The sequence below is a fragment of the Xenorhabdus siamensis genome (assembly GCF_037996745.1).
Classification (GTDB): Bacteria; Pseudomonadota; Gammaproteobacteria; order Enterobacterales; family Enterobacteriaceae; genus Xenorhabdus; species Xenorhabdus indica.
In genome coordinates this window covers 288357-483853 of record NZ_JBBMXE010000005.1, presented here as the reverse complement: position 1 = coordinate 483853, position 195497 = coordinate 288357, and the positions used below count along the sequence as shown (strand labels likewise).

Genomic DNA, 195497 nt, shown 5'->3' with positions numbered 1-195497 from the left:
AGTGTTACAGATAACCGGATTTGCCAGGTTATCCCACCTACACGCTTAAACCGGGACGACCGTCGCCCGGATGACATAGCCTTCTCCGTCCCCCCTTCGCAGTAACACCGAGTACAGGAATATTAACCTGTTGCCCATCGACTACGCTGTTCAGCCTCGCCTTAGGGGTCGACTCACCCTGCCCCGATTAACGTTGGACAGGAACCCTTGGTCTTCCGGCGAGCGGGTTTTTCACCCGCTTTATCGTTACTTATGTCAGCATTCGCACTTCTGATACCTCCAGCAAACCTCACGGTTCACCTTCAGCGGCTTACAGAACGCTCCCCTACCCAGCAACATTAATATGTCGCTGCCGCAGCTTCGGTGCCTGGTTTAGCCCCGTTACATCTTCCGCGCAGGCCGACTCGACCAGTGAGCTATTACGCTTTCTTTAAATGATGGCTGCTTCTAAGCCAACATCCTGGCTGTCTGAGCCTTCCCACTTCGTTTCCCACTTAACCAGGACTTGGGGACCTTAGCTGGCGGTCTGGGTTGTTTCCCTCTTCACGACGGACGTTAGCACCCGCCGTGTGTCTCCCGTGATAACATTCTCCGGTATTCGCAGTTTGCATCGGGTTGGTAAGTCGGGATGACCCCCTAGCCGAAACAGTGCTCTACCCCCGGAGATGAGTTCACGAGGCGCTACCTAAATAGCTTTCGGGGAGAACCAGCTATCTCCCGGTTTGATTGGCCTTTCACCCCCAGCCACAAGTCATCCGCTAATTTTTCAACATTAGTCGGTTCGGTCCTCCAGTTAGTGTTACCCAACCTTCAACCTGCCCATGGCTAGATCACCGGGTTTCGGGTCTATACCCTGCAACTTCGCGCCCCGTTAAGACTCGGTTTCCCTGCGGCTCCCCTAAACGGTTAACCTTGCTACAGAATATAAGTCGCTGACCCATTATACAAAAGGTACGCAGTCACACCCGAAGGTGCTCCCACTGCTTGTACGTACACGGTTTCAGGTTCTCTTTCACTCCCCTCGCCGGGGTTCTTTTCGCCTTTCCCTCACGGTACTGGTTCACTATCGGTCAGTCAGGAGTATTTAGCCTTGGAGGATGGTCCCCCCCTGTTCAGACAGGATACCACGTGTCCCGCCCTACTCGTCGAGCTCACACTGCCAGCGTCTTCGGATACGGGGCTGTCACCCTTTACTGCCGGCCTTTCCAGACCGTTCTCCTGACGCTGACACTGCTGATCGCTCTGGGCTCCTCCCCGTTCGCTCGCCGCTACTGGGGGAATCTCGGTTGATTTCTTTTCCTCGGGGTACTGAGATGTTTCAGTTCCCCCGGTTCGCCTCCTGCCCCTATGAATTCAGGTCAGGATAGTGCAACGGATTGCACTGGGTTGCCCCATTCGGGTATCGCCGGTTATTGCGGTTCCTATCACCTTACCGGCGCTTATCGCAGATTAGCACGCCCTTCATCGCCTCTGACTGCCTAGGCATCCACCGTGTACGCTTAGTCGCTTAACCTCACAACCCGAAGAAGTCTTCGGACTGGAGTTTTGAGAGACTCCTCAATAGTTGTCTTTGACATCTACTGAGTGTTTCAAATTTTCAGCTTGTTCCAGATTGTTAAAGAGCATCTATTTCACACTAGACTGATAAGTCTCAATCTATTCTGAAATCACATCGTCAAGAGTCGATCATGGTGGAGCTAAGCGGGATCGAACCGCTGACCTCCTGCGTGCAAGGCAGGCGCTCTCCCAGCTGAGCTATAGCCCCATTTATCACGTTACCGGCTTGCCGCCAATTCAAAAAAATTGGTAGGCCTGAGTGGACTTGAACCACCGACCTCACCCTTATCAGGGGTGCGCTCTAACCACCTGAGCTACAAGCCTGTGCCGATACCGTCTCTTTCTTCATCAGACAATCTGTGTGAACACTCACAGTTCACCCTCATAGGTTAAGGAGGTGATCCAACCGCAGGTTCCCCTACGGTTACCTTGTTACGACTTCACCCCAGTCATGAATCACAAAGTGGTCAGCGCCCTCCCGCAGGTTAAGCTACCGACTTCTTTTGCCACCCACTCCCATGGTGTGACGGGCGGTGTGTACAAGGCCCGGGAACGTATTCACCGTAGCATGCTGATCTACGATTACTAGCGATTCCGACTTCATGGAGTCGAGTTGCAGACTCCAATCCGGACTACGACAGACTTTATGAGGTCCGCTTGCTCTCGCGAGGTCGCTTCTCTTTGTATCCGCCATTGTAGCACGTGTGTAGCCCTACTCGTCAGGGCCATGATGACTTGACGTCATCCCCACCTTCCTCCGGTTTATCACCGGCAGTCTCCCTTGAGTTCCCACCCTAACGTGCTGGCAACAAAGGATAAGGGTTGCGCTCGTTGCGGGACTTAACCCAACATTTCACAACACGAGCTGACGACAGCCATGCAGCACCTGTCTCAGCGCTCCCGAAGGCACGCCTCTGTCTCCAAAGGCTTCGCTGGATGTCAAGAGTAGGTAAGGTTCTTCGCGTTGCATCGAATTAAACCACATGCTCCACCGCTTGTGCGGGCCCCCGTCAATTCATTTGAGTTTTAATCTTGCGACCGTACTCCCCAGGCGGTCGATTTAACGCGTTAGCTCCGGAAGCCACACCTCAGGGGCACAACCTCCAAATCGACATCGTTTACGGCGTGGACTACCAGGGTATCTAATCCTGTTTGCTCCCCACGCTTTCGCACCTGAGCGTCAGTCTTCGTCCAGGGGGCCGCCTTCGCCACCGGTATTCCTCCACATCTCTACGCATTTCACCGCTACACGTGGAATTCTACCCCCCTCTACGAGACTCTAGCCCACCAGTCTTAGATGCCATTCCCAGGTTAAGCCCGGGGATTTCACATCTAACTTAATGGACCGCCTGCGTGCGCTTTACGCCCAGTAATTCCGATTAACGCTTGCACCCTCCGTATTACCGCGGCTGCTGGCACGGAGTTAGCCGGTGCTTCTTCTGCGGGTAACGTCAATCGCAAAGTGTATTCAACTTCACGCCTTCCTCCCCGCTGAAAGTACTTTACAACCCGAAGGCCTTCTTCATACACGCGGCATGGCTGCATCAGGCTGCCGCCCATTGTGCAATATTCCCCACTGCTGCCTCCCGTAGGAGTCTGGGCCGTGTCTCAGTCCCAGTGTGGCTGGTCATCCTCTCAGACCAGCTAGGGATCGTCGCCTAGGTGAGCCCTTACCCCACCTACTAGCTAATCCCATCTGGGTTCATCCGATGGCGTGAGGCCCGAAGGTCCCCCACTTTGCTCCCCAGAGGTTATGCGGTATTAGCCACCGTTTCCAGTGGTTATCCCCCTCCATCGGGCAGATCCCCAGACATTACTCACCCGTCCGCCGCTCGCCGGCAGGAAAGCACGCTTTCCCCCGCTGCCGCCCGACTTGCATGTGTTAGGCCTGCCGCCAGCGTTCAATCTGAGCCATGATCAAACTCTTCAATTCAAAGTTTGCTGCTCAAAGAATTAAACTGTTAGTTCGTAATGAATTAACTGTTCAGTCACTCTTCAAGACTTAATCTTTTTGCCTTTCGGCTTTCGACGGTGTCTTGCGAGTGCCCACACAGATTGTCTGATTAATTTGTTAAAGAGCATGGGCAACCGAACCTACGTTCCGGGTTGCGAGGCAGCGTATCTTACGCTTTCCTCTCAGCGTGTCAAGCCTTTATTTTCGTGGCCTGTCACTCCTGTCATCCCGACTTATTTGTGTGTTTGTCGTGACAACGGATGCGCATTATAGGGTGTTTTCTGGCGCTGACAATAGTTTTTTTGAAAAAAATTATCATTTGCTGAATTACACAGCAAAACCCAGACTTATACGAAGTTATACACAAGTTATTAACAGATGGATATTTCGATAAAATTTATCGAGCATCACGCAAACGTTTGCGTTACAATCATAGCAGAAAAAATTACCACATAATTTTTTAATGGCACATTCTTGTTTGATGAAATCCAAGGGATCACACTAATGCAACAGCTTCGTCCAATCCATCGTGCCCTGCTGAGTGTTTCTGACAAAGCGGGTATTGTTGAATTTGCTAAGGCCTTATCCAATCGCGGTGTCGAACTGCTTTCAACAGGGGGAACAGCACATCTACTGGCCGAAGCAGGTCTGAATGTTACCGAAGTTTCCGACTATACTGGTTTTCCTGAAATGATGGATGGAAGAGTGAAAACACTTCATCCTAAAGTACATGGCGGCATTCTTGGTCGACGCGGGCAAGATGATGCAGTGATGGCGCAACACCAGATTGCACCGATTAATATGGTAGTCGTCAACCTTTACCCTTTCGCGCAAACTGTCGCGAAGCCGGATTGCTCTCTGGAAGATGCGGTGGAGAATATCGATATTGGCGGCCCGACCATGGTTCGCTCCGCAGCCAAGAACCATAAAGATGTCGCTATTGTTGTCAATAGCCAGGATTATAATAAGATTATAGAGGAAATGGATAACCATCAGAATTCTCTGACTCAATCAACCCGCTTCGATCTGGCTATTAAAGCATTTGAACATACAGCCGCTTATGACAGCATGATCGCCAACTATTTTGGCAAACTGGTTCCTGCTTATCACGGTGAAATCGACCAACCGTCAGGTAAATTCCCTCGTACGCTAAATCTGAACTTCATCAAGAAGCAAGATATGCGTTATGGTGAGAATAGTCATCAGGATGCTGCTTTCTATATAGAAGAGAATATAGAAGAAGCTTCTATTGCTACAGCCACACAACTACAAGGCAAATCGCTCTCTTACAATAATATCGCAGATACCGATGCCGCTTTGGAGTGCGTGAAAACCTTTTCAGAACCTGCTTGCGTGATTGTCAAACATGCCAATCCTTGTGGCGTTGCGATTGGAACTAATATCCGTACAGCTTATGAGCGTGCATTCACAACTGATCCTACCTCAGCATTTGGTGGAATTATTGCCTTTAACCGTGAACTGGATGCAGATACTGCCAGAGCTATCATTGAGCGTCAGTTTGTTGAAGTCATCATTGCACCCACTATTCATGAAGCAGCCTTGCCAATTCTGGCAACCAAACAAAATGTCCGCGTTCTGTCCTGTGGCGAATGGTATTCACCCGCTGCCGGGTTAGATTTCAAACGTGTCAATGGTGGTTTATTGGTACAAGAACGTGACTTAGGTATGGTAACGAAAGCTCAGTTACGGGTAGTTTCTAAACGTCAACCAACAGAACAAGAAATGCAGGATGCGCTATTCTGCTGGAAAGTCGCTAAGTTTGTTAAATCCAATGCCATTGTTTATGCCAAAGATAATATGACAATCGGTATTGGTGCAGGCCAGATGAGCCGTGTTTATTCAGCTAAGATCGCAGGAATTAAGGCAGCCGATGAAGGGCTGAAAGTTCAGGGATGTGCTATGGCTTCTGATGCTTTTTTCCCGTTCCGAGACGGTATTGATGCTGCCGCAGCCGTGGAAGTGAGTTGTGTGATCCAGCCTGGCGGCTCTATACGTGATGATGAAGTGATTGCTGCTGCTGATGAGCATGGCATCGCCATGATTTTTACTGGTATGCGTCATTTCCGCCATTAACCTATCTGAGCTTTATAATAGGAGAACCTGATGAATGTACTGATTATTGGTAGTGGCGGAAGGGAACATGCACTGGCGTGGAAAGCAGCTCAATCTCCGCTGGCAAATCAAGTTTATGTCGCACCGGGTAACGCTGGAACAGCATTGGAAGCGAATCTAAAGAATGTAGATATTGCCGCAACAGATGTTGATGGTTTATTGGCCTTTGCTCAAGGCCATAATATTGCTCTCACTATTGTAGGGCCAGAAGCCCCTCTGGTTATCGGTGTAGTTGATGCTTTTCAACAGGCAGGGCTGACAATCTTTGGCCCGACTAAGGCAGCCGCCCAACTGGAAGGTTCTAAGGCTTTCACCAAAAATTTCCTCGCACGTCACCATATACCAACAGCGGCTTACCAAAATTTCACAGAAGTTGAACCCGCTCTCGCTTATCTGGAAAAAATGGGAGCACCTATTGTCATTAAGGCCGATGGCCTAGCGGCAGGTAAAGGGGTAGTTGTCGCCATGACGATGGAAGAGGCTCAGAACGCTGTTAAAGATATGCTGGCGGGCAATGCATTTGGTGATGCAGGGCATCGGATTGTCATTGAAGAATTTCTGGACGGAGAAGAAGCCAGTTTTATTGTTATGGTAGATGGTAAAAATGTGGTTCCCATGGCAACCAGCCAGGATCACAAACGGGTCGGTGATGGAGACACAGGGCCAAATACTGGCGGAATGGGCGCATACTCTCCAGCACCAGTTATAAATAATGAGATCCACCAGCGTGTGATGGAGAAAATCATTTACCCGACAATCGAAGGTATGGCTGTGGAAGGACATACCTATGTCGGTTTTCTCTATGCAGGTTTGATGATTGATAAACAAGGTGAGCCGAAAGTTATCGAATTTAACTGCCGTTTTGGTGATCCTGAAACCCAACCCATTATGATGCGTTTGCGCTCTGATTTGGTTGCACTCTGTCTCGCTGGAGCAAAAGGCCAGTTAGATGGTAAAACATCCGAATGGGATGCCCGCTCTGCACTGGGTGTAGTGTTAGCGGCAAATGGTTATCCGTCTGATTATACCAAAGGTGATGTGATCACTGGCTTGAATCAAGAAGCACCATTCAACGAAACTCAATCTGATGAAAAAGTTTTCCACGCGGGAACAGCCCTCAAGGATACAGAAGTAGTAACCGCAGGTGGCCGTGTTTTATGTGTTACGGCATTGGGTGACAATATTGCAGAAGCACAAAAAAAGGCTTACTTGAAAGCTGGAAAGATTAGTTGGGAAGGTTGTTTTTATCGGAAAGATATTGGTTATCGCGCCATTGCGCGTCTGAAATAAAATAGTCGGAAAGAGCTGACGAAAGTACAGGCTTACAACTTATCTTTCGTCGGCTCCCAGCGACAAAAATCATCATTGGCAACCAGTAATAACTGCCTCCCTGCTGGTGCTTCCAACCATGCAATTGTGAGTATACCATAGCTATTCTTGTGCCTTTCTTCGAGCCATATTCGATCCTGAGGCTCAAACTCAATAAATAATTTTTTCCCCGCACAAGTAGTCACTTCACCATTCTGCCAATGTCCCTGAACCAGTTTAACTTCCCCTGCGATTAGAGCATTGCTGATTTCCTCTGTCCGTTTAGCATCAAACTGCAAGCTAATAATGTCATCATTGGAGAGTTGTTCACGTCGGCTATCGAACTGGCTTTGCATAAAAATAACATTGTTCTCTCTATCCAACCGCAAAATCTTTTCTGCCGGATGATTATTGAGTACGTTACGACGCACTTGCCACAAATTCCCTCGGCGGTATTCATAGAAAGAGACAGTGGTATTTTTATGATGGTAGGGGCTGTAAACACTCATAATGACTTGAGGTTTACTATTTTGATCATTCAAGCGCCATAAGCGGATAACACCACCATCGGTAATGAAACCACTGGCGCTGAAAATTGGAGTTTTTGGTTGAACTGAACAGGCGCTGAGCAATGAGATAACCCCCAATGCTAGCAGCCCCTGTAGCGTCAACAAAAGGGGCTTTGAATTCCCCTCTCTCTTCTTTTTTCGCAATACGATTACTTAACTGCGTCTTTTAGTGCTTTACCAGCAGAGAAAGCAGGTACGTTTGCTGCTGCAATTTTGATTTCTTTACCAGTCTGTGGGTTACGACCAGTGCGCTCTGCACGATGATTAACTTTGAAAGTACCAAAGCCAACCAGTTGCACTGCATCACCGTTTTTCAGAGATTCAGTGATTGCATTCAAAGTTGATTCCAGGGCAGCTTTAGCCTGAGTTTTGGTCAGATCAGCACCTGCTGCGATTGCATCAACTAATTCAGTCTTATTCATAGATTATCCTTACAGTGTGTTTATCGTTTGCAAAGCATCGAGTGCGACGGATATGCCGATTTGACAGCACCCCTGCATACACGCACCGATAGCCACTTCTTTTCGCCCTCAATGTAGAACAGAGTGAGGGCAAATGTGAAGTCTTTAAATCCGGCAATTCAAGCACTAAGTCACGTTTTATGACTTATCACTCCAAGTTTATGCCGATATTACTGACCCCGCACTCACGGAGATCAGCCTTTAATCCTTTAATTAATTCTATGTCCCGTTCTTCGCAGTTCGCCAATAAACGGTAAATCTCCCATTGAATATCCCATTCTTCTTCAATGGCAGGCAATGCCTTTAATTCATCCTCTGTCATTTCTTTACCAATTTGGGTCATTTCCAGCATGGCGACAGTTCGGATGGATATTTCACTGACGGCTATTGCATGCTCTAACGTTGAACCACTCAAACGCGAATGAATGACTTCACCTAATGCAATACACGCATCAATTGCTGGATACACACCATAAATATCATAGCTATCTGCTGATGGGATAATGGCTTCCAGTTTTTCCAGCTGGTTATCAAAATTTACTTTTGCATCTTTGACAACTAATGTCTCCCAAACCAGATCGAGAATGCGACGATATTGCGCAGGATCTGCAAACTCAGTCTGGCGACAAAATGCTTGATAGTTTGGATACATCCGCTCACATAGACTAGCCATAAAAGTCAAATGTTGCCAACTTTCAAGTTTCTCCAACCTCAGGTGGATCGGGTTTCTTAACATTAGCTGTTACTCATGATACTTAATTTGCGTCGAAGTTTACCTGAAAATCAAGAATATCCACATATTTCCGCCTAAATTATAGATTCTTCTGCATTGTTTGCTTAAAAAACGGTCTATTTGAGGCAATTCCATCAGCCCAACGGGTCGGTTCAGGCAGTTTATATCCTTTCATACAATGCTCAATCCAATAGATAGCACTCTCAATACTGATCTTATGACCGATGGAAATATAGAGTGGATTACATCTTTTTTTACTCCGCCATACGAGACCAATCTGTTCACCATGATCGATCAACGGCTGGCTACTACCCAATGCCTCGCCCACAGGCTCATGCTCACCACATAAACGACTTTTAGCTATCCCGATTGTCGGAACATCCACCAACAAGCCAAAATGGCTGGCGACCCCCAGACGCCTCGGATGGGCAATACCCTGACCATCAACCATCACCAGATTAGGTCGTAGACTTAGCTTATTCCATGCTGCGAGCAATGCCGGATATTCACGAAATGAGAGTAAGCCGGGGATATAGGGGAGTACAGTTTCCACCCTCGCAATTTGATATTCTACCAGTTTAAGGGTGGGATAATGCAAGATAGCAATGGCTGCACAGGTTATCGTCCCGTTTTCTTCAAACCCAACGTCCGCGCCTGCAATGAATTCCGGCACAAAAGATGCAGAAAAAGCATCATGGCGGATAACCTGTCGTGCTTTTTCTATTTGTTCCTGACGTAATGCCTTCGTATCAATCATAGGCTATTGATGATATTTTACTGAAAGTCTGTGTACTGCTTCGACAAAAGCCCCTGCATGTTCTGGCGGAACATCCTGATGGATCCCATGCCCCAGATTAAAAACGTGCCCGCTGCCTGCACCAAAGTCTTGTAGGATCGTCGAAACTTCTTGTTCAATTCGCGCTGGCACAGCATACAGCATGGATGGGTCCATATTACCTTGTAAAGCCACTTTATCCCCGACACGGCGGCGGGCTGCGGCAATATTCGTTGTCCAATCCAGCCCAAGTGCATCACAACCTGTTGCTGCCATCGCTTCAAGCCACTGCCCGCCGCCTTTTGTAAACAGAGTCACAGGTACACGGCGGCCTTCATGTTCACGGATCAATCCATCGACAATTTTATGCATATATTGCAAAGAAAATTCCTGATAATCACGCTGAGATAACACACCGCCCCAAGTATCGAAAATCATGACAGATTGAGCACCCGCTTTAATTTGCGCGTTCAGATATAGAATAACGCTGTTTGCCAATTTATCCAGCAATAGATGCAATGTCGCGGGCTCAGCATACATCATGGCTTTGATCTTAGTAAATGCCTTACTGCTTCCCCCTTCGACCATATAAGTCGCCAGTGTCCACGGACTGCCAGAAAAACCGATCAGAGGAACTTGCCCTGCTAGTGCTTTGCGGATCGCTCGAACAGCATCCATCACATAACCCAGCTCCATCTCTGGATCGGGGACAGATAATTTTTCCACATTAGCACGATTAAGGATCGGAAATTGAAAACACGGCCCTTCACCTGCTTCAAAATAAAGCCCCAATCCCATTGCATCGGGGATCGTCAAAATATCAGAAAATAGAATCGCCGCATCCAATGGAAAACGTCGCAAGGGTTGGAGCGTAACTTCGCAAGCCAATTCAGTATTTTTGCATAACGAGATGAAATCCCCCGCCTTCTGACGCGTAGCTTTATATTCAGGTAAATAGCGTCCTGCCTGACGCATCATCCACACTGGTGTAATATCGACAGGCTGACGTAATAAGGCGCGCAGATAGCGGTCGTTTTTCAACTCATTCATGACAAGCTCCCTTGATTATCGACAAAAAGCGCGCGCATGATAACACGTTGGAAGCCGAACTTCCGTCTTGACTACCAATAAATAAACGTTCAAGCGCCAATCCTCCGAAAACAAATGACACCAAATAAAAAAAAATTATGTGCAGAGTCACAAAACCCAGAACAAGGACTATGCACACCAATTCATCGCTCTCATCATGTTACATTAATGCAACATCTGCGTTACGTGGAGGCAATACCGTTTTTCACGTTGCCATAACCCTTCATTGTTTGCGCTCTTCAGTTAATCATTGGACAAATTGGTTTACGTTAGTTAATTGTTTAGTTAGTTAACTGTGTCAAAGCGCTTATGAAGTCATTTTCATTGATAAATAACCTACTTACATGGAGGAGTTTCGACTAATGCGTTTATCCACTTTAGTACTAGCTATTGGCTTGGCACTAGGCTCTCAGGCGCAAGCCGAAGAAAATAAACTGGGATCTGACTACACGAACATATCAAGTGATCAGGTAAAGGAGGTGAGTGTGACTGGTGAAGCTAATCAACAGCAATACAAGAAGAACAAAAATCCTTTCTTCTCCCCAAGTGTACTACCGTTCCAAGCTCCTCCGTTCAATAAGATAAAAGAAACAGACTATGCCCCCGCGATTGCTGCTGGTATTAAACAGAAACTGAAGGAGGTAGAGAAGATCGCCAATAATCCCGCCACACCTAATTTTAAAAATACATTTGTCGCGCTGGAGAAATCGGGTGCAATGTTGACACGAGTGCTGAACGTATTTGGGGCGATGACGTCAGCTAATACCACTAACGGACTACAAAAACTGAATGAGGAAACTTCACCAAAGCTGGCGGCGATGAATGATGAAATTATGCTGAACAGTAAACTGTTCAACCGTATCAAAGCCATATACCAGCAGCGCGAGACGTTGAATCTGGATCCGGAATCGCGCCGATTGGTGGAGGTGACTTATCAAAACTTCGTGTTAGCAGGAGCCAACTTGTCTGATGCGGATAAAGCAAAGTTAAAAGCTTTGAATCAGGAAGCAGCAAAACTCAGTACCCAGTTTACTAACAAACTGCTGGCGGCAACCCAAAATGGTGCGCTGGTTATTCAAGATAAAGCCAGGCTGGACGGGCTGTCCGAGGGCGAAATTGCCGCGGCTGCACAGGCCGCCAGTGAGCGTAAGCTAGACAAACAGTGGCTGTTGGTATTGCAAAACACCACCCAACAACCGAGTCTGCAAAATCTGAAAGATCGTAATACGCGTAAAGCGTTATTTGAGGCATCGTGGACCCGAGCCGAAAAAGGTGACGATAATGACACACGTCAAACCTTAGCTCGATTAGCGAAGATCCGTTCTGAACAGGCTAAGCTGCTGGGCTTCCCGGATTATGCATCGTGGAAACTGCAAAATCAGATGGCAAAAACGCCTAAAGCCGCGTTAAAATTTTTGCGTGATATTGTACCGGCAGCAACGGCACGTGCTGAGCGCGAAGCCAAAGACATTCAGGCGGTGATTGATCAGCAAAAAGGGGGCTTCAAGCTGGAGGCCTGGGACTGGCCGTTTTATGCCGAACAGGTACGCAAAGCAAAATATGATTTGGATGAATCACAGATTAAACCGTATTTCGAGCTGAATAACGTTCTGAATAATGGCGTGTTCTATGCCGCTAATCTGCTGTATGGCCTTACCTTTAAAGAGCGCAAAGACATCCCGGTTTATCAACCCGACGTTCGCGTATATGAAGTTTTCGATAAAGACAAAAAGCCATTGGCGTTGTTTTATACCGACTACTTTAAACGCGACAACAAAAGCGGTGGAGCCTGGATGAGTAATTTTGTCGATCAGTCAAAGCTCATCGGAACCAAACCGGTGATTTACAATGTCGCCAACTTTACTAAACCGGCACCGGGCCAACCAGCGCTATTGTCGTATGATGACGTGATCACAATATTCCATGAGTTTGGGCATGCCTTGCACGGAATGTTTGCCGATCAGGAATATCCGAGCCTGTCCGGCACCAACACCGCCCGTGATTTTGTGGAATTTCCATCACAATTTAATGAGTATTGGGCGCGTGATCCAAAAGTGTTTGCCCATTATGCCAAGCATTACCAAACCGGTGAAGCAATGCCACAAACGTTGGTGGATAAAATCAATAAAGCTGACAAATTCAACAAAGGTTATAACATGACCGAGCTTCTGTCAGCCGCGTTGCTAGATATGCACTGGCATATGCTGACCGCTGCTCAACCACAGCAGGACGTGGATAAGTTTGAAGCCGAGTCTCTGCAACAAGACAACATCTATCTCAGCTACGTGCCGCCGCGCTATCGTTCCAGCTATTTCAACCACATTTGGGGTGGCGGTTATTCTGCCGGTTATTATGCTTATCTGTGGACAGAAATGCTGGCAGATGATGCTTTTGCCTGGTTTACCGAACACGGAGGTCTGACGGCAGAGAATGGCCAACGTTTCCGCGATAAAGTGTTGTCACGTGGTAATAGTGAAGACTTGGAAAAACTGTATATCGACTGGCGCGGTAAGCCACCGAGTATCAAGCATATGCTGAAAAACAGAGGCCTAGAGGAACAAAAACAATAAGGTGTATTAAAGATTGAGAGTTACCCATTTTGATATGGGTATAGTCCCCTTATACAAAACACAAGGTAACTCTCATGCTTTATACGGTCGCGGGAGGAATAGCTGTTACCCGGCTACTCCCGCACAGATCTCCCGCACAAATATGGACACGTTTTGAAAAGGATTAACTCATTGATCAATAACATCATTACTGACGACATAATGCAACCGTTTCCTCAATCAAACGGCGGGCAATCGTGTCAGACGTAGGGATAAGAGGAAGCTCATCATAACGATACCAATCTGCGCTGATAAGTTCGACAGGGTCATGTTCAATTTCACCGCTATCATAATCCGCCAGAAATCCCATCATCAATGAATTTGGGAAAGGCCACGGCTGAGAAGCAACATAACGCAAGTTACGGATTTTTATCCTACTTTCTTCCATCACCTCACGATGCACAGCTTCTTCCAGTGTTTCTCCCACTTCAACAAATCCGGCAAGTACCGTATGAATACCGTTACGATGACGCTGATGCTGTGCCAGCAGAATGTGATCACCACGACGAATGCCGACAATAATGCAAGGCGCAATTTGCGGATAATAATGTTCATCACAATGCTGGCACAAACAGGCCCATTCATGCTGACTCTGTTGCATTTCTCGGCCACAATAACCACAGTAATGATGTGAACGGTAGAACTCAGCCAATTGGATCCCACGTCCTGCCAATTGAAATAACCTGGGATCTTGCTCTGCAACCCGACGAGGAGAAGACATATCTGCTTCCATTTTATGACGTATCAACCAAACAGTTTCTCCCAACCATTCACCGATAGCGTAAGCCACATAACCTTGCAATGACCACTGATTGGCTGTTCCTAATGGCAATTCCCCTTGTGGTAGCCATACTCTATTTTCCAGACTGACAATCCACCAGCCTCGTTCTATACCTGTCAATTTTTTTTGCATCATCAATTCCATCATGTGTTGCATCGTATTTTGTGTTATAGCCAAATTAAGTTATAACCACATTAAAATGTTAATTAAATGTTATAAAAAATCAATATAAGTACAGCATACTCCTCTTCATCGTATTTTGTCTGCAATCTGTTATATTAATTACGTTTCTGAATGTTCATTTAATGCAGATAAAGTGTTTGATTTACTTTCAATCAATAATATGAAGGTATCAATAGGTATCCTAAATTAAGGAATAACAATTATGTCACAACAGATTGCCGTATTTGATCTGGATGACACCCTGATTTGTGGAGATTCCAGCCAGTTCTGGACCCATTATTTATGGGAAAAAGGCATCATTACAGACCCGCACTTTATAGAGGCAGACCAGAAAATGATATCGGATTACTGTGCAGGAAAGCTGAATATGCAAGCGTATCTGGCGACCAACTTGCAGGCACTCAGCCAAATTCCTCATGAGCAAATAGATATCTGGCTGACCGATTTTGTGGAAACCAAAATCAAACCTGTCTTCTATCCTGCCGCCAGAAAACAATTAGATATCTACCGCCATCAAAACATTCCTGTCATCATCATTTCTGCCACCGTTTCTTTTGTCGTTAAGAAAATCGCTACTGCATTTGGAATACAAACAGCAATGGGGATTGATATGGTAATGAAAGATGGTTGTTATACCGGAGATATTCAGGGCATCCCTACTTTCCGGGAAGGGAAAGTTGCCCGCTTACAACAATGGCTGACAGAACAGAATTTATCGCCACAACATATCTATTTTTATACAGACTCTGCGAATGACTTACCAATGTGCCGATTTGCCAGCGAAGTTTTTACCGTCAATCCAGATAGACAATTGCAGGCGGCGGCAGAAGCTCATGGTTGGAAACAATTGAATTGGACTTTATAGTCAAGCCATTAACCTCAGGAAGTCAGTTTCACACGAAGAATACTGGTTTCAGCTCAGCGTTTTCTGGTTGCAGTTTTCAGAATCCCCTTTATACTCTGGGTGTTTTCTTGTCGGAGTGCCTAGCGTTCATCTGTATCACGGTGGACACAGGCTGAGACCGTTTATTCGGGATCCGCAGAACCTGATCGGGCTAATACCCGCGAAGGGAACAAGAGTAATCACCCCGCTGATAGGTTCTTCTTTTTGTTGTACAGATTGTTGTACAAATAAGTTGTCGTGCAAATAAATCTGTTCGGATGACATAATTCAGCAATCAACCATTACTCCCTGCGAGCTCCAGACAAGCAATTTTCTCAACTTAAGCCCTCTCTGAGCGTCATGTTTATTTGCGCAATGAGACAGGCGATAACACAGTCAGGAATTTGCTATGTCTAATGCGATTAATAACAACAGCGTTACCTCTACCGCTAACATTATCCCTGCAACCAATATCTCACCTAAAGCTCATCCAGCACGGCCACGTAAAGCCCAACGAGATGCAGCACAGGAATTTATCAGTTCGATTCAAGGTGTGACATTTCCCAATTCAAACCGTATTTATCTGGCAGGATCACGCGAAGATATTCAGGTTCCCATGCGGGAAATTCAGTTATCTCCCACACTGATTGGCGGAACGAAAGAGGATCCTCAATTTGAGGAGAATGAACCCGTACCTGTTTATGACACTTCCGGCCCTTATGGTGATCCAGAAGCCATACTGGACGTAAAAACGGGTTTGCAGAAAATCCGCCAACCGTGGATTGAAGAGCGCAATGATACTGAACCTGTTGCAAGACTCAGTTCTGACTTTACTCAACAGCGTCTTACAGATGCCGGACTGGATCACCTGCGCTTCAAACATCGTTCTCAGCCATTGAAAGCCAAACAGGGCAAGCGCGTGACTCAATTGTACTATGCACGACAAGGTATCATCACACCGGAAATGGAATTCATCGCACTGCGTGAAAATATGGGACGTGAACGTATCCGCAGTCAGGTACTACGCCAACAACATGCAGGGCAAAGTTTCGGCGCAAACTTACCGGATAACATCACCCCTGAATTTGTCCGTCAGGAAGTCGCATCTGGCCGTGCGATTATTCCTGCTAACATTAATCATCCAGAATCTGAACCGATGATTATCGGTCGTAATTTTTTGGTAAAAGTTAATGCCAATATCGGTAATTCCTCTGTCACTTCCTCTATCGAAGAAGAAGTCGAAAAATTGATTTGGTCTACCCGTTGGGGAGCTGACACGGTAATGGATCTCTCCACCGGACGCTACATCCACGAAACCCGTGAATGGATACTACGTAACAGCCCAGTACCCATCGGCACAGTCCCTATTTATCAAGCACTGGAAAAAGTCAATGGCATCGCGGAAAACCTGACATGGGAAATATTTCGCGATACGTTACTGGAGCAGGCTGAACAAGGCGTGGATTATTTCACCATCCATGCGGGGGTGTTGCTGCGTTACGTTCCTATGACCGCCAAGCGCCTGACAGGCATTGTTTCCCGTGGTGGTTCAATTATGGCGAAATGGTGCCTTTCCCATCATCAGGAAAATTTTCTCTATACCCACTTTTGTGAAATTTGTGAAATTTGTACGGCCTACGACGTTTCCCTCTCTTTGGGGGACGGATTGCGCCCCGGCTCCATTCAGGATGCTAATGATGAAGCTCAATTTGCCGAACTGTATACCCTCGGTGAGCTGACCAAAATCGCCTGGGAATATGATGTACAGGTGATGATAGAAGGGCCGGGGCATATTCCGATGCAGTTAATTCGCCGCAATATGACAGAAGAACTGGAGCACTGCCACGAAGCACCATTCTATACCTTGGGACCACTGACAACGGATATTGCGCCGGGTTATGACCATTTCACCTCCGGTATTGGTGCTGCAATGATCGGTTGGTTCGGCTGTGCCATGCTGTGTTATGTTACGCCCAAAGAGCATCTCGGCCTGCCAAACAAAGAAGATGTGAAGCAAGGGCTGATCACCTACAAAATCGCCGCTCATGCAGCAGATCTTGCTAAAGGTCATCCCGGTGCACAAATCCGCGATAACGCCATGTCAAAAGCTCGTTTTGAATTCCGTTGGGAAGATCAATTTAATCTGGCACTTGATCCTGAAACTGCCCGCGCTTACCACGATGAAACCTTACCACAAGAATCCGGTAAGGTTGCTCACTTCTGCTCAATGTGTGGGCCAAAATTCTGTTCAATGAAGATCACGCAAGATGTGCGAGATTATGCCGCAAAACTAGAGCAAGAAGCTGGCATGGAACAGATGTCCGAAGAATTCCGTGCTCATGGCAGTGAACTGTATCACCGTGCCGAGGATATCAACGATGTCAAATCAGCTTAAAACAATATCCTTTGCTCCGACTGAACATAGGTTGGGGCTATATCCCGTTGTGGATTCCCTGATGTGGATTGAGCGATTACTGGAAGCAGGTGTCAGGACTCTGCAATTGCGCATCAAAGATATGTCCGAAGAGCAAGTGGAGGACGATATCCGGCAAGCCATTACACTGGGGAATCAATACAACGCCCGTCTGTTCATTAACGATTACTGGCGTCTGGCAATCAAACACCGTGCCTATGGCGTACATCTGGGGCAAGAAGATTTGGATATCGCCGATCTTCAGGCCATCCAACAGGCCGGACTTCGTCTGGGTATTTCCACCCACAACGAACAGGAATTAGCACGGGCAAAAGCTCTGCGCCCATCTTATATCGCACTGGGACATATTTTCCCGACCACGACCAAAGAGATGCCATCACCACCACAGGGGCTAATCGCACTGAAACATCAGGTGGAGATCACGCCAGAGTTCCCTACCGTTGCCATCGGCGGTATCTCACTGGAACGTGTACCGGATGTGATCGCAACAGGTGTCGGGGGTGTGGCGCTGGTCAGTGCCATCACTAAAGCCAAAGATTGGCGACAGGCAACATCCAAATTGCTTTATTTAGTTGAAGGAATAATGGTTGCAGGGATCGTTGAGAGAAATGATCGGAGGATCTTATGTTGAACGATCAAGAATTTATGCGGTATAGCCGCCAATTGTTACTGGAAGACATCGGTCCTGACGGACAAGAAAAATTAAAAGCAGGCAAGGTATTAATTGTTGGAATGGGGGGGTTAGGCTCCCCCGCAGCACTTTATCTCGCCGCAGCAGGAGTAGGGCACCTCTATCTTGCAGATGATGACAAATTACATGTCTCTAACCTGCAACGCCAAATCCTCTATCGCACGGCAGATATTTCCGCCGGAAAAGCGGTTCTGGCGGCAGAACAATTGGCCGATTTAAATCCCCTCGTCAATCTCACCGTTATTAGCGAGCGACAAGATAAAACGTCACTGACAAATCTTGTCCGGCAAGTCGACCTGATATTGGATTGCAGCGATAACATGGCAACCCGGCACGCAATTAATGCTGTCTGTGTTGAGACCCGTACACCCCTTATCAGTGGCAGTGCTGTAGGGTTCAGCGGGCAACTTATGGTGTTTGCCCCCCCTTACCAACATGGTTGTTATGCCTGTCTCTATCCCGATCAGGAAGAACCACAACGTAATTGTCGGACTGCTGGATTTGGGGCCAGTCGTCGGTGTTATCGGTACACTGCAAGCGCTGGAAGCAATCAAAATGCTGGCTGGTCTCCCTTCTCATCTGAGTGGAAAACTCCGGCTATTTGATGGCAGACAACAAAGCTGGAGCACATTACAGCTAACTGCATCACCACAATGTCCAATCTGCGGAACATTATCTTTTATAGATAAAACAGTTTCAGGAAAAAAATCGCATGAACATCATCGTCAACGATCAAACAGTCACACTGCCGGCTCCTGTGAATAAGCCTATGACGGTACAACAGTTACTGAAACATATACAGCGTACCCAACCGGGCACTGCGTTAGCTATTAATCAGACTATTATCCCGCGCTCAGCATGGGATACGCATCTGATTAATGACGGGGACAATATCCTGCTGTTTCAGGCCATTGCTGGTGGCTAATGCCGGAGGTTAATCATGTTAAAAATCGCTGATACCCCCTTTCACTCCCGCCTGTTTACAGGAACAGGTAAATTCGCCAATGCCGGATTAATGATGGAAGCTATCCGTGCCTCTGGTAGCCAGTTAGTCACAATGGCCATGAAACGTATCGATCTGCATGGCAACGATGATGGCATTCTCGCACCATTACAAGAGTCAGGAGTCAAACTCCTGCCTAATACCTCCGGGGCAAAAACCGCAGAAGAAGCCGTGTTTGCCGCCCGTCTTGCGCGGGAAGCACTGGGCACCAACTGGATCAAACTGGAAATTCACCCTGACGTAAAATACCTGTTGCCCGATCCGGTAGAAACGCTGAAAGGTGCAGAGCAGTTAGTCAAAGAAGGCTTTATTGTCCTGCCTTATTGCGGCGCAGATCCGGTTCTGTGCCGTCGTCTGGAAGAAGCTGGCTGTGCTGCTGTCATGCCATTAGGCGCTCCTATTGGTTCAAACAAGGGCTTGCTCACCCGTGATTTTCTACAAATCATTATCGAACAATCCCATGTTCCTGTCGTCGTGGACGCTGGTATTGGCGCGCCAAGCCATGCACTGGCAGCCATTGAAATGGGAGCCGATGCCGTATTGGTCAATACCGCCATCGCCGTTGCTCATAATCCGGTCAAAATGGCGCAAGCATTTAAAGCAGCCATTGAGGCAGGTGAACTTGCTCATCAGGCTGGTATGGCAAGCCAGAAATCCCATGCAGAAGCCTCCAGTCCACTGACCGATTTTCTGGGGGTGCTATGACAGGTAATATATCACCCAGTAATACAGCGACCCGTAATCGATTGACAGGAGCCACCTTCCGTCAACGCTGGCAACAGTTGGATTGGGATGACATCACGCTGCGTATCAACAGTAAAACCAGACATGATGTCGAACATGCCCTAAACAGCGAACATCTGACATTGGATGATTTTATGGCACTGCTCTCCCCGCAGCGCAGTCTTACCTTGAACCTTTGGCTCAACGGGCACAACAATTAACCCGTCAACGATTTGGTAATACCGTGGGATTTTACATCCCACTTTACCTTTCCAACCTATGCGCCAACGACTGTACTTATTGTGGTTTTTCCATGAGTAACCACATCAAACGTAAGACGCTCAATGAACAGGAAATTGAAGCTGAATGTCAGGCCATCAAAAAACTAGGGTTTGAGCATATTCTTCTGGTAACCGGGGAACATCAGAAAAAGGTTGGCATGGATTATTTTCGCCATTATCTTCCTTTAATACACCGTTACTTCAGCTCGGTCACAATGGAAGTGCAACCATTGGCACAAGAGGAATATGCAGAACTAAAAACACTAGGATTGGATGGCGTACTGGTCTATCAAGAAACCTATCATGAACCCAGTTATCAATTGCATCATCTCAAAGGGAAAAAACAAGATTTCCATTGGCGACTGGAAACCCCTGAACGACTCGGACGAGCAGGTATCGACAAAATCGGTTTGGGCGCGTTAATCGGTTTATCCTACAACTGGCGCACAGATTGTTATATGGTGGCAGAGCATTTGCTCTTCCTGCAAAAAGAATTCTGGAAAAGCCGCTATTCCATCTCTTTTCCACGCCTGCGTCCCTGTGCTGGAGGCATTGAACCCGCTTCTCTGATGAATGAAGCCGAACTGGTACAATTGATCTGTGCATTCCGCCTGCTGGCACCAGATGTAGAGCTTTCCCTCTCCACTCGTGAATCCCCCTATTTCCGTGATCACGTTGTGCCATTGGCAATAAATAGTGTCAGTGCCGGCTCCAAAACCCAACCGGGTGGTTATGTCGATAATGGCCATCACGAATTGGAGCAGTTCTCTCCAAACGATCATCGTTCTGTTGAACAGGTTGCAGATGCTTTGGTGAAAGCTGGATTGCAACCCGTCTGGAAGGATTGGGACAGTTATTTGGGCAGGTATGGATAAAAAATAACATGATATCCCTCATCCACATTGGATGAGGGATATATCATCTAACTATTTATTTAAAAGGGATTTTTTCTGGTCGGTTTGCAATCGTGCAAGCCATCATTTCAATCAAACCTGTGCATAAAACACACGGGCAGATAGAATAGGCTCTAACTCAAATCATGCAGAGCTTTGTTCAATGATGACGTCAATTTGAAATCAGAGAATTTCACCTGTAATCCTTCACGTTCCGGTGAACAACACATAGCCCCAACAAATACCTGCTGTTCAGTGTGATTACTGATATTAAAAGGAGATAACCGCAACAATGGCCATCGCTTACCATCAGTGGAATATTGCAAGCGGATAGCACCTTCCTGATAGGTCAGACGCAGCCAGAATTTATCAGGGTCACCTGGAAAAACCCCCATTGCCCAATCAGAGCAAGGAGCTGTCAGTACACTGCCAATTGTTGACTGCCCATCAGAATGCTCAATACCCGCTTTCAACCAGTGGTGCTCATCCACCAGCAACATAATACCAGCCTGATCGTATAACTGCTCAAAACGCCCTTCAATGCAGAGCTGAAAGGTGAATCCTTCTTCGATAAAAGCAGCCTCTACATAACCACCAAAAACATGCCCACTATGGCGTTGGAAGCCGTACCAGGTATCCCGCCAAAAATCGGTTTGATTATCAGTCACCACATGCAATTCATCATCTTGATGCTTCCACGAAACGGGTTCATTAAGCCAACGGCAGTGCAACAAATTCATCAATATTTCCTCTGTTATTTTCGGTCGGGTGCAATTAACCAATATCCCGTCAATAATGAAAGAGATAACAAAGCGATACAACCAAACGCGCTGTGCAATGTTATCTGATGGGCTAAACCCCCAATAATCGCAGGCCCAAGCAAAATACCTGAATATCCCATCGTAGAGACAGCAGAAACAGCCAAAGAATCAGGCATCACTTTTTGCCGTCCCGATGCGGTAAAAAACATCGGAGCCAGATTGGACAAACCAGCGCCGATCATCAGGAATGCCACCGCCAATGCAATTACACTGGATGCCAGATAAATCAAGATAAACCCTGATGTCGCCAAAATAGCGCTTGCCAAAAAAACCTGCCGATACCCACAGGCAGCGATCAGCCTGTCTCCGAAAAATCGACCGCATGTCATGGAAATAGCAAACAGGGTATAACCCAGTCCCGCCTGATGACTATCCATGCTATGAACACTGCTTAATAAGATCCCACTCCAATCCAGCATGGAACCTTCCATCAGATAAACAACAAAACAGAGAAAACCCATCAGGATCACAATACCACGCGGCAAAGCAAAAAACGGGGTATCTTCGGCTTCTGCATCATCCAGCAATCCATTCCATACCGGAAACAGCAACAGGATGATCAATAATGTCACAGCGACCATGACTAAAAATGGGGATATTCCCATAAACAACAACAAACTCACCGAACCAGCCCCGGATATTCCCCCTAAACTGAACAGGGCATGAAAACCTGACATCACAGGACTCTGTACTCTTTTTTCAATATTAACTGCGTGGATATTGGCCGAAACATCCATCGCCCCAATCCCTGCCCCAAATAAAAATAGCGCACAAGCCAGAACTGCGGGAGTAGGTAGAATACTCAATCCCGGCAACATCAAGATGGCCAGTAACGTGAAAAAAGTAAAAACTTTCCGGCAACCAAATCGTGCGGACAACATTCCTGCAACTGGCATCATAATGAAAGAGCCAATACCAAATGCCAACATCAGCAACCCCATTGCACCATCATCCAAGAACAGTCGCTCTTTGACTAATGGGATCAGAGGAGCCCAACTCGCCATACTGAAACCTGCAATAAAAAAAGAGATTTTTGTCGCCATAATAGGCTGTTTAACCAAAGAAATCGCATATTCCCCAGACATCCGCTTCCTCCATCAATTTCCACTTATGCAACGTTGTCTTACATACACAAGTCTGATAAAAAATCCCCCTTATTCAATGCCCTTCTCGATTTTTTGAAAAGAGCATTAGCTTGGGACATAAAACCCAAATCATACTGGCTAAAAATTTTTGGGGATTATATTGAGATTAACCCTGCAAATTGAGGAATATCTGTCAGACTCTTAATAACACACGTTGCCTGCTTATACTGTTCCATTACTGACAAGACATGAGGCCAGGCATATATTTGTGGAATACCCGCTTGTTTTGCTGCCATAATTCCCAAATCAGTATCTTCAATGACTAAAGTCTGCTGAACCTCCATTCTTTTCAATTTAAGCATCGCCAGATAGGGATCGGGAAAAGGCTTGGTTTGTTCAACATCATCACCAGAAATTAACGCTGGTTCTTCCGCCAAGCCCAACAACCCAAGATTGGCCAAACACACTTCGCGTGGGGCGGTCGAAACAAAGCCAAAAGCAACTCCATTTTGCTGTAAGGCTGTTAGCAAGCCAGCAACGCCTGGTCGCAAGTAATGTGTAGATAATTTATCTTGATAAACCGAGATAATCCTGTTGGTAATGCTTTGCTGTACTTGTGATGGAACACCGATCACATTCAGTGTTTCTGCCAGACTCAGGCCGATCAGTTGTTGTGGCTGAATATCGCGTGTCTGTTCAGGTGCCAGTTCACACAGCACATCAAAATGTAGCTGTTCACTATCAACAATGACCCCGTCGATATCAAAAATGACATTGAATTTATCCATCATCACTCTTCCAATACTTATCAATTATTTCAAATCAGCTACACGAATTAACACCTTACAGTTTGGCGTACTAAGCGGTATTTGAGCCTTGCCTGCAACATCACAACCAACAGTCAGAAATGCCTGCTGATAATCATCAAAATCAAAAACATGACTAATCAGGCGATCTGCCGGGATCACACCATCACGGATCATAGTGTAAGCCCGTTCAAAACTGTTGTTCAGGGAATCAATAGAACCAATCACAGAAAGGCTTTTATCCGCAATTTTTAAGATATCAAGATTGGCATGTTTGTCTTTTAAAGCAACATTCAACAACTTACCTCCCGGTGCCAAATGACCGAAAATATACTCTGTCAATTGCCCTGTAGTATCTACACACAGGTCTATTAATGCGGATTTATCGCCGTATTCCTGTGTCAGCGCTTCATCAAAATCAGTATATAATCGGCATTCCGCAGGTAAATTCTGACGGGCAAATTGGATACGATTCGGGTTTTTCTCAATCATGAACGCCTTAACGCCACGCTCATGCAACGCCCAAAGATAGAGCATCCCCATCGGTCCTGCACCTGCTACTACTGCACGAATATTGGTATGGGTAATTCCCAATTTATCCACGCCAGTCAATGTACAGCTTAATGGCTCTGTCAATGAAGCTGCTTCCATACTGACATGAGGCTCCAATTTAATCAGTGAACCCTCTTTTGCCAGATACTGCTCAGCAAATGCACCATCATAGGAAACACCCGCTTCTGTACCCATTTTCTTCTCACAATGGTTTGGGTTACCTGTCTGACACATTCTGCAACACCCACAAGAGTATGTCGGGTTAATGACTACACGATCACCAACTTGAAAACGCGTCACTCCACTACCCACTTGTGCCACAACGCCTGTCGTTTCATGACCTAATGTCGTTCCCGGTACTGCAACAGGGTAAGAACCCGTGATAATGCCTACATCAGTTCCGCATATTCCGCATACAGCGATATTCACCACCACATCATCCGGTTCAATACAGTGCAACGGCTCAACGTCCTGGACTTGAATATCCCATACTTGATTAAATTTAAGCGCTTTCATTATGCAACCTCCCTGTGTCCTTGGGCAGAAACTGTCAGCTCAGCAAACGTCAGATCCAATTTATGGAGGATTTCGTTCAAGTGCACTTGTGTACAAATCAAAGGAGGACGTACCTTGAGTGCTCGCCCTTTACCATACCGCGAACCACGCAGGATAAGTTTATGGTAGTTGGCAACCGCAATCGCCCTTGCTGCAAACTCTGGACTTGGCGTATCAAAACCAAACATATAACCAATACCCCTGACTCCGGTGATTTCAGGATACTTATGTTGTAAATCCAGTAACCCGTTACGCAGGAAGGTTTCGTTCTGACGTACATTTTCTAAGATATGTTCATCTTCAATAATATCGATGATTTCGTTTAGCGCGACCAAAGACAACGGATTAGCGCCAGAAGTGCTTGAATGCTCGAATGATTCCAATACATCCAATGAACTACGCATAAGCACACCGCCGGTTGGGATGCCAATGCCGCCTGCACCTTTGGCAAAAACGATAATATCTGGCTCTAGTTCTTTGGCATAACCTGTAGAAGCAAAGAAAGTACCAGTACGCCCAAACCCGGTCTGAACTTCATCTGCAATAATAATGATGCCATGCTGGTGGCAAATCTCCCGGATCTTGCGATAGAACTCCACGGGGAAAACAATATTCCCGCCATTCCCCTGAATCGGTTCAATAATCAGACATGCGATATTGTCGCTTGAGCCCAACTGAATGAACTGCTCCAGATCGATATACTGTGTTGCTTCATCTGGGGGTTCAGCCATGACACTACTCGGTGCTGGAATTTTTATGGAGCCTTCGATATTGATATGAAAATTTTTAAGCCGGAACGCATTGCCAGAAACCTGCGCTGTAGCAAGAGACTGACCATGATGGGCAAGAAAGAAAGAAACGATGCCCGAACGTCCTGTCGCTTTTTGAGCAATACGAATGGCACACTCCACAGCACCAGAGCCAGAAACATCCCGTAACCAAATTCTGTCTATCCCTTTAGGGGTATGTTTAACCAACTTACTCAAAATATACTGCGATATTTCTCGTGTATAGGCAGAACTCAAATGCGTACATCTATCAATCTGCTGCTTTAATTTTTCGGCGATCCTATGATTGGTGTAACCAAGCGGCAAATTAAACGTTCCCGATGCCGCATCAATATATTTTTCACCATCAATGACCAAATACGGGCCATGACCGACATAACGAGAAAGCATTTCTTCGAAATGATTCTCTTTAAGGTGATAGTCATTTTTCATAATCACTCTCCATCATTAGTTATATTTAACAAAAAACACGCTAACTATGGAGAATAAGATTAGACCTCTTTCAAATGTAATGTCGATCACAAAAAGCCCATAAAAAACATCAAATAGTTTTAAAAATTATTTAATATTTTTAAGTTATATTTTTATTTATTCATATTTATTTATGTTCTTAACAGTAATATCACACAAGGAAAAAATTAATCAGACTCCTAATCCCATCATTTGCATTAAATACTGTGCTTGCTGAATAGCTTCCTGACGATGGGTAATCCCCATTTTCTGATACAGATTGCGGATATGAGTTTTAATTGTCGTCGCTGCCACTTCCAGTTCAACAGCAATCTGCTCGTTACTGTAACCAGAATAAATTAACCCCAATACCTGCCATTCACGTTGAGTTAATGGACTATTACGAATAAGTTCAGGGACATCAGGATGAGTAAGAAGCTGCTCAACAAAAGTTTCATCAAAGTGAGCAAATTTATGCCGATTCTGGCGATTGATTTCCCGCAAGATACGCTGCGCCCGATGTTGCTCAAATTCAGGCAAGATATTGAGTTGAATGAGCTGGCGCAATTGCTGAGCCATTAACTCACCTTCAAGCACAAAATGACTGATAAACCCCGTGCGATTAGCCAAATGCAAGGCTTCCATCAGCACTTGTTGTGCTTCAGCCTTACGCTCAAGCTGCCAGTAAAGTAAATTGCATAACAATAAATTGCGATTCAGATCGCTTACCAGTTCCAGCTTTAAAGCATATTCATTCAGCGTTTCCAAAATAGCTTCCGCTTCTTCATACTGACCAAGCAAGATCTGAGCACGGGCAATATTTCGCCACTGGTTCTGGTTGAAATGATTACTGAAACTGTCAGGTTTTTCTGCCTGAACCAGCCATTGTGCCGCTGAAACATTATCCTCCAGATGTTGCCAGATAATGACCCGCAATTTATCAGTATTTGTTCGCCAGTCACGGTGATAATGCCCATTATTGAGCAGATTCTCACACCGGGATAAATGACGGCGGGCATTATCAATATCTCCACGAATCAAAGAGCATTTTGCCAGTTGAGTCAGACACTGTAATTGCTGCTGAGGCTGAAAGTCAGACAACACATCTAAACCACGACGTGCCGATTCCTCCGATTCATCAATACGCGCCCAACACCACAAAAGCTGTGAACGAATACGCAGCAAAAACTCGTGCATAGGTAACTGTTCCAAATGCTGTTCACGGATCAAGTCAAAAGCGTGATTTTGAGTTTCATAGGCGGTCTGCAAATATCCCTGGGCCAGTAAGATTTCACTTTGCTGCAATAATGCCCATAAAGCATAGTGGTAAACATGGCAGTGGCGGGCAAGCTGTTCTGTCTGCTTCATCAATGTTAATGCACGAGACAACTCCCCTTTACAGTGCAATACCTCCCCTTTCACTGACATCGCGACAATACGGCCATATTCATTATCAGGCAGCAGACTTGCTAACGCTTTTTCAGCCAGTAAATCGGCATCATCTGGCCTGCCGTCATTAATCGCGACCTGAGCACGCAATGCGTCAAACTCTCCCAGTAATTCAGCCTCAACCTTTATCTCTTTTTGCTCCAAAGATCGCTCTGCCTGATTCAATAACGCATTGACCTCATAATGCCGATACTGACTCTGCGCCAGCCATGCCTGTAATAGCACCAAACGCGGATTTTCCAATAGCTGCTCATGTGGCAAAGCATTCATGCACTCTTCCAATAGTGATAACTGGCTGTGGTTAAACAACTCCCATGCATGTTGCAGCAAAATATCACATAACAAATTCGTATCTGCTGTCGCCAAAGCATGATGAACCGCTTCTCCCGGATACCCTTGCATCAACCAGCCTTCTGCCGCCGCACGATGCAATTCCGGTAAATCCGCCGCCATTTCCCACTGGCAACGTTGGCGAAGGAATGAAGCAAACAAAGGATGAAAACAAAACCACTCTCCGGAATCATCCATACGCTGGATAAACAGCCCTTGACGTTCAATATCTTCAAGGCGTTGCTGACCATTTTCCATCCTTGTCAGACAGACAATCAATCCATCGTTCATCGAACGCAGGATAGAACTACGTAGCAAAAACTCCCGTGTTTCCTGATCAACGCGGTTTAAAACTTCGTCCACTAGATAATCTGACAAATGGCAGGCATTAATTCCTGAGAGACGTTTTGCCGACATTTCTGCTGTATTACCTGCCTGACGGGCAGAGAGAGCAATTAACTGCAATGCCGTCGCCCACCCTCCCACGTCGTGACATAACTGTCTGCAATGATCAGCCTCTAATGGTTTGGCCAGCCGTTTATCAAAAAATTGCTGAGCTTCCTGATCATTAAAAGCTAACTGCTGACTGTCGAATTCCAACAATTGCTCGCGCACACGTAAGTTGGCAACTCCCAATGACGGTAAATGACGGGAAAGGATAATCAACGTCAGGTTTTCCGGCTGATGGCGTAGAAAAAAACGCATGGCTTCATGGATAAGCTTATTCACTATCAGATGATAATCATCGATCACCAAAAACAGTGGCTGTTTCCATTCATTCAGTTCAATAAATAATTGTGCAAACAGTGCAGGTAAATTGGCATATTGATGTTTTTGCGCTAATACTTCACTTTTAACACAATGCCCCTGTGTCGCCTGTTGGACAGCAGCAATCAGATAGCTGGCAAAACGTTCCGGCTGATTATCACTATCATCCAGAGAATACCACCCCAGATTATCCTGTCCGGCAGCCCATTGTGACATTAACGTAGTTTTACCATACCCTGCCGGACTGGTTATTAGCACCAATCGATAATTCTGTGCTTCATTAAGCTGTTTTAACAGACGCTCACGCATAACCATATTATTGAGGCGAAGGGGGCGACTGAGTTTCGACGGGATAAGCATTATTTCCTCCCCTCATAAATAACGAGTAAAGCTGATTCCTGAAACCTTGTTTCGATGTTATTAAGCAATCAAAATCAGTAACATTTGCTAATGAACAACCAAATTTAGAGAAACGCCCGCCTTTTGCAATTAGGTTGATTGATTTCATTGTGTTAAGTTGCACCTTGTCACATTCTTTATCTGAAACGTTTCTTGTTCCCGATAGAATTGCGAAAGCATCCGAAAAAAATAGCTACGCCCTGATACTCATCCCCGTGAATATCCTTACAGGATGATGTGTCTTGCCAACTGAGCCTTCAGCATATCAGGCTAAATAATCTCTATATTTTCCTCAGGATGAAGACTCCATGAAACAGCCCAAACTCGATAAAGCCATATTCCAGGCTACGCTTACCCGTCAGTGGCAGCGCTTTGGCCTTGATTCAGCACAGGAAATGACAACACATCAGTGGTGGCAAGCTATCAGTACCACGCTTTTGGAATTACTGCCTACTTATCGCCAAAGCAGTAATCATCAAATTGATAATCCAAACCACATCGATAGCTCGAAAGGCAATCAACGACACGTAAACTACATTTCGATGGAATTTCTCATCGGCCGTTTGACTGCTAACAATTTGCTTAACCTCGGCTGGTATGATGATGTCCAGACTTATTTAGCCGAATATGGCGTGGTATTAAGTGATGTGCTGGAAGAAGAAGTTGATCCTGCTTTGGGTAATGGTGGATTAGGGCGTCTGGCAGCCTGTTTTCTTGATTCGATGGCAACCCTTAAGCAACCAGCAACCGGCTACGGACTCAATTACCAATATGGTCTGTTCCGGCAATCTTTCGAACAGGGGCTACAAATTGAAGCTCCTGATGATTGGGAACGCAATACCTATCCGTGGTTTTACCACAACATACAACTGAAAGTTAATGTCAGTTTTGGCGGTAAAATTGTCACAACAGCAGAAGGTCGTGAAACCTGGCTACCTGATTTTACGCTGACAGGAGAAGCATGGGATCTACCTGTGATTGGTTATGATAATGGTGTTATACAACCCCTGCGTCTGTGGCTGGCAACTCACGATAATCCCTTTGATTTATCCCTGTTTAATGATGGGCAGTTCCTGCATGCTGAGCAACAAGGCATTGAAGCCACCAGTCTGACCAAGGTCCTCTATCCGAATGATAATCATGAGGCCGGAAAACGCCTGCGCCTGATGCAGCAGTATTTCCAGTGCGCCTGTGCTGTAGCTGATATTCTACGCCGTCATCAAAAAGCTGGCCGCAAAATACAAGAGTTACCGCAGTACGAAGTTATCCAGCTCAATGATACCCATCCAACCATTGCCATTCCTGAGATGATGCGTCTTCTGATTGATGAGCACCAATTGGATTGGGATACTGCATGGGCCATTACTGGGCAAACCTTCGCTTATACCAACCACACCCTATTACCAGAAGGTTTAGAACGTTGGGACGAACATCTAATCAGTGAATTACTGCCACGCCACCACCGTATTATCCAGGAAATAAACCGTCGCTTCCGTAAAACAGTGGAACAAAACTGGCCAGATAATCAACAAGTATGGGAAAAACTGGCTGTTATCCATGATCATCAGGTGAGGATGGCTAATCTCTGTGTTGTAGCCTGTTTTGCAGTCAATGGAGTTGCAGCTCTGCATTCATCTTTGATTGTGACAGACCTATTCCCTGAATATCATCAATTGTGGCCAGCAAAATTCCATAATGTAACCAATGGAGTTACACCACGCCGCTGGCTAAAACAGTGCAATCCAGCACTCTCCTCTTTGATTGATCAGACATTAGGCCACGAATGGATCAACGATATTACCGCGTTAAAAAAACTCGAACTCCATGCCAATGATACGGCTTTCCATGAAGCTTATCGGGGCGTAAAACAAGACAATAAAATCCGCCTGTCCAACTACGTTAATAAAGTGATGGGGCTTAAACTCGATCCCCATGCCATTTTCGATGTACAAATCAAACGACTGCATGAATACAAACGCCAACATTTGAATCTGCTGCATATCCTCTCTCTTTATCGACAAATTCAGGAAAACCCAGCATTAGATATTCACCCACGTGTTTTCCTATTCGGTGCTAAAGCCGCCCCAGGTTACTATCTGGCAAAAAATATTATCTCAGCCATCAACCATGCAGCCGAAAAGATCAACTATGATCCGATCGTACGTGATCGCCTAAAAATTGCCTTTATTCCTGATTACAATGTTTCTAAAGCTGAATTAATGATCCCTGCCGCCGATGTATCAGAACAGATCTCTACAGCCGGAAAAGAAGCCTCCGGTACAGGTAATATGAAACTCGCCTTAAATGGAGCACTAACTATCGGCACACTGGATGGTGCGAATGTCGAAATAGCTGAACAAGTTGGCAACGATAATATTTTTATTTTCGGGCATACAGTCGAGGAAGCAAAAGCATTACTGAAAAATGGCTATAACCCACAAAGCATTCTCGAACAAAACAGTCACCTACAAGACATCCTCAATTCTCTTGCCAACGGTGAATTCAGTCATGGAGATACACAAGCATTTGCTTTAATGCTGCATAGCCTGATCGATGGCGGTGACCCTTATTTGGTACTAGCAGATTTTGCTGATTATTGCGCTGCTCAGCAGCGGATCGATGCCCTATACCGTAATACCCACTGTTGGACACAGAGCGCGATCCTTAATACTGCCCGTATGGGAAAATTCAGCTCTGACCGAACTATTCAAGATTATCAACAGCGTATCTGGCAGATGAGATAAGGATCCGTCATGGAAAATAAATGCCTTGATGATTTGGCAACAGAAGCTGGTATTGCCACTGAATATATTAATGCTTACGGGAAACCACAGGCTATTCCTGCTCAAATAAGGCATCGGATTTTACAAGCTATGGGGGCAAATATACCGGTCAAAAGACCGGTTTCTGACCTCTCTGTTCTGTCCTTACCTACAGTTAAGGTATTGATGCAAGGCAAAGCATTTACTTTGACTTTGGATAACTCAATACAATATCAATGGCAGATACAAACAGAACAAGGAGAAGATTTACATGGAAATTGCCAGTATCAGCTTACATTGCCGACCTCTTTGCCTCTGGGTTACCACACTCTTATTTTGACACCTATATCAGAGCAAAAAGATGATGCACAACATCACACGATACAGATCATCATCACACCAGAACGCTGTTATGAACCAAAGCCTTTAAAGAAAGGCCATAAACTTTGGGGAGCTTGTGTTCAACTCTATACTCTGCGTTCAGAAAATAACTGGGGAATCGGTGACTTTGGTGATTTAAAACAGATGTTGCGAGAACTGGCCCAACGCGGAGGGGCTTTTATCGGCTTGAATCCGCTACATGCAATGTATCCGGCCATGCCTGAAAACGCCAGCCCTTATAGTCCTTCATCCCGCCATTGGCTTAATGTCATTTATATTGATGTAAATCAGGTAGAAGACTTTAAATCCTGTAGTGAAGCTCAAATATGGTGGCGATCACCGGAAACTCAGCACAAGCTTCAGTATGCCCGCCAAACAGAATGGGTCGATTATTCCACCGTAATGGCATTAAAAATGACGGCGCTACGTTTGGCTTATCAGCAATTCAATACCCGAATTGATGCAGATCCCCTTAACATCGCTTTCCGGCAATTTATTACTCAAGGTGGTAATAGCCTGTATTCACAGGCTGTCTATGATGCCCTGCTCTGTAAACTGTACAGTGAAAACCATGCTTATTGGGGTTGGCCCGTCTGGCCAGAAAAATATCGTGAACCGGATAGCGATACCGTTCAGGAATTTTGTCATACCCACTCACAGGAAGTGGAATTTTTTCTTTGGCTACAATGGATAGCTGATAGTCAGTTAGCTGACTGTTTCAGTGAAAGCCAAAACAGTTCTATGCCAATTGGTATTTATCGTGATCTGGCCGTCGGTGTGGCGCAAGGCGGTTCAGAAACCTGGGAGAACCGAGAGCTTTATTGCACTGAAGCATCCATTGGTGCACCACCGGATATTTTGGGGCCACTAGGGCAGAACTGGGGACTTCCACCGATGAATCCTCACGTGTTACAGACCCAACACTACCAGCCTTTTATTGAATTACTACGTAGCAATATGCGTCACTGCGGTGCATTACGCATTGATCATGTGATGGCACTGCTCAGGCTTTGGTGGATCCCACAAGGCGAAAGCGCAGCCCAAGGGGTTTATGTTCACTATCCCGTTGATGATCTGCTGGCAATACTGGCACTGGAAAGCCAACGCCACTGTTGCATGGTGATAGGTGAAGATTTAGGGATTGTACCAGAAGAGATTGTCGGGAAATTACGCGACCGTGGTGTTTATTCTTATAAGGTATTTTATTTCGAGCGTGACGGACAAGGAGAATTTAAGGCACCTAATGAATATACCACACAAGCTATGGCAACTATCACCACCCATGATTTACCAACATTACGCGGGTTTTGGCAATGTGGAGATCTGAAACTGGGGGAATCAATCGGCTTATATCCAGATAACACGCTACTTGCTGAGTTATATGATGAACGCGAACACTGTAAGCAAAAGCTATTGGCAGGTTTACACCGCTCTGGCTATCTTTCTGAATCATCGTTCATAACAAATACGCCAATTCAATTGCCGCAAGAGGCATCATCATCACAGATATTAATCTCCATTAATCATGACATACACTATTATCTCGCCAGCAGCAGCAGTGCTTTATTAGGCTTACAACCCGAAGATTGGTTAGATATGGAACATCCTGTCAATGTTCCCGGCACAATCAGGGAATACCCAAACTGGCGACGTAAATTAGCTGTTACATTGGAAGCTATTTTCAAAGATGAGCGTGTAAATCACTTGCTGGAAACAGTGGATAAGCACAGAAAGGTGATGTCGTAATCAGTTGAATAACTATTTGTACTAGGGCAGGCTTACGGCAATTTTGCTAAATATAAGCACAAACATACCATTACTCGTGTGATCCACGCCTCTGGTCTGAAATTCTCCGCAAGTATTTAGTATTAAACTTCGTACCACAATTATTCCGGTACGAAGTTCCAACTTAAATTCTCCTTACTTTGGTTGACTTTCAATCAGATAGTCACCCCTTCACGCCACCCGCTGTTAACCCTCCCACTAACCAGCGCTGAGCAAGTAAGAAAACCACGGTGATAGGCACAGCAGAAAGTACGGCAGCCGCTGCAAAATCACCCCAGAGGTAATTTTGTGGATGAAGATATTGCTGCATACCCACAGCTAATGTGTAATTGTCCACATCACTTAACAATAGCGACGCCACTGGCACTTCAGTAATCACCCCAATAAAAGACAGAATAAATACAACTGCCAGTATTGGGACAGAAAGAGGTAAAAGTATCAAACGAAAAACTTGCCACGATGTCGCCCCATCCAACATAGCCGCTTCTTCTAAAGAACGATCTAACGTTTCAAAATAACCTTTTATCGTCCACACATGCAGAGCAATTCCCCCCATATAAGCAAAGATCACACTGCCATGGGTATTCAACCCGATAAAAGGAATATATTCCCCTAGTCGATCAAACAGAGCATATAGTGCCACCAATGACAAAACAGCTGGGAACATTTGAAAAATCAGCATTCCTTTTAACAAGGTACTTTTGCCAGGAAAACGCATACGAGCAAAGGCATAAGCACATGTTGTTGATAGAGCAACAATCCCCGTGGCAGTAATAAGTGCAACTTTTACAGAATTCCATAACCATAACATCACGGGAAATGGTGGAGATGTAACACGCCCATCAGCGGATTCTATACTAATGCCAAGTGCCAATTTCCAGTGCTCCCAGGAAATCGTCTCCGGAATAAGACTCCCTGTAGCAAAATTTCCTGGTCGTAAGGAAATAGCAATAACCATCAGTAATGGAAATAAAATCAAAGCGATAAAAGTCAGCATGAGTATATGTGTTACCCATACTCGCCACCGTTGCGATTTAGGTTGCACCATTGCCATGTTGCCATCTCCTTAGTCAAATTTAATACGTGTGGTTTTCAGATTAATGATTGCTAAAGCTCCCACCAGCAGGAAAATTAACGTTGCTATCGCCGCCGCTAACCCAAAATCTTGTCCTCCACCACCTTCAAACGCAATACGATAGGTATAGCTGACTAAGAGGTCGGTATAACCCGCAGGTGTTGTTGTGCCAATACGATCTGGTCCGCCTTTAGTGAGTAATTGGATCAGGACAAAGTTATTGAAGTTAAACGCAAAGCTGGCAATCATCAATGGTGTCAGGGGCTTAATTAACAAAGGAAACGTGATATAGAAGAAATTCTGTAACGGTCCTGCACCATCCATTGCAGATGCTTCATACAAATCATCAGGGATCGCTTTCAGCAACCCCATACACAGGATCATCATATAGGGATAACCCAACCATGTATTGACGATAATCAGCATAGTTCTGGTCAAAGTCGGATCAGTGAACCAATCCGGTTTCAGTCCAAATAACCCATTAAGCAGCAGGTTAATTTCGCCAAAACTTTGATTAAATAATCCCTTGAAGATAAGGATGGAAATAAAGGAAGGTACAGCATACGGTAAGATAAGTAATACTCGGTAGATTGCCCTGCCTTTGAGGGCTTCCCACTGTACAATACACGCTAGGATCATACCCAGCGCCACAGTCAATATTACTGTCAACAGAGAAAAGATCACCGTCCAGACAAAAATGGAGAGAAAAGGTTTTTGAATCCCTTCATCCTGTATCACCCGCAAGAAGTTTTTCCACCCAATAGAAACAGTAAATCCGGGACTCAACGTTTCTTGCCCCCATTCCCCTTTGGCATTAATGGATTGATAGAAGCCTGTCTCCATATTTGGTCGGTATTGCACACCAGTTTGATTGTTGGTTAGAACGTTACCATCTTCACTCAAAGTATAAAGTGCATGTATACCAGAAAACTGCCGTAGAGAACTCATACGTAACTTACTGCCATCGGGCAAAATCACCACAATTTTCCCTAATATCTGTCGGTTCTGAGTGATGGTACGCAATGGAGCAGCACTACGTTCGAAACCAAGTTCAAAACCAACTGTTCGTTCATGCAATGGCAGAATTATCTCTTCTTTTTCAGATTCAGATAAAGAAAAAGGTTCTGATACCAATACATTAGAACTGGACATCTTAGAACTATCCGGGATACTCAATGCCAAAACCCACCGTTCAGCTTCAGGATAAAGCTTAAAATCAAATGCTTCTCCTGCCTGATATTGACGACTCATTAATACAGTCTTAGCCCGCTCAAGGGTGAGTTGGTTGGTACTGCTATAATTTGTAAAAGCAATCGCAATGGTGCAAATAAGCGGAAACAATACAAACAAAGCCATTCCAGCGATACCCGGATAGGTATAACGCCAAGCATAAGCTCTACTATTAACAAAGATATAAATACCACTGCCCAGTAATACCAGTGTCAGCATAGCAAACAGATATTCCCCTTGTGCATACATCAACACAGTCAAATAACCGGTAAAAAATAGGCCCATCCCCGCTATCAGCCCCACGACAAGCCGTTTCAGGGCAGAACGTGACCACCATACTTTTTTGTTCAATCTCGTTGACATTATGCACTTCCTGTTACTATCCCGATTAATAACTATTCCCATTACAAAAAGATCTTTACTCAGAATCTGTTACTGAAATACAGTGACCAAACCTGTCCCTCAACAGATAAAAAAGCTCCTTCAAAATCAGGAGCCTAATATTCGTTTATTTTACTATCCGCGCCTCTGCATCATTGAGAGCCGCATCAACAGATTGTCGACTACTTATTGAATTGAGTACGGCGCTACGCATGCCATACCAGAAACTGCTCATTTGTGAGATATTGGGCATAATTTCCCCTTTCTGAGCATTTTCCATTGTGGCAGCAATTCGAGGATCTTTGGCAAGGATATCCTGATAGGATTTCAACGCTACAGCACCTAATGGCTTATCCTTATCCATCATGGCCAAACCTTCATTAGTCAGCAGGTAATTTTCCAAAAACTCTTTTGCCAATTCCTTATTAGGACTGGCTGCATTAATTCCCGCACTTAAAATACCAACAAAAGGTTTAGAGGGTTGACCTTTAAAAGTGGGTAACAGAGTGACACCGTAATTGATCTTACTTTTGTCGATATTCGCCCATGACCAAGGGCCATTGATCGTCATTGCTGTTTTGCCTTTATTGAAAGCAGCTTCAGCAATGGAGTAATCGATATCCGCACTGAGATGTTTGTTTTTTACCAAGCTGACTAAAAATGCCAAACCTGCTTTAGAACCAGCATGATTTACACCACTATCTTTAATATTGTAGGTATCTCCCTGCCTCTTAAAAGCATATCCACCATCAGCAGCAATCAGGGGCCAGGAAAAATAAGGCTCCTGTAAATTAAACATGATTGCACTCTTTCCCTGTTTTTTTAGTTCGTTATCCAATGCCGGAATTTCTTCCCATGTTGCGGGTGGTGACTTAAGCAGATCCTTATTGTAAATAAGAGAAAGTGCTTCAACTGCAACAGGATAACCAACTATCTTGCCATCATGGCGAACAGCATCCCAGGTAAAAGGAAACAGTTTGTCTATAAAATTTTTATCAGGCGTGATCTCAGCCAACAGCCCAGACTGTGCATAGCCTCCAAAACGGTCATGTGCCCAGAAAATGATATCAGGACCATCTCCCGTTGTAGCAATCTGGGAATACTTTTCTTCTAGTTTGTCTGGGTGCTCAACACTGACTGAAATGCCCGTTTCCTGCGCAAACTTATCACCGACCTGAGACAGACCGTTATATCCCTTATCCCCATTGATCCAAATTACCAGTTTACCTTCTTCCAATTTTGCTAAAGCTGGGGCAGAGAGTACCCATGTAGATAAAACGGAAAGCATCAGAGCACGAACACTCACTTTCAAAGTTGTTTTTGTCATCATTCCGTCCTTTTCATCGTCTGCTAATTTAAGCTAAATTTCTCATTACACTTTCAGAAAATAGTCCTCAGTGTGCAATTAATGGAAAACAGGCTCATCCTCCTCCATCCTACGCCTCCCATCAAATGAGTGTGAGCGTGATTACAAAAGTACTGTAAACCATACTGTTAGCCTTAAAAAGACATCAATTTTTGGGATTAAAATCACATCTTATTCCGTGACTTATCAAGGAATTTTTCAATTTTATTAATCTAATCCTCCTACCTCATCCCCCATAAAAAACTATGAAATGGAGGATTTTTGTTCTTGTTATTTTGCACACAATCCTGCCATCTGCTTTTCACTACAAACCAGGATGGCAACACTGAGGGAAATACATGTCCAGCGTCACATTTCGTAATGTATCTAAGGCTTATGGTGAAAATATTATTTCCAAAAATCTCAATCTTGAGATTGAAGAAGGGGAATTCGTGGTTTTTGTTGGCCCGTCAGGATGTGGAAAATCAACTTTATTAAGGATGATTGCCGGGCTGGAAGATATTACTTCCGGTGAGCTATTGATCGCGGGGCAAAAAATAAATGATGTCCCTCCTGCCAAACGCAGTATCGGAATGGTTTTTCAATCTTATGCGCTCTACCCCCATCTGTCTGTAGCAGATAATATGTCTTTCGGCTTAAAACTAGCAGGTGTTAAAAAGAGTGAAATTCAAAAGCGAGTAGAGCGAGTGGCAGAAACTCTCCAGCTTGCTCACTTATTAGATCGCCGTCCAAAAGCGCTATCAGGAGGGCAACGTCAGCGAGTTGCTATTGGTAGAACTCTGGTAGCCGAACCCAATATCTTTTTGCTGGATGAACCTCTTTCCAATTTGGATGCAGCCCTGCGTGTCCAAATGCGTATTGAAATCTCACGCCTGCACAAGCGCCTGAAACGCACCATGATCTATGTCACCCATGATCAAACCGAAGCTATGACATTGGCAGATAAGATTGTCGTATTAAACGGAGGCAATATTGCTCAGGTTGGAAAACCGCTGGAGATTTATCACTACCCTGCCAACCGTTTTGTAGCCAGTTTTATCGGCTCTCCGAAAATGAATTTCTTGCCCGTCAAGGTTTCTGCTATCGCCGTCGATCAAGTGCAAATCAGCCTGCCCAATGGACAACATGTTTGGCTTCCTGTCGAAAGTAAAGACCTCACCGTTGGCAGTAACGTATCCCTAGGCATTCGCCCGGAACATCTACTGCCCAATGATATTGCTGACGTAACACTAGAAGGAACAATACAGCTAGTAGAGCAGTTAGGAAATGAAACGCAAATCCATATCCAAATATCAGCTATCCATCAAAACCTCGTTTATCTCCGGCCTGATATTGTTCTCGTGGAAGAAGGAGAAACCTTCACGATCGGGTTAGCTCCTCATCGCTGCCATCTGTTCCGGGAAGATGGAACGGCATGCCAGCGTTTGCATAAAGAACCAGGAGTTTAAATCTACTCTATAAAAAAATAACAGGAGAATTATTAATGCGTATCTTACCTCTCTCATTGACTATACTGGCTGGATTATTTTCCATACAGGCCGCTGCGATAGACTTTCACGGTTATGCCCGTTCAGGTATCGGTTGGACAGGCAGTGGAGGTGAACAAAAATGTGCTCAAAGTACAGGAGCACAAAGTAAATATCGCCTCGGTAATGAGTGTGAAACCTATGCCGAATTAAAATTAGGGCAAGAATTGTGGCAGGAAGGTAACAAGCGCTTCTATTTTGACACTAATCTGGCCTATTCCATCGCACAAAAGAGCGATTGGGAATCAACCAGCCCGGCTCTTCGTGAAATGAATGTGAAGGCAAGTAATATCATTGATTGGCTACCCGGTTCGACTTTATGGGCAGGTAAGCGCTTTTACCAACGCCATGATGTGCATATGATCGATTTTTATTATTGGGATATCTCTGGCCCTGGTGCAGGCTTGGAGAATATTGATCTTGGTTTGGGCAAACTTTCTCTTGCTGTGACTCGCAATACCGAAAATGGTGGCTCATATGGCTGGATTGCAGGTAAACAGGGCGATATCTCCACCTCTAATGATGTTTTCGATATTCGGCTTGCTGATTTACCTATCAATGATGGTGGAACGCTGGAATTGGGGATTGACTATGGGCGTGCTAATGCGCGCAAAGGCTATCATCTGGATAAAAACGCCTCCAAAGATGGCGTTATGCTAACGGCTGAACACACACAAAGTATGTTGGGAGGATTCAACAAGTTTGTTGTTCAGTATGCAACTGATTCCATGACCTCCAGCAATAATGGTCGTCCAGAAGGAGCCAACGTCAACAATAATGGTCATATGCTGCGTATCTTGAATCATGGTGCAATCAATCTGGCAAAAAAATGGGATCTGATGTACGTGGCTATGTATCAGGATATTGATCGCGACAATCGTAACGGCACCACATGGTATACAGTTGGGATTCGGCCAATGTATAAGTGGACCTCTGTTATGAGTACGCTGATGGAAGCTGGCTATGACAGTGTGAAATCTCAACGCACCAAAGCGACAAATAATCAATACAAAATTACATTGGCACAGCAATGGCAAGCTGGGGATAGTATCTGGTCCCGTCCTGCTATCCGTTTATTTGTTACTTATGCCAAATGGAATGAAAAATGGGGTTATGCCAATCCCAATGGCGTTGCTTACTCTGACACACCAGCACACCGTTTCAGCCGTGGTAAGAGTGATGAATTCACGTTTGGGGCTCAATTTGAGGCTTGGTGGTAATGTCAGGCAAAGGTCATAAAATGCGAATCAAACTGCTTCCTATTTGTTTCGGTATCTTGTTCTGCATGAACATACCCACACTGACTTATGCTGTCACTGAAACAGTTTCTGATAAGACCATAACTGATTTGAGAAAGCGCAACTCTGTTGCGCCTTCTTTACCTATCTCCGTTTTACAGAAATTAGCATGGCAATCAGTGAATACCAATGCCAAGCAAACAGTGACTCTTAATCACGCATCACTTCAGCTTAACCAAGGAAATATCCAAGGTGCAGTTGCCGCTCTTGCTTTACCTGCCAATCATGGAGCATTGGAAATAACCCTGAGTAGCCTGATAAAAGACAGACAGGTTTATTCACCTAATGTGTTAGTGCTTGATGAACAATTCCGTCCCGCTGCTTTTTACCCAAGCCATTATTTTACCTATCAGCAGCCAAGTATTATGTCGGCAGACAGGCTTGAGGGAACATTAAAACTGACACCCGCATTAGGGCAACAACAAATTTATATGCTGATTTATACGACCCATGCAGATCTACAAATATCTACAGAAATGGTTGATCCAGCTAAAACTTATGCACAGGGAGTCGGTAATGCTGTGCCTAATATCCCTAATCCGATAGCTCGCCATACCGATACGGGTACTTTAACGTTGAAAGTGAAATCGGAACGAGATGCTGGAAATATTTTAATTGGTCATTCTTTTACTGCCTCCAAGCCTGAAACAGTGACTGTTGGTTCTACCCAACTAAATACTGTTCCTTCTGGACAACCGTCATCTATTACACCGGAAACCAAACCGGTCTTAGGTGATACCGAACAGTATTTCAATGATGCTATTAAAAAAGCGATTCGAAGTGGTGATATTGATAAGGCACTGAAGCTATTGGATGAAGCAGAACGTCTTGGCTCACCAAGCGCACGAGAAACATTTATCAAAATGGTAAAAAACAAAGAATAGGCTTGTTTCAGCGAAAACTATAGTGAGATTCAATAAATAAACTTAGGGCCTAAAGGAATAGGCTCTATATCCTATAAATTCAGATACGTTTATAACTGTGCATTTATAACTATGGTGAATCTCTAAAAATCTGGCAATGTATTAATATGTTACATCCTGTTATCTATAAGCTGTAAAGGTACAATATCTGCTCGATTAGAAATCATTTTTGCCATTTTTTCAATGGAGTCTGTCCGTAATATATATAATCGTTTCAAAGAGAAAGGATTATCCCCCAACTTTACTTTTCCCTGAACTGTAGTAACCGCCAAATGAAATCCTGCATTTTTAGCAGCTTTCATCGCTATCTGGTTATATCCACCAAAAGGATAAGAGAGATAAAGTACATGGGGGTTAAATTGTGATAATGCCCGGCGTGAATGCTCAAAATCATACAGGATATTGCGGTATGAACGACTAAATAATATTGGTTGTTTATTTTTACCTAAACGATGTAAAAAATGGGTATGGGATTGAAAATCAAAAACGTTCTGTATGGAGTATAATTCAGAAAGACTTAAAAATTGCAGACCATTAGGATTCCATTTCTGTGGATGGCGTTTAATTCGGGATGAAATAATAAAAAGCGTTGCCTTTTGTCCATTCTCTTTCAATATTGGATAAGCATACCGGTATACGGATTTCAATCCATCATCAAACGTCAAAGCAACAGCTTTAGCTGGCAAGTTAATATCTCCGTTTAGGTATCCTTCCAGTTCATACAATGAAATCGTGGTATAGCCCGCCTGTTTCAGATAAGCCATCTGATGACGAAAGGCAGTCAAAGATGTGGTTGTTGAAGTATGGAGAAAATGTTTATTTTCCTTATCCTTAAGAATATGGTGATAAGTCAATACAGGAATACCATTATCCAACTCAGCATCTTGGTCACTAATGTAACCCAAGCGATCGCCTAAATTAATTTCATACCAAATATGATGTGAAGCGTCTTGTAATTTATCCAAAATTGGATAACGGAGATCTGCTGCCAAAATTGCGATGGGTTTGTTATCTACTTTTGGTGTGCTATAGACTCGAATGTCCTTAAAAATAACCAAGCCTTGAGATGCTTTTTTATTGAGAGTATGGAAAGGATCAATAGGAAATTCTGATCTCTTTATTTTCCTCAAACTCTCTTTGGCAATATAACCTTTCCCATTACCAAAGCTAAATTCGTAATAATCACTGTCTTCCCCTTCTTCCTGAGTCACTTTCAGGTTTTGCCCTTTTTTGAATAATCCAACCTGAATGACATGTTCGCCAATCCAGGCATAGATTTCACTATCCCTGATGACCTTCATATAACGATAGTTTGATCCGTCATGCTGATGTGCCACGGCCGGATTGAGAAAAAATATCAAGGGCAGTAAGAAAACCATTACAAAAACATGAACGATTCGTCTCATTTGTATTTTCCACCCAATAAAAAATGCCCTCTACCAAGAGAGGGCATTTTACAATTAGCTATACTGATTAAGTATACTATTATTCATCATCACGAGCTTACTCGTTATTGCTGCTACCGAAACCAGCATTCAACAATTCAGCAAGGTTCGCAGTGGCTTCGTCAACACTCACTTGTGGTGCTTCAACCACTTCATTTTCGTGACGACGACGCATACGATCCTGATGGTAAGCATAACCTGTACCCGCAGGGATCAGACGACCCACAATAACGTTCTCTTTCAGGCCACGCAGCTCATCACGCTTACCTGCAACAGCAGCTTCAGTCAGTACGCGGGTTGTTTCCTGGAACGACGCCGCAGAAATGAAGGATTCTGTTGCCAGTGACGCTTTGGTGATACCCAACAGATCACGGTGGAAAGTCGCAGAGACTTTGCCGTCCTGCTCCAGCTTACGGTTAGCAACTTTAACGCGTGCGTATTCAACCTGCTCGCCTTCAAGGAATTCAGAACTTCCCGCACTTGCAATAGTCACTTTACGCAGCATCTGACGAACGATAACTTCAATGTGTTTATCGTTAATCTTAACGCCTTGCAGACGGTAAACTTCCTGAACTTCGTTGGTGATGTAACGGGCAACAGCATGAACACCACGCAAACGCAGAATGTCATGTGGAGATTCTGGGCCATCGGAGATCACGTCACCACGTTCAACAACCTCACCTTCGAACACGTTGAGCTGACGCCATTTAGGGATCATCTCTTCGTAAGCATCACCACCATCCAATGGGCTGATTACCAGACGACGCTTACCTTTGGTTTCTTTACCGAAAGAAACGATACCGCTGATCTCTGCCAGGATAGCAGGCTCTTTCGGACGACGAGCTTCGAACAGGTCTGCAACGCGTGGCAGACCACCGGTGATATCTTTAGTACCGCCAGACTCCTGAGGAATACGCGCCAGCGTATCACCCGCAGAGATAGCCATGCCATCTTCCAACTGAACAATCGCTTTACCCGGCAGGAAGTACTGAGCAGGCATATCTGTACCTGGGATCAGAACATCGTTACCCTGAGCGTCAACGATTTTCAGTGCCGGACGCAGGTCTTTACCACTACCGGTACGCTCTGCACTATCCAGAACTACCAGTGATGATAGGCCAGTCAGTTCGTCCGTCTGGCGGGTGATGGTTTGACCATCAACCATGTCGTAGAACTGGATGATACCGGACACTTCACTTACGACTGGCATGGTGTGTGGATCCCAGTTCGCAACAGTTTCACCGCCGGTTACTGCTTCACCATCACCTTTAGCCAATACTGCGCCGTAAGGTACTTTATAGCTTTCTTTCGTACGACCGAAGCCGTCAATCAGGCGTAATTCGGTATTACGGGAAGTAATAACCAGTTTGCCCGCAGAGTTAGTAACAAATTTTGCGTTAGTCAGTTTAAGCTGACCTTTGTTACGTACCTGAATGCTGGATTCTGCTGCCGCACGAGATGCCGCACCACCGATATGGAACGTACGCATCGTCAACTGTGTACCTGGTTCACCGATTGACTGTGCCGCGATAACACCAACTGCTTCACCTTTGTTGATGATATGTCCACGAGCAAGGTCACGCCCGTAACATTTCGCACAAACACCGAAGTCAGTTTCACAACTCACGACGGAACGTACTTTCACGCTGTCAACGGAGTTTTCTTCTAACAGGTCACACCATTTTTCGTTCAGCAGTGTATTACGTGGAACCAGAATGTCCGCTGAACCTGGTTTCAGAACGTCTTCAGCAGTTACACGGCCCAGAACACGCTCACGCAGAGGTTCTTTAACATCACCACCCTCGATAACCGGGGTCATCAGAATACCGTCGTGAGTACCACAGTCATCTTCAGTGACAACCAGGTCCTGAGCAACGTCAACCAGACGACGTGTTAAGTAACCGGAGTTCGCAGTCTTCAATGCGGTATCCGCAAGACCTTTACGAGCACCGTGAGTTGAGATGAAGTACTGGAGTACGTTCAGACCTTCACGGAAGTTCGCAGTGATTGGGGTCTCGATGATGGAACCATCTGGCGTTGCCATCAGACCACGCATACCCGCCAACTGACGGATCTGAGCCGCAGAACCACGAGCACCGGAGTCGGCCATCATAAAGATGTTATTGAAAGAAACCTGCTGTTCTTCTTCGCCATTACGGTTAATAACAGTTTCAGAAGAGAGGTTTTCCATCATCGCCTTAGCAACACGCTCATTCGCCGCAGCCCAGATATCGATAACCTTGTTATAACGTTCGCCCGCAGTTACCAGACCTGACTGGAACTGTTCCTGAATTTCGGCAACTTCTGCTTCTGCTTCTGCAATGATGCCTTCTTTCTTCTCAGGAATAACCATGTCATCAATACCTACGGATACCCCTGAACGGGCAGCGTAAGCAAAACCGGTATACATGGTCTGGTCAGCCAAAATAACGGTTGGTTTCAAGCCCAGTACGCGGTAACAGGTATTCAGCATCTTAGAGATAGCTTTTTTACCCAGTGGCTGGTTAATCAATGAATATGGCAAACCTTTTGGTACGATCATCCACAGGATGGCACGACCAATGGTCGTATCAACTAATCCTGTATTGACAGTGACATTACCTTCACCATCTTTCACTTCTTCAGTGATACGAACTTTGACACGGGCATGCAGAGAAGCCAGACCTGCGCGGTATACGCGTTCGGCTTCTTTAGGGCCGGTCAAAACCATGCCTTCGCCTTTTGCGTTAACACAGTCACGAGTCATGTAGTACAGACCCAATACAACGTCCTGAGATGGAACAATAATTGGCTCACCACTCGCTGGAGACAGGATGTTGTTGGTAGACATCATCAGCGCACGCGCTTCCAACTGAGCTTCCAGTGTCAATGGTACGTGAACAGCCATCTGGTCACCGTCGAAGTCGGCGTTATATGCCGCACACACCAGTGGGTGCAACTGGATTGCTTTACCTTCGATCAGAACTGGTTCGAATGCCTGAATACCCAGACGGTGAAGGGTTGGTGCACGGTTTAACAGAACCGGGTGCTCACGGATAACCTCATCAAGGATATCCCATACAACCGCTTCTTCGCGTTCAACCATCTTCTTGGCGGCTTTGATGGTAGTCGCCAAACCACGCAGTTCCAACTTACCGTAGATGAATGGTTTGAATAACTCCAGAGCCATCTTCTTAGGCAAACCACACTGATGCAGACGCAGGTATGGACCTACGGTAATGACAGAACGACCTGAGTAGTCAACACGTTTACCTAGCAGGTTCTGACGGAAACGACCTTGTTTACCCTTGATCATGTCTGCCAGGGATTTCAGAGGACGTTTATTGGAACCCGTAATCGCACGACCACGACGACCGTTGTCCAACAGCGCATCAACCGCTTCCTGCAACATACGTTTTTCATTACGTACGATGATGTCTGGCGCAGCCAGATCCAGCAGGCGTTTCAGACGGTTGTTACGGTTAATAACGCGACGATACAGATCGTTCAAATCTGAAGTTGCGAAACGGCCACCATCCAGTGGAACCAATGGACGCAGATCCGGTGGCAGAACTGGCAGAACGGTCAAAACCATCCACTCTGGCTTGTTGCCAGACTGAATAAAGGCTTCCAGCAGCTTAATGCGCTTGGTCAGCTTCTTGCGCTTAGTTTCAGAGTTGGTTTCGTTCAATTCTTCACGCAGGGTTTCACATTCGTTTTCCAGATCCATGTTTTTCAACAAAGATTGGATCGCTTCCGCGCCCATTTTGGCGTCGAATTCATCACCGAATTCTTCCAGTGCATCCAGATACTGTTCTTCAGTCAGGATCTGGCCGCGCTCAAGGCTGGTCATGCCACCTTCAACAACTACATAGGATTCGAAGTATAATACGCGTTCAATATCGCGCAGCGGCATATCCAGCAGCAAACCGATACGGGATGGCAGAGATTTCAGGAACCAAATGTGAGCGGTTGGAGATGCCAGTTCGATGTGACCCATACGTTCACGACGAACTTTAGTCTGAGTAACCTCAACACCACACTTCTCACAAATCACACCACGGTGTTTCAAGCGCTTGTATTTACCACACAAGCATTCGTAATCTTTTACCGGCCCGAAAATACGAGCACAGAAAAGGCCGTCACGCTCAGGTTTGAACGTACGGTAGTTAATGGTTTCCGGCTTTTTTACTTCCCCGAATGACCACGAACGGATCATATCTGGAGAGGCCAGAGCAATTTTGATCGCATCAAACTCTTCGGTCTTGGTTTGCGCTTTCAGAAACTTCAATAAGTCTTTCACGAAATGGCTCCTGTCGGAGTTAGACCTGTTAGGTGAGTGGCCCATGCCACTCCCCCCTATGACCAGTGTAACCACTGGCTGGCAAACTGCCCAACATCCTCATGCCGGACAGCGCCAGCGGAAAACAATTTATTCGTCTTCCAGCTCGATGTTGATACCCAAGGAACGGATCTCTTTCAGCAATACGTTGAAAGATTCCGGCATACCTGGTTCCATCTGGTGGTTACCATCCACGATGTTTTTATACATCTTGGTACGACCGTTAACATCATCGGATTTAACGGTAAGCATTTCTTGCAGAGTATATGCGGCACCGTATGCTTCCAGTGCCCATACTTCCATCTCCCCGAAACGCTGACCACCGAACTGTGCCTTACCACCCAACGGCTGCTGAGTAACCAGACTATAAGAACCAGTAGAACGAGCATGCATCTTGTCATCAACTAAGTGGTTCAATTTCAGCATGTACATGTAACCAACAGTTACCTGACGCTCAAATTGCTCACCAGTACGGCCATCAAACAGGGTAATCTGACCGGAGGTCGGCAAACCACCCAATTTCAATAGCTCTTTGATTTCAGTCTCTTTCGCACCGTCGAAGACTGGAGTTGCGATTGGCATACCTTTTTTCAGGTTTTCAGCCAAACGCATCACTTCGTCGTCAGTGAAAGTGTTCAAATCAACTTTCTGACGAGTGTCATCACCCAGATCATAAGCTTTCTGGATAAATTCACGTAGCTTGGCAACTTCTTGCTGCTGTTTCAGCATTGCATTGATTTTGTCACCAATGCCTTTCGCCGCCATACCTAAGTGGGTTTCCAGAATCTGACCGATGTTCATACGTGATGGTACGCCCAACGGGTTCAGTACGATATCAACCGGAGTACCGTTTTCATCGTAAGGCATGTCTTCGATTGGGTTAATCTTTGAGATTACACCCTTGTTACCGTGACGACCTGCCATCTTGTCACCAGGTTGGATCTGACGTTTCACGGCCAGATAAACTTTGACAATTTTCAACACGCCTGGTGCCAAATCATCACCCTGAGTGATTTTACGGCGCTTAGCATCCAGCTTTTTCTCAAACTCAGCTTTCAGCTCGTCATACTGTTCTGCCAACTGCTCAAGCTGATTTTGTTTATCTTCATCAGCCAGACCCAGTTCTAACCAGCGCTCACGTGGCAGTTTGTCTAATTTCTCCGCTTCAATACCACCGACAATCAGTACATTGCGAATACGAGCAAACAGGCCAGCTTCGAAAATTTGCAGTTCTTCAGTCAGATCTTTTTTCGCCTGACGTAACTGCATCTCTTCGATTTCCAGCGCACGCTTGTCTTTTTCTACACCATCACGGGTAAAGACCTGTACGTCGATAACAGTACCGGAAACACCGTTCGGTACGCGCAGTGAGGAATCTTTAACGTCAGATGCTTTCTCACCAAAGATCGCACGCAACAGTTTTTCTTCTGGCGTTAACTGCGTTTCACCTTTCGGTGTCACTTTACCCACCAGAATGTCGCCACCTTTCACTTCCGCACCGATATAAACGATACCGGATTCGTCCAGTTTAGACAGGGCTGCCTCACCCACGTTGGGGATGTCAGCGGTGATCTCTTCAGGCCCCAGTTTGGTATCACGGGATACACAAGCCAGTTCTTGAATATGAATAGTGGTGAAACGGTCCTCCTGAACTACACGTTCAGATACAAGGATGGAGTCCTCGAAGTTATAACCATTCCATGGCATGAACGCCACGCGCATGTTCTGACCCAGTGCCAGTTCACCCAAGTCAGTGGATGGACCATCAGCCAGAACGTCACCACGTTCTACGTGTTCACCCAGAGATACACATGGCATCTGGTTGATACAAGTGTTCTGGTTAGAACGGGTATATTTAGTCAAGTTATAGATATCAATGCCCGCTTCACCTGCGTACATTTCATCTTCGTTAACCTTAATCACGATACGGGATGCGTCAACGTACTGAACCACACCACCACGTTTAGCAACGGAGGTTACACCGGAGTCAACCGCTACTGCACGCTCCATACCTGTTCCAACCAGCGGTTTATCTGCACGCAGAGTTGGAACTGCCTGACGTTGCATGTTTGCACCCATCAATGCACGGTTGGCGTCATCGTGTTCAAGGAATGGGATCAAGGAAGCACCGACGGACACGATCTGCTGTGTCGAAACGTCCATGTACTGAACTTGATCACGGTTAAATAAGCTGGATTCGTCATAGTGACGACAAGTTACCAGTTCTTCAATGAAGTGGCCTTCTTCGTCCAATGCGGAGTTAGCCTGCGCAATGACGTAATTACCCTCTTCAATGGCTGAAAGGTAGTGAATCTCATCGGTTACTACACCGTCGCGCACTAAACGGTAAGGGGTTTCAAGGAAACCATATTCGTTAGTACGTGCATAAACAGACAGTGAGTTAATCAGCCCGATGTTCGGGCCTTCAGGCGTTTCGATTGGACATACACGACCATAGTGAGTCGGGTGTACGTCTCGAACTTCAAAGCCTGCGCGTTCACGGGTCAGACCACCTGGGCCCAAAGCAGAAATACGACGTTTATGGGTGATTTCAGATAGTGGGTTGTTCTGGTCCATAAATTGGGACAACTGACTGGAACCAAAGAACTCTTTCACTGCCGCAGAAATTGGCTTGGCGTTGATCATGTCTTGTGGCATCAGGGTATCCAAATCACCCAGAGACAAGCGCTCTTTCACCGCACGTTCTACACGTACCAGACCAACACGGAACTGGTTTTCAGCCATTTCACCAACGGAACGAATACGACGGTTACCCAAGTGGTCAATATCATCCACTTCGCCTTTACCGTTACGGATATCGATAAGCTTCTTCATGACATCAATGATGTCGTCTTTGCTCAGGATACCGGAACCTTCAACCTCTTCGCGATCCAGGGAACGATTGAACTTCATACGGCCAACAGCAGACAGATCATAACGATCTTCAGAGAAGAACAGGTTCTCAAATAAGTTTTCTGCTGCTTCGCGGGTTGGTGGTTCACCCGGACGCATCATGCGGTAAATTTCAACCAGTGCGCTTAAACGATCGTTGGTTGGATCAATACGCAGAGTTTCGGAGATGTATGCACCGTGGTCCAAGTCGTTGGTAAACAGAGTTTCAATAGATTTATGACCAGATTGGCTCAAACGCGCCAGCAGATCCAAAGAGAGTTCCATGTTAGCAGCACAGATAATTTCACCTGTGTTCTGATCAATGTAATCTCTTGCAACAACTTTACCCGCGATATATTCGACAGGCACCTCAATACGGTCTATCTGATCTTTTTCTAACTGACGAATATGACGAGCAGTGATACGACGGCCTTTTTCAACATAAACTTTGCCGTTCGCTTCAATATCAAATGAAGCAGTCTCACCACGCAGACGTTCTGGTACTAAAGTCATCTGCAACTTGTTGTCGCGGATTTCGAAAATAGTTTTGTCGAAGAACAGGTTCAGAATGTCTTCAGTGGTGTAATCCATCGCGCGCAGAATAATTGAAGCCGGCAATTTACGACGGCGGTCAATACGCACAAACAAGTTATCTTTAGGATCGAATTCGAAATCCAGCCATGAACCACGGTAAGGAATGATACGTGCATTATACAGCACCTTACCGGATGAATGGGTTTTACCCTTATCGCTGTCAAAGAAAACGCCTGGGCTACGATGCAACTGAGATACGATTACGCGCTCAGTACCGTTGATAACGAAAGTTCCGTTATCAGTCATGAGTGGAATTTCACCCATGTAGACTTCTTGTTCTTTGATGTCTTTAACTGTGCCTTCTGGCGCTTCACGCTCATAGATCACCAGACGCAGTTTAACGCGCAGTGGAGCAGAATAAGTCACGCCACGGATCTGACATTCTTGAACATCAAAAACAGGTTCGCCAAGACGGTAGCTTACATATTGCAGCTCAGAACTGCCGCTGTAACTCTGAATTGGGAACACAGAACGGAAGGCCGCTTCCAGTCCATTCTGGCCTTCAGGATCTTGCTCGATAAACTTCTGGAACGAGTCAAGTTGGATAGAAAGAAGGTATGGAACATCCAAAACTTGTGGACGTTTACCAAAATCCTTACGAATACGTTTTTTCTCGGTATAGGAGTAAACCATAGGGTTCCTCAGCTCGCTGATAAGTGACCCACTCTGTCCGCCCTTAAGGACAGCACTCTGCAACACTATTTTTTCGAACAGAAAATAGATTATTTTCCGTAATACTCATTACTATTACTCTTAAATCATTTCATTGCGTTACTTACTACCGAGCTACCCGAGTGGATCGTAGCTGAGAACGCAGTATATTAAGTCGTCAATAGGAAGGAGTATTCTGGGCTCATTAGCAGCCAAACAGTGTGAAATGCTACTAACTCCCTGCGTTGTGCTCTATAGAGCATATGCCTTATAAAACTCCAAAATGACTTTATAAAACAATGATATTATAAAACAATAAGGTGCTCTACAGCGCAAAAAGGCTGGCGATTAAAAAATCGCCAGCCGCCAGCCTTAATAATCAGGCTGCGAACTTCAAACTGATCTTACTTGATCTCAACAGAAGCACCTGCTTCTTCCAGAGATTTTTTCAGAGCTTCAGCGTCTTCTTTGCTGATGCCTTCTTTCAGTGCTGCTGGAGCGCTTTCAACCAGGTCTTTAGCTTCTTTCAGACCCAGGCCAGTTGCACCACGTACTGCTTTGATTACAGCAACTTTGTTAGCACCAGCGCCAGTCAGGATTACGTCGAATTCAGTTTTCTCTTCAACTGCTTCAGCAGCACCACTAACTACAGCAACAGCCGCAGCAGCAGAAACGCCGAATTTTTCTTCCATCATGCTGATCAGTTCAACAACGTCCATTACAGACATTTCTGCAACTGCGTCCAGAATTTGTTCTTTAGTGATAGACATAACAAGTGTTCCTAAAATTCAGAAAAAATTTATACGTTAAAAAGCAACGAAGGAAATAAGCAATTAAGCAGCTTCTTTCTGATCGCGTAGCGCAGCCAAGGTGCGAACCAGTTTGCCTGCAGCGGCTTCTTTCATGGTTGACATCAGGCGTGCGATTGCTTCTTCGTAAGTTGGGAGTGTTGCCAGACGATCGATGTTGCTCGCTGGGATAAACTCACCTTCAAAGGCTGCTGCTTTAATCTCGAATGCTGGGTTCGCTTTCGCGAAATCTTTGAACAGACGAGCAGCGGCGCCCGGATGTTCGTTAGAAAAAGCAATCAAGGTTGGACCAACAAACGCTTCTTTCAGGCACTCATACTCAGTACCTTCAACAGCACGGCGCATCAGAGTGTTACGAACAACACGCATGTAAACGCCGGCTTCGCGACCTGCTTTACGCAGTTCAGTCATTTTATCTACGGTAACGCCGCGAGAATCCGCAACAACCGCAGACAGCGCGCCTTTGGCTACTTCGCTGACTTCAGCAACAATCGCTTGTTTGTCTTGAAGATTTAGTGCCATTAGCTTCTTGCTCCTGGATTAACCGGGCAAACCCGGGACTCACTTCACTCAGAGCACGAAATGTGCCTGAGCGCTGAAACACGGTGAGCAGAATCCAGAAAATAAATTTCCTTTGGCTCTGTCACCGTCTACGCAGGATATTAAGTAATTACTTACGCCTGCGGTCTTGGACGGGGCTTGGATTAGGCCAAGCTCCAACCGAAAACTGTGATTTGCTCTGATACATTTTATGTATCAATTATTATCAATTGTTATACATCTGTTCAGGCAAATTCGAAGCGTCAGATTTTAGACAAATCTGACGCCAAGGTAAAGCGTTATTCGCTTTTAGCTTAAATTATTAAGCTGCGGTGTTCAGACCAGACTGGTCGATTGGCTAACTTTCTTGATGTAAACGCCTTTAGCAGAAGATGGCTTAGCTTTTTTCAGCGCAACCAACAGAGCTTCTAGGTTTTCTTTCAGTTTGTCAGCGTCAAAGTCAACTTTACCGATGGTGGTATGGATAATACCGTTTTTATCGTTACGGTAACGAACCTGACCTGCTTTAGCGTTTTGTACCGCTTCAGCAACGTTAGGAGTTACAGTACCAACTTTCGGGTTTGGCATCAGGCCACGTGGCCCCAAAATTTGGCCTAATTGGCCAACAACGCGCATTGCATCTGGAGATGCGATAACTACGTCGAAATCCATCTCGCCTTTCTTAACCAGTTCAGCCAGATCTTCCATACCTACCAGTTCAGCGCCAGCAGCTTTAGCTTCTGCGTTTGCGCCCTGAGTAAATACAGCAACACGTACTGAACGTACCGTGTGGCAGTACAGTTGCACCACGAACGTTCTGATCAGATTTACGCGCATCGATGCCAAGATTAACAGCGACGTCAACGCTTTCTACGAATTTAGCAGTAGCCAATTCTTTTAACAGAGCAACGGCTTCATTGATGTCATATTGTTTAGTTGCATCAACTTTTTCACGAATAGTGCGCATGCGCTTGGTCAGTTTAGCCATTGATTAACCCTCCACTACCAGGCCCATGGAACGAGCAGTACCTTCGATTGAACGCATCATTGCGTCAACGTCAGCACCAGTCATGTCCGCAGCTTTAGTTTCAGCAATTTCACGAATCTGAGCGCTGGTTACTTTACCAACTTTGTCTTTGTTCGGCTTGCCAGAACCAGATTTGATGCCTGCTGCTTTCTTCAGCAGAACAGCCGCTGGTGGGGTTTTAGTAACGAAAGTGAAAGAACGGTCTGCGTAAACAGTGATAACAACTGGAATTGGCAGGCCTTTTTCAATACTTTCAGTTTTAGCATTGAATGCTTTACAGAATTCCATGATGTTAACACCTTGCTGACCCAAAGCTGGACCAACTGGTGGGCTTGGGTTAGCCATACCTGCTGCAACTTGCAGCTTAACGTAGGCTTGTACTTTCTTAGCCATCTATATTTTTCCTCTATATGGGTGTTATCGCCTCCAGAAAGAGGCTCCCCTAACGATTCAGGCCTCGTCTAATAATCTAATATAAGACCAGACCACAAAAAAAGTGATGTTTGTTACCAGACTTAGTTGCTTATCTAGATAAAAACAAAAGGCGCGAAATTGTATGTTAATTTCACACCCTTTGCAAGCCAATTCGCTTAATTAAGCATCAGATCAAACTTTTTCGACCTGACTGAAATCTAGCTCAACTGGCGTGGCACGACCAAAAATAGAAACCGAAACTTTCAAACGGCTCTTCTCGTAATCGACTTCTTCCACTACGCCATTGAAGTCCGCAAATGGACCATCGCTGACACGAACCATTTCGCCTGGTTCGAACAAAGTTTTTGGACGTGGTTTATCACCAACCTGCTGAAGGCGATTCATAATCGCATCGACTTCTTTATCACTAATTGGTGCCGGGCGGTCAGATGTACCACCGATAAAGCCCATTACGCGTGGTACACTGCGAACTAGATGCCAGGTTGCATCGTTCATTACCATTTGTACCAAGACATAGCCAGGGAAGAACTTACGCTCACTTTTACGACGCTGGCCACTACGGATCTCAACAACTTCTTCTGTCGGCACCATCACTTCGCCGAAAGAATCTTCCATATCATGCAATTTGATATGCTCACGCAGAGATTGAGCCACACGACCTTCAAACCCAGAAAATGCCTGTATGACATACCAACGCTTTTTTGGGGATTCAGACATTCTTAAAACCTCAGGCCTGTAATAAATGAAACTAAACGCACCAGAATACCATCCAGCCCCCACAAAATAAGAGACATGACAGCCGTCACTGCCGCAACAATCAGTGTTGTATGCAGAGCTTCCTGGCGTGTTGGCCAAATGACTTTACGCATTTCAACGCGGGATTCACGGGCAAATGCTAATGCAGCTTTACCTTTCGCAGTCCACAATGCAACTGCTCCTGCAAGGGCAACAATAGCAACAACGGCTATCGCGCGCAGAGGCAGGTTATACTCCCGGTAATAGTAATTACCCACAATAGCAACCACCAGCAGCACTGCCACCAATAGCCATTTTGCTATATCAAGACCACGCCCGCTTTCTTGAGCATTGCTATTCGCACTCATAAACCAACCTGTAACTATATGTAAGTAACTATGATGTAAATAGATAGCCAGCTTGCCTCGCAAGAGCAAAACAAATCAGACCGAACCCAAAGATAATTGTAATTGTATCTGACTCGGTGCCATAATTCAGCAGGACTTTTTGTATCTGTTTTCTTGAAAACTATTTTTTGGAAAGAATTCTTAAAAGCCGAGCGATACCAAAGCCTATCCGTTGTATCAGAGCCTATCTCACCAATAATTCAATACAACTATTCAGTCAGCGTACCCATCAGTCAACTATTGATGAGATAGGTTCTTCTTAAAACAACGTATAAAAAGGGCATCTGTCGATGCCCCTTCCAAAATGAACACATTAAAAAGATTATGCGATCACTTTAGCAACAACACCAGCACCTACAGTACGGCCACCCTCACGGATTGCGAAACGCAGACCTTCGTCCATGGCGATTGGCGCAATCAGGGTCACTTTCATGTTGATGTTGTCACCTGGCATTACCATCTCTACGCCTTCTGGCAGTTCGATAGTACCGGTTACGTCAGTGGTACGGAAGTAGAACTGTGGACGGTAACCTTTGAAGAATGGAGTATGACGGCCACCTTCATCTTTGCTCAGGATGTACACTTCAGATTCGAACTGAGTGTGTGGGTGGATAGAACCTGGCTTCGCCAGAACCTGACCACGCTCAACGTCATCACGCTTAGTACCACGCAGCAGAACACCGACGTTCTCACCCGCACGGCCTTCGTCCAGCAATTTGCGGAACATTTCAACACCGGTACAAGTTGTTTTGGTGGTTTCTTTGATACCCACGATTTCAACTTCGTCACCCACTTTAACGATACCACGCTCAACACGGCCAGTAACTACGGTACCACGGCCTGAGATGGAGAACACGTCTTCGATTGGCAGCAGGAATGGCTTGTCAATGTCACGCTCTGGTTCTGGGATGTAAGAATCCAGTGCTTCAGCCAGTTCGATAATTTTCGCTTCCCACTCTGCGTCGCCTTCCAGCGCTTTCAGAGCAGAACCACGGATGATTGGAGTGTCATCGCCTGGGAAATCGTACTGAGACAGCAGCTCACGGACTTCCATTTCTACCAGTTCCAGCAGCTCTTCATCATCCACCATGTCACACTTGTTCAGGAACACGATGATGTATGGTACGCCTACCTGACGGCCCAGCAGGATGTGCTCACGAGTCTGTGGCATTGGGCCATCAGTTGCAGCTACAACCAGGATCGCGCCGTCCATCTGAGCAGCACCGGTGATCATGTTTTTCACGTAGTCGGCGTGGCCTGGGCAGTCAACGTGTGCGTAGTGGCGAGATGGGGTATCGTATTCTACGTGAGAAGTAGAGATGGTGATACCACGTGCTTTTTCTTCTGGTGCGTTATCGATCTGGTCGAATGCACGAGCGTGACCGCCGTAAGTTTTCGCCAAAACAGTAGTGATTGCAGCAGTCAGGGTAGTTTTACCGTGGTCAACGTGGCCGATAGTACCAACGTTAACGTGCGGTTTGGAACGTTCAAACTTTTCTTTAGACACGACTCTATTCCTTAATACCGCTCCCCCGTCATAAATGATGAGGGAGCTAAAAGATAGTAAACTCGAAAAAATTATCTAGATTTACGAGCTTCGATAATAGCCTGAGCGACGTTGCTCGGCGCTTCGTTGTACTTCAAGAACTCCATGGAGTAAGAAGCACGACCTTGGGTCTGAGAACGCAGGTCAGTAGCATAACCAAACATTTCAGACAATGGTACTTGAGCACGAACAATTTTGCCCGTAGCTACATCATCCATACCATCGATCATACCACGGCGACGGTTCAAGTCACCGATGACGTCACCCATGTAGTCTTCTGGTGTTTCCACTTCGACTTTCATGATAGGTTCCAGCAGAACTGGTTTCGCTTTCATGAAGCCTTCTTTAAATGCCATGGATGCAGCAATTTTAAAGGCGATTTCTGAGGAGTCAACGTCATGGTAAGAACCATCGAACAGGGCAACTTTAACGTCAACAATTGGGTAACCAGCCAGAACACCACTCTTTAGCTGTTCCTGAACGCCTTTATCGACGCCTGGGATGTATTCTTTAGGAACAACACCACCAACGATTTCGTTCGCGAATTCGTAACCAGCTCCACCAGCTTCCAGAGGTTCGATACGCAGCCATACATGACCGTACTGACCACGACCACCGGACTGTTTAGCGTGTTTACCTTCCTGCTCAACAGAAGCACGGATAGTTTCACGGTAAGCAACCTGAGGTTTGCCTACGTTCGCCTCAACGTTGAATTCACGACGCATACGGTCAACCAATACGTCGAGGTGAAGTTCACCCATACCGGCAATGATAGTCTGACCAGACTCTTCATCACTGCTCACGCGGAATGATGGGTCTTCCTGAGCCAGACGGCCTAAAGCGATACCCATTTTTTCTTGGTCAGCTTTAGTTTTTGGCTCGATAGCAACAGAGATAACTGGCTCTGGGAATTCCATGCGCTCCAGGATAATTGGCGCGTTCAGGTCACAGAGAGTATCACCTGTAGTAACATCTTTCAGACCGATAGCAGCTGCGATATCGCCTGCACGGACTTCTTTGATTTCTTCACGTTTGTTAGCGTGCATTTGAACGATACGGCCAAAACGTTCTTTTTTGTCTTTAACCGGGTTCAGTACGGTGTCACCAGAGTTAACAACACCAGAGTAAACACGGAAGAACGTCAGGTTACCCACGAATGGGTCGGTAGCGATTTTGAACGCCAGAGCAGAGAATGGCTCGTCATCGCTAGAATGACGTTCTGCTGGGGTATCTTTACCGTCTGGCAGCATACCTTTGATGGATTCAACATCAGTTGGTGCTGGCAGATATTCGACAACTGCATCCAACATTGCCTGAACACCTTTGTTCTTAAATGCAGAACCACAGGTAACCAAGATAATTTCGTTAGCCAGAACACGCTTACGCAGAGCTGCCTTAATTTCTTCTTCAGTCAGCTCTTCACCGCCCAGGTATTTATCCATCAGCTCTTCTGATGCTTCTGCTGCGGATTCAATCAGGTTCTGATGCCATTCCTGAGCCTGCTCAAGCATGTCAGCCGGGATATCTTCGTATTCGAAGGTAATACCCTGATCTTCGTCGTTCCAGTTGATTGCTTTCATTTTCAGCAAATCAACAACACCGGTGAAGGAATCTTCTGCACCGATTGCCAATTGCAGAGGAACAGGGTTAGCTGCCAGACGAGTTTTGATCTGCTCAACAACGCGCAGGAAGTTAGCGCCCATACGGTCCATTTTGTTAACGAACGCGATACGTGGAACGTTATATTTGTTCGCCTGACGCCATACAGTTTCAGACTGTGGCTGAACACCACCAACTGCACAGTAAACCATGACTGCACCGTCAAGAACACGCATAGAACGTTCTACTTCAATAGTGAAGTCAACGTGGCCTGGGGTGTCGATGATGTTGATACGGTGTGGCTCATATTGTTTAGCCATACCAGACCAGAATGCGGTAGTCGCAGCAGACGTGATGGTAATACCACGTTCTTGCTCCTGTTCCATCCAGTCCATAGTAGCAGCGCCATCATGAACTTCACCGATCTTATGGCTTACACCAGTGTAGAACAGAATACGTTCGGTGGTAGTAGTTTTACCCGCGTCAATGTGCGCGCTGATACCGATATTACGGTAACGAGTTATAGGGGTTTTACGAGCCATTTTTTCCTCTCTCGTGGGCGTTCAATATTAGAGAACGGGTAGCTAAGCAGCTACCCAGAACATATTCACTGCCGATGGTATATCAAAAAATGGATTACCAACGATAGTGTGCGAACGCCTTGTTAGCTTCTGCCATACGGTGAACGTCTTCACGTTTCTTAACAGCAGCGCCTTTGTTTTCAGCCGCATCAGATAATTCATTCGCCAGGCGCAGAGCCATCGACTTATCACCGCGTTTACGAGCAGCATCAACGATCCAACGCATTGCCAATGCATTACGACGGACCGGACGAACTTCAACTGGAACCTGGTAGGTAGAACCACCTACACGACGGGATTTAACTTCCACAGTCGGGCGCACATTATCCAGTGCCAGCTCGAATGCTTCCAGATGATCTTTACCAGAACGCTGAGCCAGGGTCTCAAGCGCACCATATACAATTGCTTCTGCGACAGACTTCTTACCGTCTACCATAAGGATATTTACAAATTTTGCCAGCAGTTCAGATCCGAACTTTGGATCTGGCAGAATTTTACGTTGACCAATTACACGACGACGTGGCATGGAAATACTCCGTTTCGAATTTCAGGGTTGTCCAAAACTCTACGAGTTTATTCTGACATTAAAGTAAAAAATGTTTGGCCTTACTTAACGGAGAACCATTAAGCCTTCGGCTTCTTCACACCGTACTTAGAACGACCTTGTTTACGGTCTTTAACACCGGAACAGTCCAGTGCACCGCGAACAGTGTGGTAACGCACACCTGGCAAGTCTTTAACACGACCGCCACGGATCAGGATTACGGAGTGTTCCTGCAGGTTGTGGCCTTCACCACCAATATAGGAAGTCACTTCGAAACCGTTAGTCAAACGAACACGGCATACTTTACGCAGTGCTGAGTTTGGTTTTTTTGGAGTAGTGGTATATACGCGAGTACATACACCACGTTTTTGCGGGCAAGCTTCCAGAGCAGGAACGTTGCTTTTCACAACTTTCGAGCTACGAGATTTGCGAACCAGCTGGTTAATAGTTGCCATTATTAAAAAAGCTCCTGGTTTTTTGCTTCGTAAACACGGATTTTACCCTCTGTCAGTCATGATGACAAAACGAGAGGACGCGGAATTTTATTGCTGACTTGACGAGGTGTCAAGAAATATACAGCCTTTCTATGGTCGGCGTCGTCAAAGAGTTAGCAAGTCATTTATTGCTGGCTGAATACTACAGGCAGTATCTTCGGACAAAATACAGAAATATCTACCAACTGAAACTTTGCTGATGTTTCACCGTTAAGCTAACAAAACCGTTGTAATTTACTACCTGTACACGATCTGAAACTTGATTAACAAGTCCTCGTGCATCCAAATCATCCTGCAAAGCATAGATACCGGCTCCTGTTCGGATCAACTCAGCTAAATAGCGATTACCATTCACACTGAGCAATACCCCATTCTGAATCAGCAGGACATCATCCACATCAGTGATCAAGCCAAGTATTGCATTGAAGTCATCCTGGTAAGGTGAGCGTCTAACAGTATATAACATGTTATCTCTCCAAAATAGATTAAAATTTCAACACAACATCATAGCCTGCTAACATTTGCCGAACGGTCACAGCGGAGAGAAACTCGGCCTCCAAAATAAAATCACTTTCCGGGCTAACTCCTCTAACCATCAGATCCTCAAGGCAAATATAATATTTATCAATATCATACAGAGATAAAATCTTAAATGCTGAAATGTAGTCACGTGACAGAATTTTATCCGGTTGCTGATTGGACAGTAGCTGGAATACTCCATCAGAAATAAAGAATACACCAATCTGCTCCGTCAATGCTGATGTTGCAAGTAGAGCATCCAGCCCTTCTCTGCCAGCAGAAGACCCGTGGGGAGCTTCAGTAAAAACGAAGGCGATTTTTTTCATTATTACCCTCAATATCCTTTTGCCTATACCCCTAAAACTGTACCATGCGATCACATAGCATCATGGCCTCAGCCAAAGAGCCAAGTCCACTGAGTTCAAACCCATTGGCCAAATTCGCAGCATCCAGATTCAGTTCATTTGCCTGTTGTTCATCTACAACACCGCGTCGCAACGCTGCCGCAACACAAATGGATAAATTAAACTGGTGCTGAGCAGCCAATGACTGCCAAGCTCTGACGAGATCAAATTCATCATTAGCAGGCGCTAGCAGCCGATTACCATTCTGAACGCCGTCACGATAAAAAAATATGCTATGCAGTTTATGGCCAGAAGCAATAAGCGCCTGAGCAAATTGATAGGCACTACTGGCTTGCTGAGTTCCATATGCTGGCCCGGTCACCAGAAGACAATAAGACAATGGCGACATTACTTCTCCGGACTTGTACATTCACCACTTTTAAACTGGCGAATATAAAGATATACCGTATGTTTGGAGATATTCAGGCGATCAGCAACCTGATTAATAGCATCTTTAATATCAAAAATACCTTTCTCATAAAGATTCAGGACAACCTGCCTGTTTTTCGCATTATTAGAAACATTGCGATCAGCATTGACCTCTTCAATAGTATATTCCAGAGTCTGTGCAACCAGATCGTCCACGGAAGAAGCAAAATTGACGTTTGAAGAGACTTCGTGAGTTTTTTCCGGAATAAAAGTCTGAATAATTTCAGAGAAAGGAACATCCAGATTCATATTAATACACAAAAGCCCGATCACTCGACGCTGACGATTACGAATCGCAATCGTAACAGATTTCATCAATGCGCCACTTTTCGCCCGTGTGAAATAGGCTCTGGAGACACTGGCATCTTCATCCGTCATATCGTGCAGCATCCGTAATGCCAGATCAGTGATGGGAGAACCAATTTTACGGCCCGTATGTTCGCCATTAGCTATTCTGACAGCTGAACATTTAAGGTCTTCCAGTGAATGAAGAACAATTTCACAATGCCCACCAATCAGCATAGCTAGGCCATCAACAGCAGCTTCATAAGACTTTAAAATTTCATGATCCGTTTCACTGAACGGTTGGTTTTCCAGTAAATCAATATCGCTGTTATCACCAGATATTTTATCACCGGACAATAGTGGGGTAGACATGTAATACACCATCCTTCAAGCTTAGACTTCACCTCACCAAAAGCATCAGAGTGAGATTTATTATAACCGCAATTTAACAGAAAACATTCCAAAAACGCTGTATTCTATCCAGAATAATGACGTTAAAACTACATTAAATTGCCGTCAAGACCTTGCTGAATAGACTGCCAGAGGTTATCACAGCGTTTATGTTCAATTGTACCTGATATATGAGAAAATTATTCTATTTAATATTGTGTAAAATAATAATTGGCAAAATTCATTCTCTATATTTACGTTTATTACTTACTAAATCGAAGTAAATATTGGTATAACAAAACAGGGACCTGATAGCCCCTGTTATAAAATCATGTATTAATTACGATGAAAATTATTTTGTTTTCGCGTTAGGTTTAATATCCAACAATTCAATTTCAAAGACTAAAGTTGAGTTAGCCGGAATTTCTTGCACGCCATTTTTGCCATAAGCCAACTCAGGTGGGATGACTAATTGCATTTTTCCACCTTTTTTCAGATGCTGAAGACCTTCTTTCCAGCCCTGAATCACTTTATCCAGAGGAATCGACAGAGGCTCTTTGCGTTCATAGGAGCTATCAAACACTTTTCCATCAATCAAACTACCTTTGTAATTCACAACTACGGTATCGCTTGTTGCAGGCGTTTTACCACTTCCTTCCCGCTCAATTTTATACAGAAGACCGGATTTCGTTTTTACAACTCCCGCTTCCTTAGCAAACTGCTCCCGGAACTTATCCCCTTTTTCACTATTTTCACTGGCTTCTTTCTCCAGCTTAGCCTGTAAAGACGTTCTGATTTTTGCATCAAACTCACTGAGGACTTGCTGAATTTCTGTGTCATTCAGTTTACTTTTGTTATTGACGGCATCTTCAAAACCAACCAAAAGCTGAGACTTGTCAATATTAATACCTAGCGCTTTCTGTTCGTCCAAAGATTTTTCCATATAATGACCTATGGAAGCTCCCAATGCATAAGAATCCTGCTGTTCTACTGTCTTAAAAGCCTTATTCAGTTTCACTTCATCACTGGTTTTTGTTTCTGCAGCCATTGTATACGGTGCACTGAAGGCCATTGCCAGTGTAGTTACCAGTAAGGTTGTTTTTAACAATGATTTCATCTTATTCTCCAATAAATTTGACTGAATTTGCCGTCAGCAAAAATCATGCAACCACATGTACTATAACTGCCTACGAAAACCAATAACAATATTTGCTATACGCCGCCCTGAAAAATATTGAAACAACCTTCAAGTAACTGATTGAACAAAAAGCTTTCCTGCTCTCCACTTTCTCTCCATTTTACTTTTCCCCTTCATCAAAAGAGTTAGACATTAAGGTTTGGCTATTAGGCTTTGGGCATGAGGCTTCAGGTATTATAGTATCGATTTAAATACAATAATCATTCCGTCGCGTAATGACCGTCGCGTAATGACATGATCAAAGACAGGGGGAAAAGTCATGGTATTATCCAGCCTTGAGCAAAGATTTGAGCAACTGGAAACTAAACTGGCCTATCAGGAAGTTACCATTGAAGCGTTGAATCAAGAAGTCAGAAAACAGCAAGTAGAAATAGATAAGCTAAAAGAACAGCTAAAATTAATGGCCGAACGACTTAAAACTCATCAGTCATCAATTATTGCACCACTTTCAGAAGAAACGCCCCCACCCCACTACTGAAAACAGATCCACTGAAGCCAATGCCGGCTATCCAATCGGGGAAACGTCTGCCAGGGAAGGCAAAAAGACCGACAAAAAGAGAAGCCTGCCAGCTTCCCTTTTTCAGCTCACCCGCTAATCAATGGCAACCACCGCCACAGCAGCTATGACCTTCATGATCATGATCGTGATCACCGCAACCACCCTGACCATGTACGTGACCATGAGCCAGTTCTTCTTCTGTTGCCTCACGAACCGCTATAATTTCAACGTTGAATTTCAGATTCTGACCAGCCAGCATGTGGTTACCATCAACAACAACTTCATCACCTTCTAAAGCGGTAATTTCAACAGGCACAGGCCCCATATCGGTATCCGCCAGGAAACGCATACCAACCTGCAACTCTTCTACACCAACAAAAACATCTTTTGATACGCGCTGAACTAAGTTCTCATCATACTGACCATACGCATCATTTGCTTCAACGCTAACATCAAAACGTTCACCCGCCTCACGACCTTCCAGCGCTTTTTCCAAACCGCTAATCAGGGAACCGCGGCCATGGAGATAGTCTAACGGTGCGCTCACCGGAGACTCATCAACTAAAACACCATCTTCTGTTCTTACTTGATAAGCCAAGCTGACCACCAAATCTTTTGCTACTTTCATGACATCTCCTACGATACCCAGGAAAAAACGTGGGAAAAATTGTTACGACTAAAAAAATGCCGCTGATTGTACCGGAATTCTACTTCACTGTACCTAGTGATGGAAAAATTTATCCGTTACCCATTGTAATTACATTGAGTTATTGAGGTGTAAAAATACCGATAACTTGTTCCTGCTCTCGGACATGAGACGTTACAGTCTCATCAGTTTGTCGCTGCAGATGTCCACAGTGAACACACTCGACAATATCAACTCTGTTTTCCTGCCACATTGCCAAAGTATCCTGTGACTGACACTTTGGGCACACAGCACCTGCTATAAAACGTTTACGACTCCCTGACATACTTACCCCCATTGCTGTTCATGCCTAATGCGGATGAATCCCTAACCTGATTAATGTTTTACGCAGTAGTTCCACTTCGCTCATATCATGTTAGATGACAATAACATCAGTCCCTTCCCAGGACGTGTCAGACTGCCTATTTTCCGCTACCATGCACGCCAAGCTATCAAAACGAATACATATAATGTCATTATTAACTTAACATATCCCATACAGACAACATCATGATTGTTTTTTCTTCTCTGCAAATCCGTCGTGGCATTCGCGTTCTACTGGATGATGCCAACGCAACCATCAATCCCGGCCAAAAAGTGGGATTAGTTGGTAAAAATGGTTGTGGTAAATCAACCCTACTCTCATTACTGAAAGGGGAACTACAAGCTGAAAGTGGCTCTGTGACATTTCCCAACAATTGGGCTTTAGCTTGGGTGAATCAGGAAACACCAGCTCTGGAAATTTCGGCTCTGGAATATGTGATCGATGGTGATCGTGAATTCCGTCAACTGGAACAGAAACTGCAAATTGCCAACGAACAGAATGATGGTCATGCCATTGCACACCTTCACGGCTTGCTCGACACTATTCAAGCATGGACAATCCGTGCCCGTGCATCCAGTTTACTGCATGGACTGGGCTTCTCTCAGGCGCAACTGGAGCAACCTGTCCGTTCATTTTCCGGTGGCTGGCGTATGCGACTTAATCTGGCTCAGGCACTGATTTGTCGTTCTGAGCTATTGTTGCTCGATGAACCCACCAACCACCTTGATCTGGATGCTGTAATCTGGCTCGAAAAATGGCTGAAAAACTATACAGGTACTTTAATCCTGATATCGCACGACAGAGATTTCCTCGATCCAGTCATTGATAAAGTCCTGCACATTGAACAGCAGAGCTTATTTGAATACACGGGCAATTACTCTTCTTTTGAACGGCAACGGGTAGCCAAACTCGCCCAACAACAAGCCTTATACCAAAGCCAGCAAGAGAAAGTAGCGCATTTGCAAAGCTACATTGATCGTTTTCGCGCTAAAGCTTCTAAGGCAAAACAAGCTCAAAGCCGAATCAAAATGCTGGAGCGAATGGAGCTGATTGCACCTGCTCATGTTGATAACCCATTCCGTTTCAGTTTCCGCCAGCCAGACAGTCTGCCAAATCCACTATTAATTATGGAAAAAGTCAGTGCCGGATATGGAGATAAAACGGTACTGAACTCAATCAAATTAAATTTGGTTCCGGGTTCACGCATTGGCTTGTTGGGTCGTAACGGTGCGGGTAAATCAACCCTGATAAAATTACTGGCAGGGGAACTCATTCCACAACAAGGAGAGATTTCCTTAGCTAAGGGCATCAAGCTAGGATATTTTGCACAACATCAGTTGGAATATCTTCGTGTAGATGAATCTCCTTTACAACATTTAGCCAGACTTGCTCCTCAGGAAACAGAACAACAGTTAAGAGATTATCTTGGTGGTTTTGGTTTCAAAGGTGACCAAGTGACCGATCCAACTGTCCGTTTCTCAGGAGGAGAAAAAGCCCGATTGGTGCTGGCGCTGATTGTCTGGCAACGACCGAATCTTCTGTTGTTGGATGAACCGACCAACCACCTCGATCTCGATATGAGACAAGCATTGACCGAAGCCCTAATCGATTTTGATGGCGCTCTTGTCGTGGTATCGCACGACAGGCACTTATTGCGTTCCACGACAGATGAACTCTATTTAGTCCATGATGGCAAAGTAGAACCTTTCAAAGGTGATTTGGAAGACTATCAACAATGGCTGACAGAGTTACAACGTCAACAGTTGCGTGAAAGTCAGGAAAAGGAAAAAACAGCTCCCGGTACAGATGATTCTGTAAATAACGTTCAAAATTACAGTGCGCAAGAACGCAAAGATCAAAAACGACGTGAAGCAGAATTCCGTAGCCAGACGCAACCATTGCGTAAGCAACTCACCGTTCTTGAAAAAGAGATGGAGAATTTAAGTACAAAATTGGCAAGTTTGGCAGAAAAACTTTCAGATAACACAATATATGAAAGTGAACATAAAACTGAATTAACGGATTGCCTGCATCAACAAGTAAAGACCAAATCCAGACTGGAAGATATCGAAATGGAATGGTTGAATATTCAAGAGCAACTTGAAAAAATGACAGAAATATTTAACATCAATCAGTAAGTTTATTACCATTCAATTATTGTTAAGCAATGATTACCAGGTATTGTAATTCAACACCCGGTAATCATGCTTTATATAGCAAGACCCCTAATCTTCCTATGTGTTCCCAAACATATTATGTGCTCAGCTAAGAAAAGGAATTCATTTAAAATGAATTATCTTACTGACCGTAAAAATGACAAATCATTTAATTAAAAAGTGTTTTTATCATTAAAGACATCAGTAATTCTAATAAACATTCCACACTCCTTAACGAAAATTGCCTTATCATTTATGATTTAAATCTGATTTCACAACAGAGTATATTAAGAATAACAATAGAATGATTCACTGATCATTTATCAAATTATTTTACAGATTAGCCACCAATGCAGAAAAACTTTCGGCATCGTCAATCAAATCATCATCTATTGACTTACACCATACTACACCTAAATCTATTTTCTTATCAGTTTCAATAACTTCTAACAAATTCATATAATAATCAGGAATTGCAGCAATCATCCTTTTAGGTACACAGGCATAAGTACCGTTCTTTGTAATCATCTCCATAATTAACATGATATCATTTGTTTTTAATAACAAATTCATATTATCACCAGTATAAACAGGAAAGACATTCAAACAATCATTCAGGTCAATCACCTCTTTCTTTCCCGATGAACTGATCAGAAAATTCTTATGCTTAGACTTGCTGTTTTCCGTTCTAAATTTAGATATTAATTGACTCCTTTTTCTAAAGATATAAACCAATTTTTCAGTAAAAGTTTTTTTCGGCTTTAACTGTGTCACAGCCACCAATGGCACTACAGCTACATGAAGCATTCCCACATTCAACAAACTCACCTGCTGCTCAACTGACAATCCTGTCATCAAAGCCAGTACAACATTCCCTTTCTTCCCTGCAAGCTGCCTTTCTATTTGCGAATAGTTATGAGTGGAAAAACAGGACCCAATATATAGGTACCTGACAAGTTCCCTTTTTGAATCAGATTGTACCTGACTTTTAAACTGTTCATAATGCGTTAAAAACTTCCTGGCATTTTCCAACGTCTTCTGCCCAAAATCTGTTAATCTTGTTCCACTTGGCCCCCTTCTAAATAATGAAGCACCCAGAATACCTTCCAGAGCATGTATTTTTTTCGTCAAAGCAGGCTGAGAAAGATAAAGTTTCTCTGAAGCCTTATGATAATTAAGGGTCTCAGCCAAAACGATGAAAGCTTCAAGATTGCGTATATCCATGTTCTTTCGCCCAATGGTTGTGAATAATGACAAAACATTACAGATTCATGGTGATAGCATTTTAACTTAGTGTTTCGCCAAAGATTTTATCGAGACTACTGGTCAAAATATTAACCAGTGAAGTGTTAGTTAATAAGGATACAATTAGCAAAAGATTTACTATTGTGTTTTAATCACATAAATTAATAATTACATTTGTGAAAAAGATGAAGTACGCAACTACCAATACAGAAAAAGATAATTCTTCATTTAACAACAAATAACTTCAGAACATTAAAATCAATCTTAATAAAATATCATACTATTAAACCACATGTGAATAGATTAATAATAAAAACTAAGAAAAGCATATCAAACTAGTTTACTCGTATAATGACAACACCCATAGTTTATTCATGTTTTCTTATAACAAAACCCATACATTCTTTATCATCAATTCATATTTAACGCTTATCACGTGTTAATTTTAAAATACATCCATCTACATAATACAATTTATAAACCACCAGAAGAAAATAAATTACAAAAGGTTTAATTATCAAAATACGAGTAAAATACAACTTTTATGACAACTTATTTTTAGAGTAATATTACCTATTTAATATACCTATCCTTATTTCAAGTTTTTAATTTTTTGGGTATAGGAACATTCTGTATTTATATATTATTGCACAGGTAAAACATGCTGGAGTTTTCTTATAAAGGGAGGTATCGATTGAACATTAAGATAATCACTTAATGAAATATTAGCTAAGCAGCTTTAAAACCATTGAAGTGCAATTGGATTGGCACCCATTTTTATAAGTGCCAATTTCGTATAAAAAATCATACTATTACATGTAATTGAACTACTCTCGATCACAGTGAATTTAATTTATTATCAACTTTATGATTAAATTCATACCATTAAAGTAAACATAAAGTTATGTATTTTTAAACATCCCTTTAAAAACAACGAGGACAATTAATGTGGCCATGATTAGGGCCAAAAGTAATATCAGGGCACTCAGGCTTACCAGATTCAAAAGGTGGACTTGTGTATCCTGGTCCGCAAGTAAATATTCTTCCGCTCCAGGGTGAAGAGGTACGCCCATCTTCTGTAGAATACGTAAATGTCAGCTTACTATATCCAAACGACTGACCATCACTCGTCTTACAATACCAATTACGACAGAACCCTTCGAGCTCACGATAATCAAGACAGAAAACAACCCGCCCAATATTAGGATCATGAGGATACGGCTCCATAATTTTTGGGCCAAGCGTTGTATCTAACCTCAGGCAAAAGTCCACAGATGCATTCAATGAGACCGCACTCCCCATCCGTACACCACCCGGAGTATCATTACTTCCCTGTATTACAACATACAATCCGGTCTGCCCATCTTGGGTATTTTGATAATTGGAAAGGGCGTAACAATTAACAACATTATTGACATTTACATTACTACAATCATCATTGTCATGTTGGTGTATTATATTTGCATGGTCAATTCCAAAACTGGAATATACAAGGCAAGGGTCATATTCAGCGTTTTGATATGGTCCCGTTTGGCCACTATAAAATACCGATAGTGATTCTGAATTTTGCGTTGAACCATCATTACGTGTAACACTATAACTAAATTCACACGTATTTCCAATCTCAAAAATAGTAAAACTTAATCTTTTAGTGCAACGAGTGTCTAAAAGAGTTACATCACCAAGAACAAAGCAATCTCCAGTACTATGACCGTTTACATAAAAACATATAGTATCCGTATCATGAGCATATTCATAAGCTGGAATGATTACACAAAAATAACTATTATTTCCATTATATAAATAATGCCCGTCATATCCGTTAATTATCGGTGCAGGAAGTAAATTACTATCATACATAGCATCACCTCATCATTGTTCATATATACATTATTAATAAAATAAAAAATCCTCAAAGCCTATAGATTATTATTATCTAATAAAATAATACACTTATTCATTTTCATAAGTAACAATATGAGAAAACCAAGTATTGCTATAAGAAACATCAGGATCAAGATCTGTTCCAACTTGATAATCAAAATATAGTTTACCAAGATTGTTAGAAAATCCTATTTTGTTTTCTAAAATCTCACGAGGTATATCAAATACCAAAGACTCGCTAATTTCCTCCTGTGAATATGGCATCGTAGCAGAATTACTCCAGTTAAAATTTCCTGTACCGTCAATAATGTATAAATTCAATGTTACTTTAGAACCACATGCAACTTTTGATGTATCATTAGGATCACTTGTTCCTGTGATTTCAACATATAACCCCGCATCTACACTATTAATAGTAGAAATTTTATTATCATTGATAATGGAATATTGTTTTAAAATATTTTCAGGAAAAACACCAGCACTACTATAAACCACACAAGGTTCATATACCCTATTAACATCAGACCAAGGCTTATTTGGCTCTCTCATATAAGTTAAAGTTAATGGCCTTGATTTATATGGATATATATCTCCAGTTTCGCTGATAACAATGTAAGAAAAATATGATAAAACTTTATTTTCAAAAATAGAACAAGGTAAATCAAACGGATTTTCCAAATCACTCACGTCTGAAAATTCAATAAATTTTTTAGTATATTCATCATTAACGAAAAACAGTATAAAACCGTTATTTATAATATTTCCTATTTCTTTAATTTTAACTTTGAATGTACTATTCTCATATGATTTTAAATACCCTCCTGAAAAATTTATTATGTCTGGTGGAAGCATTTTATCCGAAAGATTTTCTAATGTATTATTAACAATATAGATCTTATTATCTGCCGCAGAAATAGTTTTTTCATTTCCAGGTATTTGGGCATACAACTGCATTATTAGCCCTTGTGATCTAACAGGCTGTATGAAAAATAAAATATCTCCATTATCATCTGTCTCAACATAGAAACCTTCTTGATTATTTACTGACTCAACTGTAATTTCATCCTGGTGATTAGATGAAAATATTTTTACATTTTTCAAATTAGAACCTGAATCATCGGTAACGAGTATTCTAGTTCCTATTAAAGGATGACCATATATATCCCTAACCGTTGTTGTTACTTTAGTAAATATTTTATCTGAATCAGGAGCATATGACGGTGGAACTGCTAAAAAAGGAGTATCAATATTCAATCTTAATGATTGAAGTCTTACTCTCTCAGAAAGAGAAATAATCATTTTTTTACCTTACGTCATTTATAATATTACGGAATTAATAAATAAAAACAATTATTTTATTAAAAACACAATAATCAGAGAAATATATTTTTTTCAGTTAATTGTCATTAACCAATATCAGTCTCAATATCAGCTTCCCAAACATTACCATATTGCTGATTACCAGCATAAAAAAATGTATAGTCAAAATAAATACGACCTAATCTATTATCTGGATATGTTTTAACATCAACAACATCCACAAATGGAATATGAATAATAGCCGCTACTTTATTATCAGATTGTATCTCTACTCTACCAGAATAGCTTTTAATATAGCTTTTATTTATTGAGTTAAGATACATATTTAAAGTGACAAAAATATCCAATGGTACTTTATCTGTCTCTTTATCATGTTCTGTAGTACCTAATATTTTAACATTTAATCCTCCCCTTTGATCATTTGGGTATTTTTGTATTGAAGAATAATTAATTAAATCGTGATTTTGTATAACATGATATTTTGCAACACCAAAGCTGTCATATACAACACAAGTAGCATAGTTTCTGCCTGATGCCGGGTTCTGTTCTGGTTTATATTTAACACCTCCTTTATAAATTAAAGGCAATGAGTTGGACTTATCCGCCAGTATATCTCCAGAATCTCTGATAATAACATAGAAGAAATCTGAATAAATATCTTTTGTGAAGATATCATATGGCAAATGATAAAAAATACTCGAATCACCTTCCTGCTCCCTTCTAACAAAATACTTTGTATATTCTCCATTTACAAAAAATAAAATATAATCTCCCGGTGTCGCTCCTGAATATCCTGGTATTTCAACCTTAAATTTACTGTTCCCATTAGATTTTAAATACTCTCCAAAGAAATTTATTATTTGCGGCATTACAAATTTAATCTTCATATTATCCGGTGACTTATTAACAATAAAAATTGTATGCTTAGCAGGAACCTGTTTTGTTGACCCAATTATATTAGAATATAAATCAAGAACAACAGAATGAGCCTGAAGTGGTTGAATAAAAAATTCAACCTTTCCATTTCCATTAGTTTTTATAGTAAATCCTTCTCTACTACTACCTTGGCATATAATGGGAATTTCTTGATTTGATTCTGAATTGTAGATTTTTACTTTTTTAAGATTTTCAGGAATAGAACCTGATACAAATATAGAGATATTAGGTAGGGCGTTACCATATATATCTATAATATTTGCAGTAACTTTTATTCTTTTATCACCTACACCATGATCAGGTAGATTAGGAATAGCAAAAAATGGAAAGTCCATATCCAACTGTAATGAATCAAAATTTATTTCATTGATATTCATATAAGAAACCTCTATTTTCATAATAATATTATGCGTTAATAAAAATAAATCATACTAAAAAATCATTATTAACACTATATTGGTGGGGATTTAATAAATTACAAATTTGACCTCATTATCACATATTGCAATAATAAATTATTGCCATTAAAATTATACAATACAAAAGGAACAATTAATTTTAATGGTGATAAGAAAATATACTGATATTGACTTTTTACTTTTAAATTAGTCGACAAATAAATAGCAGAATTAGATTCCTATAAAACCGATAATCATTATCATATAGTAATATATTGATAAGATCATCGGATTTAATATTAAAAAATAATGAATATCGCCTACTTTATGGATCAGGTTAATGTGGCATAATATCAAATTCATAACAGCATGTTTCATAATAAATCTAAAAAAATTATGCCATCCAATAGAAACTAATTATTATCATTTTCTGGTATTCCTGTACGTGTATCTATTCCTCCTTCCCAAACCTTACCATAATATTTACTCCTGGCTACACTAAATTCATAATCAAACCAAATAGTACCCGCTCCACCATTATCATATGGTAATATATTAACAAGATCTTCGAGTTTAATATTAAAAAATAAAGAATATCTATTAGTTTCCGAATTAATATCATGTGGCATGGTGCCCATTTTATAAGGCACTTGTATATTACGGTTTGATGCCTGAATATACATATTTAATGTCACTTTTGCACCCAAAGGTACTTTTGTTTTTGAATTTTTATCTCCTACAACTTCAATAAATAACCCTGTACTTCCTTTGGGATTATCTAAATATTTTTTTATGTTATCATAACCAATAGTTTCACCAGGGAATATCTCATCACCTTTAACGCCAAGGCTCGTATATACCTTACAGGCGTCATATTTCCTTTCTATATCTGGAGAAGGAGAATATTTCGCGCCTCCCATATAAGTCACATATTCTGGCAGAGAAGTTATAGAACTACCATTTCTCCCTAAAATAACTACACAATTAAATTCGTAAGTAACACCTATCTTAAAAATACCATAGGGCACTTGATAAGTATATTTATCCTGCCCCAGCTCTTTGCCCGGATCACCTACAATAACATAATGACCACTATATTTACGTTCCTTATCTTGTTCTTTAGTCAGAAAGAGTATATAGTCACCTTGCGCTGCATTTGGGTAATCGTATATTCCCACATAAAAATTTGGAGTACCAGAATAAGAAGTTAAATTAGAAGTTGTACCCAATATATTTGGTTCTGGCATAGCATCTAGATCGTCAGGGATTTCAGTGTTAACAAGAAAAAGAGGAGAAATAGCATCCACTGGACGTACAACATTCAAAATCCAAGTTTCCAAATAAAGAATCATTGAATGAGCTTGTATTGGATAAATATAAAACTTTATATTCCCTTTTTCATCAGAATTTATAGTTATTACAGGATAACTGAAAGCGCCAATATACTTTACTGAAATTTCTTTTTCTGTGTGATCCTTAAATTTACAGGAAGTTAGGTGTTTTAGTTTTTCTGATCGTATCAAAATAGGAACATTTTTTAGAGGATCTCCATTCATATCCAGCAAAGTGGTAGTCGCCATAGATTTTAAATCACTATTTATAGAACCATTTACTACGTTCTTTATATCTAAAAATTCTTTATCAAATATAAGGGGTAATGTATCTGGATTTATTGTTCTGGTTATCCCGTTAAAAACGAATGGATCGGCAGTAGAACCATTCGCTTTAATGGTAAATTTTATTGGCTCTTTTTCCTGTGCATTTTTATTAACAGTCAACAATACATCACATGTAACCACAGTGCCATCAGAGTTTTGACGATTTAATACAACTTCTCCGTGTGGAGCAATAATATTGGATGTTACTTCTGTAAATGTAATATTTACATCCGCGACATTAATTACTTTTTTAGATATTAAAGTAACAGTTAAAAGAAAACGCTGTCCTACGATAAGGTCTGCCTGTTTTGAAATCGTTGTTGTTAATACATCTTTTGTTTCTGACATAATTTTGTAACCTCATTATATTTATATGAAAGAAAACAATTACAGTATCTTTTGGAAACTCATTTATTCGAGTTTCTTTATATTCATTACCTAACGGGATTTAACTTAAAGAAATTAAGATTAAAAATATAATGAATTTTTTTTATCACCTGATAACAATTAGTTATCACTATTAGCTTGTAATATTTCCCAATAGAAATTGGTTAACTGTATTAACTAATTACTATTGAAAATTTCACTCGGTTATTTGGAACCACGATCCTTTTTTGTGTCAATAGTACAAATTAATAATCCTTCATCATCAGATTCAGTACTTGATTTCTCTGTATGAGGATCAAATATTACATAAACTTTACTATTGTAGGCGGCTAACAATTTATATTTAAGTTTGTCTACGTCAACATCACTAGGATTATCATTAAATAATCCCCAGTCATAAAGGTTGTCAAACTCAGTATTTATCGCATGCTTTTCAGACGACTTCATAAAATCCTGTTCAGAAACAGATATAAAAGAATCAAATCCCATATTGCCGTCACGGTTCAGATCGTTGCATGTTACTCCATCCGTCGCTCTATGATAGCCTCGCAGCTCTGGATTTTTACCGGTAAAATAGGGGTATACAATTTGTCTAACCATATTCACAGTGTAATGATATAAATAAGTCCTTCCATCTTTTTCTGTTATTTCTGCTTTTATCGTTGCATTACCTGCTGGCCCAGGAAAAATTATAACGTTACTATTTTTATCCACCATAACTATGTTACTAAATACATTATTATCATCCAGTTCTATGCTATAATTAGCTTCATTACCAAAAGCGCCTGATGAATCTTTTCCAAGCCTGCCAATCAGGGAGTTAAAAACCGTATACGGATGGCCTGTTTCAGTAAAGTACCGTTGTTTTTGTTGATTAAATTTATTATAAACAAACAAAACCGCATCCTGATCTTTCGGTTTAAAGCTAACTAAATCATCTGCAAATTTGGATTCTTTCTGATCGTCTGGCTCAGACATTTGTAATGTTACTTTTATATCTTTCACCCCTGCATTATGGCTTTTTAATGTTGCATATAAATATCCTTCTGCATCTGTTGTATTTTCATTTTTTGGATCTTTTTCAGGTTGCCCCAGATCAACTTTAATCTGTTCATGATCCCGACTCCATTTCACATCAAAAAATGTCTGATTCGGAATAACAGATGTTTGATCGTGTTTATTCACAATCTTCGCCCTATATTTATATGCACTCTTCCCATCAGCAACTAATGGTTTAGAGGAATCATAGCCTTGATGGAAAACTCCGTTTTCATCAATAGTGCCAACAACTTCAACACTTGCAATCTCAAATTCCACTGGTGCCGCGAATTCTACAGGATGTTTTAATGTTAATAAATCATCGACAGTGACTATTATCTTATACTGTCGAGCGTTTGTACTGGTAAATTCTGTAGTTGCTTCACCATTATCATCAATCTTAGTGCTCGTTGGTTTAAATTCGATCCCTTCCGGTACAGAGGTAAAAGTAACCTTCTTGTTAATCTCCGGTTGGTCATCATCATCTTTAGCGACTACAGTCAGCTTATAAGATTTATTAATTTTCATAGTGCCTTCTGGAAGAGGTTTTAGAAAAACATTTGCCTTATCAAAAGATACCGGATGAGCCTGTATTGGTGTATTCCCTTCAATAGAAAGAGATACAACAATATCCTTTTCTCCCTTACCACCAGTCATGGTTAACTCTGCGGTTAATTCCCCTTCGCTATTCGTTTGTATATCTCCTTTTGGTACATTTAAAGTAAGCCCCTCTACAACCTTATCTTTACTCCATTTCACATTAGGGATTATTCTATTTTTCACAACCTTATCATTGCTATCTAATATAATAGCTTTATAGATATATTTACTTGTACCATCAGCAGTTAAACTTCCATCTTTAGTATTTCCTTTTGGGATGACTATCAGAATATTATCTTTAATCTTGTAACCCTGAATTGGTACAAAAAACTCAGCAATTGGGATTTTCCGATGATCAAGCACGATATTATTATTCCTTTCCACCAAATCATAACGGCTGCCTGCTAATGTACGCATAGAAGCCACATTATCCGGTGATAACTGCGTACTCAAAGGAACCCCCAATCTGTAGTTTAAATTCGCCAGAAATTGCGTTTCAGTACGGCCGCTTTCTCCCTGTTTATAGTCCACACCCATTGTTATCAATGGAATAGGCGTATAAGTCACACCCAATTTAACCAATTTGGGGTTTTTCTGTTTAGTCTTCCGGTTGAATAAAGTCACGTTGTCGCCAAAATATTGCTCATAGGACAATTTGCCCCCCAGATTAGGGTAAGCAGGCAGGAAGAATTCTCCATTAATATCATAGCCATTGGCCGGGCGTTCCTGGTGCTCTTCGAAATACCGCGAAATTTGCCAGTCACTTAAACGACGATAAGCGTTAGCAGAAAGTTTAATATAGTCCCCCCAAATTTCGCCTCCTAATCCTAAGCGCCTGTTTTTACCCGTCAGATCATAGTCATAAAATGTATTCAGGCCATACATCCAGTTTTGATAAAAAAAACGCCCCCCCAAACCAAGGTTAATTGTATTCCGGCTATCTTTATTACGATAACCTAATTGAGAAAAGAGCAACCAATCAGCTTTATTATCGTAAAGGGGTAATAACAGGTCTAATGAGTTATTTTCTAGTTTGCCTTTTTTATCAAGGCCAAAGTTAATTTTCGCTGTACCGAATTGGGATAACCATTTTTGTACTTCAGAGGTAACAGTACTGTTGATTCTTCCCAAAGCGTAAGATTTGGCTTGTTCTGCCAATTGTGAAGAAGATGATGACAGTATATTACCGACTGTCTGAATATTTCTTGTAATAAAATCAGGTAGCTCATGTTCTGAAATATTATCTGCGTTTTGTATATCATCCTTTTTATTGGTATTGGAAGTCAAAAGTTTTTTACTTACTTCTTTTACTGAAATACCTACATTATCTATCTTGGATACATCAGTTTGTTCACGTGTTACGTTACTTTCAGCAAAGGCGTTCATGATTGTAGAAGGGATAAGCAACGTATAAAGAATAGTGAAGAAACCAATGAATTTACCAATATATGATGGCATATATAAGCACCCCGATAGATTTTATTATCAGTAATCTTATTTTGATACCAACACCACTGGAGTAAGATTACTTCCCCTTTAATATATTAGAAAGATTTCTTAATTATGCAACTTGGAATAATTATCGACTGATAATCAATAGTTAACGCATGGTTCTTAGAATCAATAGATTAGATATTTAAGAAAATAAAAACACAGTCTGAAATATGAAAGCTATATTATGTGATCAATACGATAATTCAGTATTTATGAATTACCTAAAATCATTCCATCACATGCAGCAGGAAAACATGATGAAAATCGATCTGAATAATCTGGTGACTGAAAGCCGTAACCTCGCCAGTACTCATATTGATGAGTTATCAACTCTCGATATGCTCCGCGTTATCAATGATGAAGACAAAAAAGTCGCCGTTGCGGTTGAGCAGACACTACCTCAGGTTGCTCTTGTCGTTGATAAAGTTGCAGAAGCTTTACGTCAGGATGGACGCTTAATCTATAGCGGAGCAGGAACATCAGGTCGATTAGGGATTTTGGATGCCAGCGAATGTCCGCCAACCTACGGCACCAAACCGGAACAAGTGGTCGGTTTAATTGCTGGCGGGCATCAAGCCATTTTGAAAGCCGTCGAAAACGCGGAAGATAATCGGCAATTAGGCGCAAATGATCTTAAGGCACTACACCTTAATAAAAAAGATGTGCTGGTCGGAATTGCCGCCAGTGGCCGGACACCCTACGTGTTGGGAGCGATGGAGTATGCCATATCAGTGGGAGCAACTGTCGCCTGTATCAGTTGCAATCCTGGCAGTCCGATGACCCGACTGGCTGATATCGCTATCACCCCCATTGTAGGACCAGAAGTTGTAACAGGTTCCTCCCGTATGAAAGCAGGTACAGCGCAAAAATTGGTGCTGAATATGATCACGACAGGAGCCATGATCCGTACTGGTAAGGTATATGGCAATTTGATGGTGGATGTGGAAGCCACTAATGCTAAGTTAGTTGAACGACAAAAAAATATTGTCATGGCTGCTACTGAGTGCAACAGGGAGACGGCAGAACAAGCCCTGAACGCCTGTAACGGCCACTGCAAAACTGCAATTGTGATGATCCTATCGGGGAGCAGTGCCGAAGAAGCCAAAATATTATTAACAGAACATCAAGGGTTCGTCCGTCCAACAATTTCAACCGTTCGATAATCATTACTTTTTCTTTGTGGAAGATAAACCGCAGGGGTGGTACGTGGCTAAAATTAATTCAGATATGCTGATTGAAATTCTTCACGCTATTGGTGGAGCAAGTAATGTCATACATAGTGGCAACTGCATGACCCGTCTGAGATTGACGTTACGTGATAGTTTGCTGGTCGATAAAACTAAATTGAAGCTAATTCCCGGCGTTCTGGGAGTAATTGAAAGTCATGAACAACTCCAAATTGTCCTTGGCCCCGGTAACGCCCAAACAGCGGCGGATATGATGAATGAACTATTAAGTTATGCTGATTATCCCGCTTCTGAACATCACTCAACAGAACATCACTCGGCAAATTTGAAAGAGATTGCCTCTTCCAATAAAAAACACCTCAAAGAGAAACAAACCCATCCAATCCATAAATTCCTTACCAAATTTGCTACCATTTTTACTCCTCTGATCCCCGGATTTATCGCTGTTGGTCTACTACTGGGCCTTGCGACTCTGCTGGAGCAAATTTTCATTCAAGGTGTTGCACAACCCAACGCTGTATTGGTTGAAATGATCGGCTATATGAAAATTTTCAGCAAAGGAATGTTCACTTTCTTCAGTATCTTGATTGGTTACAACGCGCAGAAGGCTTTTGGCGGTTCAGGCGTTAATGGTGCCATCATCGCTTCTCTGTTTATTTTGGGTTATAACCCTGACGCTCCCAGCGGCTTTTATTCTGGTATCAACAATTTCTTTGGCTTCCTCATCGATCCACGGGGAAATATTATCGGAGTATTGATTGCCGGTATTCTGGGAGCCTGGGTTGAGAAGCAGATCCGTAAGAGCATGTCTGCTGACCTGGACATGATCCTGACCTCAGCCATTACGCTGCTTATTATGGGCGCGGTTACTTTTATTGTGATTATGCCGATAGGCAGTTATCTGTTTACAGCAATGTCATGGCTTTTCACCAATCTAAATGGTAATCCATTCGGTACAGCCATTTTGGCGGGATTATTTTTGATAGCCGTGATGTTCGGTGTGCATCAGGGTTTTGTGCCAGTCTATTTTGCTCTGGTAGAAACACAAGGGTTTAATTCCCTGTTTCCGATTCTGGCAATGGCAGGAGCAGGGCAAGTAGGCTCTGCACTGGCGCTATATGTCAGAGCCAAAAAAGAGTCGTTATTACGCACTCAAATCAAAGGAGCTATTATTCCGGGCTTTTTAGGGATCGGTGAGCCCTTGATTTATGGTGTAACATTGCCTCGCATCAAACCATTCGTTACCGCCTGTTTTGGTGGCGCTGTTGGTGGTTTTTTTGTCGGCCTGATTGCCTGGTTTGGATTGCCCGTCGGCCTGAATACGGTTTTCGGTCCCTCCGGTGTGGTTGCCCTGCCCTTAATGACATCCCAAACAGGCATTTTCATGGGCATGGCAGTATACAGTGCAGGGCTGATTGTTTCGTATATCAGTGGCTTTGTGCTGACATTTTTCTTTGGCAGCAAGAATATTGATTTGAGCTGATTCAGCTAATCCAGATTAATGGTACACAAGCTGCTGTCAAAAGCCCCATCACGATATTGAAAGTAAACCATGCGGTACGGCTTTTTAACAAACGGCCAATCATAGCGCCTAAAATAAGCCATACCATTCCGGTGACTGTATTACACAATAACATCACCACGCTGATAACCAGAATGGAATGGATATATAAATCCCCTGTTAAACTATAGCTACTGATAGCCCCTAACCCCATCATCCATGCTTTCGGGTTCAAAAACTGCAATAGCCAGCCTTGATGGCTTTTAATGGGTGTCCCAAGGGATGGTGTAGCCTCCAGCCGTTTGTATTGTGCAGTCACCGTCTTCCAGGCCAGCCACAGTAAATACAGGCTACCGAGCACCTTCAAGCCGGTGTGTATGGTCGGATATACCAGCAGTAACGCGGCAATACCAAAAGCAGACAGCAACAGGACGCTTTGCATCCCAAAAACAATTCCCAACAACAGTATCAACGAACGGCGGAACCCAAAATTGGCACCAGATGATGTCAGTAACATATTGTTCGGGCCGGGTGTGATCGCGGAGATAAACATAAATGTGCTAAGTGAGAATATCAGGCTGGCGGTCATGGCGTACTTTATCCCTCAATTATTGACATTTCCTTTCTAAGAAAATAGCAGTATGTTATTTAGCATACAAGGCCAGTTAACAATGAAAGTTAAACTCAAAAAACATCCTCAAAGCTAAGCAATACCAGCAGCTAATATAATGTGATATGGAGCGACCACAATGATTATCCCGTGGCAACAAGTAGAACCCGATACTCTACTTAACTTGATCGAAAGTTTTGTCTTGCGGGAAGGCACCGACTACGGTGAACTCGAAAAAACACTGGAACAGAAAGTACAGGATGTAAAACGCCAGCTTGAGCGGGGTGAAGCCCTGCTGGTTTGGTCTGAATTGCATGAGACTGTCAATATCATGCCTAAGGAGATGTTCCGTCCATAGTTTCATATCATTTCTGGCTCAATAAATAGCATTTCATTCAACATCGGTTTGTTTTATTGGCCTGATACTGCTGATCACGAGAACGATCATCCCAATTTTTTATGATAAGGAGTCTGTTTCTTATGTCTGCCAAACACCCTGTCATTGCCATAACCGGCTCTAGCGGAGCCGGAACGACAACCACCAGTGTGGCATTTCGCAAGATTTTCCAACAACTCGGCATCACTGCCGCACTTATCGAAGGGGATAGTTTCCACCGTTATACCCGCCCTGAAATGGACGCAGAAATACGTAAAGCGAAAGAACAAGGCAGGCACATCAGTTACTTCGGGCCAGAAGCGAATGATTTCCATATGCTAGAGAAGACATTCTTTGAATATGGGGAAACAGGTGCTGGCCGCTGGCGGAAATATCTGCATACGTATGACGAAGCTGTTCCCTACAACCAAGTACCGGGTACATTCACGCCCTGGGAATCGCTACCATCAAACACCGATATGCTGTTTTATGAAGGATTACATGGTGGTGTTGTCACGCCGCAATACAATGTCGCCGAATTAGTTGATCTGCTAATTGGTGTTGTCCCCATCGTCAACCTTGAATGGATACAAAAACTCATTCGCGATACCAGTGAACGCGGGCATTCAAGGGAGGCGGTTATGGATTCCGTGGTTCGTTCGATGGATGATTATATTCGCTATATTACGCCACAGTTTTCCCGCACTCACATCAACTTTCAACGCGTTCCTACTGTTGATACCTCCAACCCCTTTTCCGCCAAAGCTATTCCTTCTCTAGACGAAAGTTTTATCGTCATCCGATTCCGTGGTCTGAGCCAAATCGATTTCCCTTATTTACTGGCCATGCTTCAGGGTTCGTTTATTTCCAGTATAAATACTATCGTCGTTCCGGGTGGAAAAATGGGACTGGCAATGGAGTTAATTATGGCTCCGTTAGTTCAACAATTACTGGAAGGCAAAAAAATTTCCTGAATTAAGCACAAGTTAATTATCAATAACGCAGGTAACAAAAAATAATGTTACCTGTGATAAAACACCCACTATTCACCCACTTATAAATGAAAATGTAGTAAATGGTGTTCTGCAAACAGATTTCTGGTAATTTATTAACTGGTTTTATATGCTGAAGCGATACAGGAGAAGACAGAAATGTTTTCCTGTGTTACAAACAAAAGTTACAAGCGAAGCTGGCAGGTTTTATGGGTCTGGATGACTACACCAATATGTTAGCATCCTTTATAAACCTATATAAAATTCTTACTTGTCAGTTTTTCAGCAAGTTAATATGTTAATCTATTGACTTTATAAAGCCAGCCTGATGAGAAACTGTCAGCTTCTCAGAACATAAAGGCGGAAATAACAACAGAGGATAAAGCGAATGGTTCTCGGCAAGCCACAAACAGACCCTACTCTTGAATGGTTTTTGTCACACTGCCATATTCACAAATATCCATCCAAGAGCACGCTTATTCATCAAGGCGAGAAAGCAGAAACGCTTTACTACATTGTTAAAGGTTCAGTTGCTGTTCTAATAAAAGATGAAGAAGGTAAAGAAATGATCCTCTCTTATTTAAATCAGGGGGATTTCATTGGTGAACTTGGATTGTTTGAAGAAGGGCAAGAACGTACTGCATGGGTGCGAGCTAAGAGCGCCTGTGAAGTGGCTGAAATTTCTTATAAGAAATTTCGCCAGTTAATTCAGGTTAATCCTGACATTCTGATGCGTTTATCCGCTCAGATGGCAAGCCGCTTACAAACAACATCGGAAAAAGTTGGAAACCTGGCATTTCTGGATGTGACAGGTCGTATTGCACAGACATTGCTCAATCTGGCCAAACAGCCTGATGCAATGACCCATCCTGATGGTATGCAAATCAAAATTACACGTCAGGAAATTGGGCAGATTGTCGGATGCTCCCGTGAAACTGTCGGCCGCATTCTGAAAATGCTGGAAGATCAAAACCTGATCTCTGCGCACGGCAAAACAATTGTCGTTTATGGAACCCGCTAGTTCTTGAAATTGCGCTTGAATTAGGCCAGTGCGGCCCATAGAGCACTGGCTTTTTGCTTTCCATCCTTCAGCTTCTCTCATCCCTTAACAAAATGAAACCCGCTGGTGCATAATTTAGTGATATCACCTGCCCACAAATGCTTCGTAAAAAAATGGCCGTAAACAGTAGCCAAAAGAGGAAGTAAATCGTTCTTCGTTAATATTTAAGAAAATTATTTAACAGTTCATGTCCTTGTTCACTCAGGATGCTTTCCGGATGGAACTGCACGCCTTCCAAGGGGAGAGTACGGTGACGTATTCCCATTATTTCATCCACATTACCATCATGCTGGCTCCATGCCGTAACCTCAAAGGATGCAGGTAACGTTTCTGCGGCAATAACCAAAGAGTGATAACGGGTAACTGTCAGTGGACGATTCAATCCCTTAAATACACCTTGCTGGTTATGGTGAATTAAACAGGTTTTTCCGTGCATCACCTCACGGGCTTTAACAACACTCGCGCCAAAAGCCTGACCAATCGCTTGATGTCCGAGACACACCCCCAAAATCGGCACTTTCCCGGCAAAATGTGAAATGGCTTCCAGTGAGATCCCTGATTCATCTGGTGTACAAGGCCCCGGAGAGATCACTAAATGAGTCGGTGCTAATTTCTCGATATCTTCAAGCTGTAATTCATCATTACGCTTAACTAAAACATTTGCCCCTAACTCACAAAAATATTGATATAAATTGAATGTAAAAGAGTCGTAGTTATCTATTATTAATAACATAGGAGTTCATCCTACTGATTTTTATAGTTTTATATATTGCGTTGTCCTATTGGACATTATGCGTTCTGTATCACGGTAAAATTAGGTAAAGCAGCACCAACGGTAGCGGGACAGTCATCATACCACATAGACATTTTTAAAATAGGGGCAGGGATTACCGCCAGACAGCGGCACATATCCACAGTGAGGTCTTTTTCGTGTGAAAACGTAGAGGAGTGAGAAAGGGAGACGGCACTTTAAAAACCCTGAAACTTCAAAAAGTGTAATAACAGGCCAATACCGTCTCATTCTCTATCTTTCAGGCAAAAAACGTGTTTTTCTCATCAAGGTTATTGGGAAACAACCTTTGCAGAAAGTATCACAATCGGTTTAACAGGAACATTTTGGTAAGGCCCAACATTTTCTGTTTTGACTTGAGAAATTTTGTCAACCACATCCATCCCTTTCACTACCTTACCAAAGACGGCATAGCCGAAATCACGCTGACCGTGGTCAAGAAAAGCATTATCAGTCACATTAATGAAAAACTGACTGGTTGCACTATCCTTATCTGCGGTGCGTGCCATCGCAATTGTTCCACGCAAGTTACGTAAGCCATTATCAGCTTCATTTTTGATTGGGGCTTTGGTGACTTTCTGTTTCATATCTTTCGTAAATCCCCCTCCCTGGATCATGAAACCGGGAATAACGCGATGGAAAATCGTATTGTTATAAAAACCCTCATTCACATACTCAACGAAATTCTTTGTGGTAATCGGCGCCTTATTGCTATCCAGTTCAAGCTCTATTTCACCTGCTGATGTCATCAGCTTCACGTGAGTTTCGGCAGCCAATGCTGGAGCAGCCATACTGATAGCACATGCCGTCATAAGCGACACAAAAATACGTTTAAACATTGATGGTTCCTTTATTCTTGAGGTCAATAACAAAACCCATAAAACTCATTAAGTGTAATTCCCTATAGCGCTAAGTTGCAAAGATTTACCAACTTTTACGAGTAATGATGAGTTTTGCTAAAGAATATCTATCTAAATAAATATTATATTCTCATATTCTGGGTAGAGTTTATTTTTGGAATAGCGTCTATCTTGGTGTTCTTTCATACATATTAGGCAGGAAAAAGTTGCAGAATATTCTTTACTACGTTAGGCAAAAATAATTTCAGTCAAAAAGCAAAAATATGTCGTAATAGAAACATCACGATAAAGTTACACCTGTCCACAAGCCGTTGCTCTCGGTATAATCACCGCGCTGTTTTTTCGTGTATTCCGCAGGGAGATAATCATTTTGACCATCAAAAACTACAACTATCATACGACCCACTTTGTCACGAGTGCACCTGACATTCGCCACCTGCCTCAAGATGTGGGCATTGAGGTCGCGTTTGCCGGTCGGTCAAATGCCGGTAAATCCAGTGCGCTGAATGCACTGACCCGGCAAAAGAGCCTTGCCCGTACCAGTAAAACGCCCGGACGAACGCAATTGATTAACCTGTTTGAGGTAGAAGAAGGCATACGCCTGGTTGACTTACCGGGTTATGGTTATGCACAAGTGCCGGAAGAAATGAAACTCAAGTGGCAGAGAGCATTGGGCGAATATCTCCAGAAACGTGAATGCCTACAGGGGCTGGTGGTATTGATGGATATCCGTCATCCACTAAAAGATCTGGATAGGCAAATGATTGAATGGGCGATCGTGATGCAAGTACCAGTCATGATACTACTGACCAAAGCCGATAAACTGGCATCAGGGGCACGCAAAAAACAATTAAACGAAGTACGTCAGGAATTGGCTGCGCTGGACGGTGATATTCAGATCGAGAATTTCTCTGTTTTGAAAAAAATTGGCATAGACAAACTTGAACAGAAACTTAATAACTGGTTCAGCCAGCCCACTATTGAAGTGAAGTAATTTCCACCTTTTCCCTTCTCACCTCCTGCAACAATCGTAAATCACGCATAAAAAAACGCCCCAGTCAAAAGAGATGACTGGGGCAGCTAATATTCAGCTAAATCCGATTACGTGAAGTAAAAGGTCTGAAAGATAGAACATCTTACCTCTGTACCCTACGCCAATAACTTTACCCTATTTTTTTTATCAAAAAAAGATTTTTTTGTAATTAATTTTCAATAAATACCTCGATTTAGCCATAATTATGTGATCAATCTCTGTCATTACACCATTTTTCTTGTAGTTTAATTACATATTTGTGGGATCTGGATCTAATCTAAAATCTAACCAAAATTCTTGTCTCACGCCCCTTCACAGCATAATAAAGAAAGCCACAGCGCATTAAATGTGCTGTGGCTTTCAAATTATTCAATAAAGATTAGTGAGCCTGATCCCAATTTTCCCCTATCCCCACATCAACTTTCAGAGGGACACCAAGCTGCATACTTTTCTCCATCAACTCTCTGATTTTCTGTTCCGCGATAGCCAGCTCTGATTCATGTACTTCAAACACCAATTCATCATGAACCTGCATAATCATACGCACATTCGGTTGTGCAGTGACGATCCAATCATCCACCGCTATCATGGCCAATTTGATAATATCTGCTGCCGTTCCCTGCATCGGAGCATTAATGGCCTCACGCTCAGAAGCCTTACGACGCATGGCATTGCGCGATTTGATATCTGGCAGATACAGACGACGACCTTCCAACGTCTCAACAAATCCGTTCTCAGCAGCCTGTTGACGAGTGCGCTCCATATATTCCCGCACACCCGGATAACGCTCAAAATAGAGATCCATATAACGCTGAGCTTCCCCACGCGGAATACCCAATTGGCGGGATAAACCAAACGAACTCATGCCATAAATCAGACCAAAGTTAATTGCTTTCGCGCTGCGGCGCTGTTCGCTGGTAACTTGCTCCAGTGGCACACCAAAAACTTCTGCGGCCGTAGCACGATGAATGTCTTTGCCTTGTGCGAAAGCATCCAATAATCCCTTATCCTGTGATAAATGCGCCATAATCCGCAACTCAATCTGCGAATAATCCGCAGCCATAATGCGATAACCCTCTGGCGCAATAAATGCCTGGCGAATACGTCGCCCTTCTTCATTACGAACAGGAATATTTTGCAGGTTAGGATCACGGGAAGATAGACGCCCGGTTGCTGTCACTGCCTGGTGATAAGAAGTGTGAACGCGTTGAGTCAGCGGACTGACCATCAGCGGCAATTTATCGGTATAAGTCGATTTCAGTTTTGCCAGCCCACGGTGCTCCAAAATAATTCTTGGTAACTCGTGATCTTCCGCCAGCTCTTCCAGCACTTCTTCATTCGTGGAGGGTGCACCATTTGGTGTTTTTTTCAAAACAGGCAAATTCATTTTTTCAAACAAGATAACCTGCAATTGCTTAGGTGAAGCAAGATTGAACTCTTCTTCAGCCAACTCATAAGCGGCTTTTTCCAGTTCGAGTAAACGTGCCGTAATCTTCTTCGAATGTTCTGCTAACGTGTTAGCATCGATCAAAACACCTGTCCGTTCCATGCGAGAAAGTACAGGAACCAACGGCATTTCGATGTTCTGGAAAACTTTTTTCAGTGTCGGCACATTTTCTATTTGTGGATACATAGCCTGATGCAACCGCAAGGTAATATCTGCATCTTCCGCAGCATATTTTGCCGCCTCTTCCAGTGGTATCTGGTTGAAAGTAAGCTGTTTTTTACCTTTACCCGCAATTTCTTCAAAAGTCGTGGTCTTATATCCCAAATGACGCTCAGCAAGGCTGTCCATATCATGCCGCCCTGCGACACTGTTCAGGACATACGATTCCAACATCGTATCAAAAACGATACCATTCAATGCCACACCGTGGCGTTCCAATACACCACGATCAAATTTCAGGTTCTGACCAATCTTAGGCAGGTTGGCATCTTCCAACAGCGGTTTCAAGGCTGTAAGCACTTCATGCAGATCCAACTGTTGTGGCGCGTCCAGATAATCATGTCCCAACGGCAGATAAGCGGCTTCAACATGGGATTCACCCTTTGAAGATTGGGTCACTGCAACAGCAAAAGACATTCCAATCAGATTGGCAGTTAAAGTATCAAGTCCATCTGTTTCAGTATCGAACGAAAATGCTGGTGCCTGTTTCAGTTTCCCAATCCATTCATCAAGAGATTTCTGGTCAAGGATAGTCTGGTAGCTTTCGGGAGAAATATTAGCTACGGCAGGTATACTGGCTGCTGTGGATTTGTTCGTCGTGCTGGTTGTTGGCTTTTGCCCGCTTTTCTCTGACGAACGGCTTTCTAACCAACTGCCATTTTGTACATCGCTCAACCAACGTTTAAATTCATAGTGACCGAACAGCGCCAATAATTCATCGTTATCAGGTGCAGAAACCGTAAGATCCAGACAGGTTTTATCCAGCTCAACGTCGGTTTTAATGGTCGCCAACTGATAAGAGAGGTAAGCAACTTCTTTATGCTGCTCCATTTTTCCAGCCAGCGTTTTTGCACCACGGAAACTGAGTGTCACAATCTCATCAAGTCTGGCGTAGATCTCATTCAACCCACCGATGCCCTGTAACAATCCCAGTGCCGTTTTCTCTCCAACCCCCGGCACACCAGGAATGTTATCGGAAGAATCCCCCATCAAGGCAAGGAAATCAATAATTAATTCCGGCGGAATTCCATACTTTTCAATGACTTCATCCGGCCCCAAAATAGTGTTAGTCATGGTGTTGATCAGCGTGATATTAGGCGTCACTAACTGAGCCATATCTTTATCGCCTGTGCTGATCAGAACTGAATGCCCCTCTTTTTCTGCCTGCAACGCCAATGTACCAATGACGTCATCCGCTTCAACTCCCGGCACAACCAAAATTGGCAGTCCCATTGCTTTGACCATTTTATGCAGCGGCTCAATCTGCTCACGTAAGTCATCCGGCATTGATGGACGATGAGATTTATATTCAGCAAATAATTCATCACGGAACGTCTTGCCTTTGGCGTCAAATACAACCGCCACATGGCTAGGCTTATATTGCAGGATTAAACTGCGCAGCATATTCAGTACACCATACATGGCGCCTGTCGGTTCGCCTGCACTGTTTGTCAGAGGAGGGAAAGCATGGTATGCACGATAAAGGTATGAAGAACCATCAACCAAAATCAGGGGATTGTCTGCTATCTGTACCATAAAGTTGTCTTCGTCGTTCTGTAGTATGAATAAAGAATAGAATGCCATACTGTGCAGTCATAGACGAATTTTGCGATAATTTTCTCGTTCTGTTACCCATATCCTCTATATATCCCGACAAATATTCTGATAAATAAACTGTGGATAACTTTGTGCACAAAAAATTAGCACATAAAACAGATTGATGTTTATCCATGTTAAAAAGGAATAACTGAGAGTAAAAATCAATGAATTACGTCAAATATTATGAAAGTATTGCAACTACTTACAAATCACTGACTTGTGGATATAACCAGAGTTTATGTTATGAAAGGCGGTTTTTAGCAAGTATTGTGCCAGTCTTATAATAACAGGCACAATACTTGTATCATTTTATATTAATAGTGGTGACTGCTTATTTTTTTGTTACCAGATAATTCACAACATCAGAATATTTTTTGGCATAGTCCTGTGCAGATTTAACATCCATGCCACCGTTGTTAATCATATATTTACCATTGACGAAAGTTGCCGGAACCCCTTGTAGTTGCAAAGCTTGAGCCGCCTGGCGTTCTTTAGCTGCTACAGATTTCACTATGAAACTATTTAATGCCGCATCATATTCTTCACCAGGAACACCTGCTTTGATAAAAGCATTACGGATATCAGCCTTAGAGTTGATAGTCTGAGTTTTCTGAATACCATCAAATAAAATCGGCACTATTTTATCCTGTACTTTCATAACGATAGCAACAGCCCAGGCATCTGTCAGATCTTTCCCCAAAGGTCCCAGAAAATCGACATGGTAACGTTCATGGGTAACGCCAGCAGGCAGGTTTTTCTGAATCGTACCAGGCACATGATAAATATTTTCAAACTGGTAACAGTGTGGACAATAAAAAGAGAAAAACTCTAAAACCTGAGGTTGATCCGCAACAGGATCTTTTAATTCAACATATTGTTTTCCTTCAGAAAAGTCAGAAGCGCTGGCATTAAATGCCATAAACACTCCCACCAATGCGAACCAAAATTTTTTCATCGTGTTCTCCTGAAAAATTAATACATCGGGGTTAACTGTAAGGGTGGTTCCTGTAACAACTGGATTTGTTCAGAAAAAAGATTTATTTGCTGATGCCAGAAGTCACCATCAGCCATCCACGGAAACGCTTTTGGAAAAGCCGGATCTTGCCAGCGACGAGCAACCCACGCTAGATAATAGACCATCCGCATTGCTCGCAGTGGCTCTATCAGCGCCAGTGTTTTCAAGTCAAACTCTGCAAATTGTCCATATGATTCAAGCAGAATATCCAATTGGATCAATCTTTCCTGCCGTGAACCATTAAGTAACATCCATAAGTCCTGAATAGCCGGACCATTACGGGCATCATCAAGATCAACGAACCATGCCTCATCACGCCACAGGATATTACCAGCATGACAATCGCCATGCAGCCGCAATACCTGCCAATCAACATTCCATTGTGCTGCCACAGCGTTGTTCAATTCATCCAGTGCAGTAAGAAAAGCAGCTCTGCGTCTGTCGGGGATGAGCTCGCATTCTGCCAAATATTGATATGGATGATACAAATATTCATTGAGACTGATAGTTGGACGGGCAGAAAATGTTTTCTGGTAACCGACTTGATGTATTTTACCCAACAATCGCCCTACATCTTCCAACTGATCAAAATTATCAGCTTCATACTGCCGTCCGCCTACGCTGGGAAAAATGGCAAAAAAGAACCCGCCATGCTCCAATACCGTCTGTCCATCAATAACCATCGGCGCAGCAACTGGTAAATCTGCTTGCTGCAATGCCAGTGCAAACTCATGTTCTTCCCGAATTTGCTGCTGGCTCCAACGTTGAGGACGATAAAATTTCACGACATAACGTTTACGGTTTTCATCCATAAACTGATAAACTCGGTTCTCATAGCTATTCAATTCAGTTAAGCCAGAATCAATATACAAATCAGACTGCACCAAAGCATCCATTATTAAGTCCGGCGTAATATTTTGGAAATTAAAAGCCATTGTTTCTGTCACAACTCAGTTCTCTCTTTCATCAATCTTTCATCATCATACCTTGTGTGTACAGTCCTCAGCCAGCTTCTATTCCGTTCTTACAATCTATACAGTTCTTACAACAAGAAGAATGATTGGGAGAAAAAATTGGTCTGTTAACAAGAGTAAGCGTTATACTCCCTTATTCCTGTAATGTATTGTTACATATTGATTTACAAGGGTTATATAACCAAATATAAAATATTTCATGACCAAGTATCAGGTGATTTCAATGACGTATCCAAAAATCAGTGGTGCAATTCTGGCTGGAGGGCTATCCACCCGCATGGGAGGAAATGATAAAGGACTATTACAATTCGGTGGCATACCATTATACCAACACATAGCAACAAAATTACAGCCACAAGTTCATGAACTGTTGATTAATGCCAACCGTAATCAATCAGTTTATCAGCAGAGTGGTTACCCAATCATACCGGACATTATCACTGATTTTTCTGGGCCACTGGCAGGAATGCTGGCAGTATTAAAAAAAGCTATTAATGAATGGGTTATGTTTGTCCCTTGTGATGTGCCGGATTTCCCTGATGACGTAGTAGCAAAACTTTGGCGCTATAAACAACATTCATGGGCGGCTTATGTACATGATTGCGAACGCGCCCATCCGACATTGGCTTTGATGCACCGCAGCCTGATACCCAGATTAGAAAGCTATCTTGCGTTGGGAGACAGAAAGCTGATGTTCTTTATGCAGATGATTAAAGCAAAGGCGGTCTATATCCCGAATCCCACCGCTTTCACCAATTTGAATACACCAGAAGAGTGCCAACACTGGCAATGCCAGCATTGGGAATGTCTTCGGGAGTCAGCATGAATCAAAGTACCTTCCCACCTAACCTGCCATTACTGGGAATTACCGCCTACAGTGGAACCGGTAAAACAACCCTGCTAAAACAGGTCATTCCTCTGTTATGTCAGCAACAAATACGTGTGGGATTGATCAAACACACTCACCATAATATGGATATCGATAAACCGGGTAAGGATAGTTACGAACTGCGTAAAGCGGGTGCAGCACAAACATTAGTTGCCAGCCAGCAGCGCTGGGCGTTGATGGCAGAAACGCCTGAATTACCTGAACTGGATCTGCACTATCTTGCCAGCCGATTTGATACAGATTCTCTGGATTTAATTCTGGTTGAGGGTTTCAAGGACGAAGCCATTTCCAAAATTGCGCTGTATCGGCATGGATTGAATCATTCCTTTGAGGAACTGATTGATCCCCATGTGATTGCCATTGCCAGCGATATCCCGCTGGCTACCTCATTGCCGCGGCTTGATATTAATCGACCAGAAGACGTGGTTGGGTTTGTTATTGCTTATTTTTTAGATAGATAATATCTACCCTATATCATTAGTGATTATTGTGGGGAAGCAAGAGGTATATTCAAAAACACATCTGTTCGGTCAGTCGTGGTTTATGCAACCATGCTTGTCGGTCGTATAGTTGGTGTTTTTTGAAAAACAGCCTGCATATTTTATTGCAGGCTGCCAAGTATTCAGAAGATCACTATTCATCCCTATTCCGGCATCAAACCAATAAACGTGTTTTTTTTCCGTGGCTCACTCATCAGTGATTCCAGTTTTTCAACACAGCGCAGGTAATGCGGAGTTTTCTTATGCGCTGCGACTGCGGCTTCGTCGGTATAAGCTTCGTAGATATAAAAACGGGTCGGGATTTTTTCATCTTGTAATACATCAAACCGCAGATTACCCGGCTCTTTCACAGAACCAAGATGATTATCACGAAATACGTGGATAAATTCGTCGATCTTGTCAGCTTTGACATTAATCTCCACTAATGTGACGTGCATATTATTCTCCCTTCGCTTTTTCACTCAGGAACAACTCATATGCCTGAGCAGGCTTCTCATTACAATGTACAACTGCCTGAACGGCTTTCAACATCGCTACCGGTGCTTCTGACTGGAAGATATTACGCCCCATATCAACACCGGATGCGCCTTGATCAATCGCCTGATAGCACATCATTAACGCCTCCATCTCAGGCAGTTTCTTACCTCCCGCAATAACAATCGGTACAGGGCAACCCGCTGCAATCCGCTCAAAACCGGTATCGACATAATAGGTTTTAATGATATTCGCGCCCATCTCCGCCGCAATACGGGTTGCCAGAGAGAAATACCGTTGGTCACGAGCCATATCCTTACCGACACCTGTCACCGCCATTGTTGGCATCCCATAACGCGTCCCCTGATCCACCAGCTTGATAATGTTTTTGATGGACTGGTGCTCATATTCTGAACCGATATAAACCTGTGCCGCTACTGCACAGACATTCAGTCGCAGCGCATCTTCCATCGCTACCGCAACGGCTTCATTAGAAAGTTCAGTCAAAATAGAATTCGCACCGGATGCGCGCAATACTACAGGTTTATTTGTCGCTGGCGGAACCTGACTACGCAAAATACCGCGTGTACACATCAGCACATCGGTGTGCTCAAACAGTGGAGCGATATTAATATCGATGCGTTCCAGCCCTGTTGTCGGCCCTTGAAAATAACCGTGATCAAATGCCAACATGACCGTTTTATTGGTAACGGGATTGAAAATCCGCGATAAGCGGGATTGCATTCCCCAATCCAACGCACCACAGCCTTTCAATTCAAACAATGTATTCTTTTGCGGTGTATCAATGCCAAAATCTTTACCATCTTTGATATCATCTAAATCTGCCATTTCTCCCTCCGGAAGGTTAAACGCGAAATCTATTGGGTATGAATCAGAAGTTGTATTGGTTAATGTTTTCTTTGGTAAAAATCACTCGCTCCGGCATTACAACAATGCCATTGCCTTTCGCTTCATAGCTGTATCCCTGAACACTGTTCGGTGAAACCTCAAGTGTACCGATATCAGGAATAACTAATTTATCCCCCACATTCAAATTGCCTTTTTTCAGCATTTCATTGGCAACATGAATCGCTATCTTGCCCTGCTTCACCACATCCCACAGGGCGAACTGTTTGACTGTGCCGTTTTCTACATAAGGGCGCATCACATTTGGCGTACTGAATCCGACAATCGCCACATCCTTACGTTTCAGGTTTTCCGCTGCCTGTGCTGCCGCAGGCAGCGCATTGGCATCAGGAGCAATAATCACATCCAAATCACGCCATGCTTTCAGAATACCTTCCGCAGTCTGCAAAGACTTGGCAGCATCGTTATAGCCAAATTGGGTAGTCACAACGTCCCAGTCAGGATATTCCGCCGCAATCTTGGCTTTTGCTTCCTTCACCCATTGATTTTGATCTGTCACAGTGGGGCTGGAGTAGAAAAACGCTACTTTTGTTTTATCCTTTTTCACTGCATGATCTTTTTTCACTTGATTGGCAGCCATTTCTACCAATATCCCACCCAGTTGTTTTGGCGTTCCCTGATCGATATAGATAGAGCGACACGCTGGCGCAGTATCTGAATCCCAGGTCAACACTTTCACACCACGCTGCATGGCGCGTTTCAGTGCCGGGCATAAACCATCAGGTGATACTGCCGACACCACAATCGCGTTATAACCCTGATTAACAAAGTTATTGATGAGTTGTACCTGCCCTGCCACACTTGGCTCAGTCGGGCCATCGTAAGTAACAGCAATCCCCAAGTCTTTACCCGCATCCTGTGCTCCTTGTCCGCCACTGGTAAAGAACCCGACACCAACTAGCTTCGGAATAAATGCAATTTTGTCAACAGCTTGCGCCCAAGAAACACATACCAGACTTAACACACTCGCCAAAACCAGTTTTTTCACTATTTTTATTCTCACTATTGGTGTTTTCATGCCTGTCTCCACTCTTTTCTTTCAGGAATAATTTTCTGTCTCAGGATTTTTTATCTCAGAAATAGTTCAGGAATCATTCAAGAATAGCTCACTGAAAAACCGTAGCCCGCCAACGTTGCCACCAATCACGAATTTGATGGCGATGCAGTGAGGCAGAGCGTCCGACCACAGCCATAATCAGCAGAGCACCAGATAATGCGCTGGATATCTGGTTTGGGATACCCACCATCTGTAGTCCCTGCTGCAAATAGCCCACCAGCAAGACAGCCAATGCAGTGCCAATGATAGAGCCGGAGCCGCCGTAAATATTAGCTCCCCCCAACACCGCCGCAGTGATAGCTGGCATCAGGAATGAGCTGCCCAAGTCAGAGCGAGCTGAACCGAAATAAGACACCAAAATAATCGCAGCCAGCGCAGAAGCTAACCCCGTTAAGGCATACAACAGGCACAGTGTTTTATTGACAGGAATTGCAGCATAACGGGCGGCACGGCTATTTTGCCCAATCAGAAAGACATTGCGTCCATAGTGAGTACGGTGCATGAACAGCCAGAACCCGATGACACAAACAGTAAAGATAACTAACGGTACAGGCAGTTCCAGCAATGTCAGGTTAGCGAAATCAGTAAATGCAGCCGGAAAACCACCAATACCTTCATAACCCGTCGCCCCCGATAACCCAGACAGTAATAATGCACTGCCACCAAACAGGTACATTGTCCCAAGAGTAATAACCAGAGGATTAACGCCAGTGTAGAAAATCAGCCCCGCATTAATCAAACCACAGAGCACTCCTGTAATCAGCGTCAAAGGCAGAGCAACAACCATCGGTAGCCCGGCCTGGTTCATCATCCCCAATACAATGGCACATAAGCCGATAACCGCCCCAAACGAGATATCAATCCCACCACTGACAATGACCATCGTCAACGGTAAAGCGACAATACCAATACAGATAAAATCGCTGGTGCTGAACAACAATACATTAATATCCAGCAGGCGTGGATTTGCTATGCCAAATAACAAAATTTCCAGAACCAACAGAACAGCAAGAGCGGTTTCCCAGCCATAACGTTGCCGACCATGCTTTTTAATCGCATTCATACTATGACTGCCTCCTGTTTTCTTCCGCTGAATCCTTGACAAAATCATTGTCTGGCTTAAGGAAACGGGCATAACGTTGCTGACGTAAGTTTTTTTCAACGGCACTACGCAATCTGCCATCAAATACCAACACTGCCAGCAGAACCAGGCCAGCAATAAAATCGTTCCACCATGCCGGTAGTCTGAGTAATACCAGTACACTATCTATCTGCGTCAGAAAATAAGCACCGAAAATTGCCCCTATCACCGTTCCCATGCCACCGAGCAAACTGATTCCCCCCAAAACACAGGCAGCTATTGCTTTCATTTCCAGCCCGTTCCCCGTCTGATTTGGGATAAAACCAATCTGGGCGACAAATACAATACCCGCCAACGCCGCCATTACGCCATTCGCGGCAAAAGCGGTAATACGGATACGACTAATAGGTACACCAAGCTGACGAGCACCTTGCAGGTTGTCACCCGTGGCATAGAATCCACGACCAAAATCCGTCATCCTCAACACCCACGTCATTGTCAGAACCAGTAATATCAACAACCATCCAATGGGAGAAATGCCGAATAAGATTGGATTAGCGAGCGCTTTCACAGCCGCAGGTAACCCCTCAATCCATTTACCACCTGTCAGCAACAGCATCAAACCACGATATAAACCCAACGTACCTAACGTCGCGACAATAGCCGGAATTTTCAGCCATACCACCAGCACACCATTTACCAAACCTGCCGCCACACCGATCAATAGTGTTATTAAGCAGGCTACCGATAATGGAAAACCCGCATTGAGTGACATTCCCAATACGACAGCACACAACCCCATGGTTGAACCAACGGAGACATCAATATTGCGGGTGAGCATTACCAGCGTTGCTCCCATTGCCAATAACATTAGGATTTGCGCATTAGAGAAAATCATCGTGATGGTCTGGAAATTGAAAGTATGGTGCTCCAAACTTCTTAATAGGAGAAACAATCCTAAAATGGCAATCAGCACGGTGACTTCACGATTGTTCTGGATAAAGTTTTGGATAAACTTCAGCATGATGCTCTCTCGTCATTTTCCTGTTCACCAAAAGAAAGATGCATAATCGCATCCACACTCATGCTGGATTTATCAAGGTGACCACAAATTTCTCCGTGATGCATAACCAATACCCTATCCGCCAACTGTACGACCTCATCAAGATCAGACGAAATAAGCAGAACTGCCACTTGCTGGCTGGCAATGTTACGTATCAGTTGATAAATTTCATGGCGTGCACCGACATCAACACCACGTGTCGGCTCATCAATAATCAAAACGACTGGCTTTGCTTCCAGGCATTTGGCAAGCAGAATCTTTTGTTGATTCCCGCCTGACAGAGTACGCGCAGGTTGGCTGGCATGACGGTAACGAATATTGAGCGCCCGGCGGTAACGCTCAAGCACTGCGGTATCATAAGCAGGACGAACCCAAAACGTGCTTTGGTTATGGATCAGTGCACAAACATTCCAGCTCAGGGGAGCATCAAGGAATAATCCCGACGCCTGTCGATCTTCCGGCAGATAAACCAGACCACATCGCAAGCGTGCTGCTGTATCCAGTGGATTGAGTATCTGGTGGCGCAAACGGATCGCGCCACTCACAACAGGCCGCAATCCGTATAGCGTTTCTGCCAGTTCTGTACGCCCTGCTCCAACAACGCCTGCCAAACCAACAATTTCTCCCGCCTTCAAAGTCAGACTGATATCACGAAAACCTTCGCCACACAGGGAAATCACTTCAAGTACCGGAGCCTGAATATTGCTATCGGATAAATAATTAGCAGCATCCAACCATAGTTTCTGCGTTTCTGTTAATGCAGAAATGCCTGCCTCTGGTGTAATTGCCTGAATAATTGTTTCAGTTGAAAAATCCGCAGTCGGCCCACTGAGGGCAATTCCTCCATCCCGCATAACACTGACATAGTCAGCAAGCTGGCGAATTTCAGGTAATTTATGGGAAATAAAGATGATCCCCACTTGTTGCTGTTGCAACTCCCGTACCCGTTCAAACAATCGTTCTGTTTCCGCAGGAGTCAGAGAAGCCGTCGGTTCATCAAGGATCAAAATACGGGAATTACGCATCAAGCCACGCATAATTTCCACCATCTGTTGATCTGCCACATCCAGACTTCCGGCTGGCGCATTCAGATCTAACCGACAATTCAGTTGTGCCAACAATTGTTGCATCCGGCTTTTACTGGCTTGATGCTTAGGCAGATAAAACAGAATATTTTCCTGAACAGAAAGGTTGGGAAATAACAAAGGTTCCTGCGGTACTAAATAAATACCTAACTGATGGGCTTTGGCAGGTGTCAAAGGGTTAATGGTATTTCCTTCCAACATCAATGTTCCGGCATCTGGCTGCTCAAGGCCTGCGATGACTTTCATCAACGTCGATTTACCTGCCCCATTTCCTCCCAACAAAGCATGAACTTGCCCCGACATCAGAGTGAAATCAACCTGTTTCAACACCACCAAACCGGAAAATTGCTTACTGATCCCCCGGATAGCCAGAAGCGGTGGCGTATTGGCAGCATGTTTTTGCGATGAGCGTATTGGCAATGAATGCTTTTGCAATGAATTATTAGCGGAATTGCTTTGTGACATCACGCTACCTCACGGTGTTTATATGATTTTCGCTGCTATACCTTATTGCTGTTTTCCGTTTCTAATCCCGGATACTCAACCCCAATACCTATGTGAACATTTATTTTTTAAAAAACTTTTGTTCATGACTCTAATCCATAATCTGAATTTTTTGCAATATTTCGATCACATTTTGTGAAAAAGTTAGATCTTCATTAAAATATGTTCAATTTTTTACGGAATACCTCTGGTGCATCAGAGGCTTTCATGCTTAATTCTTTTCCAGGGGATTAAAGAAATTGTTATGACGAGCAAATCAAACAAGAAAAAATCAGTATCAGAGAAAAACATGTCATCCGGGGAATTTTATTATCCAGATAATAGTTCGAGTAATGGCTATGCAGGTAATAGCTATACAGAAAACAGCTATCCAGGAAACAGCATGAGTGAAGAAGAACTACTGGCACGTGTTGCCTGGTTTTACTATCACGATGGTCTGACACAAGGGGACATCGGTGAACTACTTGGCCTGAGCCGCCTTAAAGTCTCCCGTTTGCTGGAGAAAGGGCGGAAATCCGGTGTGATCCATGTTCAGATCAACTCACGCTATGAAGGATGTCTGGAACTGGAAGATACCCTTAAAAAACACTTTAACCTCAATAAAGTGCGCGTTTTGCCAGACCTTGAAGGGATTAATCCAAATACCCGGCTGGGCACCGGAGCCGCTCATCTGTTGATGTCACTGATTGAACCTCGCCAACTTTTGGCTATTGGTTTTGGTGAAGCCCCCATGTGTACTTTGCAACATCTGAGTGGCTTTATTTCTTCCCAACAGATCCAACTGGTGACGCTATCGGGTGGTGTTGGCCCTTATATGACAGGTATTGGCCAACTTGATGCAGATTGCCCTGTCAGTATTATTCCTGCTCCACTCAGGGCATCAACCCAACAAGTCGCAACAACATTCCGCGAAGAACGTAGTGTGCGGGATGTGATACTCACCGCCTGTGCCGCCGATATCGCAATAGTAGGTATTGGGGCAATCAACCAGAAACAACAGGCAACGATTATGCGTTCCGGTTATATCAGTGATGGGGAACAACTGATGTTTGGACGCAAAGGGGCGGTGGGAGATATTCTCGGCCACTTTTTCAATACCGAAGGGAAACTGGTCGATGATATCGACATCCATCAGGAACTGATTGGTCTTACCTTGTCAGAGCTGAAAACCATTCCGAACGTGATTGGTGTCGCTGGTGGTATTGAAAAAGCCGAAGCTATTGTTGCTGCATTAAAAGGGGGCTATATCAGTTCGTTGGTCACGGAAGAAAAAACCGCAAGGGCTATGCTGATGTGATCGTCTAATCATTTATCCCCCAACAGGTTAGGGGATATCCCCTGTGCCATATCGTCGTCAACAATCAACAACCAGCAGGCTAATAAGATAACGACAAACGAGGATAGCATCATGAACCAACGCACTCATGTTCACCCATCAGGGAAGTATCTGATGGCGCTTGATGCAGGAACAGGCAGTATCCGTGCAGTAATATTTGATCTGGAAGGAAATCAAATCTCTGTTGGACAGGCGGAATGGGTTCACCAGCCGGTGCCGAATGTCGCAGGCTCAATGGAGTTTGACCTGAAAACCAACTGGCAACTGGCCTGCCAATGTATCCGGCAGGCACTGCAAAAAGCGGAACTCCCCGCCAGTGCGATTCAGGGTGTTGCAGCTTGTTCCATGCGGGAAGGTATCGTCCTTTACAACCACAACGGTGATCCCATCTGGGCATGTGCCAACGTAGATGCCCGTTCCAGTCATGAAGTCAGTGAACTGAAAGAGTTGTACAACAATACGTTTGAATATGATGTGTATCGTTATTCCGGCCAGACCTTAGCATTGGGTGCAATGCCTCGTCTGCTGTGGCTTGCCCATCACCGTTCAGATATCTATCGGCAAGCCAGTACCCTGACGATGATCAGCGATTGGCTGGCCTATATGTTGAGTGGCGAACTGGCAGTTGATCCTTCCAACGCAGGAACAACGGGCATGCTGGATTTAGTGAGCCGCGACTGGCGCCCAAGCCTGCTGGAAATGGCGGGATTGCGTTCCGATATCCTCTCCCCAGTTAAAGAAACCGGTACTTTACTAGGATACGTAACAGACAAAGCTGCAACCGAGTGCGGTCTGAATAGCGGTACACCAGTTATTATGGGCGGTGGTGACGTCCAGCTCGGTTGCCTCGGTATTGGTGTCGTCAGGCCTGCCCAGACCGCGGTACTTGGTGGCACATTCTGGCAGCAGGTGGTTAACCTGCCAGAGCCGATGACCGATCCCAACATGAACATCCGTATTAATCCTCATGTGATCCCCGGCATGGCGCAGGCAGAATCCATCAGCTTCTTCACTGGCCTCACCATGCGCTGGTTCCGTGATGCTTTCTGTGCGGAAGAAAAACTGATGGCGGAACGTCTGGGTGTTGATGCCTACAACCTGCTGGAAGAAATGGCAGTGCGAGTTCCTGCCGGTGCATATGGTGTGATGCCCATTTTCTCCGATGTCATGCGCTTTAAATCGTGGTATCACGCAGCCCCTTCCTTTCTCAACCTGTCGATTGATCCGGAAAAATGCAACAAGGCAACACTATTCAGGGCATTAGAGGAAAACGCTGCTATCGTTTCAGCCTGTAACCTCGATATGGTTGCAGCATTCTCAGGCGTACAACCAGATTCGCTGGTCTTCGCCGGCGGTGGTTCAAAAGGAAAACTCTGGAGCCAGATTCTCTCTGACATAACCGGGTTACCCGTGCGGGTCCCGATAGTTAAGGAAGCAACAGCATTGGGTTGTGCGATAGCAGCGGGCGTCGGGGTTTCGCTGTATGATTCCATGCCAGAAACAGGAGAAAGACTGGTGCGTTGGGAACGGGAATATCAACCAAACTTAAACCACCAAGAGGTTTACCAAAAAGCGAAGAAAGACTGGCAGACAGTATATGCAGATCAACTGCATTTGGTGGATGATGGGCTGACAACTTCGTTGTGGAAGGCACCGGGATTGTGATTTCCAGTCATAAACGAAATTTGGGCAAGTGTAACGGCTTGCTCAGTCATACTAAAGCCATTACTCTTACAAAAACAACCGGGTAGGAGTGCACCATGTTTACCACTTTAGAATTAACAAATTTTAGTGCCTTTAAACAGACAGAATTTAAATTTGTTTCTGGAATAAACGTCTTTATTGGTGAAAACGGAACCGGTAAAACCCATTTAATGAAACTATTATATTGTGTGCAACAAAAAGGGCACAATACCGATGAGTTAAAACAAAAACTCGCGAATGTCTTTCGTCCAAGTGGTGGTAACGTTTCCAGACTAGTAGCACGCAAAAAAGGGTCAACCAGTGCATTAGTCAATATTACTTCACATCGTGGCCTGTTTGAAAAAACGCTTACACTTAAGTTCGACAATACACGTCATCATCTCTTCGAAGTAGAAGGTCAACTTAATTTATCTAAAGAACCTGTTTTTATTCCCGTAAAAGAAGTATTGTCCTTTGCTCCTGGATTTATTTCGTTATACGACAAATATGAACTGGCATTCGAAGAAATCTATTACGACATCGTAAAACAGGCTTACCTACCTGCTCGCAAAGGAATGCCACTTAAAGATGAGCAACCTTTGCTGGAATTAATTCGTAGAACAGTCGGAGGCCGTGTCAGTCTTCATGGAGAAGAATTCCAGTTGACTTCAGGGAATTCTAAATTAGAAATTTCTTTGATCGCTGAAGGTCATCGCAAATTAGCGCTAATTTGGCAACTCATTCATAATGGCTCTCTATTTAGTAATAACACCCTATTTTGGGATGAACCAGAAGCTAATCTTAATCCCTCTTTAATGCAGAATGTCGCGAAAATACTCGTAATGCTCGCCGAACGTGGTGTGCAAATCTTCGTTGCAACACATAACTATGCTTTTTTGAAAGAACTGGAATTTGCTAAACAGCAAAACAACCCTATACGTTATTTTGCGCTAGAAAAAACCAAACAAGATGGTGTAATAAACCATATGTTTGAACAATATAAAGATGTGAGACCCAATAAAATTGCTGATGAATATTTACGTCTGTATGACCTTGAAATTCAACATTCATTAGGGAATGCAAGATGACAGCACAAATGCATCCTGAGTGGATTGAAGGTGATCTGTATTTCGATTTTTCTAAAGCGCAATCAGTAAGAAAATTAGATAAAGAAGGTCCTGAGGGGCATGGTCTCAGTCACTTATTGAAATCCGTCGATTTTGTAGTCGAATGGTCAAACCAACTTTGGTTAATAGAAATTAAGGATCCTGAAAATAGAATGATCCCTAATCATCTTAAAGAAAGAGAACAAACAAAGTTCCGACGCAAACTGCAAAGCGATGACCTTGTTAACAAAGAGTTATTTCCTAAGTTACGCGATAGTTTAATCTATCTCAGCTTAGAACAAGGCATAGTAGATAAACCTATGCAATATATCATTCTCATTGGCTTATCATCATTACAACCTGCCGAACTTGCTGGTTTACAACACAAAATTTGGCATACAGATTGGATAAAAGGCCCCGAAAGAGGATGGAAAAAACCTTTTGAAGTACATTGTATGACTGTACAACAATGGAACCGAGTATTAACTCAATGCCCAGTCATAAGAAAGAGCGAACTATCTGCTCCCCAATAATAAAAGCCAGAATTAGTTCTGACCTTTATTCAAAAATAAAAACAAAAATCCGCTTTCAATAGAAGGTGGTATTAATTTTATTCTAAACATAAACCTCTACCAGCTCTGTTACTGTCAAACCCAAAAATCAATAAAGCAGAACCAAAACCTGTTGAAAACCACGCCCATAGAACGTGGTTTTCAATTAGTCATAAAAATAAGAAGATGCTTTTCCTGCATCATCTTCCTATCTCATAGTCACAAACTCTTCTGCCGCCGTTGGATGGATTGCCACCGTATTATCAAAATCCTTTTTCGTTGCCCCCATTTTTAGCGCAACTGCGAAGCCTTGCAGGATCTCATCCATACCAAAACCGATACCGTGGATACCTACAATTTTCTCATCCTTACCTACACAAACCAGCTTCATACGACATGGCTGACGATGCCTTGTCACCGCGGTATACATTGCGGTAAATGATGATGTATAAACTTTCACCTGATCATCGCCATATTGCTCCCTTGCCTGTGGTTCTGTTAATCCTACAGTACCAATTGGCGGATGGCTGAATACGACTGTTGGAACATTGGTATAATCCAGATGTTCTTCCGGTTTGTTGTTAAACAGACGTTCCGATAAACGACGACCTGCTGCAACCGCAACTGGCGTCAGCTCCACCGCTCCCGTGTTATCGCCCACGGCATAAATACCTTTCACATTCGTATTCTGGTACTTATCGACCTGAATGTATCCTTGCTTATTCAGCTCAATACCTGCCGCCGCCAGATTCAGATTATCCGTCACTGGCTCACGTCCAATCGCCCATATCAATGTATCAATCGTCTGTTCCCGGCCATCCTGCAATTGCAGCGTCAAACTACCATCAGCATTTTTAATCACCGCTTTCGGTATCGCTTCCGTATGCAATGTTGGCCCTTCATTTTTAATAACTTCCAACAACGTATCGATAATCAACGGATCGAAAGAACGTAATGGCGCATGCTTACGAACAAAAAGATGGGTTTCACTTCCCAACGCATTCAAAACACCTGCAATTTCCACAGCAATATAGCCTGCGCCTACGACTGCAACACGTTTTGGCATCTCATCCAGTTCAAAGAAACCGTTTGAATCAATACCATATTTTGCACCGGGAATAGCAGGGGACATCGGACGACTACCCGTCGCAATCAAAATATGGTCAGCCGTAATTTTTTCGCCATTTACTTCAATTGTCTTTGCATCAACAAAACGCGCGAATCCCTGAATAACATCTACTTTATTGTTACCTAACACACGTTCATACGACATATGAATACGATCGATATAGGAGGAACGGCTGGCAATCAATTTTTTCCAGTCAAAATGATTTACTGTTGTATCAAAACCATAATCAGAGCCATATTGATGAATAGATTCCGCAACCTGCGCGGCGTGCCACATCACTTTCTTCGGTACACACCCCACATTAACACATGTTCCGCCCAATGCTTTTGCTTCAATCAGGGCGCATTTCTGCCCATACATGGCCGCACGGTTAACGGAAGCAATACCACCACTGCCACCACCAATTGCAATATAATCGTAATGTTTACTCATCTTAGGCACTTCCGTCTAATCAATTAACTTACCGACTAAAATTTAAGCATAAATCATATTATTACAAAAAGTTATCACTGTTCATGACGATTCTGGCTCTTATTGTCATAGGCCAAAGCTATCAAACCAACGACGCCTTATTCCGGCACAATCCACTCTACTAAAGTATGTCCCGTACCTTCAGGAACCAGTACCTGATGCAGCCATGGCAGAACAGACCGCATCTGCTGTTCCAACTTCCACGGTGGGTTGATAACAATCATGCCGGATGCTGTCATACCACGCTGATCACTGTCTGGACGCACACCTAATTCAATCTGCAAAATCTTGCGGATCCCTGTCGCCTCTAGTTCTTTCACTAGACGTTTAATCTGCTGACGAAGCACAACCGGATACCACAACGCATAAGTTCCCGTCGCAAAACGTTTGTGCCCTTCCAAAATACCTTTAACGACATTCTGATAATCTGATTTCAATTCATAGGATGGATCGATCAGCACCAACCCACGACGAGTTTTAGGAGGTAATTTTGATTTCAGTTGCTGATAACCATCTTCACGCAAAACACGTGCACGTCTGTCACGGGAAAACTCGCTGCGTAATAAAGGAAAGTCGCTTGAATGCAATTCACTCAGATTAAGCTCATCGTTTTCCCGTAATAAATGACGGGCAATCAAAGGGGAACCAGGGTAGTAACACAGAACACCATTTTGATTCAGCGCCTTAACAGCCCTCATATAAGCGTTTAACTCATCAGGAATATCACCACGTTGCCAGATACGAGCAATACCTTCCAGATACTCACCCGTACGCTCGGCATGCTCTCCGCTCAATTGATAACGACCCGCGCCTGCATGGGTATCTAAATAAAGAAAAGGCTTCTCTTTTGTCTTAAGTGATTCAATGATCAGGCTTTGTACAATGTGTTTAAGCACATCAGCGTGATTGCCCGCATGGAAACTGTGACGATAACTTAGCATTAATTTATTTCCTGTTGATTTTTAATAAGTTTTAGTTCTACACAAGGTGAAAAAGTCATTTTATTACCCCACGCGTTACCCCACAATTCATTGCACGAGCACTAAAACACAACAAAGCATAGTAACAAAGTAAATGCTGTCAGAGCATCTTAAAAAGAGTAAATGTAGTCGAAAGGAGCTGAGTGTGTGGGATAACGGATTACCCCACGGGGGGCTACTGCTGCGCCACCGACCGAAACAAGCTGTTTATATGCGTTGCGGCGAGTGGTTTTAATCGTACAGATTCGGCGCATGACCGACTCATCAGCGAGTTGCTGCATGATCTAAGACACTATTTAATACTATGCAAAATAACTAAAAAGCCTCCAAATTTTGGAGGCTAAACAGGACAAAATATAATGACAGAATATTTACAAATTTTTTCATTTACACAGGGATAAATCTTTTACATAGGTGGTTGGTGACATCCACGATATTTTATCACATGTCAGATAACCATCATGTTTTAACTTATAATCAACATAAAAAGAGAGAGGAAAACCAATTATAAATGACGCAATCATCAACCTACTCAAATACTTAACAATTATCTTGTTAAATTTAGGTAATCTATCAAATATAAAGAAAAAAATAGATCCTGATATAGAATATAACAATAGAGGAGAAGACATAAAACCTATGATAATACCGCTAGAAAATGTTATCTCATCTTTCATGAATATTAATGAAAGAAAATAATCACCAATTAAAAACACAATAGGTGTAAATATAATTAATAACATTACCCCAGCTAATGCTTTTAAATATTTGCTATTCACCTGATTCTTCCCATCACATTGAAAAAATATTGTAAGTCTGCTTCCGGTGTTCTTGGTTTTCTTTTCATTTCCTCTTTTAATAATGCTATTAACTTTTCACTTATTCCATATTTTTTATCAACATAGTCTAAACCAATGGTAATTAAAATACCCGCAAGAAGAACTACTCCAGCAACAACAATAATACTACTGCCTAAAATAGCTGTAGCAGTTAAAAATGTACCGACAGCCCAAGATACAGCAGCAACAATAGCGGTTTTAGCCATATCTATTGTTATATTTCCGATAAAATCGGCTAAGGTATATTCATCTTTAAAAATACCTTCTATTATTCGATAGCCAATAGAAAAAACGATACAGAACCTAATACCCTTGACAATACTTGTATTAAGACCTTGCTGCCCTATTCCCATTGCCAACATTTGCGGGTGATTGACACCATATCGTGTTCCTCTGATAAGACGTCTACCGTCCCAAGTGGGATTATAACTTTTACGTCTTGTCATCTAAGCTCTCCATACTATTTAATAATTCCAAAATATCATCATAATACTAATAAAAAATAACTATCTTATACTTGATGATTCCCCTAAAAATCTTTTTGAAGCCATCCACTGTACACACAGTGCATAATTTCTAAGAAGCCTGTCATATCTGGATTTGTGACAATTAATATGGTATTCATTAACTATTCATCTGTTAACTCAAATTTTTTCAGATTATGTATAGGACGTATACTTGGTGTACAGAGGAAGAATAATTATACATTCTATTTTTATATTTAAAATCAGAAAAATACGCTATTTAATGTACAGAGTGCATAGTTAAACCTAAAAACCTATCATGGTATAATATTGAGATTTTTATGCTCAGGTAGCGACGGCAGCCATTCTTCTGCTTCTTCCGATAGCTCAATATTATAAGAATACCCTCTCTTTGTTCTCGTTTTTCGATAACCCTTCCGGTACTCCTGCATAATTTTAGGGATGGATTCACCAAATTTTGTCAGAGTTAACGGCCGCTCAAAACCGTGTGCTTCCATAAAAGATAAATAAAAAGATAAAAGCCTCCATCCTCCCCCTGTGAGTTGTAACTATGGTCAAATTTTTAGGATCAAATCCAGATCAGCATATAAAATTTTGGATAATTACTTAAAACCATATTAGGAATAATTCATGAAGTCGAAAACTATGATCTTATCTGTATTGATCGTTTTCAGTATGAGTATTGCCTATGCAACCCCCAGTAAAGCTGGATGTGAGGAAAAAAAGAAAACATTAGAAAAACAACTTAAGTACGCACAAAATGATAAGGATAAAAGATTGATTGCCGGGTTAACCCGAACGCTGGAAAGCCTCAATGTAACTTGTGAATGGGAAAGACGTCTAAAAAACCTGCAAGAACAACCTCCAGTACATCAAAGTAATTCGGCTTCTGATATTCCATCAAATACAGTTAACTCCTCAAAAAATTCACGCTCCCGCTCTAAATACAAAACAAAGGATAAAACTAAAAAAGTGCAGGCCAAAAAGAAATATTAGGACTGCACTAAAGCACCAACCAATAATTGAATATATTTACAAGTTTTTTTCCTTAACCTGCTGTGGATTGGAAGGAGATAACTTGTAATAAACTTTATCACTTGCGGGAGGTCTCTTTTCAATTTTCATTGAAAGAATCGCGTTATCCTTAGAGATGACATAATAATTTAAATAATTTCCTTTTCCATCATAAGGATACTGAAAATCCGGTTTCAGAAATTTTTTCTCATAAGACTTTACATAGGGATCATACTCATCTTCATAAACCACTCGCTGATTTCTGACAAAAATAATCTTATAAAAAAGGCTGGCCTTTCCTGTAAAAGCAGCACCGATAATATCTTCAATGTCTTTATGATTCATTCCTTTATCCAGAATATACATTTTATCCCAATCAAAGGATGCGATTTTATTCATATCAATCAGACAAGCAGTATTCTTCTGACAATGTTTATCTGCATAATCGATAATACTCAACTTACTGTTACTAACAGATAAAAAGAAAATGACAATGCTCAATATTAATGTAAGTGCGACGATATTATTTTTGTTGACAGCATGGAAAAACATCATTCCCCCTTCATAATCAAACTTGATATGAGAAAACGGTTTTGGAATTTTATCCTTTTTAATCAACATATTACTGCATCACTAAACGCCTTCTATACCAATTTTATTACAATGTCGTAATCTCATACTCTATATTGAATATCAATAAAAATCAGAGCGAAAAAGTCCCTCAACTGCTTTCAATCTGCAGCTTTGCTATTACAGGTTCACAAAATGTTACGAGAATATAACTTCACTTATGGAGATAGCTCCACATCACTCACAAAAAGCGATTACGCTACACTGCTATTTCATGTCTTATGAGGGTTTATAAGGTAACAAATTAACCTCTATTGTTATTATTCATAAAAACACTATGCAGGGGTGCTTTATGCAAAGGAAAAGTATATTAAGTCTACTAACAATTTTTCCTGTTTCAAATAGAAAAATATGGTAAACAAATAATAAATGAAACGAATTATTACTAATGTAATTTAGTGGTAACCTGTAGTTAATTAAGCATATTAAATTTTCTATAAAAAATAGATTTGAACAGACTCAGCAGGAAATAAAATACTGTCTATTTATACAGAGCAGTGTTTTTTCATGGCGTATTTTATATTATAACTTCTTGGCTCACGATTAGTTATTTGCATCTATTTTATTATACTATTGAATTTTTTCACTCAAACAGTTAATCTGACAACGCTAAACCATGAAAGCTATAGTAATATCATTCATATTTAAAATTATAAATATGAGAAAGAATAATAATTAATCAGAATGATTTTCAGAAGGTAGCATATGAATTGTTCAGTAGAAAAATTGATTAAGCCACTAATAAAATTTTGGGAAATTAGTAATACAGTCTATCACTTTTGCACAATAATTATTCACATATATCTGCAAAACATACTCTATCATGGGATAAATGGGACTCTGGGCATAAAAATATTAATTTTACATTTTCATAAGCAACAAGTTGATGTGCTGTATTTGGATAAATACAAAAAATACATCCTTGGGAAAATCGCTTTTTTTGGACATCATGAACCTCATTATCGACTACTTCACCTGTCCATATTTCTCCCTCACCAGAAAGTATTATATACCATTCATCTCCGCTACTGTGATTATGGCATCCAACTCTCTTTCCTGCATTGATAAACGTAGCATAAGCGTTTAGTCCTTCTTTTTTTATAATCTGCCTGACAGAAATACCAACAGCATCATCTTTAATAGCATCTTCTGTAGAAAAACTAGCAAACTCTATCACAATTACATCCTTATATTTCGAATGAGTATTTTTTACTCTTTATTAAGCCAAGCGTTCGAATTTAACATTTATGCACATGTAAAAAAACAAATTTTTACAATTATTATAACGCTGCCTCATTAATTTTAAAATATTACTATTTTCCTACACCAGGGAAAACGTGTTCATTTGAAATTAAAATCCTGGGGATGATCCACGGTATTTAACGTTTTCTGTCCGCTCCGACACCTTATGTCTTTGCACGCAGTCGTTTTTAACAAGAGGTCGTCTAAGAAATCAGATCTTGGATATGTTTCGGTCTGACATTCGAGTTTCTTTCCGCGAACTTTCGCTGCTGCCAGATAATCCAGAGTCAGTATTTGCCGCCCTTCCGGCAGAATCTGCCGCCGCAAGTTTGCCCCATTCGTCTTATTCATAATGGGTAACATGACCACAAGGTGTTTCTACTTGAGTAACCTGCTGTTGGTCATTGCCTGTTCCTCCTCAGAGCATTTTTTTGGCGAGCACCAAAACTTTGCTCTTGGAACAGGCACTTCGTCAATTTCTTATCCAGAATTCAGGTTAGCTATATTCTTCTCTATTGACATTGTATGTTTCCCTGGTTTATTCGCCACCGACTTTATTTGGCGACACGATCACGCTGTTCAGTCGCATGACGCAGTCGGTCATAACGGCCGAGCAAAGCGTTAAAACGGTCATCGATTCCCTTCATCAGTACAGGCGGAACCGCTTCACCTTTTTCTACATGAGTGCTCAACTGGCGCAACAGCTCTTCCAATGGTACTTCGCTGCCGTGACTGCGCTGGATGTCGTAAATGGCAGTCTTAAGATAAGAGAGGGTAAAACTGCCACGGGTGCGCTCCTGCAACAGAATTTTGTCCACCAGTTGCTGGAGTTGATCACGAGTGGTGTACCAACTGCCTTTCAACGGTACGCTGTCGATACGGGCAGTCATTTGTTGTTGCCAGTGACGGGTGGCGTTAACCTGCTCTGCCGATTGGGGCCACTGTTTCTCAGCGGTTGTTGTCACTGTCCGGGCAGCGTCCCATGTGGCGAGTGGAGATGTCTCTGCCAAACGATCAAGTTGAAATGAGTAGTCTGTTAAGGTTGGCTGATACAGCCACGCCAACCGTGAGCCTGCTGGTTGTTCTGTAATGGCATTCAGTTGCTGTTGTAACGGCTTGTAGAGCAGCAACCAACACCCTATCAGTACCAATGTCCCCAACAATGCCCCAAGCCCAAAGCCCTGCCATGCTGTCAGACCGCGTGGCGGTTGTTCAGGAAACTGTACTTTGACCCTCTGCTGGTTATCCGTCGGAATACTTTCAGGATACGTCGGTAGAGAAGATGGTGATGTTTCCGGCTCTGATTCGGATTTAGACAGGTAGACCAGTGGTGGCATCTGTACGGGTTGTTGTACCGGTTTCGCAGCCTGCCGTGGCTTCTCCAGTTTTTTCGCCGCGTTCTGGAAGAACCACAGTAAGTTTTCCACTCTCGGCAGGCGTTTCAGATCGGATTGCTGTAATCGGTCAATAATAAGCTGGAGTGCCCGCTCGGCACGATAAATCATCCGCAGGTCACTGGCGGCAAAGTCTAGTTGACGCAGTATGCTACCGGTACGGTTGTGGAACCATTCCAGCAAATCAGTCCGTACCTGCGGTTGTGGCGGCCACAAAGCATCCCATTCACTGACGATAACACCTGCCAGCAATTCACAGCCCTCAGTGAATCCCGCCAACCCGTTTAGCTGCATTCTGGCTAATGTGTAATAAATTGCCGTCTGTAAATCGACGCCATTGGTTTTGAACAAGGTCAGTGACAGCGATTCCACCAGCATCCAGTTCACTTCCGGTTGCGACGGATGACTGGTTTTGTTGATTTCGTCGCGGATAACCGCGAATTCCGGCAAGTTCAGTGGACTGCCACCCGCCCGAATAATGAGATTTTCAGGGTGCCCGCTCATGTCTATTTTTTCTCCTTAAAAAAACCCCTGCCCGAAGGCAGGGGGAGTTTTGCTTTCAAGACTTACCCAAACCTTCACCTCAATAGAGGGTGTCTGGCAATTTGAACTGGCTGAACAACCCACCAGCAAACGGATTGTCCGATTCATCCACGTAGATGCGGTAGGTCACCTCACCACCATCTACGCTAAAGCGTACGTCGAAGGAACCCGGTTGAACGTTGGTCAGTTTGCCGCTGTTAATCAACCGTAATTGTGCCCACGGCCCCACGTAGCTGACAGAACGCGGTGCCTGGTTGCTTCTGTCCGGCATCAGAGTCAGCTTACTTTCTGTACCCGCACGCATGGTGTTCGGCCATATCAGACGCGCAACATTACTGCGTCCGTGGGTATAATCCACCAACTGACCATCAAGGTTCAACAGAGCACGGCGTTTGTTACCGGTCAGGTTCACGGGTTCAATGGCAAACTGAGTTCCCAGCCCGTTTTGTGGTGAGAAGAAGGTGGCACGAATACGGTTCGCATTCTCCAATTGTTTCAACACGTCAGGACGGATCAGTTCACGACCATCCGTACCCGTGGTGAGGTTGTTTGCCACAAACGGTTTCAGGCTCTGCTTGTAGAAAGCATCCAGTGTGCCGTCTGGACGGAAGAAGCGCTCAAATTCGCTTAACGGTACTTCTTCTTTAGCATTCGGATTGAACGGATAACGGCCAGCCAGATAGGTGTTGTACTGTTTGACGACAGTATCTTGCCATTCCACTTCCAGTGAGCGTACCGCTTCCATCATCACCACACGCCATGCCTGATTAGCCAGCTCCCCAACCCAGCGATCCAATGGCTCAGGCAGATTTTTCGCCATTTGCTGTACTTCAAAAATCGCATCACTGTTGTTCTTATCCAGACGCATCTGAACGGCTTGCAGTGCCGCCTTACCGGGAGTTGGTGAATTCTGGATAGCCAGCAGATAACGATGCAATGCCATCAATTTCTGGTAGACGCTTTGCAATGTACTGCCCTTATCACCATGCTCAATCAATACGCCGGTTTCCTGGGCAAAACCACGGCTGATATTTGTCAATAAGCTGTAATCCTTCTTCTCCAATAACGCATTTCTTTCCGTGTTGCTCAATGAGCTGTCGAGCATCGGCGGATTGGTGTTATCGCTCAGGATTTGTAACGCCCGTTTGATAGGCTGTTCACCACTAATCACCTGTTCAATGGCACTGATAGCCTGTGGCAAATCCTCAAAATCACGGACTTCGAGGTTGTTCATCGCTGCCCGCCATGTTGCGGTGTAATCTGCCAGATACAGTTCAGTGATTTCACTCTCAATCCTATCTCGATCTGCCTTACTGTAATTGTCTTTACGCTGTGACGGCTCCGACTCTTTGTATTGATCTTTATTCTTCGATAAGTTCAGCACCCAGCTATCCATCTCGGTCAGCTCCACCAACTTATCACTCTGCTGAACGAAGTAATCCATGAGGCCATGACGGGTCAGGAACTGAGGTATCACTAATCGTTTTTCGTTACTGGCGACAAACACACTGTCAAAGCTCGGCCCAATCTGATCACGCAGATTGATAGGCGCTGACAGCGTATCCTGAGCCTTGATACGCAGGTTCTGATAAACCCGTTGTTTGACGGAGAGCGTACTCAGCTCCTGCTGAGCTTGTCGGATTGGTTTCGCAAACGGAGCGAAGCTATCAATGGCCTCCCGATCGCCTGCATCACGTTTCTCTTTCCATTTAGAAAGATCCAACGCGTAATTCAGGTGAGTCAGCAAAGCATCCTGCACATCACGTTGGCCATAGAACGCTTTACTCCAACGCTCGCGCATATACTGTGCCACCAACCCTTTATTACGTTTACTCTCATCTTCCATCATGCGCATGACACGCAGAATTTCGAGTTTTTCCTCACTGCCTGCCGGTGCTTTATTCAGGTCATCCAACAGAACACGCATCAGAGATGGCAGGAAATGCTGTTCCAGCAGATTCAGATACGTGTTTTCCACTTTCTTCCCTACCCGGCTGCCCTGATATAACCCCATATCTGTCAGGAAAGATTTGTTCTCATAGTAGTTACCGTAAGCCAATGTTGCGTCACGGATTGGGTTCAGCAATGGCAGTTGGAGACTACCGTAGTTGTCATCGCCTTTCGGAGCAGGTACAGAGAGGAATTTTTTCGCCTCTGCCAGTACCTCTTCCCCGGCCCGATAGTTTTTCTGGTAGAAGTAGTGCCAGCCCCCCCACATTGTCAGTATGACCAGTGCACTAATAGTGGAGAAGGTGTATAACTGGCGGCGATTGCGGCTCAGCCAGATACGGTTTTCTGCTGCCAGATTCGGTTCTGCCAACAAGACGTCTTCAAACAGGGACTGAGTGAAGTATGGCAAAGTGTCACCCGTCGGCCATGTCGGAAACGCCTGCGTACCGAGGTGATACTGTGCCGAGGCCGATTGAGTAAATATATCGTCCATCTGTCCCACCTGATGGGCGGAAGTCAGGTAAACTCCACGCAGCATCGGACGATGGTTTTCGTCGTTGTACAGGATGTCTTCCAGCATCTGCACAATATAACTGTGCAGCCCCTGAATCTGACGGGTGAAGCTGAACAATGCGCTGCGCTGGTTGGCATCAACACTGTTCAGCATCATATCCGGCATTGCACCGTTCAGGTTGTTCATCCACTGTTGCCAGAATTGTTCCAGCTCACTGCGCCATGCTTTTTCATCACGGCTGCTAAGGTGATTGTTGAGACTGAAAGTCACACCAAGGATCTGATCACGCTGTTTGCGATCCAGTGACTGGTACATCGCCTCAAAGCCGTGCAACAGGTCAATCTTGGTCATTACCAGATAGAGCGGCAACTGACTGTGAAAGGTCAGACGGATTTCTTGCAAACGCTGGTGGATTTCCCGCACGTAACGATCCCGTTGTTCGCGGTTATCCGTCAGCAAACGTAAGGTATCTACGGTCAGAATAATCCCGTTAAGCGGCTGACGCTGGCGGTTTTCCGATAACCAGTTCAGCAGGGCTTCCCACAAGCGACTGTTGATCTGTGGTTTGTCACTGTTCAGCGGAACGGGCTGGTCAATCAGACGGCCTCTGGGGTCAATGATGACTGCTTTTTCCCCCAACCAGCAACGCAGCAACAGAGGAATATCGCCATCCTGACGCAGATATTCTGGTGCAGCGATTTCAGATAGTTTGTAACCTTCCTTAATCAGGGAGGTTTTACCGCTCTGTTGGCTACCGATCACCATGTACCACGGACGTTCATACAGGTAGTTGTAGGAGTCCAGGTGGCGCTGTAACTGCGATTTCCAGTGATCAAGGTAACGGTCTTGGTATTCAATATCTACGCGTACCGGATCAACTACTTTCAGTTCAACGTCAAGGTTCAGTTTTTCAAGCTGACGCAAGCGACGCCATGCTTTCATGCCGATCCAACCTAGCACAGCCATAATAATAATGGCCGTCGCCAACCAACGGGCAGCAAGGCTTTCCAGCGGGTAATCTTCTCGTATTTTCCATTCCGGTCCCCACCACCAGACCGCTATCAGAAGCAGACAGGGAATAAGCGCCAGAATAAGTGCTGTTGTTGCCTTAAGGCGCGGCATGGATTTAAATTTCCCTAGCGCCGGCAAAATCGATTTCAATTGAGAGATTGATGACAAAGAGGGCCATTTCATGGGTTAACGCTCCTGTTTGAAGCAGTATCCTTATCAAGCGAAGGGATTTTTTCAGCCAGTAAAGTTAGCAGGCCGGGTTCCCATTGAGTCAATAACATGTGTTGTCCAGTGTGTAACAAATTCCGGTAATGCTGCTGTGCCAGTGCTGTCATGCCGGCTTCTTCAAGAAGTTGAGCATTGAGCAACTGACCATAGAATTGATCACGGGGTTCCGTGAGTTGTTGCTGATGTTCTTCCAGCATCTTCAGGGCAGCTTCCAGCCCTTGTTGCTGGAAACACTGCCAGATAGCTTCCTGATCAGCAGACACCGAACCGCCTCCGGTTGATGCAGTTGGTTCAGGTGCCAGCCAATTCAGGGTCTCTGTAGAAATAAACGGACTCATATCGGAAAAACTTAAGGTTTTTAATATGGGTAACCGTTCTAAAAACGCATTCAGTTCGTTACGAATGGCCTGTGCAACATTTTTATAGCCCAGTTGTAACGCTGCCTGAGCAGCAATGGCGTGCCCATCCAGCCAGTAAGGCGCAAGCGTCAGGCTCTGCTCGATCTGAGTCAGCAGCTTGTTATCCGTTGTTGGCAGCCTTGACAAATAATCAGCAGTGCGATCCGCAGAAGTTGGTGCTAACGGGGTTTTGCCCGTGGCATTCGCCATGGGTGCCGTCGTGATGGTATGCCAGACGGCATGACGGCGCAGACAATAACCGATAGGTGATTCCGGATATCGTTCACAAAGCAGATCTGAAACCGTCATCAGAGTCTGCTTCCACGCTTTTTCGCTGGAGCTATTGACGTCCACTTCCGGCATCGGTGGTGCAATTTCATTTACCTGATGTGAATCTATCTGGTGTGAATCTGTTTGATATGAATGTGCTTTAGTCTCCGCTTTGGGTGCTGTTGATACCGCAGAAACAGGCTGTAATGGTGCTGTGCCTGCTTCTGGCTGGCGGTTATAACGGGTACGCAGTTGATCAATTTCTTTTGCCAGATCAGGTTCACTGACGTGCCAGCACTGTGCAAGATGAGCTAATACTCCTTGAGCATCATTCCGCTGATTTTTGCTGGATTGCTCTGTAAAGCCTGCCTGAGCAGAATCAAAACGTTTGATCACCTGCTGTGCAAGACGGCGCTTCAACAATGGCTTGCTTGGCCATGCTTTTTCCCAGTAGTTTTTCACGTACTCAGTCAGCAGCTCCATCGCCAAGAGCAATTCAGCAGGATGCCCTGCGTGTTGCAGGGTTCGCAGCAAGTGCACCATTAACCGGAAATCTTTGCTGGTTTCGCTGAAAAGTTGCAGAGCCTGTCGCTGAATTTCTCCAATATCCAGCGAGCCATGTGACAGCGAGCCGAATTTAATCATTTCACCGTCAATAAATTCCCATGCGGGCTCATTGTCATCCAGAGCCTTGCCAATTTGCTCGTCGGACAGTGGGGCCAGCAGGGAGCCGAACCAGTCGAATTGTGTTCTGATATCCATGTCGATTACCAACGACAGGCTTCGCGCAATGGTTTCGCGGCCTGCTCCAACTGAGAAATGTTAAAGGTTATCTGGCTACCTTGATTTGGTGTGATGGTCATCTGGTCGCTGCCCATTAAGCGTTTGATTTCATCAATTCCCGGCAAGCCACGGCTGGATTCCCATAAGTAACCACGTTCCCGCAAGAACCATTCGGTTTTAAACTGGGTTTTGTTTGTCATGATAGTGACCTCCCCCGACTCCGCCGGTTTAGGCAGAGCTACCTGCAAACGGGTGATGTGATCAATGCAGCTCAACATCAAAACAGGACGCGGTGGCGGAACCCCGATTGCAGGGGTGGTCAGGACTATCCGAGTTGTACCGTTTTCTCCCTGTGTGACGATGAAACCAGTGGAATAATCGGTACGTTGCATTTCCTGCTCCATCGCCTGCCGCCACAAAGGTCCCATATTTTCCAGCGTCACTGGCATGGTATTGACCTTAAGGTTATCCAACTCCCTGTCATAACATGCCAGTCGGATAAGAGGAGATGGCTCAAAACGGCATTGTTGCAGTGCATCCAATTGTTTTTCCTGTTGTACAACCACTTCCTGCACAACCACTTCCTGTGGATTGGACTCTGCGATTTCTTTTTCCCCTGCCATCTCCGCAAGTTTGGGATTGCCTGCCAATGACGCAAGTAATGAACTGATAATTAAAACAATATTCATAATCTACACCCGTATTTTGCCAGTTTGTAAACCAACGTGCGCTGAGCAATGCCCAGACTTTGAGCAATCAGTCTGGTGTCATTGCCGTACTGACGCTGACGCTGAACCAACACGGCACTTTCAAATTCTTCTATGGCCTTTGGCAGATTATCGATGTGACTGTAATCCACGGAGATACTGCCCGCCCTTGAGTTTTTCGATTCACTCAGGGAGGCAAGCAGTTCATCCAATTGTTTTTCTTTTTGGCGCTGGACCTGAAATACCTGACGGATCTGGCGTAGCTGCCCACGCAGTTGTTCAAGCTCCTGCAACTTTTTCAGACGGTGCTGCATAACATGGCAATAGATGCCGAACATGTTTTCATTGTTGGTAAAATGGCTGACATTTTCGGCAAAAATGGCAATAACACCACAAGCCTGTTCGTTATAGTCAAACAGAGGAATGCCATACAACCCACAGTTATGCGGCAGCTCTGCAATGAATGTGCGGAAGTGAATATCGTCAATACGTGCCCCGTGGTTAAGGGAATCCCATAACGTTGGGGTTCCCTTACGTAACACTTGTATCAATGGGTTATTGACATCATCAATATCCACATGCAGCCTGCGTGAGTTGGTTTGCTGATGTTCTGGTAAGTTCAGATCCGGCAAATTACAGCATTCCAGCCTGTTTTCATTGATGTTAAGCAGGAAAACCAAAAGGGCATCAAAACGCGAGCTTTGGCTCACCAGCAAAAAGTGGTCAACCAATTGTTCAATGGTGTTATGTTCCAATAACGCTAACGCGCTTTTCAGCCGCTGTTTCATTATTCTGCCTCCTCAACCTCTGCGTGGAACTCATGTTCTGCCACAGTTAACCGAATGGCACTGATTGGGGTGCCTGTTGCCATTTTCTGCAATAGCAATAGTGAAATCGGTGGCAACAGTGCGCCATCAATAATGGATTCCAGCATACGGGCGCCGTTTTCCGCACGGGTAGCGCGTTGCAGGATCTCTTCTGCCACATCATCGCTGATGGTGACTTCTGCGTTGAAGCGCTGTGACAACAGTTTGTCCAGTCTGTCCAACTTGGCCTGAATGATAGTTTTCAGCGTTTCATGGCCAAGCGGCAGGTAAGGGATCACTTCCATACGAGCCAGCAGAGCAGGTTTGAAGAATGCCGCCAATTCCGGGTAAAGCTGATCATTGATCTGCTCTGGTTGCTCGGCGTAATCAACAATGGTTTGGTAGCCCAGATTGGAGGTCAGGAAGAACACAACGTTTTTACAGTCGATGATACGACCTTCACCATCTGCCAGTTCACCTTTGTCGAATGCCTGATAGAACAAATTCAATACATCCGGGTGAGCTTTTTCCACTTCATCCAACAAGACAACGGAATAAGGTTTCTGACGGATAGCTTCGGTCAACACGCCGCCTTCTCCGTATCCCACATAACCCGGAGGAGAACCGATCAAACGTGAAACTGTGTGTTTCTCCTGAAACTCAGACATGTTGATTGTGGTGAGGTACTGACGGCCACCAAACATCAGTTCGGCAAGTTGCAATACTGTTTCGGTTTTACCGACGCCACTTGGCCCTACCAACAGGAATGCTCCCAGAGGACGTCCCGGACGACGCAGGTCAGCACGCGCAGTCAACAGGTGTTTATGCAGGTATTGAATAGCAATTTCCTGCCCTTTGATGCTTTGGCCCAAATGGATAGGCAATTCAGTCACGATTGATAATTCGCTCTGTGACAGACGGTTCAATGGAACCCCCGTCCATTCAGCGATAACAGCGGCAATCTGGGTTTTGTCCACATGCGGAGAAACCAGTGTTTGTTTCTGCTGAAGTTCAGCTAATTGGGCGTTGAGTTGTGCCAGTTTTTCGATCAGAGATTGTTCATCAGTGGGTTCTGCGGCAATTTCTTCTTGTTCGCTCGCATTATTTTCTGCTTCATCACCAGATAAAAGTTGGCTGCGCAATTCGATGATCTGCTTCACCAGTTCCTGCTGTTGCTGCCAACTGCTTTCCAGTGTGGTCAGTTGTTCCTGGATTTCTTGTTGCTGGTTTTGCAACTCTTGCAGTCTTTCTGCATGTTCGTTCAGCCCCATCCGTTGTTCTCTTTCCAGCACATCAATTTCCATCTGCATTTGATGAAGTTCGGTCGTCAGGGAGGAAATCTGACGCGGTGGCGATGTCAGGTTAATCGCTACACGGGCGCAAGCGGTATCCAGAACATCAATCGCTTTATCCGGCAACTGGCGACCAGAGAGATAACGATCACTCAATACGGCTGATGCTTTCAGTGCTTCATCGTCGATCAGAACACCATGTGCCTGCTCGTAGATGGCTCTCAGGCCACGCATAATGATGGTTGCTTCTTCTGCACTAGGCTCAGAGACTTTCACCAACTGGAAACGACGAGACAATGCCGCGTCTTTCTCAAAGTATTTTTTGTATTCGCCCCATGTCGTTGCCGCGATGGTTTTCAGTTCACCACGTGCCAGTGCAGGTTTCAGTAGGTTGGAGATGTCCAGTCCGCCTGCCTGATTACCTGCCCCAATCAAGGTATGGGCTTCATCAATAAACAGGATGATCGGCACAGATGACTGATTAATTTCAGTCATGATGCCTTTGAAACGTTTTTCAAATTCACCTTTGACTGCGGCTCCTGCCTGTAACGCACCGAGATCCAGAGTCAGCAATTCGCTGTTGCGCAGTTTATCCGGTACACGGTCATTGATAATCCGCAGCGCCAGACCTTCAGTCAGGGCACTTTTACCTACACCCGCCTCACCCACAACGATAGGATTGTTTTTACGGCGGCGGCAAAGAATGTCGATCATCAGGTCAATTTCATTATCACGGCACAGTACCGGATCGAGTTTGCCCTGACGAGCCTGCTCAGTCATGTTCTGGGTAAAGCGCGCCAGCAGGCTGTCACTGTTTGCCGGATGTACACCTTGCCCCTCTTTATCACTGACACTGAAAGGCTGTTCGGCAGAGCCATTTGTCCATTCAGCAAAGTTCTGGCGCAGCAGTTCACGGTTAATGCCCGCCAGCAGACGTGCAGACTGCGGAGCCAGATAGCGCAGGGGGCTAAACAACAAGGCAATCAGCATTACGCCACTGCGCAATTCGGTATGTTGCATCTCAGTGGAAGCCAGCAGCCAGCTATCCTGTAACCATTCCACCAGCATTGGAGAAAAGTTTGGATAAGTTTGTACAATCGCCTGATGATGTGTGACCACCTGATCGAGTTGCTCTTTCAGCAGATCTTTATCAACGTCTGCTTTATTAAGGATCAAACGCACATCACTGAGTGGTGTATCGATCATTTGAAGCAGTAGTTGGGCAACCGTGATCTCAGGTTGCTGCTGACTAACGCAGGATGCCGCCGCCGCTTCCAGTGCATGACGGGTCATCGGGTTTAAACGGTTTACAAGAGTGGGCAGATCAATCTGAATCATGGCGACTTCCTATCTTAATAAGTTATTTAGCTGCTTTAATATGTCTTGAGTCTGATCACCGAGGCGGATGGCATAAAAGCTATAAATCGCAATCAGCAGACCGACGCTTATCACAAACAGATGTTTGATTTTCAAACGCCTGCTCAGGCGATAGCGCGCATCTTGCTCGTTGATATTGACATACAGCGTGGTCGGCGGTGCTTCTCCACGCAGTGAGTGAAGCTGTTGCTGCAAGCGGCGGAACAAGCGATCAAAGTCATCATTTTTCTGGGTACTGACTTTGTAACGTCCGCGATAACCAAGACAGAGGCAGAGGTAAATGAACTCCAGCAGATGCTGGTAGCGCTGAGCCTCTCCCATCAGGCGTTCGAGCAATACAAAGACTTTCTCACCACCCCAGGTTTCATTGTGGAAGTGCACCAACAGTGATTGCTTCAACCACCCATTCTGGCTGTTCCAACCGTGCCCCAATGCGGTTTCATCAATGAAGGTGCACAGTACGTAACGGAATGAAACAATCGCACCGGGCTCATAACCTTTAGTTTGCAAAAGCTGCTCAATAGCGCGAATGTCAGTAACAACCTGTTGGTAAAGCTTATCTGGCAGTGCCTGATCACTCATGTCCTGCAAACGCAGAACCATCCCCAGTAAAGGCGTAGCTGCGTCGATCATTGGGTTAAGGCTTTCACCACGTAACGGTAGCTGGTACTGGCGCTGAAACGTTCTCAACGTTTCAGCCTGTTTTTCAAATTTTTCCAGTGACGGACTGTCAACATTGATATCACTCATGACTAATCCTCATAACTAATCCTTACCGCCCCTGATAGCCCAGAGCTGCATATCTAAGTCAGGGAAATCCCCTGATACGTGGAACGCGATGGAATTGCCTTGCTGGATCTCTTTCCATGCCGGACTCTTCTGATCCAGACGGAAGTAGGTATATCCAGAGTGATATGGCAATTGGCGAGGTGCTGCGGACAGTGCAATCAGTGGTACGCCCGGCAATTGGACACTGACCAGATCACGGATACGCTCCATAGAAGTGACTTTGGTTTGCTGTACGAACTGACGACGCAACTGCTCCTGTGGTGTGCTGGCACTGATAGCCAGAACAAATTCGGCTTTGCGCAACAAATCGTTGTCGTGGAGTGTTGCGACACGAATGCCCCCTTCATTCTGTTTCAAGGCAATTGATGTTGCACGTGGTGTCAGAACAACGTTCAGCGCATCGCGGATAGCGTGCATAGCGTCCTGGAAAGTATCTGTCAGATTATTGTGGTCATAGGCCAGAATATTTCCCGGCAGACGGCTTGCGTCCGTGAAGGTTCTCAGTTCACCACAGGTTTGGATCAATTGGGTATACAAATGCAACGGGTGCAGGACGGTTTGTTTAGCATAATGATTGAACAAAGGTTGAACGCGGTTCAACAGTTGGAGCATCATGAATTCTGCCACATCTGCAACGCCCTGCTGACCTGGAGAACCGATACGTTTCGCCAATGTTCTTGAACGTTCCGTCAGCAACCCGTCAATTTCCACCATGAAGCGCTTGAGTTTGTCAGCGACAAAAATGGACAGGCAGGTTGGGATAAATTCGTTATCCAAAACGATTGTGCCATCTTTCTGCTTTTCTTTAATGCGGCACAGCGGAATGGCAGTGTAGGCACTCATATCTTCAGAACCCTGCATCAATACCGGAGTCAATTGAGCAAGATTAAGAATGGAGGAATCACCGCCTTTAGTATGCAGGTCACGAATATCGCTCGGCAATTCGCGATAACGTACCGCGCTTTGAATCTCAGCATCCCGATCAGCCACTTCACGAATGGTATCGCTGGACATCGGTAATGCCAGATAGACATCTTTGCTTTTCAGGTCATTGATATTTTCAATATCCAGCGGTTTTGGCAGCAGATCCTGACTCGGTGCTGAAAATACCGTACCGTCTGGCATGATACCGCTGGCTTCGGTGATACCGATGCGTCCTAGCTTGAGCAAATCATCATTGATGCTCAGGGAACTGAAACCATGACCATATGCTGTCAATACGGAGACAAGACTATGAGCCAGATAATCATTGTGTTTTTGTTGTTGTTGGAAATGTTGTGGCTTGATGAATAATCCTTCGTGCCAAATCACCCGATTTTTTCCTGGCATGATTACTCTTCCTCCTCTTTTCTAAGTTCGACGTCGTTATTTCTGACATGCACCAAGATGTTGTAATGGCGACCCATGTCTTTTACCCGGATGATCTTTTTCCATTCAGACTGATTGACGCCTGCATAATGAACGATGACACCGATGTAACGGTTCTTCTTTTCCAATGTGATTGTTTCCAGCGGCTTGTATTGCCCCGGCAACAGGGTGTAATCCTGATGATCGATGTAGTTTTTCCCCAGTGCTTTTTCGAGCTTGTCACTTTCAAGCTGGTCATAGTCGGCAGCCAGAAAACGCGAATCTTCACTGAGATAAACCAGATTCATCTCAACAGGCGCTGGTTCACCACTTTCATTGGGATTGATATCGGGTTCAGCCAGCAATGTGATGTTAGCGATTGAGGCTTGTTCACTCGGCCTTCCCACGGGAGTGGAAGGGTCCCAAACGACCTGCCCAACTTTTTTAGTGGCGTTCCATGCGCTGCTACAGCCATTCAGTAACATCACTGACAGTAATAAGATCCCTGTGGCCCATATGCGCTGACTACCGGAACGTTTCATCACTGGTGTCCTCTAAGCCCTGACGCAGTGCGCGGTCATAAGCCTGCTCGTACACCTCACGGAATAACTTTTCAAACCCCTGCTGGCGGCTGGAAGCTAATTCGCGGTAATAGTTGGTGTACATTTCCCACGCCCAGGACGCATCTTTGTTCCTGACCTCATTACTACGGCGATAATGTGAAAATCTGCGGAGTAATTGTTCAGGGGAAAAGGCTTCCAGCATGGTATCCAACGCCGCGGAGATCGCTGTCCGGTTGGCCTGATAATGCAGTTGCAGGTTATGCAGGCTTTCCGCTACGGCAGCGGGGGCTGACAGATGTACCGGACTCTTCTGCTCAGAAAACATCACCTGCATGGTGGTGTCATAATCCATATTCAGACGTAGTGGGTTATCCTCAATAGGACGAAGCTGTTTATCACGTAATCCGTGCTGTTCACGCTGGAGCGCCAATAGCCCTTCGATCGCCGCTTTCATGGTTTTACCCATCTCTTGCAGAAAATCGTTGGCCTGCTGGGTGTCATGCAAAGGTAACTGCGTATCCAGCCCGCGCATCAAAGGGGTAATAGCAACATGATCAACATCCATATCTTCGTAATGCCGATCGGAAGCGATATCCGGTAAATCAAGAAACTCCTGATCCATAACACTGCCTCGGTTATCAGAAATAGGGTTAGCAAATGGGGGTGATTGATAATGATCCGGCGGCAAAAGCTGCTCCGTATCATCGGCTTCAACCTGTGGTTGCAGCGTAGTCAGACTCTCACTATCAAGTACTCTGAGAGGATCATCACTGAAACGGTGCATAACGGTTGGCGCAATACTGTCATCTTTGGCAAACACAGATTTTTGTAGCGATACACCTTCCATCATGGCATCCAGCGGATTTCTGTAACTGGAAACCAGCGCTTCCGGTGATACTGTCGAAGGATCAACCTGGTCCGCTTCAGAAAAACTGATGTGGATCTTGATGGACAAGTTACCCGCCTTAATCTGATCTCCCTGTTGTAAGCGGATCAGACCGGATTGCGGTGTTAATGGGGCATTATTTATCTGTACCGGATCAGCAAGTACTTGCAGGCAGAATGAACCATCACGCCATTGAATGGAGAATTGTGACGGCTGGATATTGCCCTGGCTGTCCTGAACAGACCACAAGTGACTTTCACTGCTGCCGACCGTACCGCCCTGTGTCGAAAACTGGTAACTGGCGGCTCGACCACTCTCTAGTTGCTCACTGTTAAGCACCCGCAATGAAAGCGTTGGTTGATATTTTTCCATAGTCGTTATTCCATAACTGAAATTGTGACAGAGGGTTTCTTTTCTGGCTCACCAAGAAAGCTGGTCCACCCCAGATGGTTATTCTGCTTCGCTCCCAACACCATGCCACTAACCTGTTTTTCCGCCAGACCAAGACGCAATTCCCAGGCAAACTGGCTGCGCATGACGAAAGAGATAAACATCACTAACGGGAGATAGTTCTTCCCGTCCGGCAGGAATGACAGGAACCGATCACGGGTCAGATTGTTGATACTGAGCAGAAACTTTCCGCTGTAATCCCCGATCCATGATCCGATGGTGAAGTTCTGCCCCAATACGGACAGTTCGGTATCACCAATTTTTTGCCCTTTATTCGTGCCACCCAGTCGATTCTGTTGATCAACGGGGATGATGACTTTTCTGAATTGCCAGCCGTGCAAAGTGACATCCTGTAAATCAAAACAGTGGGAAACCAGGCTGCATATCACTTCCGGTGAACGACCGGGGCTTGCCAGCAACCCGGCATACGCCAGCATTTTGCTGTGGTTGATGTTCAGCATCCGGCGGTTGACATCACTTCCCAACCCCACCAGCGAGAACATGCGCTGAGAGAAGCTATCTTCCCCGCCTTGCTTAAAGCAGATGTAATAGCGGTATTTCCGCCAAATCTGGTGCAAGAGCGTGATTAAGCGGTGGTTAAACAGGTTGAGGAAATCCGTCAGTCGGTTTTTGCCTTGTGCGTCTTCCCACGCCAGTGAATCCAGGTAATAACCCGGCATCGGGGATTGGCTGCCATGTAGCCCTATAAAAGAGACTTCTAGCTCAAAATACCCTTGCCTGGATTGCTTCAGTGCAATCACATCACGCGTAGGAAATGCCAGACTGGCATTGGACTTAAAACGGATAGATTCACGATCAGGCCGATCTGTCTCCCCGGTTTTTTCCCACGCTACCGCCAGCTGATTGAGCAATTCAACCAACTGATAAAAGTTGTATCGTGAGATATCCAATGCCAGTGGTGTGGCAGGATCCTGCTCAGTGATTACATCAACGAGTGTTGACCTATCTGTACCGGCCATTCATAACATTCCTGATTATCTAAATTGATTACCTTCAACATATGAAAAGCGTTGACGCTGGCATACAGTGAGAAAAACCGTGACAGAATCGTACTGAACAGATACAGCTCCCCTTCCGAACTGAATGCCTGTTGCCGGATATACAAAGTGGAACGCAAACCACGCACAGGATGCCCGCGGAACAGGCGATCTGTCGGCTCTGTCTCAATCTTTTCAATGGCATCAAGCCGTTTCTGTGATGATCGTTTGGATTGTCGGTTGTGAATACTTGGAAAATCGTAAGTACGCAGAACCTGTTTCAGCGCATCCTTATTCAGTAATGACATGTAGTTCAGCGACATATTTGACAGCAACGACCAGTGCAGACCACCATCCAGCAACGGATAAAGCGGTACTGACGGACGCGTGATATTGCGGAATGTCGCAAATGACGGGCTACCGATAGAGGGGTAATTAATGTCGCCGACACGAAGCTGTAGCGGCAATTCACGGTTGGTACACGTCAGGCTGATAGAGACGTTTTCTTTTAGTTTGAGCCTGAGCAAGGCTGATTCATCTCCACGTACAAATGAGATGAAATGTTCCAATCCTCTGCGGAAAGGTGACTCTTTCACTCGCAGACGGTAATAGCACATTGAACGTTCATCTTCGTTATCAATCTGATGATTGAAACTTTCAAACGGGGTATAAACCCGTTCACCGATACGTGCCCGACTGCGTTCACCATTTTCTCCCGTCAGCCAACTTTCAACACCATCTACAGAAAAGATGTCGTAGTTATCTGGAAAGCTATAACTGGCCTTCAGTGGGTATTCTGTCTGACTGCCATTCAGTTCAATAGCTTCACTGTCCATCGGAAACAGATTAATAGCCGGTGTACAGTGCAGGCGGAAAGTATCGTGGCGAATCTTAGCTTCTGGTGGTAACGCCTGAGAAAAATATAAATTCAGTTTGAAATCTTTGGTTTTGAGATCTTCAGGCAGTTCAGGGAATCCCTTAACGTCAAAAAACAGAAAACTTTCCGCAAAACAGAAATACTCCTGCAAAATGCGATATCCCATATAAGCATTTTTAGGATAAGGCAACAGGGCATCTTCCCGTTCGAATCCAACCGGTACAAAGTCAAAATCCGGCAGAGGAATGACCGTATCACCAATAACCAATTCCGCTTTTCTGAAGTAATAGCAGAGCCAGAAATAGAGTTGAGAAGTGGTATAGTCATCGCCACTCAGATAGAACCGCAATTTACCCAGTTCCAGTTCATGCAGGTTCAGTTCCGTTTTCGAAGCAAAATTCAGGCCAATAATCCCTTGCTCATTACTGTTATTAACGGAAATGTCCTGAATGGAGAGAGGAAAAAGCCAGACATCACGGCATAATGTAAAAGTGCAACGGCTATGATCGTCTCTTTTACCACTCGATTGTCCTTTCAAAGAATGATCGTTCGAGTAAATATCATCATGAGTTGACAGCGGATTACTCATAATCTGTGTGCCACGCTTAACCTGTGTTGCTTTCGTCACAACACTCTCATCAGGGGTATATTCGACGATGGTCATGCTGGGCGTCGGACGCAGATAATTAGGCCAGAGCATATTAAGCAAGCCGTGAGTCAGTTCAGGGAACTGATCATCAATTTTTGCCCGCAGATTGCCTGTCAGAAATGCAAAACCTTCAAGCAAACGTTCAACGTCAGGATCAGAGCCTTGTTCAGACAGAAATGCGGCAAGATGAGGACGCTCAACTGCGGCTTCTTTCCCCAGTTGTCGCAAATAGTTCAGCTCATCTCTGAAATATTTTTCAAATGACATTTATTAAGTTCGCTCCAGGCAATAGCGCCGGTTGTTATCCAACTGGATGCTGAATTCCACAACATCGTTGATATCATCCAGGGAAACCTCAGCACTGATATGAAAGCTCAATAACAACGGATCTGAATCATCATTGATGGCACTGACAGAAACCGCTGATATTCTGGGCTCATAATTTCTGATGCACTCTTCTATCGCCCATTCGATACTTTGCTTGAAATCCACTGACGTTGCGGTTGCATCATTGAGATCAATGACACCCAGTTCAATGGCACTCTGGCAAGCACCAGGGCGCGTATTCAGCACTTCGTTCAAATGCTTCTTAATAGAATCAAGCAGTGCACGCATCCTTGACTGACGGGAAGAGCCGAAGCTCTTCCCTTGAATGCGCTCGAACAGACTGGCAGAGCTGCCTCTGTTCCAACTGTACAGCGCAGCCATGATTATTCCTTATCCAAACGTCCGACCAGAGACAGTTCGAAACTTGCACCCATGTATTTGAAGTGTGGGCGAACCTGCATTGCCACCTGATACCAGCCTGGATCGCCTTCAACGTCCAATACCTTGATTTCAGCAGCGCGCAGTGGGCGGCGGCTACGAACGTCAGTTGGTGGGTTTTCCTGATCAGCGATGTACTGTTTCAGCCACATGTTCAGTTCGCGCTCCAGATCCTGACGCTCTTTCCAGGAACCGATCTGCTCACGTTGCAAGACTTTGATGTAGTGCGCCAGACGGTTGATGATGAACATGTATGGCAACTGAGTACCCAACTTGTAGTTGGTTTCCGCAATTTTCCCTTCGCGGGTATTTGGGAAAATTTTTGGTTTCTGAACCGAGTTTGCAGAGAAGAATGCGGCGTTATCACTACCTTTACGCATAGTCAGAGTGATGAAGCCTTCTTCCGCCAGTTCGAATTCACGACGGTCAGTGATCAGTACTTCAGTTGGGATCTTCGCCTGAACCTGGCCCATTGCTTCATACAGATGGACCGGCAGATCGTTTACTGCACCCCCACTTTGTGGACCGATGATATTCGGACACCAACGGTATTTAGCGAAGCTGTCAGTCAAGCAACTTGCCAACAGATAAGCGGTGTTACCCCACAGATAGTGTTCGTGATCACGGCTGACATTTTCCTGATAGTTGAAGTTTTTGATTGGATTTTCAACGGTGGAATATGGCAGACGCAGCAGGAAACGTGGCGCAGTTAAGCCTAAGTAGCGGGAATCTTCAGATTCACGCAATGAACGCCATTTGGTGTGTGACGGGCCTTCAAATACAGATTTCAGATCTTTGATAGCTGGCAGATCAGTAAAGCTGTTAACACCGAAGAATTCTGGTGAAACAGAAGACAGGAATGGCGCATGAGCCATTGCACCGACCGAACTGACATACTGCATCAATTTGATGTCAGGCGTGGTGTTGCTGAAAGCATAGTTACCAACAACAGCAGCAACAGGTTCACCACCGAACTGGCCATAACCCGTAGAATAAACATGTTTGTAGAAACCGGACTGGATGATCTCAGGAGAGAATTCAAAGTCTTCCAACAATTCATCTTTAGTCGCATGAATCACGTTGATTTTGATGTTCTCACGGAAATCAGTGCGATCCACCAGCATTTTCAGTGAACGCCAGGAAGATTCCAGCTCCTGGAACGGCTTAGCGTGCATGATTTCATCCATCTGCTCACTCAGCTTTTTATCAAGCTCAACGATCATTTTATCAACGAGAAGTTTGTTGATTGGTTCTTCGTTAGAGCCTGTGTCCAAAATGCTGCCGATAAAGGCTGCTACACCTTGTTTTGCAATGTAATAGCCATCATTTTCAGGAGTCATCCTCGCTTGAGACATGATTTCATCAAGCAGAGAAGTCGTTGCGCCAGAAGCAAGTGCTGTGCTGTTTTCTTCGTGCTGAGCCATTTAAAATTCCTTTAACGAGTTATTTTTTATTGATGATTTCAAGTTCTTTCAGGAGTTGCTCACGAACGGATTCATCATCCAGCAGTGACTGCAAGCGAGCGCGAAATGCAGGGATATTTCCCAGAGGGCCTTTTAAGGCAACTAATGCTTCACGCAGTTCCAGCAGTTTATTCAGCTCTGGTACTTTCTTAGCGATATTATCCGGTGAGAAATCACTCAGTGATTTAATTTCCAGATTAACTGGTAGATCGTCTTCACTATTTTCTTCAAGGCGATTAGGGACGTTAAAAGTCAGGTTGATGTTCGCCTCATTCATTACCGCATTAAAATTATTTTTATTAACGGAAACGGTCTGTCGTTCTTCAATTGGCGTATCTTCTTTCTTTCCTTTCAAGTCACCAATAACCAGAAGATTCAGAGGTAATTCAACTTCTGCGGTCTGGTCGCCGGTATTAGGAACATATTTAATATTAATTCTTTCTTTCGGAGCTACGCTACCAGGACTATTCTTACTCATATTTCAACCCTTTGGCTAATACAACCATGAACTGTCTAACAACCCATTATTGGAAAGAGAATAATTACAATTTTTAACCGTATAACAAATGCAGTAGTCCTTCCTAAAGAAATAGGCTGCGGAAGACAACTGTATTTGCAGGAACAAATAGATTTTTATATATCAGCATATAGATAAAGATACAGAGATATTCTATCCAATCGTGGAAGTAAACATCGATATAAAAAATCGTCAATAGCGAGTTTGACACTTTATTTTTTTGATGTAAAGCCAAAACACTTATTGATAACCCCCTCTATTCTGGCTTTTAGTACTTTTATCGTGCTTTCTAGAAACTTATAAATATTTTCCCCTTACAAAATAGATAAAACTTTGGCTTTACTCTCTATAAGAGTATACAGACCGATTACCTGTCAATTGTATATAAAGGAATATTTTTCATATATTGTGAATAAAATATAGTCTGCAAATTTGTGACCTATCATTATTATCAAGTATATTTTTTATTTATTTAGATTAATTCTTCCCCATTAAAAACTTTATCCAACTCATTTTTTGAAGTACATCACACTTTATAAATGATCATAAAAATCATATAAATTAAAAATTAAAACACATTATTTATCAATTAATTATATAAATCAAGAATATGAAGATTACTTTTTATACAGAAAAACAATCTTGCTTTTTATAAAAACTCAGCCATAAATATCACAACGGCAATGATTATAAAATTTTTATTTGTCATTGAATTTGAACTCGCGTTGCAATTTACAAATAACTTTGCATCAGACAATTTCAGCTTTATTATTCGCCCCGAGTGTTCGGCATCGCTAATTTTATTTCATCAATGAATGGAATAATCACGCAAGGAATGAGCACTTACACTTATATTGGTAAATTTTTATAGGATATTCATATGCCAACTCCATGTTATATTTCCATCAACGGAAAAACTCAGGGTAATATCACTGCTGGCGCATTCACTGCTGAATCAGTAGGCAATATCTTTGTTCAGGGTCACGAAGACGAAATGCTGGTTCAAGAATTTGACCACATTGTTACTGTTCCAACTGATCCACAATCAGGTCAGCCTTCTGGTCAGCGTGCACATAAACCATTCCGCTTCACCGTTGCACTGAATAAAGCCGTTCCTCTGCTTTACAACGCACTGGCTTCAGGCGAAATGTTAACAACGGTAGAACTGAAGTGGTATCGTACTTCTATCGAAGGTAAACAAGAGCATTTCTTTACGACTAAACTGATAGATGCAACTATCGTTGATATCGACTGCAAAATGCCTCACTGCCAGGATCCATCAAAATCTGAATTCACTCAGTTGGTTCGTGTTTCTCTGTCTTACCGTAAGATCGAGTGGGAACACACTACTGCTGGTACTTCTGGTGCTGACGACTGGCGTGCGCCAATTGTTGCTTAATATCTTATTCATCAAGTTTTAGATAATAAGTTTTTAGCAATAAATTTTCAGCCAATGAATATTATTCATTGGCTGAATAATATTCTCCTACATTACCTCCCCCTATTAATTTACTTTAATTCATCTTTTCCTTATTTATATTTTATTTTTTTATCTTTTTAAAAGTGAGATTTTTATTCGATGATTATTTTCTCAATAAATAAGAATATATAAATTAATAATCACATGTACTATTAATAACCAATGTCACATTTTTAAACATGAATTTAAAAAAACAAAACTCATGTCTTCCCACTATTTATTTGAAATTTCAATTAAATCCACTTCTCATTTGAGTTAACTCTAAATTATGCGACAAAACATAACCAAAATGGGTAATAGTAATTGGTTAAGTTAAATATATAACTATAAATAATCATATAAGACAGACAGCTCCCGTTAATCAGAACCAAATAAAATAATTTCTATGCTTTAATGATTAATTAGTGAACCACTATAACTATATCTAATAAATCTCAAGTTATATTTCAACTTAACTATTGTCATTTGGGTGTTACGATGTTCAAAAAGACAGCAATTCTCATCTTATTATCCACCTCTATTCAGGTAATCGCATTGCCTGAAACACCCGACTTTGCTCTATCTATGACTGAATCCGCTATGAATGAATCCACAATGGATGAAGCCAGAAGGACCTTACAGGACAGTTCACGAGAAATAGGCCGGTTAATTGAACAACGCCGACATCAAGGATTCATTGATCGTGCTGATACCACAGCGCCACAAACTGTATCACCCGTATTGGTTGAAGGCCCATCCTGTCTGGATATCAATGGTGTTTATCTTCAGGGGATAACGCTGCTCTCTCTGACAGATCTGGATACACTCAGTGCATTGCCCGATCATTGCATTACTAACAATGACATCAACAAACTGACAGCAGAAATCACTAATCTCTATCTTGCCAAAGGCTATATTACGGCGCGGGTACAATTTATTCCTGCCAATCATCGTGGAGAATTGGGACTCAATGTTGTTGAAGGATTCGTTGAAGCCATTGAAGGTGGTGATCACTGGGTTAACAGCCGGATGTTATTCCCCGGATTGATCAATCAACCTTTGAATCTCAATCAGTTGGATCAAGGGTTGGATCAGTCGAATCGTCTGCAATCAAACAAAACAACGCTTGATATTCTGCCCGGTTCCGTTAATGGAGGTTCTATCATCAGGCTGCATAACCAGCATTCCACTCCGTGGCGTATCACCACACTAACTGATAACTATGGACAAAAAAGTACCGGCAAATGGATTGGCCGAGTGAATACCAGTATAGACAGCCCTCTGAGATTATCAGATTTCATCAGCTTCAGCGGTGTCAGTACTCTCGATAAACCCAATACCCAATATAACCGGGCCACCACCTTATTCTATTCGCTCCCTTACGGGGCTGTGACTTTCAGTGGCTTTACCAGCTATTCCCGCTATACAAGCCATCCAAAATTGCCGAAACACTCAATCAAACTGCACGGTAATTCACAACAATCTGGCGTACGTATGGATTGGATATTCCACCGTAATCAATCGCAACTCTCGACGATCAACAGTCAATTTGTCTACAAGAATTACAACAACTATATCGGTATCGAGAAACTTAGGCACAGTAGCCAAACATTAACTGTGTTTTCACTGGGAATAAGCCACTTACAAATTATTCCCAATGGACTTATCACTTTTGATGCCGGTATTGAGCAAGGAACACCGTGGTTCGGTGCTCAAACCTCCACAGACAACCTGAATAAACAATTTACCAAAGGGAAGCTATCGGTAAATTTACAGCGGCACTTTAAACTACTTGCCATGCCGTACCGATTTAATAGCCAGTTTTACGCTCAGTACAGTCCAAAAGGCTTACCCAGTGTTGAGTGGCTCAATATTACCGACCGTAATACAGTGCGGGGGTTCAGTAATAACATCCTCTCCGCAGATAACGGCTGGTATCTGAGAAATACCTTATCCCACTCAATACCACTGCCTGAAAGTTCACTTACCCTGCGTATCGGCGCAGATATCGGCCAGATCAAAAGCCACAACCGACTGGAATCATGGAAGAGCAATGCAGGATTAAGTGTTGGTATGACTTTGCGCTATCAACATTTCTCTGCCGATGTTGAGATGAGCCGTGGCAAAACATTAATCCATAAAAATACAGGTAAGGATGAACCCATGCAGCTATTAACCCGTTTTTCTTACACTTTTTAGCTTATTAAACCATCAGTTTTTTTAACCGTAGCCAACTTGGGAGCCTTCTTCCAAGGTAGCTGCACACTCACAAGAAAGAAAGTAAACAGAGGTAATAATATGAAGAGAAAAAAGTTCAGATTATCTCCTGCGGGGAAACTTGCTGCATCAATGGCAATTATTCTGACAACTTGTTCAACCAGTTTTGCCAACGGCATTACGCCCGGTGGTGATGCAGCTCATCGTCCGGATGTCACCATTGCAGAAACAGGCGCTACAGTCGTCAATATCGTCGCCCCTTCCGATTCAGGTTTATCCCATAACCAGTATCAGGATTTTAACGTTAACCAAATGGGGGCTGTATTAAATAACTCATTGGTTAATGGACAATCGGAACTGGCCGGGCAATTATCAGCTAACAATAATTTGAATGGGCAAGCCGCCAGTATCATTCTGAATGAAGTGGTCAGCCGTAACCCTTCATTCTTACTCGGTAAACAAGAGATCTTCGGCATGGCCGCCGATTATGTGCTGGCAAACCCTAATGGCATCACCTGCAACGGCTGTGGCTTTATCAATACGAATCAGGCATCTCTGGTTGTCGGTAATCCGTTAGTTGAAAATGGTATCCTGCAAGGATTCAAGAACTTTGATAACCAAAATGCCCTAAATATCAGAAACAATGGCTTGTCCCATAATGATGTTCTGAACCTTATTGCCCCCAGAGTTGATATCAACGGCAAAGTCATCACCCCAAAAACGCTCAATATCACAATGGGAAATAATCAGATTGCAGCAGATGGTCAGATCCTGACATCACAGCAATCAGACATGGGCGTACTTGATAGTTACTACCTCGGTAGTATGCAAGCGGGACGTATTCGTCTGTTGAATACTGCGGAAGGAAGCGGGGTCAATCTGCAAGGTAAGATGACTGCCGATGATGGTATTTCCCTTATCTCCCACGGTGGTGTGAAATTGGAGGCTGCTAACCTGCAAGGCGGAGATATTATATTGCAGGGCAAAAACCTGCTGTCTCAAGGACGCCTTAACCGGAATTCATCACATGAAATAGGCGATGATAACTATGATAGCCGTTTTAGTGGTGTTCATACCTCACAAAAGCAAATTAACGAATCCATTGCCCGTACTCAACTAGTCGGTAAGAATATCACACTGGTCGCCCACCAGAATAATCAGGTGATAGCAACCGATATTGAAGGGGATAATATCAAACTGACTGGCGCCAATCTGAAGCTAGATGGTCAACAACTTCACCAGCTTAACCGTAACGTCGACAACAAATGGCGATTATCCTGGCAATATGATGTCACCAATGAGAATGAAAAGTACCAATATGAAGGAAATTCCCTCAAGGCACAGGAAAATGTTCATCTGACTGCCAATGAAGGCAATGCAGAAGTGCTTGGCAGTAAGATTATCGCCGGAAACCAACTTTCCATATTCGCTAAACAAGATGTAAAACTGGCTGGTTTAGTGGAATCAGAAATGACCGTTGAAACAGGCTATAAAAAGAATCACTCCCTGGCACTGCAAACTGGTAACTGGGCAACGGTCAATACTGATCAGCGCAGTGTCAACAGTGAGTTGAACGCAGGGGGCGATCTTGGGATCAACGCAGGAGCTAATGCCGAAATTATCGGCTCTCAGGTACATTCAGGCAAAAACCTGATTGTTTCAGCGGGGCAACAAGTAAAAGTCACTACGCAATCCCTCGTCAATGATCATCACGTTGAGAAAAATAAACACTATTGGGGCGGCATTGCAGGTGGCAGTAATAAAGACAACCAGGATAAAATGGAAACACACCAGGCCTCTGACATCAAAGCAGATGGGCATTTACTGCTGACTGGAATAAATGGTGTCACGATTACCGGCAGTAAGGTAAAAGCGCAACAAGGAGCGTATGTTGAAGCTAATGATGGGCAGTTAATCATCGATAATGCCGTTAATCATACCTATAAAAAGATTGATGAAAGAAAGGGAACAATCTTTAATATCACCAAAAACTCCAATCAGGAACAAACAAACCAGCAAACCAGTTCCGGTAGCCAGTTAATTTCTGATACTGACCTGAAATTACTCAGTAACAAAGATATCAATGTTATTGGCAGTCTGGCGAAAAGCGCAGGTGAGCTTAATCTGAACACATCAGGCAATATCAATATCCTTGCCTTTGATGCACAAAATAAGTATCAGCAGGAAAAAACCAATCTTGGCTGGAACTATTACGCTAATGAGACAAAAGATAAACAATACCGCGCTGGTGTAGGTTTTGAGCATACCACCGATAACCAGAACACCCACTCCACTGCACAACATCAAGCCGAATTGCAGGGTGGTCACCTTTCCATTAACTCAGGAAAAAATGTCACCATCACAAGCGCAAAGCTAGTCACAACACAGGGTGATGCCAAAATTACAGGCGATAACATCGCACTGCTGGCGGCAGAAGATCATACAACAACCGAGAATTCACAAACCAAAATCCGTAACGGTGTATTCGCTACTGGTGGCATGGATAGGATCGGAGGTGGAGCCGAAGGGGGTTATTCCAATAATGCTTATTCCCAGAACCGTACCACGGCGGTAGTGTCAAACGCTCAGATCAATGGCAACCTTGAGCTGAACGCAATGGGAGAACTGAAACAACAAGGCACTCAGTATCAGGTACAAGGAACTTATCAGGCTAATGCGGGCAGCATTAAAAATGTTGCGACTGCCAATACAGAATCAACGTCCACAAGCCAATTACAGGTAGGTGGTGAAATCAGTGGTTCAGCCGATTATAGTGCAACGTCCCGTCCGGTGGAAAAAACGGCCAAAGCGGCAACAGACGGGAAATTGGATACCGCGATCTCAAAAACCGGCTTGCCAAATGCAGGTCTTGAGCTTGCCATGAATGGCAAAAGCAATAACACCAATACTTATCAATCAAATGCTGTAGTAACTACTGTTAAAGCCGATGATATCAAAGTAACTACCAATGGAGATATTTACGATCAAGGAACCCAGTATCAGGCGAACAAAAGCGGTGTGTCACTGACTGCTGGCAGCCATACCAGTGAAGCAGCCTACAACCGTCAGAACAGCAATTCTTCTAATACTGTTGGCGACGCCCATCTGCGTATTTACACCAGCACAGGCAGTGACCTTTCTGTCAATGGCAAAGGTAACGGTAGCTATCAGGCAGAATCCACCAGCGATAACAATGCCGTTACCAGCGGTATCAATGCCCAAAATGGTATTCACGTTCAGGTGACCAGAGACGCACGTTATCAGGGAACTTCCATGAATGCGGGCAATGGAGGAACAAACGTGAGTTCTGGCGGAAATATTCAGTTCACTCAGGCGACCAACCACAGGGAACAGAACAATTACGGCTATAAAGGAGAACTTTCCCTGACCGTAGGCACTAATCCAGATGGTAAAAACTTCAGTGGCAGTGCAGGCGCAGGCTATAACACCAACCAACAGAACAGTGCCACAGCCCAAACCAGTGCTATCACCGGCGGGCAAGGTATTAATCTGAATGCGGGCAATAATCTGACACTACAAGGTACGAATGTCTCTGGTAAACAAGTGGATTTGACTGCGCAACGTGGTGGAATTGAACTGGCTGCTGCTCAGGATACAACTAACAATAATGGCTGGAACTTTGACGTTAAAGGCAAAGGTGGTGTATCCAGTAAAGTCCGTAACAATGAAGGCAGTGATAGTACGGGAGATAATGGAGAAACAAATAACAGCATCATCGACAACAAATACAATATTAGTGGTGAAGTTAAATTCGGTGTCGATCACCTGAACAAAGTCACTCACCATAACAGCCAGATTTCTGGTGGTCATGTTGTATTGACCAGTGCCCAGGATACATCCCTCAAGGGAACTAATATTACCGCAGATCAAGTGACGGGCAATATCGGTGGTAACCTTAATGTTGAAAGCCTAAAAAATAGAACTGATAGCCTGAATATCGGTCTGAATGCAGGATTAGGGTATAGCCAAACCGTCAAAGGAGATAATTCCCATAAAACAACACTACCGATTGCTGACAGCAGCTCACCCGAAAGCTCACCTGAAACAGCGGCAACCAATGACGAAAAAACCAATGTGGAAGCCCCAAGTCTGACTGATCGCCTAACCGCGGCCTTCAAAGGATACAGTGGGAAACTCAAGAGTAATTACGATACTCACGATCAGGAAACCATTGGTGAGCAATCAACCATCAACGGTACTAACGGAGTTAATCTGAACGTCGCGGATAAAACCCACTTAATCGGCAGCCGGATTGACAGCACACAGGGGCAGGTATCCGTTAATACCCGGCAAATCGGGCATCAATCTGTAACAGGCTACGATAGAAGTAAAAATATGGGAGTTAACCTGCCGGATTCCATCGCAGGTCTTGCTAACGAAGCTCAGAAAAATGTCTTCTCCGGCAAAATTCCTTTCGTAAAAAATGAGAATCGCAATCCAGAAATACCCACTACACATAGTTGGATCAAGGATCACCCGTTAGATTAATTGATCTCTCTTTAATTTACTCACATCGCACATAATACATAGTACGGTAGCTGGCAGCGTAGCTACCGTATTTTTCCCCTATTCGGCCAACCACTTATCCTCACCCTTCACCCTCTCTGGCAATAGGATTGGGATAAGTAAACATCATCAAAGCTGCAACTTGGAAGAGGACGGCTATAATGGGCTACATTACAGTCATATCAGGTACAGTCATATCAGGCAAAGCCAAGGGGATGTAATGCCAAATGATTTTGAAAAAAGGGAACATTCCAGCAAAGGAACAACCAACACACCATTACAGAAAGGACTAGATGGCAGCAAAAAAGCGCTTTCGGTGACGATCCGCATTGGCAACTATATCCGCCATATACCACTTATTGCCCATCTGATCCGGGCAGCTCAACGATTCAATGATCGAATGGGAAGTCAGTTTGGTGCAGCAATTACCTATTTCTCCTTTCTGTCACTGATCCCAATACTGATGCTCTCTTTTGCTATCGCAGGCTTTGTACTGGCTTCCAACCCTGATTTGCTGGCAAAACTCATCAACGGGATTGCCAATAGCATCAGCGACCCAACTCTGGCAAATACATTGAAAAACAGTGTTGATACAGCCATAAAGCAGAGGACAACCGTTGGATTGACAGGGTTGGCGATCGCGCTCTACTCAGGCGTGAACTGGGTCGGCAACCTGCGGGAAGCGATCCGTGCTCAGTCCCGTGATGTCTGGGAACGTACTCACGAAGATAAAGAAAAAATCTACTCTCAATATATCCGGGATGTTTTCTCTCTGTTTGGCCTGCTATTCGCATTAGTGATAACACTTTCACTGAATTCCATCGCTGGCTCTGCTCAGGCAACCATAGTCCATGCTCTTGGCTTAGAAAGTATCGAATGGCTGCGCCCCGTATGGACATCCATTGGCATGACGATTTCCATTTCTGCCAATTATCTGTTATTTCTATGGATACTGTGGATCTTACCTCGTCATCGGCCTGAGCGGAAAGCCCTGCTTCAGGGAACATTAATGGCTGCCATTGGGTTTGAGATCATTAAATCGATTATGACTATGATGCTGCCACGCCTTGCCAGTTCACCTTCTGGCGCAGCCTTTGGCTCAGTAATTGGCCTGATGGCATTTTTCTATTTCTTTGCCCGGCTGACCCTATTTTGCGCTGCCTGGATCGCCACAGCAGAGAAAAAAGAGTAACAAAACAAAACGCATCATCAGAATCATTTTATAACAAACCTAAAAAGGAGTTATTCATGCCATTTGTAAACATCAAAATCACCCGCGAAGGCGCAACTGCTGAACAGAAGAAACAACTAATTGAAGGTGCAACCCAGTTGCTGGTGGATGTACTTGGCAAGAATCCGGCAACAACATTCGTCATTATTGATGAAGTGGAAACGGATAACTGGGGAATTGGTGGCAATAGTGTGACGGAAGTACGGGCTGCTGCAAAGAAGTAACACATATTTAAAAAATGAAATAAACGATTAGGGCGAATATATCGCCCTTTTGTTTTTTTAATATTAACAAAACCTTAATCAGTAGGGTTATTATTTTTTATTGAATATAATAAAAACATTAATAATAAATAAACAAAATAAATTATTTAAAATACTATCGCTAAATAACATGGATATTAATCTACCAAATAGCCTTTTTTCGAATGATAGAAAATAAAACAGACAAGATATCATTCTATTAATTACCAAATTAATCTTGATAAGAGGTGGATTTGAATTTATTTGAATCTTATTTTCAGCAGGAACGGGATTACCTGCGCCACGGGGATAAATTTTGGATGAACGGGGCATAAGGAGGGAAACCATGTCAGATAAGATGCTCGTCACATCAGATAGCAACGATGTCAGAGCCGAAGAATATTGCAAAGAATTTAACATTCGCACACAGGCTGAAGCGGAGAAAGCGCTCAGCAATGCAGAGACACTATACCGGCAAAGCACCCGTTTTTACGGCGATTACGGCGACGACCCGGAATTAGACGTTCACTATAATCAGGCAGACGCTGACTTCGAAGCTCAGGCTTTTAAGAAAACGGCTCAGGATACCGTTGGAAAATTCAAAAGGGGTGAATTTCCAAAGGAAGAATGGGAAAAAGAGAAAGACGACGACGATCATCCCAAACCCAATGCTGCGTTGCCGCAAAAGCCACGAGACGATAGCCCGACCGGAGAAGGGAATACAATTGGTAGCATTGTCGGACAGGCCCCCCAGTCCGCCTCTCCTCCGCATGCCGCTAATCCGGCCGTTAAGCCAGAGGCCCCGGCGGAAAAAGGGCTGTGGGATAAAACCGTTGACTGGTTTCAGGAAACCGCCGATGACTTCAACAAATGGGTGGATGAGAGTAAACACCATCTGCAAGCCGCCTGGGACAGTCCGGGCGAAGCGGCTATCGGGGCAGGAAAAGCACTCTGGAATACCGTTCCTGAAATGGGGGAATTGCTTGGCAAGGGAGCCGTAATCATGACAACGGCACCGGCCGTTGCTGCCGAAAAAGCCTGGGAATATATGGGGGGCTCTCCTGTCGGTGTGTCTGAATTGCAGCAAAAGGCCATTGATATGGTCAATGCTGATGCGATTAAGATGGAAATTAAAAGCGATGCTGAAAAAGGCGGCGATTTAATTTTTACTGGTTTTTCTTTTGCTACAGGGTTTGGCGGATTAATCAAGGGGGCTGCAAAAGGAGCGGCAAAAACCGCCGCTAAAACCGAAAGCAAAGTACTCGCTGAAGAAGCCAGGGCCGCCGAAGCAGCGGGGGCTAAAATCAAAGGCCAGTCGCCAGAAACCGCCACCCCCGCGCCGGCCAAACCCAAAAACACCGAAAAAGACCCTGTTGACAACAAATCCACCGATAAAGATGGTAGCTGCAATGGCACTTGTAGCGTCAACGGTGAACCTGTCGATATGGCGACTGGCGACTTTCTCCAAGTCTGGCCGGTCATTGCTATCCCCGGATTATTGCCGATAACCCTGACCCGTACCTATCGCTCCACCGCAAAATTAAACGGTCTGTTTGGTCCCAAATGGGCGGATGACTGGTCGCGTCAGCTGGCACTGACTGACGGTAAAATCAATTTCACCGATGCAGACGGGGTCATCTATGATTTCAGCACACCGGATAACATGGTGCTCGCCCGTAACCAGCATATTCCTCATTACCTGCTGACCGGTGAATTGAATGGTGAATTGCAACTGACCGATCGCCAGTCCCAGCTCACTTATCATTTTAATCACACTGCCGGGTCTATTCGTAAACTGTCCGCGATCACCGATCGCCGACAGAATGCTATTCGATTTATCTACGATAAACACTCGCAACTGATTGAAGTCACGCGCACCGATGGTTTCCGGTTGATCTTAGGTTATCAGGGGCAGCAGCTCCAGACAGTGGATTATCTCGAACAGCAAAAGCAACAACGGCTGGTCACTTGCCATTACGACCCACAGAACTACCTGCATGAATGTGAGGCTTTCCAGCATAACCACTTGTGGCATGAATATGATGCTCAAGGAAGGATGATCCGCTGGCACGATACCGATCAGACAGATGTCACGCTTACCTATGATGATCGTGGGCGAGTTCTCACAACGGCCACCACCAGTGGCTACTGGTGCGATCGTTTCCAATATGATGATCAATCCCGTATCACGACTTATATTGATGCTGAAGGCGGTGAAACCCAATATCATTACGATAACAACGGGCTGGTGATCCGTGAAGTTGATCCGCTGGGGCGCGTCACACGCCGCCAATGGCGCTACAGTCAAATCGTCTGGGAAGCGGATCCATCAGGCGCTATCACCACATTCGATTACAACCCTGATGGTGCGCTGACAGAAATGAAGCTTCCGACGGGTGAAACTTTTGCTTACGGTTATGACGAAAACGGGCAGCTTATAGAAAGTGTCCTGCCGACAGGCGAATGTTGGCAATTTCACTATGACGAGCAAGGCAACCTGACAGCGCTGACTAATCCATTGGGGCACAAAGAAGAATACCAATACGGCACGCACGGTGAATTGCGTCAGCGCCTGCTACCGGATGGGCGTCAGTGGCACTATGCCTATGACGAACAACAGCGGCTGGCTGCCGTGATGACCCCAGACGGTCAGACCACCGGCCTGCAACTGGATGAACTGGGCCGCCTGCGCCAATTCACCGATGCTCTCAAACAACAAACTCACTACCGTTACAGCGACGACCATGCCAGTCTCAACGGTAGCCTGACGGAAGTCGAACTGCCGGATGGCACCACGCAACAACTGGCCTATGACAGTGAACGGCGAGTAGTGGCCGTGACTGACGGCGAAGGCCGTACCACCCGCTATACTTACGGCGCGTTTGACCTGCTGACTCAGGTTACCCGACCCGATGGCACGGTATTACACTTTGGCTATGACCGGCTGACCCGGTTGAACTCAGTGACCGCCTCCACCGGCGAAACCTACCGTTATGAGCGGGATGCCGCGGGGCAGATTATCCGGGAAACTGATTTTACCGGGCGTACTCTTGAATATCAGTACGATAAACTGGGACGCCGCACACTGACGCAATATCCCGACGGTCAGCAGCTTCGCTGGCATTACTCCGCGGCTGGTTTACTGGTCAAACAGGAAAGCTGGCAACCGGAAGAAAACCAGCTGGTGCTTAAGGATATTACCACTTACGAGTACAACAAACGGCATCAACTAGTGAAAGCCACCAATGCCGATGCCGTGGTGGAATACGAATATGACGAGACCACTGGCCTGCCGACCTGTGAGCGTATCAATGGGTGGGAAATCACGCGCGAATGGGATAATCTGACGGGACGTCCTGTCAGCGAAAGTGTGGACGGCAATACCCTGCACTTCGGTTATAACCTGTCGGGGAGTCTGAATCACTTTCAGCTTAACCAGCATGCGCCACTGACATTCCAGCATGATGCACTGGGGCGGGAAACGGTGCGCGAAAGTGCCAACGGGTTTATCCTTGCCAGTCGCTACACCGCAACTGGCCTGCTGGCACATCAGTCGGCGGGTCAGGCTACCCAATTTTTCCGGGAAACGCTGGCGCAAAACGATCCGCACTTCCCACCCCAGGCCACCGCTGTCAACCGGAGCTGGCAATACGACCGCGCCCACAATGTCCGGGTCATCGATGACAGCCGCTGGGGGCAAACCCGTTATCGTTACAATACTAACGACCAAATACTCCATACCCTGTACGAGGGTGCGCGTCCGCATGAAGAGCAATTCAGCTATGATGCCAACGGCAATCTGAGTCAACATCTACCCACCGATGCACGGGGAGCGGTAGCACAAATCAATCAACGCCAGAAAGCCGGACGCGTCGTGCAGCGAGGGGATAGCCGTTATCGCTATGATGATAATGGTCGTTTGGTCGAAAAAACTGAACACCGTGATGGCTTCCGGCCGCAAATCTGGCGCTATCGCTGGGATACGCAAAACCAGCTTACCCACTGCGAAACCCCAGACGGCTCGCGCTGGCAGTATAAATACGATCCTTTTGGTAGGCGACTCCAAAAACTGAAAATTCACGATGGAAAATTGGCTGCCACAAATTTAAAATTGTGGCTGGCTGGTAAGCCGGATATCGAGCCACGCCCGGATGCGATCATGGGGCAGGCCTACCTGTGGAGCGGTGACCAGCTTATTGAGGAAGTGCCCATTTATGCCGATGGCACGCCGGTAGCAGAAAGACGCATCCGCTGGCTCTACGAACCGGGCGCACTCACACCGTCAGCCCGTTTTGAGCGAGGCAAGCTGCACTATGTGGTGAGTGACCATCAGGGAACGCCGCGCGAGATGCTAGACGAACAAGGCGTACTGGTCTGGGCACAGCGGCTAAAAACATGGGGGCAGGCAGATAGTTTTCAGGTGGTTAGCTCCGGCCATGCCGATTATCATGTTAACTGCAATTTCCGATTCTTAGGGCAAGTTGAGGACGACGAAAGCGGGCTTTACTACAATCGCTATCGGTATTACTTACCTGAAACCGCACAGTACATATCGCCAGACCCCATCGGGCTGCTGGGCGGGGTGAATCCGTACTCTTACGTGCATAATCCATCGAAGTGGGTAGATCCTCTAGGATTAGCCGGTGATGATTGCGATAAGCTGCTTAAGCAGTCTTCCAAAAAACCTGTTCCTCCGATAAATGACGAACATGTTTTCCACGGCGAGATCAATAGAAAAGGTAAAGCTGTTGGTTTTCATTATGAAGGTCTTCATCACGGAAAAGCACGGATCGTTGAAATTACAAACCCTCCAAATGCTCAAGGTGTTTACCGTGGCAGAGTTGAAATATTTAACGCCAAAACAAATGAGTGGCAGCCTAAGATAGCCAAATCGACGTTTTATCCTAAATCTTGGAGTCCTCAACAAGTCACAGCAGAAATTAAAGGTGCTTTCCAAAATGGTGCAGTTGATCCAAGTGGAAAATGGACTGGTGTATCTCCAAGCGGAGTGAAAATAGAAGGGTGGCTTGATGCTTCAGGAAAGATCAATACAGCTTACCCATTGTATTAAAAAAATAGATGGAAAAAATGAAATGAAATTTTTAATCGCAGAAGACGGATATCCTACAGTAGAAATTGATTATAAGCGTCATGTATTGGCTGATTTTTTAATAGGTGATGTGCAGGCGGATGTCGCTTATACAGATGAATTAATTTCATTATGTGATTCTGTTAGCAATGGCAAATCCCCCCTATGGGAAGGCACTGGCAATGCTCATACTGTCACTATTAAACCGGATGGGGTTGAGATCTTTAATGAATACACCGAAGAAAGCCTAAAGATAGCTACTATCGAAGAATTCAAAGGTTATCTTGAAAAGTGGAAAGAATTACTTTTGAGTAGAGAATAAGCCTCAAACAGCCGGAAAGATCCCCGTGATCTTCCGGCTTTGTTCTTTTTAAGAGCCGCTCATTCCCAGCCCTTAGTTGCTGTTATAGTCGCCAAGCAGTTCCTGCATTCTCAGCTTAATTTCACTGATTTGCTCTCGCTGGCGCTGGTATTGCTGTTTGAGGCTGTAAGTCTCGTTGCTGTCAGGAATAAGCACTAAACAACCGTCCATAATCTTAACGGTCAGTGTGCCGCCAATCTCAAACCCGGCCTGCTTAAGCCACTGCCCTTTCAGGTGTATCGCAGGCAGGGCATTGGCCTTGTCATTTTGCGGCACGTATCCCACGGTGTAATAACGTTCCGTTTTGGCAGCCTTATTTACCTCGTTATTATTGCAAGGACTGCCAGAAAACTTTCCAAATTAACTATCGTTATAATGGTTATAAGCCCGGCATAAAGAAAAAGTGATTGATATTAAGATGAATGGTTTCAGTGTGAGAGGCACGGGGCGTGTATTAGGCAAAGGCAACGACACCGATAACTGGGGGAAGTTACGCCCGATAAACCGAACAGAAAAACATTTGGTGGGAAAAATTTTTACCTAACGCAGAGAGCGGCATAATCTTACCCTACGCATTCATATTGACAAGGGCAGTTTTAAATTTAACCGCCCTTTTAGTTAATATTCACCCTATATATTATAGGCTATACGGTTAGTTGAAATGACTCACCTTCAGTTTTTTTTGACCTCAAACACCTCAGTCTTCGGCTCTTCCGGCAGCGGTCCTGGTCTCATAATCTGATTAAAACTGTTCCTGAGCTGATTCACATCAACAGCCGCCTCACCTTTAGGTTGCACCAGAATAAATGCGGTTTCCTGAGATAACATCTCTTTCAGTTGGTTGTTCAAAACCTGTGGCGTAAGGGAAGACAAAAACATCTGCCGCAATCTGCGATATTGCTCAGGGGCAATATCTATCACATTATTTTGTTGGGAAAGCAGACGCTGGTTAATCAATATATCCGTGTCTGTACGCGCATACGCTGCAAAGAGGTGCTGAAGCTGAAGACGTTTCTGATTATACAATTCATCGAATTGTTCTTGTGGCAATCCGTTTTCACGTAATGACGCCAGTGCAGAGGCCAGATAAAGTGTGGATTCCGTCAATTTATCCGATGAAGTGTCCAGATTCAGATAGCAATTCGCCCGCTGGTAAACGACCCGACAATCCAGATCTAATTTTGCGTCATTTTGCTTTTCCTTCAGCCACAATTGTAAGTAGCGGTAAAAAGCTTCACGAGCAAGTTCGTTGGACCAATGCTGAAGCAATGCCTGAGAGTTATTAATCGGTTGCCAGTTTAGGTTCCAAACTAAAGAAAGCCGATCTTGTTTAGCTTTATCACTTTTCACTCCCAATACTTCTGCTTTTACTGGCAACAGTATGGGAACAACAACAGGTGTCTGACGTTTGCCTTCTAATGATGAAAATACCTGATTGAGCCGTTCTGGCAATACCCGACTATCAACGTTGCCGGCAACATATAATGTCATTGCATCCGGCGTATACCACTGCCGATAGAACTCTTCGACTTTTTTCACATCTACAGATGTTGATACATGCACTCCGGGATCATGACCAAGCAGAGTCGAACCTTGCAGGCGCATACGCCATACCGGATCCTGGACATCTGCTGGCAAAGTCGATACCAGATGTTCAGACGTTTTCATAGCCTGAGCCAAAGTCTGTGACGTAAATACTGCACCTCCCGCAATATCGGATAACCAGATCAGTGCATCCTGTAATAATTCAGGGCGGTTATTGGGTAAGCTCAGGCTATAGAGGGTGAAATCATATGAAACTATGGCGGGGGGAAGGGGGTTTTTGCTATCAACTGCGTTGTACCACAGATTTTCTAATTTTTGCGAAGATAAATCTTTACTGGAGGATAAGACGATCTTGGGAATGAGGTAGGTGTAACCCTGCTGATGATTTTTCTCTGCCAGAGAGCCCGTTTTCACCATTAAACGCAACTGTATTTTGTCGTTGGGACGTTGCGGAGTTTGCAGAATTTGCCAACTGAACCCATTTTCCAGTTTGCCTTGTTGCCAGGCTGGATCAGGCTGTAAGGTTTCCGCCTGAGCAAAGTAAGTCGTAGCCAGAATGGTGCCACCAATAAGATATCCGATTTTCTTGCCTTGCATTCTTACTTACCCCTACCTATTTAGTTTTATCCTTGTTTGAACCAATAAAAGGCTTCTGGATATTATCACCGAAAATTAGACCCTTATTCACCTGATAAGGTTTCATTTTGATGGAGGTTTTTGCTTATTAACTTGACGATTATAACCTTTCACCAACAACCCCAATTCATCATCTTGGTGATTTTTGGGACAAGGCATAGGGACAGGAGGATGCTCCTCATTCAAATCTCGTGCGATGTCACGCAACGGATGTATGACGATACGATTTACACACCAACTTATCGACACGGTAAGAATAAGTGCAAGCAATAAATAAGTGGTTAACATTAATGCCAGTGTATTCAAAGCAAATCGGTACACACGGTTGGAATCAACCTGCAAGATAAGATGCCCCTGCGACGCTATGTCTTTTGATGAAATACCATAAACATGTAAAGGAATATTTAACTCAACCGGAATACCAAAAACCCGCTTTGCCAGTTCAGGTATAGGCCGATGAGTCGCGAAGTCCAAACTCATAATCTGGGAATTATTCTGCGATATCAGTTCAGCTCGCCCTAAGATGCCCGACGTTTTTAACCCAATCAGTAGCGTTTTCGCTTTATTGAGATCAGAGCTCAGCAAAGCATCTGTCAAAGGAGCCTGGATCTGAGCTGCTACATTATTGAGCTGATTAATATAATCATCTTTTCGTTGTTGCAACAAATGCGATAATTGGATAGTAATGAAAATAGCAAGCGTGACCAAAGTGACTCCTGTCACTGCCGCCATTTGTTTAATGGTTAACGAACGTTTGACTCGCAATTTCATTTTATCCAAACCAATACTTGACCAAAGACTGGCTACCACACCTTAATAATGCGACTGAGTATACTTGATTTTTCTTGCTATCGTCTTGTTTTGATAAATGCAAGTGAGATAAATGACTGCAATATAGTATTTGCTTTTTGTGATGTTCATCCCTTTCATCTTCAAGTTACTGCTTTATTAACTGTATTCATTCATTCCCCCCGGTCACATAGGTTTTATGACTGTAATCTTTATCCTATAACCTTCAGCTTCCGGGGAGTGGCTCATTTAATGTTGTACAGTCACTTGAAGACCATTCGATATGAATCAAATAACGTTATACTACGATCTGACACAATTATGCGGGTGGATTTGCATTTTGCTCAACAGCAAAACAGGCAACAAGTCGCTCGCCATATTGCTTTAGTTTAGGATGGAATTGAGTGCATGGGCCAAATGCATGACGACAACGGGCTGCAAAAGCACACCCCGGAGGTGGATTCATCGGGCTTGGCAATTCCCCTGTCAGTTTGATACGTTCACGCCGCAGTACCGGATTCAACCGCGGCGTTGCAGACAACAATGCCTGCGTATAAGGATGACGTGGGTTATTGAAAATCGTTTCCTTCGCACCTTTTTCAACACAACGCCCCAAATACATAACCATGACTTCATCAGCAATATGTTCAACCACTGAGAGGTCATGGGAAATAAATACATATGACAGCCCCAATTCCTGCTGCAAATCCATCATCAGGTTCAAAACCTGCGCCCGCACGGAAACGTCCAGAGCAGAAACTGGCTCATCCGCAATCACCACGTCAGGATTTAACATCAACCCACGAGCAATCGCAATGCGCTGACGCTGGCCGCCAGAAAACATGTGAGGATAACGCTGGTAATGTTCAGGCTTTAATCCCACCTTTTCCATCATTTCCAGAACTTTTTCCTTGCGCTCATCCGGTGCCAGTGATGTATTGATAAGCAAAGGCTCTTCCAAAATCTGACCCACCTTTTTACGCGGATTCAAGGATGCATAAGGATTTTGAAATACAATCTGGATTTTCTGGCGCCGGAGTTTTTCTGCTTCTTTATCTGGTAATAGTAGGTCTTGCCCCAAATAATAAAGTTCGCCTTCTGTTGGCTTTTCTATCATGGTCAGCAAGCGCCCCAAGGTGGATTTCCCGCAACCTGATTCTCCGACAACTGCCAGTGTCTTACCTTTCTCCAGTTCAAATGAGACACCATCCAGTGCCTTTACTATCCTCTCCGGTGAAAATATGCCTGTTTTAACCGGATAATATTTTTTTAGTTCAGTGGCTTTCAGCAAAGGAACTGTGTCTTTTTCCTGCCCGTTTTGTTGTTGAATAACTACTTCTTGAGCATTCATACTGTCGACCTCCCCTCATCATCCAGTGGCATATGACATTTAACCTGACGTTCTCCAACAACTTTCAATTCTGGCTCCACTTGGCAGCAATGCTCATTGACATAAGGACAGCGAGGATTGAGCAGACATCCTGTCGGACGGTCATATTTACCCGGAACAACACCCGGCAACGAAGCCAGACGGGATTTATCTACCGCAAATTCCGGCAATGCCCGTAACAATGCCTGTGTATAAGGATGACGTGGTGCTCTGAATATTTCATTCGACTTACCAATTTCCACTACCTGCCCTGCATACATCACAATAATATGCTGAGCAGCTTCTGCAACCAGAGCCAAATCATGGGTGATCAAGACCAGTGCCATGTTTTCCTGCTGCTGTAACTCCAGTAACAACTCGACGATTTGTGCCTGAATAGTCACATCCAATGCCGTTGTCGGTTCATCGGCAATCAGCAGCTTCGGACGACAAGCAATTGCCATCGCGATCATGACACGCTGGCTCATTCCACCTGATAATTGATGCGGATAAACCTCTAAACGAGAAGCTGGATCAGGAATTCCTACCTGAGTCAGCAGATCAATTGCTCGTTGATAACGGGTTTTCCGGTTTCCTCCCTGATGGACTTTCAACGCTTCCATGATCTGATATCCCACAGTGTAACAAGGGTTAAGGCTGGTCATTGGATCTTGAAAAATCATCGAAATTTCTGCACCAACCAGTTGGCGGCGCTCTTTTTCGGAAATTTTTGTCAGATCACAGCCATCAAACTCCAGCTTCTCTGCTATGACTTTACCCGGATAATCTATCAACCCCATAATCGCCAGTGAGCTGACAGATTTGCCCGAACCAGACTCTCCAACAATACCGACAACCTGTCCCTGCTCAACGCTGTAGCTGATACGGTCAACGGCGCGGAATGGTGTATCTTCATCACCGAAGTGCACCGATAATTGGTCTATATTTAACAATGCCATTTCATACCCCTACTGCTTGAGCTTAGGATCGAGCGCGTCACGCAACCCATCCCCCATCAGGTTAAATGCCAGTACTGTCAAAAGGATAGCCAACCCAGGGAAAGTCACGACCCACCACGCACTCTGAGCAAACTGCAAGACATCTGACAACATAGTTCCCCACTCTGGTGTTGGTGGCTGTGCCCCCATTCCCAGAAAACCGAGGGCAGCCATGTCTAGAATCGCATTCGAGAACCCTAATGAGGCCTGCACAATCAGGGGAGCAAGGCAGTTTGGCAAGATATTGATGAACATCTGACGCATCGCCCCCGCACCAGCAACCTGAGAAGCGGTCACATAGTCACGATTCACTTCAACTAATACTGCTGCCCTTGTCAGTCGAATATAATGTGGCAGTGCAACAAATGTCAGCGCCAGTGACGCATTGACAATAGATGGGCCGAAGATAGCCACCAGTACCAACGCTAATAACAAGCTTGGCAAGGCCAGCATGATATCGACTATTCGCATAATGGCAGTATCAACAATTCCACCAAAATAGCCCGACAGCAATCCCAGAATAATTCCCATCACCAGCGACATTACAACAACCAAACAACCAACCAGTAAGGAAAGGCGTGCTCCGTACATCAAACGAGAAAGGATATCGCGCCCAACATCGTCAGTACCGAGAATAAATTGCCAGCTTCCCCCTTCTTGCCATACCGGCGGACTCAACAGGGAATCACGGAACTGTTCTGCCGGGCCATGTGGTGCCAATACCCCCGCGAACAACGCGATCAACAGCATCAAAACAATATAGACAAGGCCAATGACGGCACCTTTGTTACGTTTAAAGTAATGCCAGAACTCCTGCATCGGCGTCATCAGTTTCGGTGCACTTGATGATGTTATTTGCTCAGTTGCTTGTGGCTCTGTTAGTTGAGTCATCATGCGCTCCTTATCTCTTGTGCCGAATACGTGGATTGACAATGCCATACAGCAGATCGACCACAAAATTGACCAGAATGATCATTGTCGCCACCAGCAATACGCCACCTTGCACCACTGGATAATCACGGCGCTGGAGAGCGTCGATCAACCAACGCCCTAATCCCGGCCATGAAAAAATGGTTTCAGTCAGAATAGCGCCCGCCAACATAATACCCACTTGCAGGCCAATCACGGTGACCACAGGCAGCAACGCATTACGCAATGCATGGACAATAATGACACGCATACGACTCAGGCCTTTTGCCCGTGCAGTACGGATATAGTCTTCACCCAATATTTCCAGCATGGAAGAACGAGTCATACGTACAATCACGGCTAATGGGATCGTACCCAATACAACAGCAGGCAGGATCATGTGCATCACAGCATCAATGAAGTCACCATCTTCCCCCCAAATCAGGGTATCAATCAGCATAAAGCCGGTCAGGGGATAGCTATCATCAAGAAATACACTGTCGCTTATTCGGCCGGAAACCGGGGTCAGGTTCCAGTGAACGGAAACCAGCATGATGAGCATAATGCCCCACCAGAAAATCGGCATTGAATAACCCGTCAGTGACAGGCCTACAGCGGTATGATCAAAGACAGAACCACGCTTGATCGCTGCCAGCACGCCAACAGGAATACCGACAGAGATGGCAAATAACATGGCACAGATGCCTAATTCCAATGTTGCTTTAAATCGGGGAACAAATTCATCCCACACCGGAATACGGCTTTTCAGGGAGATGCCTAAATCACCATGCAGTATGCCATTGACATAATGAAGATATTGCTCCCAAAGAGGTTTATCTAACCCCATTGCTGCCATCAGTTCAGCATGGCGCTCGGCAGAGACACCTCTTTCTCCCGCCATAATCAGTACCGGATCACCGGGGATCATATGCACAAAGGCGAAAGTCAGCAGGGTAATACCAATAAACGTCGGGATCACCAGCCCCAGACGCCGGAGGATAAATTGCAGCATATCCTGAATTCTCTTTTTAGTTATCAGTTACAGCTCTCAGGCTGTTTGTGTCATACACAGACCTGCTTGCCCACCAGAGAAACGTAACCATCCCCCCGGAAATATTCGGGGGGATGGTCAATCACAACAAATTTCAATCAAAACAAATCAAGAACAGGATTATTCGAGATCTACATTGTAAAAGAGGTGCCTGCCGAGTGGATCGACCTCATAACCCTTCACTTCTTTACGAATAGGTTCGTAAACCGTAGAGTGGGCAATAATCAATGCAGGGACTTGCTCATGCATTACTACCTGAGCCTGCTTATAAAGCTCTGTGCGTTTGACAATATCAGCCGTTGTACGTGCTGGCTGAATAATGTCCTCAAACTGTTGGTCGCACCATTTTGAATAATTGGAACCTCGTTCTTTGGCTGCGCAACTAAACAGAGTTCCAAAGAAGTTATCAGGATCACCGTTATCCCCCGTCCATCCCATCATGACGTTTTGAGGTTCGCCATCTTTGGCTCGTTTCAGGTATTCGCCCCATTCATAACTGACAATCTTGGCTTTTACACCAATTTTCGCCCAGTCAGCCTGAATCATTTCCGCCATACGGCGGGCATTCGGGTTATAAGGACGCTGTACCGGCATTGCCCAAAGATCAGTTTCAAAACCATTCGGGAAGCCCGCTTCTTTCAGCAGTTCTTTAGCCTTCACCGGATCATAGGAGTAATCTTTGATGTCATCGTTATAGCCCCACATTGTAGGAGGGATCAGGTTTTTCGCTTTCTGACCGGCGCCTTGATACACAGCCGCGATGATGGCATCTTTGTTCACCGCCATCGTCAACGCTTGACGAACTTTGAGGTTGTCCATTGGCTTCTTGGAGACGTTATAAGAGAGATAACCCACATTCAGCCCTGCCTGTTCTTTCAGTATAATATCCTTATTCTGCTTCATACTCGCAATATCAGCCGGGTTCGGGTATGGCATGACCTGACATTCATTTTTCTGCAATTTTGCATAACGTACAGAAGCATCAGGGGTAATGGAGAAGACCAGCCGATCAATTTTCGCCGGCCCTTGCCAATAATCTTTGAACGCTTTATAGAGAATGCGGGAGTCTTTCTGGTATTGCACTAACTGGAACGGCCCTGTACCCACCGGATTCAGATCCACTTTTTCCGGCGTACCAGCCTTCATCATGGCATCAGCATATTCTTTGGAGAGAATTGAGGCAAAATCCATAGCTATATTAGCCAGAAAAGGCGCTTCAGGACGGGACAGCACAAAGCGGACAGTATAGTCATCCACTTTCTCTATTTTGCTGATGATATTCCCCATATCCATGCCGATAAAGTATTCATAGCTGCCACCGGATACTTTATGGTACGGGTGATTTTTATCCTTTTGGCGCATAAAGGTAAAGATAACGTCATCGGCGTTGAAATCACGTGTGGATTTGAAATTTTTACTGCTCTGCCATTTTACGCCCTTGCGCAAATAGAATGTGTAGGTTTTGCCATCGTCACTGATTTCCCACCGTTCAGACAAACTTGGAATAATCTCTGTTGTACCTGATTTGAAGTCCACCAGACGATTATAAATTTGTCTGGCAGTTGCATCAAAAGTTGTACCAGAAGTGAATAACTGCGGGTTAAAGCCTTCAGGTGAACCTTCAGAGCAATAAACCAGTGTTTTTGCCTGCACACTGGCTGCTACAGCCAATGAAACAAGACCAATACCCAATTTCAATAAACCGGGCTTTTTCTTTTTGGAGATAATCATTACTTAAACTCCGTTTGTGATGTTTATTGTGCCTTAGCCAAGTCCAGAGTTTCCTGCCTGAATATCACTGCCCCGGCTTGTGTTATTTTTGTCGCTTATCAATTAATCAATTGTTATTCCTGACGTCAATATAATCACCATGGCTCGTGAAACACCAGAAAAACATAAAAGAAAAAAAACGTTAACAATTATGGTTAAAAAATATGACATCAGGCACAAATATAGATAAAAAAACTGTAAATATCACTTATTAAAATAATTAATCTCTATAAATTATAATTTTAAATTTGTGACCGGATACTTAAATAATGAACAGAAAAGATGATAAGAAGGATGACGTGGAACAAGGTGCCGAATCGAATCAAGAAAAATAAATGTTTTAAATTTATTCAATTCAAATGAAATTAATAACATCATCAATTAAATTAGCAATTTAATATGAAAATTCTATTTATGAAAATGATGGAACCTAATGGTGCAATTTTGCTCAAATTGAGCGTAATTCATCCTTAGCTAATTTGACTAGATAAAGGCGAAAAGGCATAACTATTCAAGCAAATGTGCGCGAGGCAAAACACATTTAAGCCTGTTTAAGAGTAAGAGTGCGGTTTATTTTTCATTTGTCACATATGAAAAAACCCCGCTCAAAAAGCGGGGTTTCAGAATGCTGGTCGGCGAGAGAGGATTCGAACCTCCGACCCACTGGTCCCAAACCAGTTGCGCTACCAAGCTGCGCTACTCGCCGAAAACGAAGCGCATCTTACTGCCAGCATCACGGATCGTCAATATCTTTTTAAAGATAAGTGGTTATTTGATGATATTCCGTCCAGAGTTTACACATTGTAATAACTTCAGACAACAAAAAGCCCCGCGATGATCCGCGAGGCTCTGTCTTAAAGGTAACTAGCTTTAAAGGTAACTTACACTAACTCAATAAAACTTATCAATAATTACTGAAGTAGTGAAATATCCGCTACCCGCAGGAACAACTCGCGTAGTTCACTCAATAGCGTCAGACGATTTACCCTTACTTGCAGATCTTCAGCCATTACCATTACATTGTCGAAGAATGCATCCACAGCTTCACGCAGAGAAGCCAGTTCAACCAGCGCATCCTGATAGTTGCCTTCTGCAAACAGAGGTGCCAGCTTCTCTTTCAATACAACAAGGTGAGTCGCCAGTTGGATCTCTTCCGCTGCTTTCAATACTGAAGCCTGCACAGTGTCATTCAGCTTCTCTTCTGATTTTGCCAGAATGTTGGAAACACGCTTATTCGCTGCCGCCAGAGAAACTGCTTCATCTAATGTACGAAAATGCGTTACCGCTTTCACACGGGCATCAAAGTCTGCCGGTTGAGTCGGGCGACGTGCCAGTACGGCCTGAATGGTATCAACGCTATAGCCCTGTTCCTGATACCAGGTGCGGAAACGACCGAGCATAAACTCAACCACATCATCTACAACGTTTTCATTGGTCAGTTTGTCACCATACAGACGCACAGCTTCCTCAGACAAAGTCTGGAGGTCGAGAGGCAATTTTTTCTCAACAATAATACGCAGCACACCCAGCGCGGCACGACGCAGTGCAAACGGATCTTTATCCCCTTTAGGATGTTGACCGATGCCGAAAATCCCTGCCAGCGTATCCATCTTATCGGCAATCGCTATGGCACAGGAAACTCCGGTAGATGGCAGATCATCGCCAGAAAAACGCGGCTGATACTGTTCATTCAGTGCCAGTGCCACATCTTCTGCTTCTCCATCATGACGAGCATAGTGCATTCCCATCACACCCTGCGTATCGGTGAACTCAAAAACCATGTTGGTCATTAAGTCACATTTGGACAGTAAACCTGCGCGGGTCGCATGAGTAACATCTGCCCCGATCTTTTCAGCAATCCAGCCAGCCAGAGCCTGAATACGGTCTGTTTTATCGCGCAGTGTCCCCAGTTGTTTCTGGAACAAAACGGTCTCCAGTCGTGGCAGGTTATCTTCCAGACGCTGCTTACGGTCAGTATTGAAGAAGAATTCAGCATCTGCCAGACGTGGACGCACTACTTTTTCGTTGCCTGCGATGATCTGCTGAGGATCAGAAGATTCAATATTGGTAACAAAAATAAAGTTCGCCATCAATTTGCCGGATTTATCGTAAACCGGAAAATATTTCTGGTCACCTTTCATGGTATAAACCAGCGCTTCGGCAGGTACTTCAAGAAATTTTTCTTCGAATTTTGCTGTCAGAACAACAGGCCATTCTACTAATGAAGTAACTTCTTCCAGTAAACTGTCAGTCAAATCTGCCACACCACCAAGCTGTGTCGCTGCTTGCTCTGCATCACGCTTGATCAGAGCCTTACGCGCTTCATAATCCGCAATGACCCGACCCCACTCCTGCAATATTGCCGGATACTGCTCTGCGTTATCAATGGTAAACTCCGCCTCTCCCATAAAACGGTGACCACGGATAATACGATCAGATTTGATACCCAGAATTTCGCCTTCAATCACTTCACTACCCAGAAGCATAGTGATGGTATGTACTGGACGGACAAATTGGGTTTCTTTATTACCCCAGCGCATTAATTTAGGGATCGGTAATTTGCTCAACGCACTGCTTACCATATCCGCCAGCAATTCTTTCGCTTCATGGCCTTTAACCTGAGCACGATAAAGTAACCATTCACCTTTATCGGTTACCATACGCTCAGCCTGATCAACGGTAATACCGCAACCGCGTGCCCAACCTTCCGCTGCTTTGGTTGGTTTTCCTTCCGTATCAAACGCCTGAGCAATAGCAGGGCCACGTTTTTCTATTTCACGATCAGCCTGTGCCGCCGCCAGATTTGCCACTTTCAACGCCAGACGACGAGGAGTAACAAACCAGCTAACTTCACCATGACCCAGATTGGCGTTTTGCAGTTCTACTTCAAAATTGGCCGCAAAGGATTCAGCCAATGAACGCAGTGCCTTTGGTGGCAGCTCTTCGGTGCCGATTTCCACAAGGAAAGTCTGTTGAGTCATGATGGCCTCTTATTTTCTGTTACACATAGGGAAGCCAAGCGCCTCACGGGAGGCATAATAAGCTTCAGCAACTGCTTTGGTCAGGGTACGGATGCGCAGAATATAACGCTGACGCTCAGTCACAGAAATCGCTTTACGGGCATCCAGCAAGTTGAAGGTGTGACCCGCTTTTAGAATACGCTCATAAGCAGGAAGTGGCAGTGGAGTTTCCAACGCCAATAATGCCTGTGCTTCTTTTTCGTATTGCTCAAAGCAAGTAAATAGGAAATCGACATCAGCGTGTTCAAAGTTATAAGTAGACTGCTCAACCTCGTTCTGGTGGTAAATGTCGCCATACGTGGTTTTACCCAACGGACCATCACTCCACACCAGATCGTACACACTGTCTACGCCCTGAATATACATTGCCAGACGTTCTAAACCATAAGTAATCTCGCCAGTGACTGGTTTACATTCAAGACCACCGACCTGTTGAAAGTAAGTGAACTGAGTCACTTCCATGCCGTTCAGCCAAACTTCCCAACCCAGTCCCCAAGCACCTAATGTCGGGTTTTCCCAATTATCTTCAACAAAGCGAATATCATGAACAGTAGGATCAAGCCCCAACTCTTTCAGGGAGCTCAGGTAAAGCTCCTGAATGTTATCTGGAGATGGCTTGATGATAACCTGGAACTGATAGTAGTGCTGGAGCCGGTTTGGGTTTTCGCCATAACGTCCATCAGTTGGACGACGGGATGGTTGCACATAAGCTGCGGCAATAGGCTCCGGCCCCAAAGCACGCAAGCAGGTCATAGGGTGAGAAGTTCCTGCGCCGACTTCCATATCCAATGGTTGGACAATGGTACAGCCTTGACGCGCCCAGTAATCCTGTAATGTCAGGATGATCCCCTGAAAGGTTTTGGTATCAAACTTTTGCATGTTGAATTCGCACGCGATACATATGAATTTAAACGAAAGCGTTCAGTATACCTTCTGACTTTAAGATATACAGCATTGATCACGCCCAATTTTGTCACAGTATAAAAAAATCTTACCCTTGCCACTTTATTTGTATATTTATACAGCTAAAATCAGCGTAATTATTCACCATTATCTGCGGAGACGTGCAATTCATGAATAAGGAAATAACTCGCTGTGGTTGGGTTACATCTGATCCTGATTATCTGGCCTATCATGACAATGAATGGGGTAAACCGCTAAAAGACAGCCTACAGCTTTTCGAATTGATTTGCCTTGAAGGACAACAAGCTGGTTTATCGTGGCTCACCATTCTGAAAAAACGGGAGGGTTATCGAAAATGTTTTCATCAATTCGATCCTGTCAAAATTGCCGAAATGGATGAAGATGATGTCGAGAAACTGATGCAAGATCCTGCTATTGTCCGCAACCGCGCTAAAATCAATGCCATTATTCATAATGCTCGTGCTTACCTAAAAATGGCTGAACAGGAAGAAGATTTCTGTGAGTTTATCTGGCAATTTGTTGATAACGATCCGCAAATTAACCACTGGAAAACACGGGCAGAAGTACCTGTCAAAACCGACCATTCTGATGCACTCTCAAGGGCACTGAAAAAACGCGGATTTAAATTTATCGGCAGTACTACCTGTTATGCCTTTATGCAGGCTGCGGGTTTAGTCGATGATCACATCGCAAACTGTCTATGCCGAAAAATCGAAAACCGAAAAACTGAAATCAGTGCATAAAAACAGGTGACAATGTAATAAGGTGCGGGGTATGGTGTCCTCTTATCCTACAAAAAAGACATAGCTGCTGTTATGAAATTCTCTCAATTCGGAAACAAGTTCACGCAAGATTCAGGAATTACGCTCCTGATGAATGATCTCAACAAAGGTTTGAGAACTCCCGGCGCGATTATGCTAGGTGGTGGTAATCCTGCTCATATTCCTGAAATGGATGACTATTTCCAACAACTATTGACAGATCTAGCGTTAAACGGTCAATTGACCGAAACACTGTGCAACTATGATGGGCCACAGGGGAAAAACACTTTAATTGCAGCGTTGGCTCAAGAATTACAAGAAAAGCTTGGTTGGGAAATCCACCCACAAAATATTGCCCTGACCAATGGCAGCCAAAGCGCTTTCTTCTACCTGTTCAATTTATTAGCGGGACGTGCTGAAGATGGTTCAATGAAACGGATCCTGTTTCCTCTTGCACCAGAATATATTGGCTATTCTGATTCTGGCCTGGATGAAGGTTTATTTGTTGCCAATAAGCCCAATATTGAATTACTACCCAATGGTCAATTTAAATATCGGGTTGATTTTGATCATCTGAATATTTCTGAAGATATCAACTTGATCTGTGTTTCCCGTCCAACTAATCCAACAGGTAATGTCATCACCGATGAAGAATTACTGCGCCTGGACGCGTTGGCACAACAACACCAAATCCCTCTGCTGATCGATAATGCCTACGGTGTACCGTTCCCAGGTATTGTATTCAGTAATGCAACACCTCTTTGGAATCCGAATATTATCTTGTGCATGAGCCTGTCCAAACTGGGGCTACCAGGTACTCGCTGTGGGATCATCATTGCTAATGAAAAAATTATCCATGCTGTCAGTAACATGAATGGCGTTATTAGTCTGGCACCAGGCGGGGTTGGTTCTGCTATTACGCTGGAAATGATCCGCCGTAATGATCTGTTCCGTTTATCCCAGAATGTTATTCAGCCATTTTATAAGAAACGGGTAGATCGCGTAATTGAGATCATCCGCCGTTATATGTCAGAAGAGCACTGTCTTATTCATAAACCAGAAGGAGCAATATTCCTCTGGCTATGGTTTAAAAATCTGCCTATTACGACAGAAGTCCTTTATCAGCGATTAAAAAAACGAAAAGTGTTGATGGTGCCGGGCCACTACTTTTTCCCTGGTTTGGAACACAACTGGCCTCACGCCCATCAATGTATGCGCATGAACTATGTCCCTGATTTAGAGAAAATCGAAGAAGGTGTCCGAATTTTATCCGAAGAAATTGAAATCGCTCATAAAGAAGCAGATCGCTAACCGGAATAATAAAAAAGCTCCCTCATTTAAGGTGAGGGAGTAAAATAATAACGAGGACTTTTTACCTGAGAACAGGACAGTAGTTATTAGAATCCCAAAAGAATTCTTCACACATAGTAGGAAAGGAAAACAATCCTTGTTTATACGCTTTCCCTGAACTCGGCATATTTAACCAGAAAATAAAAAATCTAATGGCCTGAATAGATAAGATTTTTTAACTTTAAATTGCCTCTACTATGTGAAATTATTTAAAAATCTTCTGACAAAAATCATTGCATTTAACAATAAGTGCTATAGCAAACTGAATATAACCTGTCTATAGTAAATAATCATATAGAGTTATCTTTATGATTAGGAAAAGTAACGTTAAAGTAGATATAAGAACTTGGATATCGGCAAATTAACTCATTGGGTTCATGGAATAGAAATGATGAAAAATAGTAAACTGCTTCTATTATCCGCAACTATATTCGGATGTTCTATGCTTATAGGCTGTTCCAGTATCATGACACATAGTGGCCCCAATCAGGGATATTATTCTGGGGCACAGGCTAATATTAACATGTTAAAAGATGATAAAACGGGATGGTTTCTGAAACCTTTTCTCGCAGTAGATCTACCATTATCAGCCCTGTTAGACACTCTTTTGCTCCCTTATGATTATGCTTTCTCAAATCAGGATCAAACAAGGAAATCACCTAAGCTTCGTATTGAAAAACCGGAAAAAAGTTCAACTCATACACAACAGATACCAGATGAGCCCATAAATGGTGCGGACTGATTCTTCATTGCTCTATCAAACCCAACTCTACCAGTACCCATTGTGCTGAAAATTGTCTTAATATGTTTTTTCAGGCATCGTTACTGCGCAAAGATGGTGCAACGATGCCTGTTTCAACAATAAAGATCTGACGATAGCCATTAATGTCACGCATAAAAGCAACATGACGATCATCAGGTGAGATCACTATTGCATCAGCACATGGAGCAAGGTCACTACGTGCTGTTAGTCGCTGAACTTTACCATTTTGGCTATCACAGAGCATAACACTGTTATCACAGACAAAAGCAATAAATCGGCCCCGGCTATCCCAGTTAAATGCAGATTGTATGTCATGTGCATTATGCGTGACCTGTACTGGTTCTCCCCCTTTTGGGGATACATACCATAACTGGATAGTTCCCTTATCATCTTTCATCAGAAAACAAATTTTGTTGCCATCTGGAGAGGTTCTTAACCAATGCCGGGGAGTACTGACTACTCCCGGCCAACGATTCTGGTGGGTAAATGTTAAACGTTGCTGTTTCACTCCCGCAGGTGGTGCAGGTAAGGTCGTTTCCGTTCCGGTTAATGGTTGATTACCTTCAACCGCATAATCTTCATCATGCTCAGGCAGGTCAACAAGGTAAATTTCAGGGATCTTTTCACCATTTTCAGCGCATGTATCACCAATAAAGGCCAGAGCCCAACGCTGCCATTGTCCATTCTTTTTAAGATAACCCTGTTGCCCAATCCACCCTTCTTCATATGCACGATTGATCTCATCACTACCAGGGCGTGGATGTGCTGTTGTGCGGCTCACTACCACCGAAAAATAGCTACCATCATATTCTCTTGGGTGTTTTTTGGCTGATATCACCGCTCTTAATGGAATAGCGACTGCTACATTGCGTAAATCAAGTGCGGGATCCAACTCATGCATAACGTGGTCGTTATAAGTAAAGCTTAAACGGCTGCCATCAGGACTGAAAACATGCACATGTGTACCACCACGCAAGGCTCCGGCTGTATAAGGTGAGGTAATGTCTAACGCATCAATATTAACAGTAACATTTGGCTGAATATCGGAAACAATCACACCACGGCGATGATGAAAATCGTATTGCCAGTGAGCATCGGGATTTTCCGGGCCATGAATAAACGCATAACGAACTGGTTCCTGCGGACTAACTGTTACAACACCGACATGCGCACCGTCTTTTGCCTGATAAATAATCTCTGTCTGTCCATTATTTATATGAATTTTTTCTATCGTTAAGCCAGTAAAGTCTGCCCCATTAGGACGTACATCATAGACTAACCACTGGCTATCAGGGGTCCAGATATTTATATTAGTTATCTGATGGCTACGGTTGTCGAATGTAATCTGGCGTTCCTTAAAAACCATTTTTCTACCTTAGTATTCGAAGATTCGGATAATAAAAACTAATGCTATTAAAATTTAACTAAAAAATTTCAATCGAGACATTATTATTTCAGCATTATTCTTTATTTCACGTTATATTCCATTTAATTAAATTTATGCTACTCAGTGTCCTTTATATCATTGGTATCACGGCTGAAGCCATGACAGGTGCCTTAGCCGCAGGTCGTCGAAAAATGGATGTATTCGGCGTAATTATTATTGCTTCTGTAACAGCCATTGGTGGTGGTTCCGTTCGTGATATTATTCTGGGCCACTACCCGCTTGGTTGGGTTAAAAACCCAGAATACATTGTGACTGTTGCCTGCGCCGCAGTAGTCACCATTTGGGTAGCCCCAATGATGAAACACCTTCGACGTTTATTTCTTATTCTTGATGCGATTGGTTTAATTGTTTTTTCAATTATTGGCGCACAAATCGCACTGGATATGCACTACAGCCCCGTCATTGCCGCCATTGCCGCTGTTATTACTGGTGTTTTTGGTGGAGTACTGCGCGATATGTTTTGTAACACCATTCCATTAGTATTCCAGAAAGAGATCTACGCTGGTGTCTCTTTTGCGGCTGCTTGGTTATATATCGCGTTATTACAGACTCCACTGCATCCAAACAGTGTAATTATCATCACCCTTATCGCAGGCCTAACCGCCCGCTTGATTGCTATTCGCTATCGTCTTGGGTTACCCATCTTCAATTATGATGGTGCTGACCATTGATATTAATCTGGGCGTTTGGAGCAAATGCTTGCTCCTTCGCTCTTGCATGTTTACCTGTCTACCGTTTTCTTTTCTGGATTTTTCTGTTCTACATTTCCCGACTTCCTGTCAAAGAGAACTACGGCAAAAAAACCGCTTCCTGTGAAGGCCCTACATGTAAATCAACGTCATGCAAAGCCATTCCATGCACATTAATATTAATTCCCTGTAAAGTTAATGCTTCAACCAGTTCTTTAACTTCGGGGTGTTGTAAAAACTCCTCAATTTTTATTCTTTGTTTTGCTGTTAAAATACTGCCGATTTTTGTTTCAGATAATTGTACGTCCCTGTACTGATTTACTTCATCCATAAATCTATTGGCATAAGGCATCCCTATCGCTTCACGCCATAATGAGACTGGCTGTCGTTGTGCCTGCTGAAATTGGGTGAAAATTAGCTCCGCACGTTTAGAACCAATATTAGGTATTTCAGCAAGTTGTTTCTTATTCAATCCCAACCAGCCTGCCAAATGTGTTACCCGTCCTTCCCTTACCAAAGCAGCCCATATACCTTGTCCAACCCCCTTCATTTTCAATTTCTTTCCCATCCATGTCAGACGAGCAATAAACTGCTGTTGGCAATCTTGGTTATTCATTACAAAACAACTGAGCGAATGAAACTGCCGCATATTAGGAGGCTGAATATTTTGACGTTCCGCAATGCGCCATACCACTTTATCGAGTTTTGGTATGCCATGTCCCGCCAGTGTCACGGTCACTTTATCTCCCGGATAAACATCCCATTGCTGCCAACGTCTTACTGAGCCAATATGAACACGATTGATCTGTCTATCGTCTAATTGCACTTTTTCCAGCTCTAATAAAACAGATATTTTTCCTGTCCGACCGATCTTGAACTGAACATCTTTTACTGTTGTAACTTGCTGCTGCAAAGGATACTTCCACGCAATCGACCAACTGTTTGAACCAGCACGCCATTGCCTGCCAGCAGGCTCAGTTTCCTGCCTTAAAACAATACCGTCTGTGGCAAAAGGGAGAGGATGGGTAAAATACATTTTCCACTTTTCCTCCGCATCTTCTGCACTGAAAATTTGATGGCTATATTGCTGTGTCATGGAAAATCCCATTGATGACAGTTTCTCTAGTTTAACTGCCATCTCATCTGGCCCATCCGGCCAACTCCATACAAAGATCCCTATTTGGCTGAGTTCCGGTGAAGGAGTTTTACGCATCATCAACCCAGCGACCTTGCTGCGTGCATTCTGACTACCTGCAATAGATTGACGATGGTTATTCTGTTGCCAAAAGAGTTCTCCTTGTAACACCATATGATCCGGTGCATTTTCTATCTGTTTAGGAATACTGGAAATAAATTCACTTTTATCCAGCCAATCTGTTCCTTCTGCGCCATTCCCCCTGCTGATTAATCTGACCAAGAAACCACTTTGATAAACCAACGTAACTGCAACTCCATCAATTTTGGGCTGTATCCAAACGGCTGAGCGTCCTTGTAACCATCGGCGAACTTCCTCTATTCCTTTTAGTTTATGCAAGCCTGTATGCTGGACGGGGTGAAACTGTTTTTCACTAGTTAGATCCACCTTATGTGGCACCACTGGCGAGAATGATTTATCTATCAAAGCCTTGTCTGATACTGTCTTATTTGATAAAGCAGGTATAGCAAGGGTATGGTCTTGTTTCTGCTTCAAACAATCCTGCCAGAGCGTCAAGGTTTCCAATAGTTGATCATAAATCTCATCATCTATTTCACTGATTCCCTGCTGACGATAAAGGTGATCCCATTTCGCTATCTGTGGTGTCAAGCGTTCTATTTCAAGCTGGAGTTTTTCCTTTGGCCAAATCGGGCAATCTGCTAATGCCATCGGCATTCCAAACAGCAATACCAAAATTATAATCAGAAAATTAAGCATCCTTGCTCCATATGTCCCTTAAACACGAACAGAGAATAAAAAGAAATTCGACTTGTACCAAGATAGAAGAAAGGAGTTTGCGAAGTGTTTCGAAAAATAATTGTTCAATTTCTACAACCGTTTATTTTTTCTGAAAATGTTTTGCAAAATATTGCTTGAATATCTGTTTGTTAAGAAAAAATTTTGTTGAAATGCCCGTTGACATGTATTGTAACGCTGCATGGATTAGCGTATCCGTGTATACTATGTGGGATTTATCTTCCTGCGCTTGCATTTATTAATACCCCAATCAGTCAAGAAATCAGCATGAGTCAAGGAACGTTATATATTGTTTCTGCCCCAAGTGGAGCAGGTAAATCAAGCCTTATTCAGGCTTTATTAAAAACCCAGCCTTTGTATGACACTCAGGTTTCTGTTTCACATACAACTCGTCCGGCCCGCCCTGGCGAAAATCATGGTGAACATTATTATTTCATCACAATCGATGAATTCCAAAATATGATTAACCATGATGAATTCTTGGAACATGCCTGTGTTTTTGGTAACTATTACGGTACTTCCCGCAAAATTATCGAAGATACTCTCGCTAGTGGTGTCGACGTTTTTCTTGATATTGACTGGCAGGGTGCGCAACAAATCCGTCAGAAAATGCCTGCGGCTCGTAGCATTTTCATTCTTCCTCCTTCAAAGGAAGAATTACTCCGCCGTCTGCGTGGCCGTGGTCAGGACAGCGAAGAAGTCATCGCTAAACGAATGTATCAGGCTGTTACAGAAATGGAGCATCATAGAGAGTATGACTATGTCATCATCAATGACGATTTCAATACAGCTCTGGCCGATTTACAATCCATTATTCGTTCCGAACGTCTGCGATTAGAGAGGCAGACTCGACGACATGATGCGTTAATCAGCAAATTATTGGCAGACTGAACTAAGTTTCAGTATTATGCCCAGTCATTTATTTATCTGTGGAGTAGCACACATATGGCACGCGTAACTGTTCAAGACGCAGTAGAAAAAATTGGTAACCGTTTTGACCTGGTGTTGGTCGCTGCTCGCCGAGCACGCCAATTGCAGGTAGGTGGAAAAGATCCTCTTGTTCCTGAAGAAAACGATAAGATGACTGTTATCGCTCTGCGTGAAATCGAGCAAGGTCTTATCAATAATAAAATTCTTGATGTTCGTGAACGTCAAGAGCAGCAGGAGCAAGAAGCTGCAGAAATTAAAGCTGTTTCTGCTATCGCCGACGGTCGTCGTTAACTTTACGGTAGGTCTGCCTTGTACCTGTTTGAAAGCCTGAACCAGCTTGTACTTAAATATTTGCCTGAAGATCAAATTGATCTATTAAAGCAGGCTTATGTCGTAGCACGGGATGCCCACGAAGGGCAAACCCGCTCCAGTGGTGAGCCATATATCACTCATCCCGTCGCTGTTGCTTGTATTCTGGCTGAAATGCGTCTTGACCATGAAACACTTATGGCCGCACTTCTGCATGACGTCATTGAAGATACACCTGCAACATTTCAGGATATTGAGCAATTATTCGGCACCACCGTCGCCGGATTAGTGGAAGGTGTCTCCAAACTGGACAAGCTGAACTTCCGTGATAAAAAGGAAGCTCAGGCCGAAAACTTCCGCAAGATGATCATGGCAATGGTACAGGATATCCGCGTCATTCTGATCAAACTGGCAGACCGAACACACAACATGCGAACCCTTGGTTCTCTGCGCCCTGATAAACGGCGGCGCATCGCCAGGGAAACGTTAGAAATCTACAGTCCGTTGGCCCATCGACTGGGGATCCATCACCTGAAAACAGAACTGGAAGAGCTTGGTTTTGAAGCCTTGTATCCTAACCGCTATCGGGTGATTAAAGAGGTTGTTAAAGCTGCTCGTGGCAACCGTAAGGAAATGATCCAGAAAATTCTGGCAGAAATTGAAGGTAGATTAACGGATGCAGGCATCCAATGTACCGTCAATGGACGGGAAAAACATCTCTACTCTATCTATCGCAAGATGCACCTGAAAGAACAGCGTTTTCATTCCATTATGGATATTTACGCGTTCCGTGTCATCGTCGACAACCTTGATACCTGTTACCGTGTTTTAGGGCAAATGCACAGCCTGTATAAACCCCGTCCCGGTAGGGTGAAAGATTATATTGCCATTCCTAAGGCCAACGGCTATCAATCCTTGCATACCTCTCTAATCGGTCCACACGGAGTACCTGTTGAAGTCCAGATCCGGACAGAAGACATGGATCAAATGGCAGAAATGGGGGTTGCGGCACATTGGGCTTATAAAGAACAAGGGGAATCAGTCACCACAGCGCAAGTCCGTGCCCAACGCTGGATGCAAAGCCTGCTGGAACTTCAGCAGAGTGCTGGTAGCTCTTTTGAATTCATTGAAAGCGTTAAATCTGATCTATTCCCTGATGAGATTTACGTTTTTACTCCTGAAGGACGTATTGTCGAATTACCGGCAGGTGCAACACCTGTTGACTTTGCTTATGCTGTCCATACGGATATTGGTCACGCTTGTGTCGGGGCTCGAGTTGATCGTCTGCCTTACCCGCTATCTCAGACCCTAAGCAGTGGGCAAACCGTCGAAATCATTACCGCCCCAAGCGCCCGCCCTAATGCGGCATGGCTGAATTTTGTCGTCAGCTCTAAAGCACGCGCTAAAATACGCCAGTTACTGAAAAACCTTAAACGGGATGATTCCGTGAGTCTGGGACGGCGTCTGCTCAATCATGCACTTGGCAATGGACTGAAAATTAACGATATTCCGCAGGAAAATATCGACAGAGAATTGGCAAGAATGAAACTCGCTTCACTTGATGACCTGCTGGCAGAAATAGGATTAGGTAATGCGATGAGTGTCGTCGTTGCTCATAATCTATTGGGTGCTACAGAAAAAATTCCGAACGGTAATAGCAGTCAATCCCGTAAGCTGCCAATCAAAGGTGCCGATGGCATCCTGATTACCTTTGCTAAGTGTTGTCGACCGATTCCAGGTGACCCGATTATTTCCCATATCAGTCCGGGGAAAGGTTTAGTTATCCATCACGAATCTTGCCGTAATATCCGTGGTTATCAAAAAGAGCCGGAAAAATTCATGCCTGTTGAATGGGATAAAGATGCCAATAGCGATTTCATCGCTGAAATTAAAGTTGATATGTTTAACCATCAGGGAGCACTGGCAAATCTGACAGCAGCTATTAATGATGCAAATTCCAGCATCCAAAGTATGAATACCGAGGAAAAAGATGGCCGCGTTTATTGTGCTTTCATCAGGCTGACAACCAAAGACCGTATCCAATTGGCAAATATCATGCGTAAAATACGTGTTATGCCGGATGTACTGCGAGTCAGCCGTAACCGAAACTAGAGGTTATGAATCCTAAACGTTATGCACGTATTTGTCAGATGATGGCAATGCGTCAACCTGACTTAACGATTTGTTTAGAAGAAGTACACAAACCCCATAATGTATCCGCAGTTATTCGCTCTGCAGATGCAGTTGGCATTCATCAAATCCATGCCATTTGGCCTGCTCATCAGTTACGAACTCAGCTCTCCTCTGCGGCAGGTAGTAACAGTTGGGTTCAGGTAGAAACCCACTCATCTATTGAACACGCTATTATCCAGTTTAAGACCGCCGGAATGCAGATATTAGCCACCAATCTTTCTGATAAAGCGGCTGATTTCCGTCAGATTGATTACACTAAACCTACCTGCATCATTATGGGGCAGGAAAAGAAAGGGATTTCCAAACAGGCTATCGCGCTGGCAGATCATGACATTATCATTCCGATGGCAGGTATGGTTCAGTCACTGAATGTCTCTGTTGCCTCTGCTCTGATCCTGTATGAAGCACAGCGGCAACGCCAACTCGCTGGTATGTATCAGCGGGAAGAAAGTACGCTCTCCGAAGAGGAGCAACAAAAGTTACTGTTTGATGGCGGATATCCTGTTTTAGCTGCGGTCGCGCATCGTAAAGGGTTGGAACGACCGTTCATTGATAAACAAGGGCAAATTATCGCAAGTGAATCTTGGTGGGCAACAATGCAGGCAACGACCGCACCACCAACAGGGAAATAAATCACACTGACGGAGAATAGGTATGAAAGGCCGACTACTTGATGCCATCCCATTAACCACTTTACATGGTGTTGGAGCCAATCAGGTGACTAAACTTGCCAGGTTGGGATTGGTCAATCTACAGGATTTATTGTTGCATTTACCTCTCCGTTATGAAGATCAAACCCGCCTGTATGCTATTAACGATGTATTACCCGGTATTTATGCTACGGTGATGGGTGAAATATTGCGTACCAATGTGACTTTTGGGCGTCGGCGTATAATGACCTGTCAAATCAGCGACGGAACAGGCATATTAACTCTGCGTTTTTTTAATTTCACTGCTGCCATGAAGAATAGTCTGGCAGAAGGCAAGCATATCATTGCTTATGGTGAAATCCGCCGCGGCTCCCAAGGTGCCGAAATTATCCATCCAGAATACAAAATCCAGCAACACGCTGAACGTATTCAATTGCAAGATACATTAACACCTATCTATCCCACAACAGAGGGAGTACGCCAAACCACACTACGCAAACTAATCGAACAGGCTCTGGAATTACTTGATACTTGCGCAATTAATGAATTATTGCCAGATCAGTTTAGTCAGCAGATTATCAGCCTTCCCAATGCTCTGCGTACTCTGCACCGTCCACCCCCGGATATTTCTCTGGCGGATTTGGAAAATGGTAAACATCCAGCACAACGCCGATTAATTCTGGAAGAACTGCTGGCACATCATTTAAGTATGCTGGCGGTCAGAGCCGGAGCTCAGCGTTTCCATGCCCAACCGCTCACGGCAGACAATTCATTAAAACAGCAATTACTGGATCGGCTCCCTTTTTCGCCAACACGTGCGCAGGAACGTGTAGTAAGGGAAATAGAGCATGATCTGGAAAAAAATGTCCCGATGATGCGGCTGATACAAGGTGATGTCGGTTCCGGTAAAACGCTGGTGGCAGCACTCGCTGCAATACGAGCGATTGTACACGGAAAGCAGGTTGCCTTAATGGCTCCCACCGAACTTCTTGCGGAGCAACATGCCAACACGTTTCGCCAGTGGTTTGAACCACTAGGTATTCAGGTAGGATGGCTTGCGGGTAAGCAAAGAGGCAAGGCGCGCCAAGCGCAACAAGAAGCCATTGCCAGTGGTCAGGTAAGTATGGTCGTCGGTACTCACGCAATGTTTCAAGAGCAAGTTAAATTTGCCGGGCTGGCATTGGTCATTATCGATGAACAACACCGATTCGGTGTTCATCAACGTCTGGCTCTTTGGGAAAAAGGACGTGAACAGGGGTTTCATCCTCATCAATTGATCATGACTGCAACACCTATTCCACGAACATTGGCAATGACCGCTTATGCCGATTTAGATACTTCCATTATTGATGAACTTCCCCCTGGACGGACACCTGTAACAACTGTCGCTATCCCTGATACTCGTCGAAATGAAATTATTCAGCGTATTAAAAGTGCTTGTTTAGATGAAGGACGTCAGGCTTATTGGGTATGTACCCTGATTGAAGACTCCGAAGTTCTGGAAGCACAAGCGGCTCAAGTTACCAGTGAAGAATTGGCCCTGGCGCTACCTGAGTTGAAAATCGGCCTCGTGCATGGGCGGATGAAACCGGCGGAAAAGCAATCCATTATGGAGGCTTTCAAGCGAGGGGAACTACAGTTATTGGTTGCCACCACGGTGATTGAAGTCGGTGTGGACGTTCCTAACGCCAGCCTGATGATCATCGACAACCCCGAACGGTTAGGGCTGGCTCAATTACACCAGCTCCGTGGCCGCGTCGGGCGTGGAGCAGTCGCTTCCCACTGTGTCCTGCTCTATAAGACACCGCTGACCAATACAGCCAAAATACGTCTGCAAGTCCTACGGGATAGTAATGATGGTTTTGTCATCGCCCAAAGAGATCTGGAAATTCGAGGACCAGGTGAACTGCTTGGTACGCGTCAGACTGGTAACGTCGAATTTAGGATTGCCGATTTATTAAGGGATCAGGGAATGCTCCCCGAAGTGCAACGTATTGCCCGCTATATCCACCAGCACTATCCTGAACATGCCAAAGCACTGATTGAACGCTGGCTGTCCGACCGTTCGCAATACAGTCATGCCTAATCAATGAGTTATCATGCTTATAAGATAATTAAAAATATGCCGCTGATAATTTCAGCGGCATATTTAGCCAAGATATCAGGCAAAAGCAAAGGTGAGTTAAGTTAGCCTGCTACAGATGGAAATACTGGTAATAACAGATAAATCTTGATAACGGCTGAATTAACGATATCAATAAAGAATGCACCTACCATCGGTACGAGCAAAAACGCCACATGTGATGGCCCAAAGCGGTCAGTAATCGCCTGCATATTTGCAATCGCCGTTGGTGTGGCACCCAAACCAAAACCACAGTGACCGGCTGACAATATCGCCGCATCATAATTTTTACCCATCACTCTGTAAGTGACGAAAATAGCGTACAGAGCCATAACCACTGTTTGTATAGCAAGGATCACCAACATCGGTAGCGCAAGGGACGCCAGTTGCCACAATTTAAGACTCATCAATGCCATTGCCAGGAAGAGAGACAAACTGACGTTACCTAGCACTGACACTGCCCGGTCAAATACCCGATAAAAACCAAGCAAGGACAAGCCATTACTGAGTATCACCCCGGTAAACAGAACACACACAAAGGTTGGCAAAAAGAGCGTACCTTCCAGAACCTTTTCAAGATAGCTACCCGCTAACAAACAGATAGATATTAAAGCGATGGTTTCGAGCATCACTAATGGTGTAATTAAACGGCCGGTATAGGGTTTTTCAAACGCAGTCGGAACTTCAGTATCTTCAGCTTCCAGGCCAGGTGTTTTGTTATTTCTTACCAACAGACGGGCAACAGGGCCACCAATCAGGCCTCCCAGTATTAAACCAAATGTTGCACATGCCATTGCGACTTCAGTGGCATTCTCAAAACCATAACGTTCAGTAAATACCTTACCCCAAGCAGCACCAGTTCCGTGTCCTCCTGAAAGGGTGATTGAACCAGCCAACAGCCCCATCAATGGATCAAGCCCAAGTATTTTCGCCAATGCAATCCCCACTGTGTTTTGCACCAACAGTAAGCCCACAACGACAACGATAAAGATTACCAAGGATTTTCCACCTGCTTTCAGACTGGCAAGGTTAGCGTTTAAGCCTACAGTAGCGAAGAACGCCAACATAAGAGGATCTTTGAGGGATAAATCAAAGCCGACTTCCCAACCCGTGGACTGTTTAACTATCAGCAGAACAAAAGCAACCAGCAAGCCACCTGCGACCGGCTCCGGGATCGTATACTTCTCAAAAAATGAAATTGACTGTACGAGTTTTCTTCCCAAGAGCAAAACAAGTGTGGCCGCAACGAGCGTGCCATAAATATCCAAATGATACATTTATGTACCCCATCTATTGTTAAAATTATGTGAATTTAATGCGACGTTATAATCATCCTATAAAAACGCCAAGAGCAGGTAAGGGTTGGATTAGAAAAAAAATTACTGATAAACACAAGATAAAACATTTAAAAATGTGACGAAATAAAGTTATAACCCATAGGTAAAATCTAACGCAAACGATTGCTTTTATAAACCAGATCAATAAAATATGTTTTTTGTTGACTCGAAACTCCACATCATGGTTACCTCAACCCACGAACACTCATCATCAGAAACCCCCGAAAAATCGGGTAGCGAATTAATTTACCGTCTGGAAGATAAGCCACCTCTTCCACATGCTCTGTTTGCCGCCTGTCAGCATCTGCTGGCAATGTTTGTCGCTGTCATCACACCAGCGATATTGATCTGTCAAGCTCTTGGGCTTCCCGAACAAGATACACAACGCATTATCAGCATGTCTCTGTTTGCTTCAGGGTTGGCCTCACTTATCCAAATCCGTTCCTGGGGGCCAATTGGCTCAGGTTTGCTTTCCATTCAAGGAACCAGTTTTAATTTTGTAGCTCCTCTTATCATGGGTGGCCTGGCCCTGAAAAATGGAGGAGCCGATATTCCAACAATGATGGCTGCCCTGTTTGGTACGTTGATGCTTGCAGCAACCACTGAGATATTTCTTTCCCGCATACTGCATCTGGCCAGAAAAATCATCACACCTCTAGTTTCCGGCATTGTTGTGATGATTATTGGTCTGTCACTGATTCAGGTTGGGTTAACTTCTATCGGCGGCGGTTATACCGCTATTCAACAAGGTACGTTTGGTGCCCCCGAAAACCTTTTACTGGCGGGCATTGTTCTTGCCATTATCGTACTGCTGAATCGCCAACATAATCCCTATTTACGGATTGCATCTCTGGTTATTGCCATGACAGTAGGGTACTTAGTCGCTTGGTATATGGAGATGCTACCCCATTCAACCACAACAGAAGACAAACCAATTATCACTGTTCCTTCTCCGCTGTATTATGGGCTCTCTTTTGACTGGAAATTGTTGATCCCACTTGTCCTGATTTTTATGGTGACGTCACTGGAGACAATTGGTGATATTACAGCAACTTCAGATGTTTCCGAACAACCTGTCAGCGGACCGTTGTACATGAGGCGCATTAAGGGAGGTGTATTGGCAAATGGTATCAATTCGATGGTTTCTGCTGTATTTAATACATTCCCGAACTCCTGCTTTGGCCAGAATAATGGAGTAATCCAACTGACTGGTGTTGCCAGCCGCTATGTCGGTTACATTATTGCTTCCATGCTGATTCTATTAGGGCTGTTCCCGGCAGTAGCAAGTTTTGTACAGCATATTCCTGAACCGGTATTAGGTGGCGCGACTATTGTGATGTTCGGTACGATTGCCGCATCTGGTGTCAGAATTGTTTCCCGTGAACCATTAAATCGACGTGCCATTATGATCATCGCCTTGTCACTGGCTGTGGGGTTAGGCGTTTCTCAACAACCGTTGATCTTACAATATGCACCTGAATGGGTAAGAAATCTGCTTTCTTCTGGCATTGCCGCTGGTGGGCTCACAGCCATTCTCCTAAATCTGATTTTTCCTCAAGAAAAATCGTCGTAATTTTCGCCTGGCTCTCCTTCTCCCGCTGATCGCGGGAGTTTTTTTGGTGTAATTCTTCGCATATTCTTTTGCAATATTCTTCGCAATTTTCTTACCAGCATGCCGGAATGAGTGCTTTTTCAGTGTTTCCTATTGAGTAGCGATCCGTTTTACGGCATAAAAGAGATTCTTTTCAGGACGAGCGTATTGAGGTGAGATCATGAAGTGGTTAGGGAAATGCGTTGCTACTTTACTGTTATTACTGATTCTGGCAATTATCATTATTTATTTTGTTGCCCAGACACACTGGGGAGCCAAACAAATAAGCCAGTGGATCAACAAGCAAGGCCATTATCAGGTCAATATTGAAAATATCGACCACAGTTGGCTCCGACCTATGATCCTAATGCTCAATAAGGTGAGTGCCAGCGATAAACAGAGTTCTTTCTCGCTCAATGCCAATACGGTGGCTCTGGATCTCAAATGGCAATTCCTACCCAAATTCACAGATCTCCATAAGCTGACGTTACAGCAAGGTAAATTAGCGCTGTCAGGCAATCAGTATCCCCCTGTTTTGAAAGCCGATATTTTACAACTGAATCAGATGGATATTCAGTTAACAACCCCTCATTCGCAAATTCAGGGGAAAAATATTATCGGCGGTATTACCCCCTGGATACCTGATACCAACTCTCCTTTTGGTTCGGGGCAGTACCAGTTCAGTGCCAGTACAATCAGTATAAATGGGCTCCCGTTTAATAAGGTCGTCATGCAGGGGAGCTACCAGAATAACAGTCTAACCATAAGCTCCTTTGGTTCAGAGTTTCTGAAAGGTTTCATCTCTGGAAACGGACAACAATTACCGGATGGCAGTTGGAACTGGGATAATATCCTGATCAATGACATACGCTGGCAGTCTCCAATGGCACTGGCTGCTCTTGTAGAAAAAACGCATCAACTCCCGACTATCCACATTAAAGATCTCAATCTCACTAACGCCAAACTACAAGGGAAAGATTGGTCTGTCGACTATCTTGATACAACCATCAAAGGACTGGGGTTAGTTAATGGGCGTTGGCAGGCTGAAGATGGCTTGATTGATTTTAATGCTATGAATATGACCTTCAATGACGCTCAATTCCGGGATATATTGGGTAAATTCCGATTTTCCGGTGATATTTTTACCATCGCCAATCTGACAACTCATTACCAGAAAGGTTTATTCAATGTTAAAGCTCAATGGGATCGCCAGAGCCGCCAGTTAACCCTCAACGACAGTTCAGTGACGGGCTTGATTTACTTCCTGCCAGCAGAGTGGCATGACTATATCAAAAATCCCGCACCAGAATGGATTTCAGCACTAAAATTAAACAATGTCAGTATTAACAATACACTCCTGATTGATGCGAATCCTGATTTTCCATTTCAGCTCACCACACTATCAGGCTATATCGATGCTATGGATATCCTGAAAAATGGTCATTGGGGACTATGGAATGGACAAGCATCGTTACAAGCAGCCAGTGGCACATTCAATAAAGTAGAAATCGCTCGTCCCTACCTGCAATTACATGCTACAGATGACAGAGTCGTGATTGATAAAATAAATGCTTTCACGGGTGATGGATTACTACAATTTAACGGTGCGGTTGAACAGTCGGCTTCTCAAAAACCTTTTCAGCTCAACTTTAAGGGAATGAATGTGGACTTGGGTATTCTGCCACAATGGGGCTGGATACCGCTCAATGTACATGGCGATGGCAATTTTTCACTGGCTATCACTGGTGATCTCTCAACTGACAATATTAAAGATACCATTAGTGGCACATTGGCTGCCGAAGACAGATCATCCAATAAAGAGTCACAATCGATTAAACAAGGGATAATTTCAACCGATAACTGCCCTGCCGGACAATCTTATGCAGACCAATCTAACGAAGCAGGGCAATCTCATACAGAGCAATTACAAAAAGACAGCGCAAACAGTTCTACCACAGAAACAGAAAAAGCTAAAACCTGTACTACTATTCGGTTATAGCGTCGGTTATAGCAGATTCAGGTTGTAGAAGCGCGTTCAGCAGGCAATACAATATAAGTACCGGTGAACACACTACCCACGCCCAGTTCACCGCTTACTTGTACTTCCAGCTTAACACGCGCTTTATTACCACGTGCAAGTCGAGCTAAATCACCACTCATATTGTTGAGGTCAGCAACAGCACTAGGACGGCCAATGATTGGTTTATGGTAACGAATATTCGCATCAACCAGAATGATATCTCCCCCCAATTGACGCTCCTGTAATAACAACCAGATCAATCCCCACGCTGTTAATGCCGATTGAGAAAACAAGCTACCGGCAAAAATAGTATGGTGAAGGTTCTGGTTACCTGCTTCCGGCATTGTGGTAATAAAACGTTGCCCTGTGTATTGAGTAATACGCAACCCCATTTTTTCACTCAAGGGAATGTGCTTGTACCACGCCTGTTGCAATTCCGCACACCAGTCCGGGCGGTGCAAAATATCATCAAGACTCATAATCGGCTTAATCATCAAGAAATGATTGATAGGAGACGACTGAGCACCATTAATAAGACCCCGGTTTTGAAATCCCAACTTACTAAAGAAATCAACAGCATCCTCACGTGCACTGCAAACAATCCGCTTTACACCTTCTTGTCTGGCAACAGATTCCAATGCCATTGCAATCAGTGTGCCTAACCCTTTCTGCTGTTCATTAGGGTCAACGGCCAGAAAACGGATGGCACCTTCACTATCTGCATTGATATATAAACGCCCAACAGCAACTGGTTTGCCCATTTCATCCACCACCATTTGATGATGAGCCATCGAATCATAAGCATCTCTTTCTGAGCCAATCGGCTGATGAAGTGGCTTACGCAACATCTCCCAACGAAATTGGTAATAAGTTTCCAGCTCTTGTTCGGTTTGAGGTACTCTGAGGTGATACATAGAAACAGCCCCTTCTTTGCGTGTTGTCATGTGTAGTCAAAAAAATGCATACAGCAAATGATGGTTATCTTATTTTGTTATATTCATCGCTCCCAAAAAGGTACGCACTTATACCCGGTGTCTTTCAAATTACAGCTTTGTTCACTGCATCCTGAAATCCATTTGGGTACATATCATACTTGCAACCAGAAAGTCACAGGCCCGTCATTTGTTAGACTCACTTTCATGTCCGCAGCAAATTGCCCCATTTCTGTTTTTATACCTGTTGCACGGCACCGTTCAACAAAATAGCGATAAAGTTGGTCAGCTTTTTGAGGTTCAGCGCCACCAGAAAAACTCGGTCTTAAACCTTTTTGAGTATCAGCAGCCAAGGTAAATTGGGAAATAACCAATAAGCTCCCATTAGCTTGCTGAACATTCAGGTTCATTTTCCCATACTCATCGCTGAACACGCGATATCCCATTACTTTGTCACACAGACGCTGAGCTTTTTGTTGATCATCTTCTTTTTCAACCCCCAGAAAAACCAACAGTCCCTGTTCAATTTCTCCAACAGTTTTACCCTCAACAACAACTTCTGCCTGTGTTACACGTTGAATTAATGCAATCATTTTTCTTGTGAGTGATCCATAAGAGATAGAGTAACCTGTAGGGATAGAACCTTGCTTGCCAAGATGCCATCCCATTTAGAACCTGTTAACTGTTACGTGAAACAGTTAAATGAGAACGGTTATGTGAAAGATACTATGTTGCTTTGGGAAGTGAGAAGTCATGTGTTTTAAAATAATTAGGAATGATTTTCCTGTCAGTCACATAAATAGCATTGATACCTAATTTTTTTGCTGCATCAGTATGTTCCAAAACATCATCAAAAAAAACTGCCTGCTCAGCAGCTACACCTTCTTTTTCAAGCAAATATTTAAAAATATTCTGATTCGGTTTACGCATTCCCAGGTCTTGGGACAGATAAAGAAAATCTGCCGATGCAGTGATTTCAGGGTAGTGTTGTGACCAGTACTGGAGATGCAAATGGTTTGTGTTGGATAATACAACAACCCTGTGCCCCTGCTCCCTCAGTTTATTCATTAACTCAATGACTTCCTGCCTGACACCAATGAAAATCGCATTCCAACCTTCAGAGAATTGCTCAAAGCTGAGTGAGATTTCCATTTCATCACACAGTACTTCAACAAATTCTGTATCCGTGATTTGTCCGCATTCATACTTTTCAAATGCTTCTCCCATTGTAAATTTGGTCGTCAACGTTGCCAGTGGTGTACCACTTAAGTTACTCCAGACAGCCAGTACTCTTTTAAAATCAATATCAATAATCACATTACCCATATCGAAAATGTACAGCATAATCCCTCCTGACTGGTGCTTATGGTTTTGTACTTTTATCATAATTTAATCAAGAAAAAAGGGTAAGACGACAAAGAACAGACAAATTACGCTATTGAGTCAGCGTCATTGAAACAGTTAACAATTTAACTAAGTCGTAATACTAGCAGGCTAATGCAGGTAAGCGACAGGGAGAAGAGTTTGGTCAGGACAGAAGAGCGCTGATAAAACTCAGGGTGCCAAAGCACCCTAAGCTATTCAAAAGAAATTAAACTTCTTTACTACGGCTTGCGCGACGACGATCATTTTCAGTCAGATGACGTTTACGCAAACGAATTGATTGTGGTGTAACTTCAACCAGTTCGTCATCATCAATGAACTCCAGCGCTTGCTCCAATGTTTTCTTGATATGTGGAGTCAGCGTTGTCGCTTCATCTGTACCAGAAGCACGAACGTTAGTCAGTTTTTTACCTGTCAGACAGTTTACGGTCAGGTCATTGGAGCGGGAATGGATACCAATGATCTGGCCTTCATAAACTTCTGTACCGTGACCAAGGAACAACTTACCACGCTCCTGCAAGCCATACAGAGCATAAGCAACCGCTTTACCCTGACCATTGGAAATCAGTACTCCATTCTGGCGACGACCAATTTCACCTGGACGGATATCATCATAATGGCTGAAGGTTGCGTACAGCAGACCAGTACCAGAAGTCATGGTCATGAATTCAGTACGGAAACCGATCAAACCACGGCTTGGGATCACGTAATCCAGACGCACGCGACCTTTGCCATCCGGCAACATATCACGCATTTCACCTTTACGTTCACCAAGCGCCTGCATCACATCCCCCTGATGCTGCTCTTCGATATCCAGTGTTACCTGCTCGAAAGGTTCCTGCTTACGACCATCAATTTCACGGAAAATAACCTTTGGACGAGAAACCGCCAATTCGAAACCTTCACGACGCATATTCTCAATCAGGACGGAGAGATGCAGCTCACCACGACCAGATACACGGAAAGCGTCTGGATCTTCAGTTTCTTCAACACGCAGTGCAACGTTATGAACCAACTCTTTTTTCAAACGATCCAGGATCTGGCGGGAGGTCACATACTTACCTTCACGTCCACAGAACGGTGAGGTGTTAACACAGAAAAACATGCTAACGGTAGGCTCATCAACTGCCAAGGCTGGCAAAGCTTCAACTGCATTAACCTCACACAGCGTATCAGAGATGTTCAGTTCACCCAGACCGGTAATCGCAATGATATCACCCGCTTCCGCTTTGTCAGATTCGATGCGATCTAATCCCAGGTGACTGAAAACTTTACCAACTTTACCATTACGCGTCTTACCTTCACTATCAATAATAGTGATGTTCTGGTTTGGTCTTACTGTTCCGCGCTTGATACGACCGATCCCAATAACCCCAACGTAGTTGTTGTAATCCAACTGAGAAATCTGCATCTGAAATGGGCCATCAAGATCAACTTTAGGCGGCTCAACATGCTCAACGATTGCCTGATACAGCGGAGCCATATCCTCTGCCATATCTGTGTGGTCGTTACCGGCAATCCCCATCAGTGCAGATGCGTAAACAATAGGGAAATCCAACTGTTCATCGGTCGCACCAAGGTTTACGAACAGGTCGAATACCTGATCGACTACCCAGTCAGGGCGAGCACCAGGACGATCAACTTTGTTGATAACTACAATTGGCTTCAAACCGTGAGCGAAGGCTTTCTGAGTGACAAAGCGAGTCTGCGGCATCGGGCCATCCATCGCATCTACCAACAGCAAAACACTGTCGACCATTGACATCACGCGCTCTACTTCACCACCGAAGTCGGCGTGGCCTGGGGTATCTACGATATTGATACGGTAGTCATTCCATTTAATAGCGGTGTTTTTTGCAAGAATGGTGATACCACGTTCTTTTTCCAGATCATTAGAATCCATCACGCGCTCGGTTGCCGCTGTACGCTCATCAAATGTACCAGATTGCTGTAGGAGTTTATCAACCAGCGTAGTTTTGCCATGGTCAACGTGAGCGATAATGGCAATATTTCTTAAATTATTAATTGACAAGTATTTTTACCGTTTTAGCTATTTGAAGAAATATTAAATACAGACAGCGTGACAGTTCGCAACGCTACTCTCATTTAACACAAATATGGTGCTATTTTACACGTTATAGCTACAGAGTGAAATAAATGTGAAGTGCATCACTTTTGAAGTTTATCTATTTTCTGAATATAAACGTGTCATAACTTAAAGTGATAATAACAGTATCTGTAACGGCTTAACCTTATTTATTTTCACCAAAATGGTGCATTATTAACTTTTTATTCACCCATTTGGTGCAAATATACTTAACTATCCCTCTGTGCTTTTATCCATTTGCTGAGTTTTATACCTGTTTATAAATATACACATTCATATTCAATGATTTTTAAAAGTTGGCACGCTTTTCGCATTGTATTCTGGCATTGAAAATTGCAATAAAAATTGGCTGTATACAAAGACACTATCAGCCACTTAAGATAAGGCAGCCTGCACCTTATCCAGCTTACGTAAACCAGGAGAACGCATATGTCCGTTGAACATGTTTTGTCCATGATTGAAGAACATCAGGTGAAGTTTATTGACTTACGTTTTACTGACACTAAAGGTAAAGAACAGCACATCACTATTCCTGCCCACCAAATTGATGAAGATTTCTTCGAAGATGGCAAAATGTTCGACGGTTCATCTATCAAAGGTTGGAAAGGTATCAATGAATCCGACATGGTATTAATGCCAGATCCATCTACCGCAATGCTTGACCCTTTCTTTGACGATACCACGCTCATTATACGTTGCGATATCTTAGAACCCGGCACAATGCAAGGCTATAGTCGTGACCCTCGCTCTATTGCAAAACGTGCAGAAGATTTCCTGCGTGCAAGTGATATTGCAGATACTGTTTTGTTTGGGCCAGAACCGGAATTCTTCCTGTTTGATGATATCCGTTTCGGCAGTTCTATTTCAGGTTCTTATTATCATATTGATGATACCGAAGCAGCCTGGAATAGCGGCACTCGCTATGAAGGCGGTAACAAAGGCCATCGCCCAGGAGTTAAAGGTGGCTATTTCCCTGTGCCTCCGGTGGACTCTTCTCAGGATCTGCGTTCAGCAATATGCCTGACTATGGAGGAAATGGGTTTGGTTGTGGAAGCCCACCACCACGAAGTGGCAACGGCGGGTCAGAACGAAGTCGCAACTCGTTTCAACACCATGACCAAAAAAGCGGATGAAACCCAAATTTATAAATATGTGGTCCATAATGTCGCCCATACTTTCGGCAAAACAGCGACATTTATGCCAAAACCGCTGGTCGGAGATAACGGCTCAGGAATGCATTGTCACATGTCACTGGCTAAAGGCGGGGTCAACTTGTTCGCCGGCGACAAATATGGTGGGTTATCTGAACTGGCTCTTTACTATATCGGCGGCATCATCAAACATGCCCGTGCTCTGAATGCCTTTACTAATCCAACTACTAACTCGTATAAGCGTCTAGTACCTGGTTTTGAGGCTCCCGTGATGCTGGCATATTCTGCCCGCAACCGCTCTGCGTCTATTCGTATTCCGGTTGTAGCCAGCAGTAAAGCCCGTCGTATTGAAGTACGTTTCCCAGATCCGGCCGCCAATCCTTATCTGGCCTTCTCTGCTCTGCTTATGGCCGGCCTTGATGGTATCATCAACAAAATACATCCGGGCGATGCGATGGATAAAAACCTGTATGATCTGCCAGCCGAAGAAGCCCAAGAGATCCCAACTGTAGCCTCTTCTCTGGAAGAAGCACTGGCTGCACTGGATACCGATCGCGAATTCCTAACCCACGGTGGTGTTTTCACTGATGATGCAATTGATGCTTATATTGGTGTCTTGAACAGTGAAATCGAACGCGTCCGTATGACTCCGCATCCTCTGGAGTTTGAACTGTATTACAGTGTGTAGTGCTTAAAAGCATTACCATTTTTCCTTTTTATTTTGTTGCCGTGAAACTTTTGGCCCATCTTCGGATGGGCTCTTTTCCCTCTGAACCTTCCTTCTCGATAGAGTGGGTGACCAATTCATGATCAAATAAGATACAATGCACCAAAAAAGTGCAAAGGCTGAAAGGTTGGATAGAAATGGCTGATTTTCCCAAAACAGAACAGATTCTTGATTCACTGATAAACAGTGTGTTGGTACTGGATAACGATTTAATTATCCACTATGCCAATCATTCCGCCATGCAACTTCTGGCACAAAGTACACATAAATTATTCGGCACTCCTCTTCCGGTATTGTTCAGCTATATCTCATTAGATACGGAATTTATGCGTTCCAGTCTGATACGTAGGCATGGTTTTACGGATAACGAAGTCTTATTAGTGATCAACAATCACTCACATGTTATGTCGCTCAGTGCCCAACCAATTTCCGAACAGTTTATTCTGCTGGAACTCGCTCCTATGGATAGCCAGCGTCGTTTAAGCCAAGAGCAGATACAACAGGCACAGCAGGCGGCTGCGCGGGAATTGGTTCGGGGGCTGGCACATGAAATCAAAAACCCACTGGGGGGTTTACGGGGAGCTGCACAATTGTTGGCAAAAACACTGCCAGATCCCTCCCTACAAGAATATACTCAAGTCATTATCGAACAGGCAGACAGGCTTCGCACCCTTGTGGATCGATTATTGGGGCCACAACATCCCGGAACCCAGATCCGCCAGAGCATTCACTATGTGGTAGAACGGGTTTATCAACTGGTATCACTGGAAATGCCCGACAATGTCACATTAATCAAGGACTATGATCCTAGCCTGCCGGAGCTGTCCCATTACCCTGATCAGATTGAACAGGTTTTATTGAATATTACCCGCAATGCTCTACAAGCATTAGGCAGTCAAGGTGGCATAATCACCTTACGAACCCGAACAGCATTCCAAATCACCTTACATGGTGAGCGTTATCGCTTAGCTGCCAGAATTGATATTGAAGACAATGGGCCAGGTATTCCTCCCGGTATTCAAGATACACTATTCTACCCAATGGTGAGTGGGCATGAGGGAGGAACCGGGCTAGGTTTATCTATTGCCCGCAGTCTTATTGATCAACATGCTGGAAAAATTGAATTTACCAGTTGGCCGGGACATACGGAGTTTTCTATTTACCTGCCTATCAAGAAATAGGGGATACTATGCAACGAGGAAAAATCTGGATCGTTGATGACGACAGCTCTATCCGCTGGGTACTTGAACGCGCACTGAATGGCGCAGGTATGGAGTGCACCAGTTTTGAAAACGCAGATTCCGTATTGGCAGCACTATCACAAGATTGTCCCGAAGTTTTGCTGTCAGACATCCGTATGCCGGGCCTGGATGGATTAAGTTTACTCAATCAAATCAAACAGAACTATCCACAACTTCCGGTCATCATTATGACTGCCCATTCCGATTTGGATGCAGCCGTCAGCGCCTATCAACACGGTGCATTCGATTATCTACCGAAGCCATTCGATATTGATGAAACTGTCGCGTTGGTTGAACGTGCCTTAAGTCATTCCTGGGAACAACAGCACTCATCCCGGAATTCTAAGATAACGTCATCAGTCTCTGAAATGATTGGAGAAGCTCCTGCCATGCAGGAGGTCTACCGGATTATCGGACGGCTTTCTCGCTCCTCCATCAGTGTCTTAATCAATGGTGAATCAGGCACAGGGAAAGAATTGGTTGCCCATGCTCTGCACCGCCATAGTCCAAGAGCCACAGCCCCTTTTATTGCCTTGAATATGGCTGCAATTCCAAAAGATTTAATTGAGTCAGAACTATTTGGTCACGAGAAAGGCGCTTTCACTGGTGCCAATCAGGTTCGTCACGGGCGTTTTGAGCAAGCCAATGGAGGCTCGCTGTTTCTGGATGAAATCGGCGATATGCCACTAGATATCCAAACGCGCCTTTTGCGAGTTCTGGCAGAAGGGCAATTCTATCGCGTAGGTGGCTATGCACCAGTAAAAGTTGATGTACGAATTATTGCAGCGACCCACCAGAACCTTGAGCAACGGGTTAAAGAGGGTAAATTCCGTGAAGATCTCTATCATCGTCTGAACGTGATCCGCGTACAGTTGCCGCCTTTGCGGGATCGTGTAGAAGATATCCCCCGTCTGGCACAACATTTTCTGCAACAAACAGCCAAGGAGCTGGGTGTTGAAGCGAAAACACTACATCCTGATACCGAAAGCGCGCTGATGCACCTGTCATGGTCTGGAAATGTCCGTCAGCTAGAGAACGTTTGTCGCTGGTTGACTGTGATGGCAGCCAGTAAGGAAATTCTGGTACAAGATTTACCGTCTGATTTAATTGAAAATCAGTCCTCTAAGCAAACAAATCATCCTCCTGCTTCCCTCCCTTTATCATCGGGAGATTGGTCACAGCAATTGGCTGCATGGGCAGAAAAAGCCTTACAGGAAGGCCGGGTTGATCTCCTTTCTGATATATTACCGCGGTTAGAACGTACCTTACTTAACTGTGCCCTGACACATACGAATGGACATAAACAGGAAGCCGCCCGTTTACTCGGTTGGGGAAGGAATACAATAACACGGAAATTGAAGGAATTGGGGTTGGGATAAGTTAACAAATAGCTTTGCTATCCCAAATGACTGTCAGGTTGGTATTAACCCCGCCGAGAGCCCAATTAGCATCTTGGCGGCATATCAGCGCTACAGGCAGTAATAAACCGTATACTCAACCCTGAGCTTTATTCATATTACCCGCGAAAACTGTCTCTGACGCATCTGATTACGCAAATAGTGGTCAAAACACATGCAGATATTTCGGATTAACAAACGTCCTTGCGGTGATACCTTAATCTGGGTTTCAGTGACCTTGACCAATCCATCTTCCGCCAGCGGCACCAATAATGGCAAATCTTCAGCAAAATAATCCGTGAAATTCACTCCGTAGCACTGTTCAATATCAGCAAAATTCAGCCGGAAATTACAAATCAACGCCTTAATCACATCACGGCGGATACAATCGTCTTGCGTCAGATTCAACCCACGCCACAACGCATGGTCCTGCGCCTCTACTGCTGCATAGTAGGTTTTCAGATCTTTCTGGTTCTGCGCATAACTGTCACCCAGCATACTGATAGCAGAAACACCGATTCCCAGTAAGTCGCACTCTCCTTGTGTGGTATATCCCTGAAAATTACGATGTAGTATCCCTTCTCGCTGAGCAATAGCCAGTTCATCATCAGGACGGGCAAAGTGATCCATACCAATAAACTGATAACCATTACCTGTCAGAGTAGTCATTGTCTGCTGCAAAATATCCAGTTTCTGAGCCGCACTCGGTAAATCCATCTCCTTAATTTTACGTTGTGCCGCAAACAAATTCGGCATATGAGCATAATTGAATACACTCAGACGATCAGGAGATAGCGCCAACACTCGTTGCAGAGTGAAAGCGAAACTTTTCGCAGTCTGTTTCGGCAAACCATAAATTAAATCGATACTGGTGGAGGTAAAGCCAGTTTCACGGGCACGGTTAACCAGTTCGAAAATGAAATCTTCATCCTGTTCCCGATTAACCCGACGCTGAACTTCCTTATTGAAATCCTGCACACCCATACTCAAGCGGTTAAAACCTTCATGGCGGAGATGGTCAATGATATCCAATTCAATTTCACGTGGATCAATTTCAATGGAAAGTTCTGCATCAGACAGAAAGTGGAAGTGACTACGCAATATTGCCATCAATCGGCTGATCTGTGTCTTGTTCAGATAAGTTGGCGTCCCTCCTCCCCAGTGCATCTGGCTGACTTTTCTCTGGGCAAACAATTTTGCCCGCGCCGTAATTTCCTTTTCCAAAACTTGCAGATACTCATCTGCTTTATGTTTCTGACGAGTCACCAGCTTATTGCAGCCACAGAAATAACAGAGTTTGTGACAGAATGGGATATGGATATAAAGGGAAAGAGAGCGATCAGGATAACGCGCAGCGGCCTGTACAAACACGGTATTATCGTACTGTTGGTTAAACTCCAATGCTGTTGGGTATGAAGTATAGCGAGGCCCTGAATAATTATATTTTTGGATCAAAGGCAGATCCCAGACAATGGCTTGCTCTGACATGCTTACTCCTTCCGCTGTTTTAGCCCACCAAATAGCCACCGTAGTTTACCCAATTACTATAGTAAATACCATGTAAATACTATGGTTATAAACTTTATCATTGAGTATATTCTGGGCTGTCCCGCCTTTATGATCACAACAACTTATAACCGGAACGATTTATTTCTCAGAAATTGCTTACTTCTCAGGAATTATTTCCCTTTCAGCAACTGCATGATATCTTCCTGCTGTTCTTCTTCACTGCCATCATCTTCCAGCTCAATACCCAACTGTTCCATCAGAATATCAATACGCTCAAGCATACTATCAACATAGTCATTCTCTTCCTGAGAGAGTTTTCCACCCTGCTCAAGGCGTGCCAGCAAGCTATCCAGACGCTCATCATTTTCCAGCATTTCCAGCTCTTCCTGCGGAGATAAACGAGGTTTTGGCGTTGCTTTAGATTTCTCTACTACTGGTTTTTTTACCGCTGCTTTTTCGCTGATGATCAAAGGAACCGGTGCTTTACTGCCGATGCGAGGATCTCGTTCCTGCTTTGTACCAGACTGTTTTTTCTGATTACTGTTATCCTGGTGACGGCTACCGGCTGGATTACCACGCTGTTTTTTCTGGCGTTTACGCTCACGTCCTTCAGCGTTCAACTCTTCACGACTTTTTCTTTTTTGCTTACCCACTGACGTTTTTGCAGGGGATTTTTTCTTTAATTGACTCATAGCTTGTGACCCAACTCGTGTTATCAAGATATTTTCGGCGGAATCTAACAGAATCCACTTATAACATCCAACGTCATTTACTTATTCTTTCGAGTTCGACTAATATTTCAGGTTATCTTAACTTAAGTATTATGAGCATTGATTCCCTATGCGTTTCTTCGATACTGCTTATCGTATTCCTCTGTACCTTTGGTGCATTGGTTATGCTGTCTTATGGATAGTAGCAAGTTATTTACTGGATCCGACTGTTCCGTATGATGCTGTAGAGGCCTTAAACTGGGGCCTGAATGGCGAGTGGGGATCTCCGAAAAATCCGTGGCTGGTAGGCACTGTGATGTTACCAGCGATCTATATTAGTCATATTTCTCTCAGCTTTTACTGGTATTTCACCCATTTTGTTGCCATTGCCATAGGTATGCTTGGCGTCTGGCGTCTGGCCTTTCGGTTAACAGGCAAAGTTGAATTAGCCTGGCTTGCCATGCTGACACTCAATCTGTCTGGTATTATTAATTTCGATATCATTCCTTATAACGATAATTACCTGTTGGTAATGCTGTGGCCGTGGTCACTGTTGTTCTTCCTGAAAGCCATTGATGACCATCCGAAATGGTGGCTGGCATTCGCATTAGCAACAGGGCTGGCTACAATGGGCAAATATTCTTCACTGGCGATCGTTGGTTCAATCTTTTTGCTCTCCCTGTTTGCTCCCAAAGTACGCCGTCATTATCGGGAACCGCTCTTTTATCTTGCCATTGCATTGTGGCTTATACTGATATTACCTAACGCCTGGTGGCTGGCACATAACGATTTTTCTGCATTTAAATGGGTAGACTCCCAAATCGAGCATAGATTTAATCTGCATACTACACGCGCGGTACTTTCGGTGTTTTATCCTCTCATCATCGTAGGAGTGATAATTTATCTGTCAGGCGGAAAAATTGGCTGGCCAAAACAGCAATCCAACAAGCTGGTTAATATCGTTATTCTGTTACCCCTGTTGATTATCTATGCCTGGTTCTCTTTTAATCAGGGTGGACGGATGACTGAATGGCTCCAGCCATTCATGGCAGTTGCACCTGCACTACTGGTAGGTTCAATAATTGTACCACCCCATAAATCTTTACTGGGAGTATTGCGAGGCTTGGCCTTGCTTGGTGTGCTGGTTCTTATCGGCTATGCCAGTGTCATGCTGGCAAATGTCCGGGGCGCTGGCGAAAAGTTTGAAGGGATAAAAACCTTTACCCGTCAACTTGATCAGCGCTGGAATGAGTTGAACCCAACACCACTGCATTACGTTGGAGGAGAATATCTGCACCAATGGCTGACGTTTTACAGTCACTATCGTCCTCAAACTATACAGCCGTGGGAAATGGACAATGGTGCACCACCCAATATATACAACCGCCATATTAAAGAGAGCGATATTGTGAAATATGGTGCTTTACTGGTAGGAAAAAGGGGAACAAATTGCTCACAGGAAAACTTTCAGCAAACACTGATAACCTGGACTGAATTAACGATCAGCCACAAAGAAGAATTTATGTTTCAAGCTCAGCCAAGTGCGGAACCTGAGATTGTCTGCATCGGCTTTGTTGCGCCCAAAAACAGTCAATACCCTCAATAATTTTCTAGTTACCGCAAAAAAGCCTGAAAGTGGGTATACCGTCAGGCTTTTTCTTCTCAACACAACATCAGGTTAGCCAGCATTGTGTTTAATGGGCATCCACAAACACCATTTTCAATATAAACAATAAAGTAACGACAATAACGCAAGAGCCAATTTCACGCCATTTCCCTGTTCCCAGTTTCATAGTGCAATAGGCGATAAATCCTAATGCGATACCTTCGGTAATAGAAAAGCTGAATGGCATCATAACAGCGGTAATAAATGCCGGGACGGATTCAGTCAGATCATGCCATTTCACCCGTGTCAGGCTGGATGTCATCAGAACCCCCACATAAACCAACGCACCTGCTGTAGCATAAGCAGGAACCATACTAACCAATGGAGAAATAAACATCACCAACAGGAATAAAATACCGACAACAACGGCAGTTAATCCGGTACGCCCACCAACAGAGACGCCAGAAGAACTCTCTATATAAGCGGTTACCGAAGACGTTCCGATATAAGAGCCAGCCACTGAGCTAATGCTGTCAACATACAGGGCCTGATTCATCCGCGGAAATTTACCATTACTGTCAGCAATACCGGCTTTATCGGTTACACCAATCAACGTACCGGACGAATCAAACAGGTTTACCAGCATAAAAGAAAAAATAACCCCGGCTAACGCGATATCCAAAGCTCCTTTTACATCAACATTACCAACAACACTCATTACACTGGGTGGCAGAGCAAAAACCCCCTGATATTCCACATACCCCATCATAAACCCGACCCCCGTCGTTATTACGATGGAAAGCAATACTGCTGCATGAAAATTACGTGCTGCTAAGATCGCAATGATAAAAAAGCCCAATGTCCCCAACAGTACATTGTGGGAAGCAAAATTGCCGATGGAGACGATAGTATCTGGATTCGGTACGATAATGCCGGCATTTTTCAGCCCCATCATGGCAATAAAAAGCCCGATACCACTGGTAATACCGATACGCAAACTGACGGGGATATTAGCTATCATCCAGTAACGGATGCGGAAAATAGTCAGGATTAACAACCCTACTGCGCCCCAGAAAATCGCTCCCATTGCAACCTGCCATGAAATACCCATAGCGCCGACTACGACAAAAGCAAAAAAAGCATTCAGCCCCATTGCGGGAGCAACAGCAACCGGTAAATTTGCCGTTATTCCCATCATAATACTGCCAAGTGCAGCGATGAGGCAGGTAGTAACAAATACGGCTTTGATGTCCATTCCTGTAACAGACAAAATTTGTGGATTCACAAAGACGATATAAACCATGGTTAGAAAGGTTGTAAGCCCAGCGATCATTTCGGTACGAATTGTCGTGCCATGTTCTTCTAATTTAAACACGCGCTGAAGTAAGCCCTGACGATTTACAGAGCCAGAATTGGGTGTGCTCATTGATATTTTATTTCCTAAAAGATGAAGTTTTCGCCCTATCCTACCGGAAATCAGAACAAATCGTTATCCTCCAAGGTCAAAAAAGAAAACGATTGCGATGAGCACAATCAATAAGTTATATAACAAAGTTATTATTAACGCCCCTTATTAATTGACTCCGTTTTATTCGTTATTTTTGCAGGGCATCATGTCAAGAATATCAGTGAAAATATCCGCCCATTCATCCTTACCAACTTCCATTAATCCAAAGAAACGTAGGACGAATGCCCCTTCTGTGGCCAGAAAAGCTAAGCGCGCCCGACGCCCTTCTTCCGTCGTTGTATCCAGACCAGCTATACGCTGACTATACCAGGCACGACTTGATTCAAGATGTTCAGGTGTTTGAAGTAAAGCAGCCAGTAAACCTGCTGCTTTTGCAGATGACACTTCATCAGAATGTCGGCTGGCCTCAACATGCGCACGTACTGCTGTCAACGGATCAGGATCTTCCCCGGCTATTGTGCAAAACTGCTCTTGGTAACTCAGTTCCCAACGTTCAAACATCGCATCAATGAGTGCGTCCTTCGTATTGAAACTGTACTGAACCCCACCCTTAGTGATCCCCACCGATTTTGCCACTGCATCAATAGTCAGAGCCGCAGCACCATGTGTTGTCACAATTTGTTCCGCTGCATCCAACAACACTTCCCGGTCAATTGTTTTACGTCGTCCCATTGAAGCCCCCTTTTAATTCAATACGTATGTATTTATAATACTAAGGACTCTGTACCGTCAAGGCTTGAACGGCACAGAATCCCTCAACCATTTTGATGAGTTCTCGCATGAAATCGAATATTCGCTGGCTCGTGCTGGCTGTCATTTCCAGCGCACTTTTTCTAATCGTTATCGACATGACTGTTCTCTATACCGCTTTGCCTCGCCTGACACATGACCTGCGCGCTTCTTCTACCGAAAAACTGTGGATCATGAACGCCTATTCATTGACCATTGCTGGCCTGCTTCCCGGTACAGGAGCGTTAAGTGACCGTTTCGGTGCTAAGAAACTCTTTACTTCCGGGCTGGTTGTATTCGGCATAGCATCACTTATCGCCGCGTTTGCTCCCAATCCTGGCACTTTGATCGGTGCACGAGTGGTACTTGCCATTGGTGCAGCAATGATGATGCCCGCAACGCTGGCAATAGTCCGTCAGGCTTTTGAAGATCCGAATGAACGTGCTCTTGCCATCGGCATCTGGTCAGCGGTTGCTTCGGGTGGAGCGGCGCTTGGCCCCGTTATTGGTGGGATACTGCTCGAATATTACTGGTGGGGCTCTGTCTTCCTGATCAACGTTCCTTTCGTCATCATCGCGTTTATCTTTGCTCCGATCATCATTAACAAAAGTCAAAGTAATCCGAGTCGCTCATTTGACCTGCTTGCTTCTATCCAAATCATGATCGGGCTGATTGGCATTACCTTAGCTATCAAGGAAATGAGTAAACAAGCACCATCACTGGAAACTGCCATGATAGCCAGCGCTATCGGGATTGTTTTTATAGTTATGTTCGTTCGTCGGCAACGTCGTTCATCCACACCAATTATCGACTTTAACCTGTTACGTTCTTACGGCTTCGCCACTGGCGTCGCGACAGCTTTTGTTACCACAGCAGCCCTCGTGGGAGTGGAGCTTGTAATCAGTCAACGGCTTCAACTTGTGGTAGGTTTATCACCTTTACAGGCAGGATTGTTTATCCTGCCTATTCCCTTAGCTTCTTTTGCTGCCGGGCCTTTGGCTGGTATTGCCGTCCCCAGATTTGGCGCAGGAAGAATGATGTGGCTCTCACTCATCTTTGCCGGATTTGGTATTTTTGGCTATCTCATCGGTTTCCAATCCGGCATGTTAGTACAGATCACTACGCTTGCCATGATCGGGTTTGGCATCGGTGCCGCTATGACGGCAGCTTCTACATCCATTATGTTCAATGCTCCTGAGCACAGTGCAGGTACAGCCGCTTCAATTGAAGAAATCGCCTATGAATTTGGTGGTCTGATTGGGATAGCCGTTCTCGGTAGCCTGATGGTAGCGATCTATACGGCCTCATTCACCCTACCGGCCGAGGTTGTCATACCTGAGTCTGTACAGAGTGGCGCGATACAAAATAGTATTGATGAAGCACTTATCGTTGCAGAGAGTTTAAAAGGTGAAGCGGCTTTGTCACTGATCCGGGCAGCAAAACAGGCTTTTGATAGCTCATTCCTATCAGTGTTAACCGTGGCGGGAACATCGTTACTACTAAGCGCTGCGGTGATCGTGCTGTTTGCAAGAAGGCAACACGATTAACTATTATTAGAACCAGCCAAATTATTCGATTCTTTCTGTCGAATAGTTTGGCATCAAAAAGCATTTCAATATTGAATGACTTTCTTCTATTGACTATTTTTTCTGATCATTTTATGCCATGCCCGAAAGCAATGTAATTCCTTAAGGTAGTGACTGTAATATTGGGTATTTAGCATAAAGAATGTCAGTAAAAAATCCACGGCAATAATACACAAAGAGACATTGCTATAATCCAATATACTAGCAATGAATTTTAAACTTATCAGAGAGATAAAGAGTACCAAGAAGAGATAACGTGCTACAGTTAACATCCTGAACCCCAACGTTATTCCCCTATGAGTTAATGAAATGGATAAGAAAGCAAATACTAAAACCAAAGCGACAATAAAAAATAAAATTGGCAGATCATTTTTGTTATCCAAATGAGATAACAATATGAACGTTAGGTCATTTCTACATTGTCCAAGATTTTTTTAATTAACCCCAATTCGTGGAGTCGATAAAAGCAATGCCTGTCGGTTTTCCTTTTAATTGAGTCAGATAACTGGATAAGGGGACCAAAACGGACGGGGCAACGCTGATAAAACGGGTATAACTGAGCAAGGAGGGGAAGTCGCGGTGATGGTATTGCCAGATATGCTCCAAATAAAAGTTTTTAAAATCACGGTAATGCGACCGCTGAAAGAGGATTAAAATTGTCATGATTTCACTGGGATACATGCGGCCTTGTCTGCGGCGCAGGCGGTATCCGTTATCGAGACAAAACTGCGCCCACTGGGGGATGAAAAGACGACAAAAGTCGTCGACATCGCAGAAAATTTCAACTAACTTGTCCATGGCCTGTTCCTCCCCGGAGTCGTTTTAGGCTTTCACCAAAACTTTGCTCCTGGAACAGGCCTCTCGTCAATTTCTTATCCAGAATTCAGGTTAATTAGTAAAATAGTAGAAAATAATGTTATCAGTAATGCTTTTTTCGGAATACCAAAGTCCAATAAATACCGATACTTATTTAATCTCTTTTCTGCCAGTAGACTAGCATCATTTTTTTCTACTCTTTGGTTAAGCGCATCACTTTCTCTAAGTGTATTAGAGAGATTGGTATTTAATACACAATATTGCCAAAACATACTGAAGACATTTATTTTTCTCGAACTGTTATGCAACCCAACAATATCTTCTTCTGAAATTTCAACT

At 44.0% G+C, this 195497-nt stretch carries 148 protein-coding genes, 3 tRNA genes, 2 rRNA genes, 7 pseudogenes and 1 riboswitch (1 of these 161 only partly in view); of the genes and pseudogenes, 54 read left to right on the top strand and 106 right to left on the bottom strand.

The genetic code is table 11. The features are described 5' to 3' along the window. The 4 genes from AAC852_RS06030 to AAC852_RS06015 all read right to left on the bottom strand — a co-directional run. A 23S ribosomal RNA gene (locus tag AAC852_RS06030) occupies window positions 1-1513 on the bottom strand; the annotation flags it as partial. A gap of 176 nt (window positions 1514-1689) precedes the next feature. After that, a tRNA-Ala gene (locus tag AAC852_RS06025) sits at window positions 1690-1765 on the bottom strand. A 39-nt stretch (window positions 1766-1804) separates the two neighbouring features. Continuing rightward, window positions 1805-1881, bottom strand: a tRNA-Ile gene (locus AAC852_RS06020). 66 nt (window positions 1882-1947) lie between these two features. Continuing rightward, a 16S ribosomal RNA gene (locus AAC852_RS06015) occupies window positions 1948-3490 on the bottom strand. Between the two features lie 525 nt (window positions 3491-4015). Between AAC852_RS06015 and purH the strand changes: the two genes are divergently transcribed. Both purH and purD read left to right on the top strand, forming a co-directional pair. Continuing rightward, the gene (gene purH / locus AAC852_RS06010; protein WP_340620252.1) at window positions 4016-5605 is read left to right on the top strand and encodes a bifunctional phosphoribosylaminoimidazolecarboxamide formyltransferase/IMP cyclohydrolase; all 1590 of its coding nucleotides are present in this window, start codon (window positions 4016-4018) and stop codon (window positions 5603-5605) included. A 30-nt stretch (window positions 5606-5635) separates the two neighbouring features. Continuing rightward, window positions 5636-6934, top strand: coding sequence for a phosphoribosylamine--glycine ligase (purD, locus tag AAC852_RS06005; RefSeq protein ID WP_340620229.1), 1299 nt, complete (start codon window positions 5636-5638; stop codon window positions 6932-6934). Window positions 6935-6966: 32 nt separating this feature from the next. Here the strand turns inward: purD and AAC852_RS06000 are convergent, their stop codons facing one another. The 5 genes from AAC852_RS06000 to hemE form a co-directional block, all read right to left on the bottom strand. After that, window positions 6967-7626 carry a DUF1481 domain-containing protein gene (locus AAC852_RS06000; protein WP_340620228.1) on the bottom strand — a complete coding sequence of 220 codons (660 nt, stop codon included), beginning with the start codon at window positions 7624-7626 and terminating at the stop codon, window positions 6967-6969. A gap of 44 nt (window positions 7627-7670) precedes the next feature. Next, window positions 7671-7943 carry a nucleoid-associated protein HU-alpha gene (hupA, locus tag AAC852_RS05995; protein ID WP_010848914.1) on the bottom strand — a complete coding sequence of 91 codons (273 nt, stop codon included), beginning with the start codon at window positions 7941-7943 and terminating at the stop codon, window positions 7671-7673. Between the two features lie 187 nt (window positions 7944-8130). After that, on the bottom strand, window positions 8131-8718 hold the full coding sequence (locus tag AAC852_RS05990) for a YjaG family protein (protein WP_340620227.1): 588 nt from the start codon (window positions 8716-8718) through the stop codon (window positions 8131-8133). Window positions 8719-8794: 76 nt separating this feature from the next. Further along, window positions 8795-9472, bottom strand: a complete 678-nt coding sequence (gene nfi / locus AAC852_RS05985) for a deoxyribonuclease V (RefSeq protein WP_340620226.1) — start codon at window positions 9470-9472, stop codon at window positions 8795-8797. A gap of 3 nt (window positions 9473-9475) precedes the next feature. After that, window positions 9476-10540, bottom strand: coding sequence for a uroporphyrinogen decarboxylase (hemE, locus tag AAC852_RS05980; RefSeq protein WP_340620225.1), 1065 nt, complete (start codon window positions 10538-10540; stop codon window positions 9476-9478). 401 nt (window positions 10541-10941) lie between these two features. Here hemE and dcp point away from each other — a divergent pair, with 401 nt between their 5' ends. Further along, window positions 10942-13149, top strand: coding sequence for a peptidyl-dipeptidase Dcp (gene dcp, locus AAC852_RS05975; RefSeq protein WP_340620224.1), 2208 nt, complete (start codon window positions 10942-10944; stop codon window positions 13147-13149). Window positions 13150-13336: 187 nt separating this feature from the next. On the opposite strand, the gene nudC is transcribed toward dcp, so the two are convergent. Further along, entirely contained in the window at window positions 13337-14101 is a 765-nt protein-coding gene (gene nudC, locus AAC852_RS05970; RefSeq protein WP_340620223.1) for an NAD(+) diphosphatase, read from the bottom strand. Between the two features lie 253 nt (window positions 14102-14354). On the opposite strand from nudC, the gene AAC852_RS05965 reads away from it, so the two are divergent. The 7 genes and pseudogenes from AAC852_RS05965 to thiH all read left to right on the top strand — a co-directional run bounded on the left by AAC852_RS05965 (window position 14355) and on the right by thiH (window position 21042). Continuing rightward, the gene (locus tag AAC852_RS05965) at window positions 14355-15017 is read left to right on the top strand and encodes an HAD family hydrolase (RefSeq protein WP_340620222.1); all 663 of its coding nucleotides are present in this window, start codon (window positions 14355-14357) and stop codon (window positions 15015-15017) included. 101 nt (window positions 15018-15118) lie between these two features. Further along, window positions 15119-15242: riboswitch (TPP riboswitch) on the top strand. 202 nt (window positions 15243-15444) lie between these two features. Beyond that, complete coding sequence (gene thiC / locus AAC852_RS05960; RefSeq protein WP_340620221.1) at window positions 15445-17430, top strand: phosphomethylpyrimidine synthase ThiC; 1986 nt, start codon at window positions 15445-15447, stop codon at window positions 17428-17430. Further along, complete coding sequence (gene thiE / locus AAC852_RS05955) at window positions 17414-18100, top strand: thiamine phosphate synthase (RefSeq protein WP_340620220.1); 687 nt, start codon at window positions 17414-17416, stop codon at window positions 18098-18100. The genes thiC and thiE overlap by 17 nt, the downstream gene beginning before the upstream one ends. After that, window positions 18094-18925: pseudogene (locus tag AAC852_RS05950) on the top strand (HesA/MoeB/ThiF family protein). Before thiE ends, AAC852_RS05950 begins: the two are co-directional and overlap by 7 nt. Further along, complete coding sequence (thiS, locus tag AAC852_RS05945; protein ID WP_047684907.1) at window positions 18873-19085, top strand: sulfur carrier protein ThiS; 213 nt, start codon at window positions 18873-18875, stop codon at window positions 19083-19085. Before AAC852_RS05950 ends, thiS begins: the two are co-directional and overlap by 53 nt. Before the next feature lie 15 nt (window positions 19086-19100). Continuing rightward, on the top strand, window positions 19101-19868 hold the full coding sequence (locus tag AAC852_RS05940) for a thiazole synthase (protein WP_340620219.1): 768 nt from the start codon (window positions 19101-19103) through the stop codon (window positions 19866-19868). After that, window positions 19865-21042, top strand: a pseudogene (thiH, locus tag AAC852_RS05935) (2-iminoacetate synthase ThiH). The gene AAC852_RS05940 and the pseudogene thiH overlap by 4 nt, the downstream one beginning before the upstream one ends. A 152-nt stretch (window positions 21043-21194) precedes the next feature. Here the strand turns inward: thiH and AAC852_RS05930 are convergent. From AAC852_RS05930 to malT, 6 genes are all read right to left on the bottom strand, one after another. Next, window positions 21195-21800 carry a DUF1349 domain-containing protein gene (locus AAC852_RS05930; RefSeq protein ID WP_340620218.1) on the bottom strand — a complete coding sequence of 202 codons (606 nt, stop codon included), beginning with the start codon at window positions 21798-21800 and terminating at the stop codon, window positions 21195-21197. A gap of 14 nt (window positions 21801-21814) precedes the next feature. Beyond that, window positions 21815-22966 (bottom strand): MFS transporter, encoded by a 1152-nt coding sequence (locus AAC852_RS05925; RefSeq protein WP_340620217.1) that lies wholly within the window; start codon window positions 22964-22966, stop codon window positions 21815-21817. Window positions 22967-23121: 155 nt separating this feature from the next. Beyond that, a complete protein-coding gene (locus AAC852_RS05920) occupies window positions 23122-23754 on the bottom strand; it encodes an HAD family hydrolase (RefSeq protein ID WP_340620251.1) in 633 nt (210 codons plus the stop codon). Window positions 23755-23778: 24 nt separating this feature from the next. Next, window positions 23779-24840, bottom strand: a complete 1062-nt coding sequence (locus AAC852_RS05915; RefSeq protein WP_340620216.1) for a zinc-dependent alcohol dehydrogenase — start codon at window positions 24838-24840, stop codon at window positions 23779-23781. Continuing rightward, the gene (locus AAC852_RS05910) at window positions 24840-26099 is read right to left on the bottom strand and encodes a class-III pyridoxal-phosphate-dependent aminotransferase (protein WP_340620215.1); all 1260 of its coding nucleotides are present in this window, start codon (window positions 26097-26099) and stop codon (window positions 24840-24842) included. The genes AAC852_RS05915 and AAC852_RS05910 overlap by 1 nt, the downstream gene beginning before the upstream one ends. A 210-nt stretch (window positions 26100-26309) precedes the next feature. Then, entirely contained in the window at window positions 26310-29024 is a 2715-nt protein-coding gene (malT, locus tag AAC852_RS05905; protein WP_340620214.1) for an HTH-type transcriptional regulator MalT, read from the bottom strand. Between the two features lie 347 nt (window positions 29025-29371). Here malT and malP point away from each other — a divergent pair, with 347 nt between their 5' ends. Together malP and malQ are read left to right on the top strand one after the other, a co-directional pair. Next, window positions 29372-31807, top strand: coding sequence for a maltodextrin phosphorylase (malP, locus tag AAC852_RS05900; protein ID WP_340620213.1), 2436 nt, complete (start codon window positions 29372-29374; stop codon window positions 31805-31807). A 9-nt stretch (window positions 31808-31816) separates the two neighbouring features. Continuing rightward, complete coding sequence (gene malQ, locus AAC852_RS05895) at window positions 31817-33952, top strand: 4-alpha-glucanotransferase (RefSeq protein WP_340620212.1); 2136 nt, start codon at window positions 31817-31819, stop codon at window positions 33950-33952. Window positions 33953-34154: 202 nt separating this feature from the next. Here the strand turns inward: malQ and malG are convergent, their stop codons facing one another. From malG to malE, 3 genes are all read right to left on the bottom strand, one after another. Next, window positions 34155-35045 (bottom strand): maltose ABC transporter permease MalG, encoded by an 891-nt coding sequence (gene malG / locus AAC852_RS05890; protein WP_340620211.1) that lies wholly within the window; start codon window positions 35043-35045, stop codon window positions 34155-34157. 12 nt (window positions 35046-35057) lie between these two features. After that, window positions 35058-36659, bottom strand: coding sequence for a maltose ABC transporter permease MalF (gene malF / locus AAC852_RS05885; protein WP_340620210.1), 1602 nt, complete (start codon window positions 36657-36659; stop codon window positions 35058-35060). A gap of 145 nt (window positions 36660-36804) precedes the next feature. Next, a complete protein-coding gene (gene malE, locus AAC852_RS05880; RefSeq protein WP_340620209.1) occupies window positions 36805-38004 on the bottom strand; it encodes a maltose/maltodextrin ABC transporter substrate-binding protein MalE in 1200 nt (399 codons plus the stop codon). A gap of 377 nt (window positions 38005-38381) precedes the next feature. Between malE and malK the strand changes: the two genes are divergently transcribed. Genes malK through malM form a run of 3 tightly spaced genes read left to right on the top strand, consistent with a single transcriptional unit; the run spans window position 38382 to window position 41751 of the window. Next, on the top strand, window positions 38382-39491 hold the full coding sequence (gene malK / locus AAC852_RS05875) for a maltose/maltodextrin ABC transporter ATP-binding protein MalK (protein WP_340620208.1): 1110 nt from the start codon (window positions 38382-38384) through the stop codon (window positions 39489-39491). A 35-nt stretch (window positions 39492-39526) separates the two neighbouring features. Continuing rightward, window positions 39527-40789 carry a maltoporin gene (locus tag AAC852_RS05870; protein ID WP_340620207.1) on the top strand — a complete coding sequence of 421 codons (1263 nt, stop codon included), beginning with the start codon at window positions 39527-39529 and terminating at the stop codon, window positions 40787-40789. Between the two features lie 20 nt (window positions 40790-40809). Beyond that, entirely contained in the window at window positions 40810-41751 is a 942-nt protein-coding gene (gene malM / locus AAC852_RS05865) for a maltose operon protein MalM (protein WP_340620206.1), read from the top strand. Window positions 41752-41900: 149 nt separating this feature from the next. Here the strand turns inward: malM and AAC852_RS05860 are convergent, their stop codons facing one another. The 18 genes and pseudogenes from AAC852_RS05860 to fkpA form a co-directional block, all read right to left on the bottom strand. Further along, window positions 41901-43169 (bottom strand): polysaccharide deacetylase family protein, encoded by a 1269-nt coding sequence (locus AAC852_RS05860; RefSeq protein WP_422824258.1) that lies wholly within the window; start codon window positions 43167-43169, stop codon window positions 41901-41903. A 124-nt stretch (window positions 43170-43293) separates the two neighbouring features. Continuing rightward, window positions 43294-47517 (bottom strand): DNA-directed RNA polymerase subunit beta', encoded by a 4224-nt coding sequence (gene rpoC, locus AAC852_RS05855; protein ID WP_340620204.1) that lies wholly within the window; start codon window positions 47515-47517, stop codon window positions 43294-43296. Between the two features lie 129 nt (window positions 47518-47646). Continuing rightward, a complete protein-coding gene (gene rpoB / locus AAC852_RS05850; RefSeq protein ID WP_340620203.1) occupies window positions 47647-51675 on the bottom strand; it encodes a DNA-directed RNA polymerase subunit beta in 4029 nt (1342 codons plus the stop codon). Between the two features lie 422 nt (window positions 51676-52097). Then, window positions 52098-52463, bottom strand: a complete 366-nt coding sequence (gene rplL, locus AAC852_RS05845; protein WP_340620202.1) for a 50S ribosomal protein L7/L12 — start codon at window positions 52461-52463, stop codon at window positions 52098-52100. A gap of 63 nt (window positions 52464-52526) precedes the next feature. Continuing rightward, window positions 52527-53024, bottom strand: coding sequence for a 50S ribosomal protein L10 (rplJ, locus tag AAC852_RS05840; protein ID WP_340620201.1), 498 nt, complete (start codon window positions 53022-53024; stop codon window positions 52527-52529). A 354-nt stretch (window positions 53025-53378) separates the two neighbouring features. Then, a pseudogene (rplA, locus tag AAC852_RS05835) lies at window positions 53379-53934 on the bottom strand (50S ribosomal protein L1). A gap of 99 nt (window positions 53935-54033) precedes the next feature. Beyond that, on the bottom strand, window positions 54034-54462 hold the full coding sequence (gene rplK, locus AAC852_RS05830; RefSeq protein WP_047684958.1) for a 50S ribosomal protein L11: 429 nt from the start codon (window positions 54460-54462) through the stop codon (window positions 54034-54036). Window positions 54463-54675: 213 nt separating this feature from the next. Continuing rightward, on the bottom strand, window positions 54676-55221 hold the full coding sequence (nusG, locus tag AAC852_RS05825) for a transcription termination/antitermination protein NusG (RefSeq protein WP_038260749.1): 546 nt from the start codon (window positions 55219-55221) through the stop codon (window positions 54676-54678). A gap of 2 nt (window positions 55222-55223) precedes the next feature. Further along, on the bottom strand, window positions 55224-55607 hold the full coding sequence (gene secE / locus AAC852_RS05820) for a preprotein translocase subunit SecE (protein WP_038260752.1): 384 nt from the start codon (window positions 55605-55607) through the stop codon (window positions 55224-55226). A 361-nt stretch (window positions 55608-55968) separates the two neighbouring features. Then, on the bottom strand, window positions 55969-57153 hold the full coding sequence (gene tuf / locus AAC852_RS05815) for an elongation factor Tu (RefSeq protein WP_340620200.1): 1185 nt from the start codon (window positions 57151-57153) through the stop codon (window positions 55969-55971). Between the two features lie 71 nt (window positions 57154-57224). Continuing rightward, entirely contained in the window at window positions 57225-59333 is a 2109-nt protein-coding gene (gene fusA, locus AAC852_RS05810; protein WP_047680824.1) for an elongation factor G, read from the bottom strand. A gap of 94 nt (window positions 59334-59427) precedes the next feature. Next, complete coding sequence (rpsG, locus tag AAC852_RS05805; protein ID WP_038269448.1) at window positions 59428-59898, bottom strand: 30S ribosomal protein S7; 471 nt, start codon at window positions 59896-59898, stop codon at window positions 59428-59430. A 98-nt stretch (window positions 59899-59996) separates the two neighbouring features. Then, complete coding sequence (gene rpsL / locus AAC852_RS05800) at window positions 59997-60371, bottom strand: 30S ribosomal protein S12 (RefSeq protein WP_038269449.1); 375 nt, start codon at window positions 60369-60371, stop codon at window positions 59997-59999. A gap of 217 nt (window positions 60372-60588) precedes the next feature. Further along, window positions 60589-60876 (bottom strand): sulfurtransferase complex subunit TusB, encoded by a 288-nt coding sequence (gene tusB, locus AAC852_RS05795; RefSeq protein WP_340620199.1) that lies wholly within the window; start codon window positions 60874-60876, stop codon window positions 60589-60591. Between the two features lie 19 nt (window positions 60877-60895). Further along, the gene (tusC, locus tag AAC852_RS05790) at window positions 60896-61255 is read right to left on the bottom strand and encodes a sulfurtransferase complex subunit TusC (RefSeq protein WP_340620198.1); all 360 of its coding nucleotides are present in this window, start codon (window positions 61253-61255) and stop codon (window positions 60896-60898) included. Window positions 61256-61286: 31 nt separating this feature from the next. After that, window positions 61287-61682: a sulfurtransferase complex subunit TusD gene (gene tusD / locus AAC852_RS05785; RefSeq protein ID WP_340620197.1), complete on the bottom strand. Its 396-nt coding sequence runs from the start codon at window positions 61680-61682 to the stop codon at window positions 61287-61289. Beyond that, entirely contained in the window at window positions 61682-62419 is a 738-nt protein-coding gene (locus tag AAC852_RS05780) for a helix-turn-helix transcriptional regulator (RefSeq protein WP_340620196.1), read from the bottom strand. Before AAC852_RS05780 ends, tusD begins: the two co-directional genes overlap by 1 nt. Before the next feature lie 370 nt (window positions 62420-62789). Further along, a complete protein-coding gene (gene fkpA / locus AAC852_RS05775; protein ID WP_340620195.1) occupies window positions 62790-63554 on the bottom strand; it encodes an FKBP-type peptidyl-prolyl cis-trans isomerase in 765 nt (254 codons plus the stop codon). A gap of 340 nt (window positions 63555-63894) precedes the next feature. Between fkpA and AAC852_RS05770 the strand changes: the two genes are divergently transcribed. Continuing rightward, window positions 63895-64113 carry a SlyX family protein gene (locus tag AAC852_RS05770; RefSeq protein ID WP_323865361.1) on the top strand — a complete coding sequence of 73 codons (219 nt, stop codon included), beginning with the start codon at window positions 63895-63897 and terminating at the stop codon, window positions 64111-64113. Between the two features lie 118 nt (window positions 64114-64231). On the opposite strand, the gene slyD is transcribed toward AAC852_RS05770, so the two are convergent. Both slyD and AAC852_RS05760 read right to left on the bottom strand, forming a co-directional pair. Next, window positions 64232-64762 (bottom strand): peptidylprolyl isomerase, encoded by a 531-nt coding sequence (gene slyD, locus AAC852_RS05765; RefSeq protein WP_340620194.1) that lies wholly within the window; start codon window positions 64760-64762, stop codon window positions 64232-64234. Between the two features lie 139 nt (window positions 64763-64901). Beyond that, entirely contained in the window at window positions 64902-65105 is a 204-nt protein-coding gene (locus AAC852_RS05760; protein ID WP_340620193.1) for a YheV family putative zinc ribbon protein, read from the bottom strand. Between the two features lie 224 nt (window positions 65106-65329). On the opposite strand from AAC852_RS05760, the gene AAC852_RS05755 reads away from it, so the two are divergent. Next, window positions 65330-67282: an ABC transporter ATP-binding protein gene (locus AAC852_RS05755; RefSeq protein WP_340620192.1), complete on the top strand. Its 1953-nt coding sequence runs from the start codon at window positions 65330-65332 to the stop codon at window positions 67280-67282. Between the two features lie 351 nt (window positions 67283-67633). Here the strand turns inward: AAC852_RS05755 and AAC852_RS05750 are convergent, their stop codons facing one another. From AAC852_RS05750 to AAC852_RS05725, 6 genes are all read right to left on the bottom strand, one after another. Continuing rightward, entirely contained in the window at window positions 67634-68524 is an 891-nt protein-coding gene (locus AAC852_RS05750; protein ID WP_340620191.1) for a LysR family transcriptional regulator, read from the bottom strand. 945 nt (window positions 68525-69469) lie between these two features. Continuing rightward, window positions 69470-70405 carry a hypothetical protein gene (locus tag AAC852_RS05745; RefSeq protein ID WP_340620190.1) on the bottom strand — a complete coding sequence of 312 codons (936 nt, stop codon included), beginning with the start codon at window positions 70403-70405 and terminating at the stop codon, window positions 69470-69472. A 93-nt stretch (window positions 70406-70498) separates the two neighbouring features. Beyond that, complete coding sequence (locus AAC852_RS05740) at window positions 70499-71728, bottom strand: hypothetical protein (protein WP_340620189.1); 1230 nt, start codon at window positions 71726-71728, stop codon at window positions 70499-70501. Between the two features lie 107 nt (window positions 71729-71835). Then, complete coding sequence (locus tag AAC852_RS05735) at window positions 71836-73062, bottom strand: hypothetical protein (RefSeq protein ID WP_340620188.1); 1227 nt, start codon at window positions 73060-73062, stop codon at window positions 71836-71838. Between the two features lie 434 nt (window positions 73063-73496). Beyond that, window positions 73497-75089, bottom strand: a complete 1593-nt coding sequence (locus AAC852_RS05730; protein WP_340620187.1) for a hypothetical protein — start codon at window positions 75087-75089, stop codon at window positions 73497-73499. A gap of 243 nt (window positions 75090-75332) precedes the next feature. Then, the gene (locus tag AAC852_RS05725; RefSeq protein ID WP_340620186.1) at window positions 75333-78224 is read right to left on the bottom strand and encodes an inverse autotransporter beta domain-containing protein; all 2892 of its coding nucleotides are present in this window, start codon (window positions 78222-78224) and stop codon (window positions 75333-75335) included. Window positions 78225-78517: 293 nt separating this feature from the next. Between AAC852_RS05725 and murQ the strand changes: the two genes are divergently transcribed. Beyond that, on the top strand, window positions 78518-79423 hold the full coding sequence (gene murQ / locus AAC852_RS05720) for an N-acetylmuramic acid 6-phosphate etherase (RefSeq protein WP_340620185.1): 906 nt from the start codon (window positions 78518-78520) through the stop codon (window positions 79421-79423). A 43-nt stretch (window positions 79424-79466) separates the two neighbouring features. Then, entirely contained in the window at window positions 79467-80930 is a 1464-nt protein-coding gene (murP, locus tag AAC852_RS05715; RefSeq protein WP_340620184.1) for a PTS N-acetylmuramic acid transporter subunit IIBC, read from the top strand. A gap of 1 nt (window position 80931) precedes the next feature. On the opposite strand, the gene AAC852_RS05710 is transcribed toward murP, so the two are convergent. Beyond that, window positions 80932-81537, bottom strand: a complete 606-nt coding sequence (locus tag AAC852_RS05710) for a LysE family translocator (RefSeq protein ID WP_340620183.1) — start codon at window positions 81535-81537, stop codon at window positions 80932-80934. A gap of 160 nt (window positions 81538-81697) precedes the next feature. On the opposite strand from AAC852_RS05710, the gene AAC852_RS05705 reads away from it, so the two are divergent. The 3 genes from AAC852_RS05705 to crp all read left to right on the top strand — a co-directional run bounded on the left by AAC852_RS05705 (window position 81698) and on the right by crp (window position 83947). Further along, the gene (locus tag AAC852_RS05705) at window positions 81698-81916 is read left to right on the top strand and encodes a YheU family protein (protein ID WP_038269474.1); all 219 of its coding nucleotides are present in this window, start codon (window positions 81698-81700) and stop codon (window positions 81914-81916) included. Between the two features lie 122 nt (window positions 81917-82038). Then, window positions 82039-82908, top strand: a complete 870-nt coding sequence (locus AAC852_RS05700) for a phosphoribulokinase (protein ID WP_340620182.1) — start codon at window positions 82039-82041, stop codon at window positions 82906-82908. A gap of 406 nt (window positions 82909-83314) precedes the next feature. After that, the gene (gene crp, locus AAC852_RS05695; RefSeq protein ID WP_004240730.1) at window positions 83315-83947 is read left to right on the top strand and encodes a cAMP-activated global transcriptional regulator CRP; all 633 of its coding nucleotides are present in this window, start codon (window positions 83315-83317) and stop codon (window positions 83945-83947) included. Between the two features lie 196 nt (window positions 83948-84143). Here crp and AAC852_RS05690 read toward each other — a convergent pair whose 3' ends face one another. Further along, window positions 84144-84719: an aminodeoxychorismate synthase component II gene (locus tag AAC852_RS05690; RefSeq protein ID WP_340620181.1), complete on the bottom strand. Its 576-nt coding sequence runs from the start codon at window positions 84717-84719 to the stop codon at window positions 84144-84146. Window positions 84720-85048: 329 nt separating this feature from the next. Further along, window positions 85049-85615 carry a peptidylprolyl isomerase A gene (gene ppiA / locus AAC852_RS05685; RefSeq protein WP_340620180.1) on the bottom strand — a complete coding sequence of 189 codons (567 nt, stop codon included), beginning with the start codon at window positions 85613-85615 and terminating at the stop codon, window positions 85049-85051. Between the two features lie 391 nt (window positions 85616-86006). On the opposite strand from ppiA, the gene yihA reads away from it, so the two are divergent. Beyond that, a complete protein-coding gene (gene yihA, locus AAC852_RS05680; protein ID WP_340620179.1) occupies window positions 86007-86630 on the top strand; it encodes a ribosome biogenesis GTP-binding protein YihA/YsxC in 624 nt (207 codons plus the stop codon). 93 nt (window positions 86631-86723) lie between these two features. Here yihA and spfP read toward each other — a convergent pair whose 3' ends face one another. The 4 genes from spfP to AAC852_RS05665 form a co-directional block, all read right to left on the bottom strand. Further along, a complete protein-coding gene (spfP, locus tag AAC852_RS20165; protein ID WP_438361642.1) occupies window positions 86724-86771 on the bottom strand; it encodes a small protein SpfP in 48 nt (15 codons plus the stop codon). 277 nt (window positions 86772-87048) lie between these two features. After that, on the bottom strand, window positions 87049-89871 hold the full coding sequence (gene polA / locus AAC852_RS05675) for a DNA polymerase I (RefSeq protein ID WP_340620178.1): 2823 nt from the start codon (window positions 89869-89871) through the stop codon (window positions 87049-87051). Window positions 89872-90265: 394 nt separating this feature from the next. Further along, a complete protein-coding gene (gene dsbA, locus AAC852_RS05670) occupies window positions 90266-90889 on the bottom strand; it encodes a thiol:disulfide interchange protein DsbA (protein WP_340620177.1) in 624 nt (207 codons plus the stop codon). Window positions 90890-90906: 17 nt separating this feature from the next. Continuing rightward, on the bottom strand, window positions 90907-91884 hold the full coding sequence (locus AAC852_RS05665) for a serine/threonine protein kinase (RefSeq protein WP_340620250.1): 978 nt from the start codon (window positions 91882-91884) through the stop codon (window positions 90907-90909). A gap of 262 nt (window positions 91885-92146) precedes the next feature. Here AAC852_RS05665 and mobA point away from each other — a divergent pair, with 262 nt between their 5' ends. Both mobA and mobB read left to right on the top strand, forming a co-directional pair. Next, complete coding sequence (mobA, locus tag AAC852_RS05660) at window positions 92147-92749, top strand: molybdenum cofactor guanylyltransferase MobA (RefSeq protein ID WP_047680767.1); 603 nt, start codon at window positions 92147-92149, stop codon at window positions 92747-92749. After that, a complete protein-coding gene (mobB, locus tag AAC852_RS05655) occupies window positions 92746-93273 on the top strand; it encodes a molybdopterin-guanine dinucleotide biosynthesis protein MobB (RefSeq protein ID WP_340620176.1) in 528 nt (175 codons plus the stop codon). Before mobA ends, mobB begins: the two co-directional genes overlap by 4 nt. A gap of 182 nt (window positions 93274-93455) precedes the next feature. On the opposite strand, the gene lsrG is transcribed toward mobB, so the two are convergent. The 6 genes from lsrG to lsrA all read right to left on the bottom strand — a co-directional run bounded on the left by lsrG (window position 93456) and on the right by lsrA (window position 99464). Beyond that, window positions 93456-93749 (bottom strand): (4S)-4-hydroxy-5-phosphonooxypentane-2,3-dione isomerase, encoded by a 294-nt coding sequence (gene lsrG / locus AAC852_RS05650; RefSeq protein WP_340620175.1) that lies wholly within the window; start codon window positions 93747-93749, stop codon window positions 93456-93458. Between the two features lies 1 nt (window position 93750). Then, on the bottom strand, window positions 93751-94635 hold the full coding sequence (gene lsrF / locus AAC852_RS05645; protein ID WP_340620174.1) for a 3-hydroxy-5-phosphonooxypentane-2,4-dione thiolase: 885 nt from the start codon (window positions 94633-94635) through the stop codon (window positions 93751-93753). 43 nt (window positions 94636-94678) lie between these two features. After that, window positions 94679-95731 carry an autoinducer 2 ABC transporter substrate-binding protein LsrB gene (gene lsrB, locus AAC852_RS05640; RefSeq protein WP_422824255.1) on the bottom strand — a complete coding sequence of 351 codons (1053 nt, stop codon included), beginning with the start codon at window positions 95729-95731 and terminating at the stop codon, window positions 94679-94681. A gap of 88 nt (window positions 95732-95819) precedes the next feature. Then, on the bottom strand, window positions 95820-96833 hold the full coding sequence (gene lsrD, locus AAC852_RS05635; protein WP_340620173.1) for an autoinducer 2 ABC transporter permease LsrD: 1014 nt from the start codon (window positions 96831-96833) through the stop codon (window positions 95820-95822). Window position 96834: 1 nt separating this feature from the next. Further along, entirely contained in the window at window positions 96835-97863 is a 1029-nt protein-coding gene (gene lsrC, locus AAC852_RS05630) for an autoinducer 2 ABC transporter permease LsrC (RefSeq protein ID WP_422824257.1), read from the bottom strand. A gap of 5 nt (window positions 97864-97868) precedes the next feature. Continuing rightward, complete coding sequence (gene lsrA, locus AAC852_RS05625; RefSeq protein WP_340620171.1) at window positions 97869-99464, bottom strand: autoinducer 2 ABC transporter ATP-binding protein LsrA; 1596 nt, start codon at window positions 99462-99464, stop codon at window positions 97869-97871. 328 nt (window positions 99465-99792) lie between these two features. On the opposite strand from lsrA, the gene lsrR reads away from it, so the two are divergent. The 4 genes from lsrR (at window position 99793) to AAC852_RS05605 (ending at window position 104161) form a co-directional block, all read left to right on the top strand. Continuing rightward, complete coding sequence (lsrR, locus tag AAC852_RS05620) at window positions 99793-100800, top strand: transcriptional regulator LsrR (protein ID WP_422824256.1); 1008 nt, start codon at window positions 99793-99795, stop codon at window positions 100798-100800. Window positions 100801-100911: 111 nt separating this feature from the next. Then, a complete protein-coding gene (gene lsrK, locus AAC852_RS05615) occupies window positions 100912-102504 on the top strand; it encodes an autoinducer-2 kinase (RefSeq protein WP_340620169.1) in 1593 nt (530 codons plus the stop codon). Between the two features lie 95 nt (window positions 102505-102599). Then, window positions 102600-103610 (top strand): AAA family ATPase, encoded by a 1011-nt coding sequence (locus tag AAC852_RS05610; protein ID WP_340620168.1) that lies wholly within the window; start codon window positions 102600-102602, stop codon window positions 103608-103610. Further along, window positions 103607-104161, top strand: a complete 555-nt coding sequence (locus tag AAC852_RS05605) for a hypothetical protein (RefSeq protein ID WP_340620167.1) — start codon at window positions 103607-103609, stop codon at window positions 104159-104161. The genes AAC852_RS05610 and AAC852_RS05605 overlap by 4 nt, the downstream gene beginning before the upstream one ends. Window positions 104162-104387: 226 nt before the next feature. On the opposite strand, the gene gorA is transcribed toward AAC852_RS05605, so the two are convergent. The 6 genes and pseudogenes from gorA to AAC852_RS05575 all read right to left on the bottom strand — a co-directional run. Further along, on the bottom strand, window positions 104388-105740 hold the full coding sequence (gene gorA, locus AAC852_RS05600; protein WP_340620166.1) for a glutathione-disulfide reductase: 1353 nt from the start codon (window positions 105738-105740) through the stop codon (window positions 104388-104390). A gap of 137 nt (window positions 105741-105877) precedes the next feature. Next, complete coding sequence (locus tag AAC852_RS05595; protein WP_340620165.1) at window positions 105878-106720, bottom strand: 23S rRNA (adenine(2030)-N(6))-methyltransferase RlmJ; 843 nt, start codon at window positions 106718-106720, stop codon at window positions 105878-105880. Between the two features lie 215 nt (window positions 106721-106935). Further along, window positions 106936-107043: pseudogene (locus AAC852_RS05590) on the bottom strand (phage major capsid protein); the annotation flags it as partial. A gap of 99 nt (window positions 107044-107142) precedes the next feature. Beyond that, complete coding sequence (locus AAC852_RS05585) at window positions 107143-107538, bottom strand: DUF1240 domain-containing protein (RefSeq protein ID WP_340620164.1); 396 nt, start codon at window positions 107536-107538, stop codon at window positions 107143-107145. Continuing rightward, a complete protein-coding gene (locus AAC852_RS05580) occupies window positions 107535-108044 on the bottom strand; it encodes a hypothetical protein (RefSeq protein ID WP_340620163.1) in 510 nt (169 codons plus the stop codon). The genes AAC852_RS05585 and AAC852_RS05580 overlap by 4 nt, the downstream gene beginning before the upstream one ends. 335 nt (window positions 108045-108379) lie before the next feature. Next, a pseudogene (locus AAC852_RS05575) lies at window positions 108380-108592 on the bottom strand (primase-like DNA-binding domain-containing protein); the annotation flags it as partial. A 121-nt stretch (window positions 108593-108713) separates the two neighbouring features. Between AAC852_RS05575 and AAC852_RS05570 the strand changes: the two are divergent. Further along, window positions 108714-109079, top strand: coding sequence for a DUF1090 family protein (locus AAC852_RS05570; RefSeq protein WP_340620162.1), 366 nt, complete (start codon window positions 108714-108716; stop codon window positions 109077-109079). A gap of 36 nt (window positions 109080-109115) precedes the next feature. Here the strand turns inward: AAC852_RS05570 and AAC852_RS05565 are convergent, their stop codons facing one another. The 18 genes from AAC852_RS05565 to tssB all read right to left on the bottom strand — a co-directional run bounded on the left by AAC852_RS05565 (window position 109116) and on the right by tssB (window position 131507). After that, window positions 109116-109718, bottom strand: coding sequence for a hypothetical protein (locus tag AAC852_RS05565; protein WP_340620161.1), 603 nt, complete (start codon window positions 109716-109718; stop codon window positions 109116-109118). Between the two features lie 799 nt (window positions 109719-110517). Next, window positions 110518-110904 (bottom strand): cupin domain-containing protein, encoded by a 387-nt coding sequence (locus AAC852_RS05560; RefSeq protein WP_099134918.1) that lies wholly within the window; start codon window positions 110902-110904, stop codon window positions 110518-110520. 164 nt (window positions 110905-111068) lie between these two features. Then, window positions 111069-111320 carry a hypothetical protein gene (locus AAC852_RS05555; protein WP_340620160.1) on the bottom strand — a complete coding sequence of 84 codons (252 nt, stop codon included), beginning with the start codon at window positions 111318-111320 and terminating at the stop codon, window positions 111069-111071. Between the two features lie 203 nt (window positions 111321-111523). Then, window positions 111524-112867, bottom strand: a complete 1344-nt coding sequence (locus AAC852_RS05550) for a VasL domain-containing protein (protein WP_340620159.1) — start codon at window positions 112865-112867, stop codon at window positions 111524-111526. Between the two features lie 79 nt (window positions 112868-112946). Then, window positions 112947-116564: a type VI secretion system membrane subunit TssM gene (tssM, locus tag AAC852_RS05545; protein WP_422824254.1), complete on the bottom strand. Its 3618-nt coding sequence runs from the start codon at window positions 116562-116564 to the stop codon at window positions 112947-112949. After that, window positions 116561-118039 carry a type VI secretion system protein TssA gene (tssA, locus tag AAC852_RS05540; RefSeq protein ID WP_340620158.1) on the bottom strand — a complete coding sequence of 493 codons (1479 nt, stop codon included), beginning with the start codon at window positions 118037-118039 and terminating at the stop codon, window positions 116561-116563. The genes tssM and tssA overlap by 4 nt, the downstream gene beginning before the upstream one ends. Before the next feature lie 5 nt (window positions 118040-118044). Then, window positions 118045-118749 carry a type VI secretion system-associated protein VasI gene (gene vasI, locus AAC852_RS05535; RefSeq protein WP_340620157.1) on the bottom strand — a complete coding sequence of 235 codons (705 nt, stop codon included), beginning with the start codon at window positions 118747-118749 and terminating at the stop codon, window positions 118045-118047. Beyond that, a complete protein-coding gene (locus AAC852_RS05530; RefSeq protein WP_340620156.1) occupies window positions 118746-119555 on the bottom strand; it encodes a Fis family transcriptional regulator in 810 nt (269 codons plus the stop codon). The genes vasI and AAC852_RS05530 overlap by 4 nt, the downstream gene beginning before the upstream one ends. Further along, complete coding sequence (gene tssH, locus AAC852_RS05525) at window positions 119555-122203, bottom strand: type VI secretion system ATPase TssH (protein WP_340620155.1); 2649 nt, start codon at window positions 122201-122203, stop codon at window positions 119555-119557. The genes AAC852_RS05530 and tssH overlap by 1 nt, the downstream gene beginning before the upstream one ends. A 9-nt stretch (window positions 122204-122212) precedes the next feature. Then, window positions 122213-122992: a type IVB secretion system protein IcmH/DotU gene (icmH, locus tag AAC852_RS05520; RefSeq protein WP_340620154.1), complete on the bottom strand. Its 780-nt coding sequence runs from the start codon at window positions 122990-122992 to the stop codon at window positions 122213-122215. Window positions 122993-123007: 15 nt separating this feature from the next. Next, entirely contained in the window at window positions 123008-124360 is a 1353-nt protein-coding gene (gene tssK, locus AAC852_RS05515; protein ID WP_340620153.1) for a type VI secretion system baseplate subunit TssK, read from the bottom strand. A gap of 2 nt (window positions 124361-124362) precedes the next feature. After that, a complete protein-coding gene (tssJ, locus tag AAC852_RS05510) occupies window positions 124363-124920 on the bottom strand; it encodes a type VI secretion system lipoprotein TssJ (protein WP_340620152.1) in 558 nt (185 codons plus the stop codon). Beyond that, the gene (gene tagH / locus AAC852_RS05505; protein ID WP_340620151.1) at window positions 124904-126199 is read right to left on the bottom strand and encodes a type VI secretion system-associated FHA domain protein TagH; all 1296 of its coding nucleotides are present in this window, start codon (window positions 126197-126199) and stop codon (window positions 124904-124906) included. Before tagH ends, tssJ begins: the two co-directional genes overlap by 17 nt. A 5-nt stretch (window positions 126200-126204) precedes the next feature. Next, window positions 126205-127257 (bottom strand): type VI secretion system baseplate subunit TssG, encoded by a 1053-nt coding sequence (tssG, locus tag AAC852_RS05500; RefSeq protein ID WP_340620150.1) that lies wholly within the window; start codon window positions 127255-127257, stop codon window positions 126205-126207. Further along, the gene (gene tssF / locus AAC852_RS05495; protein ID WP_340620149.1) at window positions 127221-129068 is read right to left on the bottom strand and encodes a type VI secretion system baseplate subunit TssF; all 1848 of its coding nucleotides are present in this window, start codon (window positions 129066-129068) and stop codon (window positions 127221-127223) included. Before tssF ends, tssG begins: the two co-directional genes overlap by 37 nt. Window positions 129069-129071: 3 nt before the next feature. After that, complete coding sequence (gene tssE / locus AAC852_RS05490; RefSeq protein WP_340620148.1) at window positions 129072-129509, bottom strand: type VI secretion system baseplate subunit TssE; 438 nt, start codon at window positions 129507-129509, stop codon at window positions 129072-129074. A 2-nt stretch (window positions 129510-129511) separates the two neighbouring features. Continuing rightward, window positions 129512-130990, bottom strand: a complete 1479-nt coding sequence (tssC, locus tag AAC852_RS05485; protein WP_340620147.1) for a type VI secretion system contractile sheath large subunit — start codon at window positions 130988-130990, stop codon at window positions 129512-129514. Between the two features lie 19 nt (window positions 130991-131009). Beyond that, window positions 131010-131507, bottom strand: a complete 498-nt coding sequence (tssB, locus tag AAC852_RS05480; RefSeq protein ID WP_340620146.1) for a type VI secretion system contractile sheath small subunit — start codon at window positions 131505-131507, stop codon at window positions 131010-131012. 919 nt (window positions 131508-132426) lie between these two features. Here tssB and AAC852_RS05475 point away from each other — a divergent pair. From AAC852_RS05475 to AAC852_RS05445, 7 genes are all read left to right on the top strand, one after another. Next, window positions 132427-132945, top strand: a complete 519-nt coding sequence (locus AAC852_RS05475; RefSeq protein WP_340620145.1) for an Hcp family type VI secretion system effector — start codon at window positions 132427-132429, stop codon at window positions 132943-132945. Between the two features lie 558 nt (window positions 132946-133503). Then, entirely contained in the window at window positions 133504-135204 is a 1701-nt protein-coding gene (locus tag AAC852_RS05470) for a ShlB/FhaC/HecB family hemolysin secretion/activation protein (RefSeq protein WP_340620144.1), read from the top strand. 99 nt (window positions 135205-135303) lie between these two features. Continuing rightward, window positions 135304-139731, top strand: coding sequence for a hemagglutinin repeat-containing protein (locus AAC852_RS05465; RefSeq protein ID WP_340620143.1), 4428 nt, complete (start codon window positions 135304-135306; stop codon window positions 139729-139731). Window positions 139732-139969: 238 nt separating this feature from the next. Then, window positions 139970-140941, top strand: a complete 972-nt coding sequence (yhjD, locus tag AAC852_RS05460; RefSeq protein WP_340620142.1) for an inner membrane protein YhjD — start codon at window positions 139970-139972, stop codon at window positions 140939-140941. A gap of 56 nt (window positions 140942-140997) precedes the next feature. After that, window positions 140998-141204, top strand: coding sequence for a 2-hydroxymuconate tautomerase family protein (locus AAC852_RS05455; RefSeq protein ID WP_086954680.1), 207 nt, complete (start codon window positions 140998-141000; stop codon window positions 141202-141204). Between the two features lie 364 nt (window positions 141205-141568). After that, window positions 141569-146293 carry an EndoU domain-containing protein gene (locus tag AAC852_RS05450; protein WP_340620141.1) on the top strand — a complete coding sequence of 1575 codons (4725 nt, stop codon included), beginning with the start codon at window positions 141569-141571 and terminating at the stop codon, window positions 146291-146293. After that, window positions 146253-146633, top strand: a complete 381-nt coding sequence (locus AAC852_RS05445; RefSeq protein ID WP_340620140.1) for a hypothetical protein — start codon at window positions 146253-146255, stop codon at window positions 146631-146633. Before AAC852_RS05450 ends, AAC852_RS05445 begins: the two co-directional genes overlap by 41 nt. Window positions 146634-146705: 72 nt before the next feature. On the opposite strand, the pseudogene AAC852_RS05440 reads toward AAC852_RS05445, so the two are convergent. After that, window positions 146706-146960 (bottom strand): annotated as a pseudogene (locus AAC852_RS05440) (SymE family type I addiction module toxin); the annotation flags it as partial. Window positions 146961-147075: 115 nt separating this feature from the next. Between AAC852_RS05440 and AAC852_RS05435 the strand changes: the two are divergent. Continuing rightward, on the top strand, window positions 147076-147216 hold the full coding sequence (locus AAC852_RS05435; protein ID WP_340620139.1) for a hypothetical protein: 141 nt from the start codon (window positions 147076-147078) through the stop codon (window positions 147214-147216). Window positions 147217-147344: 128 nt separating this feature from the next. Here AAC852_RS05435 and AAC852_RS05430 read toward each other — a convergent pair whose 3' ends face one another. From AAC852_RS05430 to glyQ, 10 genes are all read right to left on the bottom strand, one after another. Next, window positions 147345-148814 (bottom strand): insulinase family protein, encoded by a 1470-nt coding sequence (locus tag AAC852_RS05430; protein ID WP_340620138.1) that lies wholly within the window; start codon window positions 148812-148814, stop codon window positions 147345-147347. A gap of 102 nt (window positions 148815-148916) precedes the next feature. Beyond that, on the bottom strand, window positions 148917-149624 hold the full coding sequence (locus AAC852_RS05425) for a HAMP domain-containing protein (protein WP_340620137.1): 708 nt from the start codon (window positions 149622-149624) through the stop codon (window positions 148917-148919). Between the two features lie 337 nt (window positions 149625-149961). Then, window positions 149962-150993, bottom strand: a complete 1032-nt coding sequence (dppF, locus tag AAC852_RS05420; RefSeq protein ID WP_340620136.1) for a dipeptide ABC transporter ATP-binding subunit DppF — start codon at window positions 150991-150993, stop codon at window positions 149962-149964. Next, window positions 150990-151970 (bottom strand): dipeptide ABC transporter ATP-binding protein, encoded by a 981-nt coding sequence (dppD, locus tag AAC852_RS05415; RefSeq protein ID WP_340620135.1) that lies wholly within the window; start codon window positions 151968-151970, stop codon window positions 150990-150992. The genes dppF and dppD overlap by 4 nt, the downstream gene beginning before the upstream one ends. Window positions 151971-151979: 9 nt before the next feature. Beyond that, complete coding sequence (gene dppC, locus AAC852_RS05410; protein WP_340620134.1) at window positions 151980-152900, bottom strand: dipeptide ABC transporter permease DppC; 921 nt, start codon at window positions 152898-152900, stop codon at window positions 151980-151982. 10 nt (window positions 152901-152910) lie between these two features. Further along, window positions 152911-153930, bottom strand: coding sequence for a dipeptide ABC transporter permease DppB (dppB, locus tag AAC852_RS05405; protein WP_340620133.1), 1020 nt, complete (start codon window positions 153928-153930; stop codon window positions 152911-152913). A gap of 159 nt (window positions 153931-154089) precedes the next feature. Next, window positions 154090-155700: a dipeptide ABC transporter periplasmic-binding protein DppA gene (gene dppA, locus AAC852_RS05400; protein ID WP_340620132.1), complete on the bottom strand. Its 1611-nt coding sequence runs from the start codon at window positions 155698-155700 to the stop codon at window positions 154090-154092. 668 nt (window positions 155701-156368) lie between these two features. Continuing rightward, a tRNA-Pro gene (locus AAC852_RS05395) sits at window positions 156369-156445 on the bottom strand. Between the two features lie 205 nt (window positions 156446-156650). Next, window positions 156651-158720: a glycine--tRNA ligase subunit beta gene (gene glyS / locus AAC852_RS05390; RefSeq protein ID WP_340620131.1), complete on the bottom strand. Its 2070-nt coding sequence runs from the start codon at window positions 158718-158720 to the stop codon at window positions 156651-156653. A 9-nt stretch (window positions 158721-158729) separates the two neighbouring features. After that, window positions 158730-159638 carry a glycine--tRNA ligase subunit alpha gene (glyQ, locus tag AAC852_RS05385; protein ID WP_340620130.1) on the bottom strand — a complete coding sequence of 303 codons (909 nt, stop codon included), beginning with the start codon at window positions 159636-159638 and terminating at the stop codon, window positions 158730-158732. A gap of 194 nt (window positions 159639-159832) precedes the next feature. Here glyQ and AAC852_RS05380 point away from each other — a divergent pair, with 194 nt between their 5' ends. The 3 genes from AAC852_RS05380 (at window position 159833) to AAC852_RS05370 (ending at window position 162536) form a co-directional block, all read left to right on the top strand. Further along, complete coding sequence (locus AAC852_RS05380) at window positions 159833-160426, top strand: DNA-3-methyladenine glycosylase I (protein WP_340620129.1); 594 nt, start codon at window positions 159833-159835, stop codon at window positions 160424-160426. A gap of 72 nt (window positions 160427-160498) precedes the next feature. After that, on the top strand, window positions 160499-161755 hold the full coding sequence (locus AAC852_RS05375; RefSeq protein ID WP_340620128.1) for a valine--pyruvate transaminase: 1257 nt from the start codon (window positions 160499-160501) through the stop codon (window positions 161753-161755). A gap of 430 nt (window positions 161756-162185) precedes the next feature. After that, complete coding sequence (locus tag AAC852_RS05370; RefSeq protein ID WP_340620247.1) at window positions 162186-162536, top strand: YceK/YidQ family lipoprotein; 351 nt, start codon at window positions 162186-162188, stop codon at window positions 162534-162536. 70 nt (window positions 162537-162606) lie between these two features. Here the strand turns inward: AAC852_RS05370 and AAC852_RS05365 are convergent, their stop codons facing one another. After that, entirely contained in the window at window positions 162607-163923 is a 1317-nt protein-coding gene (locus AAC852_RS05365) for a YidR family protein (RefSeq protein ID WP_340620127.1), read from the bottom strand. A gap of 134 nt (window positions 163924-164057) precedes the next feature. Here AAC852_RS05365 and AAC852_RS05360 point away from each other — a divergent pair, with 134 nt between their 5' ends. Next, the gene (locus AAC852_RS05360; protein WP_340620126.1) at window positions 164058-164675 is read left to right on the top strand and encodes a trimeric intracellular cation channel family protein; all 618 of its coding nucleotides are present in this window, start codon (window positions 164058-164060) and stop codon (window positions 164673-164675) included. Between the two features lie 118 nt (window positions 164676-164793). On the opposite strand, the gene ligB is transcribed toward AAC852_RS05360, so the two are convergent. Beyond that, a complete protein-coding gene (gene ligB, locus AAC852_RS05355) occupies window positions 164794-166605 on the bottom strand; it encodes an NAD-dependent DNA ligase LigB (protein ID WP_340620125.1) in 1812 nt (603 codons plus the stop codon). Window positions 166606-166911: 306 nt separating this feature from the next. Between ligB and gmk the strand changes: the two genes are divergently transcribed. The 5 genes from gmk to recG are packed head-to-tail and all read left to right on the top strand — an operon-like array spanning window position 166912 to window position 172812. Beyond that, entirely contained in the window at window positions 166912-167535 is a 624-nt protein-coding gene (gmk, locus tag AAC852_RS05350; RefSeq protein ID WP_340620124.1) for a guanylate kinase, read from the top strand. A 54-nt stretch (window positions 167536-167589) separates the two neighbouring features. Beyond that, window positions 167590-167865: a DNA-directed RNA polymerase subunit omega gene (gene rpoZ, locus AAC852_RS05345; protein WP_047683454.1), complete on the top strand. Its 276-nt coding sequence runs from the start codon at window positions 167590-167592 to the stop codon at window positions 167863-167865. Between the two features lie 18 nt (window positions 167866-167883). Then, window positions 167884-169995: a bifunctional GTP diphosphokinase/guanosine-3',5'-bis pyrophosphate 3'-pyrophosphohydrolase gene (gene spoT, locus AAC852_RS05340; RefSeq protein ID WP_340620123.1), complete on the top strand. Its 2112-nt coding sequence runs from the start codon at window positions 167884-167886 to the stop codon at window positions 169993-169995. Between the two features lie 5 nt (window positions 169996-170000). Then, window positions 170001-170708 carry a tRNA (guanosine(18)-2'-O)-methyltransferase TrmH gene (gene trmH, locus AAC852_RS05335; RefSeq protein ID WP_340620122.1) on the top strand — a complete coding sequence of 236 codons (708 nt, stop codon included), beginning with the start codon at window positions 170001-170003 and terminating at the stop codon, window positions 170706-170708. Window positions 170709-170730: 22 nt separating this feature from the next. Further along, entirely contained in the window at window positions 170731-172812 is a 2082-nt protein-coding gene (recG, locus tag AAC852_RS05330; protein ID WP_340620121.1) for an ATP-dependent DNA helicase RecG, read from the top strand. A gap of 101 nt (window positions 172813-172913) precedes the next feature. On the opposite strand, the gene gltS is transcribed toward recG, so the two are convergent. Continuing rightward, on the bottom strand, window positions 172914-174125 hold the full coding sequence (gene gltS, locus AAC852_RS05325) for a sodium/glutamate symporter (protein WP_340620120.1): 1212 nt from the start codon (window positions 174123-174125) through the stop codon (window positions 172914-172916). 241 nt (window positions 174126-174366) lie between these two features. Here gltS and AAC852_RS05320 point away from each other — a divergent pair, with 241 nt between their 5' ends. Further along, window positions 174367-175758, top strand: coding sequence for a nucleobase:cation symporter-2 family protein (locus AAC852_RS05320; RefSeq protein ID WP_340620246.1), 1392 nt, complete (start codon window positions 174367-174369; stop codon window positions 175756-175758). Between the two features lie 199 nt (window positions 175759-175957). Further along, window positions 175958-177775: an AsmA family protein gene (locus AAC852_RS05315; protein ID WP_340620119.1), complete on the top strand. Its 1818-nt coding sequence runs from the start codon at window positions 175958-175960 to the stop codon at window positions 177773-177775. A 17-nt stretch (window positions 177776-177792) separates the two neighbouring features. Here AAC852_RS05315 and fabY read toward each other — a convergent pair whose 3' ends face one another. The 4 genes from fabY to typA all read right to left on the bottom strand — a co-directional run bounded on the left by fabY (window position 177793) and on the right by typA (window position 182143). After that, window positions 177793-178710: a fatty acid biosynthesis protein FabY gene (gene fabY / locus AAC852_RS05310; protein ID WP_340620118.1), complete on the bottom strand. Its 918-nt coding sequence runs from the start codon at window positions 178708-178710 to the stop codon at window positions 177793-177795. A 173-nt stretch (window positions 178711-178883) separates the two neighbouring features. Next, window positions 178884-179321 (bottom strand): D-aminoacyl-tRNA deacylase, encoded by a 438-nt coding sequence (gene dtd, locus AAC852_RS05305; protein WP_340620245.1) that lies wholly within the window; start codon window positions 179319-179321, stop codon window positions 178884-178886. Window positions 179322-179454: 133 nt separating this feature from the next. Beyond that, on the bottom strand, window positions 179455-180072 hold the full coding sequence (yihX, locus tag AAC852_RS05300; RefSeq protein WP_340620117.1) for a glucose-1-phosphatase: 618 nt from the start codon (window positions 180070-180072) through the stop codon (window positions 179455-179457). A 247-nt stretch (window positions 180073-180319) separates the two neighbouring features. Then, complete coding sequence (gene typA, locus AAC852_RS05295) at window positions 180320-182143, bottom strand: ribosome-dependent GTPase TypA (RefSeq protein WP_340620116.1); 1824 nt, start codon at window positions 182141-182143, stop codon at window positions 180320-180322. 504 nt (window positions 182144-182647) lie between these two features. Between typA and glnA the strand changes: the two genes are divergently transcribed. The 3 genes from glnA to glnG all read left to right on the top strand — a co-directional run bounded on the left by glnA (window position 182648) and on the right by glnG (window position 186716). Then, window positions 182648-184057, top strand: coding sequence for a glutamate--ammonia ligase (glnA, locus tag AAC852_RS05290; RefSeq protein WP_340620115.1), 1410 nt, complete (start codon window positions 182648-182650; stop codon window positions 184055-184057). A 176-nt stretch (window positions 184058-184233) separates the two neighbouring features. Further along, complete coding sequence (gene glnL, locus AAC852_RS05285; protein WP_340620114.1) at window positions 184234-185277, top strand: nitrogen regulation protein NR(II); 1044 nt, start codon at window positions 184234-184236, stop codon at window positions 185275-185277. Between the two features lie 8 nt (window positions 185278-185285). Further along, window positions 185286-186716, top strand: coding sequence for a nitrogen regulation protein NR(I) (gene glnG / locus AAC852_RS05280; RefSeq protein ID WP_340620113.1), 1431 nt, complete (start codon window positions 185286-185288; stop codon window positions 186714-186716). Window positions 186717-186848: 132 nt separating this feature from the next. Here glnG and hemN read toward each other — a convergent pair whose 3' ends face one another. Beyond that, window positions 186849-188222: an oxygen-independent coproporphyrinogen III oxidase gene (hemN, locus tag AAC852_RS05275; protein WP_340620112.1), complete on the bottom strand. Its 1374-nt coding sequence runs from the start codon at window positions 188220-188222 to the stop codon at window positions 186849-186851. 191 nt (window positions 188223-188413) lie between these two features. Continuing rightward, window positions 188414-188935, bottom strand: a complete 522-nt coding sequence (gene yihI / locus AAC852_RS05270; RefSeq protein ID WP_340620111.1) for a Der GTPase-activating protein YihI — start codon at window positions 188933-188935, stop codon at window positions 188414-188416. A gap of 148 nt (window positions 188936-189083) precedes the next feature. Here yihI and AAC852_RS05265 point away from each other — a divergent pair, with 148 nt between their 5' ends. After that, on the top strand, window positions 189084-190559 hold the full coding sequence (locus AAC852_RS05265; RefSeq protein ID WP_340620110.1) for a glycosyltransferase family 39 protein: 1476 nt from the start codon (window positions 189084-189086) through the stop codon (window positions 190557-190559). Window positions 190560-190647: 88 nt separating this feature from the next. On the opposite strand, the gene AAC852_RS05260 is transcribed toward AAC852_RS05265, so the two are convergent. Together AAC852_RS05260 and AAC852_RS05255 are read right to left on the bottom strand one after the other, a co-directional pair. Beyond that, a complete protein-coding gene (locus tag AAC852_RS05260; protein WP_340620109.1) occupies window positions 190648-191985 on the bottom strand; it encodes an NCS2 family permease in 1338 nt (445 codons plus the stop codon). Between the two features lie 162 nt (window positions 191986-192147). Beyond that, window positions 192148-192699: a TetR/AcrR family transcriptional regulator gene (locus AAC852_RS05255; RefSeq protein ID WP_340620108.1), complete on the bottom strand. Its 552-nt coding sequence runs from the start codon at window positions 192697-192699 to the stop codon at window positions 192148-192150. 107 nt (window positions 192700-192806) lie between these two features. Between AAC852_RS05255 and AAC852_RS05250 the strand changes: the two genes are divergently transcribed. Beyond that, window positions 192807-194303, top strand: a complete 1497-nt coding sequence (locus tag AAC852_RS05250) for an MFS transporter (RefSeq protein ID WP_340620107.1) — start codon at window positions 192807-192809, stop codon at window positions 194301-194303. A gap of 489 nt (window positions 194304-194792) precedes the next feature. On the opposite strand, the pseudogene AAC852_RS05245 reads toward AAC852_RS05250, so the two are convergent. Continuing rightward, window positions 194793-195140 (bottom strand): annotated as a pseudogene (locus AAC852_RS05245) (IS982 family transposase); the annotation flags it as partial. Between the two features lie 74 nt (window positions 195141-195214). Continuing rightward, window positions 195215-195497, bottom strand: the 3' portion of a protein-coding gene (locus AAC852_RS05240; protein WP_340620106.1) for a hypothetical protein. 566 nt of this gene lie beyond the right edge of the window; the window shows 283 of its 849 coding nt (coding positions 567-849); the start codon falls outside the window, past its right edge — the gene reads right to left on this strand; it ends in the stop codon at window positions 195215-195217.

Coding starts and splice junctions, on each gene's coding strand:
- dtd (WP_340620245.1), bottom strand. CDS start 179,321: ATGATTGCATTAATTCAACGTGTAACACAGGCAGAAGTTGTTGTTGAG.
- AAC852_RS05665 (WP_340620250.1), bottom strand. CDS start 91,884: ATGGCTTTTAATTTCCAAAATATTACGCCGGACTTAATAATGGATGCT.
- yihX (WP_340620117.1), bottom strand. CDS start 180,072: ATGCTGTACATTTTCGATATGGGTAATGTGATTATTGATATTGATTTT.
- tssF (WP_340620149.1), bottom strand. CDS start 129,068: ATGTCATTTGAAAAATATTTCAGAGATGAGCTGAACTATTTGCGACAA.
- AAC852_RS05570 (WP_340620162.1), top strand. CDS start 108,714: ATGAAGTCGAAAACTATGATCTTATCTGTATTGATCGTTTTCAGTATG.
- AAC852_RS05450 (WP_340620141.1), top strand. CDS start 141,569: ATGTCAGATAAGATGCTCGTCACATCAGATAGCAACGATGTCAGAGCC.
- AAC852_RS05940 (WP_340620219.1), top strand. CDS start 19,101: ATGTTAAAAATCGCTGATACCCCCTTTCACTCCCGCCTGTTTACAGGA.
- nfi (WP_340620226.1), bottom strand. CDS start 9,472: ATGATTGATACGAAGGCATTACGTCAGGAACAAATAGAAAAAGCACGA.
- tssM (WP_422824254.1), bottom strand. CDS start 116,564: ATGAAATGGCCCTCTTTGTCATCAATCTCTCAATTGAAATCGATTTTG.
- dppC (WP_340620134.1), bottom strand. CDS start 152,900: ATGACTCAACTAACAGAGCCACAAGCAACTGAGCAAATAACATCATCA.
- AAC852_RS05710 (WP_340620183.1), bottom strand. CDS start 81,537: ATGACCGCCAGCCTGATATTCTCACTTAGCACATTTATGTTTATCTCC.
- AAC852_RS05250 (WP_340620107.1), top strand. CDS start 192,807: ATGAAATCGAATATTCGCTGGCTCGTGCTGGCTGTCATTTCCAGCGCA.
- AAC852_RS05265 (WP_340620110.1), top strand. CDS start 189,084: ATGCGTTTCTTCGATACTGCTTATCGTATTCCTCTGTACCTTTGGTGC.
- icmH (WP_340620154.1), bottom strand. CDS start 122,992: ATGAGTGATATCAATGTTGACAGTCCGTCACTGGAAAAATTTGAAAAA.
- tagH (WP_340620151.1), bottom strand. CDS start 126,199: ATGGAAAAATATCAACCAACGCTTTCATTGCGGGTGCTTAACAGTGAG.
- AAC852_RS05910 (WP_340620215.1), bottom strand. CDS start 26,099: ATGAAAAATGACTATCACCTTAAAGAGAATCATTTCGAAGAAATGCTT.
- dppB (WP_340620133.1), bottom strand. CDS start 153,930: ATGCTGCAATTTATCCTCCGGCGTCTGGGGCTGGTGATCCCGACGTTT.
- lsrD (WP_340620173.1), bottom strand. CDS start 96,833: ATGAATGCGATTAAAAAGCATGGTCGGCAACGTTATGGCTGGGAAACC.
- gorA (WP_340620166.1), bottom strand. CDS start 105,740: ATGAGTAAACATTACGATTATATTGCAATTGGTGGTGGCAGTGGTGGT.
- purH (WP_340620252.1), top strand. CDS start 4,016: ATGCAACAGCTTCGTCCAATCCATCGTGCCCTGCTGAGTGTTTCTGAC.
- glyQ (WP_340620130.1), bottom strand. CDS start 159,638: ATGCAAAAGTTTGATACCAAAACCTTTCAGGGGATCATCCTGACATTA.
- ppiA (WP_340620180.1), bottom strand. CDS start 85,615: ATGTTTAAACGTATTTTTGTGTCGCTTATGACGGCATGTGCTATCAGT.
- AAC852_RS05380 (WP_340620129.1), top strand. CDS start 159,833: ATGAATAAGGAAATAACTCGCTGTGGTTGGGTTACATCTGATCCTGAT.
- AAC852_RS05780 (WP_340620196.1), bottom strand. CDS start 62,419: ATGTCTACCCCACTATTGTCCGGTGATAAAATATCTGGTGATAACAGC.
- AAC852_RS05770 (WP_323865361.1), top strand. CDS start 63,895: ATGGTATTATCCAGCCTTGAGCAAAGATTTGAGCAACTGGAAACTAAA.
- malM (WP_340620206.1), top strand. CDS start 40,810: ATGCGAATCAAACTGCTTCCTATTTGTTTCGGTATCTTGTTCTGCATG.
- AAC852_RS05255 (WP_340620108.1), bottom strand. CDS start 192,699: ATGGGACGACGTAAAACAATTGACCGGGAAGTGTTGTTGGATGCAGCG.
- gmk (WP_340620124.1), top strand. CDS start 166,912: ATGAGTCAAGGAACGTTATATATTGTTTCTGCCCCAAGTGGAGCAGGT.
- tssB (WP_340620146.1), bottom strand. CDS start 131,507: ATGAGTAAGAATAGTCCTGGTAGCGTAGCTCCGAAAGAAAGAATTAAT.
- AAC852_RS05375 (WP_340620128.1), top strand. CDS start 160,499: ATGAAATTCTCTCAATTCGGAAACAAGTTCACGCAAGATTCAGGAATT.
- tssE (WP_340620148.1), bottom strand. CDS start 129,509: ATGGCTGCGCTGTACAGTTGGAACAGAGGCAGCTCTGCCAGTCTGTTC.
- tssG (WP_340620150.1), bottom strand. CDS start 127,257: ATGGCCGGTACAGATAGGTCAACACTCGTTGATGTAATCACTGAGCAG.
- ligB (WP_340620125.1), bottom strand. CDS start 166,605: ATGCTTAATTTTCTGATTATAATTTTGGTATTGCTGTTTGGAATGCCG.
- nusG (WP_038260749.1), bottom strand. CDS start 55,221: ATGTCTGAATCCCCAAAAAAGCGTTGGTATGTCATACAGGCATTTTCT.
- mobB (WP_340620176.1), top strand. CDS start 92,746: ATGAATCAAAGTACCTTCCCACCTAACCTGCCATTACTGGGAATTACC.
- fabY (WP_340620118.1), bottom strand. CDS start 178,710: ATGTATCACCTCAGAGTACCTCAAACCGAACAAGAGCTGGAAACTTAT.
- AAC852_RS05925 (WP_340620217.1), bottom strand. CDS start 22,966: ATGTCTGGGGAATATGCGATTTCTTTGGTTAAACAGCCTATTATGGCG.
- secE (WP_038260752.1), bottom strand. CDS start 55,607: ATGAGTGCGAATAGCAATGCTCAAGAAAGCGGGCGTGGTCTTGATATA.
- rplL (WP_340620202.1), bottom strand. CDS start 52,463: ATGTCTATCACTAAAGAACAAATTCTGGACGCAGTTGCAGAAATGTCT.
- AAC852_RS05580 (WP_340620163.1), bottom strand. CDS start 108,044: ATGACAAGACGTAAAAGTTATAATCCCACTTGGGACGGTAGACGTCTT.
- glyS (WP_340620131.1), bottom strand. CDS start 158,720: ATGACTCAACAGACTTTCCTTGTGGAAATCGGCACCGAAGAGCTGCCA.
- hemN (WP_340620112.1), bottom strand. CDS start 188,222: ATGTCAGAGCAAGCCATTGTCTGGGATCTGCCTTTGATCCAAAAATAT.
- dsbA (WP_340620177.1), bottom strand. CDS start 90,889: ATGAAAAAATTTTGGTTCGCATTGGTGGGAGTGTTTATGGCATTTAAT.
- AAC852_RS05370 (WP_340620247.1), top strand. CDS start 162,186: ATGAAAAATAGTAAACTGCTTCTATTATCCGCAACTATATTCGGATGT.
- rplK (WP_047684958.1), bottom strand. CDS start 54,462: ATGGCTAAGAAAGTACAAGCCTACGTTAAGCTGCAAGTTGCAGCAGGT.
- AAC852_RS05555 (WP_340620160.1), bottom strand. CDS start 111,320: ATGAATAAGACGAATGGGGCAAACTTGCGGCGGCAGATTCTGCCGGAA.
- malF (WP_340620210.1), bottom strand. CDS start 36,659: ATGTCAACGAGATTGAACAAAAAAGTATGGTGGTCACGTTCTGCCCTG.
- glnL (WP_340620114.1), top strand. CDS start 184,234: ATGGCTGATTTTCCCAAAACAGAACAGATTCTTGATTCACTGATAAAC.
- AAC852_RS05705 (WP_038269474.1), top strand. CDS start 81,698: ATGATTATCCCGTGGCAACAAGTAGAACCCGATACTCTACTTAACTTG.
- thiS (WP_047684907.1), top strand. CDS start 18,873: ATGAACATCATCGTCAACGATCAAACAGTCACACTGCCGGCTCCTGTG.
- tusC (WP_340620198.1), bottom strand. CDS start 61,255: ATGAAAAAAATCGCCTTCGTTTTTACTGAAGCTCCCCACGGGTCTTCT.
- AAC852_RS05470 (WP_340620144.1), top strand. CDS start 133,504: ATGTTCAAAAAGACAGCAATTCTCATCTTATTATCCACCTCTATTCAG.
- malP (WP_340620213.1), top strand. CDS start 29,372: ATGAAACAGCCCAAACTCGATAAAGCCATATTCCAGGCTACGCTTACC.
- rpsG (WP_038269448.1), bottom strand. CDS start 59,898: ATGCCACGTCGTCGTGTAATTGGTCAACGTAAAATTCTGCCAGATCCA.
- AAC852_RS05700 (WP_340620182.1), top strand. CDS start 82,039: ATGTCTGCCAAACACCCTGTCATTGCCATAACCGGCTCTAGCGGAGCC.
- AAC852_RS05430 (WP_340620138.1), bottom strand. CDS start 148,814: ATGCAAGGCAAGAAAATCGGATATCTTATTGGTGGCACCATTCTGGCT.
- hemE (WP_340620225.1), bottom strand. CDS start 10,540: ATGAATGAGTTGAAAAACGACCGCTATCTGCGCGCCTTATTACGTCAG.
- AAC852_RS05690 (WP_340620181.1), bottom strand. CDS start 84,719: ATGTTATTAATAATAGATAACTACGACTCTTTTACATTCAATTTATAT.
- glnG (WP_340620113.1), top strand. CDS start 185,286: ATGCAACGAGGAAAAATCTGGATCGTTGATGACGACAGCTCTATCCGC.
- malK (WP_340620208.1), top strand. CDS start 38,382: ATGTCCAGCGTCACATTTCGTAATGTATCTAAGGCTTATGGTGAAAAT.
- lsrK (WP_340620169.1), top strand. CDS start 100,912: ATGAACCAACGCACTCATGTTCACCCATCAGGGAAGTATCTGATGGCG.
- rplJ (WP_340620201.1), bottom strand. CDS start 53,024: ATGGCACTAAATCTTCAAGACAAACAAGCGATTGTTGCTGAAGTCAGC.
- AAC852_RS05320 (WP_340620246.1), top strand. CDS start 174,367: ATGGTTACCTCAACCCACGAACACTCATCATCAGAAACCCCCGAAAAA.
- AAC852_RS05870 (WP_340620207.1), top strand. CDS start 39,527: ATGCGTATCTTACCTCTCTCATTGACTATACTGGCTGGATTATTTTCC.
- malG (WP_340620211.1), bottom strand. CDS start 35,045: ATGGCAATGGTGCAACCTAAATCGCAACGGTGGCGAGTATGGGTAACA.
- AAC852_RS05260 (WP_340620109.1), bottom strand. CDS start 191,985: ATGAGCACACCCAATTCTGGCTCTGTAAATCGTCAGGGCTTACTTCAG.
- mobA (WP_047680767.1), top strand. CDS start 92,147: ATGACGTATCCAAAAATCAGTGGTGCAATTCTGGCTGGAGGGCTATCC.
- yihI (WP_340620111.1), bottom strand. CDS start 188,935: ATGAGTCAATTAAAGAAAAAATCCCCTGCAAAAACGTCAGTGGGTAAG.
- rpoZ (WP_047683454.1), top strand. CDS start 167,590: ATGGCACGCGTAACTGTTCAAGACGCAGTAGAAAAAATTGGTAACCGT.
- AAC852_RS05920 (WP_340620251.1), bottom strand. CDS start 23,754: ATGGATAAATTCAATGTCATTTTTGATATCGACGGGGTCATTGTTGAT.
- dppD (WP_340620135.1), bottom strand. CDS start 151,970: ATGGCATTGTTAAATATAGACCAATTATCGGTGCACTTCGGTGATGAA.
- AAC852_RS05730 (WP_340620187.1), bottom strand. CDS start 75,089: ATGTCAGAAACAAAAGATGTATTAACAACAACGATTTCAAAACAGGCA.
- AAC852_RS05755 (WP_340620192.1), top strand. CDS start 65,330: ATGATTGTTTTTTCTTCTCTGCAAATCCGTCGTGGCATTCGCGTTCTA.
- tssJ (WP_340620152.1), bottom strand. CDS start 124,920: ATGAAACGTTCCGGTAGTCAGCGCATATGGGCCACAGGGATCTTATTA.
- AAC852_RS05965 (WP_340620222.1), top strand. CDS start 14,355: ATGTCACAACAGATTGCCGTATTTGATCTGGATGACACCCTGATTTGT.
- rpsL (WP_038269449.1), bottom strand. CDS start 60,371: ATGGCAACTATTAACCAGCTGGTTCGCAAATCTCGTAGCTCGAAAGTT.
- AAC852_RS05760 (WP_340620193.1), bottom strand. CDS start 65,105: ATGTCAGGGAGTCGTAAACGTTTTATAGCAGGTGCTGTGTGCCCAAAG.
- lsrF (WP_340620174.1), bottom strand. CDS start 94,635: ATGGCAGATTTAGATGATATCAAAGATGGTAAAGATTTTGGCATTGAT.
- AAC852_RS05915 (WP_340620216.1), bottom strand. CDS start 24,840: ATGAAAGCGCTTAAATTTAATCAAGTATGGGATATTCAAGTCCAGGAC.
- tusD (WP_340620197.1), bottom strand. CDS start 61,682: ATGTCGCCATTGTCTTATTGTCTTCTGGTGACCGGGCCAGCATATGGA.
- AAC852_RS05745 (WP_340620190.1), bottom strand. CDS start 70,405: ATGTATGATAGTAATTTACTTCCTGCACCGATAATTAACGGATATGAC.
- malQ (WP_340620212.1), top strand. CDS start 31,817: ATGGAAAATAAATGCCTTGATGATTTGGCAACAGAAGCTGGTATTGCC.
- malT (WP_340620214.1), bottom strand. CDS start 29,024: ATGCTTATCCCGTCGAAACTCAGTCGCCCCCTTCGCCTCAATAATATG.
- vasI (WP_340620157.1), bottom strand. CDS start 118,749: ATGAATATTGTTTTAATTATCAGTTCATTACTTGCGTCATTGGCAGGC.
- glnA (WP_340620115.1), top strand. CDS start 182,648: ATGTCCGTTGAACATGTTTTGTCCATGATTGAAGAACATCAGGTGAAG.
- lsrR (WP_422824256.1), top strand. CDS start 99,793: ATGTCATCCGGGGAATTTTATTATCCAGATAATAGTTCGAGTAATGGC.
- tusB (WP_340620199.1), bottom strand. CDS start 60,876: ATGTTATATACTGTTAGACGCTCACCTTACCAGGATGACTTCAATGCA.
- AAC852_RS05725 (WP_340620186.1), bottom strand. CDS start 78,224: ATGCCATCATATATTGGTAAATTCATTGGTTTCTTCACTATTCTTTAT.
- AAC852_RS05595 (WP_340620165.1), bottom strand. CDS start 106,720: ATGCTAAGTTATCGTCACAGTTTCCATGCGGGCAATCACGCTGATGTG.
- AAC852_RS05360 (WP_340620126.1), top strand. CDS start 164,058: ATGCTACTCAGTGTCCTTTATATCATTGGTATCACGGCTGAAGCCATG.
- dppA (WP_340620132.1), bottom strand. CDS start 155,700: ATGATTATCTCCAAAAAGAAAAAGCCCGGTTTATTGAAATTGGGTATT.
- AAC852_RS05465 (WP_340620143.1), top strand. CDS start 135,304: ATGAAGAGAAAAAAGTTCAGATTATCTCCTGCGGGGAAACTTGCTGCA.
- AAC852_RS05610 (WP_340620168.1), top strand. CDS start 102,600: ATGTTTACCACTTTAGAATTAACAAATTTTAGTGCCTTTAAACAGACA.
- murQ (WP_340620185.1), top strand. CDS start 78,518: ATGAAAATCGATCTGAATAATCTGGTGACTGAAAGCCGTAACCTCGCC.
- lsrG (WP_340620175.1), bottom strand. CDS start 93,749: ATGCACGTCACATTAGTGGAGATTAATGTCAAAGCTGACAAGATCGAC.
- AAC852_RS05930 (WP_340620218.1), bottom strand. CDS start 21,800: ATGAATTTGTTGCACTGCCGTTGGCTTAATGAACCCGTTTCGTGGAAG.
- tssK (WP_340620153.1), bottom strand. CDS start 124,360: ATGCCAGGAAAAAATCGGGTGATTTGGCACGAAGGATTATTCATCAAG.
- dppF (WP_340620136.1), bottom strand. CDS start 150,993: ATGAATGCTCAAGAAGTAGTTATTCAACAACAAAACGGGCAGGAAAAA.
- AAC852_RS05735 (WP_340620188.1), bottom strand. CDS start 73,062: ATGAATATCAATGAAATAAATTTTGATTCATTACAGTTGGATATGGAC.
- polA (WP_340620178.1), bottom strand. CDS start 89,871: ATGGTACAGATAGCAGACAATCCCCTGATTTTGGTTGATGGTTCTTCA.
- AAC852_RS05475 (WP_340620145.1), top strand. CDS start 132,427: ATGCCAACTCCATGTTATATTTCCATCAACGGAAAAACTCAGGGTAAT.
- rpoB (WP_340620203.1), bottom strand. CDS start 51,675: ATGGTTTACTCCTATACCGAGAAAAAACGTATTCGTAAGGATTTTGGT.
- malE (WP_340620209.1), bottom strand. CDS start 38,004: ATGACAAAAACAACTTTGAAAGTGAGTGTTCGTGCTCTGATGCTTTCC.
- crp (WP_004240730.1), top strand. CDS start 83,315: ATGGTTCTCGGCAAGCCACAAACAGACCCTACTCTTGAATGGTTTTTG.
- purD (WP_340620229.1), top strand. CDS start 5,636: ATGAATGTACTGATTATTGGTAGTGGCGGAAGGGAACATGCACTGGCG.
- AAC852_RS05530 (WP_340620156.1), bottom strand. CDS start 119,555: ATGAAACAGCGGCTGAAAAGCGCGTTAGCGTTATTGGAACATAACACC.
- AAC852_RS05990 (WP_340620227.1), bottom strand. CDS start 8,718: ATGTTAAGAAACCCGATCCACCTGAGGTTGGAGAAACTTGAAAGTTGG.
- dcp (WP_340620224.1), top strand. CDS start 10,942: ATGCGTTTATCCACTTTAGTACTAGCTATTGGCTTGGCACTAGGCTCT.
- tssA (WP_340620158.1), bottom strand. CDS start 118,039: ATGGATATCAGAACACAATTCGACTGGTTCGGCTCCCTGCTGGCCCCA.
- thiE (WP_340620220.1), top strand. CDS start 17,414: ATGTCAAATCAGCTTAAAACAATATCCTTTGCTCCGACTGAACATAGG.
- gltS (WP_340620120.1), bottom strand. CDS start 174,125: ATGTATCATTTGGATATTTATGGCACGCTCGTTGCGGCCACACTTGTT.
- nudC (WP_340620223.1), bottom strand. CDS start 14,101: ATGCAAAAAAAATTGACAGGTATAGAACGAGGCTGGTGGATTGTCAGT.
- trmH (WP_340620122.1), top strand. CDS start 170,001: ATGAATCCTAAACGTTATGCACGTATTTGTCAGATGATGGCAATGCGT.
- AAC852_RS05445 (WP_340620140.1), top strand. CDS start 146,253: ATGCTTCAGGAAAGATCAATACAGCTTACCCATTGTATTAAAAAAATA.
- lsrB (WP_422824255.1), bottom strand. CDS start 95,731: ATGAAAACACCAATAGTGAGAATAAAAATAGTGAAAAAACTGGTTTTG.
- AAC852_RS05750 (WP_340620191.1), bottom strand. CDS start 68,524: ATGGATATACGCAATCTTGAAGCTTTCATCGTTTTGGCTGAGACCCTT.
- AAC852_RS05315 (WP_340620119.1), top strand. CDS start 175,958: ATGAAGTGGTTAGGGAAATGCGTTGCTACTTTACTGTTATTACTGATT.
- AAC852_RS05740 (WP_340620189.1), bottom strand. CDS start 71,728: ATGATTATTTCTCTTTCTGAGAGAGTAAGACTTCAATCATTAAGATTG.
- tssH (WP_340620155.1), bottom strand. CDS start 122,203: ATGATTCAGATTGATCTGCCCACTCTTGTAAACCGTTTAAACCCGATG.
- AAC852_RS05455 (WP_086954680.1), top strand. CDS start 140,998: ATGCCATTTGTAAACATCAAAATCACCCGCGAAGGCGCAACTGCTGAA.
- fusA (WP_047680824.1), bottom strand. CDS start 59,333: ATGGCTCGTAAAACCCCTATAACTCGTTACCGTAATATCGGTATCAGC.
- AAC852_RS05365 (WP_340620127.1), bottom strand. CDS start 163,923: ATGGTTTTTAAGGAACGCCAGATTACATTCGACAACCGTAGCCATCAG.
- lsrA (WP_340620171.1), bottom strand. CDS start 99,464: ATGTCACAAAGCAATTCCGCTAATAATTCATTGCAAAAGCATTCATTG.
- thiC (WP_340620221.1), top strand. CDS start 15,445: ATGTCTAATGCGATTAATAACAACAGCGTTACCTCTACCGCTAACATT.
- tssC (WP_340620147.1), bottom strand. CDS start 130,990: ATGGCTCAGCACGAAGAAAACAGCACAGCACTTGCTTCTGGCGCAACG.
- fkpA (WP_340620195.1), bottom strand. CDS start 63,554: ATGAAATCATTGTTAAAAACAACCTTACTGGTAACTACACTGGCAATG.
- AAC852_RS05860 (WP_422824258.1), bottom strand. CDS start 43,169: ATGGTTTTCTTACTGCCCTTGATATTTTTTCTCAATCCGGCCGTGGCA.
- slyD (WP_340620194.1), bottom strand. CDS start 64,762: ATGAAAGTAGCAAAAGATTTGGTGGTCAGCTTGGCTTATCAAGTAAGA.
- hupA (WP_010848914.1), bottom strand. CDS start 7,943: ATGAATAAGACTGAATTAGTTGATGCAATCGCAGCAGGTGCTGATCTG.
- AAC852_RS05605 (WP_340620167.1), top strand. CDS start 103,607: ATGACAGCACAAATGCATCCTGAGTGGATTGAAGGTGATCTGTATTTC.
- AAC852_RS05565 (WP_340620161.1), bottom strand. CDS start 109,718: ATGTTGATTAAAAAGGATAAAATTCCAAAACCGTTTTCTCATATCAAG.
- AAC852_RS05550 (WP_340620159.1), bottom strand. CDS start 112,867: ATGAGCGGGCACCCTGAAAATCTCATTATTCGGGCGGGTGGCAGTCCA.
- recG (WP_340620121.1), top strand. CDS start 170,731: ATGAAAGGCCGACTACTTGATGCCATCCCATTAACCACTTTACATGGT.
- AAC852_RS05425 (WP_340620137.1), bottom strand. CDS start 149,624: ATGAAATTGCGAGTCAAACGTTCGTTAACCATTAAACAAATGGCGGCA.
- yhjD (WP_340620142.1), top strand. CDS start 139,970: ATGCCAAATGATTTTGAAAAAAGGGAACATTCCAGCAAAGGAACAACC.